The following is a 226,196-nucleotide window of genomic DNA, read 5'->3' as shown; positions in this document are numbered from 1 at the left end:
TCATCGACGGCATGCACGTCACGGCGCTGGTGTCGGCGGCGATCGCGCTGCTCGGCGTCGTGGTGGTGGCCAGGTGGATGCCCGGCAAGCCCCAGCCTGTCCAGCAGGCTGAACAGAAGGAACCAGCGGTAGTGTGAGGCCGCGATGACGATCCAGGAATCCGGGACCGCCCGCCCCGCGGGCCGTCCGCGCAGTGAGAAGGCCGAGAAGGCGATCATCGAGGCGACCCTCGACCTGATCGGCGAGGGCATGGGCGTCTCCGAGCTGTCCATCGAGGCGATCGCCTCGCGGGCGGGCGTCGGGAAGACCACCATCTACCGGCGCTGGTCCAACAAGGAGGACCTGGTCGTCGACGCCCTCGCCACGCTCAAGGCGCCGGTGCCGCCGCTCGCCGGCACGTCGGTGCGCGACGACCTGATCAGCCTGCTCGACACGATGCGCAGCGAGGCCGGCAACCCCCGCAGCCGCTGCGTGATCAACATCGCGATGAGCGAGGCCGACCGCTATCCGCAGCTGATGGAGCGCTTCGTCAAACGGGCCATCGAGCCCCGCAAGGCGGCGATGCGGGACGTGATCAAGCGCGGCATCGCCTCCGGGGAGCTCAGGGCCGACCTGGACGTCGACATGGGCATGGCCATCCTGACCGGCACCATGATGTGGCACACCAAGTGGGGCCCGGCCGGGGACCTCCCGGCCGACCTGGCCGAACGCATCGTCGACGCGGCACTGGCCGGCATGACCCCATAGGCCCGCATTCCGTATGATCGCCTGCCGGCCTCTGCGCCTCTGGCTTTCCTGCGGCACCGCTTGGCCGGCCGGCGACGCCGGGACCTCTCAGCCGCCCTCGCCGCAGCCCTCGCCGCCCGGGAGCCGTCGACCGGAGGCAGACGGGGCCAGCGTGTTCCCGAAGAAGCAGGAAACGACATGGTCCTCCTTCGTCGCCGAATCGCCGGCCGCAAGAGGGGCGGAGAGGGACCGTGGAAGGGATCCTGCCGAGCACGGGGCCGGGAGCGCGGATGGCACGGGGTGCACGGGCGGCCGCCTCCGCGCTCGCGTACCACGGCCTGATCCTTTAGGTCTGGGCAGAACGTGAGCATCGTTCTACTGTCGCGGTCATGGCCCCCTTGCGAAGGATCGCGGCCATCGCCGCGTTCACGCTAGGAATGCTGTTACCCGCCGGCGCCGCCTTCGCGCACGAGGAGCGCCCGGTGACGCTGCCTGATGGCACGGGTACGGTGCCGCAGCTGCGGGCGGGCGAGCCCGACCTGCTGGTCTGCAAGTCGGACAAGGCCGAGTTCGAGCGTCGGATAGCGAAATTTCCGGAGGAGCTCAAAGAGCGCAACCGCCGCCTCTTCACGAAATGTCAGGAAAACGGGTCGCGACACGTACAGGAGGCCGTCGACCGGGCCGACCGCCCGGGAATGACGATCGCCATCCTCCCCGGCCTCTACCGCGAGGAGCCCAGCCAGGCCGCCCCCACCGGCGACTGCGCCCGCCTCCCCGCCCGCTGGGCCAAGGGCGGCTACCAGATCCTCAGCTTCGAACAGCAGCGTCAATGCCCCCACAACCAGAACCTCGTCGCCATCCTCGGCAAAGAGGACCTGCAGATCGAGGGCACCGGCGCGGGCCCGCTGGACGTGATCATCGACGCCGAGTACCGCAAGCTGAACGCCGTCCGTGCCGACCGCGCCGACGGCGTGTACTTCAAGAACTTCACCGCGCAGCGCACCACGTTCAACTCCCTGTACGTGCTCGAAACCGACGGCTTCGTCATCGACCAGGTCCTCACCCGCTGGAACGACGAGTACGGCTTCCTCACCTTCGCCAGCGACCACGGCCTCTACACCGACTGCGAGTCGTACGGCAACGGCGACGGCGGCCTCTACCCGGGCAGCGCCGCCGACATCAACGACGGCCGCGGCCACGACGTCCCCCGCTACGCCATCGAGATCCGCCGCTGCAAGAGCCACGACAACGCGCTCGGCTACTCGGGAACCGCGGGCGACTCCCTGTGGGTGCACGACAACGAGTTCTACGACAACATGGTGGGCGCCACGATGGACAGCCTCTGGCCCTCCCACCCCGGCCTGCCGCAGAACCACGCCAGGTTCGAGAACAACAAGATCTACGACAACAACCGCGACTACTACCGGCACACACGCGACGGCACCTGCGCCAAGCCCCCGGCCCAGCGCGGCTACGAGCAGGGCGTGGTCTGTCCGCAGGTGGGCGTCCCGTCGGGCACGGGCGTGCTGGTCGCCGGCGGCAACTACAACGTGTTCGAGGACAACCGGGTCTGGGGGCACCGGCGGGCGGCGTTCCAGCTGTTCGGCGTGCCCGCGTTCATCAGGGGCGAGACCGACCTGGCCAAGCAGGCCGACACCTCCGACTACAACCGGTACGAGGGCAACGTCTTTGGCGTCGCCCCGACCGGGGAGCGGCGGCCCAACGGGCTCGACGTGTGGTGGGACGGGCAGGGCACCGGCAACTGCTGGCAGGGGGACACCGGCACGTCCTCGCCCGCCGTGCTCCCGGTCTGCGCCGACCGGGCGCCCGAGCTGTCGGGCGGGACGAACCGGCTGCTGGCCGAGCCGGTGAAGCTCGTCAAGCTGTACCTGTGCGCCGACTTCAGCGCCTCCGCGGCGCGATTCCCCGCCGGGTGCGACTGGTTCGGGGCGTCAGGGGTCGGCAAGGTCGAGACCCAGCTGGCGCTGGGCGGCTCGGCGGTGCTGGGCCTGCTGGCCGGGCTCTTCTGGTGGCGGTCCCGCCGCGCCGTGCATCCCGGGCGGAACGGGCCGTCCGCCAACGGTGTGCCGCCCGCCGTGGCGGCACACCTGCGGCGCAGGCACCGGCTGATCGTGGCGGGGACCCTCACGGGGCTGGCCGGGCTGGGGCTCGATGTGGTGGCGGCGGCCGTGGACGGCCCGTCGCCGGCCGGGGTCGCGCTGCTGCTCATGGCGGCCTGGTGGCTGTGCCTGGGGACGGCGTCGCGGGACCTGCGGCCGGTGTTCGGGTGGTTCACGATCGTGGTGGGCGTGCTGGCCGCAGCGGACGCCTTCGACCGGCTGGTGCTGCTGATCCCGCTCATCCCGCTGGGGCCCGGGTGGATCCGCGGGCTGGTCACCGGGGTCTGGGTGGTGTGGGCGGCCATGGTGGTGGCGTCCTCGCGGAGCCGTACGGCGGAGGAGAGCCGCGCCGGCTAGGCGGCCGTCCGGCGGCGGAACAGCACCGCCGCGATCGGCGCGCTCACCGCCACCACACCCGCGAGCCAGACCGCCGCCACCACCCCGGACGACCCCATCGGCAGGTCCAGCAGCAGCGACCGCAAAGTCGCCACGACGGGTGTGACCGGCTGGTTGTAGGCGAAGTCACGCAGCACGGCCGGCATGGTCTCGGCCGGCACGACCCCGTCCGACAGGTACGGCAGGAACAGCACGACGAAGCTGAACGCCCCCGCCGCCTGCGTCGACTTCACCAGCAGCCCCCAGAGCACCGCCAGTGACGACATCGCCAGCACGTACCCCGCCACCAGCGCCAGCACCAGCCCCCAGTCGGCGAGCGAGGCATCCGGGCGGAAGCCCAGCACGACGGCCGCGAGCAGGGCGAAGCCGCAGGCGGCCACGTTGCGGAGCACCGAGGCGACCACGTGGCCGGCGGGCACCACCCAGCCGCCGATCGGCAGGGTGCGGAAGCGGTCGATCATGCCTCCGGTCATGTCGCCGGCGATGTTCACGGCGGTCAGCGCGGCCCCGTACCCGCCCGACATGAGCAGCACGGCGGGCACCACGAAGTCGATGTAGGCCAGCCCGCTGGACCCGGTGGTGATCGCGCCGCCGAAGACGTACACGAACAGCACCATGATGATCACGGGCAGCGCGGTGTTCACGATGAGGCCGTCGAGCACGCGCACCTCGCGGCGCAGGTCGCGGACGACGAGGCGGCGCAGGTCGGCCGCCGCGGTGAGGACGCCGCTCATGCCGCGGCCGCCGTGAGCTCGAAGAACACGTCGTCGAGCGTGGGGGTGCGCAGCTCCACGTGCTCGACGCCGACGCCGGCCCGGTGCAGGGCGTCCAGCGCGCGGCGCAGGTGGTCGGGGCCCTGGAGGGCCAGTGTGAGCTCCCGCTCCTCCACACCGGCATAGGTTCCGAGCGCGGCCGCGGCGCGGGGTGCGTCCGCGGTGGCGGACAGGCGCAGTACCAGGCGTTCGGTGCCGACCTGGCGCTTCAGCGCGGCGGGGGAGTCGTCGGCCACGACGCGCCCGCCGCTGATCACCACGACCCGGTCGGCGAGCTGGTCGGCCTCCTCCAGGTATTGCGTCGTGAGCAGGATCGTGGTGCCCGAGGCCAGCAGCTCGCGGATCACCGACCACAGCTCGGCCCGGCTGCGCGGGTCCAGCCCCGTCGTCGGCTCGTCGAGGAAGAGGATGCGGGGCGCCGACACCATGCTGGCCGCCAGGTCGAGCCGCCGCCGCATCCCGCCCGAGTACGTCCCCACCAGCCGGTTCGCCGCCCCGGCCAGGTCGAAGCGCTCCAGCAGCTCCTCGGCCCGCCGCCGGGCCCGGCGCCCCTTCAGGTGGTAGAGGCCGGCGAACAGCTCCAGGTTCTCCCGCCCGGTCAGCAGATCGTCCACCGTCGCCTGCTGAGCGGTCAGCCCGATCATCCGGCGCACCGCGACGCCCTCGCGCGTCACGTCGTGGCCGCCCACCGTGGCGGTGCCGCCGTCGGGCGCGAGCAGCGTGGTGAGGATGCGCACGGTGGTCGTCTTGCCCGAGCCGTTGGGGCCGAGCAGCGCCAGCAGCGAGCCGGTCGGCACGGTCAGGTCGATCCCGGCCAGGACTTTGTTCCCGCCGAAGGACTTGGTCAGTCCTCGGGCGCGCACGGAATCTGTTAATGGCGTACTGTGTATGACGTTCATAGTTTTAAGATAATGCACAATCCTAGGAGCGGGTCAAGGAGGAGTTCGATGGCGCAGGAGCGGTCGCTGCCGTCCGTGGTGGAGCGCATGTGGGGGCGTGAGCCGGTGACGCGCCGGGGGCCGCGCCCGCGGCTCGACCTGGCCAAGATCGCCGCCGCCGCCATCGAGATCGCCGATGCGGAGGGGCTGGCCGGGGTCTCGATGGCGAGCGTGGCCTCGCGGGTGGGGGTGGCGGCGACGGCGCTCTACCGGTACGTCGGCAGCAAGGAGGACCTCCTCACCGTCATGGCCGACAGCGCGGCGCCGCTGCCGCCCGAGCCGGCGGGCATGCCCTGGCGGGACTACCTGGCCTTGTGGACGCGGGCCCACCGCGACGTCCTGCTCGACCACCCGTGGCTGCTTTCGGTCGGCCGGCTCGTCCCGCCCATGGGGCCGCGGCGGCTGCTGTGGCTTGACCGCGCCCTGGCCGCCCTCGACGGCACCGGCCTGGACGACGGCGAGAAGATCAACGTGGCGAGCGCCCTGACCGGGTACGCGCTCACCGAGGCGGCCCTCGTCCACAGCGTCGGCGGCGGCGACCCGCAGATGGAGGAGGCCGGGATCACAGGGGCCGGCGACTACGGCGAGGTGCTCGCCGGCGTGCTCGACCCCGAGACCTACCCGTCCCTGTCGGCCGCGCTGCGCTCGGGTGCCTTGGGCGGCGCCGAGGGCTGGGTGGACGACGAGGACTTCAGCTTCGGGCTCGACCTGCTGCTCGACGGCGTCGAGGCGCTGATCCGGCGGCGAGGAGCCTGATCGGGCCCGAGACGTTGATCCGGCGGGCGCGCTAGGCGGCGATGTCGGACGGGATCAGCTGCTCGGTGAGCAGCCTCCGGACCCGGTCCGGGCGCGTCGCGGCCCAGGGCCGCAACAGCTCCCATCCATGGAAATATCCGAATATGTACGGGCTTGCCGGGGACGGCTTGAGCAGCCCCATCGCGGCCGCCACCTCGTCGTCGCTGTAGAGCGACCACCGGGACAGGTATTCCGCCACCTCGGTGTCGGCACGTCCCTCGACGGCGAGGAACGTCGCGTTCCCCCACACGCCCCACAGCACGTTCTTGGCGTGGTGGATCGCCGCGAAGTCGCTGCCGTCGGGCCGGATGCCGACTTCGGGGAAGATGTGCTGGTTCAGCCAGGTCTGCGCCTCGTCGTCGGGAAAAATGATCTCCTCGGCGAGCAGGCCGAGCCCTTCGCTGAGCACGAACGACGGGGACAGCATGAACCGCACCCGCTGTTCGGGAAGGCCCTCCTTGAGCATCGATTCGGCGATGTGCCCGGGATGCCCCTCGTGGGAGACGAGATACAGCAGGTCGGCCAGGTTGAACGGGATCGCCTTGTTGATGTGGATCGTGGACCTCAGGCCGCCCTCGTAGTCGCCGGCCCCGTGGAACGCCACACCCTCCACCAGCCGGCAGCCGACCACCTCGTCCTCGGGCAGCGGGACGATGGCGTTCGTCCGCGTCCGCGTCTCGGTCACGGCCTTGGCCACCAGATCGGGCAGCCGGTCGATCTCGTCCAGCGTGTGCGCGGCCTGCCACGCCCGCAGCCGCTCCGCCAGCGACCCCGGGCCCTTCGGCAGGGCGGCGTCCAGCTCCGCGTGCGCCGCCTCGAACACCGACTCCGGCACCCGCCGCGGCTCCAGCCCCAGGCACTCCCGCGCGTACTCGGCCAGCGGCAGCCGCTCCCCGTCCAGGTGCCGGGCGACGGCCCGCATCGCGCGTACCTGTGCGGCCAGGTAGGGGGATGGGGCGCTCTCCAGCAGCCGCTCGGCGTCGTCCGCCAGCCTCCCCGGCGTGGCCGGCGGCTCGTTCCGCACCTGCGCGTCCCACTCCTCGGGGCCCTTGTAGATGAGCAGGGTGCCGCTGAGCGCGGACTCGGCGACCAGCCGGTTGATCCGCAGCGCCAGCGTCGCGTAGTCGCGCTGCCAATCGGTCATCGATCCTCCTTCGCGTCGTGGTCTGGGGCGCCTAAGCTAGCCGTACGGTTTTCCGTACAGTGCACGGAAGAGGGGGAGATGCCGGAATCCATCTGGTTCCGCGACGACGCGCGCCGCGTACGCAGGCCGCGGCTGTCGCGCGAGCGCATCGTCGAGGCCGCCGTCGCCCTGCTCGACGCCGAGGGCGTGAACGGCTTCTCCATGCGGGCCCTGGCCGCGCGCCTGCGGGCCGGCACGATGTCGCTCTACGAGTACGTCAAGAGCAAGGAGGACGTGCTCGACCTGGCACTCGACGAGGTGATCGGGGAGATCGACACGGAGGAGCACGGCGCCTGGCGGCAGACGATCGTCCATCAGCTCACCCAGAGCAGGCAGGTCATGCGCCGCCACCCCTGGATGGCCGCGCTCACCGGCACCCGCCCCCTGCTCGGCCCGAACGCGCTGGCCCGCTCCCGGCTCTTCTACTCCGCCCTCGCCGCCGCCGGGCTGAGCGGCCCCGCCCTGACCGCCGCCGTCGGAGCCCTCACCTACTACGTGAACGGATACGTGGCCGCCGAGAACACCTGGTGGGCCACCGTGCGCACGCCCGACGCGGACGCCGAGATCCGCGAGCGCGTCGCCCGGTTCCTGGAGGACAACGCGACGGAGCTGTCCCGGCACGCGCACGTGGACGACGGCGACTTCGACCGGCATTTCCTGCTCGGGCTGGACATCATCCTCGACGGCATCGAGGCCCGGCTACCGGGATGAGCAGCGCCGTGACGTTGTCCTGACCGCCGGCGTCGAGCGCGTATCCCACCAGCGAACGCGCACCCTGGAGAAGGCCGCCGTGCCCGTATGCGGCGCCGTTCCCGGGCCCCTCGCCGTTTCCAAGCCCCTCGCCGTGCTCGGGCCCATTGCCGCGTCCGTGCAGGTCGCTGTGCTCGTGCAGGGCGTCGTGGTGGCGCGGGGCTGGGCGCCTGTGCGGGGCGCTGTGGTCGCGCAGGGCATCCGGGTCCGGGAGGTGCCGCCACAGGCCGTCGGTGCACAGCAGCAGGAGGCCGGGACCGTGCGGGCGGTAGCCGCGGATCCGCGGCTCCGGCTCGCCGGCGTCGGCGCCCAGCCAGGCGGCCAGGGCGTCGTGCTCGCCGACGTCGTCCTCGGTCAGCGCCATCCCCACGCCCTCGTCGGGCAGCCAGTAGGCACGGCTGTCCCCGATCCAGCAGGTCCAGATCCCCTCGGGGCCGGCGATACCGGCGACGTACGTACAGGCAGGGGCGTCGAGCGGCGGTGCGGCCAGGGCGGACACCGCGCGGGACGCTCGCATCGCGGCGGACGTGAGCGCGTCCTCCGGCAGGAGGCCCGCGCGCAAACCCGCCGCCAGAGCCGTCACACCCGCCTCGGCGGCGACCTGGGCGGCTCGCTCAGGACGGGGCGACATCGACACGCCGTCGCACACCACGCCGGCCGTCCATGCCCCCACCGTGGCCAGCGCCATCGCGTCGGCGTTGACGCCGCGCCGCAACCCCCGGTCGCTGACGCCCGCCGCACCGTCCGAGGCCGTGATCTCCAGGTGAGAGCGGAAGCCGGGCTGCGCCGCGCCGCAGTCCCAGCAGCGGCCGTCCGGAGCCACGGCCCCGCCCTCGCACGCGACACAGCCTGTCGTCTCGGTCATCGCCCCTCGATCATCTCAGGTCCCGGGCCTTGCGGCGCTGTAGCTTGGCCTCGGAGCAGACGGTGATGGGATGGGTGACGGCGAGAAGCTGGGCGGGGGAGCGGTCCGGCGGCGAGGCGAGACACTCCGGCGAAGTGAGAGCACGCTCCCACGGCGAGGCAGGGCGCTCCGGCGGAGCCAGAGAGTGCCACGGTGATGCGGGAGGGTACTCCGGGGACGCCGGAGGGAGGGCGGAGGAAGGGAGCGGGCCGGTGGACGGTGCGGCGGAGCTGGTGGCGGCGGCTCAGGCAGGGGACCGGGACGCGTTCGGTCGCCTGGTCGGCCCGTTGCGGGACGAGCTGCGCGCACACTGCTACCGGATGCTCGGCTCTGTCCACGACGCCGAGGACGCGGTCCAGGACACCCTCGACCGGGCCTGGCGCAGCGTGGCGCGCTTTGAGGACCGGGGGTCGATCAGGGCGTGGCTCTACAAGATCGCGACCAACCGGGCGCTGACGTTGATCGAGCGGCGGGCACGGCGCGAGCTGCCCACCGACCTGAGCCCCGAAGGCGCGCCCGTGGCCGAGGTGGCGTGGCTGGAGCCGTACCCCGACCGGCTGATGGGCTGGACGGCGGAGCTCGGCCCCGAGGCGCGCACGGTGGCCAGGGAGAGCGTGGAGCTGGCGTTCGTCGCGGCCCTGCAGCACCTGTCGGCCCGGCAGCGCGCCGTCCTGCTGCTGCGGGACGTCCTCGGCTACGCCGCCGCCGAGGCCGCCGACCAGCTGGACACCACGGTCGCGGCGGTCAACAGCGCGTTGCAGCGGGCCCGCAAGGTCCTCGCCGAGCTGATGCCCGAGGCGAGCCAGCGGCGCGCGCTCGACGAGCTGGGCGAGCCGGCGCAGCGGGACCTGGCCCGCCGGTACGCCGCCGCCTGGGAGGCCGGCGACGTCGAGGCCATCGTCACCATGCTCACCGAGGACGCGAAATACTCGATGCCGCCGCTCCCGGCCTGGTACCAGGGCCACGACGGCATCCGCGGCTTCCTCCTCGAAGGACCGCTCAGGCGCCGCTGGCGGCTGCTGCCGGCGCGGGCGAACGGGCAACTGGCGTTCGGCACGTACATGTGGGACGACGACCGCGCCGCGTACGTCCCGGCGGGCCTGGACCTGATCGTCGTTCGCGGCACCGGGATCGCCGAGGTCGTCTCGTTCCTGGAGGCGGACTTCCGGGAATTCGGTCTTCCGGCCGAGCTGCCGCGATGATTTCCCGGCCTCACCCGGGTTGTAGTCCTGACGGAACCACGAACCCGGAAGGACCACATCCATGGTCACCGACGAAGAGCAGATCCGCGAGCTGATCCAGCGCTGGGCCGAGGCGGTGCACGCCGGCGACATGGCCGGCGTCCTCGCGGACCACGCCGGCGACGTCGTGATGTTCGACGTGCCGCCGCCGTACGAGGGCGTGCGCGGCCTCGACGCCTACCGCGAGACCTGGCCGGGCTTCTTCCAGTGGCAGGCGCAGGGCGCCTCGTTCGAGATCGAGACCCTGGACGTCACGGCCGGCTCCGACGTCGCCTTCGCCCACGCGCTGCTGCGCTGCGGCACCCCGGGCGAGCTCGCCGCCGACCCGGGGTTCCGGCTGCGGCTGACGCTCGGCTTGCGCAAGGAGGACGGCCGCTGGGTCGTCGCCCACGAGCACCACTCCTTCCCGATCCGGGACCAGGGCGGGGCGGAGGAGGAGGTGCGCAAGTTGCATCAGCGCTGGTACGACGGCACCGCCGCCAAGGACCTGGACGGCATGATGGCCGCCATCGCCGACGACATCGTCTCGTACGAGCATGAGACGCCCCTCCAGCACGTAGGCGTCGACGCGGTCCGCGAGGTCTGCGCGCGCGGTCTCGACGCCGCGGACGGCGGGGACGTCACCCTCGACATCCCCGACCTGAAGATCCTGGTACGCGAGGACCTCGCCCTGGCATGGGGCCTCAACCACGTCCGCGTCGTCGGCAAGGACGGGGAGGAGACCGACATGTGGTCGCGCGGCACGCGGGTGTTCGAGCGCAGGGACGGCGCGTGGCTGATGGTCCACCAGCACCTGTCGTTCCCGGTGGACCAGGTCACCGGCGAGGCCAGGACCGACCTGCGCCCGTCACGTTGACGCGCTCGCCGCCCGGCGAGGCGGCGATGCAGACGTCGCTCCGCCATCCGCCGCCACGCGTGGGCTTCACCGCCGGGCTGAAGCCCGGGGCGCTGCGGACGGCTCGGGTAGCGAGGCGGGCAGCCCGAACGCCGGGAAATGGCCGGAGCCGATGAACGAGGTGATCTCGGCGACGCGGTCGCCGCGCAGCGTCAGCACGTTGATCGCCCAGCCCAGATGTGCGCCGGCGGCGTCGTCCCAGAGGTAGGAGGCGACCGCGGGCTGGCCGTTCGCCTGCGTGGGAAGGTGCCGCCAGGAGCCGCACGAGCCCAGCGGCAGCCGCGTCGCGAAGTCGGTGACGGCCTCCAGGCCGCGGTACCAGTGCGGCAGCGGCGGCATCGACCACGTCACGTCCTCGGTGAGCAGCGCGACCAGGGCGTCGGCGTCCCCGCGTTCGAGCGCGGCGGCGTATCCCGCGACGATCTCCCGCACCCGGGCGTCGCCGACCGCCCGCAGCGTCTCCTGCTGGGAGGGCGACTGCACCCGGTCGGCGACGATCTTGCGCGCGCGTGCCAGCGCCGAGTTCACCGACGTGGTCGTGGTGCGCATCATGTCGGCGATCTCGGCGGCGGAGAAGCCCAGGACCTCGAACAGCACCAGCGCCGCCCGCTGATTGCCCGGCAGGTGCTGCAGGGCCGCGACGAACGCCAGCTCGACGGCCTCCCGCCGCTCGTAGCGCGCGTCCGGATCGGAGCCAGGGTATGGGCCCAGCCACGCCACGTCCGTGCGGGGAGCGCCGTCGGTCACGGCGCGGTCGCTGGCCGGGCCGAGATCGACCGGCAGGGCGCGCTTGCCGCGCGTCTCGACGAGGTCCAGGCAGGTGCGGGTGGCCACGGTGTAAAGCCACGAGCGCAGCGTGCTGCGGCCCTCGAACCGCGCCAACCCGCGCCAGGCCCGCAGCAGCGCATCCTGCAGGGCGTCGTCGGCGTCGTGGGCGGAGCCGAGCATGCGGTAGCAGTGGGCGTGCAGTTCCCGGTGCAGCGGCGCGACGAGGCGCGTGAAGGCCGCGTCGTCCCCTTCACGTGCCCGGTCCAGGTCCTCGGTCGCCGGAGATGTGGTCGCCGACGGGGAAATCTCGCTCACAAGTGACGATTCTGCCCCACTGCTCCGACAATTCCCGGCGCTCTCCACACCCGGCGCTCCTTGCACCGGGCCATGGGTCATGTGTGTGGAGGGCGCCGGGTCCCGCTCCACATGCCGGGCGCTGCTTGGTGGCGGTTCATATGCCAGGGCTGCTTGGTCACGGTCCATTGGCCGGCGCCCCTGGGCCGCGGTTCATACGGCGAGGCGCTGGGGCGTGGTTCCTACGCGCGGTGCTGGGACGTGGTTCCTACGCGCGGTGCTGGGGCCGGGCTCGCGTGTCTGGCACCCCGGACCTGCGACTGCCTTGCATCCAAGGTCTCAGAGGCGGCGAGTGCTGTGTATCGACCCCGACGCCATCGCCGAGCACTACTGGCACCTGCACACCCAGCCCCAAGGCAGATGGGACCACGAGGTCGTCCACGGCGGCACGGCGGTCAGCGCGTGAGCTTCCAGAGCCATCCGATGGCCCGCAGCCCGAGCCGTGCCGCCACCCGCTGAGAGGACAGGTTGTCCGCCCTCGTGCTGTAGAACATCGGGCGGGCGCCGCTCACGAGACCCGCCCAGACGGCGGTGGTGGCGGCCGCGTAACCCCGGCCGCGGGAGGCGGGCGCGGTCCAGGTGCCTGCCTCGGCGCCGGCGGGCGTGCTGCGCGCGGTGTGGCAGATGGCGGCCACCTGCCCGTCCTCGACGATCATCGCCCACGGCGCGCCCTCCCCGCCGGCGACCAGCTCGTCCCACTCCTCCGGCTCCCAGGTGCCGGGCCGCAACGGGCGGACCAGCTCGGCATGCGCCGGATCCTCGGAGCGGAGCACGGCGGCAGGGGCGTCGAACCTCACAGGCGGGCACACCAGGTAGCTCGGCCCGCCGGATACGGTGAGGCCCCCACCCAGGAGCGCCCGGCACTCGTCGAGCAGGGGAGCGGGGATCTCCCGGGGCGCGAGAGCGGCGGGCGGCCGCTCCGGGGGAGCGGATGCATCGCGGTGAGTGGCGGCGGAAGTGCCCGGTGGTCGTAGCGAAGGGGGCGGCGCCGGCCGCGTCACGACGTCGAGCAGGCGCGCGGCGAGCGGGTCGGGCACGTGGCGGGACACCGCCGCCGTCATGCCGTCGGCCGCCACCCCGATCACCATGTCTTCAGGTCCCGGGAGCCTGCCCCGCTCGTCGAGCCGCCAGATGACGCCCAGCTCGGCGCGCAGCAGATCGACGTCACTCATGGTGAGCCGCCTTCGACCAGGGCGAACACGGCGGTCGCGGCCACCCGGCCGTTGACGATCACGTCGAGCTCCCTCGGCCCCGGCGGCTCGTCGCGCGTGGTCACCGGGCGGAACGAATGGGTCTTGCGTAACGTGAACGCCGCCCCGGCCTCGGCCGCCTCGCGCTGCCCCAGGTGGAAGACGCGGCGCGAGCCCGGGCGGCGGATCGCGTATTTCAGGACCAGCGGCCCGGCCACGTCAGCCCTCACCGTCACCGTGAACCCCAGCTTGTCGCCGACGGCCACCGCGCCGGCCGCCAGCTCCAGCAGCTCCACCGCGCCGCTCCCCGGGCTGGCGCCCACCAGCGCGAGCGCCCCGGGATGGCCGGCCCGCAGCAGCCCGCGCACCGCGTGCCGCAGCACCCGCTCCACGTGCGAGCCGCCGTCGGACCGCCAGCGGGCCAGCAGCTCCAGCGCCACCTCCGGATGGTCTTTGGCCAGGTCGTTGACGTGGTTGGCGACCGAGCGGCGGACGTATTCGCTCGGGTCGTCGCGCAGCCGGTCGAGCAGGGGGAGCGTCGGCCCCGGCGTCATCAGCCAGCTCACCCGCGGGGCCCACGGCAGCCGCGGCCGCGAGCCCTCCGACGCCAGCCTGCGCAGGTGCTCGTCCGGCGACTCCGCCCAGCCGTACATGATCTTGATTGCGTCGTCGCGGTAGCGCTCCAGGAAGGGCCGCACGGCGAACTCGCCCGTCGAGTGGGGGGTGAGCACGGCCAGCGTCTCCATCGCCGCGTCCAGGTGATCGACCCCGTGGAGGGCCGTGTGGTCGGTGGCCGGCCAGCCGCTCCACATGTCGAGCGCCACCCGCGAGGCGCACTCGCGGACGAACCCGGCGGCCTGCGGATAGGGGAGCGGAAGCGCCTCGTGCAGCGCGGCGGCGACGTGGCTGACCCGGCTCTTGAGCTCCAGAGCGTCGATCCCGTCCAGGGCCGCCGCCACGAACCGGGCCCGGGGGAACGCCGGCCACGCCGCGGACAGCCCGTCGGCCAGCACCGACACGGAGCTTGCGTTGATCATGTCTTTCAGGGGTGGAGCCACGAGGTCACTCTGCCAGCCGCCACCGACAAATCCCCGGACGTGTCTCAGCGGCCGGCCGTGGCACTCCCGGAGTCGCTGAGGGTCCGTCGCGGCCTTCCCGGAGCTGCTTTGGCGCCGCCCTCCCGGAGTCGCCTCAGCGGCCCGCCGCGGCTTTCCCCGAGGCGGCGATGCGCAGGGCCGTGACCAGCTCCCGGTAGAGGTCGTCGCCGGCCAGCAGTTCCTCGTGGGTGCCCTGGGCGCGGACGCGACCGGCCTCCATGACCACGATGCTGTCCGCGTCCATGACGGTCGACAGCCGGTGCGCGATCGTGACCACGGCTCCGGCCTCGGCCCGGCGGCGGATGCAGTCGTGGATCGCCGCCTCCGTGAGCCCGTCCAGCTGCGCGGTCGCCTCGTCGAGCAGCAGCACGTCCGGCGTTCGAAGGAGCGCCCGGGCCAGCGCGATGCGCTGCCGCTCGCCGCCGGAGACCTGCGTGGACGACAGCGGCGTGTCCAGCCCGTCGTCGAGCACGCCGATCTTCTCGGTCAGGCGGACCTCGCGCAGCACCCGGGCCACCTCCTCCTCGGTGGCGTCCGGGTGGGAGAACACCAGGTTGTCGCGGATGGTGCCCGGCACGATGGGCGTGTCCTGCTCCACGTACGCCAGCCGCGCCCTGATCTGGTCACGGGTCAATTCGCCGTACGGGACGCCGTCGAGCAGCAGCGTGCCCTCCTGAGGCTCCAGGAAGCCGAGAACCAGGGAGAACAGCGTGGTCTTGCCCGCCCCCGACGGCCCGACGATCGCGAGGTGGCCGCGCCGCGGGATGACCAGGTCCACGCCGCGCACGGCGGGCTCGGCGTCCGGGCCGTAGGCGGCCGTCACGTTCCGCAGCTCCAGCACGGGGCCGGAGCCCGCCTCGGCGCCCGTCCGCACGCCTGGCCCGGCGACCGGCTCGGTCTCCATGGAATCGACCTCGCGGATGCGCTCGGCGGCGGCGATGCCGGACTGCAGGGCGGTGATGTTCTGGCTGAGCTCCATGATCGGCTCCATGAGCCCGAACGCGTACAGCAGGAACGCGATGAGGCTGGACACCTCCAGCTGACCCGCGCTCACCCGCCAGGCCCCGACGCCGAGGATCAGGACGATCGCCAGCTGGATGCCCGTCCAGGCGATCGTCCAGGCCGTCGCCTCGGCCCGCACCGAGCGCACCCCCTGCTCGGCCGAGGACCTGGCGTGGGCCAGGATGCGGTCGGCCTGCCGGGACTCGGCGCGGCTGGCCTTCACGGTCCTGATCGCCCGCAGAGCGCCCTCCAGCACCCCGCCGAGCAGGCCGACCTGCTCCTGAGCCCGCTCCTGCGCCTTGGCGATCGACGGCATGAGCAGCGCGAACAGCACGACGACCACCAGCACGGCCACCACCGTCACGCCCACCAGGACCACGTCGAGCACCGTCATCAGGACGAGCGTCCCGATCAGCATGACCGCCCCGTTGATCAGCCCGATCACGCTCGAGGTCGCCGCCTCACGCAGCAGCACCGTGTCCGAGGTGACCCGCGTGACGAGCTCGCCCGGAGGACGCCTGGTCACCGCCGGCACGGTCGCGCGCAGGAGGCGCCGCACCATCGACTCCCGCGCCTCCAGCACGACCCGCTCGCCGAGCGCTCCCAGCGCGGTCCACTGCCAGAGCGAGAGCGTCACTCCGACCACGAGCAGCCCCAGCAGCGCCAGGACCGGGCCCGCCAGGGACTCCCCGGTGCCGAGCGCGTCGAGCACCCACTTGGTGACCATGGGCGAGGCCAGGCCCATCGCGGAGCCGGCCAGCGCGAGCACCAGACCGAGCGCCAGCGTCCGGACGTGCGGACGGGCGAAGGACCACAGAACCCGCAGCCGCGGGAACGACTTTGGAACATCCATACCCATGATGGAACACTGATGTTCCAAAATTGTCAAAGCTGTTCTTTTATGGAGGAAGCGCTACCGTAGTGCCATGGACACAGCCGCCCCGACCGGCACGCGAGCGCGGACCAGGCGCGCCATCCTCGACGCCGCCGTCTCCGTGCTCGCCAAGAACCCCGCCGCTTCACTGGCGGACATCGCCGCCGCGGCCGGGGTCGGGCGCACCACGATCCATCGCTACTTCCCCGAGCGCTCCGACCTGCTGGCCGCCATCGGGGCGCACCTGCTGGAGCTGATCGACGTCGCCACCACCCGGGCGCGCCTCGACGACGGCACGGCCGCCGAGGCGCTCGAACGCGTCTGCCAGGAATACTTCGAGCTCGGTGAGGCGCTGCAGTTCGCCTTCGAGAACCCGCAGACGCAGTCGGTCGACTGGGAGACGGAGACCGATGCCGACCGGGCCCTGGCCCGGCTCGTCGAGCGCGGTCACGCCGAGGGCACCATCGATCCGGACCTGCCGCCGGCGTGGGTGGCGGAGGCGCTGTGGGCCCTGCTCTACACCGCCTGGCAGCACACCCGCCACAACGACGTGCCCAAGCACGCCTCGCTGACCCTGTGCCTGCGCACGCTCAGAAAGGTGATCGCGCCCGGCGGCTGACACCGGCGGCTACTCGTCCGCCGCGGTGAGCTGCTCGTAGTACGGCTTCATCGCGGGGTAGTAGTCGTCGAAGGCGGGCTTGGGGGAGCCGTCGCGGGAGGCGACGAGCATGTCGAGGTAGTACTCCCAGCCGGGGCCGACCTCGCCGGTCCCCTCCTCGGTGGCCAGGTGCTGGACGAAGCGCAGCTCCGTCGTGCCGTCCGCCTCGGACAGCAGCAGCTCCAGATGCCAGGAGCCGGCCTCGTCGACGGCGGATATCTCCAGCCGGCGCGGCGGCTCGCACGCCTCGATGCGCATCTCGGACCAGGGCGTCTCCTCCTCGTACAGCAACTGGACCTTGATCGTCCGGCCTGGCCCGGCCTGGCCCTCCCAGGGGCCGAACCAGCGGGCCGTGCGCTCCGGCTCGGTGATGCTGGCCCACACGTCCTCGGCGGGCGCGCGGAAAGTCCGGGTGAGGACGAGATCGCTGCCGGTGTCCGTCCGGAACAGCTTGCCGGTGGGGAAGCGGTTCATGCGGAGTCTTCCTCTCTGCTGGCTTCGGGGCCGCGCGAGCGGCGTTCGCGGCGGGTGCGGTAGACCTCGGTCTCCAGTGCGTCGAAGCGGTGCTCCCATCCGGAGGGCCGGAGGAACTGGGCGAGCCAGGCGGCCAGGTCGGTGAATCGCTCCGGGGCGAGCGTGTAGAAGCGCTGCCTGCCGACGAGCTCCGCGCGTACCAGCCCGCTCTGTCTGAGCACGCGCAGGTGGCGGCTCACGGCGGGGCGGCTGATCGGGAAGCTCTCGGCCACCTCGCCGGCCGATAGCCGTCCGTCCTTGAGCATTACCAGGATCTGCCGCCGCACTGGATCCGCGATCGCCCCTGCCACCTCGTCCACGGCAAAAAGCGTAACCTACTGGTTACGCGTTTGCCAAGACTCCATCGGGTGTGGGTCGCCGGCCGCCCCACCCGCTGCCCCGGTGCCGCCGCCGGGCCTGTGGGTGGCGCGACGGCTCATACGCGGGGCATGCGGGCGGGCATGACGCGGCGGACGGTGCGAACCCGTTGAGGAGGCCGGGAGTCCGTCGGGGTGCGGAAAACCGTTGGGATCGGCGGGCCGGCGGTCCGTAAGATGCGCCTCGGGCGGCGCGCCGCCGCTCAGCGAGGCCATGGGGAGCGGTGATGCGCAGAAGGTCCTGGTCCGGGCGGCTTCGCCCGCCGCGCTGAGCCATGAGGGCGGGCGCGTTCAGAGGCGGGCCGGACGTGGCGCGCACGTTCCTGACGTGGTCGTTCCTGCGGGCGGTGTGCCACCGGGGCTACGTGCTCACCTCCGGCCTCTACTTCGTGCTCGTCGCCCGCCTCTCCGCCGCCGAGATCCTGCTCCTCGGCACCGTCATGGCCGTCACCATGCTGGTGTCGGACATCCCCATCGGCATGTGCTCGGACGCCGTCAGCCGCAAGTGGGCGCTCGTGGCCGGGCACGCCTTCCTGGCCGCGGGGATGGTGATGACCGGCCTGGTGACCTCGTTCCCGTGGATCGCGGCGACGCAGGCGCTGTGGGGACTGGGATGGGCGTGCCTGGCCGGCGCCGACGTCGCGTGGCTCACCGACGAGCTGGACGAGCCCGGCCGGACGGCTCGGGTGCTGACCGCGGGCGCCCGCTGGGATCTCGCCGGGCGCGCGGCCGGCATGATCGCGTTCGGCGGGCTCGGGTGGGCGGCCGGCCTGGCGACGGCGATCGTGGTCTCCGGCGCCGGCATGGCGGTGCTCGGACTGTACGTCGCGACGGTCTTCACCGAGCACGGCGTCACGCCGGCGCGCACGCGGAGGCTGAGGACATCCCTGTCGATCTTCGGGCGCGGCCTCGGCCTGGCCCGCCGCGACAACGAGATCCTGCTCGCGCTCGCCGCCACGACGGTCGTCAACGGCGCGGTGATGATCAGCTGGCTGTTCCCCAGGCAGCTGATCGCCCTGGGCTTCCCGGGCGACCCCACCCTCTGGTACGCCGCGCTCGGCATCGTCTCCTCCGCGGCCGGCGCCGCCGCCCTGCGCCTCGTCCAGTCACGCATCGACGGGCCGGGCGCCGCCCGGCGGATCTACGTGCTCGCCTGCCTCCTCGGACCGGCGGGCCTGGCCGCGCTGGCGTACGCGCCCGGCGCCCTCGCCGGCGGCCTGGGCGTGCTGCTCGTGAGCGGGATCGCCGACCCGCTCGTCCGGGTCGTCAGCGTGATCTGGGTCAACCGGCGCGTCACGAGCGACGTGCGGGCCACCGTGCAGTCGTTCCTGTCGCAGGCCGAGACCGTCGGCAAGATCCTCGGCGGATTCGCGCTCGCCGCCCTCGCCCAGGCCGCCGGAGCCCGGGCGACGCTCCTGGCCGCGGGTGCGCTCATCGTGCTCGCGGGGGCGCTGGCCGCACGCTCCCGCGCCGGCCGTTGAGCGAGCTCCTCGCGCCGGTGCGAATTCGGCCATGGCGGCACCGTAGCGGGGCGGCCCGGCAGTTTCTCAGGCGGTGTTCTCGCGCCACCGGTTGGTGATGGGCAGACGGCGGTCACGGCCGAAGTTCTTCGGCGTGATCTTGGGGCCGGGAGGGTACTGGCGGCGCTTGTACTCCGCCAGGTCCACGAGCCTGATCACCCGCGCCACCAGCTCGGGGTCGTGACCGGCCGCGATGAGCTCCTGAGAGCCCATGTCCTTCTCCACGTAGTCGTCCAGCAGCCGGTCCAGCACCTCGTACGGAGGCAGCGAGTCGGTGTCGCGCTGATCGGGCCGCAGCTCCGCGCTCGGCTCCTTGACGATCGAGTTCTCCGGGATCGGGCGCTCGGACTGCAGCAGGAACTGCGGGTCCGAATGGGCGTTGCGCCACTTGGACAGCTCCCACACCATCGTCTTCGGCACGTCCTTGATCGGCGCGAAACCGCCGGCCGAGTCGCCGTAGAGGGTGGAGTAGCCGGTCGCGAGCTCGCTCTTGTTGCCCGTGGTCAGCACCAGATGGCCGTGCTGGTTGGACAGCCCCATGAGGATCATGCCGCGCACCCTGGCCTGGAGGTTCTCGGCGGCCAGGCCGGACAGCTCGATCTCCTTCTCGAAGGCGTTGACGACGTCGGCGATCGGCGCGATCCGGGAGTTGACGCCCTGCCGGCGCACCAGCTCCTCGGCGTCCGCAAGCGAATGCTCGGAGGAGTAGCGCGAGGGCATGAGCACCACGTTGACGCGCGAGGGGCCGATGGCGTCGGAGGCGATCGTGGCGGTCAGCGCCGAGTCGATGCCGCCGGAAAGGCCCAGGATCACCGACTGGAAGCCGTTCTTGCGCACGTAGTCCCGCACTCCGAGCACCAGCGCCGAATAGACCTCCGCGTGCAGGTCCAGCCGCTCGGCGATGCGCGCGGGCTCGGCGGGATAGGGCGCCACCGGCTCCTGCGACAGCACGAGCCGCTCGACGGTGATCGTGGAGCCGTCGCCCGCGTCGTACGGGAACCTCCCCGGCTCCGCGTCCGAGACCGGCAGGTCGTCCAGGTCGACCACCAGCAGCTCCTCCCGGAACTGCCCGGCCCGCGCCACCAGCTCGCCCGAGGCGTCCACCACAATGGAGTCGCCGTCGAAGACCAGCTCGTCCTGCCCGCCGACCTGGTTCACGTAGACGAGCGGGCACCCGGCCTCGCGGGCGCGGCGCGCGCACAGCTCCAGGCGGACGTCGTCCTTCTCCTTCTCGTACGGCGAGGCGTTCGGCGCGACCAGCAGCCCGGCCCCCGCCTGCCCCACGACGGACACCGGCCCGCCCTCCTGCCAGAGGTCCTCGCAGACGGCGATCGCCACGTCCACCCCGTGCAGCCGGAAGATCGGCAGCCGGTCGCCGCGCACGAAATAGCGGTATTCGTCGAACACGCCGTAGTTGGGCAGGTGGTGCTTGGCGGTCCTGGTGACCACCTCGCCCTTGTGGAGCAGCGCGGCCGCGTCCAGCGGCGCGCCCTTCGGCTGCCCGACCCGGGGCGCGAGTCCGGCCCGGTCGACGTAGCCGACCACCACGGGGAGGTCGCCCAGGCCCTCGCGCTCGAGCCGGCGCGCCACCTCCTCCAGGGTCCGGATGCTGGCGTCCACGAAGGACGTGCGCAGCACCAGGTCCTCCACGGGGTAGCCGGTGAGGAACATCTCGGTGAAGACGACGAGATGGGCTCCGCGGTCGGCGGCGTCGCGGGTCCACGCGAGCAGCTTGTCCGCGTTGGCGGTCAGGTCGCCGACGGCTGGGTTCGTCTGTGCCAGGGCAATGCGCAGTTGGGCCACGCGACCAAGACTAGTACGCCCCGATTTTTATCGTCAAAGCGACGAAAAGTGGGCTTTGTCACCTGGCGTGACCAACCCCGACTCGTACGCGGCCATGACCAGCTGCGCCCGGTCGAACAGCCCGAGGTGCTCCAGGAGCGACTTCACCAGGATCGCCACCTCCTCCTCCGGCAGGGAGAGCGTCTGCCCGATCTGGCGGTTCGTGAGGCCCCTGGCGACGAGTTTCAGCACGTCGAGCCGGTCGTCCGACAGCCCGGCCAGCGCCGGGGGAGAGGCCGGGTCGGTGCGTCCGGCGAACGCCGAGATCAGCCGCGTGGTGACCGCCGGGTCGATGAGCGCGTCCCCGGCCGCGGCGGCCTTGATCGCCGCGAGGAACTGCTCCGGAGGCGCCGTCTTCAGCAGGAATCCGCTCACCCCCGCCCGCAGCGCCGCATAGAGGTTCTCGTCGCTGCCGAACGTGGTCATCATGACCACCTTCGGCGGCTGCTCCCCGGCCAGGATCCGGCGGGCGGCGGCCAGGCCGTCCAGGCGCGGCATCTGGATGTCGAGCAGCACCACGTCCGGCCGCGTCTCGCGGACGCCCGCGATCGCCTCCTCGCCGTTGCCGGCCTCGCCGGCCAGCGCGACCCGCGGGTCGCTGTCCAGCATGGCGCGCAGCCCCGCCCGCACGAGGGCCTGGTCGTCGGCCACCAGCACCCGCAGCACGTCGCCCTCCGGCTCGGCGGGCGCGGCCGCCGGCTCCGCGGCCTCGGGCGCCTGGGCGGGAGGCGGCTCCTCCAGGCGCTGGGCGAGCATGTCCGCCTCCAGCCGGCGGAGCCCGGCCGACAGGTCCAGGCCCAGCTCGTCGCGCCACACCGCGCGCGCCCTGCGCAGCGCCGCCAGCGCGTCGCCCTGGCGGCCCATCCGGTAGAGGGCCACGGCCAGCAGCCGCCAGGCCTCCTCCCGCAGCGGATGCGCCTGCGCGTGCGCCTCCAGGTCGGCCACCAGCGACGTCGCCCGGCCCAGCGCGAGCCCGGCGTCGCCCCGCCGCTCGACGGCGATCAGCCGCAGCTCCTCCAGCCGGCCCGCCTCCGTCGCGGCCCAGCTCAGCTCGCTGAACTCGGCCAGCGCCGGCCCCCGCCACAGCCCCAGAGCCTGGTCCATGGCCGCCCACACCTGAGCCGGCGAGCCGTCCGACTTCACCAGGCTCTCGAAGTGCCAGGCGTCCACCTGCTCGATCCCGGCCCGCAACGCGTAGCCGGGCGGCGCGGACACCAGCACGCCGGCCTCCTCGCGCGGCGCGCGATCGGGCTCCAGCGCGCGGCGCAGGCGGGATACATATCCCTGGATGGTGGACAGGGCCTGCGCGGGCGGGCTGCCCGGCCAGAGCTCGTCGATGAGGGTGTTCACGGGCACGGCGCGGCCGCCGGCCACGAGCAGGCGCGCGAGCACCGCCCGCTGCCGCTGGCCGCCGAGGTCGAGAGGGTCGCCGTCCGCCCATGCCTGGAACGGTCCTAGCGCGGTGAATCTCAGCATGTCACGCGTAACTGTAGAGGGAGAATGCGTCCAGGTACATGGCGAAATGTCACAGTGGGAGCTCGGCATGGACAAGGGTTCCTCCTTCTTCGGCCTCCCGGACGACACAGGTGCCCCCGAGTTCGGCCGCCCGCTCGCGCATGGAGCCCAGCCCCACGCCCGGCCGGACGTCCGGCGGCAGCCCCACGCCGTCGTCGGCGACGCTCACGCGGAGGAACCGGTCGTCGCGCCGCAGGCTGATCGTGATCCGGGAGGCGCGGGCGTGCTTGCGGGCGTTGGTGAGCGCCTCCTGGACGATGCGGTACGCGGCCACCTCGACCGCCGCGGGCAGCCCGTCAAGGTCGCCCGAGGACTCGATCGGCGCCCGCGCCAGCTCCTCGACCGCGCCCGCCAGGCCCAGCTCGTCGAGGGCGGGCGGGCGCAGGCCGTACACGAGCTGCCTGATGTCGCCGCTCACCGCGTCCATGCCGGCGCGCAGCTCGGCGAGCAGACGGTCGGTCTCCTCCGGCGAGGTGCGCATGGTCAGGCGGGCGGCGTTGATCGACATGGCCATGCCGGTGAGCGACTGCCCGAGCCCGTCGTGCAGGTCGCGGCGCAGCCGCCGGCGCTCCTCCTCGCGCGCGGTCAGAATGCGCTCGCGGGAACGTTGCAAAGCCGCCGTCAGGCGCAGGGCGTGGGCGGCGTCGGCGATGTACGGCGTCAGCGTGGCGATCACCCGCTCGTCGTGCGCCGCCGGGAACCTGCGCCGGTCGGTCGGCCCGATCAGCAGCCGCCCCACCGGCTCCCCGTGCCACACCAGCGCGATCGTCTTGGCGGCCGGCGGCGCCCCGCCGGCGGCGTCCGGGCCCGCCGCGACGGCCCCCGAGGTGGTGACCGTGCCGTCCACCTCCACCGCGACGCCGGTCACCGACAGCCCTTCGCGCAGCACGTCCAGCGTGGCCAGCAGCCCGTGCAGCGGGTCGGCGTGCTGGAGCCGGTTGCGCAGCCGCCTGGCCAGCGCGCTCGGCACGCCGGTGCTGCCGTAGAGCAGCCGGTCCACGCCGCGCTGCAGGCCGCGCCGCATCGGCTGGAAGAACGCCCCGGCGAACACCGCCGCCGCGACCCCCGCGACCCGGTCCACCTCCGACAGGAAGACGCTGGCCGCCGCGCTCACGGCCACGTACACGCCCATGATCACGATCGCCAGGCCCGTGCCCACCAGCGCGCGGCTGATCAGCGTGTCGATGCCGAACAGCCGGTAACGCAGCACCGCCACCGCGATGGCCGCCGGGACGAACGGGATCGTCAGCGAGGCGATCCACCACACCTGCCCGCCCACGATCCACGGGACCAGCAGCCCGGGCAGCGCCACCAGCAGCCACAGCAGCTGCCGCCGCTCGACCGCGTCGCCGCGCTTCCACCGCACCACCAGCGAGGCGAACGCCAGCGCCATCGCCGAGGCCACCATCCAGTGCGCCGGGTCCCTCAGGCCCTTGTGACCGAGCGCCATCCCCGCCCAGTCGAGCGCCATCCCGGTCACGGCCAGCCAGACCACCCACCGCCAGCGCTTCGACAGCAGCGATCCGACCGGGTAGAGCAGCGGGAGCAGCACCCCGAGGGTCAGCTCGAGGATCTGCCACGTCAGGTTGACGATCACCCGGCCGTGGACCGCGCTGCCGTACACGAGCTGGAAGACGTTCGCCGACAGGATGTTGGCCGCGGCGCTCAGCCCGCCGACGCACAGAAGCCACCCGATGACCAGGCGCGGCCTGCTGTAGACCAGGATCGCGCCGAAGACGGGGAAGGCGGTCCCCGCCATGTCCTCGGGCGCGAACGGCAGCGGCGTGTAGGAAGGTTGAGGCAACTGCGCCGTCACCCAGATGTCGATGAGCTCCAGGACGACGGCGACCGTGGCGATGCCGATCGCCACGCTCCTTCCGAATGCGGCGCGGCGCATCCCACCTGCCCTTCCCGAACCCCAAGCGGGGCGAAATTATCGGGAAGGTGCCAATATCCGATTAAAATTCTCTCAACGGCGGCGAATCGCAGGTGCGAGGGCCAGCATGCCGGCCGCCGACACCACGGCCACGCCGCCGACCGTGAACCACAGCGCCGTCGCGCCGATCTCCAGCAGAGGCCCGCCCAGCAGCGGCGCCAGCGCGATGGCCGCCGACCACGCGAACCCGAACAGCCCCGCGTACCGTCCCCGCAGGTGCGCGGGCGCCAGCGTGGCCAGGATGGAGCCGGCGATGCCCGCCGTGACGATCTCGCCCGCCGTCCACACGGCGATCGTGACGGCCAGCCCCAGTGTGCTGGTCACGAACGCGGTCATCGTGAACCCGATGCCCATCACGGCCACGCCCAGCGCGAACGTGCGGGAGGCGTCCCTGCGGCCCAGCCAGCCGGACACCAGCGGCTGCACGATCACGATCAGCACCCCGTTCAGCGCCATGGCCAGGCCGTACTGCGCCGGCGTCAGCCCGGCCACCTCGGTCATCGCCACCGGCAGCATGGTGAACGTCTGCGCGTAGACCAGCGCGTGGCCGAGCGTGACCAGCGTGAAGGCGACCATCACCCGGTCCCGCAGCACCATCCCGAAGCCGCCGGGCGACTCCATCGTCTCCTCCGGCCGGGTCTCCGGCACCGCCCGCCAGACCAGCACCGCGAACACCACGCACGACAGCGCGTCGATCCAGAACAACCAGAGGAACCCCAGCCCCGCCAGCCAGCCCCCGGCCGTCATGCCCACCGAGAAGCCGAGGTTGATCCCCCAGAACAGCAGCCCGTACGCCCGGGGCCGCTCCGCGGGCGAGACCAGGTCGGCGACCAGGGCGTTGGAGGCCGGCCGGTAGAGGTCCATCACCACGCCGAGCGCGAACATCGAGGCCAGGATCGCCGGTAACGAGGTGCTGTAGCCGAGCGCCAGCATGGCCGCGGCCGTGGCCAGCATGCCGCCCGACAGCGTGGCCCGCCGCCCGATCCGGTCCGCCAGCACGCCCGCGAGCGGCTGCGACAGCAGCGATCCCGCGCCGAAGACGCCCATCACCAGGCCCGCGGCGGTCACCGACAGGCCGCGGCTCTGGGTCAGGTAGACGCCCGTGAAGGGCATGACCATGGTGCCCAGGCGGTTCACCAGCGTGCCGCCCCACAGGGCCCAGAACGGGCGGGGCAGCCCGCCGACCTTCGACCGCAGGAACGACGGCTTCTCGACAGTTGTGCTCGACACCCGTAAAGGTTGATATTTCGCGGTTTGGTGGTGCGAACGATTTAGCTCACACTAAAAGGATGTCCGTTACGTGGGTGCTGCGGCCGGAAGACGTGGCGCGCATCCGGTTCGCGTTCTCCCCGATGTGGGAGCTCGTGGCCAGTCTGCGCACCCTGCAACAGCCCGCCAGGCAGTCCATCCACCTGCCGTGGCTCAAGGCCGTGCGGCCCCGGCTGGCGGGGCTCGACCTGGCCGAGCTGTTCGCGCTCGTGCCGCCGGCCGGATACCTCGCCGACTTCATCACCCCGCCCCCCGACACGCCGATGCCCGATTTCGCCGCCGAGCTCGGCCGCGTCCGGCGCACCTCTCCCGAGCGGGCCCGCGCCGAGGCCGCGGCGGTGCGGGGCACGGACCCGGCCGTGATCGAACGGTTCATGGCCGACCCCGAGGCCGGCGTGGCGAGGGTGGCGGACGCGCTGGCGGCGTACTGGGAGACGTGCTTCGCCGAGTACTGGCCCCGCGTGTACGCGCTGCTGGAGCGCGACGTGCTTCGCCGGTCGCGGCAGCTCGCCCAGGGCGGGGCACGCGAGTTGTTCGCCGGGCTCGACCCGGCCGTGACGTGGACGGGGGAGCGGCTGATCATCGACCGGCCCTGGTGCACGACCGGCGGGCTGCACGGCGACGGGCTCCTGCTCGTGCCGAGCGCGTTCTACTGGCCGTCCGTGGCCGTCATGTCGGCCCCGTACCAGTCGATGCTCGTCTACCCCGTGCGCGGCGTCGGCACGCTGTGGGAGCAGGGCCCGCCGCCCGCGCCCGAGGCGCTGGCGGCGCTGATCGGCCGGAGCCGGGCGCAGATCCTGCTCGCGCTGGCCGAGCCCAGCACCACCTCCGCCCTAGCCGCCCGCATGTCGCTCACGCCGGGCGCGGTCAGCCAGCACCTCGGCGTGCTCAGCGGCGGCGGGCTCGCGGTGGGGATGCGGGTCGGCAAACAGGTCGTCTACCGCCGCACCCCCACCGGGGACGTCCTCGCCGGTCAGGCGTGAGCCGGGGCGCCGGCCGGGGCCGGGCGAGCGGCGTCAGGTGTGACCCGGAGCGCCGGCCGGGGCCGGGCGAGTGGCGTCAGGCGTAACGCGTGGACTCCAGAAGCCAGTCCAGGTGCGCCCGCGGCGCCGCCAGGTACGCGCAGGCGACCTTGCTCACGTCCCTCGCCACCTTGGGCGGCAGGCCGTGGAGCGGCAGCCGCCTGGCCGCCGTCTGCATGTCCTCGCAGCGCCGGACGATCCTGTCCAGCACCCATGCCGTCGCCGCCCGCTCGCCGAGCCCGAGCTGGCGCATCGCGAGCACGACGAAGTTGTGCGCGTCGCCGCGCTCCTTCGGCCGCGAGGCCACGTCGTTGCACCAGGCCGTGACGTCGCTGCAGGCGTTCACCAGCTGCTGCCACGGCTCCGACTCGTGCACCCAGGCCGGCACCTCCACCCGCAGGCACGGCTCGACCAGGTCGTACAGGTACGGACCCACCGTGCCCCTGCGCAGCGCCGGATACTCCTCCAGCGTCGGCATCCGGCCCGCCGCCCGGTTGTCGGCCTCGGTGCGGCAGGCGTCGTGCTGGCGCTCCAGCCCCACCGCGAACCTGGCCCGCCACCGGTCGCTCATCCGCACGCTCGTCACCCGCCACAGATCCGCGAACGCCGCCTCCAGCGGATGACGCGCGGCGCCCTGGAGCATGCCGTGGAAGACCTCCAGCCGGCACTCGCCCTCGTCCAGCTCGTCGTCCAGGTGGAACAGCCACGTCAGCCACTGCGCGAACAGCGCGGCCGCGGCCGCGTCGAACTCGGCGAACGCCCGGCCCGCCATCCGGTGGAAGCCGACGCCCGGGTCGGCCCGCAGGCCCGTCCTCCTGGCCCAGTCGATGACCGCGGCCTCGATCGCGTACACGGCCGGGTGCATCCGGCACGGCGCGGCCATCGCGGGCACCCGCTCGGTGAGCGGCAGCAGCGCCAGGGCCGCGGAGCCGCCCCTGCGCGGCAGAGGCATCATCGACGCCAGGACCGAACGCAGCGCGGTGCGCACCGTGGCGAACACGGTGGTGCTCATCGTGGTGCTCACAGTGGCCCGAAGAGCCAGTTGCCCCGGGCGTTCGGGTCGTCGCTCCGGTAGTACTCGGAGGCGGCCGTGATCAGCTCGTCCACGGTCAGCGTGCCCCTGCCGTCCCGGTCGAGCCGGTCGAACGCCTCGTCCACGTCGTCGTAGGCGACGCCGAAGGCGGACAACATCGTGCGGAAGTCGCCGAGGCCGATCGCGCCGTCCCGGTCGCCGTCGCACAGCTCCGCCACCGCCACCGTGGCCGGACGGAACACCGGCTCGTACTGGTCGCCGGTGACGAACGTGGCCGTCATGGCGGTGCGGAAGTCCGGGCGCGCGATGCCGGAGTCGCCGTCGCGTTCGAGCGCCCGCGCCAGGGCGGACCAGATGCCGTCGAAGCTGTCGACGAGGCTGGCCCCGGTGACCGAGGTGGGAGACTCCCCGAAGCCCACCAGGATGCGGGCGCCCAGCCCCAGCAGGTCCTCACGCTCGACGACGCCGTTGCCGTTCGCGTCTATGTGGTCGAACGCCCGATCGAGCTTGTGATTGAGCAGGTCGATAGCCACCAATGCCTCCCCCGAGACTGACTGCGTGATCACAGTAAGGCGGGGCGGGGGCTTTGTCAGCGAGGCTCGCACCGGGGTGTCCGCAGCACCCCCCGTAACGTGTGCGAAACACGGACACGGCATGCTGGTAAGAGACCTGTACTGTCTTCATGAGGGGATGCCTTGGACCGCCAGCAGGAGTTCGTGCTCCGCACGCTCGAGGAACGCGACATCCGGTTCATCCGGCTCTGGTTCACCGACGTTCTCGGCTTCCTCAAGTCCGTCGCCATCGCGCCCGCCGAGCTGGAGGGGGCCTTCGCCGAGGGCATCGGCTTCGACGGCTCCGCCATCGAGGGCTTCGCCCGCGTCTACGAGTCCGACATGCTCGCCAAGCCCGACCCGTCGACGTTCCAGATCCTGCCCTGGCGCAGCGAGACGCCGGGCGCGGCGCGCATCTTCTGCGACATCCTCATGCCGGACGGCTCGCCGTCCCACGCCGACCCGCGCTGGGTGCTCAAGCGCACGCTCGCCAAGTGCGCCGACATGGGCTTCACGTTCTACACCCACCCGGAGATCGAGTTCTTCCTGCTGAAGAGCCGCCCCGAGCCCGGCGAGCGGCCCGAGCCGATCGACTCCGGCGGCTACTTCGACCACACGCCCCACAGCGCCGGCCACGACTTCCGCCGCCAGGCGATCATGATGCTGGAGTCGATGGGCATCTCCGTCGAGTTCAGCCACCACGAGGGCGCGCCCGGCCAGCAGGAGATCGACCTGCGCTACGCCGACGCGCTCACCACGGCCGACAACATCATGACCTTCCGCCTCGTCATGAAGGAGGTCGCGCTGGAGCAGGGCATCTGGGCCTCGTTCATGCCCAAGCCGTTCACCGAGCACCCGGGCTCCGGCATGCACACGCACATGTCGCTGTTCGAGGGCGACCGCAACGCCTTCTACGAGGCCGGCTCCGACTACCGGCTCTCCAAGGTGGGGCGGTCGTTCATCGCCGGGCTGCTCAGGCACGCCGCGGAGATCACGGCCATCACCAACCAGTGGGTCAACTCCTACAAGCGGCTGTGGGGCGGCGCCGAGGCCATCGCCGGGCAGGGCGGCGAGGCGCCCTCGTACGTGTGCTGGGGCCACAACAACCGCTCGGCCCTGGTCCGCGTGCCGATGTACAAACCGAACAAGGCCGGTTCCACGCGCATCGAGTTCCGCTCGCTCGACTCGGCCTGCAACCCCTACCTGGCGTTCGCGCTGATCCTGGCCGCCGGGCTGAAGGGCATCGAGGAGGGCTACGAGCTGCCCCCCGCGGCCGAGGACAACGTGTGGACCCTGACCAGCGCCGAGCGGCGGGCCCTCGGCATCCAGCCGCTGCCCGGCTCGCTCAACGACGCGATCGAGGTCATGGAGCGCAGCGAGCTGGTGGCCGAGACGCTGGGCGAGCACGTCTTCGACTTCTTCCTGCGCAACAAGCGCACGGAGTGGCGCGAATACCGCCGCCACGTCACCGAGTTCGAGCTCGGCCGCTACCTGCCCGTCCTCTGACCCGTTCTGACCTGTTCTCCGGAGCCCGGCGCGGGCGACGCTCGCGCCGGGCCCGGCCGGTCATCCCTGGAACTCGCGCACCTCGACCGGGAGCAGCGCGACGGCTCTCGCCATTTTGCGCCCCCACGCGAGCGCCGTCTCCATGTCGGGCGCCTGGATGATCGTGAACCCGCCGACGTGCTCCTTGCCCTCGACGTACGGGCCGTCCGTGGTGAGCGGCTCGCCGTCCCGCATCTGGATCACCCGCGCCTGGTCGGCCGGCTGCAGCGCTCGGGAGAAGACCCACACCCCGGCGTCGCGCATCTCCTGATCGAGGGCGTCCAGGTCCCGCATGATCGGGTCCAGGATCTCGGGCCCGGGCGGCGCCCCGTCGGGCTGGTACATGGTGAGCACGTACTGCTTCATGACGTCTCCTTTCCGTCAGACCGCACCCCCTACACGAGCGGCCCCGCCCCGGATCGACACCCGGGGACGAAAAAGCGGGTCACGCCCGTGACGTGACCCGCTCGGCACCGTCCGGTCAGCCGGAGGCCGCGGCGGCGCCGTCGAACACGATGGACTCCAGCAGGTCCGCCTCGGTGCGGTCGACGATCAGGGCGGCGGAGGCCGGGGCCGGGTCGCCGTTCTTGACGCGCGCCAGCAGGCCCGCCCACCTGCGCTGATGGCGGGCGAACGTGCGGGGCGCCACCACGCGTCCTCTGGCCCGCTGGCCCGCCAGCGCCGCCTCCGGGGCCGCGTCCAGCAGCAGCAGGTGGAAGGTCCCGCCGTGGCGGCGGGCGAGCCAGGCGAAGCCCTTCAGCACGTACGGGCCGCAGCCCCGGTTGTGGGCGATGACCGAGTGGCCGCCGGCCAGGGCCCGGCGGATGCGGGACACATGGGTGACGAAGACCACGGCGCGGCGCAGCGGGTAGGGGGCCCAGGGCAGCCGGCCGTCCCAGTGGCGACGGGACTGCGACGAGTCGATCACCATGACCGCGTCCCTGGCGACGGGCGCGCTCTCCGCGCCGTCCAGCCCGTACAGGCGTTGCAGCAGGGTGGTCTTGCCCGCGCCCGGGAGCCCGGTCAGGATGACCAGGGACCCGGGCGGATACCGCACCATCGCGCCCTGCACCGGCTCATGCCGCAAGATCCACCGTTCCTCTCGCTTTGTACGTGCCTCCCAGCATCATCCAGGGCACGGCCGGGCGCGCGCCGGGAAGGTTATGAATTCGGGCGGGCGGCGAGCCGGGCCGTGAGCGTGGCCAGTTCCTCGCGCAGCGCGTCCTGGGTGTGGGCGAGGTCGGCCAGCGCCTTTCTGGCCTCGGTGAGCTCGGCGACGAGCTGGGACAGCTGGGCCTCGGTACGGCGCTCCATGGCCGCCGCCCGCTCGAAGCGCTCGACGAACCAGGAGGCGATGGCCGCGGTGACCACGCCGAGCAGCGCGATGCCCGCGATCATCAGGCCCGTGGCCACCAGCCGCCCCTCCGGCGTCACCGGGAAGCGGTCGCCGTAGCCGACGGTGGTCATGGTGGTGAGCGACCACCACAGGGCGTCGCCGATGGTCTTGATGTTGCCGTCGGGGCTGGCGCGTTCCACTTCCAGGACGGCGACGCTGCCGACCGCGGCCATGAACAGGGCGGTGCCGGTCACGTACACGACGGCGCGCAGGCGCAGCGGAAGCCGGACCCGCTCGGCGACGACCTGCAGGAGCAGCAGCGCCCGCAGCAGCCACAGCGGACGCAGCAGGGGGAGCAGGACGACGAGGAGGGAGGGGATGTTCCTGAGCACGAAGCGCAGGCGGCGCGGCGCGAGCGCCAGGCGGATCAGGTAGTCGGCGGTGAACAGGCACCACGCGACGACCTGGACGTACCACAAGACGGTGTGCGCGGCGGGGGAGAGCCCGGGCACGAGAACGGGGATCGCCCAGCTGAGGAGGAACCCCGCGCCGATGACGACGAGCGCCGCGCTGGTGCGGCGCTCCCAGGAGGTCAGCCGGTCCATGCCGACAGTCTGGGGCACGACCGCCCCGCTTGACCTCCCCCCTTATCGGGGGATTTGGTCGCGGGACATCGGAAACCCCGGCTAAAGTACTGCCGACGCCTTGATCGGCCTCACTCCGGGAGCGATCCCGTGGTGAGGCCGATTTTCGTTGCTTCTGACTCCGGGGTCACATCCGCGCCACCTGCGGCGCCTAGCGTTTCGGCCCAGGGTGGGGAAGTTTCGGACCCCTTCGAGGCGTTATGCGGTGGTATGGAGCGGCATGAGGACCCCCGACCTCTCAGGAAACGGGGCGTCCACTAAAATTGGTCCGTTCTTTGTGGTATTTCCGGACTTTGTGCCCGATGTGGCGATATTGGAGGGTGTGGCATGACGACGGCTGCCCTGCAGACCGTGTTGACCGTTCCCAAGCGTTTCCGCGGGCCCGAGGGCGTCGCCAACGGCGGCTGGATAGCGGGCACCATGGCGGAGGCTCTGAACGGCGGGCGATCAGCCGTCGAGGTCACCCTCCATGCCCCCACGCCCCTGGAGACCGAGCTGCGGCTGGAGCACGTGGCCAACTCCGTGTCCCTCTCGCACGGCGACAAGCTGCTCGTCGAGGCCATCCCGGTGGCCGAGGACCTGGAGGGGCCCGGGTTCGTTCCGTTCAACGACGCCGCCCGCGCCGAGGCCGGGTTCGTCGGCCTGCGGGCGCACCCGTTCGCCGAGTGCTTCGCGTGCGGGCTGCGTGAGCCGGGCGACGGCCTGCGCATCTTCCCCGGCCCGGTCGAGGGCACGGACCTGGTGGCCGCCGGCTGGCGGGTGCCGTTCACGGTGACGGGCGAGGACGGGGTGCCCGCCTCGATCATCGGCGCCGTGCTCGACTGCATCACCGGCTGGGCGCACTTCGGGCCCGGCGAGACCGCCCTGCTGGGGCGGCTGGCCGTGCAGATGCACCGGCCGGTGCGCGCCGGTGGCCGGTATTCCGTGGTGGCCCGCCCGACCGGCCGCGACGGGCGCAAGATGTACGGCCAGAGCGCCATCTACGAGCTGGACGGCACGCTGGTCGCGGCGGGGCTCGCCACCTGGATCGCTCCACGCTGACCGCTGCCGGACGCCCTCTGAGCATCGCGCGCTCAGGGGGCGTCCGGCCGTCCGGAGCCGTGAGGCGCGCTCAGGCCGGCGAGGTGAGCCGGTCCACGACGGTCGCCGCGCAGCGGTCGTCGAACATGATCGTGTAGTGGTTGCAGTCGGGCAGCACCTCGTCCCGCAGCCCCGGCAGCCGCGCCGTCCACGGGGCGGTCAGGTCGTCGGGGAGCATGCCGACGTCCTGGTTCAGCAGCCCGCGCGGCGCGCGCAACAGGAACAGCGGCGCCTTGACGGCCTCCAGCGCGGCCCCTGCCTCGTCCTGCCGCGTGTTCAGCCACCGGCCGTCCTCCAGCACGGCCTCGCCCACGGCCCGCGACCTCAGCGCGCCCTCGGGGCCCGTCAGGTCGTATCGGACATATGCCTCGATGTCGTCGGTCCAGTGGCCGGCGAAGGCCGGATGGCCCTTGAAGAAGTCGACGTACGCCTCCGCCGTCGGGTACGTCTGCCGCAGCCTGGCCAGCGCCGGCCCCAGCGTGGCCGCCAGCGCCGCCTCCGCGTCGACGCCCTCGGGCAGCGGCGGGAACGGGATCCCGCCGTCGACCAGCACCACACGTGCGAAGTCGCGCTTGGCGGCGGCCAGCACGGCCACGTACGCGCCCATCGAATGCCCGGTCAGCACCGTGTCCGGCCCGGCGCCCACGTGGTCGGCGACGCGCAGCACGTCCTCGGCGTGCCGCGGCGGGCCGTACGGGCCGGGGAGGGCGGCGCTGTGACCGCGCCCGCGCAGGTCCATCGCGACCAGCGACCACCCTTCGGGCAGCCGCCGCCCCACCGTGCCCCATGCCATCAGCGAGGCGGTGATCCCGTGCACCGCGATGATCATTCGTGGCCCGGTACCGAACGTGGCGATCCGCAGCCCATCGACCTCGTCGAGTCTCATGGCCGGATCCTAAGGGCAGACCTTCCGGTACGGCGCACCGGTCACGTACCGCCCCATCCGGCGGCGCTGAGCGGCTTCCCCGCGCGGGCGCACACCGCCCCTGCTCGGGCCCGTCGCGCAACACCCCCAGATCCGCCCGGCGGCCAAGCCGGACAGCGGCACCCGCCCGTCGCGCGTGGCCGCCGGCGCCATGTACGTCGGGCGTTCCCGTCACCAGCCCGGTCGCGGTCAGCGACATCTCCGCCGTCCTGGCGAGGCCGAAGCCGATCACGCGCGGGCGATGTACGGCTTGGGCTCCTCCAGCCGCGCCTCGATCGCTTCGGCCGTGCAGAAGGAGGCCACCCGCTGTGCCGCGGACGCCTCCCGCCAGGTGCGCGGCCCGTGCAGCACCTTGATCGCCGCCCGCCGGCCGCTCCCCGCGTACGCTTCGCAGACGACGCCCTGGCCTCCGAGCCGGCCGGCCAGGAGTCCCCGAGCCGCTGGGCGGCGTCCTCGGGCCACATGTCCACGGCGTGTTGGATGAGCAGGATGATGCGGAAATTCCGGATAAATTACCCCATATGCGCATTACCGTGATCGAGCACGAGGCCGGTGCAGGGCTGGGTTATCTCGGCGGCTGGCTGGGGATGGCCTGCGACGTCGTGCGGCCGTATCTGGGTGAGGAGATCCCCGAGCGGGCCGCGGACGGCCTCATCGTGCTCGGCGGCGCGGCCGCCGCGTGGGAGGACGAGCGCAGCCCCTGGCAGCCCGCCACCCGCGACCTGCTGCGCCGCGCCGTGGACGAGGCCACGCCGACGCTCGCCATCTGCCTGGGGGCGCAGCTGCTCACCATGGCCTGCGGCGGGACGGTGGAGCGGGGCGACGGCGGCCTGGAGGTGGGCGCGTGCGAGGTGGTCGCCTTGCCCGCCGCCGCCTCCGACCGGCTGCTGTCGGGCGTCGGCACGGCACCGGCCATCCAGTACCACCAGGACGCCATGACCCGGCTGCCCGACGGGGCGGTGCCCTTGATGACCGGCTCCCGATACCCGAACCAGGCCTACCGGCTCGGGGAGGCCGCCTGGGCGGTCCAGTTCCATCCCGAGGCCACCCCGGAGATCTTCGCCGCCTGGACCGCCGAGTCCGGGCTGGAGGGGGCCGGCGAGCTGAACGCCGGGGTCAAGGCCGCCGAGCCCGCCCTGATCGCTACCTGGCGCCCGGTGGCGCAGGCCTTCGCCGACGTGGTGCGGGCCGCCCGCCCTTGAGCCCGCCGTCCGTGCGGCGGGGTCTCGTCAGGGCGTGTGCCAGGGCGTGCACGCCCCCCAGCAGCAGCGGGAACGCCACCAGTGCCGCCTGCGCCGCGGGTCCCGAACGCACCGGGACGCCGGCGGACCGCAGGCGGCGCCACGCCCACACCGAGAACGGGATCACGACCACGGGAGCGGTCGCCGCGCCCGGCGTGTAGCCGCGCGTCACGGCCGCCTGGGCCAGGTGCACCACCCCGTGCGCCCCGAACCCCGCCAGCGCCGCCTGGAACGCCGCGCTCCGCCCGCCGGTGCGCGCCCCCAGTGCCGCCGCCCCCGCCATGACGCCGCCCATGAGCCCGATGGCCACGTTCACGTGCCGCTGCGACACCTCCAGCCGCTCCCACGGCACCCACGGGAGCCGCTCCTCCAGCCGGGGCCGCGCGGTCCGCGTCCACCGGGCCATGGTCGCCAGCTCCTCCGCGTCGTGCAGGGCCCAGGCGGCGAGCAACCCCCACGTCACCGTCCAGGGAACCCGCGACACGTCCGCGTCCTGCGTCGACCGCGCACTTCTTCGTTCCACCTCGACCCCCGAGCACAGAAATACAACGCAACGTTGCGTTGTATGCTACGGCGGTCCACGCGATCCCTGTCAAGATGGAGGGGTGCCCAGGATCGAATCCACCGCCGCCCGGCTCGCCAAGCTCGGCTTCGCCGACGGCGCCAGGGCCGCCCAGCTCGTCGGCAGGGCGGGCGCGGAACTCGACGACGTCCTGGAGTCCCTGGTCGACGTCGCCGACCCCGACCTGGCGCTCGTCTCCCTGACCCGCCTGGCCGAGCGTGAGCCGGCCGTGCTCGACGGCCTCCGCCAGGACCCGGACCTCAAGGCCAGGCTGCTGGCCGTGCTCGGGGTCAGCGCCGCCCTGGGCGAACACCTCGTCCGCCACCCCGCCCAGCTGGCGCGACTGGCCGAGCCGGGCTTGGGGGAGGCGCGGGCCGAGCTGCTGAGCGCGGTCGGCGCCGAGCCGGACGCGGCCGAGCCGGTCGCCACCGCGCCGGACGCCGTGGTGGCGCTGCGGGTGGCGTACCGGGGGAGGCTGATGCACCTGGCGGCGCGCGACCTGACCGGGCAGGCCACCCTGCAGGAGGTCATGGCCGAGCTGTCCGACCTCGCGGGCGCCGCGCTGGAGGCGGCGCTGGCCATCGCACGGGCGGAGGTGGACGCCGCCCACGTACGCCTGGCCGTGATCGGCATGGGCAAGTGCGGCGCCAGGGAGCTCAACTACATCAGCGACGTAGACGTGATCTTCGTGGCCGAGCCGCGCGAGGGCGCCGACGAGGACAAGGCCCTGCGCGCCGCGACCCGGCTGGCCCAGGCCATGATGCGGGCCTGCACCGCGACCACGCCCGAGGGCTCCCTGTGGGAGGTCGACGCGGGCCTGCGCCCCGAGGGGCGGTCCGGGCCGCTGGTGCGCACGCTCGGCAGCCACCTGGCCTACTACCGGCGCTGGGCCAAGACGTGGGAGTTCCAGGCGCTGCTCAAGGCCCGGCCGGTGGCGGGCGACCTGGAGCTGGGCGCGGCCTACGTCGAGGCGGTCAACGACATGGTGTGGTCGGCGGCCACCCGCGAACGCTTCGTCGAGGACGTCCAGGCCATGCGCCGCCGGGTCGAGGCCCACGTGCGCGCGGAGGGGGAGCGGCAGCTCAAGCTGGGCCCCGGCGGGCTGCGGGACATCGAGTTCGCGGTGCAGTTGCTGCAGCTCGTGCACGGGCGGCTCGACCCGCTGCTGCGCCGCCGGGCCACGTTGCCCGCGCTGGCGGCCCTCTCCCGAGGCGGGTACGTCGGCCGCGACGACTCCAAGAGCCTGGCGGAGGCGTACTCGTTCCTGCGCCAGGTCGAGCACCTGCTGCAGCTGCACCGGCTGCGGCGCACCCACATCGTGCCGACCGGCGAGTCCGACCTGCGCAGGCTCGGCCGGGCGCTCGGCATGCAGACCGACCCGATGGGCGAGTTCACGGCCCGGTGGCGGCGGCACGCGATGGAGGCGCGGCGGCTGCACGAGAAGCTGTTCTACCGGCCGCTGCTGCAGGCCGTGTCGCGGCTGCAGGAGTCGGAGGCGCGGCTCTCGCCCGCCGCGGCCGAGGCCAGGCTGAAGGCGCTCGGCTACGTCGATCCCCCCGGGGCGCTGCGCCACATCGCCGCCCTGACCACGGGGGTGTCCAGGCGGGCCGCGATCCAGCGCACGCTGCTGCCGGTCATGCTCGGCTGGTTCGCCGACACGCCCGATCCGGACGCGGCGCTGCTGGGGTTCAGGCAGGTCAGCGACAAGCTGGGCAGCACGCCGTGGTATCTCCGGCTGCTGCGCGACGAGACGGCCGTGGCCGCCAGGATGGCCCGCGTGCTGGGCAGCAGCCGCTACGCCACCGGCCTGCTCATGCACGCGCCCGACGCGATCACCATGCTGGGCTCGGACGAGGAGCTGGCCGTGCGGCCGGTGGAGTCGCTGCTCGGCGAGGCGTCCGCCGCGGTGTCCAGGCATGCCGGCACCCCCGAGACCGCCGTCGCCGCCGTGCGGGCGCTGCGCAGGAAGGAGCTCTTCCGCACGGCGGTCGCGGACATCTCCGGCCTGATCGACATCGAGACGGTCGGCGCCGCGCTGTCGTCGCTGACCGACGTGACCCTCCAGGCGGCCCTCGACGCGGCGCTCGGCAAGGCCGCGAACGTCACCTCGTTCGCGATCATCGCCATGGGGCGGCTCGGCGGCATGGAGTGCTCCTACGCCAGCGACGCCGACGTCATGTTCGTCCACTCGCCCCTGCCGGGGGTTGGGGAGCGCGAGGCCACGGACGCCGCGTTCGCCGTCGCCAACGAGCTGCGCAGGCTGCTGTCGCTCCCCGCGCCCGACCCGCCCCTGATCATCGACCCCGACCTGCGGCCGGAGGGGCGTCAGGGCCCGCTGGTGCGCACGCTGGCCTCCTACCGCGCCTACTACTCGCGCTGGTCGTCGCCGTGGGAGTCGCAGGCGCTGCTGCGGGCCAGGTTCTCGGCCGGCGACGCCGAGCTGGGCGCCGCATTCGTCGCCATGATCGACGAGCTGCGCTACCCGCCGGGCGGGCTGCACGACGACGCCGTCAGGGCGATCAGGCGGCTCAAGGCCCGCATGGAGGCCGAGCGGCTGCCGCGCGGCGCCGACCCCGGCCTGCACACCAAGCTCGGCCCCGGCGGGCTGTCCGACGTGGAGTGGGTGGCCCAGCTGCTGCAGTTGCGGTACGCGGGCACGGTGCCGTCGCTGCGCACCACGCGTACGCTCGACGCCCTGCGCGCGGCCGTGGCCGAGGGCCTGCTGGCGCCCGCCGACGAGGCCGTGCTGGCCGAGGCGTGGCGCTTCGCCTCCCGCATCAGAGACGGGATCATGCTGGTCAAGGGCCGTCCCGGCGACAGCGTGCCGCGCGACGCGAGCGGGCGCAAGCTGATCGCCCAGACGCTCGGCTACCCGCCGGACGGCTCCGAAGACTTCCTCGACGACTACCGCCGCGTGACCCGCCGCGCACGCCTCGTCATGGATCGAGTCTTTTACGAATGAGAAACCTGCGAAGCGGACTGCCGCCACGGCGTCGACCCCACGACGACGGTGGGGCGGCAGTCTGAAGAGCAGGTTTCTTGTTCGCCCGGGGGTTGATCAGGCCCGGCCCACCGGTGTATCAAGGCGCGGTGTTATCCGTTTACGTGGACCTGGCCCTCGGCCTGGTGGTGTCGTTCCTGCTGCTGTCGCTGCTGGTGAGCGGGCTCAACGAGGCGGTCGTCCGGCTGCTGTCCATCCGCAGCAAGTTCCTGTGGGCCTACCTCAGGGACACCCTGGACGGCGCCGGCAAGACCGGATCGTGGCTGCCCGCCAAGGTGCGGGACGTCTTCACGAGGCTGCCGTTCCTGCACGACCCGCGGCCCCGCTACAGCAAGCTGCCCGCGCCGGCCGAGCCCGGCGGCCTCCCGGACCCCGAGGCCAGGGAGGACGACTCCGTGATCACGCTGCTCTACGAGCGGGTCAGGGAGATCGACCACGCCAAACGGGGCAGGACCAGCATCGCCAACATCCCGCCCGGCCGGTTCGCGGTGGCGGTGATGGAGCTGGCGGCGGGGGAGGACGGCGACGTCGACCGGTTCCTGGCCAAGCTGAAGGCCATCGACAGCCCCCTGTACGGCCACCTCAAGGGCATCTGGGAGACCGCCCAGCGCGACCTCGACCGGTTCAGGCAGGGTGTCGAGACCTGGTTCGACGGCGAGATGCAGCGGCTGACGATGCTGTACAGGCGCTACGTCAAGTGGGTCGTCGCCGTGCTCGGCCTGGCGGTGACGCTGCTGTTCACGATGGACGGGTTCGAGTACGCCAAGACGCTGCTGCGCGACAACGCCTTCCGCGCCTCGGTGACGGCGGTGGCGGAGGCGGGGCCTGACGCGTACAACGAGCTCAAGGCCCGTTGCACCGGGGAAGACCCGATGCCGTGCGTCACCGAGACGCTCAGCCAGCCCGCGCTGGTCAAGATGATGAGCCAGGCGCTGGTCAGCGTGTCGATCCCGGAGCAGGGCGAGCCGAGCATGCACTGGAACGGCGGCCTGTGGTGGGACCGGATCAGCACGCCGAGCCACTGGCCGGGCTTCCTGCTGACGTACGTGGCGCTGCTGTTCGGCGCGCCGTTCTGGTGGGACGTGTTCCGCCGCATCACGGGGATCAAGAGCAGGCGCTGAGCCTAGTATCGTGATCGGCGCGGCGAAGCGCCGCCACGATGACGGGGGTGACCGTGCGTTTCCAGCATTCGGGCGACATCTGGCGGGATTTCCCCGAGCTCGTTCCCGGGGTGATCGTCGCGCGCGGCATCACCCGAGACGTCTCCGCGGACGACCGGCTGGCGACGTACGGCGAGATCGCCGCCAAGCGGCTCGCCACGGCCTCAGAGGGGGAGCTGCCGGAGATCCAGGCGTGGCGGCGGGCGTTCTCCAAGATGGGGCTCAAACCCACCCAATACCGCTGCGCCTCGGAGTCGCTGCTGCGCCGCTTCAGGAAGGAAGGCGCCCTGCCCCGCCTGCACCCCCTGATCGACCTGTGCAACGCGGTCTCCATCGCGTACGCGATCCCGGTCGCGGTGTTCGACCTCGCCGAGATCGCCGGATACATGGAGGTCCGATACGCGACCGGCGACGAGACCTACCTGACCTTCTCCGGCGAGACGGAGCACCCGTCCGCGGGCGAGGTGATCTTCGCCGACGCGGCAGGCGAGGCGCACGCCCGCCGCTGGACCAACCGCCAGAGCGGCCGCTCGGCCGTCCGCGACACGACCGCCGACGTCCTGATCGTCGCGGAGGCGCTCCACGGCACCGCCCAGGACGACGTCGCGTCCCTCATCGCCACGCTCTCCGACGAGCTGACCGCCCTCTGGCAGGCGGCCCCCAGGTCGGCGATCCTCAGCCCGTCGGCGCCCGCCTTCACGACGTGATGCCGTACATGATCGCCCCGGCCAGCGCCTCGGCCTGATCGGCGGGGGAGAACAGCTCCGGGCAGGCGAGCCAGGTGGCGGCGGTCCCGTTCACGGCGGTGATGATCGCCAGGGCGGCCGTCTCCGCCGGCAGCCCCTCGCGCAGCCCGGCCCCGTCGAGCAGCCCCGTCAGCCCGCGCTTCCAGCCCTCCATCATGATCTGCTTGTCCCGCAGCCCGGACTCCAGCTCCGGGAACCCCTCGGCGCTGCGCATCGAGAGCGCGAACGCCTCCCGCAGGGTCGCGTCCCGCTCCAGCGCGGTGAAGAAGGCCACCAGGAACCGCCGGACCCGCTCCAGCACCGGCCCGTCGCCGTCGAGCACACCCCAGACGGGCGCGGCGGCCTCCGCCCACAGCTCGCCGATCGTGGCGAGGTAGAGCGTGGCCTTGTCGTTGAAGTGGTGGTACGCGGCGCCCCTCGTCACCCCGGCCCGCTCGGCGATGCCGGCGAGCGTGGCGGCGGCGTAGCCCCGCTCGGAGAAGACGGCCAGCGCGGCCCGCAACAGCGCCTTCCTCGTCTCCGCCGCCTCCTCGGCCGTTCGTCGCATGACCCAACTCTTTCATACATGCGCGCACGTATGCTTGCATACATTCATGCATGTATCTAATCGGCTGATCTTCAGGGACGTGCGGGTGTTCACCGGGGACACGACGCTCAGATCGGCGAACGTCGCCGTCTCCGGCGCCGTCATCCTGTCCGTGGGGGAGGCGCCGCCCCCGCCCGTCTCCGGCGACGAGGTGATCGAGGGGCGCGGGCGGACCCTGCTCCCCGGCCTGATCGACGCCCACGCCCACGTCTTCCCCGGCGACCTCGAGCAGGCCGCGCTGTTCGGCGTCACGACGGTCCTGGACATGATGGCCGACCCCGCCCAGGCCGGCTCCTTGCGCGGGGCGGCGGGGGCCGACTTCCGCACCGCGGGCACCGCCGCCACCGTCCCCGGCGGCTACGGCTGGTACCTCGTGGACATGGGATACCTGCCGCCGTTCCCGACCCTCGTGACGCCGGACGAGGCGGACGCGTTCGTGGAGAACCGGTTCGCGGAGGGCTCCGACTACCTCAAGATCCTCCTGGACGACGGCTCCACGACCGGCATGCCCACCCCCTCCATGGCTGGGGAGACGGCCGCCGCGCTCGCGGCCGCGGCCCACGACCGGGGCAGGCTCGTCGTCGCGCACGCCCTCACCGCCGAGACCGCCTGCCAGGCCGTGCGGGCGGGCGCGGACGTGCTCGGGCACGTGTTCGTCGACCGCCCGGACCCTTCGCTCGCCCATGAACTGGGGGAGACCGCGGTGGTGCCCACCCTGGCCGTGCTGGGCCAGTTGTTCGGCCCGGGCACGGGAGGCAAGGCGCTGGCGGCTGATCCGCGGGTGTCGCCGTACCTGACCGAGGGCTCCCGCCGGATGCTCACCATGGGCCCGTTCCCGCTGGGCGAGGGCGCCCGCCACGACCTCGCCACGGCGACCCGCACGGTCGCGGAGCTCCGGGACGCGGGCGTGACCCTCCTCGCGGGCTCCGACGCCTCCAACGCCGGCACCGCCCACGGCGCGACCCTCCATCAGGAACTTGCCCTGCTCGTCGCGGCCGGCCTCACCCCGCGCGAGGCCCTCGCCGCCGCCACGTCCGCCCCCGCCGACCGCTTCGGACTGCACGACCGCGGCCGCGTCGCCCCCGGGCTGCGGGCCGACCTCCTGCTGGTCGATGGCGACCCCACGGCGGACATCGACTCGACGCTCGATATCGCGGGCGTGTGGCTGGCAGGCCACCGCCTGCCGGGCAGATGACCAAGGGATCAGTGGTGATGGCGCGGTTCCGTGAGGCCTGGAGCCGCGACCGGTCGTCATGCCGCCGTCCGGCATCGACGACATGAGGAAGCTCTGTGGTGATCGGGTGCAGCAGGCCGCCTCTAACAAAACTTTTGTTAGAGTGGGGCTGTGGTCGACGACATTGAGACAGCCGGTACGGATCCTACGGTCTCCGTTTCGATCTCATTCCATTCCAGCGTCATCGAGTCGGTTCGCGAGCGTGTCGGCAAACGTGGCGTGTCGCCGTACGTGGAGGCCGCCGTCCGACGGCAGATCGAGCGCGACAACCTGGCCGCTCTCATCGGAGCGAACGAAGAGATCCACGGTCCGCTCACCGCAGCGGAGATCCAGGCGGCTCGGGAAGAGATGCACGGACTCGGTAGCCACGGCGAGGTGGCGTGAGCGGCGCATGGATCCTGGACAGTGAAGCCCTTTCGCTGTACCTGCGAGCCGATCGCAAGATGACGGCCCGGCTCGCCGCGGCTCTCGAAGACGATATTCGCGTCGTGATCAGCGCCGCCACGATCGTTGAGGTGGATCACGACAAGGTTCATTTCGCGCGGCTGGCCTGGACGCTGTCCAGGCTCACCGTGGAACCACTCACCAAGAATCTTGCCCGACGGGCGTCAGACCTGCTCAAATCCGCAGGTCTGCAGGGCCATAAATACGCCATCGACGCCATGGTCGCCGCGACGGCAACCGCAGTCTCCGACAAGCCCGTTACGATCTTAACGTCCGACCGGGACGATATGGAAAAAATCCTCGGAGAGTTTTTGGATCGTTCCAGTCTAGAATGCGACGCTGACCGCTCCGAAGTCAAGGTCTTTCCAGTCTGACTGCCGAAAGGCCTATGGCCTCGCCCAGGTAGGGCGAGGCCACGGGCTGAACCGATCTGGCGTCGCCAGTCGGCTCCTGTGCTCGGAGTCCGTCTTCCTAGACGTCGTAGTAGAGCTCGAACTCGTGCGGGTGCGGGCGCAGCCGGATCGGGTCGACCTCGTTCTCCCGCTTGTAGGAGATCCACGTCTCGATCAGGTCGGGCGTGAACACGCCGCCCTCGAGCAGGTAGTCGTGGTCCTCCTCCAGCGCGTTGAGCACGTCGGTGAGCGAGCCGGGCACCTGCGGGATGTTGCGGGCCTCCTCCGGCGGCAGCTCGTAGAGGTCCTTGTCGACCGGCTCCGGCGGCTCGATCTTGTTGCGGATGCCGTCGATGCCCGCCATCAGCATGGCCGAGAACGCGAAGTACGGGTTGCAGGACGGGTCCGGAACGCGGAACTCGATGCGCTTGGCCTTCGGGTTGGAGCCCGTGATCGGGATGCGGACGCAGGCCGACCGGTTGCGCTGCGAGTAGACCAGGTTGACCGGCGCCTCGTAGCCCGGCACCAGGCGGTGGTAGGAGTTGACCGTCGGGTTGGTGAAGGCCAGCAGCGACGGGGCGTGCTTGAGCAGGCCGCCGATGTAGTAGCGGGCCGTGTCCGACAGACCGGCGTAGCCGACCTCGTCGTAGAAGAGCGGCGAGCCGTCCTTCCACAGCGACTGGTGGCAGTGCATGCCCGAGCCGTTGTCACCGAAGATCGGCTTCGGCATGAACGTCACCGTGTGGCCGTACTCCAGGGCCGTGCTCTTGATGACGTACTTGTAGAGCATGAGGTTGTCGGCGGTCTTGAGCAGCGTGCCGAACTTGAAGTCGATCTCCGCCTGACCGGCGGTGCCGACCTCGTGGTGCTGCATCTCGACCTCGATGCCGCACTCGATGAGGTTGCGCACCATCTCCGAGCGCAGGTCGGTGAAGTGGTCCATCGGCGGGACCGGGAAGTAGCCGCCCTTGTAACGCGGCTTGTAGCCGAGGTTGCCGCCCTCGGTCGCCTTGCCGGTGTTCCAGGCGCCCTCGATGGAGTCGATGTAGTAGTAGCCGGCGTTCTGCTTCGTCTCGAAGCGGACGTCGTCGAAGATGTAGAACTCGGCCTCGGGGCCGAAGTAAACCGTGTCGGCGATCCCGGTGCCCTTGAGGTATTCCTCCGCCTTGCGCGCCACGTTGCGCGGGTCGCGGCTGTAGGCCTCACCGGTCAGCGGGTCGTGCACGAAGAAGTTGATGTTGAGCGTCTTGTGCTGGCGGAACGGGTCCACCACGGCGCTGGTCGGGTCGGGCAGCAGAAGCATGTCGGACTCGTGGATCGCTTGGAAGCCGCGGATCGACGAGCCGTCGAACATGAGTCCGTCGGTGAAGACGCTCGCGCTGAAGCTCTCAACCGGGAAGGTGAAGTGGTGCGTCGTCCCCGGCAGGTCGGTGAACCTGACATCGACGAACTGCACCCCTTCGTCACTGATGAACTTCAGGACGTCGTCGGCGGAGTTGAACACTCTCGAACCTCCCTGGGGACCGGTCATCATGACGACGCTAGGGCTCGGCGGTTTCCGTCCGGTGTCTCGATTGTTTCGCACATGTTACGCAGCGTCAGGTGTCCTGCGAGGCCGAACACCCGTGGCCGCCGTCCGGCTCCTCCAGCACGTACGGGTCCGCGGGTACTCCGGTGGGCGTCACTCCGTCCAGAGGCGAATCCTCGTAGAACGGGTGGATGTAGCCGTCGTCGATGCCGCAGTGGGCGGGTGTCGCGCTCGCGACCCAGCCCTGCACCCACACCACGAGCCGGCCGGAGTCGTGCCACAGTCGCACGCTGCCGCTGGGCTGGGTGACCACCCTCACCGCGGTGTCGGGCCGGCCGGGCCGGTGCACCGCGTAGACGACCACGTGATTCAGCTTCACCTCCACCCCGCGCAGTCCGTCCTCCTCGAACGTGCCGAGTGTGACCCGGCCCTTCACCTTGATCACGTCGGTGATGAGCTCGGCCGTTCCGGGGGCGAAGCTGTTCACGAAGTGCCGCGTGGGATGCTTGGCGTCGTTCAGCTCGTCGCGGAACCAGCCGCGCTGCTCGCGATCCAGGAGTTGCGCGAAGGCGTCCGGATCGCGGCCGAGCAGCGTCTTCTTGTCGAGGTAGGCGGCGACCAGCAGCTTACGGGTCCGCTCCAGCCCCTTGAGCACGTCCTTCTTCGACAGCCCGCCCAGCGCCCTGGGCTCGGGCATGGTGAACCCGGCGGCCCCCTCTGCCCAGCTCTCGGCCGGTGACCCCGCGAACGGATCCCGTGTCACATCCGCCTCCTGAGGCGGGGTCTCCTCGATCACCGGCATGGTGTCCTCGGGTATCGAGCCGTCGGCCGGGCTGTAGCCGGTGTACCGGCGTGAGAAGTCCGAGGGGGCCAGCAAGTCCGGGCGGAAGGTGAGAACGAGGCCCGCCGCGGCGATCACCGCCGTGATCGTGGCCATCGCGATCCAGGCCCGTCCGACCTTCCGCCGAGGTGCGTGCTCGTAGGCCGATAAGCGTTCGGAGGGCGATAAGCGGTCCTGGCGCCGTCTTCGAGCCGTGCGCCGCGCTTCCTTCGCCCCCTTGACCGCCGACGCCCGCATCCTGCGCCGCTCCTCGTCTTCGATCTGCGCGACGAGCTCGTTGAAGCGCTCATCAAGGTCATCCCCGTGTGGCATGGCGTACATCTTGGCCGCCCCGCGACGCGGTTGGGTCACAATTCCGACCGGCCTGCCGTGCGGATACCGTTGATGGCATGAGCAGCAAGCAGCCTCGGTGGACACAGACGTGGCTCGGCGGGGTCCGATCCGCCGGGGTCGATCTCGGGTATCCGGGGGAGCGCCTGGGGCTGCCCGAGGAGGGCAGCGGGTCGATCGCCGGGTGGGGGCGCAGGATCGGCGCGCTGGTCATCGACTGGATGATCTGCACGTGGGTCGTCGTGCAGCTGCTGCTCAGGATGAACCCGGCCGAGACGCCGTGGGCGCCGGTGGCGGTGTTCGCGGTCCAATACCTGATCCTGGTCGGCTTCATGGGGCAGACGTTCGGGCACCGGCTGATGGGCGTCAGGGTCGCCGCGATGGACGGCGGCGACCCGCGGTGGTTGCCCGTGCTGGTGCGCACCGTCCTGCTCTGCCTGGCCGTGCCGGCCCTGATCTGGGACCGCGACCACCGCGCTCTGCACGACCGCGCGTCCAACACGATGGTCGTCCGCATGTGACCCGCTAGTGAGAAAACCATACCGGGTTCAAAAATATACTCGGTACGGTTTATGCTGTCCGCATGATGATGGCGGGCCTGAGGGAGCGGAAGAAGGAGCAGACGCGGCGGCGGATCGCCGAGGTGGCGCTGCGGCTGTTCGACGAGCGCGGCTACGACGCCGTGACCGTCAACGAGATCGCCGAGGCGGCCGGGGTCGCCAAGGTGACTCTGTTCACCTACTTCCCGACCAAGGAATGCCTGGTCACCGACGGGGTGGCGGACGACCTGGCGGCGATCGTGGCCGGGCGCGGGGAGGGGCGGTCGCCGCTCGCCGCCCTGCGCGAGCACTACCGGTCGATGGCCACGCGGGGCGTGGGCGAGGCGGACGTCGAGGCGTTGCAGGCCAAGGTGCGCGTGATCGCTTCAACCCCGGCGCTGATGGGCGCCCTGCACGCGGTGCGCATGGGCGAGCGGTACGACCTGGCCGCCGCGCTCGCCGAGGGGGGCGAGGACGATCTGACGGCGCAGCTCATGGCCGCGCAGATCACCGCCGTCATCACGACCCTCCAGGAGGCGTTCTTCCGGCGCGTCGCCGCGGGGGAGCCGCTGGAGGAGGTGGGCAGGCGCCAGTCGCGCGACGTCGAGCTCGCCTTCGATCTCCTGGAACACGGCCTCTCATCCAGAGAAGGGGAAAGATCGTGAGAAAGGGCATCAACTACGACACGGGGTTCCTGCCGGGCGACGACCTGTCCAGGAAGGCGTTCGACGCCGAGACCGTCGCCCGCAAGATGCGGGTGATCGCCGGCGACCTGCACTGCGAGGTCGTCAGGATCTCCGGTGGCGACCCCGGACGGCTCAGCGTCGCCGCCGAGCAGGCCGCCGCCGCGGGCCTGGAGGTGTGGTTCGCGCCGTTCCCCGTGGACCTCGACCAGGACGAGATGCTCGCGCTCTTCGCCGACGCCGCCCGGCGCGCCGAGGCCGTGCGCCGCTCCGGCGCCGAGACCGTGCTCGTGACCGGGTGCGAGATCACCGCCTTCGGCAACGGCTTCATGGAGGGCGAGACCTATCACGAGCGCCTGAACGCGTTGATGAACGGCGACATGGCCTGGTGGACCTCGCTGATGGAGGTCATGCCGCGCTTCAACGCCTACCTGGCGGAGGTCGCCGAGACGGTGCGGCCGCTGTTCGGCGGCCGGATCAGCTATGCGTCAGCGCCGTGGGAGCCGGTCGAGTGGGCGCCGTTCGACGTGGTGGGCGCGGACGCCTACCGCGCCTCCTACAACGCCGACACCTTCGTGGACGAGGTGCGCGCCCACTTCAAGCACGGTAAGCCGGTCGCGGTCACGGAGTTCGGCACCTGCGCGTACCGGGGAGCGGGCGAGCGCGGCGGCTCGGCGTGGGTGGTGCCCGACGGTGCGGTGTACGACGAGGGCGAGCAGGTGCGCTATTTCACCGAGCTGATGGACGTCTTCGAGAAGGAGGGCGTGGACACCGCCCTGTGGTTCACCTTCGCCGCCTACAACAGGACCGGCGACGCCGACATCGGCTCCTACGGCGTGGTGAGGATGCTCGACGACACCCGCTGGGAGCCCAAAGAGCTCTTCCACGCCATGGCCGCTAGGTACGCGCGCAGCTGAAGATCGCCGTGCCCGGGATGTGGCGGCCGCGCAGCGGGCTCCACCCGCCCCACACCCGCCCGTGCCCCTCCGGCCACTCCGGCTCCAGCAGCCCGGTGATCGTCAGCCCGGCGGCCACCAGCAGGGTGACCCAGTCGGCCATCGTCCGGTGGTGCTCGACGTACGTGACCGTGCCGTGGTCGTCCCGTTCTTCATAGGGCGTGCGGTCGAAGTAGGACCGGTCGGAGGTCAGCCCGCGCGGCCCGGGGTCGTCGGGGAACGCCCACCGGATCGGATGGCTCACCGAGAACACGAACCTGCCGCCCGGCCGGAGCACCCTGCGCACCTCGCGGAACACGGCGAGGGGATCGGCCACGAACGGCAGCGCGCCGAACGCCGAGCAGGCCAGGTCGAAGGCGGCGCCGGCGAACGGCAGCGACTCGGCGTCGGCCTGCACCACAGGGACGCGCAGCCCCGTCTCGAGGTCGATGCGCTGCGAGTGACGCAGCTGTCGGTGGGAGATGTCGAACGCCACCACCTCCGCCCCCTGCGTCACCAGCCACCGCGCGCACTGGGCCGCGCCGCAGCCGATCTCCAGCACGCGCCGCCCGCGCACCTCGCCGAGGAGGTGCGCGTCGGCCTCGTCCACGCCTTCCGGGCACCACACGAACCCGGTGTCACGCAGGAACTCGCCGTGCTCGGCCTGGTAGTCGTCGGCGTTGCCGTCCCACCAGCCGCGGTTGGCCCGCGCGGAGACAGAGATCACTAGCGCATCTTGGGGCCGCGCGGGATGCGGGCCCCCTTGGGCATCGGGCCCTTGGGCAGCGGCATGTTGCGCGGCAGCGAGCGCAGGCGGTCTTTGACCTCGTTGACGGCCGGCTTCTTCAGATTGCGCGGCAGCTTCATGATGTGGCGCTGCAGCTTGCCGAGCGGCACCTGCCCCTCGCCGTCACCGCACTGGATGTCGTAGATCTCGACGCCCAGCACCACCCGCGCGACCCGCTTCTTCTCGGCCGCCAGCATCTTGGCCACCCGGTTGCCCGGGCCCTCCGAGACCAGCACCACGCCCGGATGGCCCACGACGAGGTGGACGAGGTCCTGGTCGCGGTTGACCGCGATGGCCGGATTGACCTGCCAGTTGCCCCGCATGCCCTGCAGCACCGCGGCCGCGGCGCCGGTCTGGCCGTGCAGGATCGAGTATTGCGCCTTCTGCGCGAGCTGGCCGAACACCACCAGGCCGACGGTGAACGCGGCCAGGACGCCGATGAAGATCGAATACCACAGATAGTCCGTGACCAGGCCGATCACGACGACCACAGCCAGCGTGCCCACCGCGGAAAGGAAGACGGTCGGCATCCCCTTGGGGTTGGCCTGTTTGATGATCTGCGCGATCATGCGGAGCTGCTTGATGCGCCCCGGCTTCTCTGAGTCCTCGGACTTTGCCATGCTCTGAAGGATACAAACCAACTGGTGGAGTATGGAAAACGCGGCCCGGCGATTTCGCCGCCGGCTAGATCTTCATGGTGACGGACAGCCGCGGATCGGCCACATTGGGTCCCGCCACGATCGTGTGCTCGCCCTCGACCGTGCGCCAGCGGCCCTCCCACACCTGGAAGGAGCGTTCGGGCGGGAACACGGTGGTGACCACGGTTTCCCCCGGCCCCGCCTCGACCACGTCGAAGCCGACCAGCCGCCGATCCGCGCCGTCGGCGAGGTAGAACTGCACGACCTCCCGGCCCGGGCGGTCGCCGGTGTTGGTGACCGCCACCGTGACGGCGCCTCCGCCTGCGGTGATGGAGTCGTACGACCAGGTCGTGTACCCGAGGCCGTGCCCGAACCAGAACGCCGGCTCCGTCCCCGACCGCAGCCACGCCCGGTACCCGATGAACTCCTCCTCCTCGTACGGCACCGCCCCGTCCACGGGCGTCACGTTCACCACGGGACAGTGCTCCAGCCGGCGCGGCCACGTCGTGGGCAGCCGCCCGCCCGGCTCGGCGTCGCCGAACAGCACGTCGGCCAGCGCCGTCCCCGCCTCCTGCCCGGGGAACCAGACGAGCAGCACCGCCGCCACCTCGTCGATCCACGGCATCTCCACCGGCGAGCCCGCGTTGACCACGACCACGGTGCGCGGGTTGGCGGCGGCCACCGCGCGGATCAGCTCGTCCTGGCGCCCCGGCAGCCCGAGCCCGGTGCGGTCGAAGCCCTCGCTCTCCACCTCCATGGTGGTCCCGGCCACGACCACCGCCACGTCGCACTCCGCCGCCACGCGCACGGCCTCGGCCATGAGCGCCTCCTCGCCGGGGTTCGGGTCGGCGTGGCCGAGCGTGAAGGACACGAGCGCCATGCCCTTGAACGCGCCCACCGGGTGCGTGACGGCCAGCTCGTACGTCTCGCCCGCCGTCATCGGCACGGTCACCCGCCGTTCCGGCGGTGACAGGAACGCCGCCGGGTCGCCGTCCGGCAGGTCGATGACCTCGTCGAAGACGGTCGCGCCGTTCACGGTGAGCGTGAAGGAGCCCACGCCGGCGACCGACAGCTCGTGCTCGCCGGACACCCCGGGCGTGTACGTGGTCAGCAGCCGCACCGCCTGGAGCCGGTCGCCGTCCACGCCGGACGGCAGCTGGCCGATCCAGCGGGCCTCACTGGCCGGCAGCGGGTGCTCGGCAAGCACGCCGCCGTCCTCGTCCAGGAACCGGGCCCTGGCGGGAGACGCGATGGGCGCCAGGCGGATCCTGGGGTCGTGGCCGAGGGCGTACCTGACCTCGGCGCGCTCGCGCAGGCCCTCCAGGGGCGAGACGATCCGGTCGGGGTACACCTGGGCGCTGCCGCCGCCCATGACGCGGGCCTCGCTCGCCGCCGCACCGATCAGCGCGATGGTGGGAGCACCCCGGAACGGGAGGACGCCGTCGTTGGTCAGCAGGGTGAAGCTGCGTGCCGCCACCTCGTGCACGAGCGCCGGGCCGTCGACGAACTCGCGATCGACCGGCGCGGCGGGCGGCGAGCCGGGGACGCGCAGCGCCCCGACGCGCTCGGCCAGGCGCAGGATGCGGCGGACGCGGTCGTCGACGACCGACTCCGGCACGCGCCCCTCGCGCACGGCCGCCTCCAGCTTCCCGCCCCACGGGCCGTGCGGTCCCGGCATGGCCACGTCGGTCCCGCCCATGGCGGCGGCCTCGGTGGAGCGGACCGCCGTCCAGTCGGACACGACGCACCCGTCATACTCCCACTCGCCCTTCAGCACCCCGTGGACCAGCCCGGCGTGCTCGGTCATGGTGGTGCCGTTGACGCCGTTGTAGGCCGTCATGAGGGCCCACGCGCGCCCCGCCACCTGCTCGAACGGCCGCAGGTAGACCTCGCGCAGCGTCTTCTCGCTCACCTGCACGTCCACGGTGAAGCGGTCGGTCTCGAAGTCGTTGGCCACGAAGTGCTTGGGCGTGGCCGCCACGCCGCAGGACTGCACGGCGTCGACGTACGCGGCGCCCAGCTCGGCCGTCAGGTACGGGTCCTCGGAGAAGCACTCGAAGTGCCGGCCGCCGAGCGGGGAGCGGTGCAGGTTGAGCGTCGGGGCCAGCAGCACGTGCACGCCCTTGCGGCGCGCCTCCTGGCCGAGCAGGGACCCGGCGCTCCTGATCAGGTCGCGGTCCCACGTCGCGGCGAGCGCGGTGGGGCTCGGCAGCGCGATCGACGGGTCGGCGGAGCTCCACTGCTCGCCGCGTACGCCGATGGGGCCGTCGCTCATCACGATGCGGTCCAGGCCGATCTCGGGGATCGGGGGGAGGGACCACATGTCGGCCCCGGTGAGCAGCCGGATCTTGGTGCCGAGGTCCAGGCGGGCGATCAGGTCGTCGAAGTCCACCCGCACAGTCTCCACCAGAAAACCGACTGCTCAATAGGTTTGTTATCTTAGCGTTATTTATGAGGCGGACGCGAAGAACTCCAGCAGCTCGGGCGCCAGCGCCTCGACCGCCACGTCGTGCCTCTGGTCCTCCAGCACCCGCCGGACCGCGCCCGGCACCGCCGCCGCGACCGCCGCGCCCGCGTTCCGCATCCACGCGGGGCTGTCCTCGCCGTTGAGCACGAGCGTCGGCTGCACGATCGTCGTGAGCCGCGCGACCGGCAGCGCGTTGCCCGGCCCCAGCACGAAGGCCTCGTACGCCAGCGTGTGCGCGACCGCCTCGACCTCCGACCAGAACGGCTGCGCGCGCATCCCGGCCACGGCCGCCGCCGGCATCTCGACGGCCTCCACCATGAACCGCTCCACGGCCTCCGCCCGCTTCCCGGCCGCGACCAGCGCGGCCAGTTGCTCGGCGAAGTCGGGCGGCAGCGGGGGCGCGCCGTCGTCCACGTGGTACGGCGGCTCCCACAGCGCCAGCCGGACGATGCCCGGCAGCCGCACCGCGGCCTCCAGCGCCAGCGCGGCCCCGGACGAGCCGCCGAACACCATCGCCGGGCCGCCGGCCGCCGCCATGACGGCCGTCAGGTCCTCGATCTCCCGCTCGACGGCGTACGGCGGGGTGTCGCCGCTGTCGCCTCGGCCCCTGCGGTCATAGGAGCAGACGGTGAACCACGGCGCCAGGGCGCCCGCCACACCGGTCAGCGTGGGGTGCGCCCGGCCCATCATCGCCCCGGCGACCAGGACCACCGCCGGACCGGAGCCATAGGTGTCGCAGGCGATCGCGGTGCCGTCCGCGGAGATCACCGTGCCGCTCAGGACGCGGGCTGCACCAGGCACAGCGCCTCCCAGTGGTGACCGTCCAGGTCGGCGAAGCCGCGCTGGTATCTGACGCCGTCCTCGTGCTTCACGCCCGCCGGGGTGGCGCCGGCCGCCAGGGCCTTGTCGACCAGCTCGTCCACCTGCTGCGGATTCTCCATCCCGAGCACCAGGATCGCCTCGGTGGCCTTGGTGGCGTCGGCCACGTCCTTGGTGATGAAAGAGCCGAACACCGGCTCCTCCAGCAACATCACCTGCGTCTCCTGGTTGATGAACACCGACGCCATGCCCTCGGCCATGCCGTAGAACTCGAAGCCGAGCTCGGTGAAGAACTGCTTGGACCGGCTCAGATCCTTGACCGGCACGTTCACGAAGAGCTGCATTTCCCTGGTCCCTTCCGTCGATCATTTGGAACACCTTCAGTCTGCCGATCAAGGTGCTCGCCCGTCTTGGATCTGGGCGCCAGGTGGATTGACGTTCAGCGCACAGCGCCGGTGCGGCGGTATTCGGCGGGCGGCATGCCGTAGGCGCGCCGGAACAACCTGCTGAAATGCGCCGAGTCCGGCAGCCCCCATCGGGCGGCGATCGCGCTCACCGGCTCGTCGCCGCCCCGGGCCAGCTCGGCGCGGCAGCGCTCCAGGCGCCGCTGCCTGATCCAGGCGGCCACCGTGGTGTTCTCCGCCTCGAACAGGCGGTGCAGGTAGCGCACGGAGACGTGGTGGGCCGCCGCGACCTGGCCGGGGTCGAGATCGGGGTCGCCCAGGCGCTCCTCGATGAAGGCGTGGACGCGCAGCAGCAGCGTACGTTGCCGGGAGTCGGCCGGCAGCGCCCGTGCCAGCTCCAGCCGCTCGGCGACCGCGGCGCCGACCAGGTCCGTCACCACGGCCGACAGCCGGGCGGCGCTGCCGGGCGCGTACGTCTCGTGATCCGTGGCCACCCGGCGCAGCAGCGGCACGGCCAGCGCGCCGGCGCCGGACTCCGCGCCGATCGGGAGCGCGCTGAGCGTGGCGACGGCGTCGATCGGCAGGGCGAGCAGGTCGCGCGGGAAGCTGAACACGGCCAGCTGCACCGCGCTGTCGTAGGCCAGCTCGTAGGGCCGGGTGAAGTCGTAGATCGCGAACTCGCCCCGGCTGAGCTGGGTGGCGCGGCCGTCCTGGGCCAGTCGCGGGCTGCCGGAGATCGCCAGCACGACCCGGTAGAGGTCGGGGTTGTCGCGGCGGATCAACCCGGCGGTCCGGTGCACGCTGTGCGGCGTGGAGGTGCGCACCCGGCCGACGCCCACGGACCCGAGCCGGCCCATCTCGATCTCGCCGCGCAGTGGCGCGTCGGGGTCGATCCGCAGGTCGAGCGGGCCGAGCGTGTCGCAGACGATGGTCTTCCACGCGTCGTGACGACGTTGGGCAGGCAGGTCACTCGTGCGGATCAAAACGGTCATCCGTCACCCTCCGTCGGCTGCGCCTGCCATGCTAGCGACGCCTCACATCACGCGAAAGCCGCTCGGCTCGCTCGCTCCGGACGCCGATCAGCAGGCGCAGGAGGCCGCGCCGGCGGGCGCCGTCAGCGGGTCGGCCGCGCGCCGCTCGACCCCGGTTTCGCTCTCGACCGGGAAGCCCTCGCGGATCCAGTACTCGATGCCGCCGATCATCTCCTTGACCCGGTAGCCGAGCCGGGCCAGGGCGAGCGCCGCGCGGGTCGCGCCGTCGCACCCCGGACCCCAGCAGTAGGTGACGACCGGGACCGCGGGGTCCAGCACGTGCGGGGCGCGGGCCGGGATGTCGGCGGTGGGCAGGTGCACCGCGCCGGGCACATGGCCCTGCCGCCAGGCGGCGGCCGCACGCGAGTCGACCAGGACGAACCCGGGTGCGCCCGATTCGAGCGAGGCGTGGACGTCGGAGACGTCCGCCTGGAAGGTGAGGCGGGCGGTGAAGAAGGCGATGGCTTCGGCCGGAGCCGCAGGCGGCACCCGCAATGCCGGGCTCATGTCGATGTCGGTCATGCGCAGAACGCTACGGTCCCAGGCCGGGCGCGGGAAGCGACGATCAACGGCTCTTCCGGCGCCTCGCCGATGATTTCATGGAAAATGTCGGGCATGACCGCTGTTTCGCTTGACGAGACCGATCTGCGCATCCTGGAAGCCCTGCAGCGCGACGGGCGGGCCAGCTATGCCGAACTGGCGCGTACCGTGTCCATGTCCGCCAGCGCCGTCACCGAACGGGTCCGTCGCCTGGAGGAGAGCGGCGTCATCAGCGGCTACTCCGCCGTCGTGGACCCGGAACGCCTCGGGCTCGGCATCCTGGCCTTCGTCCGGCTCCGCTACCCGACCGGCAACTACCGCCCCTTCCACGACCTGATCGCCACCACGCCCGAGATCGTGGAGGCGCATCACGTGACCGGTGAGGACTGCTTCGTCCTGAAGGTCCTCGCCCGCTCCATGCGCCACCTGGAACGGACGACCGGCCGGATCGCCGGCCTGGGCTCCGTCACGACCAGCGTCGTCTACTCCAGCCCGCTCAGGAACCGCGCGGTCACCATGACGGACTCGTGACCGCGGCCGGCGGCACGAAAGAGCCCCGGGCCATCGCGCCCGGGGCCTCGTACGGGCTCAAGCGGTCTGGCGCGCCTCGATGGCCTGCTTGTAGAGCCGGCCCGCGCGGTACGACGAGCGGACCAGCGGCCCGGACAGGACGCCGGCGAAGCCGATCGCCTCGGCCTCGGCCTGCAGCTCGACGAACTCCTCAGGCTTGACCCACCGCTCCACCGGGTGGTGGCGGGGCGTCGGCCGCAGGTATTGGGTGATCGTCAGCAGGTCGGTGCCGGCCGCGTGCAGGTCACGCATGGCCTCGACGACCTCCTCGCGGGTCTCGCCCATCCCCAGGATCAGGTTGGACTTGGTGACCAGCCCGGTCTCGCGGGCCATCGTGATCACCGCGAGCGAGCGGTCGTAGCGGAAGGCGGGACGGATGCGCTTGAAGATGCGCGGCACCGTCTCGACATTGTGGGCGAACACCTCGGGCCGGCTGGAGAAGACCTCCTCCAGCTGGTCGCGGTTGCCGTTGAAGTCAGGCACCAGGAGCTCGACGCCGCAGCCCGGGAGCAGGGCGTGGATCTGGCGCGCGGTCTCGGCGTAGAGCCAGGCGCCGCCGTCGGGCAGGTCGTCGCGGGCGACGCCGGTCACGGTCGCGTATTTCAGGCCCATCTGCTCGACGGACTCGGCGACCCTGCGCGGCTCGTCGCGGTCGTACTCCTTCGGCTTGCCGGTGTCGATCTGGCAGAAGTCGCAGCGGCGCGTGCACTGGTCGCCGCCGATGAGGAACGTCGCCTCGCGGTCTTCCCAGCACTCGTAGATATTGGGACAGCCCGCCTCTTCACAGACCGTGTGCAGGCCCTCTCGGCGCACGAGCGATTTCAGCTCGGTGTATTCGGGGCCCGTCTTGAGCTTGGTCTTGATCCACGGGGGCTTGCGCTCGATGGGGGTTTCGGCGTTGCGCACCTCCAGGCGGAGGAGCTTTCGGCCTTCAGGAGCAACGGTCACCTCCCCAGCTTACGTCTCGCGGTGAACCGGCCTGTTCAAGGGTCACGTGATGAGGCCGAAGCCGCGGATCGCCCGGGTGTAGTGGGCCGACAGCTCCTCGTCGATCCGCTCGGACTCCCGCGTGCCGAGCAGCTCCGATTCCGGGGCCGAGGTGAGCACACCGTCGTCGGTGAGCCGGAACCTGGCCAGCGCCCGCTGCCTGATCGACGCCACGCTCTCGCCGCGCAGCGCCGCCGCCTGCATCGGCGCCAGGTAGCCGCCGCCCGCCAGCTCCTCCAGCTCTGCCAGGTCCCCGTCGGAGGCCGCCCGCCGCGCCAGCGCCTGCTGCCGCAGCCTGGTACGGGTCTCGGCGGCGCGGGCCAGCCGGGTCAGCGCGTACCTCGCCAGCAGCACGGGGCCGCCGAACACCCGGCCGAGCAGGCGGCCGAGGAACCCGGCCACCTCGTACGTGGTGCCCGGCTGATCGGCGACACCCAGCGAGGCAGCTGTGATCTTGGTTTGCGCCTCCTCCCTGACCCGCAGCGGACCGGCCTCCATCAGGGCGTCCCGCCACGCCTCCAGCGTGTCCAGCGCGCCGCCGACGATCAGCTCCTCGCCGGTCGGCACGCGGGCGTACGCGACCGCCAGCAGCGTCACCCGCTGCCGGGGCGGCAGGGCCAGCCACAGCGGCAGCCCGACGACCAGCGTCGGCGTGCGCGGCAGGCCCACGCGGTCATACCACGTCTCGGTGGCCAGGTCCCTGATCGCGACACGGCGCGGCCGCTTCACGCCGATCCGGTCGGCCACGCGGTCGGCGACGGCGTACAACTCGGGGGCCGCGGCGCGGTCGAGCACCTCGGCGTCGGCGGGGAGCCGGTTCAGGCGCGGCCGCAGCACCCAGCCGACCGCCAGGCTCAGGCCGCCGAGCAGCCACGCGAGGAAGGAGTCGGCGTGCGCGATGACGGCCCACGCGCCCAGCGCGACGAATCCCAGCGTGATCAGGTGCACCAGCAGCGCGAGGACGAGAGCGAGGAGGCGCTTCACACGCGAGATGGTAAGCCGGAGATATCCAGATTTCTGCAGCGATGAGATGCCGATCCGGTTACCCCGGCAGACGGCTCACCGGCGCAGGAGGTCTTCCTCGTGCAGCTCGAACGCCTCCATGCCCAGCGCCTCGGCCAGCCGCTTCTCCGCCATCGGCATGACCTCCTCGACCACGATGCGGCGGCCGGTCTCCGCCGACAGTGAGGAGACGCCCACGTCGGGCAGCCCGCACGGCACGATCCTGTTGAACCACCGGGGGTCGTTGGCGCAGTTGAGCGCGAAGCCGTGCATGGCGACGCCGCGCGAGACCCGCAGGCCGACCGCGCCGAGCGCACGGTCGGGCAGCCCCAGGGCGGGGTCGCCGATCGCCCAGACGCCGCCCCGCCCGGGCACCCGCCGAGCCGAGACGCCGAAGTCGGCGCACACCTGGATCATCGTCTCCTCCAGGCGCCAGGCGTACGCGGTGATGTCCGTGACCCCGATGATCGGATAGGCGACGAGCTGGCCGGGACCGTGCCAGGTGAGGCGGCCGCCCCGGTCGACGTCGATGACCGGGGTGCCGTCGGACGGACGCTCGTGCGGGGCCGTGCGCTTGCCCGCCGTGTAGACGGGTGCGTGCTCGAGGATGAGGACGGTGTCGGGCAGCTCGCCCGCGACGCGCTTGCCGTGCACCCAGCGCTGCAGCGACCAGGCCTGCTCGTAGGGGACGTCGACGCCGAGCCGGACGATGGCGAGTGCGTGGGGATCGTCCCCGGGGGTGGGGCGCATGAGCCTATTGTGCCGTTCCCTCACCCTTGAAGGGTAATTCAGGGGGTGAGGAGACGAGGCTCGATCCTGAACTCCTTGACCCCGTTCTCCCCGTCGTGTTCGAGCCGGTAGGCGTAGCCGCCCGGCTCGACGGTGACCGCCTGGATGAACTCCGTGCCCACGTAGTGAAGGGCGACGCCCTCGTCGGCGGCGTAACCGCCGGGCAGCTCGCCGCTCGCCACCGACTCGTGCAGCAGGGGGCGGCGCTGCGGGTCGGAGTCGTAGTGGACGCCGCACGAGTAGGGCAGCAGGGCGAGCCCGTCGGACCAGGGCCGCAGCTCGGGGCCGAAGGAGTCGGTGTTGCCGCCCACGTGCCAGCACAGGGCGCCGGCGCTCTGCCCGCACAGCACCACGCCGGCCCGCCACGCCTCGGTCAGCGCCTCGTCCAGCCCGTGCAGCCGCCACAGCGCCATCAGGTTGGCCACGCTGCCGCCGCTTACGTAGATCATGTCCTGCTCCAGGATCCACGCCCTGGGGTCGGCGACGTTGGGCATCGGGAACACCGTCAGGTGGCTCACCTCGACGTCCCAGTCGGCGAACGCGCCGTACATCTTCAGCAGCCAGTCGGCGGAGTCGCCGGTCGCGGTGGCGAGCAGGCCGAGCTTCGGCCGGTCCTGCCCGGTCAGGTCGAGCGCGTAGCGCAGCAGACCGCTCGGCTCGATGAAGCTGTAGCGCGGGCTCGGGCGGAACGAGCCGCCCCCGATGGCGACGATGTGCGACTGTCCTGACCGGGCCATGTAAAGATCTCCCCACCTGAACGAATGACGGAACGGCCACTACAGTACGGCGCTCAGTGCCTCGTCGAGATGCGTATGGGTGAAGCGGTAGCCGCTGTCGAGCAGCTTGCGCGGCAGGACGCGGTGGCCCGGCAGCAGCGCCTCGCGGGCGAACTCGCCCAGGCCGGCGGAGAGCGCGAACGCCGGAACGGGGATCGGCATCGCGCTCCTGCGCAGGGCCGCGGCGAGCGTGCGGGTGAACTCGGTGTTGGTGACGGGGGAGGGGGAGGTGAAGTTCACCGGCCCGGCCACGTCCTGATGCTTCAGCACGTGCAGCGCGGCCCCCACCCAGTCGTCCACGCTGATCCACGACCAGTACTGCTTCCCCGACCCCAGCGGCGCCCCCAGCCCCATCTTGAAGATCGGCAGCATCCGCCCAAGGGCGCCGCCCTTCTTGCTCAGCACCAGCCCGGTCCGCATGCGCACGGTCCTGATCCCGGCCTCCGCGGCCCGGCCCGCCTCGGCCTCCCAGCGCTCGCACAGGTCGGCCAGGAACCCCGTCCCCTTGCCCTGGCCCTCGTCGATCTCCCGGTCGCCGGTGTCGCCGTAGAAGTCCACTCCTGAGGCGGACAGAAGCACCTGGGGCGGCGCGGCCACCTCGCGCATCGCGTTCACGAGCAGCCGGGTGCCCTCCACGCGGCTGGACACGAGCTCGCGCTTGTACGCCTCGCTCCACCGCTTGTCCCCGATCGGCGCGCCGGCCAGATGCACCACGGCCTCGGCCCCGTCCAGCGCCGCCAGGTCGACCACCTGCTCACCCGGCTGCCAGAACGCCTCATCGGGGGCGCGCGGCGTCCTGCGCACCAGCCGCACGACCTCCCGGCCCTCGTCCCTGAGCGCCTGGACGAGCACGGGCCCCAGCAGCCCCGACGCCCCCGTCACGATGATCGCCATACGCCCACAGTACGCCCGCCACCCGCCGAACGCCGTCCTGGCGCGTACTGCGCCCCGGCATTCGCGTCCACCTGCGCCGACCGGCCGCGACGCAACGACGCGGCGGGGCGCCCGGCATCCCGGCGTGCGTTCTGCACCGCGCCGCTCCTTCGCTCCCTTTCCCCCTGTCCTGAGCACTGGCCCGGAGGTGCTGCACGTCCCGGCGGCCCACGTTTCCGCGTCCCGTCGGGCCGCGTCCCTGCCCGCATGCTGTGGCCGCACATGTGCATCGGCTCCGGGGCCGGTGTCGCCGCCGGCCGCGGCGGAGGGCCGGGCGCAGAAGCGACGCGCACTCGGAAAACGAAAGGCCGGACGCCCCAGTGCAGGGGACGTCCGGCCGTTCGGGCGAGCCTTACGCCAGGCCGAGCTGGGCCTCGAAACGGCCCTCCTCCAGACGGCGCTTGATCGTCGTCAGGAAGCGCGCCGCGTCCGCGCCGTCCACCAGGCGGTGGTCGTACGTCAGCGCCAGGTAGACCATCGACCGCACCGCGATGACCTCGCCCTCAGGCGTGTCGACCACCACGGGCCGCTTCACGACGGCGCCGGTGCCGAGCATGCCGACCTGCGGCTGGTTGAGGATCGGCGTGTCGAACAGCGCGCCGCGGCTGCCGGTGTTGGTCAGCGTGAACGTGCCGCCGGTGATCTCGTCGGGCGTCACCTGGTTGTTGCGGGTGCGATCGGCGAGGTCGGTGATCTTGCGGGCGAGACCGGCCAGGTTGAGGTCGCCGGCGTTCTTGACGACCGCCGCCAGCAGGCCGCGCTCGGTGTCCACCGCGATGCCGAGGTTCTCGACGTCGAAGTAGGTCACCTCGTTGGTCTCGTTGTTGATCGTGGCGTTGAGCTTCGGGTGCTGCTTGAGCGCCTCGACCGTGGCCATCGCGAAGAACGGGGTGAAGGTCAGCTTCACGCCCTCGCGGCGGAGGAACTCGTCCTTCGCCCGCGCCCGCAGCCGCGCGATCTTGGTGACGTCGACCTCGACGACCGACGTGAGCTGCGCCGCGGTCTGCAGCGACTCGACCATCCGCTTGGCGATGGTCTGGCGCAGCCGCGACATCTTCTCCGTGCGGCCCCGCAGCGTCGTGTCGACCTCCACCGGCTCGGGCGCCGCGGCGGCCGGAGCCTGCGCGGCCGGAGCCTGCGCGGCCGGAGCCGGGGCGGCGGGAGCGGGCTGCGCGGCGGCGGGCTGGGCGGCGGGAGCCGGGGCGGCCTGGGCCGCGGCGGCCTTCTCGCGCTGCGCCTTGGCCGCCTCGAGCACGTCCTGCTTGCGGATGCGGCCGCCGACGCCGGTGCCGGTGATCGAGTCGAGGTCGACGCCGTGCTCGTTGGCGAGCTTGCGCACCAGCGGCGTGACGTACGGGCTCTCGCCCGACGGCAGCGGCGTCGGCTCGGCGACCGGCTGCGCCGGGGGAGCGGCCTGCGGGGCCGGAGCAGGCGCGGGAGCCGGAGCGGGCGGCGGCGTCGGCTGGGCGGGCTGCGCAGGCGCCGGCTGCGGGATCGAGGAGACCGGCGGGGCCGGCGTGGGGGCGGGCTCAGGCTCAGGCTCGGGCTGCGGCGCGGGCGCCGCGGCGGGAGCGGCGGCCTCGGGGGCCGGGGCGGCGGCGCCCGGCTGGGCGTTCTCGTCGATGACGGCGAGCTCGGCCCCGACCTCGACCGTCTCGTCCTCCGCCACCACGATCTTGGTGAGCACACCCGCGGACGGCGACGGGATCTCGGTGTCGACCTTGTCGGTCGACACCTCGAGGAGCGGCTCGTCAGCTTCGACGCGCTCGCCCTCCTTCTTCAGCCAACGGGTTACGGTGCCCTCGGTCACGCTCTCGCCGAGCTGGGGCATCTGTACGGAGACCGGCATCGTTATTCTTCTCTCGCGTTCTGATCTCGAGGGCTGGACTAGTTGTGGACGTGCAGCGGCTTGCCGGCCAGGGCCAGCATCGCCTCACCCATGGCCTCGGACTGGGTCGGGTGTGCGTGGATGAGCTGGGCGACCTCTGCGGGCAGCGCCTCCCAGTTGTAGATCAGCTGACCCTCCGTGACGAGCTCGCCGATGCGCCGGCCGACCATGTGGACACCGACGACGGGGCCGTCCTTCTGGGCGATGACCTTGACCGCGCCCGAGGTGCCGAGGATCTGGCTCTTCGGGTTTCCCGCGAGGTCGTAGACCTGCTCGACGATCTCGATGCCGCGCTCGGCCGCCTGCGCCGACGTGATCCCGACCGAGGCGACCTCGGGGTCGGAGTAGGTGATGCGCGGCACGCCCGCGTAGTCGATGGGCGGCGGGTTGAGCCCGGCGATGTGCTCGGCCACCATGATGCCCTCGGCGAAGCCGGCGTGGGCCAGCTGCAGCGTCGGGATCAGGTCGCCGATGGCGTAGACGCCCGGCACGGACGTGCGGCAGTGCTCGTCGACCACGACCGCGCCGCGCTCGATGGCGATGCCCTGCTCCTCGAAGCCCATGCCCGAGGAGACCGCGCCGCGGCCGACCGCGACGAGCAGCAGCTCGGCGTCGAGGGTCTTGCCGTTGGCCAGCGTGACGACGACGCCCGTCTCGGTGGTCTTGGCGCTGTCGAAGAAGACGCCCAGCTCGTATTTGATGCCGCGGCGGCGGAAGGCCCGCTCGAGCAGCTTGGAGCTGGACTCCTCCTCGGTCGGCAGCAGGTGCGGCAGCGCCTCGACGATGGTGACCTCGGCGCCGAACGAGCGGTAGACGCTGGCCAGCTCGACGCCGATCACGCCGCCGCCCAGCACGATGACCGAGGTGGGCACGCGGTCCATCTTCAGGGTGTGCTCGCTGGTGATGACGCGCTCGCCGTCGATCTCCAGCCCCGGCAGCGTCTTGGGCGCCGACCCGGTGGCCAGGACGAGGTTGCGGCCCTCGTAGATCTCCGAGCCGACCTGGACGCGGTTGGCGCCGACCAGGCGGCCCTCGCCTTCGACGATCGTCACGCCCGCGCCCTTGAGCAGGCCCTGCACGCCCTTCCAGGCCCGCGTGACGATCTTGTCCTTGAAGGCGTGGACGCCCTGGACGTCGATGCCCTCGAAGCGGGCCTTGACGCCGAAGGACTCGCTCTCGCGCGTCTCGTCGGCGACCTCGGCCGAGTGCAGCAGAGCCTTCGTGGGGATGCATCCCCTGTGCAGGCAGGTGCCGCCGATCTTGTCCTTTTCGATCAGGGCGACCGACTTGCCCAGCTCAGCCGCCCGCAGGGCGCAGGCGTATCCGCCGCTGCCGCCCCCCAGGACGACGATGTCATAGGCCACGGAAGGCTCCTTGTCGGGGTGTTCGTGTAGCCGTCATCTTTCCATTTGTTTCAGATGCTCGCGTGCCGCTCGGCGAGTCCGATGAGGGTGCGGGTGATGGCGCCCGTGCCGCCCTTCGGGATATAGCCGTACGGCTCGCCCTTGTTGAAGGCGGGCCCGGCCATGTCGATGTGGGCCCAGCGCACCCCGTCGGGCACGAACTCCTTCAGGAAGATGCCCGCCGCCAGCATGCTGCCCCACCGCTCCGGCTGGAGGTTGGCGATGTCGGCGATCGGTGAGTCGAGGCCCTTGCGCAGCTCCTCGGGCAGCGGCATGCCCCACGCGCCCTCGCCGGCCGCGCCGGCGGCCTCGACGACGAGCTCTCTGATGGCGTCGTCGTTGGCCATGACGCCGGCGGTGCGCCAGCCGAGCGCGACGATCTGCGCGCCCGTGAGGGTGGCCACGTCGACGATCAGGTCGGGGTCGTCCTCGGCGGCCCTGGCGATGCCGTCCATCAGCACCAGGCGGCCCTCGGCGTCGGTGTCGAGGACCTCGACGGTCTTGCCGCTGTAGCTGTGGATGACGTCGGAGGGGCGCTGCGCGGTGCCGCTCGGCAGGTTTTCGGCCAGGCAGAGGTAGCCGACGGCGTTGACGGGGAGGCCGAGCCTGGCGATGCCGAGCATCGCGCCGAGCACGGCGCCCGCGCCGCCCATGTCGGACTTCATCCAGTCCATCGCGTTGGACGGCTTGAGCGACAGGCCGCCCGAGTCGAAGGTGATGCCCTTGCCCACGAAGGCGAGCGTCTTGCCGGCCTCGGGGTGGCGGTAGGACAGGCGGACCAGGCGCGGCGGGTTGGCCGAGCCCTGGCCGACGCCGATGAGGCCGCCGTAGCCGCCGTCCTTGAGCTGCTTGTCGTCGAGGACCTCGACGCTCAGCCCCGCCTTGCCGCCGACCTGCTCGGCGATCTCGGCGAACTTGGCCGGCCACAGGTCGGACGGAGGCGTGTTGACCAGGTCGCGCACCAGCGTGACCGACTCGGCCAGCACGCTCGCGCGCTCGGCGACGGCCTCGGGCTGCCCGGAGACCACGGTCAGCTCGGCCACCGGCGGCTTCTGCTCGCCGTTCGTGCGGTAACGGTCGAAGGCGTACGCGCCGAGCAGGCCGCCGAGCGCGACCGCCTCGGCCTCCTCGAGGGAGCCGGCGGGCAGGGCGAGGGCGGCGCGGGAGGTGCCGGCGAGTGACCGTACGGCGGCGCCGGCGGCGCGGCGCAGACCCTCGGCGTCGTAGGAGTCGCCCAGCCCTACCGCGACCAGCAGCGGGGCGGCGATGGCACCGAACGTGGGCAGCTTGGCCACCTCCCCGCTCTTGCCGGAGAAGGCGACGGCCGCGAGCGAGGCGGCCAGCCTGCCCCCGAAGGCCCCGTCGAGGGACTCGGCGCCCGGGGCGGGGCTGGGGCCGTCCTGGCCGGAGCGGAAGCCGACGATCAACGCGTCGGTGTCTAGCGAGACGGGATCTGCTGAGTTCAGCCGCACGGTGGTCACGTAAACCGATGCTATCCAGGTCTTCTGCGTACTCACAAACAGGGGTTCATCCTACAAATCTTCGGCCTCCACCTCCCGTTCATGCTGCGCGAGACATGGTGCTAGTCTCATTGGCACCATGTTGCTGACGCTCGATCTCAATGACGCTCGGCCCCTGCACGAGCAGGTGGCCGGCGCGATCCGGCGTGCGATAGGGGAGGGCTCCTATGCGCCGGGAGACCGCCTCCCGCCCGCCCGCGACCTGGCGCGCGCGCTCGGCATCAACCCCAACACCGTGCTGCGCGCGTTGCGCGACCTGCGCGACGAGGGGCTGCTGGAGTTCCGGCGCGGGCGCGGCGTCAGCGTCGCGGGCCGCGCCGACGGGCGCGCGCTGCTCGTGCAGCGGGCCCGCGAGCTGCTGGAGGAGGCCAGAAAGCACGGTTACGACCGCGACGACCTCATCGCCATCCTGGAGGAACTGCCATGAACCCCCGCCTCGCCGCCATCTCCTGGGGCCTGCTGGTCACTGCCGTGCAGGTCCTGTTGCCGATGGCCGTGCGGGATCGGCTGCCTGATCCGCTGGCCACGCACTGGGGACCGGGCGGCGTCGCCGACGGCCACATGTCGTTCCTCGCGTACCTGGCGATGGCGGTGACGGTGTGGGGTGTGCCGTGGCTGGCCGTGCTGGGCGCGGCGGTGCGCGGCAGGGTGCCGGCCCGGAGGCAGGGCCGGATGTTCTGCTGGGGCCTGCTGGCCGGGATGGGCGTGTTCGCGGCGGGCATGAACGCCACGACCGTCCTCGCCAACCTCGACGCCCCCCACTGGTCCGCGGCGCGGCTGCCGGGCTGGGGCGTCCCCGCGGTCATCGGCGCCATGCTGGCCGCCGCCGTGCTCGCCGGCCGCTTCGGAAGGGGGGCGCCCGACCCGGCCGCTCCCCCTGGGCGGACGCCGCCCCGCCTGCGGCTCAGGGCAGGGCAGCGCGCCGTCTGGGTCGGCCATGTCGCCAACCCGTGGCTGGGGCTCACCGCCGCCGTCGCGGGCGCGGCCATCGCCCTGCTGGCCGTGCTCCACCTCGCCGGGGTGGTGCCGGGCGGCCTGGCGGCCTCGGTCCTGCCGGGCCCGGTCCTCATCCTCGTGCTCGGGCTGCTCACCTCGTCGCTCTCCGTGCACGTGAGCGACGACCGGGTCGTCATCCGGTTCGGCCCCCTGGGCCGGCCGGCGCGCCGCATCCCGATCTCCAAGATCCGGTCGGCCTGGTCGGAGGAGCGATCTCCGAGCGGGGTCGGCGGATGGGGCGTCCGCGGACTGCCCGGGAGTGCCACCATCATGCTGCGCGGCGGCGAATGCCTGGTGCTCGGCTATCGGGGAGGCGGGCAACTGGCGATCAGCATCGACGACGCCACGCGCGGCGCGTCCCTCATCAACGCTCTCATCGCCGAACGAGTGGAGCCATGAAAAGACCCCTCCTCATCTTCATCGTCCTCGCCTTCGGGCTGTCCTGGGCGGCCGTGCTCCCCGTCTGGCTGGACGGCGGGCTGAGCTCGCCGCTGACGCCCGGGCTGGCCACACTCATGATGTTCACCCCCACGGCAGGCGTGCTCGGCGTGTGGGCCGTCTCGCGCAAGCCGTTCAAGGAGTGGGCCAGGGAGACCGGGCTGACCCTCGGCGAGCGCAGGGGCCGCACCGGCGCGCTCGTGCTCGCCGCCTGGCTCGGCGTCCCGCTGCTGGTGTTCCTGTCGGTCGCCGTGAGCGCCGTGCTCGGGCTGGCGTCCCTGGACCTCGGCGGGCTCTCCATGCTCCGGGCGACGCTCGAGGGCCGGGGCGTGCAGGTGCCCGCCGATCTCGGCACGGTGGCCGTGCTGCAGGTCGTGGTGGCGGTCGTGGCCGGTCCGGTGCTCAACGCGATCCCGTCGCTGGGGGAGGAGTGGGGCTGGCGCGGCTGGCTGGCGCCCCGGCTGGTCTCCACGAACGGCGTCTTCGCCGGACTGCTGCTCTCCGGCGCGATCTGGGGCGTCTGGCACGCCCCCCTCACGCTGCTCGGCTACAACTACCCCCGGCTCGGGTCGTGGGCGGCGCTGTTCTTCATCGGCTTCTGCGTGCTGGCCGGGGTGGTGCTCGGCTGGCTGCGGCTGCGGACGGGCAGCGTGTGGCCCGCCGTCGTGGCGCACGGCTCGCTGAACGCGGTCGCCCCCGTCGCCCTGCTCCTGGGCGACGCCGCCGAGCCGCCGAACGAGGTGCTGGTCGGGGTGGCCGGCCTGGTGGGGTGGGCGCTGCTCGCGGTGACCGCCGCGGCCCTGCTCCGCTTCGTCCCGATCCGGCAGCCGGAGCGGGTCTCCTGACCCTCGGCCGGGCGGCGGCTCAGCCGAGGATCGCGCAGGCCACCAGCGCGGCGGCCGCCGCCGTCTCCACCAGCGCGCCGAGGACGTCGCCGGTGATGCCGCCGAGCCGCCGCCCGGCGCGCCGGAGCAGCAGCATGGCGGCCCCCAGGCCGGTGAGCAGGCCGAGCGGCAGCGTGAGCGAGGCGGGCAGCCCCAGCCCGGTGGCTCCCGGGTAAGGACCCGTCCACGGGGTCGTGCCGGAGACCACCCCCATCCACGCGTCGGCCGACGCCGGCTGATCGGCGTACTTGAGCCCGGGCGTGAGGAACTCCCCCTCCTGCCTTCCTTCCGCGCGGACGTCCGACCCCGTGAGCCATGCCGCCGACTCCCGCTCCCAGACGCGCAGGTCGACGGTCAGGCCGATGAAGGCGGACGCGAGCAGGGCGGCCACGGTGACGAGCCAGGGGGCGGAGGGGCGTACCGTGCCCGCGACCATCGCCCCCAGCCCGTCGGGACGGGCGGCGGGGACGCGCGCCCGGCAGGCCCACGTCAGCATCAGCCGGCCCGCCAGGCACGCCGTCACCAACGCCGCGAACCCGGCCTCCGCCAGCGCCGCCGCCTGCACGAGCAGCGTGAACACCAGCGCCATCACGCCGAACGGCCCGATGTCCGACTTCTTCATGATGGCGAGCGCCTGTTCGGCGGGCTTGCCGCTGCCCAGACCGTCGGCCAGATCGGCGAGCCCGTCCAGGTGCAGGCCGCGCGTCAGCACGGCCAGCAGCCCGAGCGACAGCGCCGCCCCCAGCAGCGCCGGCACGGGGAGGAACAACGGCAGACCGGCGACCGCGCCGAGCACCACGCCGACGGCCGGCGCCAGGATCATCGCCTGCCCCGCGACCTCCCGATCCACCCGTCCGCCGCGTACGGGGAAGACACTGAGCGTGCCGACGGCGAACCGCACCCCGTCCAGAAGTCGCATATCGGACGATCGTAGGGCCACTAGTGTGGCGGGATGCACGTGGTTGAACTCGAAGGCGTAGGTGTCCGAGTCGTCGGCAAGTCCTTGCTGGACGCGGTCGATTGGCAGGTGGACTACGGCGACCACTGGGCGGTCCTCGGCCCCAACGGCGCGGGCAAGACGACGCTGCTCTCACTGGCCGGCGCCGTGCGGCATCCCAGCGAGGGCACGGTCAAGGTGCTGGGCCACCGGCTCGGGCGGGTGGACGTGCGGGAGTTGCGCCGCCACATCGGCCTGGTCGCCTCCAGCCAGCGGCTGATCGACGAAGAGCTCATGGAGGAGGAGGGGGCGACCGCGCACACCGTGGTGCTGACCGGGCACACGGGGACGAGTGTTCCACTGTGGGACAAGTACGGGGACACCGAGCGGGACCGGGCCCTGCGCATGCTGGCCGACGTGGGCTGCAAGGACCTCGCCGACCGGCCGTTCCGGGTGTGCTCGCAGGGCGAGCGGGCCAGGATCAGGGTGGCCAGGGCGCTCATGGCCGACCCGGCGGTGCTGCTGCTCGACGAGCCGTTCGCGGGGCTCGACCTGCCGGCGCGGGAGGACCTCATCGCCACCATCGAGGACCTCGCCACGACGAGGCCCGTGCTGACCACGGTGACGGTGACGCACCACCTGGAGGAGGTGCCGGCGACGACCACGCACGCCATGCTCATGCGCGACGCCAGGGTGCTGGCCGCCGGGCCGGTGTCGGACGTGCTGACCCCGGCGAACCTCTCCGACTGCTTCGGCCGCCCCCTGCACGTGGACCGCCTCGACGGCCGCTGGTACGCCAGGGCCGTCCGCCCGTAGCCTGCGGCGTTTCGCCGGGTGCCGATGCGCCCGCGACGACCGACCGGCGATCGCCGCGGTTCCCGTCCGCGGCGGTCACAGGGCGAGCGGGCGTCCCGCGACCACCAGCGCCACGTACTCGGACTCGGCGGCGAGGCGCTCGTTGAGCCGGCCGAGCGCGTCCCTGAACGCCCGCCCGCTGGCGGTGGCGGGCACCACTCCCATCCCCACCTCGTCGGACACCGCGACAATCGGCCGCGGCGTCTGCCGCCACGCCGCCACCAGCTCGTCGCACCGCCCCTCGACGGGGGCGCGGTCGCCCTCCCAGGCCCCGTGCGCGTCGAACACCGCCGCCAGCCAGGTCCCCAGCCCGTCGATCAGCAGCGGCCTGGCGGCGCCCCGGATCGCGCCGGCCAGGTCGATGGTCTCGACGGTGTCCCAGTGCGCGGGGCGCCGCGTCCGGTGGGCCCTCACCCGCGCGGCCCACTCGCCGTCTCCCACGCCGTCCGGCCCGGTCGCGACGTAGGTCACGTACGGCTCGGCCGCCAGCCGCAGCTCCGCCTCCGCCGACTTCCCCGACCGGGACCCGCCCAGCAGCAACGCACGCCGCACCAGGTCGCGCGGAGTCGCGTGCTCCGCCCCGGTCTCCAGCACCGTCCCATCCGGTACGGCGACCGCGCCCCACAGCCGCAGCCGCCTGGCCAGCTCCTCCTCCGACCGGACCCGGTGATCGAGCCCGACGGCCACCACCCGGGTCCCCTCGTCCACCAGTCCCGCCCGCCGCAGCGCCCCGAGCCGTTCGGGCCGGTCCAGCAGGTCGATCAGCACCACGTCGTACCGGGAGGGCCCGTCGTACCGGGAGGGCCCGTCTGGCGGCAGGTCCTGCCCTGGTGGCAGGCACACGAGGGCCGTGCCGTCCGGCCCGCTCAGCCCGAGGCCGCGCGCGCAGGCCCGGTACCCGGGCGGCACGTCGGCGAAGGGGAAGGGGATGACGTCGTCGACGACGAGCTCGAACGGGCGGCGATGGCCGGACGGCAACCCGGCGCAGGAGGCGCACCCGCACCCGGGCACGGGCCACCCCGACGCACTCGCCGTGCCAGAGAGAAGGACCTTCACCGCGCCGAGCGTACAAAGGCACACGCGCCGCACATCACCCGCCCCGAACCCGACGCCGCCCGAACCCGACGCCGCCCGAACCCGACGCCGCCCGGACCGGACCCGCCCGCCCCGACTCCGCACGTCCCGAATCCGCGCGTCCCGAATCCGCGCGTCCCGAATCCGCGCGTCCCGAATCCGCGCGTCCCGAATCCGCGTGTACCGGATCCGACCCTCCCGGACCGGTCGTAACCCGCTGCGCCCGGGCGCACCCCGCCCGCCCGGGAGCGCCCCCCGCCGGGACCTAACGCCGACCGCTTGGGCTGGGCACGGTGGCTCCGCGCTGGATCGGGCCACGGCTGGGTTGGGCGGCGGGTGGTCGGCGGGTGGTCGGCGGCACCGCCGGGGCGGGCGGCTGGAGGGGTGCCCCCTGAGTGACCGCTGCCCGACGCTCCAACCGTCGCCGCTGGCCTAGCGACGCGGGCGGCTCGCCCTGACGCAGACGGTCCTGTCGGACAGCGCGGCGCCACGGAGAGCGGCCTAGAGCGGTGGCGAGCCCGCCGACCCGTGACGGCGGGACCCGGAGCTGTGGTCGGCCCCACGGGTGGCGGAGGGCCAGCAGCGTGGCCCGAGGTGGCGGAGGGACGGGAGTGTGGCCGCCCGCGGGGGCGGGCGGGATGGGATCGGCTAGCGGCCTGCTGGGATGGCGGGCTTGCGGCGGTGGTGGCGGGTGGCGGCCACGGCGGTGCCGCCCAGGAGGGCCAGCGCGCCCACTCCGCCCGCGATCAGCGCGATCGGCAGGCCGTCCCCCGATACGGCCGCGGGCGCGGCGGCGGTCACCGCGGCGCCGCCCTTCTGCCTGGCCGGGTAGTCGTTGACGGCCACCACGTCGCCCTGCCCGTCGACGCGTACCTTGGCCGCCGAGGCGAGCAGGCGCGCCGCGGTGGCGTCCTCGGCGCCCGCCACGCACCTGACCACCTGCCGGCCGGGCGGGCGTTCGCCGGGGTAGGCGTCGGTGTCGGCGTCGCCGAAGTCGACCGCCACCGCCACCCGCTTGTGCCCCGACCCGGCCGGGTCCGCCCCGCACACACCCTCGAACGACGGCAGCTCCCCGCCCGGGGACTCGCTCGCCGCCCCGTCGGGCGCCGCGGAGAAGCGCCAGCCGATGACCGCCCCGTCCGGCGGCGAGTAACCGGCGGAGGACGCCAGCCAGGCCGTGCCGTCGCTCTGCCAGACGCTCCACACGCGCATGGCATCAGGATCGCCCGCACCGGGCAGAGGGGTGGCAGACGCGGCGGAGGGAGAGGCGACGGCGGAGAGCGGGACGGAGAGCAGGGCGGCGGCCCCGAGGGCGACCCCGGCGGCGACCCCGGCCGCGACCCTGGCCGCGACACGGCATGCGCGCAGCATCGATTGACCTCCAAGCTCGGGAGTAGGGTTCCAGTGCCGTCGGAAGGTGCGCCGGCGAACCCGCGGAAAAGGAGCGTATGGCATGACATGGCGGTGGCGTTATGAAAATGCAAATGGTGGTGAGGTGACGGACCGCCCTTTGCCGCGAGAAGTTTTTCCGAGCCAGGCGGATGCGGAGTCCTGGCTCGGCGAGAACTGGCGTGACCTGCTCGAATTGGGTGTCGAGCAGGTGGCGCTGCTCGACGAGGACCGCGTCGAATACGCGGGATTGTCATTGCGCCCGGAGTGAATCCGGGATAAATGAAAAACCCCTTGAGCGCTGTTGTGGCTCAAGGGGTTTTTGTTGTCGCGCCCGTTACGGGCGGGTGCGCGGGCTCATCGTCTTGGCCGGGTCACGCTCGACGACCGGGCCGAGCACGTCGTCGATCCGCCGCAGCACGTCCGCCTCCAGCTTGACGCCGGACGCCTTCACGTTGTCGCGCACCTGCTCGGGACGGCTGGCGCCGACGATGGCGCTGGAGACGTTCGGGTTCTGCAGCACCCAGGCGATCGCCAGCTGTGCCATGCTCAGCCCGAGGTCGGCGGCGATCGGCTTGAGCTCCTGTACGCGGGTCAGCACGTCGTCGTTCATGAACCGGGCGATCATGGCGCTGCCGCTCGCGTCGGTGGCCCGCGAGCCCTCCGGCGGCTGCTGCCCGGGCACGTACTTGCCGGTGAGCACGCCCTGGGCGATCGGCGACCAGACGATCTGGCCGATGCCCTCCTTCTCGCTCAGGGGCACGATCTCGGCCTCGATGATCCGCCACAGCATCGAGTACTGCGGCTGGTTCGACACGATCCGGTCGAACCCCATCTCGTCCGCGATCTTCAACGCCTGCGCGATCTGGTCGGCCGTCCACTCGCTGACGCCGATGTAGAGGACCTTGCCCTGGCGTACGAGGTCGTCGAACGTCTTGAGCGTCTCCTCCAGCGGCGTCTCGTAGTCGAACCGGTGCGCCTGGTACAGGTCCACGTAGTCCGTCTGCAGGCGGCGCAGCGAGCCGTTGATCGACTCGGTGATGTGCTTGCGCGAAAGGCCGCGGTCGTTCTGACCGGGCCCCGTCGGCCAGTAGACCTTGGTGAAGATCTCCAGCGACTCCCTGCGGACGCCCTTGAGCGCCCGGCCGAGCACCTCCTCTGCCTTCGTCCCCGCGTAGACGTCCGCGGTGTCGAACGTGGTGATGCCCTCGTCGAGCGCCGCCTGAACGCACTGCTTGGCGGCGTCCTCCTCGACCTGAGAGCCGTGGGTGAGCCAGTTACCGTAGCTGATTTCGCTGACCTTGAGACCGCTGCGACCGAGGTGTCGGAATTCCATGGATCCGACCTTAATCCCGGTCCATGGGGTGATCTGTTTCGGGATAGGGTGCGCGACGTGCTGAAGCTCGTACGGCTCGCGTTGACGGCGGCCATCCTCACCGCGATCGCGGTACGGCTGCGCCGTCGCGCCCGCATGCCCGACACCCGGCCGGAACCTCCCGCGCGGCGGCCGGCGACCGGCCCGCGGATGGGCCTGGTGTGGGCCGCGATCGCGGCGATCGTGGTGGTGACGCTGGCGGCCGCGGTGCTCCCGACGGAGGCGCAGCAGGCGGCGGAGGACGAGCGGAGGGCGTCCCGGGCCGAGCGGGCGGCTCTCACGGCCAGGCCGGGCGACCCGGGCACGCCCGTTCCCACCGGGCCGCCCGTCACGCCGGCGCCGCAGCCCGTCCCGGCCCTGACGCCGGCCGAGATCCCCGGCCCCGACTGCTCGCCTGCCCCGCGCCCCGTCACCGTGCGGCCGATCGATCCCGGGGTCGAGCAGGCCGTGGACCGCCAGTGGCGGCGGATCGAGCGGTGGCTGAAGGCGAACGCGCCCCGGACGTACCGGACGCTCGGCGGGCCCGGCAGGGCGCGCACGATCGCCGTCGCCGAGTCGCAGATGGGCGTGGACTTCCCCGACGACCTGCGGGTCTCGCTCCTGCGCCACAACGGCTCGCGGGGAGCGTCGGTGTTGGGCTTCTGGTCTCACGGCGCACACGCCCTCAGCATCCGGGAGATCAGGGACACCTGGCGCGACATGTGCTCACGGGAAGGCACGGACATCGGCACCGATCGCGCCGCCGAGTACTGGAACGGCCGGATGATCCCGTTCCTCTATTTCAAGGAGCGCGACTCCGAGAACGCGGAGTACGCCGTGGTCGACCGCCGGCGGCGCCGTCGCATGGGACGACAGGGTCTCGGGCATGGCGCCCCGCCTGCCGTCCACGTACGCGCTGCTGCGGGCCGTCGCCGACGCCCTGGAGCAGGGTGAGGACGTCGACGGCCGGCGGCCCGCGGTCAGGCGTGGCGTGCTGCGCTGGGAGAACGCCGGGTAGGCGCTACTTCTTCGGCGGGACCGGCTTGCCGCCGGGCAGCACCGCGGGCGGCGGGAAGCGCAGCCTGCGGATCTGCAGCGCGCGCATCGCGGCGTAGAAGCCCACGCCCCTGACGGGCTCGTCGGGCAGCTTCTGCGCCACCAGGCGCTTCACCTTCCACGCCACATAGACGGAGGTGAGCAGCACGCCGAGCATCATGATCGGCCAGCCGATGGTGATCACGAGGTTGAGCACCAGCGCCCGCATCTCCATGGGCCACGGAATCCACGTGGCCAGCAGGATCACTAGCGAGAACGGCAGGAAATACTGGCTCGGCAGCCGCCGCGCGTCGACCCAGTCACGCGCGAACTTGCGCGCGGGGCCCTTGTCGCGGACGGGAAAATACCGCTCATCGCCTGCGAGCATGCCCTTGCGGGCTTTCTCGCGCTCGGCGGCCTGCTTGGCCCGCATCTGCCGATAGGCCTCTTTACGGTCTTTCGGCGCGTTGACCGGCTGGCGCCGCCTGCCTTCGGCATCTCGGCGCTTTGGGGTGGGACGTCCTTTACCTTGGGGCTTAGGATCGTCAACGGGGACGGGGGTGTCGTCCACGGAGGTTTGGGAACGGCGTCGCAACACGACGTCAACCCTACCTGGAGTGCAACTTAGTGACGCCCCCGTGCGTTATGCGTAGGGTAATCCCAAGGCGGCTGCGCTGCATTGGGTGACCACCAGCACGACCTAGAAGGGGACGGCCGACGCGCATGAGCGTGATGAAGAGACTTTCGATGATCTTCAAGTCCAAGGCCAACAAGGCCTTGGACAAGATGGAGGATCCGCGCGAGACCCTGGACTACTCCTACCAGCGGCAGCTGGAGCTGCTGCAGAAGGTGCGCCGGGGCGTGGCCGACGTGGCCACGTCGCGCAAGCGGGTGGAGCTGCAGATCAACGGCCTCGAGCAGTCCGCCAGGCGTCTGGAGGAGCAGGGCCGCAAGGCGCTGTCCGTCGGACGTGAAGACCTCGCCAGGGAGGCGCTGCAGCGGCGCTCCAGCCTGCAGTCGCAGATGGCCGAGCTCAAGGTCCAGCACGACAACCTGCAGGCCGAGGAGGAGAAGCTGACCACGGCTTCCCAGCGGCTGCAGGCCAAGGTCGACTCCTTCCGCACGAAGAAGGAGACGATCAAGGCGACGTACACCGCGGCCGAGGCGCAGACGCGCATCAACGAGGCGTTCTCCGGCATCTCCGAGGAGATGGGCGACGTCGGCCTGGCGATCCAGCGCGCCGAGGACAAGACCGCGCAGATGCAGGCCCGCGCCGGCGCCATCGACGAGCTGCTGGCCAGCGGCGCGCTCGACGACTTCACCGGCAACCGCGGCGACGACATCCAGGCCGAGCTCGACCGCATGGGCGGCGGCATGGACGTCGAGCTGGAGCTGGCCAAGATGAAGGCCGAGCTGGGCCAGGGCCCGGCGCCGCAGAGCGCCATCGAGCAGGGGCAGCCGCAGCAGCAGGCCCAGCCTCAGCAGCAGGCGCAGCCCCAGCAGCAGGGCCAGAACTCGACCCAGCAGCTGCGCCAGCCCGGGGAGGGCGCATGATCGTCAGGATCATGGGCGAGGGCCAGGTGGAGATCTCCGCCGACGACATCGTCGTGCTCAACCAGCTCGACACCGAGCTCGAGGCGGCCATCGAGGTCGGCGACGAGAAGGCCTTCCGCGTCAAGCTGCACGCGCTGCTCGACAAGGTGCGCCACGTGGGCAAGGCGCTCCCCGACGACAGCCTTGAGCCGTCAGAGCTGATCCTTCCCCCCGCGGACGCCTCGATCGAGGAGGTCCGGGAGATGCTGGGCGACCAGGGCCTCATCCCGGGCTGAGCCCGTGCGCACGCGGTTCGCGTCCGACCGCGGCCTGACCAGCCGCATGGTCGCGACGATGTTCCTGCTCGGCCTGCTCTACGTCGTGTTCGTCGGCGTCCTGATCGCCCTCGGCGTCCGGGCGCTGACCGTGCTGGTGCTCGCCGGGGGGCTGCTGCTCGTGCAGTATTTCCTGTCCGACCGCATCGCCCTGTTCGCGATGCACGGGCGGGAGGTGTCACCGCAGGAGGCCCCCGAGCTGCACGGCCTGATCGACCGGCTGTGCGCGCTCGCCGACATGCCGAAACCGCGGGTGGCGATCGCGGAATCCGACGTCCCCAACGCGTTCGCCACCGGCCGCAACCAGAAGAAGGCCGTCGTCTGCGTGACGACCGGCATCCTGCGCCGCCTGGAGCCTCAAGAGCTCGAAGGCGTGCTGGCCCACGAGCTGTCGCACGTCGCGCACCGCGACGTCGCCGTCATGACGATCGCCTCGTTCCTCGGCATCGTGGCCGGGCTCATGACCAGGGTCGCCCTCTACACGGGGATCGGCGGCCGCCGGGGCGGCGGCCAGGGCGGCGTACCCGTCGGAGCGATCATCCTGCTGGTGTCGGCGCTCGTGTACGCCGTCAGCTTCCTGCTCACCCGCGCCCTGTCGCGCTACCGTGAGCTGGCCGCCGACCGGGCCGGGGCGCTGCTCACGCAACGCCCGTCCGCCCTGGCCGGCGCGTTGACCAAGATCACCGGCGACATGGCCAGGATCCCGACCCGCGACCTGCGCGAGGCGGAGCCGTACAACGCCTTCTACTTCGCCCCGGCGCTGGCCGGCGGCCGGTCGATCGCCACACTCTTCGCCACCCACCCGCCGCTGGAGCGGCGGCTGGAACAGTTGGCCGCCATATCCAAGCAGCTCGGAAGGGGCTGACGCACATGGGCTGGCTCGACGCGTTGCTGGGCCGGTCGAAGCCGGCCAAGCCCGACCTCGACGCGCTGTTCGCACTACCGTCCGCGGCCGTGACACTGCAGGCCGCGACCGGGCTCGAGCCCACCGGCCTCGGCTCGGTGTCCTTCCGCGCCGCCGAGGGCGGCGCCTTCGCCACCCTCGAGAACGACGTCAAGGCGCTGCTCGGCGACCGCGTCGAGGAGTCCGGCGACCGCTACGGCTACACCTGGCTGCTGGTGCGCCGCGCGCCCGACGCGGTGAGCGACCTGGTCACCGAGCTGCACGCGGTCAACTCCTCGCTGGAGTCGGCCGGGTTCGGGCCGTCGCTGTTGTGCTCGCTGGTGTCGTTCGCCGACCCCGACGGGCGGCGGCTGGCGCTCGTCTACCTGTACAAACGGGGCACGTTCTACCCGTTCGCGCCGCTCACCGAGGGAGAGAAACGCGACACCGCTCTGGAGTTGCAGGTCAGGGGCGCGCTGGAGGGCGAGCTTCCGGTGGAGGCCGAGCTCAGCCGCTGGTTCCCGGTCTGGGGCGCTCCTGGGTTGTGATAGCCCAAGGTGATCTAATGATCACGTGGAGCGAAGGTTGTACGTGCTCGCGGCCTCCGCGTTCATCGTGGCGGCCGTGCTGGGCAGTGCCTGGATCACCGGCCAGTTCACCACGCCGGAGGTCGACAGGACGCACGGGTACGTCAGCGAGCTGGCCGCCCGCGACCAGCCGTGGTCCTACCTGTTCCGGATCAGCGACGCGCTGTCCGGCCTGGTCTGCGTGCTCGGCGTGGCGCTCGTGCCCAGGGCGGAGCGCGAGTGGCACGGCTGGCTGGCGCTGGCCGCGTACGGCCTGCTCACCTTCGCCGCCGGGCTGTTCCCGCTGGACTGCGCGGCGCTGAGCGACCCCGGCTGCGGGCGGGACGGCCTGTCCATCGGCCACCGCGCGCACCTCCTGGCCGGGACGCTGGCGACCGGCGCCGTGCTGGCCGCCATGGCGCTGCTGGCCGCGCGGTGGCGCGCGCGGGCGGCGTGGCTGCTCTCGTGGCTGACCCTGGCCGCCACGGCGCTCACCACGGCCGCCGTCGTCGCCGGGAGCGGCGTGGGGCTCGCGCACCGCGCCCAGCTCACCCTCGTCGCCGTTTGGCTGGTGTACGTGGCGCTGCGCCTCATCCTCGCCGAACGGCGCCCCGCCGGGCACGGCACGCCGCACGTGATCGAGGAGGGCGCCGGCCCGGCGGTGCTCATCACGGCGGGACCGGGGGGCGCCTGGTTCCATTGGGACGCTGTGGCCCGGGCCCTGGCCGGGAGCCGCCGCGTCATCCGCTTCGACCGCCCAGGGCTCGGCCTCAGCCCGCGCTCGACGGCCCCGCCCACCCTGTACGCCGAGGTCGCCCGCCTGGCCGCGCTGGCCCCCGCCCACCCGGAGCAGGTCACCGTCGTGGCCCACGGCGTGTCCTGCTGGCACGCGGAGGCGTTCGCCCGGCTGCACCCGCTGTGCGTGGCCCAGCTCGTCCTCGTCGACCCGGTCTGCCCGGACGGCCGCCGGCCCTCGGCCGTCGCCAGGGCCGCGGGCGGGTGGCTGCCCGCGCTGGGCGGCACGTGGGGGGCGACCGCGCTGGCCCGCCTGGTGGGGCCCGCCGCGCACCGGCGGCTCGCCGGCGTGCCCGACCCGCTCGGGATCTACCGCATGGGCAAGGTGCCCGCGGCGGTCGCGGGGGAGTGGCTGGCCCGCCGCGACATGGCCGCCGACCTGCGGCGCATCAGGGAGGACAAGCCGTTCCCCGACGTGCCGGTGACCGTCATCGGCGTCGACGGGCGGGCCGGCTGCGCCGAGCGGCTCGCCGCCGACCTCCGCGCCCGGCTCGTACGCCTGCCGCCGGACGGACGCCGGCTCCGGCCCGCGGACCCGGCGGCGATCGTGGAAGCGATCGCGACCCTGCCGGGTAATGCGTGACGCCGGGCGGGGCGACGCACCAGAATGGGCGGGAAAGACGCCACAGGTGGGGGTTGTCAATGCCGGACCTCGCGGACCCGAGGCCAGAGGATCCCGCGTCCGTGGGTGGATACACCGTCGCCGGGCGCCTCGGCGAGGGCGGGCAGGGCATCGTCTACCTGGCCACCGCGCCCGACGGCGCCAAGGTCGCGCTCAAGCTGCTGCGCGCCGACCTGGCCGGCGACGCCGAGGCGTCGGAGCGGTTCGTCCGCGAGGTGGCGATGGCCCGGCGGGTCGCGCCGTTCTGCACGGCGCAGGTCATCGAGACCGGGCTGTTCGGCGGGCGGCCGTACATCGTGAGCGAGTACATCGACGGGCCCACCCTCGCCGACGTCGTACGCACCCAGGGGCCCCGCTCGGGCACCTCCCTGCACCGGCTCGCGATCGGCACCGTCACGGCGCTGGTGGCCATCCACCAGGCCGGCATTGTCCACCGCGACTTCAAGCCGTCGAATGTGGTGCTGGCCTCCGACGGGCCACGGGTGATCGACTTCGGCATCGCCAGGGCGCTCGACCTCAGCTCGACGCTGACCGGCGCGGTCGTCGGGACGCCTTCGTACATGGCGCCCGAGCAGCTCACCGAGTCCGGCCCCGGGCCGAAGTCGGACATGTTCGCGTGGGCGTGCACGCTGCTGTACGCGGCGTCGGGGCAGGCGCCGTTCGGGCACGACAGCCTGCCTGCGGTGGTCAACCGGATCCTGCACACCGAGCCCGACGTGAGCTCGATCGAGGATCCGGGGCTGCGGGCGCTGGTGCGCGACTGCCTGGCCAAAGACCCGTCCCTGCGGCCCGCGGCCGGCGAGGCTTTGATGCGCCTCCTGGGGCACGCCCCCGCCACCCAGCCGCCCGGCCTGCTCCAGCAGGGCAGCGCCGCCGCCACCTCCGGCCCGCCACCCGGCCCTCCCGGGGCCACCTCCGGCTCACTGCCCGGCCCGCCGGCCGCCGCCTCCGGCGGGTGGGCCGCGGCCTCCGGCGGCCCAGGATCGATCCCCGGCGCCGGGCGGCCCGGAAACGAGTACCCGATGCCCCCTGCCTCCTACCAGGGCCCGCCCACCCGGCCCACGCCGCGCCGGGCCACCGGCTGGATCGTCGCCGGGAGCGCCGCCGCCGCGCTCGTGCTCGTGGCCGCCATCGCCTTCGCCGCCATCCGCCTCGGCGACCTGCCGACCGGGGAAACCACCTCACCCGTCCCCACGGCGGCCCTGACGACCACCTCCGCCCCCACCACGCCTCCCGGCGCCACACAGACGTCGGCCCCGTCGCCCACCACCCGCTCGGTCACGCTCCCGGGCACGTCCGTCCGCATCGAGGAGACCGAGGCCGACCCCATCAAGCTCGCCTCCTACACGGTGAACGGGGGCAAGCGCCTCTACGTCAGAAAGCACTCCACCGACGTCTTCACCAGCGACTCCCGCTACTTCGAGTACGCCTTGGACTCCAAGACGAACCTGGCACTCGGCACCGACGTGGACTACAGCACCGACTACTTCGCCACCGTGTCGATCATCGACCACGCCACCGACGCCAAGCGCCTCGTCAAGATCAGCCCCAGGCCGGTCTTCCCCACCACGCCCCGCTGGTCGCCCGACGGCAAGTACGGCCTGGTCACCCTCTACAAGGACGACGACGGCACCACGCTCGAGTACGGATACGGCATCATCGACGTCGCCGGCGAGAAGGGCCGCGCGTTCGAGATCAAGGAGAAGGGCGCGGGGGAGTGGCGCTTCTTCTGGGACGCGGACGGCCGGGCCGTCGGCACGTGGGTGGGCGGCAAGATGAAGTTCTACGACCTGAACGGCAAACTCCTGCGCACCCTTTCGGACGCGGGCTCGCCGGTGTGGGTGGAGGGCGACGACATCTCCCCGTCCGGCAACCGCTTCCTGGCCCACTGCACACCCGCGGGCACCACCCTCTGCGCCCGCTCCACCTCGGGCGACGACACCAGGCCGATCACCATCCCGTTCGCCACCAACCGCCTCATCGGCTGGTGGGACGACGATCACCTGGCGGTGTGGCGCAGCAGGGGCGCCGGGTACGAGGCCGTGGTGATCGACATGTCGGGGCAGGTCAGCAGGGTGCTGGCGAGCGCGCCGAAGAAGTCCGAGTTCGACAGGATGGGCTTCCGCTTCACCCGCACCGCCTCCTAGGCCCCCGGTTCTTCGCATGATCGACCATGCGCCCATGTGACCGCTCATGGTCTTTCCGTGCCGTGCGAAATGCGGGCCGGGGACATCTCTGTGGGGTGCGCCGGGGATCACGAGCCCGCAGGGAGTGAACAGGCGGGCGGGATTTCCGTAGGATCGGGGAGTGGACATCACCGTCGTCGGCGAGGGCACCGTCCTGGCCGCGCCCGACACGCTGCGGCTCTACGCGGGCGTCGAGGTGCGCCGCGCGTCCGCCGCGGAGTCCTTCACCGCCGCCAGGGCCGCCGCCGCCCGCCTCACCGAGGTGCTGCGCCAGGAGGGGATCGCGGCGGAGGACGTACGCACGACAGAGCTCTCCCTGGGGCCCGAGTACGAGGCGTACCCGAAGGTGACGGCCTACCGCGCGGCGCAGGGCGTGGAGGTCGTGGTCCGCGACCTGGCCCGGGCCGACCGGATCATCGACACGGTGGCCGGGGTCGGCGAGGAGGCCAGGCTCAACGGGCTGGCGTTCGAGGTGTCCGACCCGTCCGGCCCGCTGAGCGAGGCCAGGACCAGGGCGTTCCGCGACGCCGCCGGCAAGGCCGCCCAATACGCCGGTCTGGCGGGCCGCCCGCTGGGGCGGGTGGTCTCGGTGACCGAGGAGATCGGGGGCGGCCCGCCGCAGCCGCTCCTCAGGGCCGCCACCATGGCCGCCGAGGACGCCTCCTCGATCAACCCCGGCCGCCAGACCCTCACGGTCACCGTCCGGCTCGGCTACGACTTCGCCTAGAAGCCCCGAGGCCCGCACGTCGACGATCGGGCATCCTCTCGGCCGGCGATCACTGCAGAATGTCGGTTGGTGGTGCCGTGAAATGTCGGCTGTGAGCACCACGTTTGTCGGTTCTGGGTGCTGTGAAATGTCGCCGTACCCTCTGTAGGATGTCGTTCCCGCAGATGGAGGCCCTCGTGAATCTTGTGCCGCGACGCATCGTCGATCACGCGCTGGAGTTCCTGGCTGCGTTCAGGGTGGTGATCGTCAATGGGCCTCGCCGTCCGGGAAGACCACACTGCTCCGGCAACTCGAGGCTTGTCGCGGCGGCACATACCTGACCCTGGACGATGGCACGCTGCGTGCGGCCGCGCATGCGGATCCCGAGGTGTTCGTGGCCGACGGGCCCAAGCCGATGATGATCGATGAAATCCAGCGAGGCGGCGATGATCTGGTGCTGGCGATCAAATCGGCCGTGGACCGTTCGGCGGAGCGAGGGCAGTTCGTGCTCGCCGGATCGACCAGGTTTCTCGCGACTCCGTCGCTCAGCGAATCTCTGGCCGGACGGGCGAGCATCATCGAGGTGTGGCCCTTCGCGGAGCAGGAGTTGAACGGCGGCGACAAGTCCTTCCTTGAGCGGGCCTTCGACGAACCGGAGTCCTTCCGGACGACGACGCAGAGTTCTTACGGCAGAGCGGACTACTTCGATCTCATCGCGCGGGGCTTTTATCCGCGTGGGCCGCTGGTGGAGACCTTCATCGCCAACGAACTGGCCAAACAGGCAACCTGGGCTCCCTACCGGCTGAATCTCTTTCACTGGCGTGTCAGCCAGGGAGCCGAGGTCGACCTGGTGGTCGAGCGCACCAACGGCCGGGTGATCGGAGTGGAGGCCAAAGCCACGGACGCCGTGGACCTCAAGGACTTCAAGGGCTTGACCACGCTGAGAGACGCTCTCGGCGAGGAGTTCGTCCATGGGTTCGTGCTCTACACCGGAAAGCGCTCGCTCGCCTTCGGCGATCGGCTGACCGCGCTGCCGATCAGTGCTCTGTGGGACAGGTAGAGGGATTCCGCGCGATCGGTGAAGACGGCGTCCCGGGTTACGGGCGAGCCCGTGCAACGGGTGGGGGATACGGCCGCATTGTGACCATGCGGCCGGGGTCACGTCTTGGCGGCCAGGAAGGCCATCATCGGGGGAGCACATCCGCGGACCTGTCCCAGCCGCCCTTGTGATCGGCGCCGGGCAAGGAGAGCAAGCCGCTGCCGGTGCGCTCGGCGAACGCCCGCATCGGCTCGTGCCACGGATCCTCGCCGGCCGCGTACAGGAACACGGGCACGCCGGAGGCGGCGGGTTCGGCGTGGAGGCCGGGCTCGCGCGAGAACGCCTCGTGATCGGCCCGGAACGCGGCCGGATCCCCTGCCTCGATGAGAGCCGCCTGATAGGGGTCGGTGCCGACCGGCAGGCCGAGGGGCCGCAGTGTGGGCCCGACCGCCGAGCGGAAGCCGTCGACGGCGTCGAACCCGCCGGTGACCAGGCACGTCAGCCGATCCGGGGCGTGCGCGGCGACGGCGATCACCGTGTACGCGGACGTCAGGACCCGGGTGTATCCGCTGTGCGCCCAATGTGCCGCGTCCTGGAACATGCCCGGATGGAGCACCACCGGCGGGCCGTCCCCCACGACCTCGTAGGAGATCTTGAAACTGTTGCTGTGCGCGATGGGCACACATCCTCCAATAGGGCCGGTACGCAGGAACGTTACGACTTGTCCGGAAGGAGGCACCTTCTTGTCGCAACGGAACACCGGGGCAACGCACCAGCCCGCTGCCCGAGGTGCTGGCCTTGATCGGCGGCAAGTGGAGCGCTCAGGTGCTCGTGGAGCTGGGTGACGGTCCGCGCGGGTTCACTCAGCTGGAGCGGGCGACCGAGGACATGGCGAGCCGCTGGAGGCGCTCACGGCCTGGGCCCGCCGCGCCCCTCATCACCGCCGCCCACCGGGACTACCGGCGCCGCTGACGGCATCGCTCGCCAGGAACGCGTTCACCGCGGACCGGAAGCCGTCCGGCTCCTCCACCCAGGGCATGTGCCCGGCACCCCGCAGGACCACGCGTGACACGCGGGGCAGCGCCTGCTCCAGGGAGTCCACCGCCCAGCGGGGCCGGATGTCGTGCGCGCCGTCCACGATCAGCGTGGGGACCTGCAGGGCCTCGCACCCCGCCCGCAGCTCGGGAGTGCCCCAGTGGCGTTTGTCCTGGGCGTTGATGGCGGCGTTGCACTCGAAGTTGACGCCGAGCCAGGGCGTCGCCATGCGCTCGGCCTGCTCCAGCGCCCGGGCCGGGTCGGCGAAGTCCGCCGACCACTGCAGCACCGAGAGCTCCCGGTCCTCGGCGGGCGTGCGGTCGCGGCCCCGCAGCTCCAGCCAGCGCCCCAGGTGGTCGCCCATTCTGGCGCGCAGGTTCCGGGCGTACTCGTCGCCCCAGGGCTTTCCCGGGTCGATGCCCGTGCCGGCGACGTAGACCAGCCCGCGTACGCGCTCGGGGTGGTCCAGGGTGTATCGCAGGGCCAGCTGGGCGCCCCACGAGTGGCCCAGCAGCACCATCGTCTCCAGCTCGAAGTGCCGGCGGACGGCGTCGAGGTCCGCGACCGTTCGAGCCATCGAGTACGGCCCGCGCCGTTGTGAGCGGCCGCAGCCCCGCTGGTCCCAGCGATGCACGGTCGCGACACCGGACAGCAGCGCGGCCACGTCCTCTAAGGTGTCCCACAAGCCCGGGCCGCCGTGACAGAAGACCACGGGGCGGCCCCGGCCGCCGCGGGCCGCCCAGAGCTCGACGCCGTCCTCTGTGGTGATCGTCTCCTCCATGCCGGCCAGTATGGCCCGGCGCGGGTCAGGGGAGGGCGAGCATGCGGTCCAGGGCGACCTTGGCCCAGTGGGTGGTGTCCTCGTCCACCGTGATCTGGTTGACGACCTCGCCCAGCACCAGCGACTCCAGCGCCCACACCAGGTGCGGCAGGTCGATGCGGTTCATCGTCGAGCAGTAGCAGACCGTCCGGTCCAGGAACGAGACGCTCTTGTCGGGGAACATCTGCGCCAGCCGCTTGACCAGGTTCAGCTCCGTGCCGACCGCCCAGCTCGAGCCCGCGGGGGCCGCCTCCAGCGTCTTGATGATGTACTCGGTGGAGCCCACGTAGTCGGCCTTGAGCACGACCTCGTGCCGGCACTCCGGGTGCACGAGCACGTTGACGCCAGGGATGCGGGCACGAACGTCGTCGACGGACCCGGCCGTGAAGCGGCCGTGCACCGAGCAGTGGCCGCGCCACAGGATCATCCTGGCACGCTCCAGCTGCTCGCGCGTGAGGCCGCCGTTCGGGCGGTGCGGGTTCCACACCACGCAGTCGTCCAGGGACATGCCCATCTCCAGCACCGCCGTGTTGCGGCCCAGGTGCTGGTCGGGCAGGAACAGCACCTTCTCGCCCTGCTCGAACGCCCAGTCCAGGGCCCGGCGGGCGTTGGAGGAGGTGCAGACCGCGCCGCCGTTCCGGCCGCAGAAGGCCTTGATGTCGGCGCTGGAGTTCATGTATGTGACCGGGATCACCTGATCGGCGAGGCCGGCGTCCTCCAGGGCCTCCCAGCACTCCTCGACCTGGTCGAACGTGGCCATGTCGGCCATGGAGCACCCGGCCGCCATGTCCGGGAGGATCACCTTCTGGGTGTCGTTGGTGAGGATGTCGGCGGACTCGGCCATGAAGTGCACGCCGCAGAAGACGATGTACTCGGCCTCGGGCCGCGCCGCCGCCTGCTGGGCGAGCTTGAAGGAGTCACCCGTCACGTCGGCGAACTGGATGACCTCGTCGCGCTGGTAGTGGTGGCCCAGCACGAACAGGCGGTCGCCGAGCGCCTCCTTGGCCTTGCGTGCGCGTTCCACCAGGCCGGGGTCGGACGCGGGCGGCAGCTCGCCCGGGCAGTCGACCCCTTTCTCGCTGTGCGGATCGGCGCCCCGGCCGAGGACGAAGAGCGGCAGCCCAGTCTGGGTGGCCATGGCCACACCCCCTTATCGTCGAATTGACGATACTCATGATGGCACACGGGCGAACCTGCTTGTTCCGGGGGTGTGCGACCCCGGGAATGTGTGGCATGGGCCAGGTGTTGGTAGCGTCATTGGTAGGACGTCGAAACCAGACAGCCGGGTTAGGGAGTCACCAGATGACGGTTGAGAGCAGCGAGACCACGGCGCAGGGCCTGATCCTGACTGACGCGGCCGCCGCCAAGGTCAAGAGCCTGCTGGAGCAGCAGGGCGAGGAGGGTCTGCAGCTGCGGGTCGCCGTGCAGCCGGGCGGTTGCTCCGGCCTGCGCTACCAGCTCTTCTTCGACGATCGCTCGATGGACGGCGACGTGGTGTCCGACTTCGGCGGCGTCAGCGTGGTCACCGACCGCATGAGCGCTCCTTACCTCATGGGCGCCACCATCGACTTCGTCGACACCATCGAGAAGCAGGGGTTCACCATCGACAACCCCAACGCCACCGGCTCGTGCGCCTGTGGCGACTCGTTCAACTAGCCGCCAACTAGCCGCGGTCGGCGCGCCGGGTCCCGTTCGCCTTTGTGCGTCCGGGACCTTCGCGTATTCTCGTGGGGCCCATTGGCTTGCTGACAACGAGGAAGAAGAATCCCGTGCGCATCGCCGTCACCGGCTCCATCGCGACAGACCACCTGATGACCTTCCCAGGAAGCTTCGGCGATCAGCTCATCGCCGAGCAGCTCGACCGGGTCTCCCTCTCGTTCCTGGTCGATGACCTTCAGATCCGTCGCGGTGGGTGCGCCGCGAACATCGCGTTCGGCATGGGCTGCCTCGGCTTGAAGCCGATCCTCGTGGGAGCCGTCGGCAACGACTTCGCCGACTACCGGTCCTGGCTCGAGCGCCACGGCGTCGACTGCGACTCCGTGCACGTCTCGGAGACCCAGCACACCGCGCGCTTCCTGTGCACCACCGATGAGCACCACAACCAGATCGCCTCGTTCTACACCGGCGCCATGGCCGAGGCGAGGCTGATCGAGCTGCAGCCCGTGGCCGACCGGGTCGGCGGCCTCGACCTGGTGCTCATCAGCCCCAACGACCCCGACGCGATGCTCCGGCACACCGACGAGTGCCGCCAGCGCGGCATCCCCTTCGCCGCCGACATCTCCCAGCAGCTGGCCCGCATGGAGGACGAGCAGATCCGCCAGCTCGTCGACGGCGCCGCCTACCTCTTCTCCAACGACTACGAGAAGGGGCTCATCGAGCAGAAGACCGGCTGGTCCGACGAGGAGATCCTCAACCGGGTCGGCGTCCGCGTCACCACGCTCGGGCCCAAGGGCGCCGTCATCGACCGCAAGGGCGAGCCCTCCATCCAGGTCGCGCCCGCCCCGGAGAACGGCAAGGCCGACCCCACCGGCGTCGGCGACGCCTTCCGCGCGGGCTTCCTGTCGGGGCTGGCCTGGAGCCTGCCGCTGGAGCGGTGCGGGCAGATCGGCAACCTGACCGCCACGCACGTGCTGGAGCGGGTCGGCGGGCAGGAGTACGAGCTCGGCCAGAAGGGCTTCCTCGAGCGCTTCACCGCCGCGTACGGCGCGGAGGCGGCCGCGGAGATCGCCGAGTACCTCCGCTGCTACCACCCCTGAGACTGCTACCACCCCTGAGACTGCTACCACCCCTGAGACCCGGGGAGCGCCTTGAATCCCCGCCCCGGCCGCCGCATCCGCGGCCGGGGCGTTTGTTTTGCCGCGCTCGCCCGTACGGGACGGGGACCCCGTCCCGCGCGCACAGGCGTCATGCGCGCCGCCGGCGGCGCGCATGACGCCTGTGCGCGCGGTCGTGCGCCGGAAAGGTCAGTAGTTGCGTCTGACGTGGATCGCCCAGCCGCCCTCGGGCAGCTCGTACGAGCCGACGTGGCGGTGCGACTTGAGCCTGCACCACGCCGGTACGTCCGTATAGGCCGCCGGGTCGTCGGCCAGCACGGCCACCACGGCGTTGAGCGGGACGTAGTTGATCTGCTCCGCGAGCATGATGATCGGGATCGGGCACTTCTTCCCGAGCGCGTCGATCGTCAAAGCCGGCTGAGTAACCTCGGTCATGCGACTCCTGCGTCCTGGCGGATGCGGCGCACCAGCTCGGGCAGCACGGCGAGGAACCTGTCGACCTCGGCCGCGGAAGCGCCCCTGGGCAGTGACACCCGGACATTCCCATGCGTCAGCACGCCCATCGCTTCAAGAACGTGCGATGGACGAAGCGTACTAGCGGTGCACGAACTTCCGGACGAAACGGCGAATCCCGCCTTGTCGAGCTCGGTGAGCAGGGCCTCCCCGTCAACGTACAGGCACGAGAAGGTCACGATGTGCGGCGCCCGCTCGACGGGGTCGCCGATCACCTCGACGTCGGGGACGATCTCCGGCACCGTCTCCCTGATCCTGGCGACGAGCTCGGAGATCCTCGCCTGCTCGCGCTCGGCCTCGGCGGCGGTGGCGCGCAGGGCCGCCGCCGCGGCGACGACGGCCGGGACGTTCTCGAAACCCGGCACCCGCCGCCGCTCCCGCTCGTCCTCCGGCAGGAACGAGCGGAACCGCGTCCCCTTCCGCACCGCCAGCACGCCCACCCCGGCCGGGCCGCCCCATTTGTGGGCGCTGGCGGTGAGCACCGACCAGCCCGGCGGCGTCGGCATCCGGCCGGCCGTCTGCGCCGCGTCGACCAGGAGCGGCACGCCGTGCTCCCGGCAGGCCTCGGCCGCCTCCGCCACCGGCTGCAGCGTGCCGACCTCGTGGTTGGCGGTCTGCAGGCAGGCCAGCGCGGTGCCGGGCCGCGCCACGGCCGCGGTGAAGGAGCCGAGGTCCACGCGCCCGGTCAGGCTCACGCCCACCGTCTCCATCGTGCCGCCGTCGCGTTCGTGCAGGGCGCCGGCGTGCAGCACGCTGGAGTGCTCGACCGCGCTCGTCACCAGGTGGCGCCCGGCCCTGCGCCGGCCGTGTAGGGTGCCGAGGACGCCGAGATGCACGGCCTGCGTGCCGGAAGAGGTGAACGACACCTCGTCCGGGCGTGCGCCGAGCGCCTCGGCCACCTCCGTGCGGGCCTGCTCCAGCAGCAGGTGCGCGCGGCGGGCCTGGCCGTACAGTCTCGCGGGGTCGGCCCAGCCGGCGTCGATCGCCGCCAGCAGCGCCTCTCGCGCCTGCGGGTGGAGCGGCTCGCTCGAGGCCGCGTCGAAATACGCCACGAGACTCATCGTCCCACTCGCGGCGCCACCGGGGGTCGGGAGGTAGGGCGAGGCACCTGCACGCTAATGTGTCTGCAATCAGCTGTGCATCTGGAAATACGAGCGCCCAAGGGAAAGACTCTTGGGCTTCATCTGTGGGGTAGGCGATCCGTGAGTCCGACTCGCCGTACGACGCGGCGTTCGTTGGCCCGGCGCAGGGTGCCACGCGCCGCCGCTTTGGCGTTGCTGCTGGCCACTGCTACGGCGTGTGCTAATGACGTCCCCGAGGCCGACTGGTCTCGCGGCCTTCTTCCCGACCATGTCACCGAGCAGGGTGGCATCGTCCAGAGTCTGTGGAACGGGGCCTGGATCGCCGCACTCGCCACGGGTGCCGTCGTCATCGTCCTGATCGTGTGGGCGTCCATCTTCCACCGCAAGCGCAAGGCGTCGGCCGATCTCCCGCCGCAGGTGCGCTACAACCTGCCGATCGAGATTCTCTACACCTTGATCCCGCTCGTCATGGTGTCGGTGTTCTTCTTCTTCACCGCCCGCGACAGCGAGGCGCTCGCGCGGGTCGACGGTGACGCGCCGGTCAAGGTCAAGGTGGAGGCGTTCCAGTGGAGCTGGCGCTTCACCACGACGTACAACGGCAGGACGCTGCAGCCGGTCGCGGGCATGCCCGTCAACGACTACCGCCAGGGTCCCCAGCTGGTCCTCCCGGTGGACACGAAGGTCGAGTTCGACCTGTCGACGGACGACGTCATCCACTCGTTCTGGGTGCCGGCCTTCCTGTTCAAGCGTGACGTGATCCCCGGCATCCCCGAGGGCAACCCGGGCCGCAAGTTCCAGATCACGACCCTCAACAAGCCGGACGTCTACGCGGGCCGCTGCGCCGAGCTGTGCGGTGTCGACCACAGCCGCATGCTGTTCTCGGTGAAGCTCGTCTCGAAGCAAGAGTTCGATCAGTACGTCGCTACGCAACAGGCTGGGAGTGCCCAGTGACCGCCATTCAAGAACCACTTCGCGCGCCGGCCCGGCCCGTCACCAAGGGCCAGGTGATCGCCAAGTGGCTGTCCTCCACTGATCACAAGATCATCGGGCACCTTTACCTGATCACGTCATTCATCTTCTTCCTGATCGGCGGCGTGATGGCGCTGATCATGCGGGCGGAGCTGGCGCAGCCCGGAATGCAGTTCACCAGCAACGAGCAGTTCAACCAGCTGTTCACCATGCACGGCACGATCATGCTGCTGATGTTCGCGACGCCGCTGTTCGCCGGCTTCGCCAACGAGCTCATGCCGCTGCAGATCGGCGCCCCCGACGTGGCGTTCCCCCGCCTCAACATGGTGAGCTACTGGCTCTACCTGTTCGGCAGCATCATCGCCGTGTCCGGCTTCTTCACCCCGGGCGGCGCGGCGTCGTTCGGCTGGTTCGCCTATGCGCCCCTGTCGGACGTGGTCTACTCGCCCGGCATCGGCGGCGACCTGTGGATCATGGGTCTGGCGCTGTCCGGCCTCGGCACGATCCTCGGCTCGGTCAACTTCATCACCACGATCATCTGCATGCGGGCGCCCGGCATGACGATGTTCCGCATGCCGATCTTCACCTGGAACGTCCTGCTCACCAGCATGCTCGTGCTGATGGCCTTCCCGGTGCTGGCCGCCGCGCTGCTGGCCCTCGAGGCCGACCGCAAGCTGGGCACCCAGATCTTCTGGAGCGAGAACGGCGGGCCGCTGCTGTGGCAGCACCTGTTCTGGTTCTTCGGCCACCCCGAGGTGTACATCATCGCGCTGCCGTTCTTCGGCATCGTGACCGAGGTGCTGCCGGTCTTCAGCCGCAAGCCGATCTTCGGCTACATCAGCCTCGTGGCCGCGACGATCTCGATCGCGGGCCTGTCCATCACGGTCTGGGCGCACCACATGTTCCCGACCGGCCAGGTGCTGCTGCCGTTCTTCTCGTTCATGACGTTCCTCATCGCGGTGCCGACGGGCGTGAAGTTCTTCAACTGGATCGGCACGATGTGGCGAGGCCATCTGAGCTTCGAGTCGCCGATGCTGTTCTCGGTCGGCTTCCTGATCACCTTCCTCCTGGGCGGTCTGACGGGCGTCATCCTGGCCTCGCCGCCGCTCGACTTCCACATCAGCGACACCTACTTCGTCGTCGCCCACTTCCACTACGTGGTCTTCGGCACCGTCGTGTTCGCCATGTTCGCGGGCTTCTACTTCTGGTGGCCCAAGTTCACCGGCAAGATGCTCGACGACAAGCTGGGCAAGCTGCACTTCTGGCTGCTGTTCATCGGCTTCCACACCACGTTCCTCGTGCAGCACTGGCTCGGCATGCTGGGCTTCCCGCGCCGGTACGCCGACTACAGCGCCGCCGACGGCTTCACCGACCTCAACATGCTGTCGTCGGTGGGCGCGTTCGTGCTGGGCCTGTCCACGCTGCCGTTCTTCTACAACGTCTGGAAGACCTGGCGCACCGCGCCCAAGGTCACCGTCGACGACCCCTGGGGCTACGGCGGCTCGCTCGAATGGGCGACCTCCTGCCCGCCGCCACGGCACAACTTCACCTCGCTGCCGCGCATCCGCTCCGAGCGTCCCGCGTTCGACCTGCACTACCCGCATGTGTCCGCCAAGTCGCCGAAGGAGGTCGAGGTCTGATGAAGGTCCAAGGGTGGCTGTTCCTCGCGTGCGGCGTGTTCTTCGCCGGTGTCGACGTCGCCTACTGGTTCTGGACCAAGGCGGACACCGGCAAGGGTGAGCCGGTCGGCACCACGGCCATGGCCATCTCGGTCGGGTTCGCGTTCATGGTCGGCTACTACCTGATGTTCACCGCGCGGCGCATCGGCGACCAGCCGGAGGACAACAAGCAGGCCGAGATCAGCGACGGCGCGGGCGAGATCGGGTTCTTCAGCCCCAGCAGCTGGTGGCCGCTGTTCCTGTGCCTGGCGGCGGCCTTCGCCTTCGCCGGGTTCGTGATCGGCTTCTGGATGTTCCTGATCGGGGTCTTCCTCGTGATCATGGCCATGATCGGGTTCGTGTTCCAGTACTACCGAGGCAACTTCTCGCACTGAGACAGCCGAAGCGGGCGTCCCCCTTGGGGGAGGACGCCCGCTTTTTGGTGTTCTTTACCGGTGTCCCGATGTGGTGATTCGGTCACCGTGGGTAATAAGGGAGGCAGAAGCGGTCCGATCATGGGCGAGGGGGCACTCGTGGGGCGCGTAGCGTATGGAGCGGCCGGTCTGCTGGCCTTGGCGCTGCTGACGGCGTGCTCGGCGGGCGGCCCCGACAGGGAGGACCCCGAGGGCGTCACCACTGGCGGTGCAGGCGCGCGGGGCGCCTCCACGTCGTTCTCCCCGCAGGACAAGGCCGCGGACGTGCCCACCGACCAGCCCGTGGTCGTGGCGGTCCACGGGGGCAGGCTCAAGAGCGTACGCGTGGACGGCGGCGGGTCCGGCCCCCTGCCAGGCGTGCTGAGCGCCGACGGCAGCCGCTGGCGCAGCAACGCCACCGCCCGCCCCGGCACCTCCTACACGGTCACCGCCGTCTCCGTGGACGCCGCCGGCAAGGAGAGCCGGGAGACCAGCACCTTCACGACGGTGAAGGCCAAGGAGACGTTCGACATCAAGACCATCACCCCGAACAAGGACGACACCGGGCTGACGGTCGGCATCGGCATGCCCATCATGATCGCCTTCGACAAGCCGGTCACCGACCGCGTCTCCGTCGAGCGCAACCTCATCGTCCGCAGCTCCAAGCCGGTGGAGGGGGCCTGGCACTGGTTCGACGACCAGCACGTGGACTTCCGGCCGCAGGAGTACTGGCCCGCCCGTACGAAGGTGCGGGTGGAGGCGCGGCTGGCCGGGGTGCGCGGAGGGCCGGGCATGTACGGCAAGCGCGACGTCACGGTCGACTTCAAGATCGGCCGCGCGCAGATCACCAAAGGCAGCACCGACGAGCACGTGCTCATCGTGCGGCGGGACGGCAAGAAGATCCGCTCGATGCCGATGAGCGCCGGCCAGGGCGGGCAGTGGAAGTACTACACGACCTCGGGGATCCACCTGGCGATGTCGCGCGAGCCCGTCACCGTCATGACCTCGCCCGGCATCGGGCCCGGCCAGCCCGGTTACTACCAGCTGACGGTCTACAACACGGTGCGGATCTCCAACAGCGGCGAGTACGTGCACAGCGCGCCGTGGTCGGTGGGGTCGCAGGGCCACGCGAACGTCAGCCACGGGTGCGTGAACATCAGCCCGGACAACGCCGCCTGGTTCATCAAGAACACGCTGATCGGGGATCCGATCATCATCACGGGCTCGCCCCGGAAGCTGGAGCCCACGAACGGGTGGGGGCACTGGCAGGAGAACTGGAAGCAGTGGCTGAAATGGAGCTCGCTCAAGGGCGGCCCCACGCTGGGCCTCTGAACCGCCGCATGCCGGACTCCTGACGGCGCCACGACGTCGGGCGAGCCGGCCGGCCAGCCCCGGGAGCGTGGCTGGGAGCCCTGCCATACGGGGGCCGGGCAGACTGGGGGAACGGCCGGAACGCCCGTCACCGTGCCCCTCGGCGTCGTACACGCGCAGCCGTACCGCCGTGCACACGCCAGCGCGCGCCTCCCGGGTGGAGACGCGCGCGAACGGGGCGTGGGTCAGGACGGGCGGACGGAGGAGCTGACCTCGACCCAGCGGTCCAGGAGGGCGGCGGCGGCGCCGGAGTCCACGGCCCGGGCGGCGCGGGCGTATCCGTCGCTCATGGCCGAGTCGAGGTCGTCGCCGGGCCCGTCGTAGGCCACCAGGGCGGCGGCCGCGTTGAGCAGCACCGCGTCGCGCACCGGCCCCGTCTTACCGCCCACCAGGTCGTGCACGGCCTGCGCGTTGAACGCGACGTCCCCGCCCCGCAGCGCGTCAGCGTCGGCGCGCGGGATGCCGAGGACGGCCGGATCGAACGTCGTCTGCGTGGCGGTGCCGTCCTTGACCACCCAGACCGTCGAGGTGCCGGCGATGGTCAACTCGTCGAGGCCGTCGTCGCCGCGGAACACCAGGGCGGACACGCCGCGCTCGGCGAAGACGCCCGCGAGCACGGGCAGCATGCGGGCGTCGAAGACGCCGATGGCCTGCGCCGCCGGGCGGGCCGGGTTGGTGAGCGGGCCCAGGAAGTTGAAGACCGTGGGGACGCCGATCTCCTTGCGCGTCGGGCCGGCGAAGCGCAGCGCGGGGTGGTAGACCGGGGCGAAGCAGAACGCGATGCCCGCCTCGCGCGCCACCTGCGCCGTCTGCTCCGGCGTGAGGTCGAGGCGGATGCCCAGGTGCTCCAGGACGTCGGCGGCGCCGCACGAGGAGGAGGCGGCGCGGTTGCCGTGTTTGACGACGCGGGCGCCGGTCGCGGCGACGACGATGGCGGCCATCGTCGAGACGTTGACGGTGTGGGCGCGGTCGCCGCCGGTGCCGACGACGTCGACCACGGGCCCCTCGACGCTGAGCGGCGTGGCCAGGTCGAGCATCGTCCGGGCCAGGCCCACCACCTCGGACACCGTCTCGCCCTTGGCCCGCAGGGCGATCACGAAGCCGGCGATCTGGGACGGCGTCGCGGAGCCCGACATGATCTCCCGCATGGCCCAGGCCGTCTCGTCCGATGTCAGATGCTCTCCGGCCAGGAGAGCGGAGAGCAGGGCAGGCCAGGTCGTCCGGGAGTCCATGGGCACCTACTTAGCGTTGAGTCGGGTGGAGGAACGACGACGCATGAGCTCGGCGACCGTGTCCGCCAGGACCATGGGCTCCAGGGGCTGGGCCACCACGGCGTCGGCCTTCGACCACTCGGCCAGCCAGCGGTCGTCGCGCCTGGCGATGATCAGGCAGATGGGCGGGCAGTCGTAGACCTCGTCCTTGGCCTGACGGGAGACGCCCATGCCGCCCGCGGGCTGCGTCTCGCCGTCGAGGACGGCGACGTCGATCTCGCCGGAGCCCAGCCACTGGTGAACCTTGGGCTCGGTGGCGCACTCCACGATCTCGACGAGGGGCACGTCGGCCGCGGGCCGCCTGCCGATGGCCTGGATCACCTCGGCTCTGGTGGCGGCGTCGTCGCTGTAGACGAGGACCCTCATCGTGTCGTCGGTGCTCACGGTCGCGCTCACTATCGGTCGTAGCGGTATGGTCACCCTGGATCGTACCGGTGTGCGGGTGTGCAAACCCAGGTTGGCGCCCGAGAGGGGCGTTTTGCGGTAATTATCCCAGGTTGTGAGCGGGTTTGTACCTGCTAACGGGGGGTCGTTGGCCGGACCGAACACCAGAGCCGCAATAATGCTGCCCGTGGCGACAGCATCCGCAATAACTTCGACGACAGCACAGTCGTACCGCAGACCGAACCTGGTCAGTGTCGGGACGATCGTCTGGCTGTCCTCTGAGCTCATGTTCTTCGCGGCGCTGTTCGCGATGTACTTCACCATCCGGTCGGTGAGCGAGGGCAGGGGCATCGAGTGGGGCCCGGCCTTCCTTCCCGTAGGCGCGCAAGCCGCCGAGGGAGTCGCTCATCTGAACATCCCGTTCGCGACGGTCAACACGATCATCCTGGTGCTGTCGAGTGTGACGTGCCAGCTCGGCGTGTGGGCCGCAGAGAAGGGACAGGTCGGCAAGCTCCGCTTCTGGTACATCGTCAGCTTCCTCATGGGCGCGGTGTTCATCGCGGGCCAGCTGTACGAGTACGCCGAACTGGCGTCAGAGGGCGCGACCTTGTCCGCTAACGCCTACACCTCGGTGTTCTACCTGACGACGGGCTTCCACGGCCTGCACGTGACCGGTGGCCTGATCGCGTTCCTGTTCATGCTGGGACGCACGTACGCCGCGAAGCGCTTCACGCATGAGCAGGCCACCAGCGCGATCGTCGTGTCCTACTACTGGCACTTCGTTGACGTCGTCTGGATCGGTCTTTTCGCGACCATCTACATCATTCGTTAAGGAACGGGATCTCTGTGACTAGGATCACCGCTTGGCGGCGGCATCCCCTCGCGAGATACGCCGTCCTGATTTTGGCGTTGGCGCTGGTCGGGATGGTATACGCCGCCTTTGTCCAGGCGGGTAAGCCTGCCGACGCGGCTCTGGCGGCAGGCAAGGTCGATGACGTGGCCGAGGGCAAGAGCCTGTTCGTCCAGCACTGCTCCAGCTGCCACGGCATGAACGCGGAGGGCACCGGCACGGCGCCCACGCTCATCGGCGTCGGCGCCGCGGCCGTCGACTTCCAGATGAGCACCGGCCGCATGCCCGCGGCCAACCCCGGCGCTCAGGCCCCGCGCAAGCCTCCGGCGCGCTGGGTCAACGAGACGACGACCCGCCAGATCGCGGCCTACGTGCAGTCGCTCGGCGGTGGCCCGCTCGTCCCGGCGGCCGAGCAGGTCGACCCGAAGGGCGGCGACGCCGGCAGGGGCGGCGAGCTCTTCCGCGCCAACTGCATCCAGTGCCACAACTGGGTCGGCGCCGGCGGCGCCCTGACGCAGGGCAAGTACGCTCCCAACCTCAACTCGGCGACCCCGACGCAGATCTACGAGGCGATGGTCACCGGCCCGCAGGCCATGCCCGTCTTCAACGACACGACGATCACGCCCAAAGAGAAGCAGGACATGATCGCCTACATCACCCAGGTGCGCGCGCAGAAGGACCCGGGAGGTTTCGGCCTCGGGCGCATTGGCCCCGTGACCGAAGGTCTCGTAGCGTGGATCGTGGGTCTTCCCGCCCTCGCACTCGCCGCCATCTGGATCACCGCGAAGAAGCGACACAAGCCATGACAGACAACGAGCACGAGATCGAGCAGCCGGACGAGCGCGTCCCCAAGCGCGTCATCGGCACCCCCGCGCCGGGCACCTCGATGCTCGGCACCGTGGAAACGGCGGACGTCGACGCCGAAGTCCCCGGCGTGACGCTGCAGGACGAGGCCAAGGCCCGCAAGGCCGAGAAGGTCGTGGCGCTCTGCTTCACGATCACTTTCCTCGCGGGCATCGCGTTCCTCATCTCCTACGTGGTGTTCCAGGTGGGAAGCCCTGAGGCGACCGGCACGTCCAACCTCGCGCTGGGCACCTCCCTGACGGTCGCGATCCTGGCGCTGGCGATCGGCATCGTGGTCTGGGTCCGCCAGATCATGCCGAAATACTCGCTGATCCAGGAGCGCCACGAGATGGCCTCCGCCGAGGCCGACCGCGAGGTCGTGGCCGACACGTTCGTCCAGGGCGCCAACGAGAGCGGCTTCGTCAAGCGCAAGCTGCTGCGCCGCACCCTGCTGCTGGCGGCCGCGCCGCTGGGCCTGGTGCCGCTGGTGCTGCTGCGCGACCTCGACAACAGCAAGATGCCGGGCGCGAAGTTCAACAACCTGCTGCGCCACACGGTCTGGGGTGAGAAGAACAAGGAGGGCAAGCCGCTCAAGCTCGTCGTCGAGGGCACGGGGCAGCCGATCCGCGCCGCCGACTTCAACTCGCCCGGCGGCATCCTCTCGGTGGTCCCCGAGGGCTACGAGCACGACCTCAACGCCCTCGCCAAGGCCACGCTCATCCTCATCAAGTTCCGCCCCGAAGAGCTGAAGGCCGGCGTCAGGAAGAACTGGACGCACGACGGCATCGTGGCCTACTCCAAGATCTGCACCCACGTGGGCTGCCCGGCGGCCCTCTACGAGCAGAACACCCACCACATCCTCTGCCCGTGCCACCAGTCGACGTTCGACGCCGCCGACGGCGCCAAGGTCGTCTTCGGCCCGGCCGCGCGGCCGCTGCCGCAGCTGCCGATCGCCGTCGACGAGCAGGGCTACCTCATCGCCCAGGGAGACTTCGACGTGCCGGTCGGTCCCAGCTACTGGGAGCGCGGTGACGCCGAGAAGGCTGCCAGGGAACAGGGAGGCCAGGCATGACCGACCAGTTGAAGACGGTCCCGAAGGCGATCTCCGGTCCGTCCACCTTCCTCGACGAGCGGCTCGGCGCGGGAAACTTCCTCAAGCGCAACATGCGGAAGATCTTCCCCGACCACTGGTCGTTCCTGCTGGGTGAGATCGCGCTCTACTCGTTCGTCATCCTGCTGCTGACCGGCACGTTCCTGACGTTCTGGTTCAAGCCCAGCATGATGGAGATCGCCTACGACGGCTCGTACGCGCCGCTCAAGGGCGTCATGATGTCCGAGGCCTACGCGTCGTCGCTGGAGATCAGCTTCGACGTCAGGGGTGGTCTGCTCATCCGGCAGATGCACCACTGGGCGGCCCTGTTGTTCGTGGCCGGCATGACGGTCCACATGCTGCGGGTGTTCTTCACCGGCGCCTACCGCAAGCCGCGCGAGATCAATTGGATCATCGGCGTGCTGCTGCTCACGCTGGCGCTGGCCGAGGGCCTCACCGGCTACTCCCTCCCCGACGACCTGCTCTCCGGCGCCGGTCTGCGGATCACCGAGGGCGTAGCGATCTCGCTGCCGCTGGTGGGCACGTACATCACGTTCTTCCTGTTCGGCGGCGAATACCCGGGCGAGGACATCATCCCCAGGTTCTACTCGCTGCACATCCTGCTCATCCCCGGCATCCTGCTGGCGCTGGTCTCGGCCCACATGGTGCTCATGTGGGTGCAGAAGCACACCCAGATGCCCGGCAAGGGCCGCACCAACGCCAACGTGGTGGGCGCGCCGTTCTACCCGGCCTTCATGGCCAAGGCGGGCGCGTACTTCCTGTTCACGCTGGGCGTGGTGGCGGGTCTGGCGACGTTCACCCAGATCAACCCGATCTGGCTGTTCGGCCCGTACACACCCGCGGACGTGTCGGCGGGCTCACAGCCCGACTGGTACATGGGCTTCCTCGAAGGCGCGCTGCGCATCATGCCGGCGTGGGAGATCAACCTCTTCGGCACGTCCCATGCGGGTACGCTGCCGCTGAGCGTGATCATCCCGGCGCTGGTGCCGATGGGCATCATCATGACCGGTCTGGCGCTCTATCCGTTCCTGGAACGCTGGGTGACGGGCGACAACCGCGAGCACCACGTCGCGGACCGCCCGCGCAACAACCCGCACCGCACCTCGATCGGCATGTCGGCCATCACGTTCTACGGCGTGCTGTGGCTGCTCGGCGCCAACGACGAGATCTCGGCGAACTTCCAGATCAGCCTCAACTGGACGACGTACGGCGGCCGCGTGCTCGTCTTCGTCGCTCCGGCGCTGGCGTACGTGATCACCTACCGCATCTGCCTGGGCCTGCAGCGCTCCGACGCGGCGGTCATCTCGCACGGTGTGGAGTCCGGCGTCATCAAGCGGCTGCCGCACGGTGAGTTCATCGAGGTCCACACGCCTCCGGCGGAGGACATCGAGGCTCACATGCGTGGCAAGGAGCCGGTGGCGATGCTGCCGGTGGCCGAGGACCCCGCGGGCATCCCGCCCAAGGGCATGCGCGGGCCGCTCGGCAAGCTGCGCGCCCGCATGTCGAAGGCGTACGGCGGGGAGAAGATCCCGCTGGACGACGGGCACGGGCACGGGCACGAGGATGAGGAGCACGCGGCCGTCGGCCACGGCGACGACCGTAGTTTGACGCACTGATGCTTCTGTAGAACCGGGCCCGGACGGATCTTTCCGTCCGGGCCCGGTTGCTGTGCGCCCATCTTTTACGGTCGCCCAAGGTCACCGCACGCGCCGTAGACCCTTGCCGCCCGTCATGGCCGGTGGTGAAGGCTCACGGGTTTCTCGCCGTGACGGGGCGCATCCTGGGCCGGCTCCGTGGCCGAATCGTCACCCGTCTCCCAGCATGAGCACGCCGGCGAGCCGCGCATGCGATACAGGCGCGGTCACGCGCACGAGAGGACGGCAGCCCTCGCCGTCCGTGCGCAGGCAGCTCTGTGGAAGGTCAGTCGGCCTCGGGGAAGCCGATGGAGAAGGCCGCGTCCAGGTCGTGCTTGGAGTAGGCGCGGAACGCGATGTGCGTCTCCGTGTGCAGCACGCCGTCGACCTTGTTGATCCGCCCGGGAACGATCTCCGCGATCTGCTCATAGACCGGCACCCGGACCATGGCCAGCAGGTCGTATTCGCCGGTGATGGAGTAGACCTCGCTGACCCCGTCGATCTCGGCGATCGTCTCGGCGACCTCCGTGATCCGGTCAACCTCGGCATTGATGTGGACGATAGCCGTGACCATGGACCAACTCTAGCGGGTCACTGCAACGGCCGCCCCTCCCGTCCCCGGCCCCGCTCGAGATGGCTGTAGGCGAGATCGATGCGGGCCTTGTGGCGGGCGGCGCCCCAGGCGGGCAGGCTCCACTCGCCGTCGACCTCCACGAGCCGCACGCCCGGCGACTCCAGCCAGCGCAGGATGCACTCGGTCTCCTCGGCGCTCGCGGCGTGGACCGGGCCGGGACCGGGGATGACGACCTCCGCCGTGGCCGTCAGGGAGGCCACGAAAGGGGTCGGGTGGGCGCCCTTGGGCATGACGCCGGCCGCCGCGAGGCGGCCGTAGCGGATCACGTGGATGTCCCAGCCGCCGCCGAAGGCCGGGCTGGCGGCGACCAGTTGCGGGATGCGGGTGATGGAGCTCAGCCGCTGCATGCGGGCCGCCGTGCGGACGAACGCCGCCAGCCGGTCGCGGTCGACGGACGCCTCCTCGTAGCGCTGCTCCACCGACAGGCGCTCCATGCGGGCCGACACCGCGGTGAAGACGGGCGTGGCGTCGAGCGTCATGGCGCGCCGGGCGTTCTCGACGTGGATGGCGTATTCCTCCGCGCTCTCCTTGCCCTCGCACGGCGCGCCGCAGCGGCCCATCTCGTGCAGCACGCACGCCGTGCGCCGGGTGCGCAGGCTGATCGGCTGGGTGCACTGGCGCAGCGGCACCGCCTCGTGCAGCGCGATGCGGGCGTCGTCGGCCAGGCGGGCGCTGGTGAAGGGGCCGAGATAGGTGGCCTCGTCGTCCTTCAAGTCGCGCACGATCGACAGGCGGGGGAACGGCTCGGCGGTGAGCTTGAGCCAGACGACCTTCTCGGGGAAGCGGGATCGGCGGTTGTAGCGCGGCTTGGCGCCGCCGATCAGGCGCAGCTCCCTGACCTCGGCCTCCAGGGCGGTGGCGCAGACGATGTGGCGCACCCGCTCGGCGATGCCGATCATCTCGCGGATGCGCGGCCGAGTCTCGCCGGCGGTGAAGTAGGAGCGCACGCGGTTGCGCAGGTTGGTGCTCTTGCCGATGTAGAGCACCTCGCCGCGCTCGTCCTCGAAGAGGTAGACGCCGGGCGCGTGCGGCACGGACTCGGCCAGGTGGCGTTTGCGCTGCTGCTCGGGCGTGGGGGCGCGGACGAACGACTTGAGCTCTTCGAGCGTGTGGACCTGGAACGACCCGGCCCGCTCGATCAGCCCGTGCAGCACGTCGACGGTGGCTCTGGCGTCCTGCAGGGCACGGTGGCACGGCTCGACCGGGCTGCGGAAGAACCTCGCCAGCGTGGCCAGCTTGGCGTTGGGGATCTCGTCGCGGGTCAGCACGCGCCTGGCCAGGTCGACGGTGTCGACGACCGGGTTGGCGGGCGGGGGATAGCCCTGCGCGGCGCAGGCGGCCTTGATGAAGCGGGTGTCGAACCCGGCGTTGTGGGCCACCAGCACGGCCCCGCGGACGAACTCCAGGAAGCTCGGCAGCACCGCCTCGATCCGCGGCGCGGCCATGACCATGGCGTCGGTGATGCCGGTCAGCACGGAGATGAACGGCGGAATCGGCCCGCCGGGATCGACCAGCGTGGAGAACTCGCCCAGCACCTCGCCCGCCCGCACCTTGACCGCGCCGATCTCGGTGATGGCGTCGTCGGAGGGGGCGCCGCCGGTCGTCTCCAGGTCGAACACGACGAACGTGACCTCACTGAGCGGAGTGCCGAGCTCGTCGAGAGTGCCTTGTACCGCGTCCACGAATCAAGACCATAGAGAGACCGACCGACAGGATCGAATAACCATCCCTCTTGATCCTTAGTTACCCTTCCCTTTATGTCGGCGGGAAGACTGGCCGGTCGTTACTCCCTCCTGCGCCCCCTGGGCGCGGGCGGCATGGGGAAGGTATGGCTGGCCAGGGACGAGATGCTTGATCGCGAAGTCGCGGTCAAGGAGCTCACGCTGCCCGAGGGCATGCCGCCCCAGGAGCGCGAGGCCTCGGTGAAGAGGGCCGTGCGCGAGGCGCAGGCCACCGCGCGGCTGCGCCATCCGGGCATCGTGGCGCTGCACGACGTGGTCGTCGAGCACGGCCGGCCGTGGCTGGTCATGGAGCTGCTGCGGGGCCGCACGCTGGGCGAGACGGTGCGCGAGTTCGGGCCCATGCCCCCCGACTACGCCGCGCGCATCGGCGCCGACGTGCTGGAGGCGCTGTCCGTCGCGCACGCTCAAGGGCTGCAGCACCGCGACGTCAAGCCGGGCAACGTGTTCCTGACCGAGAGCGGCAGGGTGGTGCTCACCGACTTCGGCATCGCCAGGCAGGAGGGCCAGGCCACGCTCACCGAGCAGGGGCTGATGATCGGCTCGCCCGGGTTCATCGCGCCCGAGCGGCTTGAGGGCCAGCCCGGCGGCCCGGCCAGCGACCTGTGGTCGCTCGGCGCCACACTCTACGTCGCGGTGACGGGGGCGCCGGCCTACGACGGGTCGCCCTCCCAGCGGATCCGCGCCACGCTGATGGCGCCGGCGCCGGTCGCGCCGGGCCCGCTCGGGTCGCTGGTCGCCGCCATGATGGCGCAGCACCCCGCGGCCCGTCCCGACCCGCGCGCGGTCGTGTCCGCGCTCCGCCAGGTCGCCGCCGGCGGCCCGGTGCCGCAGCTGTCCGCCGGCCGCGAGGTGACCGCGCCCGGCCCGGTCAGGAAGCGCGGCAGGGCGGTGCTGTGGATCTCCGCGGCGGCGGCGCTCGTGGTCGCGGCGGGCGCGGCCGGCTTCTTCGTCGTCGACGGCGTGGGCGACGCGGCGCCGACGGCGTTCTCCGTCCCCATGGACGTGTGCACGTTGATCAGCGCCGAGGAGGTGGGCAGGCTGCTGCGCACCTCCAACCCGCCCAAGGGGCAGCCCGACTCCAACGACATCGGCCCCAAGTGCGGCTGGCAGATCGCCGGTTCGGGCGTGGGCCTGCAGGTGCAGAAAGACTCCGACACGGTCGACCCGTGGTCGATGACCCCGGTCGCGGCCCGCAAGCTGTTCCAGAACCAGAAGCGTTACTGGAGCAAGTACGACGACTTCGACTGGTCGTGGCCGGAGATCGGCGTGAAGAAACCCCAGAAGGCCACGCGCAGCCAGGTGCGCCAGATGAGCGGCGTCGGGGAGGAGGCGTTCGGCTTCGAGCTGCTGGGTCCCACGGGCCGGATGCACACCGCGCAGGTCTACTACCGGCTGGCCAACCTCGTGGTGAGCGTCGAATACACCACGCTCGCCGACCGCCCGAGCGACGAGGACATCAAGCAGTCGGCCCTGAAAGCCGCGCAGGCGAGCGAACGGACGTTGCGCGATGCCGGGTGACCTCTACCTGCTGGCCGGCCGCTACCGGCTGATCGAGCGGCTCGGGCAGGGCGGCGCGGGCACGGTGTGGCGCGCCATCGACGAGGTGCTCGACCGGCAGGTCGCGGTGAAGCAGGTGCGCGTGCCCGAACGGCTCGCCCCGCACGAACGCGCGGAGTTCACCGACCGGGCCATCCACGAGGCCAGGTCCGCGGGGCGGCTGCGCGACCCGGCCATCGTGCTGGTGCACGACGTGGTGCTCGAGGGCCACCAGCCGTGGATCATCATGGACCTGGTCACCGGCCGCTCGCTCGACAAGCTGATCAAGGAGCGGGGGCCGCTGCCGCCGGAGCTCGTGGCCCGGGTGGGGCTGCGGGTGCTGTCGGCGCTGGAGGTCGCCCACGCGCACGGCATGCTCCACCAGGACGTCAAACCGGCCAACATCCTGCTCGACTCCGACGGCTCGGCCATGCTCACCGACTTCGGCATCGCGGCCCCGATGGGCGGGCAGGGCGACAGGTTCGGCAGCGCGGGCTCGCCCGGCTACATGGCGCCCGAGCGGCTCAACGAGCAGCCCTCGACCCCGGCGTCCGACCTGTGGTCGCTCGGCGCGAGCCTCTACACGGCGGTGGAGGGGCGGGCGCCGTTCGAGCGGGAGCTGCCCGCCGCGGTGGCGGCGGCGGTGCTGCTGCACGAGCCGCCGTTCCCGACGCGGGCGGGTCACCACCTCGGCGGGCTGCTGATGGCCATGCTCGCCAAAGACCCGGCCGCCAGGCCCACCGCGCCGCAGATCCGCCAGGCCCTGAGCGCTCTGACCACCGGCGTCCCCGCGGCCGCCTCGGGAGGCCGCCGGCGGCGGTGGCTGTGGTCCGCCGCGGTGGCCGGCGTCGTCATGCTCGGCGCGGGCGGCTGGTACGCCACCGCCGCGCTCGGCCAGCCCGAGACCGGCAGATTCGCCCAGGCGCCCGACCCGTGCAAGCTCCTCAGCGACGCCCAGGCCGCCCAGCTCATGAAGGGGAGCCCTCAGCGCAAACCGTCCCGGCCGGGCGAGTGCCAGTGGACCAGCGACGATTCGGGGGGGCGGCGCCTCACCGTCCGAGCATGGGTGGAGAGGCCCGCCGGCGACCTCGGCGGCCCGCAGGTGGCGCAGCGGCGCTTCGCCAGCGAGAAGTCCACCAGGGCCGCGGGGAAGGGCAAGGAAGGGCGCACCGTCCGCGGAGGGGTCTCCGACGTGCCGGGGGTGGGGGAGTCGGCGATCATCCAGAACTCCTTCACGTTCGACCTCGGCTCCACGGAGGAGGGACGATCCGACAGCATCGTGCTGCTCCTGACGAGTAATCTGCTGGGCGAAGTGGTCTGGCATCGGGATGACGTGCCGACCTCGAATCCGGCGGAGAAGGACACCGCCATAGCCGCCGCCCGTCTGGTGTCCGCGGCCCTGCAGAAATGAATGATCTGCAAGCACCTTGCAAGGGGTGTGACTAGCATGTTTCCCCGCAAGTCAGGGCAACCCCAGGAGTCCCCGTGAATCCCGGCAGCGAGTACGAGCCCCCGACCAACCCTTACCAGGCGCCGGGCCGGCCGTTCGAGCCGCAGGGCATGCCGCCGGGCCCGCGACAGGGCATTCCCCCAGGGCCACCGCAGGGCATGCCGCCTGGTACGCCGCCGGGCATGCCGCCGACGATGCCGAACATGGCGCCGCCACCGCCCCGGCGGCCCGCCTGGTTGCTGCCCACTCTGGCCGCCGCGCTGGTCGTCCTGGTCGCGGCCGGCGGCGTCGGCGCCTACCTCATCTACGGCAAGGCCTCCTCGGCGCGGCCCCCGGCCCAGACCGGCCGGCCGCAGACGTCCCAGCCCGCGGCCGCCGCGGCCAAGGGCCCCGACGTGTGCGCCATGCTCCCCAAGGAGGAGGTCGACCGGCTCGTCCCCGACGCCACCGTCGCCAAGTCGTCCAGAGACAGCGATGCCACGGTCACCTTCACCTGCAACTGGGTCAACCGGCGCATCTCGTTCGGTGAGTTCTGGCGCGACCGCGAGATCGACGTCAGGGTCGAGCAATGGAAGGGCGAGGGCGCCAGGACCGGCAGGTCGGTGGCCCAGGGCTCGTACGAGGTCGACTACCGCGGCGGCAAGTACGGCGCGACCGCCACGCCGTCCCTGGACCCCGGCCAGAAGATGTACGTCTCCCCGGTCAGGGACATCCCGGGCGTGGGCGACGGCGCCTTCGCCCAATACACGTGGAACCGCGACGGGAAGCTGCTCTGGTACGCCTTCGGCAAGGCCTACGCCCGCGTCGGCGACATGACCATCGAGGTCAGATACCAGGCGGGCCAGCAGCGCAAGGACGCGCAGATCCTGTCCAACGAGACCGTCCAGGCGATCACCGAGGACAACGCGATCCGCGAGGTGAGCGGCCTGATCAAACACTTCGCCCAGGGTGTGGCCGCCTGGCAGGCGAAGAACCCCAACGTGCTGGCCCAGGCGGAGCCGTCGCAGGCCACGATCCCGCCGAGCGCCCAGCCGACGCCCTCGCCGACCGTCCTGGCCGCCTTCCCCGCCGACTGCGAGGCGATCACCGAGGCGGCCACGCGGCTCGTGCCCGAGCCCCAGAAGCGGGCGCGCGGCACCGTGGTCGGCGACGACAACCAGACCGAGTGCCGCTGGCTCAACCGCGAACTGCCCGGCGACAGCGCGGACACCACGAAGATCCGCAGCGCGCTGATCACCGTTCACCGGTTCACCAACCGGGCGGGCGCGGCCGACGAGACCGCCGCGAAGAGCTACTTCGCGAGCGAGCGCGGCGCCGACAAGCACGTGGCCGGGTCGTCGATGGGCGGCATCAAGTGGGGCAAGGTGACGGATGTCGAGGCGCTGGGCGATCAGGCCTACCAGCAGTACCTGCAGACCAGGCGCGGGGAGGTGTCCGCCTCCAGCGGCACGGTGCTGATGCGCAAGGGCTCGGTGGTCGTGCGCGTCGACTACTCCGGCCACCAGCGGCCGAAGGACGAGCCGACCAACTCGCCCGAGGTCGAGTTCATGACCGAGAAGGAGGCGATGGCCGGCGCCCTCACCCTGGCCAAGGCGTACATGGCGGGGATGACCGGGCAGCCCGCGGGCAGTTAGGCCGGCGCGTCCCGCAGCCGCTCCACGCGGATGCCGCGCAGCAGCAGCTCCGACACCACCCCCGCGGCCAGCAGGCTGACCAGCAGGGCGGCGCCCACGACGAGCGCGACGGGCGCCGCCGCGACCTCGTGCGGCAGCGGCGGCGTCACCGGCGCCTCGGCGAACTGCGGGATCCTGCCCAGCGCCGCCCAGGCCGCCGCCAGCCCCGCCAGCAACCCGGCCAGCGTGCCCGCGGCCACCGTGATCACCTGCTCCAGCAGCAGCGCGACCCGCAGCGCCGCCACTTCGGCGCCGGACGCCTCCAGCGCGGCCAGCTCGTACGCGCGCCGCCTGGCCGCCGTGTAGAGCGCCAGCACGGTGCGCCCGAGCGCCAGCGCGGCCGCCGCCAGGGCGGACACCAGCAGCAGCAACAGCGCCAGCCCCGGCCCCTGCCCGGCGAAGGACGCGGTCAGGTCGTCCACGTGCCGCCGCGACGTCACCGACAGCCCCTGCCGCTCCAGCGCCCGCTCCAGGGCGGCCGTGTCGGACAGGCTGGTCCACACCTGGAACTCGGCCTTCTCGTGCACCCCGTACGCGGCCCTGTCGGCCTGCTCCAGGTCCACCAGGACGCCCGCGTCGGTCAGCCCGGGTGCGGCGGCGGACGTGACGGCCGTGCGCACAGGGCCCGCGTAGGCGTTGTCCAGCCCGGGCACCACCCGGGTGCCGATCGGCCCGACCGCGACGGCGGCGAGCTGCTCGTCGTACGTGTCGGGGCGCAGCGTCTGGTTGCCGACCATGGTGATCGCGAACGTGCCGTCGCGCGGCGGAGGGTTGTCGTCCACCCGCCACGGCGGCAGGTCCAGGGGTCGCCACCGGCCCTGCTCGCGTACGGCCATGCTCTTGACGGTCACCCGGACGAACGCGGACTCCTCGAACTGCGCCGGCGGCAGCGCGTCCCCGCGGAAGGCGCGCAGCTCGCAACGGGCCCGCTCGCAGGCCGGCGGCAGGTTCCACTCGTGCACGCCGGAGCGGCCGGTCAGCGTGCCGAGGGGAAGCTGCGTGGGCCGCAGGTGGCCGGGCACGCGGAACACGGCCGACAGCCTGATCTGCCAGTCTTTCGGCGGCCTGTCGTGCGTGACCTCGGCGCGGAACCTGTCGCCGCGCACCCACACCCGCGGCCCCGTGCGCCCCGGCAGCGCGGCCGCGACCTGAGGCAGGGACCTGCCGCCCGCCAGATCGGGCCGCCACGCCGCGCCCACGGCCGCCAGCCGCGCCGGGTCCGCGGCGATCAGCTGGGGCGGGCCCGGCACCTTGATCACCGGCGCGGCCGTCCTGCCGCCCGGGTCGGCGGCCTTCACGGCGTCGATCAGCGTGCTCGGCTCGACCGGCCGGACGGTGATCGCGGTGGCCGCGCCGTTGTGGAACCTGGCCGCCACCGCGTAGTCGCCCGACGTGGCCGTCCACGCCGACACCGCGAACGTGGCCAGCCCGAACGCCGTCCCCAGCACGATCACACTGCCCGCGGTGACCGGCCCCCTGGCCACCTGCCGCAGCGCGAGGAACGGCCCCAGCCCGCCGTGCCGCCTGGTGACCCCGAACAGCCGCCTGGTCAGGACCGGCAGCACGCGGCTGCCCACCAGTGCCACGCCCAGCGCGATCAGCCCGGGCACCGCCATCGCGCCCGAGCTGCGCCCCGACACGTCGGTGATCACGCCGGTGGCCAGCAGCTCGACCAGCCCGAGCGCGGTGACCGCCAGCACCACGGCGTCGAGCGCCCAGCCGCGGGCCGTCCTGCGCGGGGTGCGCCGCCACTCCTCGGTGACCGGCCGCGTCGCCGTGCGCCAGCCCGCGAGCGCCGCGGCGAGCACGCCGCCCAGCATGGCCGCGACCCCGGCCAGCGCCGCGTCCGGCGGGAAGCGCGCCGGGACGTCCGCGGGCAGCAGCGCGCCGATCATCGCGCCCGCCGCGGCGTGCCCTACGAGCAGGCCGAGTGGGACGGCGGCGGCGAGCAGCAGCAGCGGCTCGGCCAGCGCGAACAACCACACCCGCACCCGCCCGTGCCCGCGCAGCCGGGCCAGCGCGATCTCCGCACCGCGCGCCCTGACCAGGTCGCCCACGGTCTGGAAGAGCAGGATCCAGCCCAGCGCCACGAGCTGCGCGATCACCAGGAGCGTCGGCACGCCCAGCGAGCCGGTGTTCGCGGTCATGACCTTGAGCATGTCGCCCACGCGGGAGAACACGATGGCCTTGGTGTTCCGGCCCACGGACTCGGCAGCGGCCTGCATGGCGACCAGCGCCTCCACGTCGGTCCCCTCCAGCCGGTCGGGGTCGATGGAGAAGATGGCGTAGTCGGTCCAGCCCGACTCGCTCGGGGAGCCGCTGACGTCGCCGGAGATGTTGTACGTGTTCAGCCTGGTCTGCGGCACGGTGAAGAGCGCGTCCACCTTGTCACGGCTCGGCTCGCCCTCGGTCGAGAACAACGACCTGCCGAACCAGAACGGATCATCGACGGCCCCCGGCCGGTAGATCCCGACCACCGTCAGCTCGGCCGGCTTCCGCCCGGTCTCGGTGTACTCGACGTTGACGAGGGACGTCATCGTGAACCGCCGGCCGACCTTGAACCCCGACGCCTCGCTGGCCATCACCTCCTTGCCCGCGCTCGGGCAGCGCCCCTTGACCAGCGTCAGGTGCTCGCACTGCCCGTCCTGCCACACCAGCGCGTACGAGCGCCGGTCGCCCGGCAGGCCGCTGTTCGTCTCCATCCCGAAGATCGGCCGGCTGACGAAGCCGGCGCCCGAGGTGAACGCCGCCACCTTGGCCTCGATGCCGCCCTCGGCCGTGGTGTAACGCCAGCCGCGCCCCTCCAGCGGCGCCGCCTTCACCGCGTCCCTGGCGATCGTCGTCCGCGCCGCGGCCGAGTAGACGGGGCCCACGGCCGCCGAGGCGATCGGCACGATCGCGATCAGCAGGACGACCAGCGAGAGCGTGCGGCGTTCCCAGAGACCGCGCAGGATCACGGTTCCGCCCTTCTGAGCGCGATGCCGTCCTCCAGCTCCTCGATCCTCGCCATGGAACCGGGCGGCAGCAGGTGATGGTATTCGGGCGGCACCTGCACGGCGCCCTCCCTGCCGACGACGACGAAGTCCTCGCCGCGCCTGCCCTCCGCGCCGACGCGGCCGTCCCTGATCGTCACCGTACGGCTCAGCGCCTCGCTGACGGCGGTGTCGTGCGTGACCACGACCGCCGTCGTGCCTTCGGCCGCCGCCGCGCGCTTGATGAGGTCGACCACCCGCGCGCCGGACTCCTCGTCGAGCTGGCTGGTGGGCTCGTCGGCCAGCAGCAGCTTGGGCGCGTTGGCCAGCGCCACGGCCAGGGCCAGGCGCTGCTGCTCGCCGCCCGACATCCGCCCGGCCGGGCGGTCGCCCACGTCGTCCAGGCCCACCCGGCGCAGCAGGTCTCGGGCGCGGCGGCGGTCCCGCTTGACCGCGCGCTGGGCGAAGGCGACGTTCTGGGCGGCGGAGAGGTAGCCGATGAGGTTGCGCGCCGGGTTCTGCAGCACCATGCCGATGTGCGCGGCCCGCAGCCGGTCGAGCCTGCGCTGGTTGAGCCGGGCCAGGTCGACGCCGTCCAGCCACAGGCGGCCCGCGCTCGGGCGCAGCAGCCCGGCCAGCAGCCACAGCAGCGTCGACTTGCCCGCGCCGGAGGGGCCGAGCAGGGCGACCGTCTCGCCCGCGTCGATCACCAGGTCCACGTCGCGCAGCGCGACGACCTCGACGTCCTGGGCCTTGTAGATCTGCACGATCCCGTCGCACCTGACGACGCTCATGGGCGATGCCCTGCGGTCGTGCGGACCTGGCTCATGAGGTGCTCCTCGACTGCCGGCCATGGGCGAGGGCACGCAGATCGATCACCCGGTCGCAGCGCTCGGCCACCTCGGGGTCGTGCGTGGCGATCACCAGCGTGGTGCCCTCGCCGGTCACCGCGAGGAGCTCGTCCAGGACGAGGGCGCGGTGCGTGGCGTCCTGCTCGGCCGTCGGCTCGTCGGCCAGCAGCACCCGGGGCCGCAACGCCAGCGCCCTGGCCACCGCCACCCGCTGCTGCTGGCCGCCCGACAGCTCCTCGACCAGGTGATCGGCGAACTTCGACACCCGCAGCCTCTCCAGCGCGGCCGCGGCCAGACTTACGGCCTCACGCGGCGCCCGTCCCGCCGCCCGCAACGCGACCTCGACGTTCTCGGCCGCGGTGAGCAGGCTCAGCAGCCCGTACGACTGGAAGACCAGCGCCAGCCCGGCCCGCAGCTCCGGCTGCTCGTCCAGGGGCACGCCGCCGACCAGCACGCGTCCCGAGGCGGGCGGGAGCAGGCCGGCGAGCGTGGTGAGCAGCGTGGTCTTTCCGGATCCCGACGGGCCCATGAGCGCCACGCGTTCGGCGCGGTCCAGCTCGAGGGTGAGGTTCTCGATGATCGTACGCCCTCCTGCCCGGCAGCTGAGTGCATGGCAGGCGAGCGCCGGTCCAGGCGTCACCCGCGGATCATCCTCCTGACCAGTGATCCACGTCAACGGTTAATGAGGCTGCAACCGGGTTGCAAGTGGGACAAATACCGTTATTACTGCAAGCACTTGAGCCGCGCGATCGGGTTTGTCCAGTACAGGGGCATGGGCAAGCCCAGGGGGTCACGCGGCTCAACCCTTTTCCCGGCTGCTTCTTTCCCGCCGGTTCTTCTTCAGCGGGCGTTTCTCCCGCGTGAGCGCGTCTCCCGTCAGCGTCGTCGCGACGGCCGCTCCAGGAACGGCTCCAGCAGGCCCGGCACAGCGTGTGCGGCCAGCTCCAGCCCGTCGCCGCGGTCCACGTCCACCACGTCGTAGCTGCCTTCGCCGGCGGCCGTGGTGGCCGAGACCGTCACCAGACCGTTGCGGCGCTGGAAGAACGACTCGCTGATCGTCCAGCCCGAGATGCCGGCGCGGTCGAGCGCGACCGTGTGCCGCACCGCGGCGCCCCTCCTCGTGATCAGGTGCCGCCCGCCGAGCGCGTGCCCGAGGTTCCTGGCGCTCTCCACGGCCAGCCACAGCCCCATCGGCAGCGCCACACCCGGGACCAGCCACACCCACGGCCGCGCCCACGCCCACGGCACCATCCCGTACGCCGCCCACGCGACACCCGCCAGCACCACGGCCGTGACCAGCGCCCGCACGACCCGCCTCCGCCTGGCCGCCGACGGATGCCGCCGAAGCCCGTTCCCCCTCACCGCCGACAACACGCCCGCCAGTGAGGCACCCGGACTCGCCACCTGATCCTGCCCCGGCCGCCCGCCGTCCGACATCTGACCCGGCCCCCGCCACCCCTCGCCCGACCCCTGGTCCGGACGCGGCCGGCCCCCGCTGGAGGTACTCGCGGCTGCCCCTGCGCCGGGCACGTCCTTGAGGCGGCCCGTCCCTGAGGACGCCGCCGTGGCGCCGCTGCGCTCGGTGGCCGATGCGGTGTCGCCGATGCGTGCGAGCGCAGCGGAGACCGGAGTGCCTGTCTCAGGGACGGCGCCGAAGGAAGGGCCGGGTGCGGTGGGGGGATGGGCGATCTGGGCGGCGAGGCGGCAGGCCAGCGGGCGGGGGAGCGGCGGGGTGAGGGCGGCGACGTCCTCGGTCTCGTTCTCCGCGGCCTTGCCGAGGCCGGTGGCGATGGCCTTGACGCGCGCCCCGCCGCCCAGCCGGAGCAGCAGCGGCTCGCTGATCTCCACCCCGCGCAGCCGGCGCTCCTCCAGCGTCAGCGACCGGGTGGTCAGCAGGCCGCGGCGCAGCCTCAGCCGGCCCGGCTCACGCTCAAGCCGGTAACGCCCCCACGACTCGGCGAACAGCAGCACGGCCCCCAGCGCCCCCACGGCGGCGTTCGCCGCGAGCAGCAGCGGGACGGCCTGCAGCGGCCGCGCCGTGACCCATGCCCACACGCTCTCGGCCGCCTCCGTGGTGATCACCTTGAGGCCGATCCCGTCGAGCACCTTGTAAGCGACGCCCAGCACCACCGCCGCGCCGGTGAACGTCCACAGCGACAGCGGCGCGTACTTGATCCACGACCACCGCAGCTCCACCAGCGGCCCGTCGCCCTCCTCCCGCGGGCCCGCCGCGGGGGCGTCGCCGAGCAGCAGCGTACGGCGGAGCGCCTCGGCGTCGTGCCTGGTCAACGGGTCGAGAGTGAGCTCGTCGCCCTCGGCGGAACGCTCGCCCGTGCCCACTTTGACGACGGTCAGCCCGAACACCCGCCGCACCGGATCGGCCCGCAGGTCCACGCTCCTGACCCGGTCGCGCGGGATCGAGCGGCTCTGGCGTACGGCGATGCCCGAGCGCAACTCCAGCCGGTCGGCGGTCAGGCGCCAGCGGGTCGCCCGGAGCCGGAGCAGGTCGTACGCCACCACCCCGGCGGCGATCAGCAGCGCCGCCCCCGCGCACGCCGCCACGACGCCTCCGACCGGCCAGTCCCGGCTCGTGAGGAACCTCGTCAGCCCGAGCACCGCGGGCACCACGACCGCGAGCGACTTGACCGCCGAGGCCCACAGACTGCGGCCGGACAGCCGCTGCCACGTCACGTCCGCGCCGGACGTCCTGCGCGGTTCCGCGGCGAGGTGAGTGCCGGACGCCTCGTGAGGGCCTCCCTCGTCCTGAGCGCGAGCCCCGCGCATGCGCGAGGCGTCGCCCCTCTGCTGCCCGGAGACTCCCGGCGCGAATGGCCCGCGCGGGTCGTGCGATGAGAAACCGTTCACGTGGCATCCCCCGGGGTCGCCTGGGTGAGGGCGGTCAGGCGTTCGGCCAGGGCGGTGGCCAGGTCGTGGTCCAGCGCCTCGATCTTGATGGCACCCGCGGAGGACGCCGTCGTGACCGTGACGTCGGCCAGCCCGAACAACCGCTGCACCGGCCCCCGCGCGGTGTCGATCCGCTGGATCCGCGACATCGGCGCCACCTTCCAGGTGTGCGTCAGCCACCCCTTGCGGGTGTACACGGCCTGGTCGGTGACCTCCCACCGCTCGACCCGGTAGGAGGCCCGCGGGGCCACCACCGCGATCACCAGGCACCCCGCGGCGAGCACCCCGACGACCGCCCCCAGCCAGACCGGCCGGTCGGTGAACACCCAGTACGACACCACGGCCCCGGCCGCCACCGGCACCATGAGGATCAGCCACTGCACCGTCCACCACGGGATCGCCCGCGGGTCGGCCTGGTTGCGCGGCGGCCGCAACGACGTCCCGCTCACTCGTCGGCCTCCGCCCTGCCCACCGACTCGGCCACGGCCAGCAGCACGAAGCCGAGCACGCCTGTCACGATGGACGCGAACACCTCGTACCCGTCGAGGAACGCCAGGTGGTTGACCACGATCAGGTTCTCCGCCCACCGCCACCATCCGAGCAGGCCGTTCACCAGGCCGCCCACGCCCTGCAGGAGCAGCAGCCAGCCGAGCACCTTCAACACCTCTTTCATGGGGAAATCGTCCCTTCCCGCCGACGGCCCCGGCGTCGGTCTGAGGTCTCGGGCGGCATCGACTTTGGTCGGTGTCGCCGTGCCCATGGGAGGGCCTAACCTCGGTGTACGTGACGGCGGTGCGACGTGAGGACGGCCTCGTCCCCGAATACCGGTGGGCGCTGCCGTCCGTGCTGCTCGGCGACGGCCGGGAGGGTCGCCGGGTGCGGCGCTCGCTGCGCGACTGGATCGTCGACATCACCATGTTCCTGATCGCCTGCGGCATCACGCTCCTGGGCCTGGAGGAGCTCCACCTCCAGCGCCAGCCGGAGCCCCTCATCCTCATCGAGCAGGTGATGGGCGCGCTGTCGTGCGTAGCGGTCTGGCTGCGGCGCCGCTGGCCGGTGTGGCTGGCGCTGGTGACCCTCCTGTTGTCGTCCTATCTGGAGCTCGTGGGCGGGGCGGCCACCGTGGCGTTGTTCACCGTGGCGGTGCACCGGCCGTTCAAGGTCTCCGGGCCGATATTCCTGCTGGCCCTCATCACCCTGGTGCCGTACGTGATCCTCCGGCCTCAGAGCGACATCGACCCGCTGGAGTGGGGCATCCTCCTCACGGCCCTCATGCTGACCATCTACGCGTGGGGCATCGTGATCAGGGCCAGGCGGCAGCTCATCTGGTCGCTCCGGCAGCGCGCCGACGGCGCCGCCGAGGAGGCCAAGCGGCTGGAGCGCGAGCGCATCGCCAGGGAGATGCACGACGTGCTCGCGCACCGCATCTCGATGCTCAGCCTGCACGCGGGCGCGCTGGAGTTCCGGCCCGACGCCCCGGCCGACGAGATCGCCAGGGCGGCCGGGGCCATCAGGACCAACGCCCACCTGGCGCTGCAGGACCTGCGCGAGGTGATCGGCGTGCTGCGCCACGCGCGGCCGGGCGAGGACGACACCGTCCCCGACCGGCCGCAGCCCACGCTCGCCGACCTGCCCGCGCTGGTCGAGGAGTGCCGGCAGGCGGGCATGGACGTGCGGCTCGACCTGGGCGTGGACGAGGCGCCCGAAGGGCTGGGCCGCAACCTCTACCGCATCGCGCAGGAGGCGCTCACCAACGCCCGCAAGCACGCGGGCGGCGCGCCCGTGACCGTCACCGTGACGGGCGCGCGCGGCAAGGGGCTGTCGGTGGAGGTACGCAATCCGCTGTGGTCGCGCCACCCCCTGCGCATCCCGGGGGCCAAGGCGGGGCTCATCGGGCTGACGGAGCGGGCGGAGCTGGCCGGCGGCAGGCTGGAGCACGGGCCGACGCCGGAGGGGCAGTTCGTGGTGCGCGCCTGGCTGCCGTGGCCGGTGGAGATCACTCGGGAGGACGCATGACGGAGCCGGTCAGCAAGCCGATCAGGGTGCTGATCGTGGACGACGACGCCATGGTCCGGGCGGGGCTGTCGATGATCTTAGGGGGCGTCGGCGACCTGGAGATCGTGGCCGAGGCCGGCGACGGGTCCGAGGTGCCGCCCCTGGTGGCCGAGCACCGGCCCGACGTGGTGCTCATGGACATCCGCATGCCGGGTGTCGACGGGCTCACCGCGACCGAGGCGCTGCGGGCCACCTCGTCGCCGCCCGAGGTGGTGGTGCTGACCACGTTCCACGCCGACGCGCAGGTGCTGCGGGCGCTGCGGGCGGGGGCGGCCGGATTCCTGCTGAAGGACATCGCGCCGGGCGACCTGGTGCAGGCGATCAGGAAGGTGGCGGCGGGGGAGCCGATCCTGTCGCCGGCGGTCACGCGGCAGCTGATCACGCACGTGTCGGACGGCGGGGCGGGGGAGCGTACGGACCGGGCGCGCAAGCTGCTCGCCCGGCTCAGCGAGCGCGAGCGCGAGGTGGCGCTGGCGGTGGGGCAGGGCAGGTCCAACGCCGAGATCGCGCGGGAGCTGTACATGAGCGTGCCCACGGTCAAGGCGCACGTGTCGCGGATCCTGACCAAGCTGGATCTCAACAACCGGGTCCAGGTGGCGCTGCTGGTCTACGACGCCAACGGCTGAGCAGCTCCTCGATCGTGGCCCGGTGCAGCACCAGGTCGTCGGGGTCGTCCGGCTCGGGCTGCTCGCCGAAGTGGATCCTGCGCCGCCAGACCCGGGCCATGATGATCCCGTGGCGGAGGGCGGCGTACAGCTCGTAGAAGTCCAGGTCGCGGGGCTGGTAGCCGGTCAGCTCCTGATATTTCCGGCAGACGTCGTCGCGGCCCATGAAGCCGGGCATGCCGGGGAGCTCCATGGCGACCGCGAGGTCCTGGAAGAACCGGTGCAGGAAGATCATCCACGAGAGGTCCAGCTCGCGCGGCCCCACGGCGGCCATTTCCCAGTCGAGCACCGCGACCGGGGTGAAGTCCTGGAACATCATGTTCCCGATGCGGGCGTCGCCCCAGCACAGCACGTCCGGCCCCGGCTCCTCGGGCCAGAGCGACTCCAGCCGGTCGAAGGCCCGCTCCAGCAGCGGGATGCGCCGCTGCGCGTGCGCCCACTCGTAGTAGGCGTACTGCGCGTCGACGTGCGCCCGCAGGCCGCGGGTGCCGATTCCGGACAGCTCCTCCGGTGTGAACGGTGCCTCGTGCAGCGCCGCCAGGATCCCCACGCTCGCGTCCTGGACTCTGCGCCGGTCCTCGGGGGCCGCGTCGCACAGCCACCCCCCGAACGTGTACGGCATGACGTCCGGCGGCACCTCGCCCTCGGCCCGCTCCATGACGAAGAACGGCGTGCCGAGCGGGCCGGGGTCCGGCTCGAACCAGAGGGCCCTGGGCGCTGGGATCCCAGCTTTCTCCCTGGCCAGGCGCATGGTCTCGAACTGCGCCCGCAGGTCGTACGACGGGAATATGGGGACCGCTTCTCCCGCGGGCGCCAGCCTGGCCACGCAGCGCGTCATGTCCCCACCCCAGGTCGCGGTGAAGAACAGGGTCTCACTTGACATGCCGTTGGCCGTCGGTCTGGACAATCCGGACACCTCGGCGTCCGGGCCGACCCTGCCGCGGAGCCAGGCGGCCACCCGTTCGCGCAGTTCTTCCAGGTCACGGGTGGAGGTGCGCACTTGCTCGGTCACGGTGGGCCTCCCTGTGAACACGTGCCCCGGCACAGTCGTACACCCCCAACCAAGCGCTCGTCCATACAAAGGCGGCCGTTACGGTCAGGTACGCGGCAGCCGTACCCTTGTCTGAAAGGGCATGTCGCGAAGGGACACGTGGGATGAGTTCAGCGGGTGAAGGCCTGTCTCGCCCGCTTCCCGAGCAGGTGCGGCTCAACGTCGTCGACCTGGCGGCTCAGGTTCTCGGGACGATGCCCGCTGTCTCCATACCCCCTCCCCTGCGGGGCATCGCCAAATTCGACCCCCGCAAACGGGCCAAGCTCGGCAGCGCGCCCATCGCCGCGCAACTGGAGAACGACAAGAAATTTCGCGAGCTGGTCGCCGAGTCGGTGGAGGCCGGATGGCCCGAGCTGGTGGCGTCCCTGGCCGAGGGCAACGTGCCCCCGGCCGCCGATCCGGTGATCGTGGCCGCGGCCGCCTACTTGACCCGGCCGCCCGGCTGGGAAGAGATGATCGAGTTCGCGCGCACCGATCTGGAGCAGTCCGCCGTGGCGGCCGAGGGGTCGGAGCGCGAGGAGGCGGTCTCCCGGCTGCGCGAGCAGCTCGCCGCCCAGAAGAGCGCCGCCAAGGAGGAGGCCGACCGGCTGCGCGAGCAGCTCAAGGCCGCCCGTGCGGAAAACTCCGACCTGCGGCGCAAGCTCCACGACGCCCGCGAGCGCGCCAAGGCCGCCGTCGCCCGGGCCGAGGAGATGGAGCGTGCGGCCGAGGAGGCCAGGTCCGCCGCCGCGGCCGCGGGCAGCGCGGGCGAGTCCGAGCTGCGGCGGCTGCGCGAGCGGCTGGCCGACGTGGAGCGGCAGCTGGAGGCCTCGCGCCGGGCCGCCCGCGAGGGCAGGAGCATCGAGGACGCCCGCATCAGGGTGCTGCTCGACGCGCTGCAGGACGCCTCGGCGGGGCTGCGCAGAGAGCTCGCCCTGCCCACGACGATCAGCAAGCCCGCCGACTCGGTCGCCGCCAGCACGGGCGAGCGGCCCGGCGTGCGCGCCGTGCCCGCGCGTGCCCTCGCCGACGACGACCCGCAACTGCTCGACCAGCTGCTCGCGGTGCCGCAGGTGCACCTGATCATCGACGGCTACAACGTCACCAAGACCGGCTACGGCACGCTCACGCTCGCCGACCAGCGCAACCGGCTGATGACCGGGCTCGGCGGACTGGTCGCGCAGACCAGGGTCGAGGTGACCGTGGTGTTCGACGGCGCCGAGCTCAACGCCCCCGTCCAGGTGGTCGCGCCGCGCGGCGTGCGGGTGCTGTTCAGCGAGCCGGGGGAGATCGCCGACGACCTCATCCGCCGGCTCGTACGCGCGGAGCCGCCCGGCCGCGCCATCGCCGTGGTGTCGTCGGACCGCGAGGTGGCCGAGTCGGTCAGGCGCATGGGAGCCAGACCCGTTCCGTCTGCCTTGCTGCTGCGCCGGCTGGGCCGCGCCTAGATTACGACTTGCTTCGTTTTGGTTCGATCGGGTGAGACCTCACCCGCCACTTCTGTACTATTTCGCCCCAGATATCATCCCTGGGAGGCGACACAGTGAGGTTTGGCCGGGTACCGGTGGCCGCGGGAATCGCGTTCGGGCTGGTGCTGTCCCTTCCGGGAGTGGCCACCGCCGATCCCAGGCCCACGCTCCGCCAGGCGAAGGCCAAGCTCGAGAAGCTCAACGACAAGGCCGACATGGTCGTCGAGCGGTACAACACGGCGACGGAGCGCTACAAGAAGGCCAAGGGCACCTACACGAAGCTGAACGAGAGCTACCAGCGCAAGCTGAAGACGGTCGAGGACCTGCGGATCCAGGTGATCAACATGGCCGTCGACAGCTACAGGCTGGGCGGCGACGTCACCTCGTGGCGGGGGTTCGTCAGCGCGGATCGCCCTGAGGACTTCCTGGCGCGGCTGGCGCTGACGGGGCAGATGTCGCAGGAGCGGGCCGAGAAGCTGGCCGCGTTCGACCGGGAGAACCGCGAGCTGAAGACCGAGCGCGACAAGGCGCAGGTGGCGCTGGAGGCGGCGGACAAGGAACGCGACGAGGTGGAGAAGGAGCGCTCCGAGATCCACAAGCTGATCGCCGAGCAGAAGAAGCTCCTGAAGAAGCTGGGCGCCTACAACCCCGGGAACCCGAACAGCGTGGGCCTGAAGTACACGGGGCCGGCGTCGGGGAACGCGGCGGCGGTGCTGCGGTTCGCGTTCGCGCAGATCGGCAAGCCGTACGTGTACGGGGGGACGGGGCCGGGCGGCTGGGACTGCTCCGGGCTGACCCAGGCGGCCTGGCGGGCCGCGGGTGTGTCGCTTCCGCGTACGACGTGGCAGCAGTGGGCGTGGGGGCAGAACCGCAAGGTGGACGTCCCCGGCGGGCTGCAGCCCGGGGATCTGATCTTCAGTGAGGGGCTGGGGCACGTCAGCATCTACGCGGGCAACGGGCAGATCGTGCATGCGCCGCAGACGGGCGACGTCGTCAAGGTCGTCAAGCTCTCCGCCTACGGCCGCCGCCTCGTCGGCGCCATCCGCCCGTAACACCCCGGCCGGTCGAACCGGCTGGATTTCGGCCTGCCCCCACCCCCATTTCGGCCTCCACCCGCCGCAACCCCGCCCCACCTGCCGCCCGCCCCCTTCCTTCCCCCCACACACCGCCGCCGCCACCCGAAGCCTCACACCGCATGGCACGTGCAGGGGTCCTTCCCGCCCTGCCGCCGCGCTCTCCCCGCCTGGGACCGCCACGCGCCCCACCCGGTTCATGCCGCCGCCGCGCCTGCCTCCATCGGTCATCGCTCGCCACGCCGCTCGCTTGCTGCGCTGCCTGCTTGCTGCCCTGCCCGCCTGCCGGGCCGCTCGGCGCGCGCCGGGCCGTGCCGACGCCCGCCCTGCCGTTGTGCCGGCTTCGCCAGGCCGGTCGTGTCGCCCCGGGCCCGCCACCGCCGCTGAGCCGTTGGCGCAGCGGGGTCCGCTTGTGGTCCGCGTCCACCCGGACGGGGCGCTCATGCGGGGACGGGGAGGGACGAGAGGAAGGCCGAGACGGCCGGGGGGCGGTCCGTCGGGGGGAGGGCGGCGGCGAGGATGGTGCGGGTGGGCAGGGGAGGCGAAGGGCGGAGGAGGCGGATGTCGGGGCGGGCGGTGGAGTAGCCGGCGATGGAGGGGTAGAGCATCACGCCCACGCCCGCCGCCACCAAGCCCTGCCGGCCGTTCCAGTCGTCGCACACGTGGCTGACCCGCGGAGCCCCGCCCAGCGCCGCCGCGAGCTGGGAGAGCGGCCCGAGACAGTCCGGGTGGGTGCCGTCGATCCACGGCTCGGCGGCCAGGTCGCGCAGCAGCACGCGGCCGCCCTTGGCCAGCGGATGCGTGGCCGCCAGCGCCACGAGCAGCTCGTCCTCGTGCAGCGGCGTCAGAACGATCCCGGTCGCCCCCGCCGCGTCCCAGGACGTCAGCAGGGCGATGTCGGTATCTCCGTCCAGTACGGCCGCACACGGGTCGTGCTCGCCGGAGCGGACGGTGAGGGAGAGCTCGACGCCCGGATGCCGGGCCGCGAACGATCGGAAGCGCTCGGGCAGGTAGCTCGTCGCGGCGCTCGGGAACGCCGACACCCGCACCCGCCCCGCCTCGGCCGTCGCGAAGGCCCTCATGCGGGTCTCGAACAGCCGCATCCCCCGGAGCACCTCGCCCGCCTGCTCCAGCGCCGCCCGCCCGGCGTCCGTCGGCCGGACGCCACGCGGCAGCCGTTCGAACAGCCGCACCCCCGTATGCCGCTCCAGCTGGGCGATCTGGCGGGACACGGCGGGCTGCGTCATGGACAGCTCCTCGGCCGCGGCTGAGAACGAACCCAGCCTCCCGACCTCCGCCAGCACCTTGAGCGACCATAGATCAAGCATGCGCTCAGCTTATGGGTGGCATGCCGAACCTGCAGTGGTGTGCATGTCTTGCCGACGCCATTCTCGGCCTATGGACACAATGGACAACCACCAGCACGCATGGCTCAGCGAGGTGCTTCCGTCCGCGGCGCGCCGGGTGCTCGACGCCGGGTGCGGGCGCGGCGACCTGGCGGCGGAGCTCGTACGGCGGGGCCACGAGGTCACCGCGATCGACATCTCCACCGAGGCCGTGGAGGCCGCCAGGGCGGCCGGGGTTCCCGCGCTGCGGGCCGACATCACGACCTATCCCGTCCCGGGCGACGGCCTCGGCGACGATGTGGGATCGTTGTTCGACGCCGTCGTCATGTCACTCTCGCTCCACCACATGCATCCGCTCGACGCGGCGCTGGACCGGGTTTCGGCCCTGCTCAAAAAAGGTGGGCTGGTGATCGTGGACGAGTTCGCGTGGGACTGGGCCGACCGGGCCGCGGCCGCCTGGTTCTACGATGCCGGATCGTTGCTGGCCGCCGCCGGGGTGGCGGACTTCCCGCGCGAGCCCGGATCCCCCGGACGTGACCCGGTCGAGCGGTGGCGTGAGGCACACCTGGATCACACGCCGGCGGCCGACATGCTCGCCGCCCTCGCCCAGCGGCTCGAGATCACGAGTCTGCGGCGTGAACCCTACTTGTCTCGGTACATCGGGGGATATGTCAGCCGAAAGGTGATGAACAGCACAGCAGAGGTCATCAACGAGCTTTGGCGGATTGAACGGGCACGAATCTCCGCTGGAACGCTCCCACTGACGGGCTTCAGGTTGACGGCGCGCAAGATGTGACAAAAGCGACAAACGAGACCTTACAAAGCGGTGTGCCGCAAATTGTGAGCAGGGTCACATTTGCATAACGAGACCTGGCGCTCCAGCAGGGGTTTCCGACTTGACTGACCCCGTTATGCGATCTTTACAACCTGACTCAGCCTTTGCTGATTCTTGACGTTTCGGCGTAGCTTCTGGCGTCGCAGCGGCAAGCCATGTCGCCGCAAACCGGCATCGGACCCCCGATGTGAGACAGATAAAGATCCGCCGGTCGTCACCACATATCCCCATTTCGAACACTTGAACGGTGACGACCCGCCGAGTCCGTGCAGCCAGGAGGCACGGAGCCGGGGACCCAACGATCCCATTCCCCTGGGATCAGGGGTGAATCGGCGCGCACTGCGCCGTAGGGCTACTTCCAGGCCCGAATCCGTCAGCTAACCCGGTAGGCATTCGTGGAAGACCCAAGGAGAAATCCTGTCTACCTCCCTGCAAAACCCCCGTCTGTCCCGCCTTGCCCTGAGTGGCGTAGCGCTCACGATGACCGTGACGGCCGGAGGTTTCATCCTCCATGCCCCGACGGCGCAGGCAGCGACAACGAGCGATTCGGCCAAGACCACCACGGTCAAGGCTGAGACCACTGCCAAGACCGCCAAGGCACGTAAGATCGCTCGGCAGCAATCCAAGGCCCGCAAGGCCGTGGCCGTGGCCAAGGACCAGATCGGTGACCCGTACCGGTATGGAGCCGAGGGCCCCGGCGCGTTCGACTGCTCCGGTCTCACCCAGTACGCCTGGAGGAAGGCCGGGGTGAAGCTCCCGCGCGTGGCGGCCAGCCAGTACGCCCGCGGACACAAGGTCTCCTGGAAGAAGCTCCAGCCAGGCGACCTGCTGTTCTTCAGGGGGCTAGGCCACGTGGGCATGTATGTCGGAAAGGGCAAGATGGTGCACTCGCCGAGCACCGGCAAACGAGTGCAGGTCGTCAAGCTGAGCGGATGGCGCAAGGCGTCGTTCGTCGGCGCGATCCGCCCCGGCATGTGACACCGCCCCGCCTCGATTCGCAGGAATCGGGCGGGGCTGTCTCATTTCCGAACCCCCCGTCGCGGCCGACTACGATCGGACCTCATGTCCGAGCAGGTGAGCCGACGAGCCGTGGTGGCCGGTCTCCTGCTCCTCTCCCTCGCCCCCGCCAGCGCCCCCGCCCCTGAACCCCTTTCCCCCGCAGCACGCGGCCTCTGGCGCGAAGGCACCGTCGTAGCCCGCGGAACGCGGTCCGTCGTCATCGGGCACCATGCCTCTCCCACCGCCCTCGACGAGCTGGCGCGCCGGGCCGACACAGCGGGGCTCCGCGTCGCCGAGGTCCTCGGCGGCCCCGTACGACCGCTCGTCCTCGTCCCCGAGTCGGCCGGCGAGGCGGCCCGGCTGGCCCGGGTGGAGCGCCTCGACGGGCTTGCCGCGGTGGCCGACGGCGGCCGCGTGATCGTCGTCCCCGAGGTCTTCGCCCGGCTCAACTCCACGGGGAAGGACATCGTGCTGACGCACGAGCTCACCCACGTCGTGGCCGGCACCGACGGCCTGCCCGTCTGGCTGTACGAGGGCTTCGCCGACTATGTCGGCTACCGGGACGCCGGGCTCCCCGTGCGGACGGCGGCCGCCGAGCTGGCCGACGAGGTCCGGGCCGGGCGCCTGCCGAGCGAATTGCCGGGACCTGCGGCATTCGCGGCGGACGGCCGGGATCCCGTACGGCTCGCGCGTGCTTACCAGGAGGCGTGGCTGGCGTGTCGCTTCCTGGCTGACCGCTTCGGTGAGGAGACCCTGGTGAGGCTCTACCGTGATGCCCAGGTGGCCGGCGTGGAACGGGCGCTCGCCTCGCTGGGGCTCTCCGCGGCCACGCTGACGGCACGGTGGCGCGCGTACATGCGGGATCAGCTCGCGTAGGGCGCAAGGCGCAAAAGGGGGAGGCAGATGAGCGAGCGACCAGACAACGTCAAGCCGGGGGGCCGGATCTCGACAGGGGATCACGGCTCGGACGGCCCCACCGCTGACGAGGACCCGGCCACGAGCGGCGACCCGGCGGGAGGCGAGGGGCCGGCCGGGAGCCAGGACCGGGCCGGAGGCGAGGGCGCGGATCTCGGCGCGCGGCGGCTGCGGCGGCAGGCGGCGATGGCGGCCGTGGCCCTGGGGGCCGTGATCCTGGCCGTGGCCGCCTTCAGCACGCCGTGGCGGGTGCTGGCCGCCGGGCCGCCCGACCCGGCCCGCGACTTCAGCGCCGCCCAGATCGCCAGGGCGCAGGCGTTCGACGCGGCCACCACCCTCCCGAGCTACCTGTCACTGGCCCTGACGCTCGTCATCGCGGGCCTCCTGGTCGCCACGCCGCTCGGTGCCAAGGCCGTGGGGTGGCTCCGAGGCCCCTGGTGGGTGGGCACCGTCCTGGGCGTCCTCGTCATCATGGCGATCACCGAGCTGATCCGGTGGCCGCTCGGCATGTGGTTCGAGACGATCCTGCGCGACTACGGCCTGTCCACCCAGGACTGGGGGGCCTGGGCCGGCGACCGGCTCAAGAACCTGGGCGTGGAGGCGTTCCTGCTCTGCCTGATGCTGTTCGCGCTCGTCGCCCTGGCCCGCAAGGTCAAGCGCTGGTGGATCCCGGCCGCCGCGGGCGCGTTCACGCTGACGGTGGTGGCGTCGTTCGTGTACCCGGTGGTGTTCGAGCCGCTGTTCAACGACTTCACCTCCATGAAGCAGGGGCCGCTGCGGACGAGCCTGCTGGCCATGGCCGAGCGGGACGGCGTGCCGGTGGAGGACGTGCTGGTCGCCGACGCTTCGCGCCGGACCACCGCGCTCAACGCGTACGTGTCGGGCTTCGGCGCCACGCGCCGCATCGTCGTCTACGACAACCTGCTCAAGGCCCCGCAGCCCGAGGTCGAGCTGGTGGTGGCGCACGAGCTGGGCCACGCCAAGGACAACGACGTGCTCTACGGCACGCTCATCGGCGGCCTGGGCGCCGCGCTGGGGGCGATCCTGCTGTTCCTGGTGTTCGGCGCGGTACGCCGCCGCGTCGGCGTCGCCTCGATCGCCGACCCCCGCGCGGTCGGCGCGGTCATCGGCCTGATGAGCCTGGGATCGTTCCTCATGGGTCCCGCCCAGAACCTCATCAGCCGCCACATCGAGGCCAGGGCCGACCTGCACTCCCTGGAGCTCACCAGGGATCCGGCCACGTTCGTGGCGATGCAGAAACGCCTGGCAACTGCCAATATTTCCGACTTGTCGCCAGATGCGGTGGAATATGTGCTCTATGCCTCCCATCCGTCCAGCCCCGAGCGCATCGCCATGGCCCGCTCGTGGGCGAAGCTGAACGGCGTACCGGTGCCGTGACAGGCGCCGTGACCAACGTGGTCGTCGTCACGAACGACTTCCCGCCCAGGCCGGGCGGCATCCAGTCGTTCGTGCACGGGCTCGCGCTGCGCACGCCGGGCGTGGCCGTCTACGCCCCCGCCTGGCCGGGTTGCGAGGAGTTCGACCGGCGTCAGCCGTACCGGGTGGTGCGGCATCCGACGCGGCTCATGCTGCCGACCCCGGCCGTGGCGCGCCGGGCGGCCCGGCTGGTGGCCGAGCACCGCGCGGACACCGTCGTGTTCGGGGCGGCGGCGCCCCTCGGCCTGCTCGCGCCGCGCCTGCGCCGGGCGGGCGCGCGGAGGGTGGTGATGCTCACCCACGGCCACGAGGCGTCGTGGGCGAGCGCGCCGGGCTTCCGCGCCGTGCTCGGCAGGATCGGCGAGCACGCCGACGTGGTGACCTACCTAGGCGAGTACACCCGCCGGCGCCTGGTCGCCGCCATCCCGCCGGCCAAGCTCGTCCGCCTCGCGCCCGGCGTGGACCCCGGGCTGTTCCGCCCCGACGCGCCCAAGGCCGAGCTGGGCCTGGCCGACCGGCCGGTCGTGCTCTGCGTGTCGCGGCTGGTGCCGCGCAAGGGCCAGGACCAGCTCATCAGGGCCTGGCCCCGGGTGCTGCGCGCGGTGCCCGACGCCGTCCTGCTGCTGGTCGGCGACGGGCCGTACCGGCGGACTTTGGAGCGGCTGGCGGCCGGTCACGAGTCGATCAGGTTCACCGGCACGGTGCCGGCCGCGAGCCTGCCCGGCTACTACGCGGCCGCGGACGTGTTCGCGATGCCCTGCCGCACCCGGTGGAACGGGGTGGACGTGGAAGGGCTCGGCATCGTGTTCCTGGAGGCGTCGGCGACGGGACTGCCGGTGGTGGCCGGGGCGTCCGGCGGCGCGCCCGACGCCGTCAAGCGGGGCGAGACCGGGCTCGTGGTGGACGGCGAGGATCCGACGGAGATCGCCCAGGCCGTCGTCGAGCTGCTGAGCGACCCGGCGAAAGCCCGCAAGATGGGCGCGAACGGGCGCGACTGGATCGCCGGGGAGTGGGCGTGGGAGCAGGTCGCGGCCCGGTTCCACGCCCTTCTCTGACCCTTCGTCGAGCGGCCCGCAACGCCCCTCGGGGAGATGGATCAGGCCGCGTTCGGCTTGGGGCACAACGGTTCCGGACGTCACCGTCTCGGCCCCTGACACGGTCAGGAGCGAGCGGTCCGAGAGGCCGGGCGGCGACGTGGAAGAGCGGCGAGGCGCCGGGCCCGCGGGCTCACGCCGACGGCACGGCGGCCGACAGGCGATCGTACTGGTCGTCGCTCAGCTTGACCGGCAGCGCGGCCACGTTCTCCTCCAGGTGGGCGATCGAGGAGGTCCCGGGGATCGGGATCACGGTGGGGGAGCGGCGCAGCAGCCAGGCCAGCGACGCCTGTGCCGGCGTGACGCCGATCTCGGCCGCCACCTCCGCCAGCGGGCTCCCCGGAGCAGCGTGCGCGCCCGCCGCGAAGGGGAACCACGGCAGGAACGCGATGCCGTGCTCGGCGGCGTGGTCCACGACGGCCTCGTGCCCACGAGCGGACAGGTTGTACATGTTCTGCACGCTCGCGATCGGGGTGATCTCCGCCGCCTGGCGCAGCTCGTCCACGCCCACCTCCGACAAGCCGATGTGGCGCACCTTGCCTTCGTCCCTGAGCTGAGCGAGCGCCCCGATCTGGTCGGCGAGCGGGTAGGCGGGGTCGATCCTGTGCAACTGCAGCAGGTCGATCCGCTCCACGCGCAGCCGCCGCAGCGCCAGCTCGGCCTGCTGGCGCAGGTAGGCCGGGTGTCCCAGGGGCACCCATTCGGTGGGGGACGGGCGCACCACGCCGACCTTGGTGGCCACCGTCACGCCGTCCCCGTACGGGTGCAGCGCCTCGGCGATCAGCTCCTCGTTGGCGCCCAAGGCGTAGGCGTCCGCCGTGTCGATCAGGTTCACGCCCAGTTCGACGGCCCGGCGCAGGAGCGCGATCGCGCCGGGGCGGCCGGCGGGCGGACGCCAGATGTGAGCCTCCATGGCGGACGGGGCGGGCTCGGGGCCGTCGGCCAGGCGCATCGCGCCGTACCCGATCCTGGTCACCTGGAGGTCGCCGCCAATGGAGAACGTGCGCGCGGTGTCGCGAGGAATTTCTCTCATGGCCGTCACGCTAGAAGTTCACATCGATGTGAGATGCAAGCCGGCGTGAGGAGCGTCACATGAAGATCGGGGAGCTGTCCCGTGAGACGGGGGTCAGCGCGAGGCTCCTGCGGTACTACGAGGAGCAGGGGCTGCTGACGTCGTACCGGGCGGAGGGCGGCCACCGCCGGTACGACTCCGGCGCTCCGGTCGTGGTGCGGCGCATCCGCACGCTGCTGGCGGCGGGGCTGCCGACCAAGGTCATCAAGGACGTCCTGCCGTGCGTGTCCGGCTCGGGCGACGTCCTCGACGCCTGCACGCTCGGGCATCTGCGCGAACGGCTCACGATCCTGGACGCGCAGCTCGCCGAGATCGGGGCGACCCGTGACGCCCTGGCCGCGATCCTGACGGCCACGGAACGAGCCGCCACCGTCGCCGCCTGACGCCACGCGACGGCGGTGGCGGCGGTCTAATGGCCGGTGTACAGCTCGTCGATCTCCTTGGCGAAGTCGCGCATGACGACCCCGCGCTTCACCTTCAGCGTCGGAGTCAGGTGCCCGCTGTCCTCCGTGATGTCCGCCTCCAGGATCGTGAACTTCTTGATCTGCTCCGCCTTGGACACCGACAGGTTCGCCCGGTCCACCGCCGCCTGGATCTCCGCCCGCACTTTCGGGTCCGACCGCAGCTCGGCCACCGACGACCCGGCCGGCACGGCCTCGGGGTCCAGGGTGATGAGGGCGGCCACGAAGGGACGGCCGTCGCCGACGATCATCGCCTGGGAGATCAGCGGGTGGGCGCGCAGCGCGTCCTCGAGCGGTCCCGGCGCCACGTTCTTGCCGGCCGCCGTCACCAGGATCTCCTTCTTGCGCCCGGTGATCCGCAGATAGCCGTCGGAGTCGAGCTCGCCGACGTCCCCGGTGTGGAACCAGCCGTCGGAGTCGATCACCTCGGCCGTGGCCTCGTCGTTCTTCCAGTAGCCCGCGAAGACGTTCCGGCCCTTGGCGAGGACCTCGCCGTCGTCGGCGATGCGCAGCGTGACGCCCGGCAGCGGCTTGCCGACCGTCCCGATCTTGTTGGCGCCCGGCATGTTGACCGAGCACGGCGCGGAGGTCTCGGTCAGGCCGTACCCCTCGAAGACCTCGATGCCGACGCCCTTGAAGAAGTGGCCGAGCCGCTCGCCCAGCGCCGAGCCGCCGGACACGGCGGCCGAGAGCCGCCCGCCGGTGGCGGCGCGCAGCTTGGAGTAGACGAGCTTGTCGAACACGGCCCGCCGCAGCCGCAGCCCCAGCGAGGCGCCGCCCGAGCTCTCGGCGCGGCTCCACGCCACCGCCACGTCCACGGCCTGGGCGAAGATCTTGCCCTTGCCGCCCGCGATGGCCTTCTGCTCGGCCCCGTTGTAGACCTTCTCGAACACGCGCGGCACGCCCAGCAGGAACGTGGGCTTGAACTCCTGCAGGTCGGGCGCGACGTTCTTCATGTTCGGCGTGTGCGCCATGATCGCGCCCGCCTCGATCAGCACCACCTGGATCATCCGCGCGAAGATGTGCGCCAGCGGCAGGAACAGCAGCGCCGCGGGGTCCTCGCGCTTGAACAGCGGCTCCAGCGGCCCGCGCAGCACGTTGATCGCGGTGAAGAGCAGGTTGTCGTGGGTGATGTGGCAGCCCTTGGGCCGGCCCGTGGTGCCGGAGGTGTAGACGATCGTGGCCAGGTCGGCGCCGGTGATGCGGGCGCGCCGCTCGTCGACCTCGGAGGCCGCGACGTCACCGGTCTCCAGCGCGCCGTCGATCCGCCAGACGGACTTCAGCTCGGGGGCCGCCTCGCGCACGGTCTCTTCATGGGTGTCCAGCTCGACGAACACGGCCTTGGCGTCGCTGTCGGACAGGATCCACCTGACCTGCTCGACCGACGACGTCTCGTAGATCGGCACGGTGACCGCCCCGATGGACCAGATCGCGTAGTCGACCAGCGTCCACTCGTAGCGGGTGCGCGACATCAGCGCCACCCGGTCGCCGTGCTCCACGCCCGCCGCGATCAACCCCTTGGCCACCTCGACCACCTGGTCGCGGAACTGGGCCGCGGTGACCACGGGCCACCCGCCGTCGGTCTTGCGGCGCATGATGATCGCGCCGGGCTCCTGCTCGGCCCGTCTGAAGACCGTGTCGGCCAGGCTCGCCGAGGCAGGCACGTCGACCAGGACCGGGACGGTGTACTCGCGCACGAATCAACTCCTCTTCGGTGACGCCTGGACGTTACCGCCTTAAGTTACGGACGGGTAGCGTCGTCATTGAGGCGTTATGAAGGGCATTCATCACGCTAGCAGCCCTCACCCTAGGATTCCCCTCATGAGGGTCCATGTTGTGAGCGACGTGCACGGCAGGGCCGACGCGCTGGCCCGGGCGGGCGACGGCGCGGACGCGCTCATCTGCCTGGGCGACCTGATCCTCTTCATCGACTACGACGACCACGCGCAGGGCATCTTCGCCGACCTGTTCGGCGCCGACAAGGCCGCCGAGTTCATCGGCCTGCGCACCGCCAAGCGCTTCGACGAGGCCAGGGCCATGTCCGCGGCGCTGTGGGCGAGCCTCGACGGCGATCCGCGCGAGCACATCGAGCGCAACGTCCGCGCCCAGTACGACGAGCTCTTCGCCGCCATGCCGACCCCGGCCTACCTCACCTACGGCAACGTGGACCTCCCGCGCCTGTGGCCGGACTACCTGCGCCCCGGCCAGCACGTGCTCGACGGCGAGACCGCAGAGATCGGCGGCCTGCGGTTCGGGTTCGTGGGCGGCGGGCTCGAGACCCCATACCGGACCCCGTACGAGATCGGCGACGAGGAGTACGCCGCCAAGGTCGAGGCGGTCGGCGAGGTGGACGTGCTGTGCTGCCACATCCCGCCCGCAGTCCCCGAGCTGCTGTACGACGTGGTGGCCCGGCGGTTCGAACGCGGCAGCGAGGCCACCCTGTCGGCGATCGAACGCACGCAGCCGCGCTACGCCCTGTTCGGCCACGTCCACAACCCGCTCCACGGCCGCACCCGGATCGGCCGCACCGAGTGCGTGAACGTGGGCCATTTCCGCGGAAGGGGCGTTCCTTTCGTGCTCGAGTGGTGAACCGGGCCACCGCCGCCCGCGGTCCTCCGCGAGCAGGGGTTCGTGCACTACGGTGGTCGCATGGCTGATCGCACCACTTCCAGCACCACCATCGACGCCGGTCGCGCCGATGTCATGGCGGTCATCGCGGACTTCCCGTCCTATCCGGAATGGGCCGGATCGATCAAGAGCGCGGAGGTCCTCAGCACCGGCGCCGACGGCAGGGCGCAGACCGTGCGCTTCGTCCTCGACGCCGGCATGATCAGCGACTCCTACACCCTGAGCTACACGTGGCAGGGCGACGAGGCCGTCAGCTGGCAGGTGGCCGAGCCGGGGAAGATGGTCGCCGACCTCAGGGGGAGTTACCTGCTCGCCGACCGGGGCAGTGGCACCGACGTGACGTACGAGCTCACGGTCGATCTGAGCGTGCCCATGATCGGCATGATCAAGCGCAAGGCGGAGAAGGTGATCGTGGACACCGCGCTCAAGGGGCTCAAGAAGCGCGTCGAAGGCCGCTGAGTTGAGTCCGAGGGTCCTGCTCTTCACCGGCAAGGGCGGCGTCGGCAAGACCACGGCCGCCGCCGCGACGGCCACGCTCGCCGCCGCCCGCGGGCTGAAGACGCTCATCGTGTCCACCGACACCGCGCACTCGCTGGCCGACGCGCTGGCCGTCGAGCCCGGCGAGGTCGCGCCGGGCCTCCACCTTCACCAGGTCGACACGCAGAAGTCGCTGGAGCGTCACTGGGGCGAGCTGCAGGATTACGCCCGGGGCCTGCTGGCCGAGCTGGGCCTCGACGAGATCACCTCCGAGGAGATCACGGTGCTGCCCGGCGCCGAGGAGGTCATCGCCCTGCTGGAGCTGCGCGAGCACGCCCGCGAGGGCCGCTGGGACGTGATCGTCGTCGACTGCGCGCCCACCGCCGAGACGCTGCGCCTGCTGGCCCTGCCCGAGGCCCTCGACTGGCACGTCAGCAGGCTCATGCCGGTCGGCCGCAAGATCGTGCGCCTCGTCTCGCCGTTCGTGCGCGGCGTGGCCGGCGTCAGCGCGCCCGGCGAGGGGGTCATGAACGCGGGCGAGCGCTTCCACCGCGGCCTGATGGAGGTGCGCGAGCTGCTCACCGGCGACCACGCCTCCGTGCGCCTCGTGCTCACCCCTGAATCGGTGGTGCTGGCCGAGGCCAGGCGCACCCTGACCTCGCTCAACCTGTACGGCTACCGCGTCGACGCCGTGATCGCCAATCGGGTCTTCCCCGCGGACGGCGCCGACGCGTGGCGCGCCCAGTGGGTGGCGGCGCAGTCGCGACTGCTGGCCGAGGCGGAGCAGTCGTTCGCGCCGCTGCCCATCCACGTCGTCCCCTACCTGCCCGCCGAGCCGGTCGGCAGGGCCGCGCTGGCCGCCGTGGGGGCCCGGCTCTATGGCGAGAGCGACCCGTTCGCCGCCCCCGCCGTGGAGCCGCCGCTGCGGATGACCGCCGACGAGCTGGCCCTCGCGCTGCCCGGCGCCGACCGCGACGACGTCGACCTGGCCCGCAAGGGCGACGAGCTGATCGTCACCGCGGGGCCGTACCGCCGGATCCTTGCGCTGCCCGTGGCCCTGGCGCGCAGGAAGATCAGCGGAGCGTCGCTCCGCGACGGCGTGCTGCGGGTAGCGTTCAGCTCGGGAAGCGAGTCCTGACCCGGACACCGCTACCCGTAGACGTCAGGGAGGGCCAGATGACCGAGAGCAACGACAGAGACCCGATCGGCAGCGTCGCCGACGAGGCGCGCAAGCTGTTCGAGTCGATTCAGGGACGCGCCACGCGCCAGGTCGGCAAGACCGTGTTCAACTCGTTCACCGGCGGTGGCCGCAGGGAGCGGGACGTGTGGGAGGAAGCCGTCTCCGAGCCGCACGACGAGTACATCTGCCGTGCCTGCCCGTTCTGCCGGGCGATCGCGGCGCGCCGCGAGTCAGGCTCCGACGTGACAGGTCACCTGATGGCCGCGGGCGGCGAGCTGTTCGCCGCGTTCCGCGAGGCGCTGGACGCGTTGAGCAGGCCCGCCCCCAGTGCGCAGCAGCGGGACAGGGAGCGGGACAATCGTGAGGGCCGCGACAACGTGGAACACATAGATCTGGGATAGGGAGAACGAAGGGCATGCTCACGATCGGTGTCGACATCGGCGGGACCAAGGTCGCCGCTGGTGTGGTCGACGACCAGGGGAAGATCGTCGCCCACACGCTGCGGCCGACCGCCGCCGACCGTCCCGACCTGGTGGCCGAGACGGTGTCCGACGTCGTTCGCGAGCTGTCCGCCGGCAGGGAGATCGAGGCCGTCGGGGTGGGCGCGGCAGGGTTCGTCGACGAGACCCGGTCCATGGTGCGCTTCGCGCCCAACCTCGCCTGGCGTGACGAGCCGCTGCAGAAGAAGATCAGCGGCCTCGTCGGCCTGCCGGTCGTCATCGAGAACGACGCCAACGCCATGGCCTGGGGCGAGACCAGGTTCGGCGCCGGGCGCGGCCAGTCACACGTCGTCTGCATCACGCTCGGCACCGGCATCGGCGGCGGCCTGGTGTTCGACGGCGTCCTCTACCGAGGCCGCTGGGGCACGGGCGCCGAGTTCGGCCACATGCAGGTCCAGCCCGGCGGGCGGCCGTGCGGGTGCGGCAACGTCGGCTGCTGGGAGCAGTACGCCAGCGGCCAGGGCCTGGTCAAGGAGGCCAGAGAGCTGGCCGAGGCCCGGCCGGAGCAGGCCAAGACCCTGCTGGGGCTGGCCGGCGGCAAGATCGAGGGCGAAGAGGTCACCGAGGCCGCGCGACTGGGCGACGAGGTCTCACTCGCCGCGTTCGCCTCCTTCGCCGACTGGCTGGGCCAGGGCATGGCCGACCTGGCGTCCGTGCTCGACCCCGGCTGCTTCATCGTCGGCGGCGGCGTCTCCCGGGCCGCCGACCTGTTCATCGACCGGGCCCGCGAGGCCTTCGCCCAGCGGCTCACCGGCCACGGGCACCGGCCGCTGGCCGAGATCCGGCTGGCCGAGCTGGGCGCCTCGGCCGGGGTGGTGGGCGCCGCCGACCTCGCCAGGCTGCGCTAGGGCCGCGTGACGATCAGGGTCGGCACCTACAACGTGCACGGGCTGCGCGACAGCGTGCCCGCGCTCACCGAGGTCATCGCCGCCATGCGCGCCGACGTGCTGTGCGTGCAGGAGGCGCCCAGGTTCCTCCGCTGGCGGGCCAGGCGCCGGGCGCTGGCCGCCGCGGCGGGGCTGCGGCCGGCCACGGAGGGCAGGCTGGGCGGCGTGGCCGTGCTCGTCGGCCCCCGCGTCCGCGTGCTGCGGGGCGAGAGCCACGCGCTGCGGGTCTTCCTCGGCCTGGAGGCTCGCGGGCTGGCGGTCGCCGTGGTGGAGGCCGACGGGGCGCGCCTGGCCGTCGGCTCGCTCCACCTCGACCTCAACGACCCTGCCAGGGTCCACCACGCCGCCGAGGCGGTGGCCCTCATGGAGCGCGCGGCGGCCCCGTACGGCGCCACGATCGTGCTCGCCGGCGACATTAACGAGCAGCCCGACCAGCCGGCCTGGCGCTACCTGGCCGGGCGGCTGGCCGACTGCTACGCGGTGGCGCCCAAGGGCGACGGGCTGACGTTCCCGGCCGCGCGGCCCGCCGTCCGCATCGACGGGGTGTTCGCCGCGCGCGACGCGCGTGTCGTGTCGTGCGGGGGAGTGGACGCCGGAATCGCCGATCTCGCCGGGGCCAGCGACCATCTTCCCGTCGTCGCGGAGTTGCGACTTGGGCACTAACGGGCAAGAGGGGCCGGTCAGCCCGTAGCATTTGCAGCATGACCCGTCGCTTTCAGCGGCGTGCGCTCTCCTTGTCCTTGGTGGCGTTCCTGTCGACGTCGGCGGCCTTGCCGCAGGTCACGCCCGCCGCGCATGCCGATCCCCGCCGCCCCGCCGCGATCGAGGCGTGGCAGCAGTCGACCAGCGTGCGCCTCCAGGCCGACGGCTCGCTCTCCGACGTGCTGGCGATCTCCTCCAGCGACGTCTGGGCGGTCGGCCAGCAGGAGATCTGGGACGTGTGGAAGAACCGCGGCACGATCCGCCACTGGAACGGCGCCCGGTGGACCGAGGTCCCCCTCCGCGACGCCACGGCGGCGGGCAACCTGCGCAGCCTGGCCGCCGCCGCGCCGTCCGACGTGTGGGCGGTGGGAGACGGGCACGACGGGCTGCCGTACCTCGCGCACGGCGACGTGACGGGTTTCGACCGGGTCAGGCCGCAGGGACTGCGGCCCGCCGAGCCGGCCGCCGGTCCGCAGCCCCTGCTGCGGACCGGCGACTGGCTCGGCGGCGTCGACGCCAAGCCGGGCAAGGTCGTGGCGGTCGGCAGCCGCGACAAGCAGGCGCTCATCCTCACCGGGCAGGGCAACACCTGGACGGTGCACGAGACCGAGGAGAAGGGCGCGCTCTACGCGGTGGCGGGCGGGTTCGCCGTCGGCGACACCGGCACCGAGCCGCTGGTCGTGCAGTACTCGGGCGGCACGTGGAAGTCCATGCCGCTGCCCTCGATCCCCGGCGGCTACCTGCGCGACGTCCAGGCCGACAGCGCCAAGCGGGCGGTGGCCGTCGGCGGCGTCTACCGCGGGCCCGGCGACATCGCCCCGCTCGTGCTGACCTGGAACGGCAAGCGCTGGAAGGAGCAGCGGCTGCCCGACTCCGACGCCCGCCTCTACGGGGTCACGGGCGACGGCAAGGGCCGCTACTGGATGGCCGGCTACGACCCGGAGCGGGCGGCCGAGCCGTTCATGGTGCGCTGCGAGAAGGGCGACTGCGAGATCATCCGCGGCGGCGTGAAGGAGAACCGCACGAGCGTGCGCCTGCAGTCCGTCGCCTACCTCGCGGGCAAGAGCACCGTCTGGGCCGTCGGGCACGCGGTCGACGTCGCCGACCGCTACACCGACGTCGTGGAGTCCTTCGCCCCGAGGACCAGCGAATCGAAGTCCTAGAGCGCCTTCAGCACCGTGTCTTGGAACGCCTTACGGCACCGCGTCCTGGAACCCCTTACAGCACCGCCCCGTCGTCCCAGCCTGAGTCGTTGGGCGGTCCGTCGCCCATGCGCACCACCAGCGCCACGAACCCGCCGATGAACGCCGCCACGGCCGTGAACAACGCCCATCCCTCCATGTGCCAGCTCGCCATGGCGGCGACCAGCAGATAGGCGGGGCCGCCGAACAGCGCCACCCACGCCAGCTTGGTCGGCAGGTCCAGCTTGGGCAGCGGCGGGGGCGGAGGCGGCACGTAGTGCCCCTCCTCCTCCGGGTCGTCGTCCTGTTTGTCCTCGGGGTCGTCGAGGTCCTCCTCGAGCTCCTCCGAGGGCTTGACCACCCGCCGGGTGGGCTCGGCTGGGACGTTCTCGCTGTCCGGCCATGGCTGGTCGGCCGAGTCACGCTCGGCCGTGTCGTTGAAGGACGCGACGATCTGCCGCCAGACCTCGTCCTCGTCACTCTGGGGCGTCACCTAGATGGGCCTCTCCACAGCGATCGCGACTTCCCCCTGGGTGCGATCAGTCCCTCTGCAAGGGTACCGAGGCATGTGTCCGGATGAAGTCGAGGCTACCGGCAAAGATCCTGTCGGCATCGTTGTCGAGCGTCGCAACATGGTAGCTATCGGTAAGCTCCTCGATCGTGGCCTGCGGGACCTTCTGGCGAATGATCGCCACACTCGTCGGCTTCACCACGTGGTCGTCCACGCTGTGGAAGACCAGCAGCGGCTGCGTCACCTTAGCCAGGTCGGCCTGCACCAGCGACCACAGCCCGGGCAGCGACGCGGCCGCCTTCACCGGGGTGCGGGAATACGCCAGCTCGGTCACGCCCGGCTTCTTGACGTCGTTGGCGACGCCGGGCACGGACGGCACGAACCACTTCAGCAGCGGAGCAAGCTTCAGCAGCGGCACGTCGTTCGCGATCGACGGGTTGACCAGCACCAGACCCCTGATCGCCGCGCCGTGCACCTCGGCGAGGCGGAGCGCCAGGCAGCCGCCCAGCGACAGGCCTGCCACGAACACCTCAGGGCAGCGGCCCTGGAGGTCCGCGAACGCCTTCTCCACCTCGGCGTACCAGTCCTCCCACCGCGTCCGGTTCATCTCCTGCCATCGGGTGCCGTGTCCCGGCTGGCGGGGCAGCGAGACGCTGATCCCGTGCGCGGCCAGGAACTCCCCCCACGGCCGTAACGACTGGGGCGTGCCGGTGAACCCGTGGCAGAGCAGCACGCCGATCTGGCCTCCGTCGTGGTGGTAGGGCTCCGCGCCTGGCATGAGCGGCATAACAGCTCCTCCATGCTGTTTCATTCCAGGAATTTCCTCCGGAACGGCCCGATCGTCGCACGTTCGGGGGTGATTGTGCGAGAGCTGGTGTAGGAGCATGGCCCGCGAGATGGGAAGATGACTTTGCCCGCCGACAACGTGCTGGAGAAGAGGTGCCGGGGTGTTCTACTGGGTGGTCAAGGCCATCTTGGGGCCGATCCTCCACCTTGTGTTCAGGCCATGGGCAGAAGGCGTGGAAAACGTGCCCAGAGAGGGGCCGGCGATCCTGGCCGGCAACCACCTGTCGTTCGCCGACCACTTCTTCGGCCCGCTCCACCTCAAGCGCAAGGTCATCTCGCTCGGCAAGTCCGACTACTTCACCGGGCGCGGCGTCAAGGGCTTCTTCACCCGGCTGTTCTTCAGCGGCGTCGGCACGGTGCCGATCGACCGCTCGGGCGGCAAGGCGAGCGAGGCGGCGCTCCGCACCGGCCTGCGCATCCTGCGCGAGGGCAACGTCCTCGGCATCTACCCCGAGGGCACCCGCTCGCCCGACGGCCGCCTCTACAAGGGCAAGACCGGCGTGGCCCGGCTGGCACTGGAGTCGCGGGCGCCCGTCATCCCGTGGGCGATGGTCAACACCTACGAGATGATGCCGCCCGGACGGCCGCTCCCCAAGCTCGGCATCCGGCCGGGCGTCAAGTTCGGCAAGCCGCTCGACTTCTCCCGCTACTACGGCATGGAGGACGACCGCCTCGTGCTGCGCGCGGTGACCGACGAGATCATGTACGCGCTGATGGAGCTGTCCGGGCAGGAATACGTCGACAAGTACGCCGCCAGCGCCAGGGTGGAGATGGAGCGCGCGGCCCGCGCCGCCGCGGCGGCGAAACACTAGGACAGCGCACTAGGACGACCTTAAGGCCTGCTCCGTCTTCTGCATGGCGGTCGTCACCGTGCGCAGCTCGTCACGGCTGAGCCGGTCGATGAGGTAGGACCGCACGACCTCCAGGTGCCCCGGCGCCACCCGCTCCAGGCAGCGCAGGCCCGCCTCGGTGAGCACCGCCAGCACGCCCCGGTCGTCCGACGGGCACGTGGCGCGCTCCACGAGGCCCGCCTTCTCCAGCTGGGTGATCTGGTACGTCAGCGCGCTCTTCGACACGATGACGCCCCTGGCCAGCTCCGTCATCCGCATCTGACGGCCGGGCGCCTCGGAGAGCCGCACCAGGATCTCGTACTGCGGATGGGTCAGGCCGGCGGCCGACTTGAGCTGCTCTTCGATACGCCTCTCCAGGAGATGAGAGGTCGACAGGAAAGCGCGCCAGGCCGCCATCTCCGTCGCATCCAGCCATCGGGTGGTGTCCGTCACCCGAACATTCTACGCGTTGTTCAGATTTGAACTATCCGCTAAGGTTGTCATTCAATAATGAACGACTCTGTCAAGGAGGTCGCATGGTCGACCAAGCGCGTCCCATTGCCCTGCTGCTCGCGAGGATCGCCGTCGGGGTGATCTTCCTCATGCACGGCTACCAGAAGTTCGCGACGATGGGGATCGCGGGCACGACCAAGTTCTTCGAGTCCGTCGGCATCCCGCTGGCCGGCGTGGCCGCCCCCGCCGTGGCGGTGCTGGAGGTCGCGGGCGGCCTCGCGCTGATCCTCGGTGCCGCGCTGCCGATCGTGGGCACGCTGCTGGCCCTCAACATGATCGGCGCCATTGTCTTCGTCCACGGCGCCAACGGCTTCGGCGCCGCAGAGGGCGGCTACGAGTTCGTCCTGGCGCTCGCCGCGGCGAGCCTGGCCATCGGCTTCACCGGCGGCGGCGCGCTGGCGCTCGACCGCGTGCTGGGCCGTCGCCGCAGCACCGAGGCGGTCTCCGCCTAGCGCCCCGGCTTCCGGGCGCCCCGCGCACCGCTCTCGCGGTCAGGCGTGCGCGGGGCCCTCATCCCTGCACCTCCCGTTCTCGCGGTCAGGTGCGCAGGGGCCTCCTTCCTGGGCCCTCCGTTCTGGGGGTCAGGTGCGCGGGGCACTCCTCCTGCACCTCTCGCTCAGACCCGCGACCGCCGCCACGGGCCAGCGCCGAGTCACGACCCCGCTGCGGCCACCGCCGGATCACGGCCGACTGCCGCCGCGCCCGGCGTCATCCGTCTCACGGCCGCCGGCAGCGCCGCCGCTGCATGGCGCCACGGCCCCAAGGCACCGCAACGCCGACGAGCGTCGCCGTGCGGCCGGTGGCCCGAGATGGCGCCGCGGCCCCCCGACGCCGCCGCAGCCCCAGTCAGCGCCCAGTGGGCCAGGACCGCCGCCCGTGTCACCGGGTGAGCCGGGGACGTCGTGGGAGGCGGTCCGGCGTGCGGCGTGCCTGTGGCGACAGGCGTCGGACGTGCGTTGGCGGTCGGGACGGGCTCAGGACAGGTGGGCGCGGATCTGCGTGATGTGCTCCGGCGTCGTACGGCAGCAGCCGCCGATCAGTGAGGCACCCGCCTGCTGCCACTCCTTGGCGGCCTGCCCGAACTCCAACGGATCGGCCAGCCCCAGCCAGCGCCGGTGCCCGGCGTCCCACGTCTCGCCCGAGTTGGGATAGACCACGACCGGCAGTCCGCCGGACAGGCACGCGATCAGCGACGGGATGTGGCGCGGCGCCGTGCAGTTCGCCCCCACGGCCACCACCTTCGGATTACCGGCGAACAACGCGGCCGCCTCGCGGATAGGCGTGCCGTCGTTGAGCCGCTCGCCGTCCCGGCAGGAGAAGCTCACCCACGCCTTCACCTCAGGCGTGTGCCGCAGCAGCCGGGCCAGGACCCGCGCCTCCGGATAGGAGGGGATCGTCTCGCAGGCCAGCAGGTCGGCGCCGGCCGAGGCGAGGATCTCCCAGCGCGGCAGGTGCCAGGCGTAGAGGTCGTCCTCGTCGAGGTCGTAGTCGCCGGTGTATTCGGCGCCGTTGGCCAGAAAGGCGCCGTACGGGCCGACCGAGGCCGCCACCAGGCCGCGTCCGGCCTCGTCACGCGCCTGCCCGGCCAGCTTCACCGACAGCCTGATCAGCGACTCGGCCTCCGCCGCGCCCAGGCCGCGCCTCATGAAGCCCTGGATCGTGGCCTGGTAGCTGGCGGTCGTGGCCACGTCGGCCCCCGCCGCGAAGTAGTCGGCGTGCGCCTGCCGGATCAGCTCGGGCCGCTCCAGCAGCAGCCGCGCCGACCAGAGGTCGTCGCTGAGGTCGGCTCCGAGCTTTTCGAGATGAGTGGACAGGCCACCGTCCAGGACAAGTGTGGTCACCCATCCAGGGTAAGAGCCCGCGGGGGATGACCGGGGAACGCGCCGATCACCTGGTCGAGCAGGACCGGTGTGTCCTCGGGGGAGTCCACGGTGAAGTCCGCCCGGCGTGCCAGCTCGTCGCCGGTCTCGCCGTTGGCCACCGCGACCCTGACCCCCATGAAGGCGGGATCCCGCTCCTCGCGGCAGCGCAACGCCTCGAACGCCCGTCCGTCCGAGAGATCGTCGCCGAAATACCAGGCGCGGGTCAGCGTCTCGGTCTCGCGGGCGACGACCGTGCCCTTGTCACGCTTCACCGGCGGCCGCAGCTCGACCACCATACGGCCGTGCTGCTCGTGCAGGCCCAGCTCCGCCGCCTTGGCCGAGGCCCACCGCTCAACCGCGCCGCGCAGCGCCGGGACCGCGCGGTAGTGCAGCGCCACCAGCAGCTCCTTGTCCTCAACCAGGACCTCGCCGGGCAGGTCACGGGCGGCTTCCCCGGCCACGCGGCGCATGACGGGGGCCCACGGCTCGGCCACGGCGTCGGTGCGCACGTGGCCGTCGACGACGGTCTGCATGCCGTACAAGCCGAACAGGCGCACCTGCGGCGCGCGCGAGAACCTCTCGTGCAGGAACGCGGCCGGCCGGGCCGACACCACGGCCACCGTGCCCACCAGGCCCGCCAGCGTCTGGAGCCGCTCCACCGCGCCCGCCACGGGGAGCACCGCGCCGGGATCGCGCATGATCGGCGCGAGCGTGCCGTCGAAGTCGAAGAAGAAACCGGATCTCCGGCTCTCGGCAACGGTGGCCGACACTGCTTCGACGAAGCGGAGCGGGGCGCGAGAGGTCGCCATGTTCAGTGACGATAGAACACGCTGACCGGCTCGAACAGCGCCTCGTCCGCATCCGGCCCGGGTCAGATCCCGGCCAGCCGGGCGAGGGCGGGACGGTCCAGGACGATCACCTCGCCGGCGCCGATCTCGATCATGCCGCGGCGTTCGAACGAGCGCAGGGCGCGGTTGACGCTCACCCTCGTCGCGCCGATCTCGGCGCCCAGTCCGGCCTGGCCGGCGTGGAGGGGCACCCGGTCGCCTGCGCACCGCCGTACCAGCCAGGTGGCCACCCGCGCGGGCACGTCGCGCACCGTGGCGTCGGTGAGCCGGTCGTCGAGGTCGCGTACGGTCGCGGCCAGCGTCCGCAACATCCGCGCCGCGACGGAGGGCTCGGCGGCCAGCAGCTCCAGCACGGCCGCGCGGGGCAGGTAGGAGACCTCCACCGGCGTCATGGCCGTCCGCGTCGCCCGGTGCGGCCCGTCCACCAGGAGGGCCGTCTTGTCGAACGCCACCGGCGCCGCCTCCACGGCCAGCACCACCTCCCTGCCCTCCGGGCTCACCCGCCCGGCCTTCACCCGGCCGTCGAGCAGCACGATCAGGTGGCCGGCCGGGTCGCCCTCGGTGCACAGAACCTGCCCGGCCGGGTAGCTCCTGTGCCGTGCCAGCGCCGCCAGCCTCCGCAACCGCTCCTCGCCGAGCTCGCCGAACATCGGCAGGTCCGCCAGCGTGTACGTCATGTATCCCGATATACACCCCGCCGGTGCTCCGTGATGCTGAGCTCTCCGCCTCTCGCCCCCTAGCGTGCCGGACATGACGAGATACGTGTTGCAGATGGCCTTCGACGGCGACCCGCGGAGGCTGGCCGCCCGGCCCGCGCACCGGGAGCACCTGCGGCGGTTGAAGGAGGAGGGGAGGCTCGTGACCGCCGGGCCGTGGGCGGACGACAGCGGGGCGCTGCATGTCTACGAGGTGGCGGACGAGGCCGAACTGAGGGACATCCTGCGGCGGGACCCGTACACGGCGGTGGACGGCTACGAAGTCGTGCTGCTGAAGGAGTGGACCCCGATCATGTGACCCGCCCCCACACCCGCTCAGAGCGCGTGGGGGCGGGCCGCGGCCCTGAGGCGCGTCAGGTGCGCTTCCAGAAGGGGGCGCGCCCTCCGCCGGGGTGTCCGCCACCACCGGAACGCCCGCTGCCGGGATCGCCGGGGCCGCCTGTGGATCCGCCGGTCAGGGCCGTGAGGACCTCGACGGCGCGGTCGTGCAGGGCCTGGGCGTCCGCGCCCGGCCGTTCGGCCGCCTCCAGCTCCCGCGCCAGCGACTCCAATTGCTCGTTGCCGCCCAGGAATTCCGCGAGCGCCGCCAGGCGCGTGCCCAGGTCGGCCAGGTAGAGCAGGTCGGGCGCGGGCAGCGCCTTGAGCCGGTCCAGCTCCGCCACCAGCTGCGGCCTGACCGACTCCAGCCGGTGCGCGGGCCGCGGACCGCGAGTGAACCTGGGCATGACCCCACGGCCACGACCGCCCGCTCCGCCCGGGAACCCGCCCGGCGCCTGAGGAGCGGGCATCGGAGGCTGCTGCACGCCGAGATCCGCCGGACCGCCCGCGATGAACCCCTGCTCCATCTCGGCCGCCCCGAACCCCGGCTTGGGCAGCCGCATCCCGGACGCGGCCGCCGGCATGGCCATCATCGCGGCGTGCGCGGTGAAACCGCCGCCCATCATCGGCTGGCTCTGCGGCAGCTCCCAGCCGCTCGGCGGCTCCACCGGCTGGATGACGCGGTGCTCGGGACCGCCGCCGTCCGTGACCTGCCGGGTGTCGATCGCCACGTACGCGGTGAAGCGGCAGAGCACGCCGTACTCGAGCGACGTGCGCACGATGCGGGACTCCAGGTCGTGCTCGCCCATGGCGTACCGGTCCTCCAGCTCCCGCAGGTGCGCGCGGGCCCAGACGGCGCGGATGGCCGGATTGTCCACCCGCACGCCCGTGACCTCCTCCTCCCACGGCCCGCCGGCGGTCATGCCGTGCACGATCAGCGAGGAGCCCTCGCGGTAGCGCCCGTACACACGCAGCGGCACGCCCGGGAAGATGGAGCCGAGGTGGGTGACCGTGTCCGGTTCCACCCTCAAGCCCTTGAGCGACAGGTCGGTCACCAGGGGAGCGCCGATCCGGCGGTGGATGTGGTCCATGGCGGCGTCCAGCCGGTCCTCCGACTCGACCAGCTCGCACCGGCCCGCGCCGAGCCCGGCGAGCCTGCCGAGGAAACCGGCGTTCACGGCCCGGTCGATGCCCACCGTGTGCACGCGCATGGCCGACAGCGCGCCGCCCGCCTGCTCCAGGATCTGGTCCTCGTTGCCCACCTGCCCGTCGGTGACCAGCACCACGACCCGCTCCCGCTCGGACCGGGCGCCGAGCAGCGCCACGGCCTGACGCAGCGGCTCCAGCAGCTCGGTGCCGCCGCGGGCGTCCACCCGGGCGAGATGCTCGACGGCCCGGTAGCGGTTGCGGTCGGACGCCTCCACGAGCCCCTCGAACGCCCGCTCCACCACTGAGTCGAACGTCAGCACCGCGAACCTGTCCTGCGGCGTCAGCGTGTCGACGATGCGTGCGGCCGCCCGGCGCGCGGCCACCATCTTCCAGCCGCCCATGCTGCCCGACCGGTCGAGCACCAGCACCAGGTCGCGCGGCAGGCGGGTGGACTCCAGCGGCGGCGGCACGACGGTGAGCGCGAACGTGCCCTCCTGATCGGCCGGTCCGTCGAACTGCAACGACGTGGACGCGTCGAACGACATCCGCAGGATGAAGTCCCGGTCCAGCCGCTCGCCGGGGTGCAGCCGCACCGTTTTGCCCTCTTCCTCCACCACGTGCAGGCTGGACGCCAGCTCGCGCAGCTCCAGACCGGCGGCGTCGACGGTGGCGGCGAGCGACAGGCGCACCGGGTTGGGGAAGCCGGGCAGCAGGACGGGCGGGCTGATCCTGGACGCGTCCGGCACGGCGTCGGTGTCGGGCGCGACGCCGTCGCCCGCGGGGGAGCCGTCGATCGGGGTGCCGGGGATGTAGCGCGGCGCCACCACCAGCGGGAACCGGAACGTGGCCGCGCCATCCTCGTACGGCAGCGGCTGGCTCATCGTCAGCCGGACCGAGACGCGCTCGCCGGGCAGGATGTTGCCCACCCTGATGGTGAACACGTCCGGCCGGTCCTCCTCGGCGATCGCCGCGCGTTTGCCCTCGCGCAGCGCCTCGTCGTAGTCGGACCGGGCCTGGGCGCGCTCCTTGAGCACGCCCTCGATCACCCGGTCGTCGGCCTCCATCCGGAAGCCGGTCACCGCCGCCCGGTCGGGCAGCGGGAAGACGTACGTGGCCTCGAGCGTGACGTCGAACGGGTTCCTGAACCCCTGTGTGACCTCGACCCCGGCGATGAGCCCCGAGATGTCCGCGGTCACGTCCACGCTCTCCAGCGGCAGGTTGCCGCGTTCGGTCAGGAGCGCGCCGAACCCGGCGTCCGGCACCGGCAGGCACCGTGCGGGCTCCAGTGAAGTGATCTTCATAGTAGGTCCCTCTCTTCGAGCACCGCGAGCAGCGGCCCCGCCGCCGCCAGCACCGCCTGGACATCCTCCTCGGACGGAGTCCGCCCCCCGTCCCACAGGAGCCTCACCCCATCCCCCAACCTGACACCTGCCACCAGCACGCCGGCGCCGGGAAGAGACCCCGGTCCGCCCGGAGGCCGAGCCACCCCGGCATACCCATCAGGCGTCACCGCCGCCGCCGGCCCAACCACCGTCCGGCTGGCAACCCCCTCGCCGCCCGCACCCTGGTCGCCCACACCCGCGTGGGCCGCACTCTGGCTGGCCTCACCCGCGTGGGCCGCACTCTGGCTGGCCTCACCCGCGTGGGCCGCACCCTCGCCGGCCTCACCCGCGTCGGTCGTGTCGCCGACTGTGACCCCTTCGCCCGCGCTGGTAGCTTTCCCGGCGCCGGCCGCCCCGGGCCGCGTCCGATCACCGGCTGCCGTGTCTTCTGCACCGCTGGGCGCCGGAACGTCTGTGCCGGCAGCGGGCACCGGGCCGTTGGCGGGTGCAGGAGCACCCACGGGTCGAAAACCGCCGACGGGCCGAGCGCCTGCGCCGAACACGGGGCCGACCGTGGGTGCGGGGCCGGTGGGTGGGGGGCCGCCTTCGGGAGTGGGGCCGCCGGTGGGCGGGGGGCCGCCTGCTGGAGTGGGGTCGCTGGCGGGCGCAGGGCGGACGCCAGGTGCGCGGCGGCCGACGCCGTTGCCGGGTGTCGCGGTGCTCACGTGGTCGTCAGGCGCTGTGGCCGGCGTCTCGGGCGCACGATGCCCGGCGCTCTGACCAGGCCGCTCCGCCCAGAACCGCCCGCGTGCCTTGGCGTCGCCGGCCGCCGCGCCGCCGCCCGCCCGCAGCCCTCCAGGCCCGTCTGCGTCGCCAACGCCGTCACCGTCGCCGGCGCCGTCACCGTCGCCGGCGCCGTCACCGTCGCCGGCGCCGTCACCGTCGCCGGCGCCGTCACCGGCGCCGTCGCGGCCACGGTCGCCGGCGCGGCCACGGTCGCCACTGCCGCCGAGGGCTGGGGCACCGCCACCGACACCGCCATCGCCTACTGTGCCGTTGGAGGCCGCTCCACTGCTGGACCCAGACGCGGAGCCGGGCCCAGACGCGGAGCCGGACCCAGGTGCGGTGGCGGGTTCGGGGCCGCTGCGGCCTTTCCGCAAGCCATCCCCGGGGGACGTGCCCGACGGGCGGGCCGGTGTGGCCGTCGGTTCCGGGGCGATGGCGGCCGCGTCCTCCAGCATGTGGTCCGTGGCGCCCGCCAGGGCCCTCTGGATCTCGGCGATCGAATGGCCCGCCGCCTGCAGCCGTTTGACGGCCACGAGTTGCAGCAGATGCCGCCGCCCGTACCGGGCGATCCTGCCGCGCCGCGTCAGGGGCGGGTCGACGAGGCCGATGGTCGTATACCACCTGATCAGCCGCTCTCCGGGCACGTCGCGGATCCGGCCGTTGCCCGACGGGGCGCCGTCGCGCAACGCCCGGGCCGCGTGCTCGGCCAGCTCGCCGATGGTCCAGGTGTCGCTCATACCTCCACAATGACACTGTCACTATTACACTGTCAATGTTAGGAGACTGGAAGATTGGGCACGGGGACGTGGTTGCACATAAGCGGATAAGTCAGGACAGAGGGGGAGGAATTACGGCATGGCCACCATCACCGGTCCGCTGTCAGGAGACGCCAAGAACAAGGTCGCGGACGTCCTGCAGGGCGCCCTGGTCGACCTCGTAGATCTGTCACTGATCGCCAAGCAGGCTCACTGGAACCTCATCGGCTCGCACTTCCGCCCGATCCACCTCCAGCTGGATGAGGTCACCGAGCTCGCCAGGAGCCACACCGACACGATCGCCGAGCGCATCGTCGCCCTCGGCGCCAACCCGGACGGCCGCGCCGCCACGATCGCCAAGTCCACCAAGCTCTCCCAGCCGGAGGCCGGCTGGCTGGAGGACGGCAAGGTCGTCGCGACGATGACCGACATCCTGGACGGCATCAGCAAGCGGATGTACGAGCGCATCCAGGCCACCGAGGAGACCGACAAGGTGAGCCAGGACCTGCTCATCGCCGTGGCCCAGGACATCGACAAGCAGCACTGGATGTTCCAGGCCCAGCGCTGACGGCGCCACGTCGCAGGAGCCCGGGAGCCGTGCGGAAGGGCCCCGGGCTCTCGCGTGCCGTAAGCGGCACGTAAGAGCTGATCATCTCTTGGGGATCTAGCGTGCCTGGGTATGGACAACCGCACGCAGATCGTCGTGCTCGCCAAGCGGCCCCGGCCCGGGCACGTGAAGACGCGTCTCACGCCGCCGTACACCCCGGAGGAGGCCGCCGAACTGGCCGCTGAGGCACTCCGTGACACGCTCGCCGCCGTCGCCGCCACCCCTGCGGCCGCCCGCATTCTGGCAATCGACGATCCCGAGCCCGACTCGGCCCCGGCCGGGTTCGAGGTGATCGCGCAGCGCGGCGAGGGCCTTGACGAGCGCCTCGCCTGGGCCTTCGCCGACGTCTACGCCCGCCGGCCGATCCCGGCCCTGCTCGTCGGCATGGACACCCCCCAGCTCACCCCTGCCCTCCTCACCCGGGCCGCCGCCGCGCTCCGGACGCACGACGCCGTGTTCGGGCCCGCCGCCGACGGCGGCTTCTGGCTGCTCGGCCTGCGCCGCCCCGACCCCACCCGGCTCCTCGGCGTTCCCATGTCCACGCCCGGCACCGGCGCCGCCCAGCTGCGCCGCCTGAGCGACCTGTCCGTGGCCACGATGCCGCTGCTCACGGACGTGGACGACGCGGCCGACGCGGCCAAGGTCGCCGAGAGCGCCCCGCATACCCGCTTCGCCGCCGCCCTGGCCCGCCTCGGCGCGGGAGCCGCCAGGTGATCGGACAGCTCTACGCGGAGTCGCTGTCCGGAGCCGAGATCGACATCGAGTACGAGGACGGCCGCCGCCGCCCTCTCGACGCCATGCGCTGGCTGGAGCCCATCGACGGGGACGACGCCATGTTGTCGCGCTGCGCGGGCCCCACCTTGGACGTCGGCTCGGGGCCGGGGCGGTTGACGGTCGCGCTCACGAAAAGAGGCATCGCGGCGCTCGGCATCGACGTCACCCCGCACGCCGTGCGGCTGACCCGGCAGGCGGGCGGCCTGGCCCTGTGCCTGGACGTGTTCGGCCGCGTGCCGGGCGCCGGCCGGTGGGCGACGGCGCTGCTGGCGGACGGCAACATCGGCATCGGCGGCGACCCCGTGGCTCTGCTGCGCAGGATGCGTGAGCTGGTGCGCCCGGGCGGCGAGGTGATCGCGGAGGTCGCCCCGCCGGGCAGGCGGAGCACGGCCGAACGTGTACGGCTCCGCCACGGTGCCCTCGCCGGCGCCTGGTTCCGCTGGGCGAGCGTCTCGGCCTCCGACGTGCCCGCCCTCGCCCGCACGAGCGGTTTCACGGTCACGGACCGTCGCGAACAGGCGGGCCGCTGGTTCACGTACCTCCGATAGAGCGCCCGCAACGTCACCGTCGCCCGGCGGACGCGGGACGGGCCCACGGGATTTGCGCAGAGTTTGATGTCGCGAGTCCCTGCCATTCATGTCGGTGCGGTCGACTAGCGTGGCACCTAGAGGGAGGCCCCATGATGTCCCACAAGACTCTCCTCCGCACGGGCCCGCTCTTGCCGGGCGGCACCAGCCCGTACGGACCGCTCGGCCTGCCGGGCGCCGACGGTCTCGCGCTGCCCTCGGGTTTCACGGGGCGCGTCGTGGCCCGCTCCGGCCAGAAGGTCGCCGGGCTCACCTGGCACGCGGCGCCCGACGGCGGCGCGTGCTTCCCCGACGGCGACGGCTGGATCTACGTGTCCAACTCCGAGCTCCCCCTGCTCGGCGGCGCTTCCGCGCTGCGCTTCCGCGCCGACGGCGGCATCGGCGACGCCTACCGCATCCTGTCGGGCACCGACCTCAACTGCGCGGGCGGCGCCACGCCGTGGCACACCTGGCTGTCGTGCGAGCTCGGCCACCGCGGCCGCGTCTTCGAGTGCGACCCCTACGGCGTCCGCGCCGCCCGGCCCCGCCTGGCCATGGGCCGCTTCAAACACGAGGCCGCCGCGTGCGACCCCGAGCGCGGCGTCGTCTACATGACCGAGGACGAGCCCGACGGCTGCTTCTACCGGTTCCGGCCGGGCGACTGGGGCGACCTGACCGAGGGCACGCTCGAGGTGCTGTGCGACTCCGGCCGCTGGCGGGTCGTGCCGTCCCCGGCCGCGCTGCTGCAGGAGACCCGCCACCAGGTCGACGACGCCCGCCGCTTCGACGGCGGCGACGCCTGCCACTACGCGGGCGGGGTCTGCTACTTCACCACCAAGGGCGACACCGGCCTGTGGGCGTACGACGCGCAGACCTCCACGCTCGACCGGCTGTGCGAGGGCGTGCGCGCGATCACCGCCGCGCCGTCCGGCGACCTCTACGTGGCCAGGGAGACGACCCAGATCGACGTCATCGCCCCCGACCGGGCGGTCACGCCGTTCCTCCGGCTGGAGGGGCACGAGGGGGCGGAGCTGACCGGGCTGGCGTTCTCGCCGCGCGGCGACCGGCTCTACTTCTCGGCCAGGCGCGGCCGCACGGAGGGCTCCACGTTCGAGGTGACGGGCCCCTTCCGCGGCTAGCCCGTTCTCCGCACGCGCCGTCCGTAGTGCCGGCCACCACTGGGCGTCCCGGCGCCGTGAGTGATCGCCGCCGTCCCCTCCGCTCCGAAGGGCGGCCGCTTGTCTGAATGGGGCCACCTCTGGGAAGGTCCACGCCTAGGGGCGTCACGGGGAGCTGGCCAGTCCTTTCCCCTAAGGACCTGGCCAGGAAGACGGTGCGGGGGAGGGCGGAGGCGGGCCGGCCGTAACCGCCGGGTCCGGCGGTCAGCCCAGATAGCGGACGAGCACGACCTTCAGCTCCTCCACCAGCTCGGCGCTCCGCTCGGGCGTGGCCGTGGTGATCATCGGCATCACCGTCTTCACCATGGCCAGCATCATCGTGCCCATGAGCTCGGCCCGCTCCTCCGGCAGCTCCGGCCGCAGGCGCCGCAGCATGGCGGCGAGCTGCCGGGCGATGTCCTCGTGCAGCCGCTGCGAGGCCGCGGCGAAACGGTCGCCCGTGGCGGAGCCGTACAACAGCGACCAGTACGCCGGCGACCGGCTCTTGAACCGCACGCTCTCGTCCACGAGCTGCCCGACCAGCACCTCCACCGGAATGTCCGGCGTGACCTCGGCCAGCCTGGCGGCCCAGAACTCCTGGCGGTCGGCGGTGTAGCGGGACACCAGCCCGTCCAGGATCTCCTCCTTGTTGTGGAAGAACTGATACAGCGATCCCGGCGACATCCCCGCCCGCGCCGCCACCTGGTTCGTGGTCATGTCCGGGTATCCGACCTCGGCGATCACCTGTTCGGCGGCGTCGAGGATCTCCGCCATGCGCTTCAGGCCGCGCGCCTGCCGGCGGACCGTGTGTTCAGCCATGGGTCACCTCGTTGACAAATGCGAGCATTTACTTGTATTTCTGATTCCGGAGTACCAAATACGAGTAGTTTACCGAGTTTCGAGCGGGGAGTCCGATGACCGCCAACACCCGGGCCAGGCCCGTCCACGCCGCCACGACGGGCCCGCCGCTGCGCAGGCTGGGCCACCTCCTGGTGCGCCGCCGCCGGCTCGTCCTCTCGCTGGCCCTGCTCGCCCTGGTCGTCGCCGGGGCGCTCGCCGCGGCCGCCGTGCCGCGGCTGTCGCTGGCCAGGTTCGAGGCGCCGGGCTCGGAGTCCGACCGGGCGCAGGCCGAGCTGGCCGCGCGGTTCGGCACCGGCAGCCCCGACATGATCTTCCTGGTCACCGCGCGGACCGGAACGGTGGACGACCCGGCGGTCGAGGCCGCGGGCAGGGAGCTCACCGGGCGCGTCGGCCGCGCGGACGGCGTCGCCGAGGCCGCCTCCTACTGGACCCGCGGCAAGCCGGCCACGATGCGCAGCGAGGACGGCAGGCACGCGCTGATCGTGGTCCGCATCCCGGGCGACGCCGGCCACGTGCGCGGCCAGGTGCTCCCCCGGCTCGTGCCCGAGATCACCGAGGGCGCCGGCCCGCTGGAGGTGCGGGCCGGGGGAGGGGAGGAGGTCTTCCGCGAGACCGTGCCGCTGGCCAGGCAGGACTTCGTCCGGGCCGAGCTGGTCATCTTCCCGCTGGCGTTCGCGCTGCTCTGGCTCTACCAGCGGCGCGCCATGGCGGCCCTGGTGCCGATCCTGGCCGGCGTGTTCGCGATGGTGATCGGGCTGGCGCTGCTCAATGGCGTGCTGCCCTTCGCCGAGATCTCCACCTTCGCCCTCAATCTGACCCTCGCCATGGGGCTCGGCCTCGGCATCGACTACTGCCTGTTCGTCATCCAGCGCTTCCGCGAGGAGACGCGTGACGGCAAGGACCGGGCGGCCGCGGTGGCGGGGGCCGTGGAGCACGCGGGCAGGACCGTGCTCTTCAGCGGGCTCACCGTGGCCGCGTCCCTGGCGGTGCTGTTCGCGCTGCCGTTCGACTTCCTGCGCTCCTTCGCGTACGCGGGCATCGCCGTCGTCATCGGCGGCCTGGTCGCGGCGGTGCTGGTGCTGCCCGCCGTGCTCGCCGCCGTCGGCGGCACCATGCTGCCCAAGAGGCCGGAGAGGGAAAGGGCGTTCTGGCACGGGCTGGCCACCCGCGTGATGCGCCGGCCGCTGGTGTTCGGCGGCCTGGCCACCGCGCTGCTGCTCACGCTCGCCTCGCCGTTCCTGGGGCTGCGCTTCGGCGTGGCCGACGACCGCATCCTGCCGGCCGAGGCGTCCTCACGGCAGACCCAGGAGGTCATCCGCCAGTCGTTCCCCGCCGAGGAGACCGACGCCATCCAGCTGGTCTCGCGGGGCCCGGTGACGGACGGCGTCGCGCCGTACGCCGCGAGCCTGTCCAGGCTGCCCGGCGTGGCCCAGGTGGACTCGGCCGCCGGCTCGTACACGGACGGGCGGCGGACCGGCGACGGCGACCCGGCCCGGTTCCGGGGGGAGGGCACGTGGTTGTCCGTGGTCCCGTCCGCCGCCGCCCTGGCCGACGACCCCGTCCGCCTCGTCGAGGCCGTGCGCTCGGTCGAGCCGCCGTTCGAGGTGCTGGTGGGCGGCTACCCGGCCGAGCTGTCCGACTACCGCGCCTCGGTCGTGGACCGGCTGCCGCTGGTGCTGGCGCTCATGCTGGGCGTGACGTTCCTGGTGCTGTTCGGGATGACCAGGAGCCTGATCATCCCGATCAAGGCGACCCTGCTGAACGTGCTCAGCATCGGCGTCATGTTCGGCGCCGTCGTCTGGGTCTTCCAGGACGGCAACCTGTCCGGCCTGCTCGGGTTCACGCCGACCGGCACGCTCGACCCGAGCATCCCGATCCTCATGCTCTGCGTCGCCTACGGCCTGTCGATGGACTACGAGGTGTTCCTGCTGTCGCGCATCAAGGAGGAGTACGACAGGACCGGCGACACCGAGGAGGCGGTGGCCGCCGGCCTGCAACGGGGCGCGCCGCTGATCACGGCGGCCGGCGGCATCCTGGCGCTGACCTTCGCCGCGTACGCCACCGCGCGGGTGACGTTCGTGCAGATGCTGGGCGTCGGCATGGCGGTGGCCGTGCTCGTCGACGCGACCGTGATCAGGGCGGTGCTGGTGCCGAGCCTGATGCGCCTGGCCGGCCCGCTCAACTGGTGGCCGGTCAGAGGTCGCGGGCCCACCACTGCTCGGTGAGCTCGACCCCGTTCTCCGTCCCCTTCTCCTCCGACACCAGCTCGAACCCGGCTGCCTGGTAGATACGCCGCGCGCTCACCAGGCAGTCGCGCGTCCACAGCGTGATCCGCTTGCAGCCCTCCGCCCGGGCGTGCCGCAGGCACTCGTCCACCAGCCGCCGCCCGATGCCCATGCCGCGCGCGGACGGCTCGACCAGCAGCATCCGCAGCTTGGCCGTCCGGTCGTCCTGGCGCACGAAGAAGACGCAGCCGACGCGCCGCCCGCCGACCTCGGCGATCCAGCCGGCGTCCTTCGAGAAGTCGAGCTCGCCGACGATCTGGGCGACGGTCTGCTCGAACGCGGTGCCCCACCCGTACTCGCGGCTGTAGAGCTCGCCGTGCCGGTAGACGACCCACCCCAGGTCGCCGGTGCGCGGCGGCCTGATCACGTACGGTTCCGGCGCGGATCCGGGGGCCAGGAGCCCTCGGATCGTCGCCATGCTCGCGACCAGCCGCTCCTGGTCGGAGTCCGGCAGCCGGGCGAGGAGCCGCTCGATCTCGTCGGCCGAGCGCCGGTCGAGATCGGCGAACGTGGCCGCGCCGTCGGCCGTGAGGCGGACGAGCTGCTTGCGCGCGTCGGCCGCCGACCGCTCTCGCTCGACCAGCCCGTCGCCCTCGAAGCGGGCCAGGATCCTGCTGAGGTAGCCCGCGTCCAGGTCGAGCAGCGCGCGCAGCTCGCCGGTCTCCATCCGCTCGGCGTGCGCGAGCTCGAACAGCACCCTCACCTCGGTCAGCGAGTACGGCGAGTCCAGCATCCCCGCCTGGAGGACCCCGATGACCTTCGTATAGAACCTGTTGAAGGCTCGGACCTCAGAGACCCTTGCTTCCGTCAACGAACTCATTGCTCTAGTCAACCATGAGAGGATCCCCCTGTGAAGCACGTGCACATCGGCGGATACGGCCCGGGCATCGTCACCCTCGGCGGCGACCTCACCAGGATCGCCTCACCGTCGTTCCTGGCCGCCCACCCCACCCTGCCGGTGCTGTACGCGGCCGGCGAGCTCGAACGCGGATGGCTGACCGCCTTCGACGCCCGCGACGGGCTCAGGCCGCTGGACGAGCGGCCGAGCGAGGGCTCGCTGCCCTGCCACGTCGCCGTGGACCCGGCCGGCACCCTCCTCGCGGCGGCCAACTACGGCGACGGCACCGCGATCCTCCAGCCGCTCGACGCCCGCGGCGCGTTCGACGGCGACCCGATCGTCCTGCGGCACGAGGGCTCGGGCCCCGACCCCGAGCGCCAGGAGGGGCCGCACGCCCACCAGGCGGTCTTCCACGACGGCGTCCTGCACGTCTCGGACCTCGGCACCGACGAGATCCGCCGCTACCGCCCCGACGGCACGCCCCTGGAGCCGATCACGCTGCACCCCGGCACCGGCCCGCGCCACTTCGCCTTCGCCGGCGACCGCCTGTACGTCGCGGGGGAGCTCGACGGCACCGTCGTCCTCATCGACGGCGAGCGGCGCACGACCGCCCCGGCCTCGCGTGCCGAAGGCGCGAACTTCCCCTCCCACCTGCAGCTCGACGGCGACTTCGTCTACGTGGCCAACCGGGGCCCCGACACGATCGCGGTGTTGAGCGCCGCCGACCTGTCACCGGTGGCCGAGGTGCCCTCCGGCGGCGACTGGCCCCGGCACTTCGCCATCGACGGCGACCGCCTCTACGTCGCGAACCAGAACTCGCACGCCGTGACCGTCTTCGCCCTCCGCGACGGGGTCCCGGAGCCGACCGGGGAGACGTACGAGGTCGAGAGCCCGGCCTGCGTGCTGATCAGGTAGCCGACGCCAGCCGCACGGCCGCCCGCCACCGCTCGTAGGCGTCGTCGTCGCGGGCGCCGGGCTCGAAGCGCCGCTCCAGCTGCCAGGTCTTGCGCAGCTCAGCCTTCGACGCCCACACGCCGGAGCCGAGCCCGGCCAGGAACGCCGCGCCCAGCGCCGTCGTCTCCTGGATCACCGGCCGCTCCACGGCCGCGCCCAGCTGGTCGGCCTGGAGCTGCATGAGCAGGTCGTTGGCGCTGGCCCCGCCGTCGGCCTTGAGCACCGGCACCGTGCCGCCGGTCATCACCTCGACCACGTCCCGCACCTCGAACGCGATCGCCTCCAGGGTGGCCCTGACGAGGTGGGCCCGGGTCGTGCCGCGGGTGATGCCCGTGATCAGCCCGCGCGCCCGCGGATCCCAGTGCGGCGCCCCCAGCCCCGTCAGCGCGGGCACGAACACCACGCCCCCGCTGTCGGGCACGGTGCGCGCCACGGCCTCCGACTCCGGCGCCGTCCCGATCAGCCCGAGCCCGTCGCGCAGCCACTGCACGGCCGCGCCCGTCACGAAGATCGACCCCTCCAGCGCGAACGTCCGCGCGCCCGACGGCTCCTGCCAGGCCACCGTGGTCAGCAGCCCGGACTGCGAGCGCACGATCTCACCGCCGGTGTTGGTCAGCACGAACGAGCCCGTGCCGTAGGTGCACTTGACGTCGCCCACGTCGAAGCACGTCTGCCCGAACAACGCCGCCTGCTGGTCGCCCGCCACGCCGCTGATCGGCAGCTCCAGTCCCAGGAACGCGGCCGGGTCGGTGCTGCCGAGCGGCCCGTGGTTGGGCACGATGTCCGGCAGCGCCGCCTCGGGCACCCCGAACAGCTCGCACAGCTCCGGCTCCCAGCCGCCGGACCGCAGGCCGTACAGGAGGGTGCGGGAGGCGTTGGACGCGTCGGTCACGTGCCGCGCGCCCGCCGTGAGCCTGGCGATCAGGTATGAGTCCACCGTCCCCACGGCCACATTTCCGGACTCCACGCCCGCCCACGTCCGCTCGTCGTGCTCGGCCAGCCAGGTCAGCTTCGTGGCCGTGAAGTAGGGGTCGAGGCGCAGCCCGGTCAGCTCCGACACCCGCGGCTCGTGCCCGGCCGAGCGCAGCCGCTCGCACACCCCGGCCGTGCGGCGGTCCTGCCAGACGATCGCCCGGCGCGGCGCGGCCAGCGTGCGGCGGTCCCACAGCACCGCGGTCTCGCGCTGGTTGGTGATGCCGACGCAGGCCGGCGGCTCGCCGGCGCCGCGCAGCGCGGCGGCGCACGCCGACAGGGTGGCCTGCCAGATGTCCTCGGGATTGTGCTCCACCCACCCGGGCTCGGGAAAGTGCTGCGCGAATTCCTCGTACCCCTTGGAGGCGATCTGCCCGTTTTCGGTGACTACGAGCGCGGTTACCCCGGTTGTCCCGGCGTCGATGGCCAGCACACTCACGAAATTTCACTCCTCGCAAGGGTTTGGTTTGCGGACCTGGCGTTTGGTCTAGACCACTGCCCGTGGAGACGGGCACAATGCGAGTCTGAATACTGAGGTTCGGTTCGTGAACCCTATCGGGAGGAACCCGCCATGCGTATCGGAGTGCTCACAGGGGGCGGCGACTGCCCCGGGCTCAACGCCGTGATCAGGGCAGTGGTCCGTAAGGGGGTGAGCGTCTACGGCCATGAGTTCGTCGGCTTCCGCGACGGCTGGCGCGGCCCCTTGGAAGGCGACACGATGCCCCTCGACATCCAGGCCGTGCGAGGCATCCTGCCGCGCGGCGGGACCATCCTGGGCTCGTCCCGGACCAACCCGATCAAGATCGAGGGCGGCGTCGACCGGATCAAGGAGAATCTGGCCGCCACCGGGGTCGACGCGCTGATCGCCATCGGCGGCGAGGACACCCTCGGCGTCGCCAAGCAGCTCTCCGACCGCGACGTCAAGGTCGTGGGTGTGCCCAAGACCATCGACAACGACCTGTCGGGCACCGACTACACCTTCGGCTTCGACACCGCCGTCAACATCGCCGTGGAGGCCATCGACCGCCTCCACACCACCGCCGAGTCCCACCACCGGGCCCTCATCTGCGAGGTCATGGGCCGGCACGCCGGCTGGATCGCGCTGCACGCGGGCATGGCGGGCGGCGCCAACGTCATCCTCATCCCCGAGAAGCCCTTCGACATCGACCGGGTCTGCGAATACGTCGAGTCCCGCTTCCGCACCCGCTACTCGCCGATCATCGTGGTCGCCGAGGGCGCCCACCCCGTCGAGGGCCAGATGGAGCTGCAGACCGGCGAGCTCGACGCCTTCGGCCACGTCCGGCTGGGCGGCATCGGCGAGGTGCTGGCCAAGGAGATCGAGAAGCGCACCGGCAAGGAGGCCCGCACCACGGTGCTCGGCCACATCCAGCGCGGCGGCACCCCGACGGCCTACGACCGGGTGCTGGCCACCAGGTTCGGGCTGCAGGCCATCGACGCGGTCCACGAGGGCGACTACGGCAAGATGGTCGCGCTGCGCGGCACCGACATCATCCGGGTCGGCCTCGACGAGGCCACGGCCGAGCTGAAGACCGTGCCGGTGGAGCGCTATGCCGAGGCCGAGGTGTTCTTCGGTTAGTTGAAAGCGGCTTGCAAGCGGCGGCCGTACCTTTGAGTCAGCGGGGTTTTCCGCTACAACCCGCTCAAGGGTACGGCTCGCGCCGCAAGAGTCGGCGGCCCACCACGCGTCGCGAGCCGTACCCCAGGGAATATTCAGTCAGCGGCGGGGCGTGCCGAAGAGGTCCACCTCGGGCGGCGCGCCCTCGTCGCGATCCCGCAGCCGGTCGCGGAATTCCGCCTCACTGCGCAGTTCTTTTTCCGACGGCGACAGAATGACGGCGAGCAGCAGCCCCACGGTGATGACGCTGATGCCGACGATCAGCGGCAGCAGGAAGTCGATGGCCTTGGCCCCGGGCACCGCCGCCAGGTCGCCGTGCGTCCGCACCGACATAGAATACATCCCCGTGTAGTGCATGCCGGTGACCGCCACGCCCATCACCAGCGCCGCCGCGCCGATCTTGAGCGCGCCGCTGACCCGCAACGTGAACCACAGCGCCACCGTCGCCGCCGCGATCGCGATCAGGACCGAGAGCGAGACGACGACGGGGTCGTAGCTGACGTGGCCGGACATGTTCATCGCGGCCATGCCCAGGTAGTGCATGCTCGCCACGCCGGACCCGGTCAGGATCCCGCCGCCGAGCAGGAACGGCAGGCGCTCCCCGCCGTACGATGCGAGGAACAGCCCCATGCCCACGACGACGACCGCGATGAGCGCCGAGAGCGCGGTGAGCGGCACGTCGTAGCGGATCACCGTGCCGCTCACCGAGAAGCCCAGCATCGCTATGAAATGCATCGTCCAGATGCCGGTGCCGCCGATCGCGAAGGCGGCGCCGACCAACCAGTATTTGCCCTCGCGCCCGCCCAGGAGCCGCGCCCGCGACGTGAGCAGAAGGCCCAGCATGGAGCCCACGCTCGACATGATGTACGCGAGAACCGGCGTTAATAATCCGAACGAGAAATGGTCAATCGGCGACATATCCCCCACCCATCCCTTACGCACCGATAAGGGAGTATGAACAGGGTGTCGCCGCCCGCGCAACTATCTTCTACGGACCCGCATGGGCTCCATTTGTTGCCGACCCGAAATCGGCGGCGCCGGGTAAGCGAGTTGTTGCTGTTGGTGGGCGGTGCGCCGGCGCAATTCCAGTCTGGCCACGAGTTCGGCGTCCTCGTGCAATTCCTCCTCGGACGGGGACAGGAGCACCATGAGCAGCATGGTCAGCGTGATCAGGCTGATCACGGTCATGAGCGGGACGAGGAAGTCGAGGGCGTCGGCTCCGGCGACCACGCCGGGTTCGGAGTCGACCGTGACGTGCATGGCGTACATGCCGGTGTAGTGCATGCCGGAAACGGCGACGCCCATGACGAGGGCGGCGGCGGTGATCCAGACAGGCTTCTTGACCCTGAGGGTGAACCAGAGCGCCACGGTCGCGGCGACCACGGCGATGCCCACGGAGAGGGCCACGATGACACGGTCGTAGGAGACGTGGGCGGACATGTTCATGGCGTACATGCCCAGGTAGTGCATGGAGGCCACGCCGAGACCGGTGAGCAGGCCGCCGCCGAGGAGCGCCAGGATCCGGCCGCGGCCGTAGGAGACGAGGAACAGGCCGGTCCCCACGACCACGATCGCGACGAGCGCCGAGGCCACGGTGAGCGGCACGTCATACTTGATCTGCGTGCCCTCCACGTCGAAGCCCATCATGGCGATGAAGTGCATGACCCAGATGCCGGTGCCGCCGATGGACACCGCCGCGCCGAGCAGCCAGCGCGCCCTCGCGCCGCCCCGTGAGGCGTGGGCCTGGGCGGTGAGCCGCAGCCCCAGCATCGACCCAATGCAGGACATCACGTAGGCGAGCGCCGGTGTGAGCAGACCATGGGTGAAATGATTTACAGCTGAGGTCATAGAGGGAGGTTCCTTGAGTTAGGGGGTTACCGGATTGTGCCATCTGGTCTGTCCCTTTCGCATGGATACCCAAACTATCTGTCAACCTGGCGTGTCGGAAACATGAGAAGGGCTCATGGCCATCGAAGGTCCGTTCTGGCGGGCGATCGCGGTCTACCGCGTGGCGTCGCTGGTGTACGCGGCAGTGCTGATGGCGCAGCAGCGCGGCTACCAGGAGCCGGTCGCGGGCTGGCTGGTCATCGGCGTGATGGCGCTGTGGACGGCCGGCACCACGTACGCCTATGCGATCCCCGGCCTGCGCCGCGGCCCCTTACTGGCCCTGGACCTGCTGGTGACGATGGGGTGTCTGCTGGCCACCCCATATGTGCAGGGTTCCCTGCAAGGGGCCGCCGGCACGATGCCGGTCCCCGCGACCTGGGTGGCCGGGCCGGTGCTGGCCTGGGCCGTGCACGCCGGGCGGCGGGCGGGCGCGGTGGCGGCCGCCGTGGTGGCGGCCGGTGACCTGTGGCTCGTCCGCGCGCCCGACGAGCCCGTGGTGGTCAACGGAGCCGTCCTGCTGTTCCTCGCCGGCGTCGTCGTCGGGCACGTGGCCCAGCTGGCCAGGCAGGCTGAGGAACGCATGCAGCGGGCCATCGAGATGGAGGCCGCCCAGCGCGAGCGCGACCGCCTGGCCCGCGACATCCACGACTCGGTCCTGCAGGTCCTCGCCCTGGTCCAGCGGCGCGGGCGGCAGATCGGCGGCGAGGCGGCCGAACTGGGGCGCCTGGCCGGGGAGCAGGAGGCCGCGCTGCGCGAGCTCATCGCCGTCCGGCCCGCCCCCAGCGGCACGACCGACCTGCGTTCCCTCCTGCTCCGGCACGCCTCGCCCGAGGTCACGGTCTCCACTCCGGCGACCCCTCTGCTCCTGCCCGCCGAAGCCGCCGGCGAGCTCGCGGCCGCAGTCAAGGCCGCCCTTGACAACGTCCGCGCGCACTGCGGGCCGCAGGCGCGCGCCTGGGTGCTGGCCGAGTCGGGGGAAGGGACGGTGACGGTCAGCATCAGGGACGACGGGCCCGGCATCCCCGAAGGCCGCCTCGACGAGGCCCGCGCCGACGGGCGTCTGGGGGTCGCCGAGTCCATCCTGGGGCGGGTGGCGGAGCTGGGCGGTCAGGTCTCGATCGTCAGCGTCCCGGGTCAGGGCACAGAGGTCGAGATCACCCTCCCGACCTGACCGCTGCGGCCTCCGCACACCGAGAATGCCTCCGCCCGGCTTTTCGGTCCCGGTTTCGGTCCCGGTTTCGGGCCGCGGTCCTTCGGACGGCTCTTCGGGGCCGGGGCTTCTCGGGCGCGTGACTTCGGGGGGCGGCGGGGCCGCGGCGGTCTAGAGTTGCGGCATGGTGCGGGTCATGGTGGTGGACGACCATCCCATGTGGCGTGACGGGGTCGCCAGGGATCTCGCCGAGGCGGGCTACGAGGTCGTGGCCACCGTGGGAGAGGGCCGGCAGGCGGTGCGGGCGGCGGCCGCCGTGCGGCCGGACGTCGTCGTGCTCGACCTGCGCCTGCCCGACATGGCGGGCGCGGAGGTGGCCGCGAGGCTGGCCGAGGTGGAGCCGCCGCCCAGGGTGCTGGTGTTGTCGGCCAGCGCGGAGCAGGACGACGTTCTCGAAGCGGTCAAGGCAGGCGCGTCCGGATATCTGGTGAAGTCGGCCAGCCGGGAGGAGTTCCTCGACGCGGTCCGCCGCACCGCCGAGGGCGACGCCGTGTTCACCCCCGGCCTCGCCGGTCTCGTCCTCGGCGAATACCGGCGGCTGGCCGCGCAGGACGTCCAGGCCGACGGCCCGCGCCTGACCGAGCGCGAGACGGAGGTGCTCAGGCTGGTCGCCAAGGGTCTGTCGTACAAACAGATCGCCGACCGCTTGGTGCTCTCCCACCGCACCGTTCAGAACCACGTGCAGAACACCCTCGGCAAGCTCCAGCTCCACAACCGCGTGGAGCTGGTGCGCTATGCGATCGAGCGGGGACTTGACGCGGACTAAACTCAAGAGGGCTCGGCGTTGCCATGAAGGCGTGCCATTCCCCATCTTCTCGGAGGTTCCACCATGACGATGTCCGCCCTGGGCGAGCCGTGCGTTCTGCTCAAGCTGGGCGAGATCGTTCTCAAGGGCAAGAACCGCGAGCTGTTCGAGCGCCGCCTGATCGCCAACATCCGCGACGCGCTGCAGAGCCTCGACCTCAAGGTCGACGTGCGCCGCCGGCACGGCGTCATCGCGATCTTCCTGCCCGAGGGCGCCTCCGCCGAGCAGGCCGCCGCGGTGGCCGAGCGGGTCGCCGACGTGCCCGGGCTGGTCTGGATCCACCGGGCCTGGCGGGTCGCCAAAGACCCCGACGCCGTGCTCAAGGCGGGCCTGGAGCTGGTCGGCGAGAGCGAGGAGGCCAAGCGCGGCGCGCGCTTCGCGGTCCGCTCGCGCCGGCGCGACAAGCGCTTCCCGCTGCGCTCCAACGAACTCGACCGGCTCGTCGGCGGCGCGATCAACGACGAGTACGGCCTTCCCGTCGACCTGAAGAACCCCGAGCTGACCGTCTCCATCGAAGTCGACAGGGACGAGGTGTTCGTCTTCACGGGCGGCATCCCCGGCCAGGGCGGCCTGCCGGTCGGCAGCAGCGGCCGGGCGCTGGTGCTCATGTCGGGCGGCATCGACTCGCCGGTGGCGGCCTACCGCATGATGCGGCGCGGCCTGCACGTCGACTTCCTGCACTTCTCGGGCATCCCGTTCACCACGTCCGAGTCGATCTACAAGGCGTACGCGCTGGTCAGGAAGCTCGACAGGTTCCAGGGCAAGTCGCGGCTGTGGGTGGTCCCCTTCGGCAAGGCGCAGCAGTCCATCCGCACCTCGGGCCAGGATCGGCTGGCGGTGATCGCCCAGCGGCGGCTGATGCTCAAGACGGCCGAGGAGGTCGCCCACCGCATCCACGCCTCCGCGCTGATCACCGGCGACGCGCTCGGCCAGGTCTCCTCGCAGACCCTGGCCAACATCACGGCCCAGGACAACGCGGTCGACCTGCCGATCCTGCGGCCGCTGGTGGGCTGGGACAAAACCGAGATCATGGCCGAGGCGCGGCGCATCGGCACGCTGGAGATCTCGGAGCTGCCCGACGAAGACTGCTGCTCGCTGCTGGCGCCCAAGCGCGCCGAGACGCGGGCGAAGATCGAGGACCTGAAGCAGATCGAGAAGCGGCTCGACGCCGAGGAGCTGTGCGTGCAACTCGCCGACTCCATCCAGGAGTACACGCTCTAGCCGCGGGCGGTCCCGCGGCCGGAGCGGTCAGGCGTCGACCTTGAACGGGTCGTGCTCGGCCAGCAGCTTGTCGAGCCTGGCCTGGTCGACCCGGCTGGTCACCTCGGTCATCTCCTGCCGGTCGCGCACGACCTTGCACAGGGTGATCGTCGAGGTGACGACGTACAGCAGGCCGAGCCCCAGGAACGCCCTGATCCACCCTTCGACGGGCAGGTAGGCCAGAGCGATCACCACGGAGGTCAGCGAGACGGCGAACGACAGGATCGCCTGGACGTAGAACGCGGTGGTCTGCGTGGGCTGGATGCGCTTCGTCATGCGGCCATCGTCGTCCCCGGGTCCGGGGCGGCGCATGGGGTGAAGTACTCAAGTTACCGGTAGGTACGACAGGCGCTGCGCCACTGGCACTTGAACGCGCCGCCGCGCGGCAGCGTCGTCCCGGCCGCCTGGACGACCGCGACCCCCGCCGCCAGATCGCCGGACGTGGTCTCGGGCCCCCATCACGAGGTCGCAATGGGTGCCCACGAGACCCGGGCGCGAGCCGCGAAGCGTCCGGTGGCAGGATGGCCCAAGACGCGAGACAGGTGAGGGGAGTGATCGTGGAGGAGTCGCGCCTGCCTCCAGGCCAGTACGTCCCGCGCGGCCGACCCGTGATCCACTACGGCAGGGTGCCGCAGTTCAAACCGGAGAGCTGGGACTTCCGGGTCTTCGGCGCCACCGCGTCGGGCCAGGAGCACCGCTTCACCTGGAGCGAGTTCGAGTCCCTGCCCCGCACGACGCGCATCGCGGACTTCCACTGCGTCACCAAGTTCTCGCTCATGGCCAACGAGTGGCGGGGCGTGACCCCGGCGACGATCATGGAGGCCGCCCCGCCCGATCCCGGCGTGCGGCACGTGATGATCTGGGCCGAATACGGCTACAGCGCCAACCTGCGCCTGTCCGACTTCATGGCGCCCGACACGCTGTTCGCCATGGAACTGGACGAGAAGCCGCTCACCCCCGACCGGGGCTACCCGCTGCGGATCGTGGTGCCGCACCTGTACGCATGGAAGAGCGTCAAATGGGTGCGCGGCATCGAATACCTCCTCGAGGATCGCCGCGGCTTCTGGGAGGAGCGCGGCTACCACAACGTCGCCGACCCCTGGCGCGAGCAGCGCTACTCCTACCAGGAAGAACCCGGCGAAGGACCACCCTGATTTCACTCGCCGTTTCCCTCCCGGCACGCTGCGTTGTTGGCTACGGTTGCCCACGTGCTGACCACCGCATGCGTGGCGCTGTCCTGCCTGGCGTTCGTCGCCGGCCACCTCCTCGCCCGGGTTCGGTGGCGCCGCGACGCGCTGCCCGACGGGCGGTGCAAGGACGAGGCGACGTACAACGCGCTGCACATCGCCGCCATGGCCGCCCCCGCCCTGCGCGCGGGGCTCAACCGCGACTCCGCCCGCAAGGCCGTGCGCCATCTGCGCGCGCTGCTCGGCACCCACGCCGTCGCGATCACCTCCACCGAGGCCGCGCTCGCCTGGGACGGACCGTGCACCGACGAGGTGCTGACCTACGCCAGGGCCGCGCTGGCCGCCGGGCGGGCGCAGGTGTTCGCGGGGGAGCCGCACGGGGCCGTGGTGGTGCCGCTGACCGTGGACGGCACGGTCGTGGGGGCGCTGGCGGCCTTCGACGACAAGATCAGCGCGGGAATCGTGCGCACCGTGACCGAGGTCGCCTGCTGGGTGTCGGGGCAGCTGGAGCTGGCCGAGCTGGACGCCTCGCGGCGGCGCGCGCTGGAGGCCGAGATGCGCGCCCTGCGGGCCCAGATCTCGCCGCACTTCGTCTACAACGCGCTGACCACGATCGCCTCCTTCGTCCGCACGAACCCCAAACGCGCCCGCGAGCTGCTGCTCGACTTCGCCGACTTCTCCCGGTACGCGCTGCGCCGGGCGCACGACTTCACCACCCTGGCCGACGAGCTGACCTGCGTCGACCGCTACCTGCTGCTCGAACGCGCCCGCTTCGGCGACAAGCTGCGCTTCAGCATGCAGGTGGCGCCCGAGGTGCTGCCCGTGCCGGTCCCGTTCCTGTGCCTGCAGCCTCTGGTCGAGAACGCCATCAAGCACGGCATGCGGGGCCGCGGCGGCGCCGGCGAGGTGCGGGTCGTGGTGCGCGACGCGGGACCGGAGGCGCACATCACGGTCGAGGACGACGGCATCGGGATGGACCCCGAGTGTGCCCGGCGCATCCTGGACGAGGACCCGGCCCGCGAGGGCAGCGGCATCGGGCTGGCGAACGTGGACCTGCGGATGCGCCAGATCTACGGCGACGGCTACGGCCTCGTCGTGGAGACGGCGCTGGGGGCGGGCACCAAGGTGCGGCTGCGCGTGCCCAAGACTCAGCTTAGCCGATTGTAGTCATTTCATTACGCAGCGCTTGTGATCGTGCCCTATCATGCGGCAGCGTAGTGTCATGCTGAGAGTTCTGGCCGTCGACGACGAGGTGCCTGCTCTGGAGGAGCTCGCCTATCTGCTGCGCCAGGACGACAGGATCGAGCACGTCACGACCGCCGCCGACGGCGTCACGGCGCTGCAGGACATGGTGCAGATGATCGGCGGGGGAGAGCGGCTCGACGGCGTGTTCCTCGACATCCGCATGCCCGGGCTCGACGGCCTCGACCTCGCCCGGCTGGTCGGCGGCTTCCCCAGCCCGCCCAGGCTGGTCTTCGTCACGGCACACGAGGAGTGCGCCGTGCAGGCGTTCGAGCTGGAGGCGGTCGACTACCTCCTCAAGCCGGTCAGGGCCGAGCGCCTGTCCGAGGCCGTGCGCCGCCTGGAGGCCGCCACCGCCCCCGCCCCCGAGCCCGGGCAGGACGACGTGATCCCCGTCGAACTGGGCGGGCGCACCAGGTTCGTGCCGCAGCAGGCCGTATGGTACGCCGAGGCCAAGGGCGACTACGTGCGCCTGCACACCGTGGACGGCAGCTACCTCGTGCGCATGTCGCTGGCCGCGCTGGAGCGGCGCTGGTCGGACGCCGGGTTCCTGCGCATCCACCGCAGCACGCTGGTCTCGGCCCGGCACGTGAGCGAGCTCAGGTTCGAGGGCGGGCGGGTGACGCTCACCGTCGGCACCGAAACCCTCCAGGTCAGCAGGCGGCACAGCAGGCAGGTCCGGGAATACCTCGTACGCCAGCACCGGGGAGTGATCTCATGACCGTTGGGGGTGCGGACCGCCGCATGGTCGTCTCGCGCAGACCGGCCGCGATCGCGCACGCCAGAGACCGGTTCGGCTCCGAAGACGACGGGGCCGACGTGCCGGCGGTGGTGGGGCGGCAGTTACGGCAGGCGCTGCTGACCGTGGGGGTCGTCGCGGGCCTGCTCGTGGGCACGCCGGTCGCCGCGCTCTGGCTGCCGGGCCCGGGGGCCTGGGTGGCGCTGTCGCTGGCCCTGCAGGGCGCCTGGGTCGGCCTGGCCGTCTTCCACCTGCGCCGGGCCGAACGGCTGGAGCGGTGAACGTGTCGCGGCGGGCGACGGGACGGTGGAGGCGATGAGCGTGGTGCGGCGGGCCGGGTGCCTGGTGCGGCGGGGGCGATGAGTGCGTCGCGGCGAGCCAGGGGACGGCGGGGGCCGATGACCGCGGCGCGGCCGGGGCTGGGCTGAGGCGGCCGGCGAGATGACCGTCGCGGTGCTGACCGGGATCGCCTTCGTGCTGGTCCTGGGCGTCACGGTGGGCGCCGCGCGACCCCGCCGCAGCCGCGGCGCCGCGGACTTCCACGTGGCCACCAGGGCGGTCCCTCCCTGGTGGAACGGCGCCGCGATCGCCTCGGAGTCCACCTCCGCCGCTGCCTGCCTGGGCATCGCCGGCCTCATCGCCACCCACGGCGGGCCGATGGTGTGGTATCCGGCGGGCGCCGCCGCCGGGTTCGTCGTCATCCTCGCCCTCGTCGTGGCGCCGCTGCGCCGCTCCGGCACGTACACGCTGCCCGACTTCGCCGAATGGCGGCTCAGATCCGCCATGCTGCGCCGCCTCACCACCTGCTTCGTCCTCCTCGTCGGGCTGATGTTCCTGGTCGCGCAGTTCCACGCGGCCGGCGTCGTGGTGCGGCTGCTGACGGGGCTGCCCCCGTGGCTGGGATGGGCGGCCGTCGCGGGGGCGGCGCTGCTCGTCGCCTTCGCGGGCGGGCAGGGGAGCGCGACCAGCGGGCAGGCGTCGCAGTTCTGGCTGAAGCTGGCCGTCTTCCTCGGGGTCGGCGCGGTCTGCTGGTGGATGTCCGGTACGGGGCCGCCGCCCTGGTTCGAGGTCGCGTACCGCGCCGGTGACGCCGGTCTGGCGGGCGCGGGCGACACGTCGCTGCCCGGGGTGCTGACCGTGCTGCTGGCGTGCGCGCTCGGCACCATGGGGCTGCCGCACGTGATCGTCCGCGTCTACACCAACAGGGACGGGCGCGAGGCCAGGCGGTCGATCGTGGCCACGCAGGTGATGCTCGCGCTGTTCTGCGTCGTGCCGCCGCTGTACGGGATTCTGGGGCACGCGTACGCCTCCGGTGCGGCGGCGGACGAGATCGTGCTGCTGCTGCCCGCCAGGATGCTCCCTGGGCCCGCGGGGGAGGTGATGACGGGGCTGCTCGCGGCGGGCGCGTTCGCGGCCTTCCTGGCGACCACAGGGGGCGTCCTGGTGGCGGTCGGGGGCGCGGTGTCGTCATGCCTCGTCCGGGGCGGCGAGGCGGCGTTCCGCGCGGCCGTGGTGGTGGTGCTGCTCGGCGCGCTCGGGGTGACCGCGGTCACCGGCCCTGGCGCGTCCGTGCCGCTCGTGCTGCTCGGCTTCAGCCTGTCGGCGAGTACGCTCTGCCCCCTGCTGGTGCTCGGGATCTGGTGGCGGCGGCTGACGGACGCGGGCGTGGCGGCGGGGTTCGCGCTGGGAGGGGGTGTGACCGCGGTGCTGGTGACGGCCGATCAGGTGGGCGTGAAAATGGGGGTGCTCACGGCCCAGCCGGCGTCGGTCGCGGTGCCGGTCGCGTTCGCCGCGATGATAATGATTTCCCTGGTCACGCCGGGTCGGATGCCGCGGGGGGTGGGGCGGATGATGACCAGGATGCATCTGCCGGAGCATCTCGCGAGCCCCCCGACCTACCGCTCGTCGACTCCAGATGACCGCTCGTCGTAACAGCACTCTCCGTATAACGATGGCTACGCACCGTTCGACGAGCTGACCTTAAACAGGGTTTCTCCCGCAAGATCGCGACCGTAGTGTTTCGGCATCGGAAAGCCACTCCGGCGCATCGGGGGGACGAGCCGGGGGGCTCACTGCAGGTCTGATGCGCCGGGCTCACCGGTGACCGTGCAGGTCGCCGCGGCGGTCGGGCCCTTGACCGGGGGGTGGGGCCCGCCACGCCGGTTCGTGAGGGGGCGCCCGCGAGGCCGGGAGACCGGCCCCGCGATCCGGCTTCGGGGGCGGCCGGATCGCGAGAGCGGGCGTCCCTATCACGGTTTCCGCCTCGCTAGGGGTTTTATTCGGGTTCGCCCACCCGTCCGCTCATCCGCCTTCGCATTCCGCACCTCGCACGCTCCGGTGTCTCCGGGGTGCGGGCATGCGTCCTTCCGCCATCGGCGCACGTCTCCCGCGTGCGTGCGTCGGGGTCCGCGAGCCGGGGCGGACGTGGGCTGGGAGCCTGCGACGCCGCTCAGCCGTTGTCGCGGAGCTTCTTCAGCAGGGCGATGTCCTCGGCGTTCTTGGGCGCCTTGCCCGGCGTCTCGATGCAGATCGGGACGCCCGCCACCACCGGGTGCCGCATCATCTCGGCGAACGACTGGACGCCGATGAGCCCGGCGCCGATGTTCTCGTGACGGTCCTTCTTGGACCCGCACGCGTCTTTCGAGTCGTTGGCGTGGATCAGCTTGAGCCGCCCCGGCGCGACCCGGTGAAGCGCGTCGAACGTCTCCGCCACCCCGCCGTCGGCGGCGAGGTCGTGGCCGGCCGCGAAGGCGTGGCAGGTGTCGAGGCAGACGCCGGCCCGCGGATGCCAGTCCAGCGCCTCGAGGTAGGGCTCGAGGTCCTGGACGGTCGCGCACAGCATGGCGCCCTGCCCCGCCATCGGCTCCAGCAGCAGGTCGGGGCCGCCGTCGGGGATCTCGTCGAGCAGCGGCAGCAGGTTTTCCCGCACCTGGCGCAGGGCGTCGTCGCGCGACTGCGTCACCGCCGAGCCGGTGTGCACCACGACCCCCTTGGCGCCGGTGTCCACACCGCGCCGCAGCGTGTGGCGGACGATGGCGATGGAGTTGCCGAGCGTCTCCGGGCTGGGCGAGCCGAAGTTGACCAGATAGGGCACGTGGATGAACGTGTCGACACCGGACTCGGCCAGCTTGGCGTCCTCGTCGGGCCTTCCCTCGGTGAGCGCCCAGCCGCGCGGGTTGGTGACGAACACCTGGATCATCTCGGCGCCGATCTCGGCCATGTATTTCAGGCCGCCCGTCGCCAGGCCGCCCGCCACGGACACGTGTCCGCCGATCAGGGATGTTGGGCTCATGATGGGCCAAGTCTAGGCCCAGGGTCCGACACTTCGGCCCGGCCACGACCGGGCGCCCTCCCTGGGCAGGGTCCGGCCCGGGAGTTGGAGCATGACACGAAAACCGCCGGTCGACGGGGGCCTCAGTTGGGAGTTCTCGCGCATGGACCGGGCACGAAGGGCATGTGTGTACTTCTGACATGCCCCACACGCTGACCGCCCTCGACGCCTTCAACGCCCGGCCGCCCGGCGAGGCCCACAAGGAGCTGCTCGCCTGCTGCGCCTCCCGCGCCTTCGCCGCGAGCGTGGCGGGGCGGCGGCCGTACGGCGATCTCGACGAGCTCCTCGCGGCGGCCGAGGATGCGGTCGGAGCGCTGGAGTGGGCCGACGTGCTGGAGGCGCTGGCCGCGCATCCGAGGATCGGGGAGCGGGCGGGCGGAAGCGGCCGCGAGTCGGCGTGGTCGCGGCAGGAGCAGTCCGGGGTCGAGGACGAGCTGCGGGAGGCGCTCGCCGAGGGGAACCGCGCGTACGAGGCCCGCTTCGGGCATGTCCACCTCGTCTGCGCCACCGGGCTGAGCGGGGCCCAGATGCTCGCCCGGCTGCGCGAGCGGCTGGGGAACGACGAGGAGCGCGAGCGGGCGGTCGTGCGGGAGGAGCTGGCGAAGATCACCCGGTTGCGGCTGGTCAAACTGCTGGGGGGAGAGCAGCGGTGAGCTTTTCGACGCATGTGCTGAACGCGGTCACCGGGCGGCCGGCCGCCGGCGTCCTGGTGCGGCTGGAGCGGGACGACGGGCAGGTCCTGGCCGAGGGCCGTACGGACGAGGACGGGCGCATCAAGGGCTGGGACACCGGAGGCGGCGGCGTCCGCCGGGTCGTCTTCGACACCGGGGCGTACCTGCCGGAGACCTTCTACCCCGAGGTCGTCATCGCCTTCACCGTCACCGATCCAGCCCGGCACCACCACGTGCCGCTGCTGCTCAGCCCGTACGCCTACTCGACCTACCGAGGGAGCTAGATGTCCGTCAAGCTCGGCCCCAACCGCTACGGCAAGGCGGAGACCCGGCTCGTCCGCGTCGTCAGGGACGGCCCCGTCCACCACATCAAGGACATCAACGTCAGCACCTCGCTGTCCGGCGACATGGAGGCCGCGCACCTGACCGGCGACAACGCCGCCGTCCTGCCGACCGACACGCAGAAGAACACCGCGTTCGCCTTCGCCAAGGAGCACGGCGTCGGCCAGATCGAGGAGTTCGCGCTGCTGCTGGCCAGGCACTTCGTGGAGTCACAGCCGTCGATACACCACGCCAGAGTGGAGATCGAGGAGTACGCGTGGAGCCGCGGCGGGCCGCACTCGTTCGTGCGCGACGGCGGCGAGGTGCGCCTGTGCGTCGTCCACCACGACAGGGACGGGCGCGGCACGGTCGTGTCGGGGCTGAAGGACCTGGTGGTGCTCAACTCCACCGGGTCGGAGTTCCACGGCTACATCGTCGACCCGTACACGACGCTGCGGCCGACCACCGACCGCATCCTCGCCACCGCCGTCACGGCCAGGTGGCGGCACGCGGGGCAGACCGCCTCGTACGGCAAGTCGTACGAGGAGGTGCGGCGCTGCCTGCTGGAGGCGTTCGCCGACACCCACAGCCTGTCGCTCCAGCAGACCTTGTACGCCATGGGCGAGCGCGCGCTCACCACCTGCGGCGAGATCTGCGAGGTCAGGCTGGCGATGCCCAACAAGCACCACTTCCTCGTCGACCTGTCGCCGTTCGGGCTCGACAACGACAACGAGGTCTACTTCGCCTCCGACCGCCCCTACGGCCTCATCGAGGGCAGTGTGCTGCGCGAGGACGCACCCGACGCCGGATTCGCCTGGGAGTGAGCACGATGGACTTCTTGCGGCCCACGACGTGGGCGGAGGCGCTGGCCGCCAAGGCGGACCAGCCGGAGGCGGTGCCCATCCAGGGAGGCACCGACGTGATGGTCGAGATCAACTTCGACGTGCGCAGGCCGGTGGCGCTGCTCGATCTCAACCAGGTGGCCGAGCTGCGGAGATGGGACGTGGTGGACGGCGTGTGCCGGGTCGGGGCCGGGGTGCCGTACACGACGATCATCGAGGAGCTCGGCGGACCGCTTCCCGGGCTGGCGCAGGCGTCGCGCACGGTCGGCTCGCCGCAGATCCGCAACCGCGGGTCCGTCGGCGGGAACCTCGGCGCGGCCTCGCCCGCCGGGGACAGCCACCCGCCGCTGCTGGCGACCGACGCCGTGATCGAGGTGGAGTCGCGGGACCGGGGCGTCAGGATGATCCCGGCCGCCGAGTTCTACCTCGGGGTCAAGCGCAACGCGCTCCACCCCGACGAGCTCATCAGAGCCGTGCACGTCAAGCCCGCGACCGGGCCCCAATACTTCTCCAAGGTCGGCACCCGCAACGCCATGGTGATCGCGGTGTGCTCGTTCGCCGTCGCGCTGCACCCGGACGAGCGCCGGGTCGGCACCGGGATCGGATCGGCGGCGCCGACCCCGCGCCGGGCGCTCGAGGCCGAGGAACTCCTCGCCCGCGAGCTCGACTGGGACGCGCCGGCGCTCGACCCTGCGCTGGTCAGGCGGTTCGGCCGGCTGTGCGCGGCCGCCGCCGCGCCGATCGACGACGTGCGCGGCACCGCCGAGTACCGCGTGCACGCCATCGACGTGATGGCCCGCCGCACGCTCACCTGGGCCTGGAACGACCACTTCGGAAGGAGGGCCGCCTGATGCGCGTCACCTTCACCGTCAACGGCCGCGAGGAGAGCGCCGACGGCGTGTGGGAGGGCGAGAGCCTCCTGTACGTGCTGCGCGAGCGCCTCGGCCTGCCCGGCTCCAAGAACGCCTGTGAGCAGGGCGAATGCGGCTCCTGCACGGTCTACCTGGACGGCGTGCCCGTCTGCTCCTGCCTGGTCGCCGCCGGGCAGGCCGAAGGGCGGCGAGTTCGCACCGTGGAGGGCCTGGCCGAGGGGGACAGGCTCGACCCGGTGCAGGAGGCGTTCGTGGAGTGCGGGGCCGTGCAGTGCGGCTTCTGCACTCCCGGGCTCCTCGTACAGGCGCACGACCTGCTGGAGCGGGTGGAGCGGCCCTCCGACGCGGAGATCCGCGAGGCGCTGGCGGGCAACCTGTGCCGGTGCACGGGGTACGAGAAGATCCTCGACGCGGTACGGCTTGCCGCGGAGCGGAAGGCGTCCGGGAAGGGAGCCGCCGGGTGAGCCTGCTGATCGAGAACGTGCACATCGCCCCGGTCGTCGGCCAGGAGATCGAATCCGGATATATCCGGATCGAGGGGGATCGGATCGCCGAACTCGGCGCCGGGCCCGCGCCCGACGCCCCGGACGCCGCCCGGATCGACACCGTACGCGTCGACGGCACCGGCTGCCTGGCCACGCCCGGCCTGGTCAACACCCACCACCACCTGTACCAGTGGGCCTCGCAGGGGCTCGCGCAGGACGCGACGCTGTTCGAGTGGCTGGTGGCGCTCTACCGGGTGTGGGCGGCCATGGACGCCGACGTCGTCAGGGGCGCCTCGGCGGCGGGGCTCGGCTGGCTGGCGCTGTCGGGCTGCACCACCACCAGCGATCACCACTACATCTTCCCCGAAGGCAGGGGAGACCTGTTCGCGGCCGGGATCGAGGCCGCGCGCGAGATCGGCGTCCGCTTCCATCCGGCGCGCGGCTCCATGGACCGAGGGGAGTCGCACGGCGGGCTGCCGCCGGACGCCGTGGTGGAGGAGCTCGACGACATCCTGGCCGCCACGGCGCAGGCCGTCGACGCCTACCACGATCCGTCGTTCTCCTCGATGCTGCGGGTGGTCGTGGCGCCGTGCTCGCCGTTCTCGGCCAGCGCCGAGCTGATGACCGAGTCGGCCGCCCTGGCCAGGGCCAAGGGCGTGCGCCTGCACACGCACCTGGCCGAGACGCTCGACGAGGACGAGCACTGCCTGGCGCAATTCGGGCTGCGGCCCGTGGACTACATGGAGAAGCTGGGGTGGCTCGGGCCCGACGTGTGGTTCGCGCATGCCGTGCACCTCAGCGACGCCGACATCGGCAAGCTCGCCGCCACCGGCACCGGCTCCGCGCACTGCCCCTCCTCGAACGGGCGGCTCGGCGCGGGCATCGCGCGCGTGTCCGAGATGCTCCGGCGCGGCGCCAACGTCGGTCTCGGCGTGGACGGGGCCGCCTCGTCCGAGCTCACGCCGCTGGCGGGGGAGATGCGGCAGGCCCTGCTGTTCCAGCGCGCCCGGTACGGGCCGGCGGCGCTCACCGCCCGGCAGGCGCTGGAGCTCGCCACGCTCGGCGGGGCGCGCAACCTCGGCAGGGAAGGGGAGCTCGGGTCGCTGGAGGCCGGCAAGCTCGCCGACATCGCGCTGTGGCGGATCGACGGGCCGTTCACGTCCGCCGTCGCCGACCCGGTCTGCGCGCTGGTCTTCGGGCCTCCGCCGCCGCTGGCCCGGGTGCTGGTCGGAGGGCGGACCGTGGTGGAGGACGGTGAGCTGAAGACCGTGTCCCAGGACGCCGTGGGGCGCGCGGGCGCCGAGGCCCGCCGGAGGCTGCTGCGGCGGGCGGAGGAACAGGGGGTCCGCGCCGTCAGGGAGGTCCACGAGGGGTGAGCGCGCCCGGCAACGCGGCACGCCACGCGGTGCCCTACTGAGGGCGTGGGCCCGGTGTCGGGCGTCGTTCGCGTGGGCAGGCGTCGCCCGGGGGTGGGGAGCGGAGCGTGGCAGCCCCGCAGCGCAATGCCGCTCCCCGAGCGAGGTTGCGGCTGTGAACGCGTCGGGCGGGTGGGCGGGCGCGTTGTCCGGGCGTGAGGCCGCGGGGCGCGGGCCGGTGTGGGGCGGTGGGCGTCAGCGCGGGATCTGAGGAAGGTCTGCGGGATCCAGGGGTAACTCGTAGCGGCTGACCAGCGTGGCCGGCCCGCCGGATTCCCGCTGGCCGGGGGCGCCGCCCACCGTCACGTCGCCGCGGTAGGCGAAACCGGCCGACTCGTAGTAGGCCCGCAACCGCCGGTTCGAGGCCACGCAGTCGAGCCGGAGGAACGACCGGCCGGCGGCGCGCGTGACGTCGGCCGCCCAGCGCAGCACCTCCGCGCCGAGCCCGGCGGCGTGGCGGCGGACGGCCATGCGGTGCACGTACCCGGCCTGGCCGTCGTCCTCCCAGAGCGCGTCCGCCCAGTCCAGTGTGACGGTGGCGGCGACCTCGCCCTCGACCTCGACCAGCCAGGTCTCGCCCCGGAGGATCGCCGGCTCGATCCACGCCCGCTCGAACCGCCCCGGCCACTGCCGTACGCCCTGGGCGACGAGCCAGGCGGCGCTCTCGTCCAGCACCGCCAGGACTTCGTCCTCCTGGCCGGGCTCGGCGCGCCGGTACATCGGGCTTCCATGCATCGCCATGCGGTCCATGATGGCGTGACCATTAAGGTGTGGATGTCCGAAACGAGCATTCGAAAGGCGGTCCCGTGGCGGCGGAACTCTCAGCCGAGCGGCTGGCGCAGCTCAAGAGCACCTTCGCGTCGATCGACACCGACGGCGACGGCTACATCAGCGAGACCGAGCTGAAGAAGCACTTCCCCGACCTCCCGGCCGAGGCCCTCGGCGCGATGAGCCAGACCGCCGACTCCGACCAGGACGGCCGCTACTCGTTCGAGGAGTTCGTCAGGACCGTCTCCTAGAGCGCCGACAGCTCGCGCTCCAGCGGGGTGCGGAAGCGCGGGGTGACCTTGATCCCGCCGAGCCAGGCGGCCAGCCCGGCCGCCTCGGCCTCGATCGCGGCCGTGGCCTCGACTCCCACGTCGGCCAGCAGCCGCCACACGACCTCGCCGTCCGCGCGCTGCGCCCAGCCGCCCACCACCCGGCCGTCCCACCACACGGTCGGCCCCACGTTGCCGCTGCGGTCGAACAGCTCGGCCCGGTGGGCCGGCGGCAGATACCAGTCGCGGGCCTGCCAGCCCATCGGCGTCGGGTCGAGCGCGGGCAGCAGCGCCGCCCACGGCTCCGGCTCGGGGACCTCCTCCAGGTCGTCCGGCAGCACGTGGCCGACGCCCTCGTCCAGCTCCACCGCGACCGCGCCGACCGCGGCCAGGGCCCGGCGCACGTCGCCCAGCGTCCAGCCGGTCCACCACTTCAGGTCGGCCTCGGTGCCCGGCCCGAACGCCGCCAGCCACCGCCTCACCAGCTCCGCCTGCGCGTCGGGCACCGCGAGCTCGGGGAGTGCCGGGGCCAGGCCCCAGCGGTGCTGCCCGTTGATCCACGTACCGGCTGAACGGCCGCACCGCACCAGCGCGCCGTCCATGGCCATGAGCGACAGCAGCCGCGAGCCGAGGCTCACCGTCGCCTCGTACGGCTTGCCCACCGCCACCTTGACCTGCTCGCGCAGTCGCGGCTCCAGGGCGCCCAGCTCCGCCGCGGTCGCCTCGCCCACCTCGGCGAGCACCCGCAGCACCGACGCCTCGGCCTCCGCCAGCCTGGCCTCGTCCCAGCCGCCCTCGCCGAACACCTTCAGCAGCGACTTCCGCTCCTTGCGGGCGATGGCCAGCGTCGAGGAGTAATGGACGACCGGCACCAGCTCCACCGGCACCACGAACACCGTCCGCCGCATCCCCGTCATCCGCACCAGCGTGCGGTCGTCGTACAGTGCCTTCTCGACCGGCTCCGGGCCGGGCGCGGCCAGCCGCGCGCCCGCCGACAGGAACACGGTCGCCGGATCCGTGCCGTGCAGCGCCACCACCGACGCGGCGGCCTCCTCCGGAGTGTCCGCCTTGATCGCGAGCCGGTGCCTGGAGGCCAGCCTCGCCTGCCTCTGCCGCGTCGAAATCCGCACGAACGCTCCCGAACCCTCTCCTGCGCCCACCTGCGCACACGCGTGTGATGATGGGTCACGCCCTCCTGCCCGCTCGCACCGGGCAGGAAGGCGTGTCCGGCCATTGTTCATCATCCTGTGGGAGTTCGTAGTGGTTCAGCATGTTCTGGTGGCCCCTGACAAGTTCAAGGGGTCGCTGACGGCGGCCGAGGTGGCAGGGCGGGTGTCGGCCGGGCTCGGCGTGCCCACGGTGGAGCTGCCGGTGGCCGACGGCGGCGACGGCACCGTCGACGCCGCCGTGGCCTGCGGCTTCGACAGGATCACGATCGAGGTCACCGGGCCGACCGGCGAGCGGATCCCCGCCTCGTACGCCTGGCACCCCGCCGGCGACACCGCCGTGGTCGAGCTGGCCGAGGCGTCCGGGCTGCGCCGGCTGCCGGGCGGACGCGAGCCGCTGACCGCCACCAGCTACGGCACCGGCGAGCTCGTGGCCGACGCCGTGCGGCGCGGGGCCAAGCGGGTGGTGCTCGGGCTGGGCGGCAGCGCGTGCACCGACGGGGGAGCGGGGATGGCGCAGGCGCTGGGCGCCCGGCTGCTGGACGCCGACGGCAATGAGCTCCCGCGGGGCGGGTCCGCGTTGAAGGGACTGAACCGCATCGACATGTCTGGATTTATCGATATTTCCGGGGTCGAGTTCGTGGTGGCGAGCGACGTGGACAACCCGTTGCTCGGCCCGCACGGCGCCGCCGCCGTCTACGGGCCCCAGAAGGGCGCCACCCCCGAGGACGTGACGACGCTGGAGGCGGGACTGTCCCGGCTGGCGGCCGTGGCGACGCAGACGCACGGGCTGCTCGGCGCGGTCGAGCACGACGGCACGCCCCGGCCCATGGGCGTCGCCGGGGCGCCGGGGGCGGGCGCGGCGGGCGGGGTGGGGTTCGCGGCGCTGGCGTTCCTGCACGCCGACGTCCGTCCCGGCATCGACTACCTGCTCGGCCTGCTGGGGTTCGGCGCGCAGGTCGAGGGCGCGCGGCTGGTCGTCACCGGCGAAGGGTCGCTGGACGAGCAGTCGCTGCGCGGCAAGGCGCCGATCGGCGTGGCGCAGGCGGCGGCCAAGGCGGGCGTGCCCGTGGTGGCCGTCTGCGGGCGGCGTACGCTCACCGATGAGGAGCTGAAGGCCGCCGGCATCCAGGCCGCGTACGCCCTCACTGACCTGGAGCCCGACACGGAGCGCTGCATGGCCGAGGCCGGGCCGCTGCTCGAACGCCTCGCCGCCAGGATCGCCGCCGACCACCTCGAAGGGGAATAGATGAGCCAGCTGGACCTCGTGGTCCGATCCCGCCGCACCGTCACGCCGGAAGGGGAGCGGGCGGCCGCGGTCGCCGTGCGCGGCGAGAAGATCGTCGGCCTGCACGACTACGCCGCGCCGCTCGACGCCGCCGAGGACATCGACCTGCGTGACCTGGCGCTGCTCCCCGGGCTGGTCGACACGCACGTCCACGTCAACGAGCCCGGCCGGACGCACTGGGAGGGGTTCGCCTCGGCGACCAGGGCGGCGGCCGCGGGCGGCGTCACGACCATCGTCGACATGCCGCTCAACTCCCTGCCGCCCACCGTCAGCGTGGAGGCGCTGGAGGCCAAGCTGCGGGCCGCGCGGGGGCAATGCCGTGTGGACGTCGGGTTCTGGGGCGGGGCCGTCCCCGGGAACGTCAAGGAGCTCGCCCCGCTGCACGAGCGCGGCGTGTACGGGTTCAAATGCTTCATGTCGCCGTCGGGTGTGGACGAGTTCCCGCCGCTGGAGGGCGGCGAGCTGCGGCAGGCGCTGGCGGAGATCGCCGGGTTCGGCGGCCTGATGGTGGTCCACGCCGAGGACCCGGCTCTGTTGCGGGAGCCTGCCGGTCCGACATACCCGGAGTTTCTGGAGTCGCGGCCGGGCGCGTCGGAACGGAGCGCCGTCCAGCGGGTCGTGGAGCTCGCCCGGGAGACCGGCGCGAGGGTGCACATCCTGCACGTCTCCAGCGCCGACTGCCTGGACGTCCTGGAGGCGGCCCAGGCGGGCGGCGTGGCGGTCACGGCAGAGACATGCCCCCACTACCTGACGCTCGTGGCCGAGGAGGTGCCCGAGGGGGTCACCGCGTACAAGTGCTGCCCGCCCATCCGCTCGGAGGCCAACCGCGACCTGCTGTGGGACGGGCTGGCCCGGGGGGTGCTGAGCTGCGTCGTGTCGGACCACTCGCCGTCGCCGGCCGACCTGAAGGTGCCCGACTTCGCCGCCGCCTGGGGCGGCATCGCCTCGCTCCAGCTCGGGCTGGCCGCCGTGTGGACGGAGGCCTCGCGGAGGGGGTACGGGCTCGGGGACGTGGTGCGGTGGATGTCCGCCAACCCGGCGGCACTAGCCGACATTTCTGGAAAAGGTGGTATAAAACCGGGCAATGATGCTGATTTGGTCGCCTTCGACCCCGCCGCCGACAACCCCGTGGACGCCGCGCGCCTCCACCACAAGAACCCCGTCACCCCCTACCACGGCCGCGTGCTCAAAGGCGCCGTCCTGACCACCTGGCTGCGCGGCAGGCCGGTCGACGGCGAGCCGCACGGACGATTCCTGCCCGTCGATCAGCACACCTTGGGAGAGCAGTAGATGTCCCGCTTCACCACCCTTCCCGACCTCGCCCTGCGCACGCTGGGCGGCTCGGTCGTGGCCGCCAGCGACGAGTCGTTCGCCGAGAAGGAGTGCCTGATCCGGCCGGGCCGGCCCGGCTTCCAGGCGGAGACCTTCGGCAGCAAGGGGCAGGTGTACGACGGCTGGGAGACCCGGCGGCGCCGCGAGCCCGGACACGACTGGGCGATCGTCCGGCTCGGCATTCCCGGCGTCATCCGGGGCGTGATGATCGACACGGCCTGGTTCAAGGGCAACTACCCGCCCCACGCCTCCGTCGAGGCCGCCTCCGTCGAGGGCTACCCGTCACCCGCCGAGTTGCAGGCCGCCGAGTGGGTGGAGATCGTCCCGCGGGCCGATCTCAAGGGGGACGTCGAGCAGAGCTTCGACGTGGCCGACGACGCCCGCTACACGCACGTGCGCCTGAACATCTACCCCGACGGGGGCGTCGCCCGCCTGCGCGTGCACGGCGAGCCCCGGCCCGATCTGTCCGTGTACGAGGGCCTCGGCCTCGACCTGGCCGCCCTCCAGAACGGCGCCCTGGTCACCTCCTGCTCCAACGACTTCTACTCGGCCCCCAACAACTGCCTCGCCCCCGGACTGGCCCGCCACCAGGCCGAGGGCTGGGAGACCGCGCGGCGCCGGGACGGGGGCAACGACTGGCTCGTCATCCGCCTCGCGGGCCGCGGCCTGATCCGGCTGGCCGAGATCGACACCACGAACCTGCTCTTCAACGCGCCCGCGGCGGTCTCCCTGACCGGGTTCGACGGGGACGGCGAGGACGCCCGCCAGGTGGAGCTCCTGCCCCGCACCCGTCTCCAGCCGGACACCCCGCACCGCTTCAAACTCACCCCTGCCGGCCCGGTCACCCACGTCCGCGTCGACATCTACCCGGACGGCGGCCTCGCCCGGGTCCGCCTCCACGGCCACCTGACCTGACACCCACCGCCGCAGCACACCGGGCCCGCCCAGGCACCCCGGCCGGACCACGGCACCGCGTGGGCTTGCGGGGGCCCGTCAGAGCCGCCGTGGCGGGACCGGCCTGGGCCGGAGCTGCGGTGGCGAGACCGGCCCGGGCCGGAGCTGCTCTCCCCGCAATCCGGCCCGCCGCCGAAGCGACGTGGCCGCTCGCCTGGTCCGGGGGAGGGGCGTCCGGCGGGTGCCGGGCGGGCCGGTCCGCACGCTGGGCCGCTTGTTCCTCCAGCGGTGCCCGGCCGCCCCCGATCCGCGCACGACCGGCAGTCTCCGGCGACCTGACCCGGGTCGCTCGGCGCGCGCATCCGCATCCGCGGATCGCGCCGGCCAGGGCGAGCCGTGGGCGGGCGTCAGTGCCAGAGGATGACCGTGCTGCCGGCAGGGCGTTCGTTGCCGGGCAGCGGCCGCTGGAACTGCACCACGCCCCGGTTGCCGAGCCGCTGCACCCGCACCTTGAACCCCAGCGCCTGCAGCTCCGACTGGGCGTCCCCGACGGTCTTGCCGATCACCCCCGGCACAATGCTGAACTGCTGATCGTCCCGAGCCTGGTTGTCGCCCCTGCCGAACCAGTCGAAGAAGTCCGTCTGGCAGCGGGCCACTGTGACCATGACCTGGGCGCCGCCGTCGACCTCGGACTTGGCCTTGGGCGTCTGGGCGATCACCGTACACGGCTCGGCGTCGTCGTCCACCTCCTGGACCTGCACCTGGAAGCCCTGCTGGGAGAGGTAGGCGGCCGCCTCGTCCTTCGGCATGCCGCTGACGTCGGGCATGACCAGACCGGCGCTCACGAAGATGTCGATCTTCGCGCCTTCCTTCACCTTCTCGCCCGCCCGCGGCGAGGTGCGGATCACCTTGTCGCGCTCGACCTCCGTGTTGGCCAGCCGCTTGACCGAGCCCACGGTCAGCCCGAGACCGGCGATCTTGACGCGGGCCTCGTCGCCGGTCAAGCCCGCGACAGGGGGCACGACCACCCGCTTGGGCCCGAGCGAGGGCACCAGCGTGATCGTCTCGCCCTCCGGGACCTCGGTGCCCTCCGCGGGGTCGGACCTCAGGACGAGGCCCTCCGCCGTGTTCTCGTCGTGCACGCCTGGGGCCATCTGGATCTTGAAGCCGTCCTGAACGGCGCTCTTCTCGGCCAAGGCCACGTCCTTGCCGACCAGCTTGGGGACGCGCACGTAGTCGGGCTGCGAGAAGAACCATCCCGTCAGCCCGACGGCGACCACCATCACGCCCGCAAGCGTCACCAGGAACCAGTTGGGCCGGAACCCGCGCCGCCGCGGCACCTCGACCCGCGGCTGGATCAGCGTGTGGCCCGGCGCGGCCTGAGGGACGGACGGGGCCGCGTGCACGGCCGTCCTGGCGTCCGGCTGGACGGGCGCGTGCGGGGCCGCGAGGGGCCCGTGCGGCGCCGTGAACGGCTGGGAGCGCGACATCGGCGGCGTGGTGTTCCGCGGCAGCATCCGGTGCGCGTCCACGGCCTCGACCAGCATGGCGGTCGCGTCCGCGGGACGGTCTGACGGCTCGCGCGCCGTCGCGTGCGCGACGAGCGTGTCGACCAGCGGCGGCACCTCGGGGACCAGGGACGACGGCGCCGGCACGGTGTCGTGGACGTGCCGGTACGCCACCGACATCGGAGTCTCGCCGTCGTACGGCTGCTGCCCGGTCACCAGCTCGAACAGCATGATGCCCGCGGCGTAGACGTCGCTGCGCACGTCGGCGGCGCCGGTCATGACCTGCTCGGGCGCCATGTAACCGATCGTGCCGATCATCACGCCGGTGCGGGTCTGGTTGGTCGCCTCGATGGCTCTGGCCAGGCCGAAGTCGACGACCTTGACCCGGCCGTCGTCGGTCATCAGGACGTTTTCCGGCTTCACGTCCCGGTGCACCATCCCGGCCTGGTGGGCCGCGCCGAGGGCGGCGAGCACCGGGATGAGGATCTCGAGCGCCTCTCGGGCCGGCAGCCGGCCGCGCTCGCGCAGGATGTCGCGCAGCGTCCGCCCCGGGACGTACTCCATCGACAGGTAGACGACGTCGTTGTCCGTGCCCTGGTCGAAGACGTGCACCACGTTGGGGTGGGAGAGACTGGCCACCGACTTCGCCTCGCCGATGAACCTCCTGACGAACGCCGGGTCCTCGGCGAGCGAGCGGTGCATGACCTTCAGCGCCACCGTCCGGTCGAGCCGGACGTCGAGCGCGAGGTAGACGGTCGCCATACCGCCCCGGGCGATCCGGCTCTCGATGCGGTAGCGCCCATCGAGGAGCCGCCCGACCAGGGGGTCCGCAGTCGTCGTGTCCACCCCGCTGAGTTTACGGGCGTTTTGCCACTGGCAGGGCCCCGCCGCCCGAAACCGATGCGGAGCCGTGCTCAGTGGAACGTGCCCAGATCCGCCGAAGCGGACATAGGCTCACCCACGTCACGGCGCCCCTCGGTTCCGGACGGCGCCAAGGCCGCCTCCCGGCCGCGGCCGTCACGGCGGCGCGGGCTCCCCGACGGTCACTCCCCGGGCGGTCAGGGCGTCATCGGGGAGGACGCCTCGGCGTAGCGGCGGCGTGGGATGCGGCCCGCCTGCCGCGCCAGCCGCCCCGCCACCACAGCCGACTTCATGGCCGCCGCCATGAGATCGGGCCGCTGCGCCCGGGTGACCGCCGTGGCCAGCAGCACGGCGTCGCAGCCCAGCTCCATCGCCAGCGCGGCGTCGCTGGCGGTGCCGATGCCCGCGTCGAGGATCACCGGCACCGAGGCGGCCTCCACGATCAGCTCGATGTTGTGCGGGTTGCGCACGCCCAGCCCCGAGCCGATCGGCGCGCCCAGGGGCATCACGGCCGCGCACCCGGCCTGCTCCAGCCGCCGTGCCAGCGCCGGATCGTCCCCGATGTACGGCAGCACCACGAACCCGTCCGCCACCAGCCGCTCGGCCGCGTCGAACGTCTCGATCGGGTCCGGCAGCAGCGTGCGCTCGTCGGCGATGACCTCCAGCTTGACCCAGTTCGTGCCGAGCGCCTCCCTGGCCAGGCGCGCCGTCAGCACGGCATCGCCCGCCGTGAAGCAGCCCGCCGTGTTCGGGAGCACCTTGATGTCCCGCTTGCGCAGCACGTCCAGTACGGAGCCGCGGGCGCCCGGGTCGAGCCGCCTCATGGCGACCGTGGTCAGCTCGGTGCCGGACGCGGCCAGCGCCTGGTCGAGCACCTCGAGGGAGGGCGCGCCGCCGGTCCCCATGATGAGCCGGGAGGAGAACTTCTCCCCGGCGATGATCAGATCATCCACCTTGCACCGCCGTAAGAACCTCCACGCGATCACTGTCGCGAAGCGCCGTCGTCTCCCAGGCGCTTCGCGTGACCACCTCGTCGTTCACCGCCACGGCCACCCCGGTGGTGGTCGCGGTCAACGTGCGTACGGCCTGCGCCACGGTCGTTCCGTCGGCGACCTCGTGCGCGGCCCCGTTGATCATGACAATCATGAGATTTCCCGAAACCTCCCCGGCGAGCACAACGCCGCCAGCTCACCCTCTTCACCGCTCACGCCCTCCGCGACCAGTGCCGCCGTGAGCGGCGAGAGCAGCACGCCGCCCCGGTGGTGCCCGGTGGCCAGCGAGAGCCCCGGCGTCCCGCTCGGGCCGATGATCGGCAGGTTGTCCGGCGTCCCCGGGCGCAGCCCCGCCACGACGTCGGCGACCTCCAGCTCGGTCACGCCCGGCACCAGCTCCCTGGCGTCGCGCAGCAGCTCGTAGAGCCCGCCCGCCGTGACCCTGGTGTCGAACCCCATCTCCTCCTGGGTGGCCCCCACCACCAGCTCGCCGTCGCCCCGGGGGACCAGGTAGACGTACGAGCCGTGGACGGTGCCGCGCACGCACCGGCTGAGCAGCGGACGCGGGGAACGCAACCGCATGATCTGCCCCTTGACCGGCCGCACCGGCACGTCGGCCAGCCCACCGCTCCAGGCCCCGGCCGCCAGGATCACCCGCTCCGCCCGGATCTCACCCGGCGGCTCAACCCCTCGCCACGGCGTCCCGGGCACGTCCGGCGGCTCCGCCTGTTGCCACGGCCCCCCAGGCCCTCCCGGCGGCTCCGCCTCTCGCCACGGCGTCTCGGGCGCGCCTGGCGGCCCCTGCCTGTGCGTCGGCCTCTCCGGTCCGCTGTGCGGCGGCTCCAGGCGTACCCCGACGACCCTGTCTGCCTCCCGCAGGAGCTCTGCGACGCGTGCCCGAACCACCGGCACCCGCAGGCGGTCGAGGGCGGCGAGCAGCGCCGCCGTCACGCGGCGCGGGTCCACCCAGGCGTCACCGGGCGCCAGCAGCCCGCCGCGCACCGAAGGGGCCAGCATGGGCTCCAGGCGGCGGCACTCGCGCCCGGTCAGCCGCTCGACCGGCAGCCCCAGCTTGTCCATGAACGCCGCCAGCTCGTCCAGCGCCGCCAGGTCGTCGGCCCCGAACGCCACGTCGAGCGTCCCATCGGCGCGTAGATCCAGCCCTCGCCGAGCGCCGTCCCCGATCTCCACCCCACCGAACAGCCCCAAGACCGCGTCCACCCCGGCGGCCCCTCCAGACGCGGCACGCCCGGCCCCGGCCCTGCCGACACCGCCTCCGGTCACGCCTGTGGGCACGTCAACACCGCCGCCGGGTCCGCCGGGAGCGAGCCCGATCCCGCCTGCGGGCACGCCTGCGCCACTCTCGCGCCCGTGAGCACCGCCCGGTGGCGAATCAGCGCCGCCATCGGGCCCGTCGGCACCGCCGGCCGGCACGCCGGTGGCGAGCACGGGCACATGGGCACTCTGTCCAGGACCACCGCCCCCTGCCCCCGCCACCGGCCCTTCGCCGTCGGAGGGAGACGCGCGCCCGCCGCCGCGGGCGCTCCCGGGGGGAGGAGGGCCGGTCGCCGTGCGGCCGGTATGGGCGGCGTGCTCGCCGGCGACGTGGCTCGCTGCGGACCGGGCGTCTTCGGCCCCTCCCGGGAGAGTCCCGACCGCGGTGAGGCCGGCGTCTTCGGCCAGTTCGGCGGCGAAGGAGGGCCAGCGGCGCAGCGAGGCCGTCCCCAGCCGCAGCAGCGGCGCCTCCGTGTAGGTCACCTCGCTGACCGGGGCCAGCATCCCCGCCGCCGCGTACGAGGCGCCCGAGGCCGGGGCCGGATCCACCACGGTGACCGGCCGCCCCGTCCGGGCCAGCCGCCAGGCGATGGAAAGCCCGATGATCCCGCCGCCTACGATCACGTCCACACTGCGCTCCCTTCGCCGGCATGATCCGGATCAGGTGTCTTGCGGTCGAAGGCCCGGTGAAGCCTTCCTCTCAGCCCGGTAACGGCCGGACTCCCGCGCGTCTCAACTCCACAGCCTACGGCCTCGGTGCGGAAGCCGGACACCGCCCCGGTTATGGTCTTGAACGTGGACCATGTCGTGGTGGTGGGAGCGGGCCTGGCGGGCATCCGCACGGTGGAGGCGCTGCGCGGGCGGGGATTCGGCGGCAGGATCACCCTGATCGGCCAGGAGCGGCATCGCCCCTACGATCGCCCGCCGCTGTCCAAGAGCGTGCTGTTCGGCGACGCCGACACCAGCTTCGTCGACACCGACCTCGACGCACTCGGGGTCTCCTTCCGCCCGGGCGTCGCCGCCAAGTCGCTGCGCGAGGGCGTCGTGGAGACGACCGAGGGCGAGATCCCCTACGACGGCCTGGTGATCGCCACCGGCGCCGACCCGATCAGGCTGCCCGGCGACGGCCCTCAGCACGTGCTGCGCACCCTCGACGACGCCCACGAGCTCAGGGCCGTGCTCGTGCCGGGCGCCAGGGTCGCGATCATCGGCGCCGGGTGGATCGGCGCCGAGGTGGCCACCGCCGCCCGCCGCGCCGGCTGCGCGGTCACGGTCATCGAGGCGGCCGCCACTCCGCTCGCGACCGCCGTCGGCACGGAGATCGGGGCCCGCACCCAGCACTGGTACGACGGCATCGACCTGCGCCTGGGCACCATGGTCCGCTCCGTCGACGAGGGCGGCGTGCAGCTGGTGGACGGTGAGTTCGTCGAGGCCCACGTGGTGGTCACCGGCATCGGCGTGCGCCCGGCCGTCGAATGGCTGGCCGACGCCGACCTCGACCTGCACAACGGCGTCGTCGTCGACGAGCACCTGCGCGCCTCGCTGCCCCACACCGTCGCCGTCGGCGACTGCGCCGCCTGGTGGTCGCGCCGCTTCCAGACCAGGCTGAGGGTCGAGCACTGGGACACCGCGCTCAACGCCCCCGAGGTCGCCGCCGCGACCCTGCTGGGGGAGGAGGCGGTGTACGACCCGGTGCCGTACTTCTGGTCCGAGCAGTTCGGGCACATGGTCCAGTACGCCGGGCACCACCCGTCGGGCGAGCGCCTCCTCTACCGCGGCGACCCGGAGGGCAAGTGGTCGGCCGTCTGGCTCACGGCCGGCGACACGCTCGCCGCGGTGCTCGCCGTGGATCGGCCGCGGGATCTCGTACAGGGGCGCAGAATCATCGACGCCGGCCACCGTCTCGACGCGGAACGCCTGGTAGATCCAGAAGTACCCCTACGAGATTGTGTTGTTTGAGCAAGCACGGCATGTGGTAGTTGTGGTTTCGTGACGCTTTCTGTTGCACAGATCGACCGGGAGACCGAGCAGCTCGTCGACGAGTGGCTCACGCTCCCCGAAGTGGCCCAGCGCCTCGACCTTCCGATCGGGCGGGCCAAGCAACTTCTCAAGGACCACAAGCTCCTCGGCGTGCGCCGGGAAGGGAGCGGCGCGCCGCAGGTGCCCGCGGTGTTCCTCGACGGAAAGGAAGTGATGAAGGGCCTGCCCGGCACACTGACCGTGTTGCAGGACGCCGGCTACGACGATGTCGAGTCGCTGCGCTGGCTCTTCACCCCTGACGACTCGCTGCCCGGATCGCCCATCGAGGCGATCAAGGCCGGCCGTCACACCGAGGTCAAGCGGCGTGCCCAAGCCCTCGCTTTCTGAGGCGCGCCTCTATCTCTGCACGGACGGCCGCCGCGACCGCGGCGACCTCGCGCAGTTCCTGGACGCGGTGCTGGCCGGGGGCGTGGACATCATCCAGCTGCGGGAGAAGGGCCTGGAGGCCCGCGAAGAACTCGCGCTCCTCGAAGTCTTCCGCGACGCCTGCGACCGGCACGGCAAGCTGCTCGCCGTCAACGACCGGGCGGACATCGCCTACGCCGCCCGGCCCGACGTGCTCCACCTGGGGCAGGACGACCTTCCCGTGGCGGTCGCGCGAGAGATACTCGGCGACGACATCGTCATCGGGCGGTCCACCCACTCCGCCGCCGAGGCTTCCGCCGCGGCGGTGGAGGAGGGCGTCGACTACTTCTGCTGCGGCCCCATCTGGCCCACGCCGACCAAACCCGGTCGTCCCGCCCCCGGTCCGTCGCTGCTGCGGCACGCGGCGTCGCTGGGGACGTCGCGGCCGTGGTTCGGGATCGGCGGCATCGACCTCGGCAACCTGGACGAGGTCATGTCGTACGGAGTGAGCCGGGTCGTGGTGGTCCGCGCGATCACCGACGCCGACGACCCCGGTGCGGCCGCCGCCGAATTCGCCAAACGCCTGTCCACCGCCACCGGCTGACGGCGCCTCCGCCGACCGGAGGCGCCTGCTCACCGCCGCACCGGCTGACCAGCCCGCCCGCGGTCCCCGACACCCGCTGAACGCGACGCCTGAGGACTGCGGCGCCTCCCGACCGGAGCGCCTGGGGACCGGAGCGCCTGGGGACCGGAGGCGCCTGCTGACGGTCGCGGTTGCACGCTGCGCCGCCTGCTGACCAATGTGCCCCTACCGCGACGCCTGGGCCGGGGCGCCCGGTGACTGCGGTGTCCGCGGCCGAGGTGTTCGGCGGCCGTGGCGTCCAGTGTCGGGTGCTCGAGGTGTTCGGCGGCCATGGAAGTCCTTGACCGCGCCGTCGGCCGAGCCGGGCGCCGAGGCCGGCGGTTCGCCCCCGCCTGTGTTGCCGGTCGAGGGCGAGCGGCGCGGCCAGCCGCGGCGACGGCGAGGTTCAGGTCTTGCGGGAGGTGGCCGCGATGGCGAGCTCGGTCAGGGCCGTGCGGGCCTCGGATGTGACGGGGGCCTCGTCGAGGGCGGCCAGGGCCTGGCCGAGGTAGTCGGCGATCAGGTCCTCGCACTCCTCCAGCGCCCCCGTGTCCTCGATGATCCGCCGCAGCGTGGTCACCCCATGCTCGTCCAGCCCCGGATCCCCCAGCAGCCGCCGTACGGTCTCCGCGTCCCCGGGCGAGGCGGCCGCGAGCGTGCGTGCCACGAGCATCGTCCGCTTGCCCTCCCGCAGATCGTCCCCAGCGGGCTTGCCGGTCTGCGCCGGGTCGCCGAACACGCCCAGGATGTCGTCACGCAGCTGGAACGCGATCCCCACCCGCCTGCCGTACCCGGTGCACAGCTCGTCCATCCACGGCTTCAGCTCCCGGGCGGCGAGCACGAGGCCCAGCCTGAGCGGCTGCTCCACCGAGTATTTCCCGCTCTTGAACAGCGCCACCCGCAGCGCCGACTCGAAGGTGTTCTCCCCGTGCGCCTGCTCCAGCAGGTCGAGGTACTGCCCGCACATCAGCTCCGTGCGCATGTGGTCGTGCACGGGCTGGGCCGCCTCCAGGGCCTCGGGCGGAAGGCCGCTGTTGCGCCACATCTGGCCCGACCAGATCAGCAGCAGGTTGCCCAGCAGGATCGCCGCGCCCTCGCCGAACTGCTCGGCCGAGCCGTGCCAGCCCGCCTTCTCGTGCATCGCCTGGAACCGGCGGTGCGCGGCAGGCATGCCCCTGCGCAGGTCGCTCTTGTCCATCACGTCGTCGTGCACCAGCGCGCTTGCCTGCAGCAGCTCCAGCGAGGCCGCCGCGGTGAAGATCTCGGGAACGTCCGTGCCGCCCGCTCCGCGCCAGCCCCAGTAGCAGAACGCGGGCCGCAGCCGCTTGCCGCCGGCCAGCAGCTCCTCGGCGGCCGTGCGCAGCGGCTCCAGGTCGGGGTCGCCGGGGCCGGGGAGCTGCCGTTCGACGAACTCGCCCAGGGCGCGCTCCACTTGCGTGCGCAGGGCGTCCATCCTCGCGGCGTCAGTGGTCATGCCTTGAGACTAGTGGCCGGGCGAACACGCTCCGATCCCGGCTCATATTGAGCCACTGGGCGCATCGGCGGCCACGAGTCTCCCAGCGACTCGCTGTAGCGTCTTCGGTTCTCTGGGTTCACGTCAATGAAGCGGACCTCGGCGTGATCTCGTCGCACGCGACCGGGGTCGGCGATCCGATGGAAGCCCGGGCCGCGTCCGTCCGGCGAGCCGGGCGGACCGTGGCTGAGAACCGCGTCGGGGACCGGATGTCGGCCGGACACTCGGTTGCGACATAGAGTTACCTCACGATTACCATTGTCGCAACCTGTGGGACGAGGAGAATCCAGCCAACAGTTCCACGGGTGACCACCGGGGCGCATGGCGAGCGCCGGCGACTGCCGTACCCTTGGGACCATGGCTCTTGGTCGACCGTCTATCCGGCCCGATCGTGTTCCCACCGTCCGCGAGATGCTCGCCGCCGGTGGCCGCACGTTCTCGTTCGAGTTCTTCCCTCCGAAGACCGACGAGGGCGAGCGGCAGCTGTGGCGGGCGATCAGGGAGCTGGAGTCGCTGCGGCCGACGTTCGTGTCGGTGACGTACGGCGCCGGCGGCTCGACCCGGGACCGCACGGTCGGCATCGTGGAGCGGATCGCCCACGACACCACGCTCACGCCCGTGGCGCACTTCACGGCGGTCAACCACTCGATCCGCGAGCTGCGCCACCTGGTCGGCCGCCTGGCCGACGCCGGGGTGCGCAACATCCTGGCGGTTCGCGGCGACCCTCCTGGCGACCCGACCGCCGAGTGGATCAAGCACCCCGAGGGCGTCCTCTACGCCGAGGAGCTGGTGCGGCTGATCCGGCAGGCGGGCGACTTCTGCGTCGGCGTGGCCGCGTTCCCCTACAAGCACCCGCGTTCGCCGTCCATCGAGTCCGACACCGAATACTTCGTCCGCAAGTGCCGCGCCGGGGCGGACTATGCGATCACGCAGATGTTCTTCCGGGCGGAGGACTACCTGCGGCTGCGGGACCGGGTGGCGGCCAAGGGGTGCGACACGCCGATCATCCCGTGCATCATGCCGGTGACGCAGATGAGCACGATCGCGCGGTCCGAGCAGCTGTCGGGGGCGCCGTTCCCGGCGGAGGTGGCGGCGCGCTTCGAGGAGGTCGCCGACGATCCGGCCGCGGTGCGGCGGCTCGGCATCGACCACGGGGCCGAGCTGTGCCGGCGGCTGCTGGACGAGGGCGCGCCGGGGATCCACTTCATCACCTTCAACCGCTCCAGCGCGTCCCGCGAGGTGTTCCAGCGTCTCGACGGGGTGGCGGTTTCCGCCGGGTCGAAACCATCATTCGTTACGGCCGGCCAAGGTCACCCAGACGCCGACCGGGGCTGAGGGCCTCCAGGGAGACGGTTTCTGACCCCGCACGGGGCCGGGCGCCGTGACGACGTTCAGGTGGGCCGTGAAAGTGGTCCGAGGCGTCGGTCCGTCACCCGTCGGCAGTCCGACGCGCCGGCCCGTCGCCCCGCCGAGCAGTTCGGCGTGCCGGCTTGTCGCCCTGCTCACTCCCGCGGGCGTGCTTGGCCGACCAGGCGCTGCGGTCCCGCGTACGTCCGTCGTATGCCGGTGGCGGCCAGGGCGTCGTGGCGCGCGGGCGGCGGGTTCGCCTGTCTCGGCCCGGGGTGGAGGTCTCCAGCCGACCGGGGGCTGAGGGCGTCCAGGCGGACGCTCTCCGGCCGCGCACGGGTCAGGCGTCGTCACGACGTGAGATGGGCCTTGAAAGTGGTCCGACGGGGTGGCCCGCCACCCGCCCGCAGGGGGACCGGGCGGGTGACGGGCAGGGGATGGTTGTCGGTAGGTAAACGAGCGAACACTTTCCGTAATGGAACGTGCCCGCGGTCATGCGGGCGCAAACCCGAGAGTCATATCACGCCAAGGGAAGCGGGCGGCCCGCGATCACGTACTCCTCGAAGCCGCCCGGGAAGACGAACCTGGTCAGCAGGTCCCTGAAACCCATGCTGGCGTAGAGGCGGCGGGCGGCCGTGGGCCGGTCGTGGGTGGACAGGACGGCCGTGCGCTCGCGGCGGCCCGCGCACAGCGTCCGGATCATGGCTCGGCCGATGCCCTTGCTCTGGTAGTCGGGATGGACGTGGATCTCGGCGAGCTCGAACGCGTTGCCCAGCCAGGCGTTCGCGACCTCCCGGCCGGACTGCTCGGCGAGCGCCCTGAGCACCACGTCGTGCCACCACTGCCCGGGCGCGCCGTGGAATCCATACGCGAAGCCCACGATCTGAGGTTTTTCGGAAACGCCCGGGGCAGGGGACGAATCGCGCAATTCTGCGAAATAACACTGAAAAAAGGGATATGTCGCATGATTTCGCATGATGGTCTTGCGGCCGGTGATCTGCTCCTGGGGCGGGTTCATCGCTGCCGTGTAAATGTCGATCACCGTCTCCAGCCGCTCGGTGAACTCGGCCGGCCCCGCTCCGCGAAACTCGATCACCCGACGCACACTACTCGACGTCCACGGGGGTGCCCCCGGTGATGCGCACGAGCTCGTCGAAGGTGGTCGGGAACACCGTGTGCGGATGTCCCCCGGCCGCCCACACCACCTCGTGCTTGCTCAGCCAGTTGTCCACCAGGGTCGGCACCGGCGCCGGGTGCCCGACGGGGGCGACGCCGCCGATGGGCTGGCCGGTGGCCGCCCGGACGAACTCGGGGGTCGCGCGGCGCACCTTCTCCGCGCCCGCCGTGCGGGCGATGAGCCCGGTGTCCACCCGGTGCGCCCCGCTCGTCAGCACCAGCAGCGGCGCGCCGTCGGCGTCGAAGATCAGGCTGTTGGCGATCGCTCCGACCTCGCAACACAGCTGGGCGGCGGCCGTCGCCGCCGTGGGCGCCTTCTCGGGCAGGACGACAATCTCGCCGGTCACCCCGAGCTCGCGCAGAGCGGATTCCACGACGACGGCCTGTCCCGGCAACTTCTCAGACATGGAGACACTCTAAACAGGTTGACCGCTTGATTACCCATTCGTGGTGACTGGTGTAGGGTCCTTTGATCTGGTGTTCGATGGCGTGAGAGGTGATACGGGTGGGGGCTCGACGGCTGCCCGGGATGGCTGCTCTGCTGACGGCTGGCGCCGTCGCACTCTCGGGCTGCGGGACACAGGCGACGCAACGCCCGCAGGCGTCGCCTGTCATCACCGCGGCGGTCCCGGTCGCCACACAGACCGCCCCGGCCGGTGGCCGGTCCGCCCCGGCCGGTGGCCGGTCCGTCCCGGCCGCCGAGACCGTCACCGCGCCGCGCAAGACGCTCAAGCTGGGCGCCAAGGGCGAGGCCGTCACGTGGCTGCAGAAGCGGCTGACCGAGCTGGGCTACCGCCCCGGCAGGGCCGACGGGCGATACGGCGGCACGACGCTGGCCGCCGTGTGGGCGTTCCAGAAGGTCAACGGCATCAGGCCGACCAGCACGATCGCCAAGCGCACGTGGGAGGCCCTGGAGACCCCGAAGGCTCCCAAGGTGCTGGTCAAGAACGGCAGCCCGACCCGCGCCGAGGTCAACCTGACCAAGCAGATCATGGTCATGTACATCGACGGCCAGGCCAGGCTGATCACCCACATCTCGTCCGGCAGCGGGGTCCCCTACTGCGAGACCACCGTGTGGCAGGGCAAGGAGCAGCGCTTCTGCGGCTCGGCCCGCACGCCGACGGGCAACTACAAGACCACCTGGCGCAAGAGCGGCTGGCACAAGTCCTACCTCGGGGAGCTCTACAACCCGATCTTCTTCAACGGCGGCATCGCCTTCCACGGCGCGCTGTCGGTGCCGCTCTATCCGGCCTCCCACGGGTGCGTGCGCATGCCGATGAACGTGGCCGAGGTGCTGCCCGGCATGCTCGGCAAGGGCGTCCCGGTCCACGTCCGGGGTGCGTTCAAACGCCCCTGAAGCCTCTGACATAACGCCCGCATAACCGGATCGCGTGACGGGCGGGTTATGGATCTCTTGCTGGACTCCCTCCTGACTTCGGGAGGGATCCATGACGACGCTGTCCATGGCCCGCGTGCCGGAAAGCGCGCTGCGGGAGGAGCAGGGACGGCCCCGGCGGCTGTGGTGGCTGCTGGCGGTGGGGTGGGCCGTGCACGTGGCGCTGCGGCTGTGGTTGTACCGGTACCACGCGGGGCCGGTGGCGAACCCGGACGAGACCGGCTATCTGCTGGCCGCGCGGTGGCTGGCGGGCGGTCCGGGCGCGGACCTGAGCGGCTCGACCTTCTACCAGGGCGGGTACGCCTTGCTGCTGGTCCCGGTCTTCTGGGTGACGTCCGATCCGGCGGTGGCGTACCGGATGGTGGTCGTGGCGGGGTCGGTGGCGGCGGCGGGCGCGTTCCCGCTGGCCTACGCGCTGCTACGGCGCCTGGCGCTCGGGTGGCGGGCGGCGCTGGTCATGGCGTTCGCGGCGGGGCTTTCCCCGGCGTTGCTGGTGTTCGCCGGGCTGGCGCTGGCCGACGCGATCCTGCCGGTCCTCGTGCTGGCCTGGCTGATCGCGGTGCACGACCTGGCCGCGCGCGGCTCGGTGAGCGCCGGGGCGGCGGCGGGGGCACTGGCGGGGTACGCGACGGCGGTGCACCTGCGCGGGATGGTCGTCCTCGCGGTGTGCGCGCTGGTCGTCGGGGCGCTGATCCGGCGGGTGCCGCGCGCGGCCGCCGTCGCGGCGCTGGGCGCAGCGGGCCTGACGGTGCTGGCGGGGCAGGCCCTCAACGGGGCTCTGGCGGCCGCTCTCTACCCGCGCGGGGCGCGTGACCTGTCCGGGATGCTCGCCGACCGGCTGACGAGCCTCGACGGGCAGGCGTGGGCGCTGTCGGGGGCGGCCGGGCAGTTCTGGTACCTGATCGCCGCCACGTGGGGGCTGGCGGGCGTCGGCCTGGCGGGCGCGGCGGTCGTGCTCTTACGCCGGTCCGCGCCGCTCCCGCAGCGCGTGCTCGCTGGTGCGCTGCTGGCCACCACCCTCGGCATCGCGTACGCCTCGTCGGCCGCGCTGCCGGACGAGCACCGGGTCGGCAACTACGCCTACGGCCGCTATCTGGCCTGCGTCGCGGTGGCCTGGACGCTGGCCGGGCTGATCGTGCTGGTCCGATGCGGGCGGCTCGCGGTGGCGCGGCACGCGCTGGCCGCCGCGGGGCTGCTGGCCGTGACGGGCGGCGCGGCCGCCTGGTACGCGGGGGACCGGCTGGAGCGTTATGCCTTCATCGCGTTCGACTTCCCTGAGGTGATCTTCCTGAGCGGCGTGCGGGACGCGCTCGACATGCCCGCGGCCTCCTCCGCCGCCCTCGTCATCCTGGGCTGCCTGACCGCTCCCGCCGTGCTCCTCGCCCGCCGCGGCAGGCCGCTCGTCGTGGGCGTGCTGGTGATGATCGACGTCGCGTTCACCGTGCACCTGGCGCCCGCGACCCCGCCGGCGTCGGGTCGCGACTGGCTGCCCGCGCCGCCTCCCGGACAGGTGGCCGTCGATCGGCGGGTGAAGTGGAACGTGTGGGTGCCGCTGTCGTACCGGGTGTGGTGGAGCCGGGTGGAGCTCTACGACCGCACGCCCCCGCCCGGCGCCTGCACCGCGATCGTCCCGCCCGACGCGGGCCCGCCGCCGGCCGGCTGGACCGCGACCGGCGAGGGCGGCGTCCGGGAGGGCTGGACGAGCTGGTCGAATCCGAACTGCCGGTAGCCGGTGCCCGGGCCCGCTCCGCGGCCTTCAGGGCGTCACGGGGTGGCGGGCGTGTTCTTCTCCTTGGGCCGTTCGGCCGGCCGCCGGTTCACCAGCACCATGCCGACCGCCTGCACCAGGCCGCCGGTCAGCAGGAGGAAGGGTGTGGCCTCCTGCCAGGGCGGCAGGCCGTCCACGAAGTCGCCGGCGTCGCGGAGCCCGGCGAGCAGGCGAACCGGATCGATGAAGGCGATCAAGAAGCCCAAGGCGTACGGCAGGATCAGGAAGCCCGACAGGACGAGCAGGAACGTACGCCCCCGGCCGGGCCGCCGCAGGAGCACCCCGATGGCCACGTACGCGAGCGCCACCACGCTCACCAGCAGCGCGGTCCACCAGACCAGCTGCCAAGCCTCCGCCCCGAGCGATGTCAGCCCGTCCGCGCCGACCCGGCCGCCCTCCCATTCGGGCCCGTTGACCTGCGCCTTCGCCCCCTCCTGGATGGCCAGGCGATTGACGCCGGCGTACGCGGCCGCCAGGATCGGCCCCAGTGCCAGCAGGACGAGACCGACTCGGGCCATCCGCACTCCTCTCCGCTCGCGGGCTTCGAGGATTCAGCTTGCCATCCCGGGCCGGTCGGCACGCACCCGGGAAGCGGCCTTCTCGTCGATCGACCGCAGCCCGGCCAGGGTGAGCTCGGCCGCGCGGCGAGCGGTCTCCCAGATCTGCTCGATCGACCGGTCGTGCTCCAGATTCGCCACCACGGCCAGCTTGACCGAGCCGAACAGCGCGCCCACCGCCGTCGCCGCCTCGACCAGGTCGATCTCCTCGGGGAAGGCGTCGTGCAACGCGTGTGCCAGCTTGATCTGGGAGTCGAACAGCAGCAGCAGCGCCCGCGCCTGCAGGGCCGGCTCGGTCATGACGAGCCGCGTGCGCAGCTCCGTCTCCTCGAACGTCAGCGCTCCGTCCTGGGCGGCCCAGTCGAAGCTCGCGTCGATGAGCCTGACCAGCAGCGCGGAGGGCGGCTCGCCGGGCCTCCTGGTGGCCAGCAGCGCCAGGGCCTTCTCCAGCCGCTCCTGGCCGTCGTAGAAGACCAGGTCCTCCTTGCTCGTGAAGTAGCTGAAGAACGTCCGCGTCGACACGTCGGCCTCGGCCGCGATCTCCGCGAGCGTGGTCTCGGCATAGCCCTTCTCCTCGAACAGCCGGAGCGCCGCCTCGATCAGCGCCCGGCGCGTGCGCTGTTTCTTGCGCTCCCGCAGTCCTGCCATGCGCGAACTATACTGCACAGCCTAAGGTTTTACATGCATTGAAAATTTGCATCAATTGAGGTTTTCTGGAGGCATGGACCCGGAAAGGAGCCACGGCATGACCGATCTGACTCTTCCCATCGCCCGGCAGCGCCCGCTGGACCCGCCCGACGAGATCATCGAGCTGGGGCGGCAAGGGTCGATGCACCGCATGACGTACGCCGACGGCCACCTGGGCTGGCTGGTCACCGGCTATGCGGCGGCCCGCGCCGTCCTGGCGGACCCGCGCTTCAGCAACCGGCCGGACGACATGCATCCGCCGATCGCCTCGAGAGCGGACCTCCTGAAGAAGGGGGAATTCCGGGTGCCGCCGGGGTTCTTCCTGCGCACCGACCCGCCCGAGCACACGCGCTACCGCAAGCTGCTCACCGGGCAGTTCACCGTGCGCAGGATGAAGATGCTCGAGCCGAGGATCGCGGAGATCACCGACGCATGCCTGGACGTCATGGAGGCCGCGGGCGGGCCCGTGGACCTGGTGCAGGCGTTCGCGCTGCCGATCCCGTCGCTGGTCATCTGCGAGCTGCTCGGGGTCCCGTACGAGGACCGCGCGCGCTTCCAGGAGGACGCCAGGGTCCTGGTCAACCTCGAGACCAAGGCCGATGACGCCGTGGCGGCGCTGGGCCGCACCATGGCGTACCTGCACGAGCTGATCCAGCGCAAGCGCAAGGAGCCGCACGACGACCTGCTCAGCGGCCTCATCGAGGGCGGCGAGCTCAACGACGAGGAGCTCACGGGAGTCGGGTTCCTGCTGCTGATCGCGGGGCACGAGACGACCGCCAACATGCTGGGGCTCGGGACGTACGCGCTGCTGACGAACCCCGGCCAGCTCGCGGCCCTGCGGGACGACCCCGCGGTGGTCGACAACGGCGTCGAGGAGTTGCTGCGCTACCTCACGATCATCCACCTCGGCCCGTTCCGGGTCGCCCTGGAGGACGTCGAGATCGAGGGCAACCTGATCAAGGCGGGCGAGATGGTCGGCGTGCACCTGCCCGCCGTCAACCGTGACCCGTCGCGCTTCCCCGAGGGCGACACGCTCGACGTCACCCGTCCGGCGACCGGTCACATGACCTTCGGCCACGGCATCCACCAGTGCCTCGGACAGCAGCTCGCCCGCATCGAAATGCGCATCGCCTACCCTGCGCTGCTGCGGCGCTTCCCTGGCCTACGCTTGGCCGTAACACCCGAGGAGGTGCCGATGCGCTCGGACATGAGCATCTATGGAGTGCACAGCCTCCCAGTCACTTGGTAGGTCACCATGGAAATCAAGGCAGACACGACGGTGTGCATCGGGGCGGGCATGTGCGCGCTGACGGTGCCGCAGGTGTTCGATCAGAGTGAGGACGAGGGCACGGTGGTGCTTTTGCTGCAGGGTGAGGTGCCGGAGGAGCTGGAGGACTCCGTCCGCCGTGCCGTGACCCTGTGCCCCTCGGGGGCCATCTCCGCCTCCTGACCGTCACCTTCGGCCGTCTGAACCACCCGCCGTCGCCGCAACCCGACCCTGCGGCGACGGCCTTTGCGTCCTGGGCCCCGGCTCCGCTGCGACCATGGTCCGCGCGGCCCACCGGCTCCGCTGCGGCGTCCGCCCGCTCCCGCACGGCTCCGGGCCCGGTCGCGCTCATTCGCCCGTGACCGCGGCGCCTGGGGCCCGGCACGGTGGGTGGTGGCCGTGAAACGGAATGAAACAGCCCGAAGGGGGTTCCTTCAGCAAGGAGCTCCGGCAATATGGAGCCTCCGAGGGTGTGTCGGTCGTTTCCGATCAAGGTCATCGAACCTATGTTCGTGGAACCGATTGACAGAGAGCGTGATCGAAATTATGTTCGACCTGTGACGGTGAGGCTCGCGGCTCAACGTCACAAGGACCTGGTCGCGGGCCGTTCGCTTTCCCAAGCGACACTCGCGGCCAGGCTCCGAGGGCGAAGGGCACGTCCTCGTCGTCGGCGGAGACGAGCGGGCGTGTCCTGGCCGGACGGGGAGAGGGGAAGCTCCTCGTCCGGCCGGCCCGGCGGAAATGTCGGTGGCGTCTGCAAGTGTTGGCTTCACCGGCGGAGACGCCGGCGGCCGCCCACGACTCCAAGGAGGCGCGCAAGATGGCACCACGGCCTAGAGACACGCCCGGGCCCCGGCTGTCGCCTGCGGTTCGGGCACATTTGACCGATTCACGTTCCTGTCTGGCGGAGGCGACCACCGCTCGCACCCCGGCATCCCGATATGTGGCCGCCCACCTGGCAGCCCTTCGAGCGGCGGCGGCGATCCTGGCCGCCCGTTCCCGTCCCACGGAGGGCCGCAGGCGCAGGCTGCGCAGCGCATGGGAGCTGTTGCCCGAGGCCGAGCCCCATCTGGCCGAGTGGGCCACCTACTTCGCCGCGAGCGCCGCCAAGCGCGCCGCGGCCGAGGCGGGCATGGTCAACAGGGTCAGCGCGGCCGACGCCGACGAGATCCTGGCCGAGGCGGAGACCTTCGTCTCCACGGTGGAGGAGCTCCTCGGCCTCCCGGGCCAGCCCCAGCTGCCGCTCAACGTCCCACTGGCCGGCTGACCACGCACAAACGGCCGACCCCGGCGGCGAGGTGGGGCCGACCGACGACGCCGACCCGGACCGGGACCGGCCGGCGAGGGATGCTGACCGGCGAGGAAGGCCGGTCGGTGACGAACAGGCTGTCGGCCCTGCGGTGACCGCTCGGGCCACCGGGTGCGCACTGACCGCCGCGTGGTGCACGAAACCGCGGCGGCTCTTGGACGTGCGCGCCACACGGCCAGCCCGGCGTGACATGCTGCATGGCCAACCCGGGCAGTACACGTCGCATAGCGTGCCGGACGTGGCGCACTGCCCGCCGGACGTGCTGCGCTGCCCGCCGGCGTAAAGCGTTGCCCGCCGGATGTGGCGCGCTGCCGACCGTTCGTAACGCGCTGCCCGCCGGTCTAACGCGCTGCCCGCTGGAGGTGCCGCGCCGCTCCCTGCACGGTCCTGTACGGCTCTTCGGCTTGGTCTGCCCGGGGGCGCGTGGGCCGGGGCCCCTGGGCGCCCAGAGGCGGGCGTTAGGCGCGCGGAAGGGCTCCCCGGACATGGTGAAGGCGTCCCGGGCGCGCGGGAGGGCTCCCAGACATGGCGAAGGAGCCCGCAGGCGCGTGCGGGCTCCTTGCGATCAAAAGGCCGGGGTCAGAAGGACTCGACGGCCCGGCGGGCCTCGGCGTCCAGAACGCCCCAGCTGATGAGCTCCTCGGTCAGCTCACTCGGCGACTTGTCGTAGATCACGGCCAGGGAGCGCAGGTCCTCCTGGCGGATCGACAGGACCTTGCCGTTGTAGTCGCCACGCTGGCTCTGGATCGTGGCGGCATACCGGGCCAGGGCTCCCGCCTTCTCCTTCGGCAGCGTCGCGAGCCTCTCCAGGTCGATCACAAGCTTGGGCGTCGGGCCGAGCGGGCTGGGCGCGGCGCCGCCCGGCAGCAGCTCGGACACGGGGACCCCGTAGAAGTCGGCAAGCTCGGCAAGCTTCTGCACCGTGACCGCTCGGTCGCCACGCTCATAGGAGCCCACGACCACGGCTTTCCAGCGGCCACGCGACTTCTCCTCGACTCCATGCAGGGACAGGCCCTGCTGGGTGCGGATGGCGCGAAGTCGTGCACCCAGCGACTTTGCGTACTCAGACGGCATCGTGTCGGCCCCCCGGCTCTCGTGTTATCGCTCTCAGTAGATTGTGCTCCCTCGTGGCATATGACCGGGCCACCGGGGGGTCTGGTGCCAGGCTCGGCACCATCGGTAGCCGTGGCCCTGGGTTTACCCCAGAACGCCACGAGGTGTGGTTACGCACCGTGACGGTAAAGGGGTGGACGCCTAAGGTCAAGCTGATTGGAAAAAAGATGCCGAATCCGGTCCGGTAGGGAACGGCACAAACGCCCCACTTGTCCCAGACGTAACACTACTTCGTCACAGTTTGCCGATTTTAGCCCGACCGTCAGGGTCTGCGGGTGAGAATCATGACAGGGCATGTCGAGGCGCGAACAATTTTGAGCGAAGTGTCCCCGAGAAAGACCCGTCTGAGTGGCCCGGTGTCGCTCGAAGCGCATATGATCATCTCGCCGAGGAGCCACGAGGTCGCGCCGAGCGCCTGGGCGACATCGCGGCCCTCCAGCACCTCGACCTCCGCGCGCACCCGCCGCGACTCGCCCCGCGCCGCCGAGCGCAGGTCGGCGGCGGCCTGCTCGCGCAGGCGGGCGAGCATCTCCTCCTCGGCCTTGGCCCGCCGGCCGCTGCTGACCACCAGCGTGACCAGCCGCAGGGGGACGTCGAGCGCCACGGCGGCCCGGGCGGCGTCCTTGACGGCGGCGTCGCAGCCGGGGCCGCGCCGGTAGGCGAGGGTGAGGCGGTCGAGGGCGGCCGGCGGCCGGTCGCCGTAGCCACGCGGGGCGAGCAGGACCGGGACGGAGGAGGAGTGCAGGAGCTGGTCTGCGGTGCTGCCGACCGCGATGCGGCCCCGGGCGCCGCGCGGTCCCGAGCCGATCACGACGACGTCGGCGGCACGCCGGCGCGCCAGCTCCACCAGCCCCCGCCCGCTGTGCCTGCTGGTGTGGACGACGTACTCGGCGTCCTCGCCCGCCAGCTCGCGGGCCTGGGCGATGGTCGCGGCGGCCTGCTCGGCGAGGTAGGCGCGCCACGCCCGCTCCTCGGCCCTGGCGGGCCCGGGCGGCGACCAGGCGGGCGGCCGCACGGTCGCCACCGTCAGGCTCGCGTGGGCCTGCCGCCGCAGCAGCAGGGCCAGCGCCAGCCCGTCCCGGCCGCGCGAGCCGGGGGCGTAGCCGGCCAGCAGGTTGTCGAGTTTCATCCGCCCACCTCGGCATTCAGCCGGGAATGGCCGTAGCCGTACAGTAAGTAGCAGACAAGGCCCGCGAGCATCCACAGCGCGAACGCCAGCCAGGTGACCCCGGCCAGTCCCGCCATCACCAGGACGCAGAACACCGCGCCCAGCACCGGCGTGGCGGGGAAGAGCGGCACGCGGAAGCTGCGCGGCAGGTCCGGGCGGCGGTAGCGCAGGACGAGCACGCCGACGTTCACGAGGGCGAAGGCGAACAGCGTGCCGATGCTCGTCGCCTCGGCCAGCTGACCCAGCGGCACCAGCCCGGCCAGCACCGAGATGAACAGGGCGACGATGAGCGTGTTGGCGACGGGGACCTGACGGCGCGGGTCGACCCGCTGGAAGACACGCGGGATGAGCCCGTCGCGCGACATCGCGAACAGGATGCGGGTCTGCCCGTAGATGACGGTAAGGACCACGCTGGCGATGGCGATGACCGCGCCGAACGACACGATCAGCCCGGGCCACGTCGCGCCGGCGGCCAGGTCGGCGATGTACGACAGGCTCGCCTCGGTGCTCAGGGGGTCGAACTCCGTCCACGGCATCGCGCCCACGGCGGCCACCGCCACCAGCACGTAGACGCCGGTCACGATGGCCAGCGACAGGATGATCGCCAGGGGCAGGTCGCGCCTGGGGTTCCTGGCCTCCTCGCCGGCGGTGGAGGCCGCGTCGAAGCCGATGTAGGAGAAGAACACCTGCGAGGCCGCCGCCGTGATCCCGGCCACCCCCATGGGCGCTAACGGCGCCAGGTTGCCCGACCGGAAGGCGGTGAACGCCACCGCGCAGAAGAACAGCAGCACCGCGACCTTGATCAGTACGAACACGGCGTTGGCCGTGGCGCTCTCGGAGGCCCCGTACAGCAGCAGCCAGGTGGCCAGCAGCACGATGACGATCGCGGTGACGTTGACCACGCCGCCGTCCTGACCGGGGGAGCGGGTGATCGCGGCCGGGAGCGTGACGCCGAACAGCGACCGCAGGAACGCGTTGAGGTATTCGCCCCAGCCCACGGCCACGGCGGCCACGGACACGGCGTACTCCAGCATGAGGCACCAGCCGCAGACCCAGGCCACCAGCTCGCCCAGCGTCGCGTACGTGTAGGAGTACGACGAGCCGGACACCGGGATCGTCCCGGCCAGCTCCGCGTACGACAGGGCCGAGAACAGCGCCGTGATCGCCGCCAGCACGAACGACAGCACCACCGCCGGGCCCGCCTTGGGCACCGCCTGCCCGAGGATGACGAAGATGCCGGTGCCGAGCGTGGCGCCCACGCTGAAGAGCGTCAGCTGCCACAGCGACATCGTGCGCCGCAGCTCGCCGCCCTCGCCGTGCCCGCCCTCGGCCACGAGCCGCTCGGTGGGCTTGGTGCGCATGAGCCGCTGGGCCAGTGCCATCTGACACCCCCTACAGCGTGCTCGTCAGCGGCCACCTGCCGTTGGGTGTCACGATCGTTCCCGCTGAGCCGTCAAGTATGCGCTCGGCCTCGTCGAGCTTCCCGATGGCGGCCATGTCGCCGGTCGTCTCCACGAACCGGCAGGCCGCCTCCACCTTCGGCCCCATCGACCCGGCCGGGAACTCCAGGGCCCGCAGCTCGTGCGGCGTCGTGTGGGCGATCTCCTCCTGCTGCGGGGTGCCGTACCCGCGCAGCACGCGCGGTACGTCGGTCAGGCTCAGGAACGCGTCGCACTCCAGCGCCTCGGCCAGCACCGACGCGGTCAGGTCCTTGTCCACGACCGCCTCGACCCCGGTCAGCCGGCCGCGCTCGTCGCGCACCACCGGGATGCCGCCGCCGCCCGCGCAGATCACGACCACGCCCTCGCGGACCAGCTTGTGGATCAGGCGGGTCTCCACGATGCGGCGCGGGGCGGGGGAGGGGACGACGCGCCGCCAGTACGTGCCGTCCTGCTTGACCGTCCAGCCGTACTCGGCGGCCAGCTTCTCCGCCTCGTCCCGCTCGTAGACCTGGCCGACGAACTTCGTCGGGTTCTCGAAGGCCGGGTCCACGGCCGTCACCAGCGTCTGCGTGACCACGGCGAGGACCTGCCTGCCCGGCAGGGCGTTCTGCAGCGCCTGCTGCATCCAGTAGCCGATCATGCCCTGCGTCTGCGCGCCGAGCGTGTCGAACGGGTAGGGCCTGGTCAGGCTCGGGTCGCTGGCGCTCTCCAGCGCCAGCAGGCCCACCTGGGGGCCGTTCCCGTGGGTGATGACCAGCTCGTGCTCGCCCGCCAGCCGGGCGAGCGTCTTGACGGCCGCGCGGACGTTGGCGATCTGCACGTCGGCGTCGGCCGGCTGCCCGCGCCTGAGTACGGCGTTGCCGCCCAGTGCCACGATGACGCGCATCCTTCAGATCCCGTCCCTTTCCAGGGGGCAGCTCATGCAGCGCGGGCCGCCGCGGCCCCGGCCGAGCTCGCTGCCCCTGATCGTGATCACCTCGATGCCGTTGTCGCGCAGGTGGTTGTTCGTGGTGGTGTTGCGCTCGTACGCGACCACCACGCCCGGCTCCAGCGCCAGCCCGTTGCACCCGTCGTCCCACTGCTCCCGCGCGGCGGCGCGCACGTCCTGCGTGGGCGTGAGGACCGTGATGTCGGCCATGTCGAGCGCGTGGGCGATGGCCTTGTGCATGTCCTGCGGAGGGTGGTCGGTGAACCTCAGCTCCTTGTGGGTGCCGCCGGGCTCGATGGTGTACGCGGGCAGCATGCCGAGGCCCGCGTACTTGGTGAACACCCCCACGTCCAGCATCGTCATCACGGTGTCGAGGTGCATGAACGCCCGCGCCTTCGGCATGTCCAGCGCCACGATGCGGCGCGCGGACCCGGCCTGGAACAGCCGCTGGGCGAACATCTCGACCGCCTGCGGCTGCGTGCGCTCGCTGATCCCGATCAGCACCGCGCCGCGCCCGATGACGAGCACGTCTCCGCCCTCCATGGTCGCCGGCGCCACCTGGTGGCCCGGCATCCAGCAGTGGTAGCCGCCCTGGCCGGGCCGGTTGAACCCGTTCGCGAAGGTCGGGTGGTACATGTAGACGGCCTCCATGTTGACCGTCTCCCGCATGCGGGCCTTCTTTCGCATCGCGTTGATCGACACGCCGTCGTACACCCAGCAGGACGTGTCGCGGGTGAACAGGTGGTTGGGCAGCGGCGGCAGGATGAAGTCGTCGTCGCCCAGTGTGTGGAAGGTCACCGACTGCGGGTCGCAGCCCAGCTCGATCAGCTCCCGCTTGGTGATGCCGCCGGTCAGGTAGACCTGCAGCGTCGCCGCGTCCATGGCGTCGAGCGTGTTGCGGATGTCGTCGATCGCCACCGGGCCCAGCCAGCGCTCGTCGATCACCGCGTCGAGGATGTGCTTGCGGGCCTCGGGGATCTCGACCGTCTCCTTGAGCAGGACGTCCAGCAGGTGGACCGTGATGCCGCGGTCACGCAGCACCTTCTGGAACTCCTCGTGCTCCTCCATCGCGCGCTGCACCCACAGGACGTCGTCGAACAGGAACTCGTCCTTGTTGGCCGGAGTGAGCCGTTTGAGCGCCAGATCCGGCTTGTGCAGGAGGACCTGGCGCAGCCGCCCGACCTCCGAATCGACGTGGAATGTCATCTTTCCGGTATCCCCCTGCGATGGCCGGATGTCACGCGTCCGGCGCGCCGACACCACGGGAGGGCACGCGCGTTGTTCCTGGTAGCCCCTGGTACTGTGTGTCCCGACCAACACCCTTTTAAGACCCGTCCCGTGAGGCGGGAAAGGCGGTGAGTTTCGGCATGTCCGATTCCAGGGCCGTTCTGGAGGCCCCGGACGTCCACCGGGCGCTGACGCGGATCGCGCACGAGATCCTCGAGCGCACCAAGGGCGCAGGCGACGTCGTCCTCCTCGGCATCCCCACCCGCGGCGCGACCCTCGCCCGCAGGCTCGGCGACCGCATCGAGCAGTTCGAAGGCGTCAAGATCCCCGTCGGCTCGATCGACATCACGATGTACCGCGACGACCTGCGGCTCAGGCCGGCCCGTCCGCTCGGCCGCACCGAGCTTCCGCCCGACGGCATCGACGGCAAGATCGTCGTCCTCGTCGACGACGTCCTCTACTCCGGCCGCACGGTGCGGGCCGCGCTCGACGCGCTCAACGACCTCGGCCGCCCCACCGCCGTCCAGCTCGCCACCCTGGTCGACCGCGGCCACCGCGAGCTGCCCATCCGCGCCGACTACGTCGGCAAGAACCTCCCCACGGCCAAGAGCGAGAAGGTCAAGGTCTACGTGCAGGAGATCGACGGCCGCGACGCCGTGCTGCTCATGAAGGGGGACGCCAGGTGAATCGGCATCTGATCTCCGCCGGCGACCTCACCAAAGAGGACGCGCTCCTCATCCTCGACACCGCCGAGGAGCTGGCGAGAGTCACGGAACGCTCCATCAAGAAACTGCCGACGCTGCGCGGCCGCACCGTGGTCAACCTGTTCTTCGAGGACTCCACGCGGACCCGCATCTCGTTCGAGGCGGCGGCCAAGCGGCTGTCCGCCGACGTGATCAACTTCTCGGCCAAGGGGTCGAGCGTGTCCAAGGGCGAGTCGCTCAAGGACACCGCGCTCACCCTCGAGGCCATGGGCGCCGACGCGGTCGTCATCCGCCACAGCGCCTCCGGCGCGCCGCACCGCCTGGCCACCTGGGTGCGCGGCAGCGTCGTCAACGCCGGCGACGGCACCCACGAGCACCCGACGCAGGCCCTGCTCGACGCCTTCTCCATGCGCCGCCGCCTGGGTGGCCTCGAGGGGCGGAAGGTCACGATCGTCGGCGACGTGCTCCACAGCCGGGTCGCCCGCTCCAACGTGCTACTGCTGCACACGCTCGGCGCCGAGGTCACGCTCGTCGCCCCGCCGACGCTGGTGCCGGTCTCCGTGGGGAGCTGGCCGTGCGAGGTGTCGTACGACCTCGACGCGGTGCTGCCCAAGTCCGACGCGGTGATGATGCTGCGGGTGCAGAAGGAGCGGATGAACGCCGCGTACTTCCCCTCGGAGCGTGAATACTCGCGGCGGTACGGGCTCGACCGCGACCGGTTCGCGAAGATGCCGGACGAGGCGATCGTCATGCACCCCGGGCCGATGAACCGGGGGATGGAGATCGCGGCCGAGGTGGCCGACTCGGCGCGGTCCACGATCGTGGAGCAGGTCGCCAATGGCGTGACCATCCGCATGGCCGTCCTGTACCTGCTGCTCGGGGGAGAGACCGCGTGATCATCAAAAACGTCAGGATTCTGGGCGGGGAGCTCGTCGACCTCCGGGTATCGGACGGGGTGATCGCCGCGATCACTCCCGCCGACCCCCAGGCGGGCGCGGTCAGGGGTGACCGTCCTTTTGGAGAGGAAGGGGACGGGGGCCGTCCGGCCTTCGGCGGCCCGGCCGCCGCAGGGCGCACGAACGGCGTGGCCGGCGGCGTCGTCGGTGACGCCGCTGGTGAGCGGGACGATCTCGTGGTCGAGGGCGGCGGGGCGATCGCGCTGCCGGGGCTCGTCGACCTGCACACGCATCTGCGGGAGCCGGGCCGTGAGGACGCCGAGACCGTGCAGACCGGGACGCAGTCCGCGGCCCGCGGCGGCTACACCGCCGTGCATGCCATGGCCAACACCTCGCCCGTCGCCGACACCGCCGGAGTCGTGGAGCAGGTGTGGCGGCTCGGGCGCGAGTTCGGGCACTGCGACGTGCACCCGGTCGGGGCCGTCACCGTCGGCCTGGGCGGCAAGCACCTGGCCGAGCTGGGCGCGATGGCCGACTCGGCGGCCCGCGTGCGCGTCTTCTCCGACGACGGCAAGTGCGTGGACGACGCGGTGCTGATGCGCCGCGCCCTGGAGTACGTCAAGGCGTTCGACGGCGTCGTCGCCCAGCACGCCCAGGAGCCCCGGCTGACCGAGGGCGCCCAGATGAACGAGGGCGTCGTCTCCGGCAGGCTGGGCCTGACCGGCTGGCCGGCGGTCGCCGAAGAGGCGATCATCGCCCGCGACTGCCTGCTGGCCGCCCACGTCGGCTCCCGCCTGCACGTCTGCCACGTCTCCACGGCCGGCTCGGTCGAGATCATCCGCTGGGCCAAGTCCAAGGGCTGGAACGTCACCGCCGAGGTCACCCCGCACCACCTGCTCCTCACCGACGACCTGGTGGAGGAGTCGCCGGTGGGCGCGTACAACCCGATCTACAAGGTCAACCCCCCGCTGCGCACCCGCGCCGACGTCGAGGCGCTGCGGGCCGCACTGGCCGACGGCACGATCGACGTCGTCGCCACCGACCACGCGCCCCACCCGGTGGAGGACAAGGAGAGCGAGTGGTCGGCCGCGGCCATGGGCATGGTGGGCCTGGAGACCGCGCTCAGCGTGGTCCAGGAGGCCATGGTCGAGACGGGGCTGCTCGACTGGGCGGGCGTCGCCCAGCGCATGTCCGTCGTGCCCGCGCGTATCGGCCGTCTGGCCGGGCAGGGGCAGCCGCTGGAGGTGGGTGCTCCGGCCAACATCACGCTCTACGACCCGTCCGTGCGCACCGAGGTGGACCCCTCCGCCTTCGCGTCGAAGAGCAGGAACACCCCCTACGAAGGCATGACGCTGCCCGGCAGGGTCGTGGCCACGTTCCTGCGCGGCAGGCCGACCGTACTCGAAGGGAAGCTGGTATGAACACAGCGGTGCTCGTCCTGGAGGACGGCCGAGTCTTTCACGGATCCTCTTACGGCGCCGAAGGCGAGACCTTCGGCGAAATGGTCTTCAACACCGGCATGACCGGCTACCAGGAGACCCTCACCGACCCCTCCTACCACCGGCAGATCGTCGCCATGACGGCGCCGCACATCGGCAACACCGGCGTCAACGACGAGGACCCGGAGTCGCGGCGCGTCTGGGTGGCCGGCTACGTCGTGCGCGAGCCCTCCAGGATCGTCTCCAACTGGCGGGCCAACCGCTCGCTGGACGACTACCTCAAGGAGCAGGGCGTCGTCGGCATCGCCATCACCGGCACCCGCGCGCTCACCCGCCACCTGCGCGAACGCGGCGCCATGCGCGCCGGCATCTTCAGCGCCCCCGACCGGCCCGTCGAGGAGCTGGTGGAGCGCGTGCGGCAGTCGCCGCGCATGGAAGGCGCCGCCCTGGCGCCGGAGGTGGCCACGACCGAGCCGTACGTGGTCCCGGCCATCGGGGAGAAGAAGTTCACGGTCGCGGCCGTGGACCTCGGCATCAAGGGCATGACGCCGCACCGGATGGCCGAGCGCGGCTGCGAGGTGCACGTGCTGCCCGCGGACGCCACGTTCGAGCAGATCATGGCGGTGAAGCCGGACGGGGTGTTCCTCTCCAACGGGCCTGGCGACCCCGCCACGGTGGACGTCTCCGCGCTGCAGAAGGTCCTGGAGACCCGGGTGCCGTTCTTCGGCATCTGCTTCGGCAACCAGATCTTCGGCCGGGCCCTGGGGCTGTCCACGTACAAGCTGCGCTACGGCCACCGCGGCGTCAACCAACCGGTCCAGGACGTACGGACCGGGAAGGTGGAGATCTCGGCCCACAACCACGGGTTCGCGGTGGACGCGCCGCTCGACGGGCCGTTCGACACCCCCTACGGTCCTGCCGAGGTCAGCCACGTCAACCTCAACGACCGCTGCGTCGAGGGCCTGCGGCTGCTCGACGGGCGCGCCTTCAGCGTCCAATACCACCCCGAGGCCGCCGCCGGGCCGCACGACGCGGCCTATCTTTTCGACGAGTTCTGTGAGGTCATGAGCCGTGCCCAAGCGTGAGGACATCAGGTCGATCATGGTGATCGGCTCGGGGCCGATCGTGATCGGCCAGGCGTGCGAGTTCGACTACTCGGGCACGCAGGCGTGCCGGGTGCTCAGGGCCGAGGGATTCCGCGTCATCCTGGTCAACAGCAACCCGGCGACGATCATGACGGACCCGGAGTTCGCCGACGCCACCTACGTCGAGCCGATCACCCCCGAGTACGTCGAGAAGATCATCGCCAAGGAGCGCCCCGACGCGCTGCTGCCCACCCTGGGCGGTCAGACCGCGCTCAACACGGCGGTCGCGCTGCACGAGTCGGGCGTGCTCGACAAGTACGAGGTCGAGCTCATCGGCGCCGACTTCGACGCCATCCAGGCGGGGGAGAACCGCGAGCGGTTCAAGGAGATCGTCGCCAAGGTGGCCCGCGAGCACGGGCTCAACGCCGAATCGGCCAGGTCGCTCATCTGCCACTCGATGGACGAGGTCCTGGCCGCCGCCGGCGAGCTGGGCTACCCGCTGGTGGTGCGGCCCTCGTTCACGATGGGCGGCGCCGGGTCCGGGTTCGCCTACGACGAGTCCGACCTGCGGCGCATCGCCGGGGCCGGGCTCGACGCCTCGCCGACCACCGAGGTGCTCCTGGAGGAGTCGATCCTCGGGTGGAAGGAGTACGAGCTCGAGGTCATGCGCGACAAGAACGACAACGTCGTCATCGTGTGCTCCATCGAGAACATCGACCCGATGGGCGTCCACACCGGCGACAGCGTCACGGTCGCGCCGGCGCTGACCCTGACCGACCGCGAATACCAGAACATGCGCGACGTCGCGATCGCGGTCATCCGCGAGGTCGGCGTCGACACCGGCGGCTGCAACATCCAGTTCGCGGTCGACCCGCGCACCGGGCGCATGATCGTCATCGAGATGAACCCGCGCGTGTCCCGGTCGTCCGCGCTGGCCTCCAAGGCCACCGGCTTCCCGATCGCGAAGATCGCGGCCAAGCTGGCCATCGGCTACACGCTCGACGAGATCCCCAACGACATCACCAAGGAGACCCCGGCCTCCTTCGAGCCGACGCTCGACTACATCGTCGTCAAGGTGCCGCGCTTCGCGTTCGAGAAGTTCCGTGGCGCCGACCAGACGCTCACCACGCACATGAAGTCCGTGGGCGAGGCCATGGCCATCGGCCGCTCCTTCCCCGAGGCGCTGCAGAAGGCGCTGCGGTCGCTGGAGAAGAAGGACTCCTCCTTCACCTGGGCCGGCGAGCCCGGCGACAAGGCGGAGCTGCTGGAGCGGTGCCGGACCCCGCACGACGGGCGGCTGCGCACGATGCAGCAGGCCATCCGCGCCGGCGCCACGCCCGAGGAGCTCTTCGAGGCGACGAACGTCGACCCGTGGTTCGTCGACCAGCTCTTCCTCCTCGACGAGGAGGCGCGGGCCGTCGCCGAGGCGCCGGAGCTGACCGCCGAGGTGCTCCAGCGGGCCAAGCACCACGGGTTCAGCGACCTGCAGATCGGCGAGATCCGGGGCATCGACGAGGCGCGGGTGCGCGACCTGCGGCACGCGCTCGGGCTGCGGCCGGTCTACAACATGGTCGACACCTGCGCCGCCGAGTTCGCCGCCAAGACCCCGTACCTCTACTCCACCTACGACGAGGAGACCGAGGTCCCCCACGGCGAGCGGGAGAAGGTCATCATCCTCGGCTCCGGGCCCAACCGCATCGGGCAGGGCATCGAGTTCGACTACGCGTGCGTGCACGCCTCGTTCGAGCTGTCGCGGGCGGGGTTCGAGACCGTCATGGTCAACTGCAACCCCGAGACCGTCTCCACCGACTACGACACCTCCGACCGGCTCTACTTCGAGCCGCTCACGCTGGAGGACGTTCTGGAGGTGGTGCACGCCGAGCAGCAGACCGGGCCGGTCGCGGGCGTGATCGTGCAGCTCGGCGGCCAGACGCCGCTGGGCCTGGCGCAGGCGCTGAAGGACGCCGGCGTGCCCGTCGTGGGCACCCCGCCGGAGTCCATCCACCTGGCCGAGGAGCGCGGCGCGTTCGGGCGGGTGCTGGCCGAGGCGGGCCTGCCCGCGCCCAAGCACGGCACCGCGCTGACCGTGGCGGAGGCGCAGGAGATCGCCGAGGAGATCGGCTACCCGGTGCTGGTGCGGCCGTCGTACGTGCTCGGCGGGGCCGGCATGGCCATCGTGTACGACGACGAGACGCTCACCACCTACATGGCGCGCCAGGAGGGCGGCCACCCGGTGCTGATCGACAAGTTCCTCGACGAGGCCATCGAGATCGACGTCGACGCCCTCTACGACGGCTCCGAGCTGTATCTCGGAGGCGTCATGGAGCACATCGAGGAGGCCGGCATCCACTCCGGCGACTCGGCGTGCGCGCTGCCGCCCATCACGCTCGGCAGCCACGACATCAAGCGCATCCGCGCCGCCACCGAGGCCATCGCTCAGGGAGTGGGCGTGCAGGGGCTGCTCAACGTCCAGTACGCCATGTCGGCCGGCGTCCTGTACGTCCTGGAGGCCAACCCGCGGGCCTCCCGTACGGTGCCGTTCGTGTCCAAGGCCACCGCGGTGCCGCTCGCCAAGGCGGCGGCCCGCGTCATGCTCGGCGCGACCATCGCCTCGCTGCGCGAGGAGGGCATGCTGCCGGCCACCGGGGACGGCGGCACGCTGCCTCTCGACGCCTCCATCGCGGTCAAGGAGGCGGTGCTGCCCTTCAACCGCTTCCGGGGCGTGGACACCGTCCTGGGGCCGGAGATGCGCTCCACGGGCGAGGTCATGGGCATCGACGAGTTCTTCGGGATCGCGTACGCCAAGTCGCAGGCGGCCGCCTACGGCGAGCTCCCCACCAAGGGACGCGCGTTCGTATCCGTGGCCAACAGGGACAAGCGTGCGATGATCTTCCCTGTGAAGGCGCTCGCGGACCTCGGCTTCGAGATCCTGGCTACGGAGGGCACCGCCGAGGTGCTGCGCCGTAACGGCGTCCATGCCAAGATCGTGCGAAAGCACAGCGAGGGACCGGGACCCGGAGGTGAGCCCACGAGCGTGCAGGCCATTCTCGACGGCGAGGTCGACCTGATCGTCAACACGCCCTTCGGCAGCCCTGGGCAGTCGGGGCCGCGGCTCGACGGCTACGACATCCGCACCGCCGCCGTGCTGCGCGGCATCCCGTGCATCACCACGGTGGCGGGACTCGCCGCGGCCGCCGCGGGCATCCAGGCGATCGTACGCGGCGACGTCGGCGTACGGTCTCTCCAGGAGCACGCGCAGGCACTCCGGGGCTGAAACCCGCACGGGAGGTGAAGACGACTGGCCGGCACTCCGGTGCAGGTGACGGGCACGGTGCTGACGACGCGCCGGGTCGACGCCTACCATGCGCTGACGGTGGTGGCGCCCGGCATCGCCGAGCGCTTCCGCCCCGGTCACTTCGTCTCCGTGGCCGTCGGAGGGGCGTACACGTCGATGGTGACGCGGCGCGCGTTCTCCATCCACGACGTCAAGTCCGACTACGGCGGCACGGTCGAGCTCGTCTTCACCGCCGGCGGGCGGGGCACGGCCTGGCTGGCCGAGCGGCGCGCCCGCGACACGCTCGACCTGGTGGGGCCGCTCGGGCGGCCCTTTCCGCTGCCGCGCGACCCCGTCCACTGTGTGCTGGTCGGCTCGGAGTACGGCTCTGCCGTGCTGTTCCCGCTGGCCGACGCGCTGCTGGCGCGGGGCTGCCGGGTCGACTTCGTGCTCGGCGGGGCCGGGGCCGAGCGGGTCTTCGGCGCGATGCGGGCCCGCCGCATCGCCGAGACCACCACGCTGACCACCGAGGACGGCTCGCTGGGGCTGCGCGGCAAGGTCACCGACGCGCTGCCCTCGGTGATCGCCGACACCCGGGCCGACGCCGTCTACGCCTGCGGGCCCATGGAGACGCTGCGGGCCGTGACGGCGGTCGCGATGGAGTTCGACATCCCGGTGCAGGTGGCGGTCGAGGAGCAGATGGCCTGCGGCATCGGGGTGTGCATGACGTGCGTGATCCCCGTGATCGGGGATGACGGGGCGACCAGGATGGTCCGCGCGTGCGCTGAAGGGCCGGTGTTCCGGGGGGAGCGGGTGCGCTTCGAGGACGTGGGGACGATCCCGTTCGACGCGCTCGGCGCCCCCGGAGGCGGTGCACGACATGTCAGTTGATATGCGGACATTTCTGGCGCACGTGGAGCTGGTCAACCCGATCACCACGGCCGCCGGGTGCGCCTCATCCGGGCGGGAGCTGGCCCAGTTCTTCGACCTGCACCGGCTCGGCGCCCTCACCACCCGCTCCATCACCATGGCGCCGCGCGCCGGCCGGCCCACGCCGCGCATGGCCGAGACACCCTCGGGCATGCTCAACGCCGTGGGGCTGCAGGGGCCGGGCATCGAGGCGTTCCTGGAGCGCGAGCTGCCCTGGCTGGCCCAGCGGGGCATCAAGACCATCGTCTCCATCGGGGGCGGCACCGTCGCCGAATACTCCGAGCTGGCCCGCAGGCTCGCCGACGCGCCCGGGGTGACCGCGCTGGAGGTCAACCTCTCCTGCCCCAACATGGAGGACCGCGGGCGCGTCTTCGCCCGCGAGGGCAGCGCGGCCGCTGAGGTGATCGCCTCCGTGCGGTCCATCATGCGGTACGACGTGCCCGTCATCGCCAAGCTGGCGCCCGACGTGGCCGACATCGTGGCGGTCGCGCGGGCCTGTGTGGACGCCGGGGCCGACGCGCTGTCCATGATCAACAACCCGCTGGGCATGGCCATCGACACCGAGACGCTGCGGCCCTCGCTGGCCGCCGTCACCGGCGGGCTGTCCGGGCCCGCGATCCTGCCGCTGGCCGTACGGTGCGTGTGGCAGGTCCACGCCGCGCTGCCCGGGGTGCCGCTGATCGGCATGGGCGGCGTGATGACCGGGCGGGACGCTTTCCAACTGGTCCTGGCGGGCGCCTGCGTGGTCGGGGTGGGCACCGCGCTGTTCCACGATCCCTACGCCTGCCTGCGCATCGAACGCGAGCTTGAAGACCTGCTGAGAGCCCGCGGCCTCCAACGCCTCGCCGACGCGGTGGGCCTGGCGCACCGGCCGCCGGGGAGCGCCCGGAGGCACCTTCTGGTCGACACCGAGGAGAGCACGACTTGACGCCCGCACCCATCGCCGTCGCCCTCGACGCCCCGGACCTGGAGACCGCCGCCCACTGGGCGGCGCTGGTGACCCCCCACGTCAGCACGGTCAAGGTGGGCCTGGAGCTCTACCTCCGCTACGGCCCCGACGTGATCGCCTCCGTGCGGGGCGCCAGTGGCGTGCAGGTGTTCCTGGACCTCAAGCTGCACGACATCCCCAACACCGTCGCCGGCGCCGCCCGCGCCGTCGCCCGGCTGCGGCCCGCGATCCTCACCGTGCACGCGGCCGGCGGCCCCGCCATGATCCGGGCCGCCGTGGAGTCGGCGCCGCACACCAAGATCGCCGCCGTGACCATCCTGACCTCGCTCACCGAAGCCGACCTCGACCGCATCGGGCTCGCCGGGCCCGCCGACGACGCGGTGCGCCGCCTGGCCGCCCTGTCGGTGGAGGCGGGCGCCACGGCGCTGGTGTGCTCGCCGAACGAGGTGTCGGCGGTGCGGGGCGAGGTGGGGAAGGGCATCACGCTCATCACGCCCGGCGTGCGCCCCACGGGGGCGGACACGCAGGACCAGGCACGCGTGGCGACGCCGGAGCGGGCGCTCGCGGACGGTGCCGACCTGCTCGTCATCGGCCGCCCCATCACCGGCTCCCCGGACCCGGGCGCCGCGGCCGCCGCCATCGCCGCCTCCCTCCGCCGGGCCTCATAACACCCACCGCCGGGCGTCATGACACCCACGGCCGGGCCTCACAACACCCGCCGCCCACCCGGCGTACCCGACGGGTTCCCAGCGTCGGGCCGGCGCGTCGCGCAGTGGAGGCGAGTCTCGGCGCGCAAGCTCCCGCCGCGGCCGGGCGCCGAGGGGCCGCGAAGTCACTCACGGTGACGAGCGCCCGCCGGAATCCACGCCGGGGCGAGTCGGCGATCCGGCGCGTGGGCGCGTCCGCGTACAAGATCATACCGCCCGCGCGCGCAAGATCGAAATGCATTCCGCCCCGAGTTTCGGCCCAGGTAAGAGATGGGTTTCGGACATGAGGGGATGGCGGGAACGCGATCATCGTTGCGTTTCGCGACATCGTCGCGTGCCGACGCGAGAACCGGGAAGTGAGGGCGATTTGATCAGCACTGTGTAATTTTATGATTACGGTGGGCGATGAAGTGGATTTTGTGACGAGAGAAACCGCGCTTGGCGTTGCTTAGGGGGCGATGACCAGCTAGTTTCCCTTGCCGTCCGAGTACATCGACAGAAATTCGAGGTGACCCGGCGTGGCTCTTCCTCCCCTGACCCCTGAGCAGCGCGCCGCAGCCCTGGAGAAGGCTGCCAAGGCCCGTAAAGAGCGTGCCGAGGTCAAGAACCGGCTCAAGCATGGCGCGGTTTCTCTGGCTGAGGTGCTCAAGGATGGGCAGACCGACGACGTCATCGGCAAGATGAAGGTCTCGGCTTTGTTGGAATCGCTCCCCGGAGTGGGCAAGGTCCGCGCCAAGCAGCTCATGGAGCGGCTTGCCATCGCCGAGTCCCGCCGCGTGCGGGGCCTCGGCGCGAACCAGAGGGCCTCCCTCGAGCGCGAGTTCGGCGGCAACGAGAGCTAATCTCTGTTCCAACGAAATCGCAGGTTCAACGGGGGGTAGGAAAGTGACCGACAGGTCCTGGTCCGGCGATGCAGGTGCCCACGAGGCGGTCGGACCGGGGATGGAGGTCGGATTCCTGCCCATGAGCGAACGGCGGCTGACGGTCCTTTCAGGGCCGTCCGGCGTCGGTAAGTCCACGGTCGTCGCCGAGCTCCGACGGGCACACCCCGAGGTGTGGCTGTCGGTCTCGGTGACCACCCGGAGGCCCCGGCCCGGCGAGGTCAACGGGGTCCACTACTTCTTCGTCGACGGCGAGGAGTTCGACCGGCTGGTGGAGTCGGGCGAGCTGCTCGAGTGGGCGGAGTTCGCGGGCAACCGCTACGGCACACCGCGCGAGCCCGTGCTGAAGAAGCTCGCCGAGGGCGTGCCCACCCTGCTCGAGATCGACCTCGAGGGCGCCAGGCAGGTGCGCAGGACCATGCCCGAGGCGCTGCTGGTGTTCCTGGCCCCGCCCACCTGGGAGGAGCTGGAGAAGCGGCTGCGCGGCCGCGGCACCGAGCCCGAGGACGTCATCGCGCGCCGCCTGGAGGCCGGGCGGATCGAGATGGACGCCGAGTCGGAGTTCGACCTGACGCTGGTGAACACGAGCGTCCAGGATGTGTGCCGCCGGCTGATAGCCTTGATGACTGACCCTCAGGGGGTCACGACAACCACCAACCGAGAGGTCTGACAATCGTGGCAGGCACCACCGCGGCCGCGGAGGGCATCACCAACCCGCCGATCGACGCGCTGCTCGACATCGTCGACAGCAAATACTCCTTGGTGATCATGGGCGCCAAGCGCGCTCGCCAGATCAACGCCTACTACTCCCAGCTCGGCGAGGGCCTGCTGGAATACGTCGGCCCGCTGGTCGAGACGCACGCCCAGGAGAAGCCGCTGTCCATCGCGCTGCGCGAGGTCTCCGAGGGCCTGCTCAACGCCGAGCCCATCGAAGGCGCGGTCTGACCCCTTCGATGAAGGTCGTCCTGGGCGTCAGTGGCGGCATCGCCGCGTACAAGGCGTGCGAGCTGCTGCGCCTGTTCACCGAGTCCGGGCACGAGGTGCGGGTCGTCCCGACCCGCGAGGCCCTCAAGTTCGTGGGCGCGCCCACCTGGGCCGCCCTGTCGGGCAACCGCGTGTCGGCGGAGGTGTGGGACGACGTTCACGAGGTTCCCCACGTGCGGATCGGCAAGCAGGCCGATCTCGTCGTGGTGGCGCCGGCGACCGCCGACGTGCTCGCCAGGGCGGCGCACGGGCTGGCCGGCGACCTGCTGACCAACACGCTGCTGACCGCGACGTGCCCGGTCGTGTTCGCGCCCGCGATGCACACCGAGATGTGGCAGCACCCCGCCACCCGCGCCAACGTGGCGACGCTGCGCCAGCGCGGCGCCGTCGTGATCGACCCGGCCGTCGGGCGGCTCACCGGCGCCGACACCGGTCCCGGGCGCCTGCCCGACCCCGAGGAGATCTTCCAGGTCTGCCTGCGCGTGCTGCGCGGCCGGCCGCGCGACCTGGCCGGGCGCAAGGTCGTGGTGTCCGCCGGCGGCACCCGCGAGGCCATCGACCCGGTCCGCTACATCGGCAACCGGTCCTCCGGCCTGCAGGGCTACGCGCTGGCCCGCACCGCGGTCGCCCGGGGTGCCCAGGTGACGCTCGTGGCCGCCAACGTCACGCTGCCCGACCCCGCCGGGGCCACGGTGGTGCGGGTGGAGTCCGCGGCCCAGCTGCGCGAGGCGGTGCTCGCCGCCTCGGACGGGGCCGACGTGGTCGTCATGGCCGCCGCCGTCGCCGACTTCCGGCCCGCGACGCGGCACGAGGCGAAGATCAAGAAAACGGACGGCGAGCCCGAGCCCATCCACCTGACCAAGAACCCCGACATCCTGGCCGAGCTGGGCGAGAGGCGGCGCCGGTCGAGGGAGGCCGCCGGAGAGGCGGTCGGCCCGAGCGCCGGCGGAGTCCCGCGAACGGGCGGCGACGTGTACGCTGGCCTCGAACCGGACGGCGGCGCCTCCGCGCCCGGAGCCGGTGGCGAGGCGGCGGCGCTGGCCGCCTCGGCACCAGGAGCCGGCGGCGAGGCGGCGACGCTCGCCGCCTCAGCGCCCGGTGCCGCGGACGTCGCGTCCGCTGCCGGGGCGTCAGCGCCCAGCGCCGTGGCGCCGGGTGCTGCGGAGTCCGCATCGAACGGCGGCCTGGCCGATGGGGTCGCCGAGCGGGGATCTGCCGGCGATGGGCCGCGTGAAGCCGATCGTGGCGAGCGCGAGGGCGGCGATGGCCGGGCCGGGTGGGCGTCCCCGCGGGTGATCGTCGGGTTCGCGGCCGAGACGCACGACGTGCTCGCCAACGGACAGGCCAAACTCGCGCGCAAGGGTTGCGACCTGCTGGTCGTCAACAGGGTGGGGGAGGGCCTCGCCTTCGGCACGCCGGACAACGCGGCCACAGTGCTCGTCGCGGGCGGCGACCCGGTGGAGGTGCCGTTCGGGCCCAAGGAGGACCTCGCCGACGCCGTCTGGGACCTGGTCGCCACGCGCCTCTCCTGACGTCGCGAAGGGGCGCATAAGGGACGCGGAGCCCGTACGACGCACAACCGGCAGAACGCACAAACTGTGTAAGACCGATTACCCGATCACCTGTTGCGACACCCCCGTACGCCTGCGGATACTTGGGGCAAAGGGGGATGGGATGCCGGTGGGTGCTGCTGTCAGGGATCGTTGCCGGACGTTGCTGGGTCACCAAGGAGAGATCCGTTACGTCTTCCCGGCGCTTTCCTCCGGGCCGTCGGGGACGGGTCATTTCCTGATCGTGGTCACGGACGCGTCCATAGCGGTGCTGGCCACCAGGACGCTCAGGACCGACCGGCCGGTCGCGGTGTTCGCCGAGTTCCCGCGCGACACCAGGCTCGGCCCCATCCTCCCTGGACCGGTCGTCGAGCTGGGCTCGATGACCTTCGAGTTCGATGACGAGTACGCGGCGGTGGTCTCGGCCGCCGACGCGGAGATCTTCGCGCCCGACACGCTGCCGCCCGATCCTCTCCCTCACCTGTGACGGGAGGCCGATAGGGTACGGTTTCAGCACCCGGCATCGGGTAGGGCTAGACTTCGGCGAGGCCCAGGCGAGTCCCTGTGCCCGGGCCTAACATCCGTCAGCAGCCGCTGCATGAGGAGCCACTGAGTTGTCACGTCGCCTGTTCACCTCCGAGTCGGTCACCGAGGGCCACCCGGACAAGATCGCCGACCAGATCAGTGACGCGATTCTCGACGCCATGCTCAAGGACGACCCCAAGAGCCGGGTCGCCGTCGAGACGATGATCACTACCGGCCAGGTTCACGTCGCAGGCGAGGTCACGACCGAGACCTACGTCGACATCCCCGGCGTCATCCGCGAGAAGATCCTGGAGATCGGCTACGACGCCTCTCACAAGGGCTTCGACGGCGCCTCGTGCGGTGTGTCGGTGTCCATCGGCGCTCAGTCGCCCGACATCGCCCAGGGCGTCGACGACGCCTACGAGCACCGGGTCGACGGCGACGCCGACGAGCTCGACCGGCAGGGCGCTGGCGACCAGGGCCTGATGTTCGGCTACGCCTGCCGCGAGACCCCCGAGCTGATGCCGCTGCCGATCACGCTGGCCCACCGCCTGGCCCTGCGCCTGTCGCAGGTGCGCAAGTCCGGCACGGTGCCCTACCTGCGGCCGGACGGCAAGACCCAGGTGACGATCGAGTACGACGGCGACACGCCGGTGCGTCTCGACACCGTGGTCGTCTCGACGCAGCACGCGGCCGAGATCGACCTGAGGGAGATGCTGACGCCGGACATCAAGGAGCACGTGGTCGACCCGGTGCTGGCGGATCTCGACATCGACACCGAGGGTTACCGCCTGCTGGTGAACCCGACCGGCCGGTTCGAGATCGGCGGTCCGATGGGTGACGCGGGCCTGACCGGCCGCAAGATCATCATTGACACCTATGGCGGCATGGCGCGGCACGGTGGCGGCGCGTTCTCCGGCAAGGACCCGTCCAAGGTGGACCGTTCTGCCGCGTACGCGATGCGCTGGGTGGCCAAGAACGTGGTGGCCGCGGGGCTGGCCGACCGGTGCGAGGTGCAGGTGGCGTACGCCATCGGCAAGGCGCAGCCGGTGGGGCTGTTCGTGGAGTGCTTCGGCACCGAGAAGGTGCCGGTGGAGAAGATCCAGGACGCGGTGCTGCAGGTGTTCGACCTGCGTCCGGCCGCGATCATCCGGGATCTCGACCTGCTGCGCCCGATCTACTCGGAGACCGCCGCCTACGGGCACTTCGGCCGCGAGGGCTTCTCCTGGGAGTCCACCGATCGCGCCGAGGCCCTGAGAACCGCCGCCGGCCTCTGACCTGGTCGCCCTTCGAAGTAGGGAGGCGTCGTCGTACTGAACGACGCCTCCCTCCAGCCGTTCCACGGCCCGCCCGGCTCACGGCCGCCCCGGCCCGGGTGATCGCCCGGCTGCAGCCGCCGCTCTGTCCGGCCATCGCCGACCACGCCATCTCCGGCCGTCCCATGCCTATGTGTCGCCGGCTCGCCATGCCGCGGTTTGCCGAGGCCCGCGCGGACGCCGGAGCGCTGTCAGGGCCCGGGTGTGACGCGAGCTCCGGCCTGGTGGGTTCGTCACGGCTGTGCGGCCGGAGGAGGCATGCGGCTGGAGGAGGTATGCGGCCGGGGGAGGCATGCGGTCGGCACGGCGGCGTCGTGGTGCCCGTCTCGGGCCCGCGCGTGGCGGGGCGGGATCGCGAGGGTTGAGAGGGCTGGCCGCATCCGGGCCGTGGTGCGGTCTGAGGCCATACATGGTGCGTCGCGGTCGTGGTGAGGGCCGTGAGGTGCTCGGCGCATCTGGATCGCGTGGCGCTGTCGGACGTGCGCACGCCGCTTTGGGATCGTGGCGCTGCTCAGGGCGTGCCGTTGTCGCGTCAGGGCCGTCGTGATGGTGCCGGTCCGGTCTCGGCGGGCGGGCGTTCGGGGTGGCCGGGTCTGGTAGACGTAATGCGTGACCGACTCCGACGACGCCCTTCTGCCGCTCGACGCCGTGCGGCCCCCAGCGTCGTCGAAGGACACCAAGGGCGCCGTCGTGCCGGCCCCCGAGCGGCCGGTGGCGCGGGTGGCCGTGGACAGCCCCCTGCCTCACCTCGACCGCCCCTTCGACTATCTGATCCCCGCGTCCATGCACGAGACGGCCGAGCCCGGGGTGCGGGTGCGGGTGCGGTTCGCGGGCAAGCTGGTCGACGGGTTCCTCCTGGAGCGGGTGGACGAGAGTGACCACGAGGGCAGGCTGACGCCGCTCGAACGCGTGGTGTCGCCCGAGCGGGTGCTGACGCCGGAGATCGCCGGGCTCGCCAGAGCGGTCGCCGACCGGTACGCGGGCACCCTCACCGACGTGCTCCGCCTCGCCGTCCCGCCCCGCCATGCCAGAGCCGAGGCCGAGACGCCGAAGCAGGACGATCCCGCCGTCCCGGACGCGGGCGTACCGGCGGGGGAGCAGACGCGGGGCGAGAGCGCCTGGGACGCGTACCCGACCGGCCCCTCCTTCCTGGACGCGCTGCGCAACGGGCGAGCCCCGCGAGCCGTGTGGTCGGCGCTGCCCGGCGCCAGAGGATGGGCCGGCGCGATGGCCGAGGCCGTGCGGGCGACGCTGGACGGCGGCAGGGGAGCCGTCGTCGTGGTACCCGACGGCAAGGACGTCGCACTGGCCGACGTCGAGTTCACACGGGTTCTTGGCCCCGGCAGGCACGTGGCGCTCACCGCCGACCTTGGCCCCGCCGAGCGCTACAGGCGGTGGCTGAGGGTCCTGAGAGGCCAGGTACGCGCCGTCGTCGGCACCCGGGCCGCCATGTTCGCCCCCGTCGCCGAACTCGGCCTGGTGGCCATCTGGGACGACGGCGACGACCTGCACGCCGAGCGCCTGGCCCCCTACCCCCACGCCCGCGAGGTCCTCGGACTCAGAGCACACAGGACCGGCGCGGCGATGCTGATCGGCGGATACGCCCGCACCGCGGAGGCCACCCAGCTCATCGCCGCCCGCTGGGCCAGGCCCATCGTGGCCGCCCGGACGACGATCAGGAGCCTCGCCCCCCGGGTCCGGCCCGCGGGCGAGGACGCCGAGCTGGCCAAGGACCAGGCCGCCCGCCAGGCCCGGCTGCCCAGCATCGCGTGGCGGGCCCTGCGCCACGGCCTGGAGAGCGGCCCCGTGCTCGTCCAGGTCCCGAGGCGCGGCTACCTGCCCGCCCTCGCCTGCCGCCACTGCCGCACCCCGGCCCGCTGCACGCACCCGCCGACCCGCACGGCCTCGGCTCTCCTGGCCGCGGTCGCCCCGCCGGGAGAGGCGACCGGCCGCGGCTCCTCGACGGCGATCCCGCTCCTCGGCCTGACCGGCCCGTCCGGCGGCCCGTCCGGTGGCGCGTCCGGCGCGCTTGGCGGCCTACCAGGGGCACCTACCGGCCAGTCGCGGCAAGGGAACCCGTCTGGCCACCCCGTCGGCGGTCCCAGGGGATGGGATGCGTCGTTGCCGGACGGCCCAGCGGGACAGCCGGCCACAGGCGGCCCCGGCACGCGCGGTGGGTCCCACGGCGCGCCAGTCAGGCCCCATGGTGCAGGAGCACCCGACGAGTCCCGTGGCGCCGGCACGCCTGGCGGGTCCGGTGGCGCCGGCACGCTTGGCGGGTCCCGTGGCAGTGGCGCACCTGGCGGGTCTCTCGGCGGCGGTGCGTCTGGCGGGTCCCATGGCGGTGGCATGCCTGGCGGGTCCCCTGGAGCGGGCGCGCCCGGCGAACCCCAGGGAGCTGGGGTGATCGGCGAATCCCACGGTGCGCAGGCGATCGGCGAATCAGTGGGTGCGCAGGTGATCGGCGGATCCGAGGACGCGGGGCTGATCGGCGGGCTTGCCGGGCCAACCCCGTTCTGCCATGGGCCGCTCGCGCTCAGAGGGGGCCACGCCGCCCCCTACTGCCGCTGGTGCGGCCGGGTGGACGCCGACTGGCGATGCCCCACCTGCGGCAGCCCCCACCTGCGCGCGGTGGTCGTCGGCGCCCGCCGCACGGCCGAGGAGCTGGGCCGGGCCTTCCCGTCGGTCCAGGTGCGCACGTCCGGCCGCGACGGCGTGCTGGCCACCGTGCCGGCCACCCGCGCCCTGGTCGTCGCCACGCCCGGCGCCGAGCCGGTGGTCGAGGGCGGGTACGCGGCGGCGGTGCTGCTCGACGGATGGGCGCTGCTGGGCCGGGCCGACCTGCGGGCGGGCGAGGAGGCCGTGCGCCGCTGGATGAACGCCGCCGCCCTCCTCCGCCCCGGCGCCGAGCTGGTGGTGCTGGCCGACGCCGCCCTGCCCGCCGTACAGGCACTGCTGCGGTGGGACCCCGTCACCCACGCCGAGCGCGAGCTGGCCGACCGCGCCGAGCTGGGATTCCCGCCCGCGGTGCGGATGGCCACGCTCACGGGCGCGGCGAGCGCGGTCAGGCAGATGCTCGACGAGACACGCCTCCCGCCCGACGCCCAGGTGCTCGGTCCCGTGCCGGTCGACGACGCGGGCCAGGAACGCGCCATGATCCGCGTACGCAGGAACGGCGGCGGCGCGCTGGCCGCCGCGCTCAAGGGGGCCAGTGGGGTACGCGCGGCGCGTAAGACGCCAGATGTCGTGAGGGTGAGTGTCGACCCCCTCGACCTGATTTAAACCCTTTCCCCGATTCGCTCATCTGGTGACCAGCCGTTAGCGTGCCCATGTGTCGATCGAATGGGTGAACCAGGCCATCGACGACCTGCGCGCTTGGGGGCGCGCGCGGGAAGTCGAGGTGGACGCGGACGAGGTCCGCCTGCTCTGCGACTACGCCAGCGACTACCTCAACGTCAACGAACTGGGCGATTTCGCTCCGGAAACCTTCGACGAGCTGCTCCTGTCCATCTACCCGCGCAAGGTCATCGCGCCTCCGGAGAGCGCGCCCGAGACCATCGCCGCCGCCCGCACCTTCGTCGACTACCTCAGCGACGCGGGCGTGGTGCCCGAGGAGCGCGCCGCCCGGATGCGCGAGCGGCTCGACGACATCGGGCCGCGCATGGCCGGCGCGCTCGCCGACCCCTCGAACTTCGGCATGGCCAAGAGCCTGTTCAGCTCCATCGGCCCCGATTCGCTCGAGCAGTCGATCGCCATCCCCTCCGGTGAGGTGCCCGACCTGAGCCCCGACCTGGGCGACGCGCCCTGCGACTGCCCGGGCTGCACCCCGCTGCCGGCCGCCCGGCTGGCCCCGCCCGAGGAGCTCCTCGCGGCCCTGCGGACCGTGCCAATGCTGCGCGAGCGGCCGCTCCCGGGCGAGGACGAGCCGCTGCGCGAGTGGGCGCAGGCCGTCGCCCGCATCCTCGACCACGACACGCGCGGCGAGATCACCGGCTCGGCCGAGCTCGACGAGGAGCTCTACGACCTGTTCGACATGCTCTACCGGCTTCAGGTGCGGGTGCCGGTGAGCGTGATCGGCGACTACCTCGACGACCTCGCCGCCGACGGCGAGGCCGACCTGGCCGGGGTGCTCGACCGGCTGGCCTGGTGCGGCCTGCTCAGGGTCGCGGGCGACGACGCCGAGCTCACGCCGCTGGCCGTCTGGGCGCTGCGCGAGCACTACCTGTCGCTCGGCCTCGACGCCCCGCAGGCTCCCGACCTGGCCGAGGCCGATGCGCTCGGCCTCATCGAGGGGCTGCTCGAAGGCATCCCCGCCGAGCTCGCCGAGGCCGACATCGACCGCTGGCTGACCGGGAGGACTCCCGGCGAGGCCGCCGGCGAGCTGCTGGCCGCCGCCTCCGGCGCGCCCGCGGTGGCCCGCGGCATCGCGATCACCATCGTCGACCGGCTCGGCCCCGAGGCCGAGCCCCAGGTGCGCGACTACCTGGAGGACCAGGAGCTGCGGCCGCACGCCATCCACTGGCTGGCCGCCCGCGGGCTGCCCGCGCCGCAGCTGACCCAGGAAGAGCTGCTCTGGGTCAGCGTCGACATGCTGGCGCTGGCGATGCCGGCCGCCGAGGAGGATCCCGAGATCTTCGCCGAGAACATGGCCGCCTCCGGCCCGCCCGCCCATATGATCGAGGAGATGTGGCGAGTCGACCACCCCGACGTCGTCGAGGTCCTGGAGCTGCTCGGACGCTCCATCCCCGACGGCACGGTCGCCAAGGCGGCGCGCAAGGCGGCCTTCAAGGCCCGCTCCCGCGCCATCCGTTGAGTACGCTCATGTGACTGGTGTGCAGTAAGTTTCGTGGGTGGCCAACAACGTCTTCGACCTCGCCGAGCTGCGCAAGCTGATCGATGAGCAGGCCGCCGTGCCGTCACGGCCGGCCGAGGAGCCTCCCGCCGAGGAGCACGAAGCGCTGACCTTCCCACCGGTCCTGCTCGCGCCCGACGCCGAGCTGGCCAGGGCGGTGCCCGCGGTGCCGCTCGTCGCCGACGCCATCAGGCTCACCGCCTGGACGGGCGCCCGGGAGGTGAGCGCCGGCGGCCACCTGAGCGAGGCCGACGCGGCCGACGCGGCCGAGGCGCTCGGCCTGCCCGCCGACCGGCTCCGCCTCGTCTGGATCGTCGCCGTCAACACCGGCCTGCTGCAGATCGCCGGCGGGCGGGCATCCCGGGGGCCGCTGTCGATGCAGCTCACGGTCGAGGCCACGCTGGAGTTCTGGGACGGCGTGGTCATGGACGTGCTCGACCGCGCCGACGAGGGGCTGACCGGCTCCGCCGTGGTCGACGGCCATCTGGCCGAGATGCTGGCCACGATCTACTCCGTGCGCTCCGGCGTCGCCACCGCCAATCTCGCCAGGGGCATACTCCAGTCCCACGAGGTCGCGTGCGCGCCCGGCCCCGTCGAGATGCGCCGGCTCGCCGCCGCGCTGCCGGCCGAGCTGCTGGAGGCCCTGTCGCTGCTGACGTACTGCGGCCTGGTCGAGCAGACCGCCGCCGGCCGCACCGCGCTCACCCCGCTCGGCGTCTGGGCCATCCGCCGCGACCTGCTGCGCGAGGGGCACGACGCGCCGACCACGGCCGAGGTGGAGGTGTTCGCCGACCTGTCGGCGGGCGAGCTGGTCGAGGCGCTGGTCAAGGGCTCGGCCACGCAGAGCGCCGTCGCCGGCTGGCTGGAGCGCCGCTCGCCCGAGTCGGCCGCCCGCGACCTGATCGAGATCGCCGCGTCCGGCACCGCAGGCCAGCGCGGCGCGGTCGGCGCGATCCTGGAGGAGCTGGGGCCCGAGGCCGAGGCGCCCGTCAGACAGGCGCTCGACCAGCCGCTGATGCGCCGCTACGCCGCCTCCTGGCTGCACATCCGCGACCTGGAGGCGCCGCCGCTCAGCCCCGAGGACCACACGTGGATCGCGGTCGACTCGCTGGCCGCCCTCATGCACCTGTCCGGCCCCGCCGCGGGCCGGCTCGACACGCCCGAGCCGGGCGAAGACCTGATCAAGCTGGTCAACGAGATGCCCGCGGTCGGCCACCCCGACACGATCGCGGTGCTCGACATGCTGGCCTCCAGCCACGACGACCAGGCGGTGGCCAAGGCGGCGCGCAAGGCCGCGATGAAGGCGCGCTCCCTGCAGCCCACTAAACTGGGTTGATCCCACCCTTGAGAAACGGAGTGACCCCTTGGCGATCCAGTCGATCCGGCTGTTCGGAGACCCGGTGCTGCGCACCCCGGCGGCCCCGGTCGTCGACTTCGACAAGGAGCTCCGCAAGCTGGTCAAAGACCTCACCGACACGATGATGGACGCGCCGGGCGCGGGCCTCGCGGCCCCGCAGATCGGCGTCGGCCTGCGGGTGTTCACCTACTACGTCGACGAGCAGCTCGGCCACCTGATCAATCCCGACCTCGACCTGTCGTCGGAGATCGACGAGGAGGGCGAGGAGGGCTGCCTGTCCTTCCCCGGCCTGTCGTTCCCGACGCCGCGGGCGATCCGCGCCGTCGCCAAGGGCTTCAACATGCACGGGGAGCCGGTCGTGCTGGAGGGCACCGACCTGATGGCGCGCTGCTTCCAGCACGAGACCGACCACCTCGACGGCATCCTGTTCATCGACCGCATGGACCCCAAGCAGCGCAAGCTGGCCATGAAGGCGGTCCGCGAGGCCGAGTGGAGCGGCCTGTCCGCCCCCGTCATCAAATACTCGCCGCACGCGACCGGCGGAAGGGCGCTCTGAGAGCATGCGTCTGGTCTTCGCGGGCACACCCGAGACGGCGCTGCCGTCGCTGCGCACCCTGATCGACTCGCCGCGGCACGAGGTGGTGGCGGTCGTCACCCGCCCCGACGCCCAGTCAGGGCGGGGACGCAAGGTCCACCCCTCGCCGGTGGCCGCGCTCGCCGAGGAGTCGGGCATCGAGGTGCTGCGCCCGCAGAAGGCCGGCGACCCGGCCTTCCTCGACCGGCTGCGGGCCCTGGAGCCCGACTGCTGCCCCGTGGTCGCCTACGGCGCGCTGCTGCCCCAGCCGGCGCTCGACGTGCCCCGCCACGGGTGGATCAACCTGCACTTCTCGATCCTGCCCGCCTGGCGCGGCGCCGCGCCCGTCCAGCACGCGATCCTGCACGGCGACGAGATCACCGGCGCCACCACGTTCCAGATCGTCAAGGAGCTCGACGCGGGGCCCGTCTACGGCGTGGTCACCGAGGAGATCCGCACCACCGACACCAGCGGCTCGCTGCTGGAGCGGCTGTCGGTCTCCGGAGCCGGGCTGCTCGCGGCCACCCTCGACGGCGTCGAGGACGGCACCCTGGAGGCGCGGCCCCAGCCGGCCGACGGGGTGACCATGGCCCCCAAGATCAACGTGGACGACGCCCGGGTCGGCTGGGCCAAGCCCGCCATGCACGTCGACCGGCTCATCCGGGCCTGCACCCCCAATCCCGGCGCGTGGAGCGAGTTCCGGGGGCAGCGGATCAAGCTCGGGCCCGTGCGCGTGGTCCCCGGCGAGCGGCTGGCGCCCGGGGAGATCGCCGCCTCCAAGACGGCCGTGCTGGTCGGCACCGCCACCGACGCCGTGGAGCTGGGCGAGGTGCAACCGCAGGGCAAGCGGCTGATGGGGGCCGTGGAGTGGGCTCGCGGAGTCCGCCCGGAGGGCAAAGAGATCTTCGAGTGACCCGATCGGGGAAGTCAGACGGCATGAGGGCCAACGGCGACCGAGGGACCGGCGGCGGCCGGGGTGCTGCCGGGAGCGGCGGCGGCCGGGGCGCCGGGAACATCCGGGGTGGCGGCGTCGGCCGGGGCACCGGTGGCGGCCAGGGTGCCGGGAACAGCCGCGGTGGCGGCGGCCGGGGTGCCGGTGCCGGCGGGGAGCGTTCGCGAGGGCCGCGCAGGCCGCCGCGCGACCCGGCCCGCAACGCCGCCTTCGACGTCGTGCGCGCCGTCGACGAGCGTGACGCGTACGCCAACCTGCTCCTCCCGCGCCTCCTGCGCGATCGCGGCATCAAGGGGCGCGACGCCGCGCTGGCCACCGAGCTCGCGTACGGCACGCTGCGCGGCCTCGGCACCTACGACGCGATCATCGAGCTGTGCAGCGACCGCGCGCCCGACCCCGACGTGCGCGACGCCCTGCGGCTCGGCGCCCACCAGTTGCTGCGCATGCGCGTCCCGCCGCACGCGGCCGTCGGCACCACCGTCGATCTCGTACGCCTGCGCGTCGGCCCCGGCGCGGCCAAGTTCGCCAACGCCGTCCTCCGCAAGATCGCGTCCAGGACGATCGAGGAATGGCTGCCGATCGTCGCCCCCGACCCGGCCGCCGACCCGGTCGGCCACCTCGCCGTCGCCCACGGCCATCCCCGGTGGATCGTCTCCGCCTTCCGTGACGCGCTGGGCGGCGATGCCGAGCTGCCCGACCTGCTCGCCGCCGACAACGCCCGGCCCCAGGTGACGCTGGTCGCGCGGCCGGGGCGCAGCTCGGTGAAGGAGCTGGAGGAGGCCGGCGCCCTCCCGGGCCGCTACTCGCCGTACGCCGCGTACCTGCGTGAAGGCGATCCCGGGCAGATCGAGGCCGTGGCCGAGACCCGCGCCGCCGTGCAGGACGAGGCCAGCCAGCTGGTGGCGCTCGCCCTGACCCG

At 72.0% G+C, this 226,196-nt stretch carries 220 protein-coding genes, 2 pseudogenes and 2 riboswitches (2 of these 224 running past the window's edge); of the genes and pseudogenes, 126 read left to right on the top strand and 96 right to left on the bottom strand.

Annotation, left to right across the window (positions count from 1 at the left end; genetic code table 11):
* From ID574_RS33560 to ID574_RS33550, 3 genes are all read left to right on the top strand, one after another.
* Positions 1–137: the 3' portion of an MFS transporter gene (locus ID574_RS33560; RefSeq protein WP_188192994.1), read on the top strand. It extends 1,414 nt beyond the left edge of the window; the window shows 137 of its 1,551 coding nt (coding positions 1,415–1,551); the start codon falls outside the window, past its left edge; it ends in the stop codon at positions 135–137.
* Positions 138–144: 7 nt separating this feature from the next.
* Complete coding sequence (locus tag ID574_RS33555) at positions 145–747, top strand: TetR/AcrR family transcriptional regulator (RefSeq protein WP_188192993.1); 603 nt, start codon at positions 145–147, stop codon at positions 745–747.
* Between the two features lie 368 nt (positions 748–1,115).
* Positions 1,116–3,203 carry a right-handed parallel beta-helix repeat-containing protein gene (locus ID574_RS33550; protein ID WP_188192992.1) on the top strand — a complete coding sequence of 696 codons (2,088 nt, stop codon included), beginning with the start codon at positions 1,116–1,118 and terminating at the stop codon, positions 3,201–3,203.
* Here the strand turns inward: ID574_RS33550 and ID574_RS33545 are convergent.
* Together ID574_RS33545 and ID574_RS33540 are read right to left on the bottom strand one after the other, a co-directional pair.
* Positions 3,200–3,976, bottom strand: coding sequence for an ABC transporter permease (locus ID574_RS33545; protein ID WP_188192991.1), 777 nt, complete (start codon positions 3,974–3,976; stop codon positions 3,200–3,202). The two genes, ID574_RS33550 and ID574_RS33545, sit on opposite strands and share 4 nt — an antisense overlap.
* Complete coding sequence (locus ID574_RS33540; protein WP_336245577.1) at positions 3,973–4,878, bottom strand: ATP-binding cassette domain-containing protein; 906 nt, start codon at positions 4,876–4,878, stop codon at positions 3,973–3,975. The genes ID574_RS33545 and ID574_RS33540 overlap by 4 nt, the downstream gene beginning before the upstream one ends.
* Before the next feature lie 84 nt (positions 4,879–4,962).
* Here ID574_RS33540 and ID574_RS33535 point away from each other — a divergent pair, with 84 nt between their 5' ends.
* Positions 4,963–5,709: a TetR/AcrR family transcriptional regulator gene (locus tag ID574_RS33535; RefSeq protein WP_188192989.1), complete on the top strand. Its 747-nt coding sequence runs from the start codon at positions 4,963–4,965 to the stop codon at positions 5,707–5,709.
* Between the two features lie 31 nt (positions 5,710–5,740).
* On the opposite strand, the gene ID574_RS33530 is transcribed toward ID574_RS33535, so the two are convergent.
* Positions 5,741–6,892, bottom strand: a complete 1,152-nt coding sequence (locus tag ID574_RS33530) for a hypothetical protein (RefSeq protein WP_188192988.1) — start codon at positions 6,890–6,892, stop codon at positions 5,741–5,743.
* Between the two features lie 78 nt (positions 6,893–6,970).
* Here ID574_RS33530 and ID574_RS33525 point away from each other — a divergent pair, with 78 nt between their 5' ends.
* On the top strand, positions 6,971–7,642 hold the full coding sequence (locus tag ID574_RS33525) for a TetR/AcrR family transcriptional regulator (protein ID WP_188192987.1): 672 nt from the start codon (positions 6,971–6,973) through the stop codon (positions 7,640–7,642).
* On the opposite strand, the gene ID574_RS33520 is transcribed toward ID574_RS33525, so the two are convergent.
* Positions 7,605–8,546: a PP2C family protein-serine/threonine phosphatase gene (locus ID574_RS33520; RefSeq protein ID WP_188192986.1), complete on the bottom strand. Its 942-nt coding sequence runs from the start codon at positions 8,544–8,546 to the stop codon at positions 7,605–7,607. The two genes, ID574_RS33525 and ID574_RS33520, sit on opposite strands and share 38 nt — an antisense overlap.
* A 251-nt stretch (positions 8,547–8,797) precedes the next feature.
* Here ID574_RS33520 and ID574_RS33515 point away from each other — a divergent pair, with 251 nt between their 5' ends.
* Together ID574_RS33515 and ID574_RS33510 are read left to right on the top strand one after the other, a co-directional pair.
* Complete coding sequence (locus ID574_RS33515; protein WP_223167324.1) at positions 8,798–9,787, top strand: sigma-70 family RNA polymerase sigma factor; 990 nt, start codon at positions 8,798–8,800, stop codon at positions 9,785–9,787.
* Positions 9,788–9,848: 61 nt separating this feature from the next.
* A complete protein-coding gene (locus ID574_RS33510; protein ID WP_188192984.1) occupies positions 9,849–10,682 on the top strand; it encodes an SgcJ/EcaC family oxidoreductase in 834 nt (277 codons plus the stop codon).
* Positions 10,683–10,748: 66 nt separating this feature from the next.
* Here the strand turns inward: ID574_RS33510 and ID574_RS33505 are convergent, their stop codons facing one another.
* The 4 genes from ID574_RS33505 to ID574_RS33485 all read right to left on the bottom strand — a co-directional run bounded on the left by ID574_RS33505 (position 10,749) and on the right by ID574_RS33485 (position 15,985).
* Entirely contained in the window at positions 10,749–11,804 is a 1,056-nt protein-coding gene (locus ID574_RS33505) for a sigma-70 family RNA polymerase sigma factor (RefSeq protein WP_223167323.1), read from the bottom strand.
* A 434-nt stretch (positions 11,805–12,238) separates the two neighbouring features.
* Complete coding sequence (locus ID574_RS33495; RefSeq protein WP_223167322.1) at positions 12,239–13,015, bottom strand: GNAT family N-acetyltransferase; 777 nt, start codon at positions 13,013–13,015, stop codon at positions 12,239–12,241.
* Positions 13,012–14,070 (bottom strand): DNA alkylation repair protein, encoded by a 1,059-nt coding sequence (locus ID574_RS33490; protein ID WP_188192982.1) that lies wholly within the window; start codon positions 14,068–14,070, stop codon positions 13,012–13,014. Before ID574_RS33490 ends, ID574_RS33495 begins: the two co-directional genes overlap by 4 nt.
* A 154-nt stretch (positions 14,071–14,224) precedes the next feature.
* The gene (locus tag ID574_RS33485; RefSeq protein ID WP_223167321.1) at positions 14,225–15,985 is read right to left on the bottom strand and encodes an ABC transporter ATP-binding protein; all 1,761 of its coding nucleotides are present in this window, start codon (positions 15,983–15,985) and stop codon (positions 14,225–14,227) included.
* A gap of 73 nt (positions 15,986–16,058) precedes the next feature.
* On the opposite strand from ID574_RS33485, the gene ID574_RS33480 reads away from it, so the two are divergent.
* Positions 16,059–16,625: a TetR/AcrR family transcriptional regulator gene (locus tag ID574_RS33480; protein WP_188192981.1), complete on the top strand. Its 567-nt coding sequence runs from the start codon at positions 16,059–16,061 to the stop codon at positions 16,623–16,625.
* Positions 16,626–16,634: 9 nt separating this feature from the next.
* On the opposite strand, the gene ID574_RS33475 is transcribed toward ID574_RS33480, so the two are convergent.
* Both ID574_RS33475 and ID574_RS33470 read right to left on the bottom strand, forming a co-directional pair.
* Complete coding sequence (locus ID574_RS33475; protein WP_188192980.1) at positions 16,635–17,138, bottom strand: SRPBCC family protein; 504 nt, start codon at positions 17,136–17,138, stop codon at positions 16,635–16,637.
* A complete protein-coding gene (locus ID574_RS33470; protein WP_188192979.1) occupies positions 17,135–17,497 on the bottom strand; it encodes a metalloregulator ArsR/SmtB family transcription factor in 363 nt (120 codons plus the stop codon). The genes ID574_RS33475 and ID574_RS33470 overlap by 4 nt, the downstream gene beginning before the upstream one ends.
* Before the next feature lie 365 nt (positions 17,498–17,862).
* On the opposite strand from ID574_RS33470, the gene ID574_RS33465 reads away from it, so the two are divergent.
* Entirely contained in the window at positions 17,863–19,035 is a 1,173-nt protein-coding gene (locus ID574_RS33465) for an MFS transporter (RefSeq protein ID WP_223167320.1), read from the top strand.
* Between the two features lie 66 nt (positions 19,036–19,101).
* Here the strand turns inward: ID574_RS33465 and ID574_RS33460 are convergent, their stop codons facing one another.
* The 4 genes from ID574_RS33460 to ID574_RS33445 form a co-directional block, all read right to left on the bottom strand.
* Positions 19,102–20,877 carry an NAD+ synthase gene (locus ID574_RS33460; RefSeq protein WP_188192977.1) on the bottom strand — a complete coding sequence of 592 codons (1,776 nt, stop codon included), beginning with the start codon at positions 20,875–20,877 and terminating at the stop codon, positions 19,102–19,104.
* A gap of 33 nt (positions 20,878–20,910) precedes the next feature.
* Positions 20,911–22,392: a BTAD domain-containing putative transcriptional regulator gene (locus ID574_RS62470; protein ID WP_188192976.1), complete on the bottom strand. Its 1,482-nt coding sequence runs from the start codon at positions 22,390–22,392 to the stop codon at positions 20,911–20,913.
* Between the two features lie 49 nt (positions 22,393–22,441).
* Positions 22,442–24,301 carry a sensor histidine kinase gene (locus ID574_RS33450; RefSeq protein ID WP_188192975.1) on the bottom strand — a complete coding sequence of 620 codons (1,860 nt, stop codon included), beginning with the start codon at positions 24,299–24,301 and terminating at the stop codon, positions 22,442–22,444.
* 99 nt (positions 24,302–24,400) lie between these two features.
* The gene (locus tag ID574_RS33445; RefSeq protein WP_188192974.1) at positions 24,401–25,597 is read right to left on the bottom strand and encodes an MDR family MFS transporter; all 1,197 of its coding nucleotides are present in this window, start codon (positions 25,595–25,597) and stop codon (positions 24,401–24,403) included.
* Between the two features lie 59 nt (positions 25,598–25,656).
* On the opposite strand from ID574_RS33445, the gene ID574_RS33440 reads away from it, so the two are divergent.
* Entirely contained in the window at positions 25,657–26,619 is a 963-nt protein-coding gene (locus tag ID574_RS33440) for a DUF5937 family protein (protein WP_188192973.1), read from the top strand.
* A 76-nt stretch (positions 26,620–26,695) separates the two neighbouring features.
* On the opposite strand, the gene ID574_RS33435 is transcribed toward ID574_RS33440, so the two are convergent.
* The gene (locus ID574_RS33435; RefSeq protein ID WP_188192972.1) at positions 26,696–27,670 is read right to left on the bottom strand and encodes a terpene synthase family protein; all 975 of its coding nucleotides are present in this window, start codon (positions 27,668–27,670) and stop codon (positions 26,696–26,698) included.
* Positions 27,671–27,678: 8 nt separating this feature from the next.
* The gene (locus tag ID574_RS33430; RefSeq protein ID WP_188192971.1) at positions 27,679–28,224 is read right to left on the bottom strand and encodes an EF-hand domain-containing protein; all 546 of its coding nucleotides are present in this window, start codon (positions 28,222–28,224) and stop codon (positions 27,679–27,681) included.
* A gap of 162 nt (positions 28,225–28,386) precedes the next feature.
* Here ID574_RS33430 and ID574_RS33425 point away from each other — a divergent pair, with 162 nt between their 5' ends.
* Positions 28,387–29,748 carry a glutamine synthetase family protein gene (locus ID574_RS33425; RefSeq protein WP_188192970.1) on the top strand — a complete coding sequence of 454 codons (1,362 nt, stop codon included), beginning with the start codon at positions 28,387–28,389 and terminating at the stop codon, positions 29,746–29,748.
* A 60-nt stretch (positions 29,749–29,808) separates the two neighbouring features.
* Here the strand turns inward: ID574_RS33425 and ID574_RS33420 are convergent, their stop codons facing one another.
* From ID574_RS33420 to ID574_RS33410, 3 genes are all read right to left on the bottom strand, one after another.
* Complete coding sequence (locus ID574_RS33420) at positions 29,809–30,153, bottom strand: YciI family protein (RefSeq protein WP_188192969.1); 345 nt, start codon at positions 30,151–30,153, stop codon at positions 29,809–29,811.
* Positions 30,154–30,268: 115 nt separating this feature from the next.
* Positions 30,269–30,874, bottom strand: coding sequence for an AAA family ATPase (locus tag ID574_RS33415; protein ID WP_223167319.1), 606 nt, complete (start codon positions 30,872–30,874; stop codon positions 30,269–30,271).
* 74 nt (positions 30,875–30,948) lie between these two features.
* Complete coding sequence (locus ID574_RS33410; RefSeq protein ID WP_188192968.1) at positions 30,949–31,728, bottom strand: potassium channel family protein; 780 nt, start codon at positions 31,726–31,728, stop codon at positions 30,949–30,951.
* A gap of 366 nt (positions 31,729–32,094) precedes the next feature.
* Here ID574_RS33410 and ID574_RS33405 point away from each other — a divergent pair, with 366 nt between their 5' ends.
* A complete protein-coding gene (locus tag ID574_RS33405; protein WP_188192967.1) occupies positions 32,095–32,808 on the top strand; it encodes a PaaI family thioesterase in 714 nt (237 codons plus the stop codon).
* Positions 32,809–32,878: 70 nt separating this feature from the next.
* Here the strand turns inward: ID574_RS33405 and ID574_RS33400 are convergent, their stop codons facing one another.
* Complete coding sequence (locus tag ID574_RS33400) at positions 32,879–33,733, bottom strand: alpha/beta hydrolase (RefSeq protein WP_188192966.1); 855 nt, start codon at positions 33,731–33,733, stop codon at positions 32,879–32,881.
* Positions 33,734–34,000: 267 nt separating this feature from the next.
* The gene (locus tag ID574_RS33395) at positions 34,001–34,234 is read right to left on the bottom strand and encodes a hypothetical protein (protein WP_188192965.1); all 234 of its coding nucleotides are present in this window, start codon (positions 34,232–34,234) and stop codon (positions 34,001–34,003) included.
* Positions 34,235–34,293: 59 nt separating this feature from the next.
* Here ID574_RS33395 and ID574_RS33390 point away from each other — a divergent pair, with 59 nt between their 5' ends.
* On the top strand, positions 34,294–34,974 hold the full coding sequence (locus tag ID574_RS33390) for a type 1 glutamine amidotransferase (protein WP_188192964.1): 681 nt from the start codon (positions 34,294–34,296) through the stop codon (positions 34,972–34,974).
* Here the strand turns inward: ID574_RS33390 and ID574_RS33385 are convergent.
* On the bottom strand, positions 34,916–35,497 hold the full coding sequence (locus ID574_RS33385; RefSeq protein WP_223167318.1) for an HXXEE domain-containing protein: 582 nt from the start codon (positions 35,495–35,497) through the stop codon (positions 34,916–34,918). The two genes, ID574_RS33390 and ID574_RS33385, sit on opposite strands and share 59 nt — an antisense overlap.
* 121 nt (positions 35,498–35,618) lie before the next feature.
* On the opposite strand from ID574_RS33385, the gene ID574_RS33380 reads away from it, so the two are divergent.
* The 3 genes from ID574_RS33380 to ID574_RS33370 all read left to right on the top strand — a co-directional run bounded on the left by ID574_RS33380 (position 35,619) and on the right by ID574_RS33370 (position 40,443).
* The gene (locus ID574_RS33380; protein ID WP_188192963.1) at positions 35,619–38,537 is read left to right on the top strand and encodes a bifunctional [glutamine synthetase] adenylyltransferase/[glutamine synthetase]-adenylyl-L-tyrosine phosphorylase; all 2,919 of its coding nucleotides are present in this window, start codon (positions 35,619–35,621) and stop codon (positions 38,535–38,537) included.
* A 128-nt stretch (positions 38,538–38,665) separates the two neighbouring features.
* On the top strand, positions 38,666–39,697 hold the full coding sequence (locus tag ID574_RS33375) for a hypothetical protein (RefSeq protein ID WP_188192962.1): 1,032 nt from the start codon (positions 38,666–38,668) through the stop codon (positions 39,695–39,697).
* 47 nt (positions 39,698–39,744) lie between these two features.
* Positions 39,745–40,443: a B3/B4 domain-containing protein gene (locus ID574_RS33370; RefSeq protein WP_223167317.1), complete on the top strand. Its 699-nt coding sequence runs from the start codon at positions 39,745–39,747 to the stop codon at positions 40,441–40,443.
* On the opposite strand, the gene ID574_RS33365 is transcribed toward ID574_RS33370, so the two are convergent.
* Positions 40,433–41,029 (bottom strand): TetR/AcrR family transcriptional regulator, encoded by a 597-nt coding sequence (locus tag ID574_RS33365; protein ID WP_188192961.1) that lies wholly within the window; start codon positions 41,027–41,029, stop codon positions 40,433–40,435. The genes ID574_RS33370 and ID574_RS33365 overlap by 11 nt on opposite strands.
* A 46-nt stretch (positions 41,030–41,075) precedes the next feature.
* Between ID574_RS33365 and ID574_RS33360 the strand changes: the two genes are divergently transcribed.
* The 3 genes from ID574_RS33360 (at position 41,076) to ID574_RS33350 (ending at position 43,120) form a co-directional block, all read left to right on the top strand.
* Positions 41,076–42,263 carry an amidohydrolase family protein gene (locus ID574_RS33360; protein WP_188192960.1) on the top strand — a complete coding sequence of 396 codons (1,188 nt, stop codon included), beginning with the start codon at positions 41,076–41,078 and terminating at the stop codon, positions 42,261–42,263.
* Positions 42,264–42,413: 150 nt separating this feature from the next.
* On the top strand, positions 42,414–42,686 hold the full coding sequence (locus ID574_RS33355; protein ID WP_188192959.1) for a hypothetical protein: 273 nt from the start codon (positions 42,414–42,416) through the stop codon (positions 42,684–42,686).
* Complete coding sequence (locus ID574_RS33350; protein WP_188192958.1) at positions 42,683–43,120, top strand: type II toxin-antitoxin system VapC family toxin; 438 nt, start codon at positions 42,683–42,685, stop codon at positions 43,118–43,120. The genes ID574_RS33355 and ID574_RS33350 overlap by 4 nt, the downstream gene beginning before the upstream one ends.
* A gap of 97 nt (positions 43,121–43,217) precedes the next feature.
* Here the strand turns inward: ID574_RS33350 and glnA are convergent, their stop codons facing one another.
* Positions 43,218–44,642, bottom strand: a complete 1,425-nt coding sequence (gene glnA / locus ID574_RS33345; protein WP_270094312.1) for a type I glutamate--ammonia ligase — start codon at positions 44,640–44,642, stop codon at positions 43,218–43,220.
* Positions 44,643–44,736: 94 nt separating this feature from the next.
* Positions 44,737–45,819: a hypothetical protein gene (locus ID574_RS33340; protein ID WP_188192956.1), complete on the bottom strand. Its 1,083-nt coding sequence runs from the start codon at positions 45,817–45,819 to the stop codon at positions 44,737–44,739.
* Positions 45,820–45,896: 77 nt separating this feature from the next.
* On the opposite strand from ID574_RS33340, the gene ID574_RS33335 reads away from it, so the two are divergent.
* The 3 genes from ID574_RS33335 to ID574_RS33325 all read left to right on the top strand — a co-directional run bounded on the left by ID574_RS33335 (position 45,897) and on the right by ID574_RS33325 (position 47,976).
* On the top strand, positions 45,897–46,358 hold the full coding sequence (locus ID574_RS33335) for an RDD family protein (protein ID WP_188192955.1): 462 nt from the start codon (positions 45,897–45,899) through the stop codon (positions 46,356–46,358).
* 62 nt (positions 46,359–46,420) lie between these two features.
* Positions 46,421–47,041 (top strand): TetR/AcrR family transcriptional regulator, encoded by a 621-nt coding sequence (locus ID574_RS33330; RefSeq protein WP_223167316.1) that lies wholly within the window; start codon positions 46,421–46,423, stop codon positions 47,039–47,041.
* Positions 47,038–47,976: a glycoside hydrolase family 113 protein gene (locus ID574_RS33325; RefSeq protein ID WP_223167315.1), complete on the top strand. Its 939-nt coding sequence runs from the start codon at positions 47,038–47,040 to the stop codon at positions 47,974–47,976. The genes ID574_RS33330 and ID574_RS33325 overlap by 4 nt, the downstream gene beginning before the upstream one ends.
* Here the strand turns inward: ID574_RS33325 and ID574_RS33320 are convergent.
* From ID574_RS33320 to ID574_RS33295, 7 genes are all read right to left on the bottom strand, one after another.
* Positions 47,957–48,721: a class I SAM-dependent methyltransferase gene (locus ID574_RS33320; RefSeq protein ID WP_188192954.1), complete on the bottom strand. Its 765-nt coding sequence runs from the start codon at positions 48,719–48,721 to the stop codon at positions 47,957–47,959. The two genes, ID574_RS33325 and ID574_RS33320, sit on opposite strands and share 20 nt — an antisense overlap.
* Positions 48,721–49,401, bottom strand: a complete 681-nt coding sequence (locus tag ID574_RS33315; protein WP_188192953.1) for a DUF4191 domain-containing protein — start codon at positions 49,399–49,401, stop codon at positions 48,721–48,723. Before ID574_RS33315 ends, ID574_RS33320 begins: the two co-directional genes overlap by 1 nt.
* 64 nt (positions 49,402–49,465) lie before the next feature.
* The gene (locus tag ID574_RS33310) at positions 49,466–51,826 is read right to left on the bottom strand and encodes a glycoside hydrolase family 3 C-terminal domain-containing protein (protein WP_223167314.1); all 2,361 of its coding nucleotides are present in this window, start codon (positions 51,824–51,826) and stop codon (positions 49,466–49,468) included.
* A gap of 42 nt (positions 51,827–51,868) precedes the next feature.
* Positions 51,869–52,687, bottom strand: coding sequence for an alpha/beta fold hydrolase (locus ID574_RS33305; protein ID WP_223167313.1), 819 nt, complete (start codon positions 52,685–52,687; stop codon positions 51,869–51,871).
* A complete protein-coding gene (locus tag ID574_RS60350; RefSeq protein WP_223167312.1) occupies positions 52,663–53,049 on the bottom strand; it encodes a VOC family protein in 387 nt (128 codons plus the stop codon). The genes ID574_RS33305 and ID574_RS60350 overlap by 25 nt, the downstream gene beginning before the upstream one ends.
* Positions 53,050–53,144: 95 nt before the next feature.
* Positions 53,145–54,101 (bottom strand): AraC-like ligand-binding domain-containing protein, encoded by a 957-nt coding sequence (locus ID574_RS33300; RefSeq protein ID WP_188192951.1) that lies wholly within the window; start codon positions 54,099–54,101, stop codon positions 53,145–53,147.
* 87 nt (positions 54,102–54,188) lie between these two features.
* Positions 54,189–54,662, bottom strand: a complete 474-nt coding sequence (locus ID574_RS33295) for a rhodanese-like domain-containing protein (protein WP_188192950.1) — start codon at positions 54,660–54,662, stop codon at positions 54,189–54,191.
* A gap of 93 nt (positions 54,663–54,755) precedes the next feature.
* Between ID574_RS33295 and ID574_RS33290 the strand changes: the two genes are divergently transcribed.
* Complete coding sequence (locus ID574_RS33290; protein WP_188192949.1) at positions 54,756–55,211, top strand: Lrp/AsnC family transcriptional regulator; 456 nt, start codon at positions 54,756–54,758, stop codon at positions 55,209–55,211.
* A 57-nt stretch (positions 55,212–55,268) separates the two neighbouring features.
* On the opposite strand, the gene lipA is transcribed toward ID574_RS33290, so the two are convergent.
* From lipA to ID574_RS33250, 8 genes are all read right to left on the bottom strand, one after another.
* Entirely contained in the window at positions 55,269–56,198 is a 930-nt protein-coding gene (lipA, locus tag ID574_RS33285) for a lipoyl synthase (RefSeq protein WP_188192948.1), read from the bottom strand.
* Between the two features lie 42 nt (positions 56,199–56,240).
* The gene (locus ID574_RS33280; RefSeq protein WP_188192947.1) at positions 56,241–57,221 is read right to left on the bottom strand and encodes a M48 family metallopeptidase; all 981 of its coding nucleotides are present in this window, start codon (positions 57,219–57,221) and stop codon (positions 56,241–56,243) included.
* A gap of 75 nt (positions 57,222–57,296) precedes the next feature.
* A complete protein-coding gene (gene lipB, locus ID574_RS33275; protein WP_188192946.1) occupies positions 57,297–57,989 on the bottom strand; it encodes a lipoyl(octanoyl) transferase LipB in 693 nt (230 codons plus the stop codon).
* A gap of 38 nt (positions 57,990–58,027) precedes the next feature.
* On the bottom strand, positions 58,028–58,765 hold the full coding sequence (locus tag ID574_RS33270) for a Type 1 glutamine amidotransferase-like domain-containing protein (protein WP_188192945.1): 738 nt from the start codon (positions 58,763–58,765) through the stop codon (positions 58,028–58,030).
* A 39-nt stretch (positions 58,766–58,804) separates the two neighbouring features.
* Positions 58,805–59,698 carry a TIGR01777 family oxidoreductase gene (locus ID574_RS33265; protein WP_188192944.1) on the bottom strand — a complete coding sequence of 298 codons (894 nt, stop codon included), beginning with the start codon at positions 59,696–59,698 and terminating at the stop codon, positions 58,805–58,807.
* Between the two features lie 391 nt (positions 59,699–60,089).
* Complete coding sequence (gene sucB / locus ID574_RS33260; RefSeq protein ID WP_188192943.1) at positions 60,090–61,586, bottom strand: 2-oxoglutarate dehydrogenase, E2 component, dihydrolipoamide succinyltransferase; 1,497 nt, start codon at positions 61,584–61,586, stop codon at positions 60,090–60,092.
* A gap of 38 nt (positions 61,587–61,624) precedes the next feature.
* Positions 61,625–62,989 (bottom strand): dihydrolipoyl dehydrogenase, encoded by a 1,365-nt coding sequence (gene lpdA / locus ID574_RS33255; protein WP_188192942.1) that lies wholly within the window; start codon positions 62,987–62,989, stop codon positions 61,625–61,627.
* Positions 62,990–63,039: 50 nt separating this feature from the next.
* Complete coding sequence (locus tag ID574_RS33250) at positions 63,040–64,509, bottom strand: leucyl aminopeptidase (RefSeq protein ID WP_188192941.1); 1,470 nt, start codon at positions 64,507–64,509, stop codon at positions 63,040–63,042.
* 118 nt (positions 64,510–64,627) lie between these two features.
* Between ID574_RS33250 and ID574_RS33245 the strand changes: the two genes are divergently transcribed.
* From ID574_RS33245 to ID574_RS33235, 3 genes are read left to right on the top strand one after another with little or no spacing between them, the layout of a single operon-like run.
* Positions 64,628–64,975: a GntR family transcriptional regulator gene (locus tag ID574_RS33245; RefSeq protein ID WP_188192940.1), complete on the top strand. Its 348-nt coding sequence runs from the start codon at positions 64,628–64,630 to the stop codon at positions 64,973–64,975.
* The gene (locus tag ID574_RS33240; protein ID WP_188192939.1) at positions 64,972–65,943 is read left to right on the top strand and encodes a DUF1648 domain-containing protein; all 972 of its coding nucleotides are present in this window, start codon (positions 64,972–64,974) and stop codon (positions 65,941–65,943) included. Before ID574_RS33245 ends, ID574_RS33240 begins: the two co-directional genes overlap by 4 nt.
* Positions 65,940–66,827 (top strand): CPBP family intramembrane glutamic endopeptidase, encoded by an 888-nt coding sequence (locus ID574_RS33235; RefSeq protein WP_188192938.1) that lies wholly within the window; start codon positions 65,940–65,942, stop codon positions 66,825–66,827. The genes ID574_RS33240 and ID574_RS33235 overlap by 4 nt, the downstream gene beginning before the upstream one ends.
* A gap of 19 nt (positions 66,828–66,846) precedes the next feature.
* Here ID574_RS33235 and ID574_RS33230 read toward each other — a convergent pair whose 3' ends face one another.
* Positions 66,847–67,785: an adenosylcobinamide-GDP ribazoletransferase gene (locus ID574_RS33230; RefSeq protein WP_188192937.1), complete on the bottom strand. Its 939-nt coding sequence runs from the start codon at positions 67,783–67,785 to the stop codon at positions 66,847–66,849.
* A gap of 33 nt (positions 67,786–67,818) precedes the next feature.
* On the opposite strand from ID574_RS33230, the gene ID574_RS33225 reads away from it, so the two are divergent.
* Complete coding sequence (locus ID574_RS33225; RefSeq protein WP_188192936.1) at positions 67,819–68,619, top strand: ABC transporter ATP-binding protein; 801 nt, start codon at positions 67,819–67,821, stop codon at positions 68,617–68,619.
* A gap of 75 nt (positions 68,620–68,694) precedes the next feature.
* Here ID574_RS33225 and ID574_RS33220 read toward each other — a convergent pair whose 3' ends face one another.
* Together ID574_RS33220 and ID574_RS33215 are read right to left on the bottom strand one after the other, a co-directional pair.
* Positions 68,695–69,714 (bottom strand): bifunctional adenosylcobinamide kinase/adenosylcobinamide-phosphate guanylyltransferase, encoded by a 1,020-nt coding sequence (locus ID574_RS33220; RefSeq protein ID WP_188192935.1) that lies wholly within the window; start codon positions 69,712–69,714, stop codon positions 68,695–68,697.
* Between the two features lie 666 nt (positions 69,715–70,380).
* Positions 70,381–71,103: an SCO2322 family protein gene (locus tag ID574_RS33215; RefSeq protein ID WP_188192934.1), complete on the bottom strand. Its 723-nt coding sequence runs from the start codon at positions 71,101–71,103 to the stop codon at positions 70,381–70,383.
* Positions 71,104–71,185: 82 nt separating this feature from the next.
* On the opposite strand from ID574_RS33215, the gene ID574_RS33210 reads away from it, so the two are divergent.
* The gene (locus ID574_RS33210) at positions 71,186–71,392 is read left to right on the top strand and encodes a hypothetical protein (RefSeq protein ID WP_188192933.1); all 207 of its coding nucleotides are present in this window, start codon (positions 71,186–71,188) and stop codon (positions 71,390–71,392) included.
* A 66-nt stretch (positions 71,393–71,458) separates the two neighbouring features.
* Here the strand turns inward: ID574_RS33210 and ID574_RS33205 are convergent, their stop codons facing one another.
* Complete coding sequence (locus ID574_RS33205) at positions 71,459–72,457, bottom strand: aldo/keto reductase family protein (RefSeq protein ID WP_188192932.1); 999 nt, start codon at positions 72,455–72,457, stop codon at positions 71,459–71,461.
* A gap of 57 nt (positions 72,458–72,514) precedes the next feature.
* Between ID574_RS33205 and ID574_RS33200 the strand changes: the two genes are divergently transcribed.
* Positions 72,515–73,429 carry an SMI1/KNR4 family protein gene (locus ID574_RS33200; RefSeq protein WP_188192931.1) on the top strand — a complete coding sequence of 305 codons (915 nt, stop codon included), beginning with the start codon at positions 72,515–72,517 and terminating at the stop codon, positions 73,427–73,429.
* A 67-nt stretch (positions 73,430–73,496) separates the two neighbouring features.
* Here ID574_RS33200 and ID574_RS33195 read toward each other — a convergent pair whose 3' ends face one another.
* Positions 73,497–74,081, bottom strand: coding sequence for a DUF3043 domain-containing protein (locus tag ID574_RS33195; protein ID WP_223167311.1), 585 nt, complete (start codon positions 74,079–74,081; stop codon positions 73,497–73,499).
* 152 nt (positions 74,082–74,233) lie between these two features.
* Between ID574_RS33195 and ID574_RS33190 the strand changes: the two genes are divergently transcribed.
* From ID574_RS33190 to ID574_RS61855, 9 genes and pseudogenes are all read left to right on the top strand, one after another.
* Positions 74,234–75,064 (top strand): PspA/IM30 family protein, encoded by an 831-nt coding sequence (locus ID574_RS33190; RefSeq protein ID WP_188192930.1) that lies wholly within the window; start codon positions 74,234–74,236, stop codon positions 75,062–75,064.
* Positions 75,061–75,339 (top strand): PspA-associated protein PspAA, encoded by a 279-nt coding sequence (gene pspAA / locus ID574_RS33185; RefSeq protein ID WP_188192929.1) that lies wholly within the window; start codon positions 75,061–75,063, stop codon positions 75,337–75,339. The genes ID574_RS33190 and pspAA overlap by 4 nt, the downstream gene beginning before the upstream one ends.
* Before the next feature lie 46 nt (positions 75,340–75,385).
* Positions 75,386–76,243: a zinc metalloprotease HtpX gene (gene htpX / locus ID574_RS33180; RefSeq protein ID WP_262496082.1), complete on the top strand. Its 858-nt coding sequence runs from the start codon at positions 75,386–75,388 to the stop codon at positions 76,241–76,243.
* Between the two features lie 5 nt (positions 76,244–76,248).
* A complete protein-coding gene (gene pspAB / locus ID574_RS33175) occupies positions 76,249–76,809 on the top strand; it encodes a PspA-associated protein PspAB (protein ID WP_188192927.1) in 561 nt (186 codons plus the stop codon).
* 25 nt (positions 76,810–76,834) lie between these two features.
* Positions 76,835–78,205, top strand: coding sequence for an alpha/beta fold hydrolase (locus ID574_RS33170; protein ID WP_188192926.1), 1,371 nt, complete (start codon positions 76,835–76,837; stop codon positions 78,203–78,205).
* 101 nt (positions 78,206–78,306) lie between these two features.
* A complete protein-coding gene (locus ID574_RS60345) occupies positions 78,307–80,391 on the top strand; it encodes a serine/threonine-protein kinase (protein WP_223167310.1) in 2,085 nt (694 codons plus the stop codon).
* Between the two features lie 160 nt (positions 80,392–80,551).
* Positions 80,552–81,157 (top strand): SIMPL domain-containing protein, encoded by a 606-nt coding sequence (locus ID574_RS33160; RefSeq protein ID WP_188192925.1) that lies wholly within the window; start codon positions 80,552–80,554, stop codon positions 81,155–81,157.
* A 274-nt stretch (positions 81,158–81,431) separates the two neighbouring features.
* Positions 81,432–81,734 (top strand): annotated as a pseudogene (locus tag ID574_RS61860) (AAA family ATPase); the annotation flags it as partial.
* Complete coding sequence (locus tag ID574_RS61855) at positions 81,720–82,196, top strand: DUF4143 domain-containing protein (RefSeq protein ID WP_262496081.1); 477 nt, start codon at positions 81,720–81,722, stop codon at positions 82,194–82,196. The pseudogene ID574_RS61860 and the gene ID574_RS61855, both read left to right, overlap by 15 nt.
* Positions 82,197–82,320: 124 nt before the next feature.
* Here ID574_RS61855 and ID574_RS33150 read toward each other — a convergent pair whose 3' ends face one another.
* Entirely contained in the window at positions 82,321–82,857 is a 537-nt protein-coding gene (locus tag ID574_RS33150; protein WP_188192923.1) for an alpha/beta fold hydrolase, read from the bottom strand.
* Positions 82,858–82,964: 107 nt separating this feature from the next.
* Between ID574_RS33150 and ID574_RS33145 the strand changes: the two genes are divergently transcribed.
* Entirely contained in the window at positions 82,965–83,147 is a 183-nt protein-coding gene (locus ID574_RS33145; protein WP_188192922.1) for a winged helix-turn-helix transcriptional regulator, read from the top strand.
* On the opposite strand, the gene ID574_RS33140 is transcribed toward ID574_RS33145, so the two are convergent.
* Together ID574_RS33140 and nadA are read right to left on the bottom strand one after the other, a co-directional pair.
* Positions 83,113–83,991 (bottom strand): alpha/beta fold hydrolase, encoded by an 879-nt coding sequence (locus ID574_RS33140; protein WP_188192921.1) that lies wholly within the window; start codon positions 83,989–83,991, stop codon positions 83,113–83,115. The genes ID574_RS33145 and ID574_RS33140 overlap by 35 nt on opposite strands.
* Positions 83,992–84,016: 25 nt before the next feature.
* The gene (nadA, locus tag ID574_RS33135) at positions 84,017–85,168 is read right to left on the bottom strand and encodes a quinolinate synthase NadA (protein ID WP_188192920.1); all 1,152 of its coding nucleotides are present in this window, start codon (positions 85,166–85,168) and stop codon (positions 84,017–84,019) included.
* A gap of 164 nt (positions 85,169–85,332) precedes the next feature.
* Between nadA and erpA the strand changes: the two genes are divergently transcribed.
* Positions 85,333–85,686, top strand: coding sequence for an iron-sulfur cluster insertion protein ErpA (gene erpA, locus ID574_RS33130; protein WP_188192919.1), 354 nt, complete (start codon positions 85,333–85,335; stop codon positions 85,684–85,686).
* 113 nt (positions 85,687–85,799) lie between these two features.
* Complete coding sequence (locus tag ID574_RS33125) at positions 85,800–86,786, top strand: carbohydrate kinase family protein (RefSeq protein WP_188192918.1); 987 nt, start codon at positions 85,800–85,802, stop codon at positions 86,784–86,786.
* Positions 86,787–86,993: 207 nt separating this feature from the next.
* Here ID574_RS33125 and ID574_RS33120 read toward each other — a convergent pair whose 3' ends face one another.
* A complete protein-coding gene (locus ID574_RS33120) occupies positions 86,994–87,239 on the bottom strand; it encodes a sulfurtransferase TusA family protein (protein ID WP_043638353.1) in 246 nt (81 codons plus the stop codon).
* Positions 87,236–88,378 carry a cysteine desulfurase family protein gene (locus tag ID574_RS33115; protein WP_223167309.1) on the bottom strand — a complete coding sequence of 381 codons (1,143 nt, stop codon included), beginning with the start codon at positions 88,376–88,378 and terminating at the stop codon, positions 87,236–87,238. Before ID574_RS33115 ends, ID574_RS33120 begins: the two co-directional genes overlap by 4 nt.
* 141 nt (positions 88,379–88,519) lie before the next feature.
* On the opposite strand from ID574_RS33115, the gene ctaC reads away from it, so the two are divergent.
* From ctaC to ID574_RS33095, 4 genes are all read left to right on the top strand, one after another.
* Positions 88,520–89,350, top strand: a complete 831-nt coding sequence (gene ctaC / locus ID574_RS33110) for an aa3-type cytochrome oxidase subunit II (RefSeq protein ID WP_188192916.1) — start codon at positions 88,520–88,522, stop codon at positions 89,348–89,350.
* Positions 89,347–91,008 carry an aa3-type cytochrome oxidase subunit I gene (gene ctaD / locus ID574_RS33105; RefSeq protein WP_188192915.1) on the top strand — a complete coding sequence of 554 codons (1,662 nt, stop codon included), beginning with the start codon at positions 89,347–89,349 and terminating at the stop codon, positions 91,006–91,008. The genes ctaC and ctaD overlap by 4 nt, the downstream gene beginning before the upstream one ends.
* Positions 91,008–91,421, top strand: a complete 414-nt coding sequence (locus ID574_RS33100) for a cytochrome c oxidase subunit 4 (RefSeq protein ID WP_188192914.1) — start codon at positions 91,008–91,010, stop codon at positions 91,419–91,421. The genes ctaD and ID574_RS33100 overlap by 1 nt, the downstream gene beginning before the upstream one ends.
* A gap of 138 nt (positions 91,422–91,559) precedes the next feature.
* Positions 91,560–92,771, top strand: a complete 1,212-nt coding sequence (locus ID574_RS33095) for a L,D-transpeptidase (RefSeq protein ID WP_188192913.1) — start codon at positions 91,560–91,562, stop codon at positions 92,769–92,771.
* Between the two features lie 224 nt (positions 92,772–92,995).
* On the opposite strand, the gene trpD is transcribed toward ID574_RS33095, so the two are convergent.
* Together trpD and ID574_RS33085 are read right to left on the bottom strand one after the other, a co-directional pair.
* On the bottom strand, positions 92,996–94,042 hold the full coding sequence (gene trpD, locus ID574_RS33090; RefSeq protein WP_188192912.1) for an anthranilate phosphoribosyltransferase: 1,047 nt from the start codon (positions 94,040–94,042) through the stop codon (positions 92,996–92,998).
* Between the two features lie 6 nt (positions 94,043–94,048).
* Positions 94,049–94,447 (bottom strand): hypothetical protein, encoded by a 399-nt coding sequence (locus ID574_RS33085; RefSeq protein WP_188193131.1) that lies wholly within the window; start codon positions 94,445–94,447, stop codon positions 94,049–94,051.
* Positions 94,448–94,643: 196 nt separating this feature from the next.
* Between ID574_RS33085 and ctaE the strand changes: the two genes are divergently transcribed.
* From ctaE to qcrB, 4 genes are read left to right on the top strand one after another with little or no spacing between them, the layout of a single operon-like run.
* Complete coding sequence (gene ctaE / locus ID574_RS33080; protein WP_188192911.1) at positions 94,644–95,297, top strand: aa3-type cytochrome oxidase subunit III; 654 nt, start codon at positions 94,644–94,646, stop codon at positions 95,295–95,297.
* Between the two features lie 14 nt (positions 95,298–95,311).
* Positions 95,312–96,121 (top strand): cytochrome bc1 complex diheme cytochrome c subunit, encoded by an 810-nt coding sequence (gene qcrC, locus ID574_RS33075; protein ID WP_188192910.1) that lies wholly within the window; start codon positions 95,312–95,314, stop codon positions 96,119–96,121.
* Entirely contained in the window at positions 96,118–97,230 is a 1,113-nt protein-coding gene (gene qcrA, locus ID574_RS33070) for a cytochrome bc1 complex Rieske iron-sulfur subunit (protein WP_188192909.1), read from the top strand. The genes qcrC and qcrA overlap by 4 nt, the downstream gene beginning before the upstream one ends.
* The gene (qcrB, locus tag ID574_RS33065; protein WP_188192908.1) at positions 97,227–98,885 is read left to right on the top strand and encodes a cytochrome bc1 complex cytochrome b subunit; all 1,659 of its coding nucleotides are present in this window, start codon (positions 97,227–97,229) and stop codon (positions 98,883–98,885) included. Before qcrA ends, qcrB begins: the two co-directional genes overlap by 4 nt.
* A gap of 304 nt (positions 98,886–99,189) precedes the next feature.
* On the opposite strand, the gene ID574_RS33060 is transcribed toward qcrB, so the two are convergent.
* Both ID574_RS33060 and ID574_RS33055 read right to left on the bottom strand, forming a co-directional pair.
* Positions 99,190–99,477: an Lrp/AsnC family transcriptional regulator gene (locus tag ID574_RS33060; protein WP_188192907.1), complete on the bottom strand. Its 288-nt coding sequence runs from the start codon at positions 99,475–99,477 to the stop codon at positions 99,190–99,192.
* Between the two features lie 17 nt (positions 99,478–99,494).
* Positions 99,495–101,219, bottom strand: a complete 1,725-nt coding sequence (locus tag ID574_RS33055; RefSeq protein ID WP_188192906.1) for a DEDD exonuclease domain-containing protein — start codon at positions 101,217–101,219, stop codon at positions 99,495–99,497.
* 75 nt (positions 101,220–101,294) lie between these two features.
* On the opposite strand from ID574_RS33055, the gene ID574_RS33050 reads away from it, so the two are divergent.
* The 3 genes from ID574_RS33050 to ID574_RS33040 all read left to right on the top strand — a co-directional run bounded on the left by ID574_RS33050 (position 101,295) and on the right by ID574_RS33040 (position 105,899).
* A complete protein-coding gene (locus ID574_RS33050; protein WP_188192905.1) occupies positions 101,295–102,797 on the top strand; it encodes a serine/threonine-protein kinase in 1,503 nt (500 codons plus the stop codon).
* Positions 102,787–104,226, top strand: coding sequence for a serine/threonine-protein kinase (locus ID574_RS33045; RefSeq protein ID WP_188192904.1), 1,440 nt, complete (start codon positions 102,787–102,789; stop codon positions 104,224–104,226). Before ID574_RS33050 ends, ID574_RS33045 begins: the two co-directional genes overlap by 11 nt.
* A 74-nt stretch (positions 104,227–104,300) precedes the next feature.
* Positions 104,301–105,899 (top strand): hypothetical protein, encoded by a 1,599-nt coding sequence (locus tag ID574_RS33040; protein ID WP_188192903.1) that lies wholly within the window; start codon positions 104,301–104,303, stop codon positions 105,897–105,899.
* Here ID574_RS33040 and ID574_RS33035 read toward each other — a convergent pair.
* The 6 genes from ID574_RS33035 to ID574_RS60340 form a co-directional block, all read right to left on the bottom strand.
* The gene (locus tag ID574_RS33035; RefSeq protein WP_188192902.1) at positions 105,896–108,895 is read right to left on the bottom strand and encodes an FtsX-like permease family protein; all 3,000 of its coding nucleotides are present in this window, start codon (positions 108,893–108,895) and stop codon (positions 105,896–105,898) included. The two genes, ID574_RS33040 and ID574_RS33035, sit on opposite strands and share 4 nt — an antisense overlap.
* Entirely contained in the window at positions 108,892–109,704 is an 813-nt protein-coding gene (locus ID574_RS33030; protein ID WP_188192901.1) for an ABC transporter ATP-binding protein, read from the bottom strand. Before ID574_RS33030 ends, ID574_RS33035 begins: the two co-directional genes overlap by 4 nt.
* 31 nt (positions 109,705–109,735) lie before the next feature.
* Entirely contained in the window at positions 109,736–110,401 is a 666-nt protein-coding gene (locus ID574_RS33025; protein WP_223167308.1) for an ABC transporter ATP-binding protein, read from the bottom strand.
* 236 nt (positions 110,402–110,637) lie between these two features.
* Complete coding sequence (locus ID574_RS33020; protein ID WP_188192900.1) at positions 110,638–112,626, bottom strand: PH domain-containing protein; 1,989 nt, start codon at positions 112,624–112,626, stop codon at positions 110,638–110,640.
* Entirely contained in the window at positions 112,623–113,114 is a 492-nt protein-coding gene (locus ID574_RS33015) for a PH domain-containing protein (protein ID WP_223167307.1), read from the bottom strand. The genes ID574_RS33020 and ID574_RS33015 overlap by 4 nt, the downstream gene beginning before the upstream one ends.
* A complete protein-coding gene (locus ID574_RS60340; RefSeq protein WP_223167306.1) occupies positions 113,111–113,338 on the bottom strand; it encodes a hypothetical protein in 228 nt (75 codons plus the stop codon). Before ID574_RS60340 ends, ID574_RS33015 begins: the two co-directional genes overlap by 4 nt.
* Positions 113,339–113,448: 110 nt before the next feature.
* Here ID574_RS60340 and ID574_RS33010 point away from each other — a divergent pair, with 110 nt between their 5' ends.
* Both ID574_RS33010 and ID574_RS33005 read left to right on the top strand, forming a co-directional pair.
* Positions 113,449–114,681: a sensor histidine kinase gene (locus ID574_RS33010; protein ID WP_188192898.1), complete on the top strand. Its 1,233-nt coding sequence runs from the start codon at positions 113,449–113,451 to the stop codon at positions 114,679–114,681.
* Complete coding sequence (locus tag ID574_RS33005) at positions 114,678–115,346, top strand: response regulator (protein WP_188192897.1); 669 nt, start codon at positions 114,678–114,680, stop codon at positions 115,344–115,346. The genes ID574_RS33010 and ID574_RS33005 overlap by 4 nt, the downstream gene beginning before the upstream one ends.
* Here ID574_RS33005 and ID574_RS33000 read toward each other — a convergent pair.
* Positions 115,297–116,397 (bottom strand): phosphotransferase family protein, encoded by a 1,101-nt coding sequence (locus ID574_RS33000; protein WP_188192896.1) that lies wholly within the window; start codon positions 116,395–116,397, stop codon positions 115,297–115,299. The genes ID574_RS33005 and ID574_RS33000 overlap by 50 nt on opposite strands.
* A 143-nt stretch (positions 116,398–116,540) precedes the next feature.
* On the opposite strand from ID574_RS33000, the gene ID574_RS32995 reads away from it, so the two are divergent.
* Both ID574_RS32995 and ID574_RS32990 read left to right on the top strand, forming a co-directional pair.
* On the top strand, positions 116,541–117,863 hold the full coding sequence (locus tag ID574_RS32995; RefSeq protein ID WP_188192895.1) for an NYN domain-containing protein: 1,323 nt from the start codon (positions 116,541–116,543) through the stop codon (positions 117,861–117,863).
* Between the two features lie 116 nt (positions 117,864–117,979).
* Positions 117,980–118,936 carry a C40 family peptidase gene (locus tag ID574_RS32990; protein ID WP_223167305.1) on the top strand — a complete coding sequence of 319 codons (957 nt, stop codon included), beginning with the start codon at positions 117,980–117,982 and terminating at the stop codon, positions 118,934–118,936.
* 461 nt (positions 118,937–119,397) lie between these two features.
* On the opposite strand, the gene ID574_RS32985 is transcribed toward ID574_RS32990, so the two are convergent.
* Complete coding sequence (locus tag ID574_RS32985) at positions 119,398–120,285, bottom strand: LysR family transcriptional regulator (RefSeq protein WP_188192893.1); 888 nt, start codon at positions 120,283–120,285, stop codon at positions 119,398–119,400.
* Positions 120,286–120,355: 70 nt separating this feature from the next.
* Between ID574_RS32985 and ID574_RS32980 the strand changes: the two genes are divergently transcribed.
* From ID574_RS32980 to ID574_RS32960, 5 genes are all read left to right on the top strand, one after another.
* Positions 120,356–121,099 (top strand): class I SAM-dependent methyltransferase, encoded by a 744-nt coding sequence (locus ID574_RS32980; protein ID WP_188192892.1) that lies wholly within the window; start codon positions 120,356–120,358, stop codon positions 121,097–121,099.
* A 285-nt stretch (positions 121,100–121,384) separates the two neighbouring features.
* Positions 121,385–121,545: riboswitch (cyclic di-AMP (ydaO/yuaA leader) on the top strand.
* A 73-nt stretch (positions 121,546–121,618) separates the two neighbouring features.
* Positions 121,619–122,116 (top strand): C40 family peptidase, encoded by a 498-nt coding sequence (locus ID574_RS32975; protein WP_188192891.1) that lies wholly within the window; start codon positions 121,619–121,621, stop codon positions 122,114–122,116.
* Positions 122,117–122,200: 84 nt separating this feature from the next.
* A complete protein-coding gene (locus tag ID574_RS32970) occupies positions 122,201–123,013 on the top strand; it encodes a gluzincin family metallopeptidase (RefSeq protein ID WP_188192890.1) in 813 nt (270 codons plus the stop codon).
* A gap of 27 nt (positions 123,014–123,040) precedes the next feature.
* Positions 123,041–124,450, top strand: a complete 1,410-nt coding sequence (locus tag ID574_RS32965) for a M48 family metallopeptidase (protein ID WP_188192889.1) — start codon at positions 123,041–123,043, stop codon at positions 124,448–124,450.
* 8 nt (positions 124,451–124,458) lie between these two features.
* A complete protein-coding gene (locus ID574_RS32960) occupies positions 124,459–125,544 on the top strand; it encodes a glycosyltransferase family 4 protein (protein ID WP_188192888.1) in 1,086 nt (361 codons plus the stop codon).
* 172 nt (positions 125,545–125,716) lie between these two features.
* Here the strand turns inward: ID574_RS32960 and ID574_RS32955 are convergent, their stop codons facing one another.
* Positions 125,717–126,616 carry an aldo/keto reductase gene (locus ID574_RS32955; protein ID WP_188192887.1) on the bottom strand — a complete coding sequence of 300 codons (900 nt, stop codon included), beginning with the start codon at positions 126,614–126,616 and terminating at the stop codon, positions 125,717–125,719.
* Between the two features lie 59 nt (positions 126,617–126,675).
* Here ID574_RS32955 and ID574_RS32950 point away from each other — a divergent pair, with 59 nt between their 5' ends.
* Positions 126,676–127,038: a MerR family transcriptional regulator gene (locus tag ID574_RS32950; protein WP_188192886.1), complete on the top strand. Its 363-nt coding sequence runs from the start codon at positions 126,676–126,678 to the stop codon at positions 127,036–127,038.
* A gap of 26 nt (positions 127,039–127,064) precedes the next feature.
* Here ID574_RS32950 and ID574_RS32945 read toward each other — a convergent pair whose 3' ends face one another.
* The gene (locus ID574_RS32945; protein WP_188192885.1) at positions 127,065–128,813 is read right to left on the bottom strand and encodes an AMP-dependent synthetase/ligase; all 1,749 of its coding nucleotides are present in this window, start codon (positions 128,811–128,813) and stop codon (positions 127,065–127,067) included.
* A gap of 124 nt (positions 128,814–128,937) precedes the next feature.
* On the opposite strand from ID574_RS32945, the gene ID574_RS32940 reads away from it, so the two are divergent.
* Genes ID574_RS32940 through ID574_RS32910 form a run of 7 tightly spaced genes read left to right on the top strand, consistent with a single transcriptional unit; the run spans position 128,938 to position 134,653 of the window.
* Entirely contained in the window at positions 128,938–129,705 is a 768-nt protein-coding gene (locus ID574_RS32940; RefSeq protein WP_188192884.1) for a metallophosphoesterase family protein, read from the top strand.
* A 60-nt stretch (positions 129,706–129,765) separates the two neighbouring features.
* Positions 129,766–130,203 (top strand): SRPBCC family protein, encoded by a 438-nt coding sequence (locus ID574_RS32935; RefSeq protein ID WP_188192883.1) that lies wholly within the window; start codon positions 129,766–129,768, stop codon positions 130,201–130,203.
* 1 nt (position 130,204) lies between these two features.
* On the top strand, positions 130,205–131,359 hold the full coding sequence (locus ID574_RS32930; protein WP_188192882.1) for an ArsA family ATPase: 1,155 nt from the start codon (positions 130,205–130,207) through the stop codon (positions 131,357–131,359).
* A gap of 38 nt (positions 131,360–131,397) precedes the next feature.
* The gene (locus tag ID574_RS32925) at positions 131,398–131,802 is read left to right on the top strand and encodes a DUF5304 family protein (protein ID WP_188192881.1); all 405 of its coding nucleotides are present in this window, start codon (positions 131,398–131,400) and stop codon (positions 131,800–131,802) included.
* A gap of 14 nt (positions 131,803–131,816) precedes the next feature.
* Entirely contained in the window at positions 131,817–132,749 is a 933-nt protein-coding gene (locus ID574_RS32920; protein WP_188192880.1) for an ROK family glucokinase, read from the top strand.
* A gap of 6 nt (positions 132,750–132,755) precedes the next feature.
* The gene (locus tag ID574_RS32915; RefSeq protein ID WP_188192879.1) at positions 132,756–133,451 is read left to right on the top strand and encodes an endonuclease/exonuclease/phosphatase family protein; all 696 of its coding nucleotides are present in this window, start codon (positions 132,756–132,758) and stop codon (positions 133,449–133,451) included.
* Positions 133,452–133,489: 38 nt separating this feature from the next.
* Positions 133,490–134,653 (top strand): hypothetical protein, encoded by a 1,164-nt coding sequence (locus ID574_RS32910; protein ID WP_223167304.1) that lies wholly within the window; start codon positions 133,490–133,492, stop codon positions 134,651–134,653.
* 55 nt (positions 134,654–134,708) lie between these two features.
* On the opposite strand, the gene ID574_RS32905 is transcribed toward ID574_RS32910, so the two are convergent.
* Together ID574_RS32905 and ID574_RS32900 are read right to left on the bottom strand one after the other, a co-directional pair.
* Complete coding sequence (locus tag ID574_RS32905; protein WP_188192878.1) at positions 134,709–135,164, bottom strand: hypothetical protein; 456 nt, start codon at positions 135,162–135,164, stop codon at positions 134,709–134,711.
* Positions 135,165–135,210: 46 nt separating this feature from the next.
* A complete protein-coding gene (locus ID574_RS32900) occupies positions 135,211–135,969 on the bottom strand; it encodes an alpha/beta hydrolase (protein ID WP_188192877.1) in 759 nt (252 codons plus the stop codon).
* Positions 135,970–136,129: 160 nt separating this feature from the next.
* Between ID574_RS32900 and ID574_RS32895 the strand changes: the two genes are divergently transcribed.
* On the top strand, positions 136,130–136,840 hold the full coding sequence (locus tag ID574_RS32895; protein WP_188192876.1) for a lysophospholipid acyltransferase family protein: 711 nt from the start codon (positions 136,130–136,132) through the stop codon (positions 136,838–136,840).
* A gap of 9 nt (positions 136,841–136,849) precedes the next feature.
* Here the strand turns inward: ID574_RS32895 and ID574_RS32890 are convergent, their stop codons facing one another.
* A complete protein-coding gene (locus tag ID574_RS32890) occupies positions 136,850–137,311 on the bottom strand; it encodes a MarR family winged helix-turn-helix transcriptional regulator (protein WP_223167303.1) in 462 nt (153 codons plus the stop codon).
* Positions 137,312–137,394: 83 nt separating this feature from the next.
* Between ID574_RS32890 and ID574_RS32885 the strand changes: the two genes are divergently transcribed.
* Complete coding sequence (locus ID574_RS32885; RefSeq protein WP_188192875.1) at positions 137,395–137,823, top strand: DoxX family protein; 429 nt, start codon at positions 137,395–137,397, stop codon at positions 137,821–137,823.
* Between the two features lie 522 nt (positions 137,824–138,345).
* Here the strand turns inward: ID574_RS32885 and mmuM are convergent.
* The 3 genes from mmuM to ID574_RS32870 all read right to left on the bottom strand — a co-directional run bounded on the left by mmuM (position 138,346) and on the right by ID574_RS32870 (position 140,758).
* Positions 138,346–139,212: a homocysteine S-methyltransferase gene (gene mmuM / locus ID574_RS32880; protein WP_188192874.1), complete on the bottom strand. Its 867-nt coding sequence runs from the start codon at positions 139,210–139,212 to the stop codon at positions 138,346–138,348.
* Positions 139,209–140,042, bottom strand: coding sequence for a trehalose-phosphatase (gene otsB / locus ID574_RS32875; RefSeq protein WP_223167302.1), 834 nt, complete (start codon positions 140,040–140,042; stop codon positions 139,209–139,211). The genes mmuM and otsB overlap by 4 nt, the downstream gene beginning before the upstream one ends.
* 62 nt (positions 140,043–140,104) lie before the next feature.
* A complete protein-coding gene (locus ID574_RS32870; protein ID WP_188192873.1) occupies positions 140,105–140,758 on the bottom strand; it encodes a Crp/Fnr family transcriptional regulator in 654 nt (217 codons plus the stop codon).
* A 73-nt stretch (positions 140,759–140,831) separates the two neighbouring features.
* Between ID574_RS32870 and ID574_RS32865 the strand changes: the two genes are divergently transcribed.
* Positions 140,832–141,095 (top strand): YciI family protein, encoded by a 264-nt coding sequence (locus ID574_RS32865; RefSeq protein WP_188192872.1) that lies wholly within the window; start codon positions 140,832–140,834, stop codon positions 141,093–141,095.
* Positions 141,096–141,150: 55 nt separating this feature from the next.
* Here ID574_RS32865 and ID574_RS32860 read toward each other — a convergent pair whose 3' ends face one another.
* Together ID574_RS32860 and ID574_RS60335 are read right to left on the bottom strand one after the other, a co-directional pair.
* Positions 141,151–143,565, bottom strand: coding sequence for a VIT domain-containing protein (locus ID574_RS32860; RefSeq protein ID WP_188192871.1), 2,415 nt, complete (start codon positions 143,563–143,565; stop codon positions 141,151–141,153).
* Positions 143,562–145,109: a MerR family transcriptional regulator gene (locus ID574_RS60335; RefSeq protein ID WP_223167301.1), complete on the bottom strand. Its 1,548-nt coding sequence runs from the start codon at positions 145,107–145,109 to the stop codon at positions 143,562–143,564. The genes ID574_RS32860 and ID574_RS60335 overlap by 4 nt, the downstream gene beginning before the upstream one ends.
* A 118-nt stretch (positions 145,110–145,227) precedes the next feature.
* Here ID574_RS60335 and ID574_RS32850 point away from each other — a divergent pair, with 118 nt between their 5' ends.
* The 4 genes from ID574_RS32850 (at position 145,228) to ID574_RS32835 (ending at position 148,213) form a co-directional block, all read left to right on the top strand.
* Positions 145,228–145,695: a Dps family protein gene (locus tag ID574_RS32850; RefSeq protein WP_188192870.1), complete on the top strand. Its 468-nt coding sequence runs from the start codon at positions 145,228–145,230 to the stop codon at positions 145,693–145,695.
* A gap of 111 nt (positions 145,696–145,806) precedes the next feature.
* On the top strand, positions 145,807–146,448 hold the full coding sequence (locus ID574_RS32845; protein WP_188192869.1) for a TIGR04282 family arsenosugar biosynthesis glycosyltransferase: 642 nt from the start codon (positions 145,807–145,809) through the stop codon (positions 146,446–146,448).
* Positions 146,445–147,056 (top strand): class I SAM-dependent methyltransferase, encoded by a 612-nt coding sequence (locus ID574_RS32840; protein WP_188192868.1) that lies wholly within the window; start codon positions 146,445–146,447, stop codon positions 147,054–147,056. Before ID574_RS32845 ends, ID574_RS32840 begins: the two co-directional genes overlap by 4 nt.
* Before the next feature lie 131 nt (positions 147,057–147,187).
* Positions 147,188–148,213, top strand: coding sequence for an alkaline phosphatase PhoX (locus tag ID574_RS32835; RefSeq protein WP_336245574.1), 1,026 nt, complete (start codon positions 147,188–147,190; stop codon positions 148,211–148,213).
* Between the two features lie 243 nt (positions 148,214–148,456).
* On the opposite strand, the gene ID574_RS32830 is transcribed toward ID574_RS32835, so the two are convergent.
* Positions 148,457–149,050, bottom strand: a complete 594-nt coding sequence (locus ID574_RS32830) for a TetR/AcrR family transcriptional regulator (protein ID WP_188192867.1) — start codon at positions 149,048–149,050, stop codon at positions 148,457–148,459.
* Between the two features lie 95 nt (positions 149,051–149,145).
* Between ID574_RS32830 and ID574_RS32825 the strand changes: the two genes are divergently transcribed.
* Positions 149,146–151,317 carry an MMPL family transporter gene (locus tag ID574_RS32825; protein WP_188192866.1) on the top strand — a complete coding sequence of 724 codons (2,172 nt, stop codon included), beginning with the start codon at positions 149,146–149,148 and terminating at the stop codon, positions 151,315–151,317.
* Here the strand turns inward: ID574_RS32825 and ID574_RS32820 are convergent.
* Positions 151,286–152,197 (bottom strand): bifunctional helix-turn-helix transcriptional regulator/GNAT family N-acetyltransferase, encoded by a 912-nt coding sequence (locus ID574_RS32820; protein WP_188192865.1) that lies wholly within the window; start codon positions 152,195–152,197, stop codon positions 151,286–151,288. The two genes, ID574_RS32825 and ID574_RS32820, sit on opposite strands and share 32 nt — an antisense overlap.
* 30 nt (positions 152,198–152,227) lie before the next feature.
* On the opposite strand from ID574_RS32820, the gene ID574_RS32815 reads away from it, so the two are divergent.
* Positions 152,228–153,130, top strand: a complete 903-nt coding sequence (locus ID574_RS32815) for a lactonase family protein (RefSeq protein WP_188192864.1) — start codon at positions 152,228–152,230, stop codon at positions 153,128–153,130.
* Here the strand turns inward: ID574_RS32815 and glpK are convergent.
* Positions 153,123–154,580: a glycerol kinase GlpK gene (gene glpK, locus ID574_RS32810; protein WP_188192863.1), complete on the bottom strand. Its 1,458-nt coding sequence runs from the start codon at positions 154,578–154,580 to the stop codon at positions 153,123–153,125. The two genes, ID574_RS32815 and glpK, sit on opposite strands and share 8 nt — an antisense overlap.
* A 132-nt stretch (positions 154,581–154,712) precedes the next feature.
* On the opposite strand from glpK, the gene ID574_RS32805 reads away from it, so the two are divergent.
* Positions 154,713–155,738, top strand: a complete 1,026-nt coding sequence (locus ID574_RS32805) for a 6-phosphofructokinase (protein WP_188192862.1) — start codon at positions 154,713–154,715, stop codon at positions 155,736–155,738.
* Positions 155,739–155,876: 138 nt separating this feature from the next.
* Here ID574_RS32805 and ID574_RS32800 read toward each other — a convergent pair whose 3' ends face one another.
* Positions 155,877–156,620, bottom strand: coding sequence for an MHYT domain-containing protein (locus tag ID574_RS32800; protein WP_223167300.1), 744 nt, complete (start codon positions 156,618–156,620; stop codon positions 155,877–155,879).
* Positions 156,621–156,758: 138 nt separating this feature from the next.
* On the bottom strand, positions 156,759–157,625 hold the full coding sequence (locus ID574_RS32795; protein WP_188192860.1) for an MHYT domain-containing protein: 867 nt from the start codon (positions 157,623–157,625) through the stop codon (positions 156,759–156,761).
* A 115-nt stretch (positions 157,626–157,740) separates the two neighbouring features.
* On the opposite strand from ID574_RS32795, the gene macS reads away from it, so the two are divergent.
* From macS to thiI, 3 genes are all read left to right on the top strand, one after another.
* Complete coding sequence (gene macS, locus ID574_RS32790; RefSeq protein ID WP_188192859.1) at positions 157,741–158,835, top strand: MacS family sensor histidine kinase; 1,095 nt, start codon at positions 157,741–157,743, stop codon at positions 158,833–158,835.
* 163 nt (positions 158,836–158,998) lie between these two features.
* Positions 158,999–159,640, top strand: a complete 642-nt coding sequence (locus ID574_RS32785; RefSeq protein ID WP_188192858.1) for a response regulator — start codon at positions 158,999–159,001, stop codon at positions 159,638–159,640.
* 63 nt (positions 159,641–159,703) lie between these two features.
* Positions 159,704–160,900, top strand: coding sequence for a tRNA uracil 4-sulfurtransferase ThiI (gene thiI, locus ID574_RS32780; RefSeq protein ID WP_188192857.1), 1,197 nt, complete (start codon positions 159,704–159,706; stop codon positions 160,898–160,900).
* A 27-nt stretch (positions 160,901–160,927) separates the two neighbouring features.
* On the opposite strand, the gene ID574_RS32775 is transcribed toward thiI, so the two are convergent.
* Entirely contained in the window at positions 160,928–161,215 is a 288-nt protein-coding gene (locus ID574_RS32775) for a YiaA/YiaB family inner membrane protein (protein ID WP_188192856.1), read from the bottom strand.
* A gap of 281 nt (positions 161,216–161,496) precedes the next feature.
* Here ID574_RS32775 and ID574_RS32770 point away from each other — a divergent pair, with 281 nt between their 5' ends.
* The 5 genes from ID574_RS32770 (at position 161,497) to ID574_RS32750 (ending at position 166,039) form a co-directional block, all read left to right on the top strand.
* Positions 161,497–162,093, top strand: a complete 597-nt coding sequence (locus ID574_RS32770) for a sulfite oxidase-like oxidoreductase (protein WP_223167299.1) — start codon at positions 161,497–161,499, stop codon at positions 162,091–162,093.
* A 54-nt stretch (positions 162,094–162,147) separates the two neighbouring features.
* Complete coding sequence (locus ID574_RS32765; RefSeq protein WP_223167298.1) at positions 162,148–163,293, top strand: sensor histidine kinase; 1,146 nt, start codon at positions 162,148–162,150, stop codon at positions 163,291–163,293.
* A gap of 55 nt (positions 163,294–163,348) precedes the next feature.
* Positions 163,349–164,089, top strand: coding sequence for a LytR/AlgR family response regulator transcription factor (locus ID574_RS32760; RefSeq protein ID WP_188192854.1), 741 nt, complete (start codon positions 163,349–163,351; stop codon positions 164,087–164,089).
* A complete protein-coding gene (locus ID574_RS32755; RefSeq protein WP_188192853.1) occupies positions 164,086–164,388 on the top strand; it encodes a hypothetical protein in 303 nt (100 codons plus the stop codon). Before ID574_RS32760 ends, ID574_RS32755 begins: the two co-directional genes overlap by 4 nt.
* Positions 164,389–164,548: 160 nt before the next feature.
* Entirely contained in the window at positions 164,549–166,039 is a 1,491-nt protein-coding gene (locus tag ID574_RS32750) for a sodium:solute symporter family transporter (RefSeq protein WP_188192852.1), read from the top strand.
* A 517-nt stretch (positions 166,040–166,556) separates the two neighbouring features.
* On the opposite strand, the gene ID574_RS32745 is transcribed toward ID574_RS32750, so the two are convergent.
* The gene (locus ID574_RS32745; protein WP_188192851.1) at positions 166,557–167,399 is read right to left on the bottom strand and encodes a deoxyribonuclease IV; all 843 of its coding nucleotides are present in this window, start codon (positions 167,397–167,399) and stop codon (positions 166,557–166,559) included.
* A gap of 179 nt (positions 167,400–167,578) precedes the next feature.
* Here ID574_RS32745 and uraD point away from each other — a divergent pair, with 179 nt between their 5' ends.
* The 6 genes from uraD to ID574_RS32715 are packed head-to-tail and all read left to right on the top strand — an operon-like array spanning position 167,579 to position 172,005.
* Positions 167,579–168,091, top strand: coding sequence for a 2-oxo-4-hydroxy-4-carboxy-5-ureidoimidazoline decarboxylase (gene uraD / locus ID574_RS32740; protein ID WP_188192850.1), 513 nt, complete (start codon positions 167,579–167,581; stop codon positions 168,089–168,091).
* Complete coding sequence (gene uraH, locus ID574_RS32735) at positions 168,088–168,393, top strand: hydroxyisourate hydrolase (protein ID WP_188192849.1); 306 nt, start codon at positions 168,088–168,090, stop codon at positions 168,391–168,393. Before uraD ends, uraH begins: the two co-directional genes overlap by 4 nt.
* The gene (gene pucL, locus ID574_RS32730) at positions 168,394–169,254 is read left to right on the top strand and encodes a factor-independent urate hydroxylase (RefSeq protein WP_188192848.1); all 861 of its coding nucleotides are present in this window, start codon (positions 168,394–168,396) and stop codon (positions 169,252–169,254) included.
* 5 nt (positions 169,255–169,259) lie between these two features.
* Positions 169,260–170,123 (top strand): FAD binding domain-containing protein, encoded by an 864-nt coding sequence (locus ID574_RS32725; protein ID WP_188192847.1) that lies wholly within the window; start codon positions 169,260–169,262, stop codon positions 170,121–170,123.
* Positions 170,123–170,608, top strand: a complete 486-nt coding sequence (locus ID574_RS32720) for a (2Fe-2S)-binding protein (RefSeq protein ID WP_188192846.1) — start codon at positions 170,123–170,125, stop codon at positions 170,606–170,608. The genes ID574_RS32725 and ID574_RS32720 overlap by 1 nt, the downstream gene beginning before the upstream one ends.
* Positions 170,605–172,005, top strand: coding sequence for an 8-oxoguanine deaminase (locus ID574_RS32715; RefSeq protein ID WP_188192845.1), 1,401 nt, complete (start codon positions 170,605–170,607; stop codon positions 172,003–172,005). Before ID574_RS32720 ends, ID574_RS32715 begins: the two co-directional genes overlap by 4 nt.
* A gap of 234 nt (positions 172,006–172,239) precedes the next feature.
* Here ID574_RS32715 and ID574_RS32710 read toward each other — a convergent pair whose 3' ends face one another.
* Positions 172,240–172,785: a GNAT family N-acetyltransferase gene (locus ID574_RS32710; RefSeq protein ID WP_188192844.1), complete on the bottom strand. Its 546-nt coding sequence runs from the start codon at positions 172,783–172,785 to the stop codon at positions 172,240–172,242.
* A gap of 65 nt (positions 172,786–172,850) precedes the next feature.
* On the opposite strand from ID574_RS32710, the gene ID574_RS32705 reads away from it, so the two are divergent.
* Entirely contained in the window at positions 172,851–173,063 is a 213-nt protein-coding gene (locus ID574_RS32705) for an EF-hand domain-containing protein (protein WP_188192843.1), read from the top strand.
* Here the strand turns inward: ID574_RS32705 and ID574_RS32700 are convergent.
* Positions 173,060–174,211, bottom strand: a complete 1,152-nt coding sequence (locus tag ID574_RS32700) for a winged helix DNA-binding domain-containing protein (RefSeq protein WP_223167297.1) — start codon at positions 174,209–174,211, stop codon at positions 173,060–173,062. The two genes, ID574_RS32705 and ID574_RS32700, sit on opposite strands and share 4 nt — an antisense overlap.
* A gap of 148 nt (positions 174,212–174,359) precedes the next feature.
* Between ID574_RS32700 and ID574_RS32695 the strand changes: the two genes are divergently transcribed.
* Genes ID574_RS32695 through alc form a run of 3 tightly spaced genes read left to right on the top strand, consistent with a single transcriptional unit; the run spans position 174,360 to position 177,782 of the window.
* Positions 174,360–175,496, top strand: coding sequence for a glycerate kinase (locus tag ID574_RS32695; protein ID WP_188192842.1), 1,137 nt, complete (start codon positions 174,360–174,362; stop codon positions 175,494–175,496).
* Positions 175,497–176,825: an allantoinase AllB gene (allB, locus tag ID574_RS32690; protein ID WP_188192841.1), complete on the top strand. Its 1,329-nt coding sequence runs from the start codon at positions 175,497–175,499 to the stop codon at positions 176,823–176,825.
* Positions 176,826–177,782 (top strand): allantoicase, encoded by a 957-nt coding sequence (gene alc, locus ID574_RS32685; protein WP_188192840.1) that lies wholly within the window; start codon positions 176,826–176,828, stop codon positions 177,780–177,782. It begins immediately after the preceding gene.
* A 386-nt stretch (positions 177,783–178,168) separates the two neighbouring features.
* Here alc and pknB read toward each other — a convergent pair whose 3' ends face one another.
* The 5 genes and pseudogenes from pknB to ID574_RS32655 all read right to left on the bottom strand — a co-directional run.
* The gene (pknB, locus tag ID574_RS32680) at positions 178,169–180,115 is read right to left on the bottom strand and encodes a Stk1 family PASTA domain-containing Ser/Thr kinase (RefSeq protein ID WP_188192839.1); all 1,947 of its coding nucleotides are present in this window, start codon (positions 180,113–180,115) and stop codon (positions 178,169–178,171) included.
* Positions 180,116–180,327: 212 nt separating this feature from the next.
* Positions 180,328–181,116 (bottom strand): thiazole synthase, encoded by a 789-nt coding sequence (locus tag ID574_RS32675; RefSeq protein WP_270094311.1) that lies wholly within the window; start codon positions 181,114–181,116, stop codon positions 180,328–180,330.
* Positions 181,076–181,267, bottom strand: coding sequence for a sulfur carrier protein ThiS (gene thiS, locus ID574_RS32670; protein WP_442939342.1), 192 nt, complete (start codon positions 181,265–181,267; stop codon positions 181,076–181,078). The genes ID574_RS32675 and thiS overlap by 41 nt, the downstream gene beginning before the upstream one ends.
* A gap of 5 nt (positions 181,268–181,272) precedes the next feature.
* Positions 181,273–182,343: an FAD-dependent oxidoreductase gene (locus ID574_RS62970; RefSeq protein ID WP_442939351.1), complete on the bottom strand. Its 1,071-nt coding sequence runs from the start codon at positions 182,341–182,343 to the stop codon at positions 181,273–181,275.
* Between the two features lie 402 nt (positions 182,344–182,745).
* Positions 182,746–183,021 (bottom strand): annotated as a pseudogene (locus ID574_RS32655) (FAD-dependent oxidoreductase); the annotation flags it as partial.
* Positions 183,018–183,134: riboswitch (TPP riboswitch) on the bottom strand. It overlaps the preceding pseudogene by 4 nt.
* 58 nt (positions 183,135–183,192) lie before the next feature.
* Here ID574_RS32655 and ID574_RS32650 point away from each other — a divergent pair.
* From ID574_RS32650 to thiE, 3 genes are read left to right on the top strand one after another with little or no spacing between them, the layout of a single operon-like run.
* Positions 183,193–184,356 carry an NAD(P)/FAD-dependent oxidoreductase gene (locus ID574_RS32650; protein ID WP_223167296.1) on the top strand — a complete coding sequence of 388 codons (1,164 nt, stop codon included), beginning with the start codon at positions 183,193–183,195 and terminating at the stop codon, positions 184,354–184,356.
* 30 nt (positions 184,357–184,386) lie between these two features.
* Entirely contained in the window at positions 184,387–184,764 is a 378-nt protein-coding gene (locus tag ID574_RS32645; protein ID WP_188192835.1) for an Rv2175c family DNA-binding protein, read from the top strand.
* Positions 184,742–185,386: a thiamine phosphate synthase gene (gene thiE / locus ID574_RS32640; protein WP_188192834.1), complete on the top strand. Its 645-nt coding sequence runs from the start codon at positions 184,742–184,744 to the stop codon at positions 185,384–185,386. The genes ID574_RS32645 and thiE overlap by 23 nt, the downstream gene beginning before the upstream one ends.
* A 424-nt stretch (positions 185,387–185,810) precedes the next feature.
* On the opposite strand, the gene ID574_RS32635 is transcribed toward thiE, so the two are convergent.
* Complete coding sequence (locus ID574_RS32635; protein WP_188192833.1) at positions 185,811–186,878, bottom strand: polyprenyl synthetase family protein; 1,068 nt, start codon at positions 186,876–186,878, stop codon at positions 185,811–185,813.
* A gap of 450 nt (positions 186,879–187,328) precedes the next feature.
* Here ID574_RS32635 and metF point away from each other — a divergent pair, with 450 nt between their 5' ends.
* The gene (gene metF / locus ID574_RS32630; protein WP_262496078.1) at positions 187,329–188,252 is read left to right on the top strand and encodes a methylenetetrahydrofolate reductase [NAD(P)H]; all 924 of its coding nucleotides are present in this window, start codon (positions 187,329–187,331) and stop codon (positions 188,250–188,252) included.
* 532 nt (positions 188,253–188,784) lie between these two features.
* Here the strand turns inward: metF and ID574_RS32625 are convergent.
* Positions 188,785–189,240, bottom strand: a complete 456-nt coding sequence (locus ID574_RS32625) for a GNAT family N-acetyltransferase (protein WP_223167344.1) — start codon at positions 189,238–189,240, stop codon at positions 188,785–188,787.
* 130 nt (positions 189,241–189,370) lie between these two features.
* Positions 189,371–189,847 (bottom strand): YbaK/EbsC family protein, encoded by a 477-nt coding sequence (locus ID574_RS32620; protein ID WP_188192830.1) that lies wholly within the window; start codon positions 189,845–189,847, stop codon positions 189,371–189,373.
* Between the two features lie 98 nt (positions 189,848–189,945).
* Between ID574_RS32620 and ID574_RS32615 the strand changes: the two genes are divergently transcribed.
* Together ID574_RS32615 and ID574_RS32610 are read left to right on the top strand one after the other, a co-directional pair.
* Positions 189,946–190,797, top strand: a complete 852-nt coding sequence (locus tag ID574_RS32615) for a L,D-transpeptidase family protein (protein WP_223167295.1) — start codon at positions 189,946–189,948, stop codon at positions 190,795–190,797.
* Positions 190,798–190,888: 91 nt separating this feature from the next.
* The gene (locus ID574_RS32610; protein ID WP_188192829.1) at positions 190,889–192,565 is read left to right on the top strand and encodes a hypothetical protein; all 1,677 of its coding nucleotides are present in this window, start codon (positions 190,889–190,891) and stop codon (positions 192,563–192,565) included.
* A 35-nt stretch (positions 192,566–192,600) separates the two neighbouring features.
* On the opposite strand, the gene ID574_RS32605 is transcribed toward ID574_RS32610, so the two are convergent.
* Positions 192,601–193,122: a hypothetical protein gene (locus ID574_RS32605; RefSeq protein ID WP_188192828.1), complete on the bottom strand. Its 522-nt coding sequence runs from the start codon at positions 193,120–193,122 to the stop codon at positions 192,601–192,603.
* Between the two features lie 33 nt (positions 193,123–193,155).
* Positions 193,156–193,809, bottom strand: coding sequence for a TetR/AcrR family transcriptional regulator (locus ID574_RS32600; protein WP_188192827.1), 654 nt, complete (start codon positions 193,807–193,809; stop codon positions 193,156–193,158).
* Between the two features lie 97 nt (positions 193,810–193,906).
* On the opposite strand from ID574_RS32600, the gene ID574_RS32595 reads away from it, so the two are divergent.
* From ID574_RS32595 to ID574_RS32585, 3 genes are all read left to right on the top strand, one after another.
* Positions 193,907–195,097 (top strand): cytochrome P450, encoded by a 1,191-nt coding sequence (locus tag ID574_RS32595; protein WP_188192826.1) that lies wholly within the window; start codon positions 193,907–193,909, stop codon positions 195,095–195,097.
* Between the two features lie 6 nt (positions 195,098–195,103).
* Complete coding sequence (locus tag ID574_RS32590) at positions 195,104–195,298, top strand: ferredoxin (RefSeq protein WP_188192825.1); 195 nt, start codon at positions 195,104–195,106, stop codon at positions 195,296–195,298.
* Positions 195,299–195,995: 697 nt separating this feature from the next.
* On the top strand, positions 195,996–196,382 hold the full coding sequence (locus tag ID574_RS32585; RefSeq protein WP_223167294.1) for an SAV_6107 family HEPN domain-containing protein: 387 nt from the start codon (positions 195,996–195,998) through the stop codon (positions 196,380–196,382).
* Between the two features lie 621 nt (positions 196,383–197,003).
* On the opposite strand, the gene bldD is transcribed toward ID574_RS32585, so the two are convergent.
* From bldD to ID574_RS32560, 5 genes are all read right to left on the bottom strand, one after another.
* Positions 197,004–197,498 carry a transcriptional regulator BldD gene (gene bldD, locus ID574_RS32580; protein ID WP_026214021.1) on the bottom strand — a complete coding sequence of 165 codons (495 nt, stop codon included), beginning with the start codon at positions 197,496–197,498 and terminating at the stop codon, positions 197,004–197,006.
* A 301-nt stretch (positions 197,499–197,799) separates the two neighbouring features.
* Positions 197,800–198,666: a universal stress protein gene (locus ID574_RS32575; protein ID WP_188192823.1), complete on the bottom strand. Its 867-nt coding sequence runs from the start codon at positions 198,664–198,666 to the stop codon at positions 197,800–197,802.
* Positions 198,663–200,087 carry an amino acid permease gene (locus ID574_RS32570; RefSeq protein WP_188192822.1) on the bottom strand — a complete coding sequence of 475 codons (1,425 nt, stop codon included), beginning with the start codon at positions 200,085–200,087 and terminating at the stop codon, positions 198,663–198,665. The genes ID574_RS32575 and ID574_RS32570 overlap by 4 nt, the downstream gene beginning before the upstream one ends.
* Before the next feature lie 10 nt (positions 200,088–200,097).
* Positions 200,098–201,033: a carbamate kinase gene (arcC, locus tag ID574_RS32565; RefSeq protein WP_188192821.1), complete on the bottom strand. Its 936-nt coding sequence runs from the start codon at positions 201,031–201,033 to the stop codon at positions 200,098–200,100.
* Between the two features lie 3 nt (positions 201,034–201,036).
* Complete coding sequence (locus ID574_RS32560; protein WP_188192820.1) at positions 201,037–202,281, bottom strand: arginine deiminase; 1,245 nt, start codon at positions 202,279–202,281, stop codon at positions 201,037–201,039.
* Between the two features lie 161 nt (positions 202,282–202,442).
* Between ID574_RS32560 and pyrR the strand changes: the two genes are divergently transcribed.
* From pyrR to ID574_RS32450, 20 genes are all read left to right on the top strand, one after another.
* Complete coding sequence (gene pyrR / locus ID574_RS32555) at positions 202,443–202,988, top strand: bifunctional pyr operon transcriptional regulator/uracil phosphoribosyltransferase PyrR (RefSeq protein ID WP_188192819.1); 546 nt, start codon at positions 202,443–202,445, stop codon at positions 202,986–202,988.
* Positions 202,985–203,902, top strand: coding sequence for an aspartate carbamoyltransferase catalytic subunit (locus ID574_RS32550; protein ID WP_188192818.1), 918 nt, complete (start codon positions 202,985–202,987; stop codon positions 203,900–203,902). Before pyrR ends, ID574_RS32550 begins: the two co-directional genes overlap by 4 nt.
* Complete coding sequence (locus ID574_RS32545) at positions 203,899–205,323, top strand: dihydroorotase (protein ID WP_442939341.1); 1,425 nt, start codon at positions 203,899–203,901, stop codon at positions 205,321–205,323. Before ID574_RS32550 ends, ID574_RS32545 begins: the two co-directional genes overlap by 4 nt.
* Positions 205,320–206,426, top strand: coding sequence for a glutamine-hydrolyzing carbamoyl-phosphate synthase small subunit (gene carA, locus ID574_RS32540; protein WP_188192817.1), 1,107 nt, complete (start codon positions 205,320–205,322; stop codon positions 206,424–206,426). The genes ID574_RS32545 and carA overlap by 4 nt, the downstream gene beginning before the upstream one ends.
* Positions 206,413–209,700, top strand: coding sequence for a carbamoyl-phosphate synthase large subunit (carB, locus tag ID574_RS32535; RefSeq protein WP_188192816.1), 3,288 nt, complete (start codon positions 206,413–206,415; stop codon positions 209,698–209,700). Before carA ends, carB begins: the two co-directional genes overlap by 14 nt.
* 24 nt (positions 209,701–209,724) lie before the next feature.
* On the top strand, positions 209,725–210,591 hold the full coding sequence (locus ID574_RS32530) for a dihydroorotate dehydrogenase electron transfer subunit (RefSeq protein ID WP_188193122.1): 867 nt from the start codon (positions 209,725–209,727) through the stop codon (positions 210,589–210,591).
* Positions 210,581–211,558 (top strand): dihydroorotate dehydrogenase, encoded by a 978-nt coding sequence (locus ID574_RS32525; protein WP_188192815.1) that lies wholly within the window; start codon positions 210,581–210,583, stop codon positions 211,556–211,558. The genes ID574_RS32530 and ID574_RS32525 overlap by 11 nt, the downstream gene beginning before the upstream one ends.
* Positions 211,555–212,247, top strand: coding sequence for an orotidine-5'-phosphate decarboxylase (gene pyrF, locus ID574_RS32520; RefSeq protein ID WP_188192814.1), 693 nt, complete (start codon positions 211,555–211,557; stop codon positions 212,245–212,247). The genes ID574_RS32525 and pyrF overlap by 4 nt, the downstream gene beginning before the upstream one ends.
* 557 nt (positions 212,248–212,804) lie before the next feature.
* Positions 212,805–213,128: an integration host factor, actinobacterial type gene (gene mihF, locus ID574_RS32515; RefSeq protein ID WP_020541698.1), complete on the top strand. Its 324-nt coding sequence runs from the start codon at positions 212,805–212,807 to the stop codon at positions 213,126–213,128.
* Between the two features lie 100 nt (positions 213,129–213,228).
* Positions 213,229–213,837, top strand: coding sequence for a guanylate kinase (gmk, locus tag ID574_RS32510; RefSeq protein ID WP_188193121.1), 609 nt, complete (start codon positions 213,229–213,231; stop codon positions 213,835–213,837).
* Between the two features lie 5 nt (positions 213,838–213,842).
* Positions 213,843–214,112, top strand: a complete 270-nt coding sequence (rpoZ, locus tag ID574_RS32505) for a DNA-directed RNA polymerase subunit omega (protein ID WP_127931975.1) — start codon at positions 213,843–213,845, stop codon at positions 214,110–214,112.
* An 8-nt stretch (positions 214,113–214,120) separates the two neighbouring features.
* Positions 214,121–215,683 carry a bifunctional phosphopantothenoylcysteine decarboxylase/phosphopantothenate--cysteine ligase CoaBC gene (gene coaBC, locus ID574_RS60330; protein ID WP_223167293.1) on the top strand — a complete coding sequence of 521 codons (1,563 nt, stop codon included), beginning with the start codon at positions 214,121–214,123 and terminating at the stop codon, positions 215,681–215,683.
* A gap of 181 nt (positions 215,684–215,864) precedes the next feature.
* On the top strand, positions 215,865–216,188 hold the full coding sequence (locus tag ID574_RS32490; protein ID WP_223167292.1) for a hypothetical protein: 324 nt from the start codon (positions 215,865–215,867) through the stop codon (positions 216,186–216,188).
* Between the two features lie 127 nt (positions 216,189–216,315).
* The gene (metK, locus tag ID574_RS32485) at positions 216,316–217,503 is read left to right on the top strand and encodes a methionine adenosyltransferase (protein WP_188192812.1); all 1,188 of its coding nucleotides are present in this window, start codon (positions 216,316–216,318) and stop codon (positions 217,501–217,503) included.
* Positions 217,504–218,151: 648 nt separating this feature from the next.
* Positions 218,152–220,824, top strand: a complete 2,673-nt coding sequence (locus tag ID574_RS60325) for a primosomal protein N' family DNA-binding protein (protein WP_442939340.1) — start codon at positions 218,152–218,154, stop codon at positions 220,822–220,824.
* 49 nt (positions 220,825–220,873) lie between these two features.
* Complete coding sequence (locus ID574_RS32470) at positions 220,874–222,355, top strand: hypothetical protein (protein ID WP_188192811.1); 1,482 nt, start codon at positions 220,874–220,876, stop codon at positions 222,353–222,355.
* Between the two features lie 37 nt (positions 222,356–222,392).
* Complete coding sequence (locus tag ID574_RS32465) at positions 222,393–223,730, top strand: hypothetical protein (RefSeq protein WP_188192810.1); 1,338 nt, start codon at positions 222,393–222,395, stop codon at positions 223,728–223,730.
* A 28-nt stretch (positions 223,731–223,758) separates the two neighbouring features.
* Complete coding sequence (def, locus tag ID574_RS32460; RefSeq protein WP_188192809.1) at positions 223,759–224,307, top strand: peptide deformylase; 549 nt, start codon at positions 223,759–223,761, stop codon at positions 224,305–224,307.
* A 4-nt stretch (positions 224,308–224,311) separates the two neighbouring features.
* The gene (gene fmt / locus ID574_RS32455) at positions 224,312–225,238 is read left to right on the top strand and encodes a methionyl-tRNA formyltransferase (RefSeq protein WP_188192808.1); all 927 of its coding nucleotides are present in this window, start codon (positions 224,312–224,314) and stop codon (positions 225,236–225,238) included.
* A 23-nt stretch (positions 225,239–225,261) separates the two neighbouring features.
* On the top strand, positions 225,262–226,196 hold the 5' portion of the coding sequence (locus ID574_RS32450) for an RsmB/NOP family class I SAM-dependent RNA methyltransferase (RefSeq protein ID WP_188192807.1). 610 nt of this gene lie beyond the right edge of the window; only the first 935 of its 1,545 coding nucleotides appear in the window; its start codon is at positions 225,262–225,264; the stop codon falls past the right edge of the window.

The sequence above is a fragment of the Nonomuraea sp. SYSU D8015 genome, assembly GCF_008065375.1.
Lineage (GTDB): Bacteria > Actinomycetota > Actinomycetes > Streptosporangiales > Streptosporangiaceae > Nonomuraea.
The sequence above is the reverse complement of the archived record's forward strand: the minus strand, read 5'-3'. Positions and strand labels throughout refer to the sequence as shown.

Excerpts from the sequence above, each read along its gene's own strand:
- ID574_RS33120 (WP_043638353.1), bottom strand. The coding sequence starts at position 87,239 with ATGACCGAGGTTACTCAGCCGGCTTTGACGATCGACGCGCTCGGGAAG.
- ID574_RS33490 (WP_188192982.1), bottom strand. The coding sequence starts at position 14,070 with ATGATCAACGCAAGCTCCGTGTCGGTGCTGGCCGACGGGCTGTCCGCG.
- ID574_RS33235 (WP_188192938.1), top strand. The coding sequence starts at position 65,940 with ATGAAAAGACCCCTCCTCATCTTCATCGTCCTCGCCTTCGGGCTGTCC.
- coaBC (WP_223167293.1), top strand. The coding sequence starts at position 214,121 with ATGAAGGTCGTCCTGGGCGTCAGTGGCGGCATCGCCGCGTACAAGGCG.
- ID574_RS33085 (WP_188193131.1), bottom strand. The coding sequence starts at position 94,447 with ATGAGGGTCCTCGTCTACAGCGACGACGCCGCCACCAGAGCCGAGGTG.
- ID574_RS32560 (WP_188192820.1), bottom strand. The coding sequence starts at position 202,281 with ATGACATTCCACGTCGATTCGGAGGTCGGGCGGCTGCGCCAGGTCCTC.
- ID574_RS60340 (WP_223167306.1), bottom strand. The coding sequence starts at position 113,338 with ATGAAAGAGGTGTTGAAGGTGCTCGGCTGGCTGCTGCTCCTGCAGGGC.
- ID574_RS32865 (WP_188192872.1), top strand. The coding sequence starts at position 140,832 with ATGACGAGATACGTGTTGCAGATGGCCTTCGACGGCGACCCGCGGAGG.
- ID574_RS33330 (WP_223167316.1), top strand. The coding sequence starts at position 46,421 with ATGATGATGGCGGGCCTGAGGGAGCGGAAGAAGGAGCAGACGCGGCGG.
- pyrR (WP_188192819.1), top strand. The coding sequence starts at position 202,443 with ATGTCCGATTCCAGGGCCGTTCTGGAGGCCCCGGACGTCCACCGGGCG.
- ID574_RS60335 (WP_223167301.1), bottom strand. The coding sequence starts at position 145,109 with ATGAGCGACACCTGGACCATCGGCGAGCTGGCCGAGCACGCGGCCCGG.
- ID574_RS33495 (WP_223167322.1), bottom strand. The coding sequence starts at position 13,015 with ATGAGTGACGTCGATCTGCTGCGCGCCGAGCTGGGCGTCATCTGGCGG.
- ID574_RS32775 (WP_188192856.1), bottom strand. The coding sequence starts at position 161,215 with ATGACGAAGCGCATCCAGCCCACGCAGACCACCGCGTTCTACGTCCAG.
- ID574_RS32925 (WP_188192881.1), top strand. The coding sequence starts at position 131,398 with ATGACCGAGAGCAACGACAGAGACCCGATCGGCAGCGTCGCCGACGAG.
- ID574_RS32525 (WP_188192815.1), top strand. The coding sequence starts at position 210,581 with ATGTCAGTTGATATGCGGACATTTCTGGCGCACGTGGAGCTGGTCAAC.
- ID574_RS33525 (WP_188192987.1), top strand. The coding sequence starts at position 6,971 with ATGCCGGAATCCATCTGGTTCCGCGACGACGCGCGCCGCGTACGCAGG.
- ID574_RS33115 (WP_223167309.1), bottom strand. The coding sequence starts at position 88,378 with ATGAGTCTCGTGGCGTATTTCGACGCGGCCTCGAGCGAGCCGCTCCAC.
- sucB (WP_188192943.1), bottom strand. The coding sequence starts at position 61,586 with ATGCCGGTCTCCGTACAGATGCCCCAGCTCGGCGAGAGCGTGACCGAG.
- ID574_RS32625 (WP_223167344.1), bottom strand. The coding sequence starts at position 189,240 with ATGCGAAATCATGCGACATATCCCTTTTTTCAGTGTTATTTCGCAGAA.
- ID574_RS33535 (WP_188192989.1), top strand. The coding sequence starts at position 4,963 with ATGGCGCAGGAGCGGTCGCTGCCGTCCGTGGTGGAGCGCATGTGGGGG.
- qcrB (WP_188192908.1), top strand. The coding sequence starts at position 97,227 with ATGACCGACCAGTTGAAGACGGTCCCGAAGGCGATCTCCGGTCCGTCC.
- ID574_RS32825 (WP_188192866.1), top strand. The coding sequence starts at position 149,146 with ATGACCGCCAACACCCGGGCCAGGCCCGTCCACGCCGCCACGACGGGC.
- ID574_RS32835 (WP_336245574.1), top strand. The coding sequence starts at position 147,188 with ATGATGTCCCACAAGACTCTCCTCCGCACGGGCCCGCTCTTGCCGGGC.
- ID574_RS33475 (WP_188192980.1), bottom strand. The coding sequence starts at position 17,138 with ATGAACCGCTTCCCCACCGGCAAGCTGTTCCGGACGGACACCGGCAGC.
- ID574_RS33360 (WP_188192960.1), top strand. The coding sequence starts at position 41,076 with ATGCATGTATCTAATCGGCTGATCTTCAGGGACGTGCGGGTGTTCACC.
- ID574_RS33365 (WP_188192961.1), bottom strand. The coding sequence starts at position 41,029 with ATGCGACGAACGGCCGAGGAGGCGGCGGAGACGAGGAAGGCGCTGTTG.
- pspAB (WP_188192927.1), top strand. The coding sequence starts at position 76,249 with ATGGGCTGGCTCGACGCGTTGCTGGGCCGGTCGAAGCCGGCCAAGCCC.
- ID574_RS32595 (WP_188192826.1), top strand. The coding sequence starts at position 193,907 with ATGACCGATCTGACTCTTCCCATCGCCCGGCAGCGCCCGCTGGACCCG.
- macS (WP_188192859.1), top strand. The coding sequence starts at position 157,741 with ATGGCCATCGAAGGTCCGTTCTGGCGGGCGATCGCGGTCTACCGCGTG.
- ID574_RS33315 (WP_188192953.1), bottom strand. The coding sequence starts at position 49,401 with ATGGCAAAGTCCGAGGACTCAGAGAAGCCGGGGCGCATCAAGCAGCTC.
- ID574_RS33060 (WP_188192907.1), bottom strand. The coding sequence starts at position 99,477 with ATGGTCACGGCTATCGTCCACATCAATGCCGAGGTTGACCGGATCACG.
- uraD (WP_188192850.1), top strand. The coding sequence starts at position 167,579 with ATGCCCCACACGCTGACCGCCCTCGACGCCTTCAACGCCCGGCCGCCC.
- ID574_RS33400 (WP_188192966.1), bottom strand. The coding sequence starts at position 33,733 with ATGAGACTCGACGAGGTCGATGGGCTGCGGATCGCCACGTTCGGTACC.
- ID574_RS32600 (WP_188192827.1), bottom strand. The coding sequence starts at position 193,809 with ATGGCAGGACTGCGGGAGCGCAAGAAACAGCGCACGCGCCGGGCGCTG.
- ID574_RS33405 (WP_188192967.1), top strand. The coding sequence starts at position 32,095 with ATGACGACGGCTGCCCTGCAGACCGTGTTGACCGTTCCCAAGCGTTTC.
- ID574_RS32970 (WP_188192890.1), top strand. The coding sequence starts at position 122,201 with ATGTCCGAGCAGGTGAGCCGACGAGCCGTGGTGGCCGGTCTCCTGCTC.
- ID574_RS33030 (WP_188192901.1), bottom strand. The coding sequence starts at position 109,704 with ATGAGCGTCGTCAGGTGCGACGGGATCGTGCAGATCTACAAGGCCCAG.
- ID574_RS32800 (WP_223167300.1), bottom strand. The coding sequence starts at position 156,620 with ATGCTGGGCCTTCTGCTCACGTCGCGGGCGCGGCTCCTGGGCGGGCGC.
- ID574_RS33555 (WP_188192993.1), top strand. The coding sequence starts at position 145 with ATGACGATCCAGGAATCCGGGACCGCCCGCCCCGCGGGCCGTCCGCGC.
- ID574_RS32785 (WP_188192858.1), top strand. The coding sequence starts at position 158,999 with ATGGTGCGGGTCATGGTGGTGGACGACCATCCCATGTGGCGTGACGGG.
- ID574_RS32955 (WP_188192887.1), bottom strand. The coding sequence starts at position 126,616 with ATGAGAGAAATTCCTCGCGACACCGCGCGCACGTTCTCCATTGGCGGC.
- ID574_RS33240 (WP_188192939.1), top strand. The coding sequence starts at position 64,972 with ATGAACCCCCGCCTCGCCGCCATCTCCTGGGGCCTGCTGGTCACTGCC.
- ID574_RS33295 (WP_188192950.1), bottom strand. The coding sequence starts at position 54,662 with ATGACCGACATCGACATGAGCCCGGCATTGCGGGTGCCGCCTGCGGCT.
- ID574_RS32935 (WP_188192883.1), top strand. The coding sequence starts at position 129,766 with ATGGCTGATCGCACCACTTCCAGCACCACCATCGACGCCGGTCGCGCC.
- ID574_RS62470 (WP_188192976.1), bottom strand. The coding sequence starts at position 22,392 with ATGCTGAGATTCACCGCGCTAGGACCGTTCCAGGCATGGGCGGACGGC.
- bldD (WP_026214021.1), bottom strand. The coding sequence starts at position 197,498 with ATGCCGTCTGAGTACGCAAAGTCGCTGGGTGCACGACTTCGCGCCATC.
- ID574_RS33300 (WP_188192951.1), bottom strand. The coding sequence starts at position 54,101 with ATGACCGTTTTGATCCGCACGAGTGACCTGCCTGCCCAACGTCGTCAC.
- fmt (WP_188192808.1), top strand. The coding sequence starts at position 224,312 with ATGCGTCTGGTCTTCGCGGGCACACCCGAGACGGCGCTGCCGTCGCTG.
- ID574_RS33190 (WP_188192930.1), top strand. The coding sequence starts at position 74,234 with ATGAGCGTGATGAAGAGACTTTCGATGATCTTCAAGTCCAAGGCCAAC.
- ID574_RS32985 (WP_188192893.1), bottom strand. The coding sequence starts at position 120,285 with ATGCTTGATCTATGGTCGCTCAAGGTGCTGGCGGAGGTCGGGAGGCTG.
- ID574_RS32745 (WP_188192851.1), bottom strand. The coding sequence starts at position 167,399 with ATGAGCCCAACATCCCTGATCGGCGGACACGTGTCCGTGGCGGGCGGC.
- metF (WP_262496078.1), top strand. The coding sequence starts at position 187,329 with ATGCTCGCCGCCGGTGGCCGCACGTTCTCGTTCGAGTTCTTCCCTCCG.
- ID574_RS32590 (WP_188192825.1), top strand. The coding sequence starts at position 195,104 with ATGGAAATCAAGGCAGACACGACGGTGTGCATCGGGGCGGGCATGTGC.
- ID574_RS33550 (WP_188192992.1), top strand. The coding sequence starts at position 1,116 with ATGGCCCCCTTGCGAAGGATCGCGGCCATCGCCGCGTTCACGCTAGGA.
- ID574_RS32980 (WP_188192892.1), top strand. The coding sequence starts at position 120,356 with ATGGACACAATGGACAACCACCAGCACGCATGGCTCAGCGAGGTGCTT.
- ID574_RS33270 (WP_188192945.1), bottom strand. The coding sequence starts at position 58,765 with ATGGCCCGGTCAGGACAGTCGCACATCGTCGCCATCGGGGGCGGCTCG.
- alc (WP_188192840.1), top strand. The coding sequence starts at position 176,826 with ATGTCCCGCTTCACCACCCTTCCCGACCTCGCCCTGCGCACGCTGGGC.
- ID574_RS32720 (WP_188192846.1), top strand. The coding sequence starts at position 170,123 with ATGCGCGTCACCTTCACCGTCAACGGCCGCGAGGAGAGCGCCGACGGC.
- arcC (WP_188192821.1), bottom strand. The coding sequence starts at position 201,033 with ATGCGCGTCATCGTGGCACTGGGCGGCAACGCCGTACTCAGGCGCGGG.
- ID574_RS33050 (WP_188192905.1), top strand. The coding sequence starts at position 101,295 with ATGTCGGCGGGAAGACTGGCCGGTCGTTACTCCCTCCTGCGCCCCCTG.
- ID574_RS32570 (WP_188192822.1), bottom strand. The coding sequence starts at position 200,087 with ATGGCACTGGCCCAGCGGCTCATGCGCACCAAGCCCACCGAGCGGCTC.
- qcrA (WP_188192909.1), top strand. The coding sequence starts at position 96,118 with ATGACAGACAACGAGCACGAGATCGAGCAGCCGGACGAGCGCGTCCCC.
- ID574_RS32755 (WP_188192853.1), top strand. The coding sequence starts at position 164,086 with ATGACCGTTGGGGGTGCGGACCGCCGCATGGTCGTCTCGCGCAGACCG.
- ID574_RS33245 (WP_188192940.1), top strand. The coding sequence starts at position 64,628 with ATGTTGCTGACGCTCGATCTCAATGACGCTCGGCCCCTGCACGAGCAG.
- ID574_RS32870 (WP_188192873.1), bottom strand. The coding sequence starts at position 140,758 with ATGACGTACACGCTGGCGGACCTGCCGATGTTCGGCGAGCTCGGCGAG.
- ID574_RS32995 (WP_188192895.1), top strand. The coding sequence starts at position 116,541 with ATGAGTTCAGCGGGTGAAGGCCTGTCTCGCCCGCTTCCCGAGCAGGTG.
- ID574_RS33410 (WP_188192968.1), bottom strand. The coding sequence starts at position 31,728 with ATGGACCGGCTGACCTCCTGGGAGCGCCGCACCAGCGCGGCGCTCGTC.
- thiI (WP_188192857.1), top strand. The coding sequence starts at position 159,704 with ATGACGATGTCCGCCCTGGGCGAGCCGTGCGTTCTGCTCAAGCTGGGC.
- ID574_RS33435 (WP_188192972.1), bottom strand. The coding sequence starts at position 27,670 with ATGAGCACCACCGTGTTCGCCACGGTGCGCACCGCGCTGCGTTCGGTC.
- ID574_RS33545 (WP_188192991.1), bottom strand. The coding sequence starts at position 3,976 with ATGAGCGGCGTCCTCACCGCGGCGGCCGACCTGCGCCGCCTCGTCGTC.
- ID574_RS33340 (WP_188192956.1), bottom strand. The coding sequence starts at position 45,819 with ATGCCACACGGGGATGACCTTGATGAGCGCTTCAACGAGCTCGTCGCG.
- ID574_RS32725 (WP_188192847.1), top strand. The coding sequence starts at position 169,260 with ATGGACTTCTTGCGGCCCACGACGTGGGCGGAGGCGCTGGCCGCCAAG.
- ID574_RS33045 (WP_188192904.1), top strand. The coding sequence starts at position 102,787 with ATGCCGGGTGACCTCTACCTGCTGGCCGGCCGCTACCGGCTGATCGAG.
- ID574_RS33510 (WP_188192984.1), top strand. The coding sequence starts at position 9,849 with ATGGTCACCGACGAAGAGCAGATCCGCGAGCTGATCCAGCGCTGGGCC.
- ID574_RS33265 (WP_188192944.1), bottom strand. The coding sequence starts at position 59,698 with ATGGCGATCATCGTGACGGGGGCGTCGGGGCTGCTGGGGCCCGTGCTC.
- thiS (WP_442939342.1), bottom strand. The coding sequence starts at position 181,267 with ATGATCAACGGGGCCGCGCACGAGGTCGCCGACGGAACGACCGTGGCG.
- ID574_RS33225 (WP_188192936.1), top strand. The coding sequence starts at position 67,819 with ATGCACGTGGTTGAACTCGAAGGCGTAGGTGTCCGAGTCGTCGGCAAG.
- ID574_RS32760 (WP_188192854.1), top strand. The coding sequence starts at position 163,349 with ATGCTGAGAGTTCTGGCCGTCGACGACGAGGTGCCTGCTCTGGAGGAG.
- ID574_RS32845 (WP_188192869.1), top strand. The coding sequence starts at position 145,807 with ATGGACAACCGCACGCAGATCGTCGTGCTCGCCAAGCGGCCCCGGCCC.
- trpD (WP_188192912.1), bottom strand. The coding sequence starts at position 94,042 with ATGGACTCCCGGACGACCTGGCCTGCCCTGCTCTCCGCTCTCCTGGCC.
- ID574_RS32820 (WP_188192865.1), bottom strand. The coding sequence starts at position 152,197 with ATGAGTTCGTTGACGGAAGCAAGGGTCTCTGAGGTCCGAGCCTTCAAC.
- ID574_RS32795 (WP_188192860.1), bottom strand. The coding sequence starts at position 157,625 with ATGACCTCAGCTGTAAATCATTTCACCCATGGTCTGCTCACACCGGCG.
- ID574_RS33215 (WP_188192934.1), bottom strand. The coding sequence starts at position 71,103 with ATGCTGCGCGCATGCCGTGTCGCGGCCAGGGTCGCGGCCGGGGTCGCC.
- ID574_RS33100 (WP_188192914.1), top strand. The coding sequence starts at position 91,008 with ATGAAGGTCCAAGGGTGGCTGTTCCTCGCGTGCGGCGTGTTCTTCGCC.
- ID574_RS33335 (WP_188192955.1), top strand. The coding sequence starts at position 45,897 with ATGAGCAGCAAGCAGCCTCGGTGGACACAGACGTGGCTCGGCGGGGTC.
- ID574_RS32950 (WP_188192886.1), top strand. The coding sequence starts at position 126,676 with ATGAAGATCGGGGAGCTGTCCCGTGAGACGGGGGTCAGCGCGAGGCTC.
- nadA (WP_188192920.1), bottom strand. The coding sequence starts at position 85,168 with ATGGCCACCCAGACTGGGCTGCCGCTCTTCGTCCTCGGCCGGGGCGCC.
- ID574_RS33480 (WP_188192981.1), top strand. The coding sequence starts at position 16,059 with ATGGACACAGCCGCCCCGACCGGCACGCGAGCGCGGACCAGGCGCGCC.
- htpX (WP_262496082.1), top strand. The coding sequence starts at position 75,386 with ATGGTCGCGACGATGTTCCTGCTCGGCCTGCTCTACGTCGTGTTCGTC.
- ID574_RS32965 (WP_188192889.1), top strand. The coding sequence starts at position 123,041 with ATGAGCGAGCGACCAGACAACGTCAAGCCGGGGGGCCGGATCTCGACA.
- ID574_RS32940 (WP_188192884.1), top strand. The coding sequence starts at position 128,938 with ATGAGGGTCCATGTTGTGAGCGACGTGCACGGCAGGGCCGACGCGCTG.
- ID574_RS32850 (WP_188192870.1), top strand. The coding sequence starts at position 145,228 with ATGGCCACCATCACCGGTCCGCTGTCAGGAGACGCCAAGAACAAGGTC.
- ID574_RS32900 (WP_188192877.1), bottom strand. The coding sequence starts at position 135,969 with ATGCCGCTCATGCCAGGCGCGGAGCCCTACCACCACGACGGAGGCCAG.
- ID574_RS33210 (WP_188192933.1), top strand. The coding sequence starts at position 71,186 with ATGACATGGCGGTGGCGTTATGAAAATGCAAATGGTGGTGAGGTGACG.
- ID574_RS32575 (WP_188192823.1), bottom strand. The coding sequence starts at position 198,666 with ATGAAACTCGACAACCTGCTGGCCGGCTACGCCCCCGGCTCGCGCGGC.
- ID574_RS32610 (WP_188192829.1), top strand. The coding sequence starts at position 190,889 with ATGACGACGCTGTCCATGGCCCGCGTGCCGGAAAGCGCGCTGCGGGAG.
- ID574_RS32975 (WP_188192891.1), top strand. The coding sequence starts at position 121,619 with ATGACCGTGACGGCCGGAGGTTTCATCCTCCATGCCCCGACGGCGCAG.
- carA (WP_188192817.1), top strand. The coding sequence starts at position 205,320 with ATGAACACAGCGGTGCTCGTCCTGGAGGACGGCCGAGTCTTTCACGGA.
- pucL (WP_188192848.1), top strand. The coding sequence starts at position 168,394 with ATGTCCGTCAAGCTCGGCCCCAACCGCTACGGCAAGGCGGAGACCCGG.
- ID574_RS32920 (WP_188192880.1), top strand. The coding sequence starts at position 131,817 with ATGCTCACGATCGGTGTCGACATCGGCGGGACCAAGGTCGCCGCTGGT.
- allB (WP_188192841.1), top strand. The coding sequence starts at position 175,497 with ATGAGCCAGCTGGACCTCGTGGTCCGATCCCGCCGCACCGTCACGCCG.
- ID574_RS33005 (WP_188192897.1), top strand. The coding sequence starts at position 114,678 with ATGACGGAGCCGGTCAGCAAGCCGATCAGGGTGCTGATCGTGGACGAC.
- ID574_RS32635 (WP_188192833.1), bottom strand. The coding sequence starts at position 186,878 with ATGACCACTGACGCCGCGAGGATGGACGCCCTGCGCACGCAAGTGGAG.
- ID574_RS33230 (WP_188192937.1), bottom strand. The coding sequence starts at position 67,785 with ATGCGACTTCTGGACGGGGTGCGGTTCGCCGTCGGCACGCTCAGTGTC.
- ID574_RS32710 (WP_188192844.1), bottom strand. The coding sequence starts at position 172,785 with ATGGCGATGCATGGAAGCCCGATGTACCGGCGCGCCGAGCCCGGCCAG.
- ID574_RS60350 (WP_223167312.1), bottom strand. The coding sequence starts at position 53,049 with ATGCAGCTCTTCGTGAACGTGCCGGTCAAGGATCTGAGCCGGTCCAAG.
- ID574_RS32910 (WP_223167304.1), top strand. The coding sequence starts at position 133,490 with ATGACCCGTCGCTTTCAGCGGCGTGCGCTCTCCTTGTCCTTGGTGGCG.
- ID574_RS32830 (WP_188192867.1), bottom strand. The coding sequence starts at position 149,050 with ATGGCTGAACACACGGTCCGCCGGCAGGCGCGCGGCCTGAAGCGCATG.
- erpA (WP_188192919.1), top strand. The coding sequence starts at position 85,333 with ATGACGGTTGAGAGCAGCGAGACCACGGCGCAGGGCCTGATCCTGACT.
- ID574_RS33290 (WP_188192949.1), top strand. The coding sequence starts at position 54,756 with ATGACCGCTGTTTCGCTTGACGAGACCGATCTGCGCATCCTGGAAGCC.
- gmk (WP_188193121.1), top strand. The coding sequence starts at position 213,229 with ATGGAGGTCGGATTCCTGCCCATGAGCGAACGGCGGCTGACGGTCCTT.
- ID574_RS33420 (WP_188192969.1), bottom strand. The coding sequence starts at position 30,153 with ATGAAGCAGTACGTGCTCACCATGTACCAGCCCGACGGGGCGCCGCCC.
- ctaE (WP_188192911.1), top strand. The coding sequence starts at position 94,644 with ATGCTGCCCGTGGCGACAGCATCCGCAATAACTTCGACGACAGCACAG.
- pspAA (WP_188192929.1), top strand. The coding sequence starts at position 75,061 with ATGATCGTCAGGATCATGGGCGAGGGCCAGGTGGAGATCTCCGCCGAC.
- ID574_RS33485 (WP_223167321.1), bottom strand. The coding sequence starts at position 15,985 with ATGGATGTTCCAAAGTCGTTCCCGCGGCTGCGGGTTCTGTGGTCCTTC.
- otsB (WP_223167302.1), bottom strand. The coding sequence starts at position 140,042 with ATGGCGACCTCTCGCGCCCCGCTCCGCTTCGTCGAAGCAGTGTCGGCC.
- ID574_RS32805 (WP_188192862.1), top strand. The coding sequence starts at position 154,713 with ATGCGTATCGGAGTGCTCACAGGGGGCGGCGACTGCCCCGGGCTCAAC.
- ID574_RS32860 (WP_188192871.1), bottom strand. The coding sequence starts at position 143,565 with ATGAAGATCACTTCACTGGAGCCCGCACGGTGCCTGCCGGTGCCGGAC.
- lipB (WP_188192946.1), bottom strand. The coding sequence starts at position 57,989 with ATGCGCCCCACCCCCGGGGACGATCCCCACGCACTCGCCATCGTCCGG.
- ID574_RS32620 (WP_188192830.1), bottom strand. The coding sequence starts at position 189,847 with ATGTCTGAGAAGTTGCCGGGACAGGCCGTCGTCGTGGAATCCGCTCTG.
- ID574_RS33440 (WP_188192973.1), top strand. The coding sequence starts at position 25,657 with ATGTCCGTTACGTGGGTGCTGCGGCCGGAAGACGTGGCGCGCATCCGG.
- ID574_RS33140 (WP_188192921.1), bottom strand. The coding sequence starts at position 83,991 with ATGGAGGAGACGATCACCACAGAGGACGGCGTCGAGCTCTGGGCGGCC.
- ID574_RS33205 (WP_188192932.1), bottom strand. The coding sequence starts at position 72,457 with ATGGAATTCCGACACCTCGGTCGCAGCGGTCTCAAGGTCAGCGAAATC.
- ID574_RS32885 (WP_188192875.1), top strand. The coding sequence starts at position 137,395 with ATGGTCGACCAAGCGCGTCCCATTGCCCTGCTGCTCGCGAGGATCGCC.
- ID574_RS33520 (WP_188192986.1), bottom strand. The coding sequence starts at position 8,546 with ATGACCGAGACGACAGGCTGTGTCGCGTGCGAGGGCGGGGCCGTGGCT.
- ID574_RS33530 (WP_188192988.1), bottom strand. The coding sequence starts at position 6,892 with ATGACCGATTGGCAGCGCGACTACGCGACGCTGGCGCTGCGGATCAAC.
- ID574_RS33390 (WP_188192964.1), top strand. The coding sequence starts at position 34,294 with ATGCGCATTACCGTGATCGAGCACGAGGCCGGTGCAGGGCTGGGTTAT.
- ID574_RS32750 (WP_188192852.1), top strand. The coding sequence starts at position 164,549 with ATGACCGTCGCGGTGCTGACCGGGATCGCCTTCGTGCTGGTCCTGGGC.
- ID574_RS32605 (WP_188192828.1), bottom strand. The coding sequence starts at position 193,122 with ATGGCCCGAGTCGGTCTCGTCCTGCTGGCACTGGGGCCGATCCTGGCG.